The 227,048-nt window shown below is 72.4% G+C and carries 197 protein-coding genes, 1 tRNA gene, 6 pseudogenes and 1 riboswitch (2 of these 205 cut by a window edge); of the genes and pseudogenes, 90 read left to right on the top strand and 114 right to left on the bottom strand.

Annotation, left to right across the window (positions count from 1 at the left end):
- Window positions 1-446, bottom strand: partial view of a DNA-3-methyladenine glycosylase gene (locus E4198_RS22725; protein WP_136184793.1) — the 5' portion only. 223 nt of this gene lie to the left of the window's left edge; only the first 446 of its 669 coding nucleotides appear in the window; it begins with the start codon at window positions 444-446; the stop codon falls past the left edge of the window.
- Between the two features lie 123 nt (window positions 447-569).
- Between E4198_RS22725 and E4198_RS22720 the strand changes: the two genes are divergently transcribed.
- On the top strand, window positions 570-1,352 hold the full coding sequence (locus E4198_RS22720; protein ID WP_136184792.1) for a sporulation protein: 783 nt from the start codon (window positions 570-572) through the stop codon (window positions 1,350-1,352).
- Between the two features lie 60 nt (window positions 1,353-1,412).
- On the opposite strand, the gene E4198_RS22715 is transcribed toward E4198_RS22720, so the two are convergent.
- Window positions 1,413-1,844, bottom strand: coding sequence for a barstar family protein (locus E4198_RS22715; protein WP_136184791.1), 432 nt, complete (start codon window positions 1,842-1,844; stop codon window positions 1,413-1,415).
- Between the two features lie 179 nt (window positions 1,845-2,023).
- Between E4198_RS22715 and E4198_RS22710 the strand changes: the two genes are divergently transcribed.
- A complete protein-coding gene (locus tag E4198_RS22710; protein ID WP_136184790.1) occupies window positions 2,024-2,563 on the top strand; it encodes a YbhB/YbcL family Raf kinase inhibitor-like protein in 540 nt (179 codons plus the stop codon).
- A 217-nt stretch (window positions 2,564-2,780) separates the two neighbouring features.
- Window positions 2,781-3,497 carry a 4'-phosphopantetheinyl transferase superfamily protein gene (locus E4198_RS22705; RefSeq protein ID WP_136184789.1) on the top strand — a complete coding sequence of 239 codons (717 nt, stop codon included), beginning with the start codon at window positions 2,781-2,783 and terminating at the stop codon, window positions 3,495-3,497.
- A gap of 80 nt (window positions 3,498-3,577) precedes the next feature.
- On the opposite strand, the gene E4198_RS22700 is transcribed toward E4198_RS22705, so the two are convergent.
- Complete coding sequence (locus E4198_RS22700) at window positions 3,578-4,522, bottom strand: methionyl-tRNA formyltransferase (RefSeq protein ID WP_136184788.1); 945 nt, start codon at window positions 4,520-4,522, stop codon at window positions 3,578-3,580.
- Between the two features lie 248 nt (window positions 4,523-4,770).
- Here E4198_RS22700 and E4198_RS22695 point away from each other — a divergent pair, with 248 nt between their 5' ends.
- The 3 genes from E4198_RS22695 (at window position 4,771) to E4198_RS22685 (ending at window position 7,969) form a co-directional block, all read left to right on the top strand.
- Window positions 4,771-6,123: a SidA/IucD/PvdA family monooxygenase gene (locus E4198_RS22695; protein ID WP_136184787.1), complete on the top strand. Its 1,353-nt coding sequence runs from the start codon at window positions 4,771-4,773 to the stop codon at window positions 6,121-6,123.
- Window positions 6,124-6,185: 62 nt separating this feature from the next.
- Window positions 6,186-6,395 (top strand): MbtH family protein, encoded by a 210-nt coding sequence (locus tag E4198_RS22690; protein ID WP_136184786.1) that lies wholly within the window; start codon window positions 6,186-6,188, stop codon window positions 6,393-6,395.
- Window positions 6,395-7,969, top strand: coding sequence for an amidohydrolase (locus tag E4198_RS22685; protein ID WP_136184785.1), 1,575 nt, complete (start codon window positions 6,395-6,397; stop codon window positions 7,967-7,969). The genes E4198_RS22690 and E4198_RS22685 overlap by 1 nt, the downstream gene beginning before the upstream one ends.
- 96 nt (window positions 7,970-8,065) lie before the next feature.
- Here the strand turns inward: E4198_RS22685 and E4198_RS22680 are convergent, their stop codons facing one another.
- The 16 genes from E4198_RS22680 to E4198_RS22605 all read right to left on the bottom strand — a co-directional run bounded on the left by E4198_RS22680 (window position 8,066) and on the right by E4198_RS22605 (window position 31,636).
- Complete coding sequence (locus E4198_RS22680; RefSeq protein ID WP_136184784.1) at window positions 8,066-9,085, bottom strand: 3-deoxy-7-phosphoheptulonate synthase; 1,020 nt, start codon at window positions 9,083-9,085, stop codon at window positions 8,066-8,068.
- Window positions 9,085-10,485 carry an MDR family MFS transporter gene (locus tag E4198_RS22675; RefSeq protein WP_136184783.1) on the bottom strand — a complete coding sequence of 467 codons (1,401 nt, stop codon included), beginning with the start codon at window positions 10,483-10,485 and terminating at the stop codon, window positions 9,085-9,087. Before E4198_RS22675 ends, E4198_RS22680 begins: the two co-directional genes overlap by 1 nt.
- Entirely contained in the window at window positions 10,482-20,450 is a 9,969-nt protein-coding gene (locus E4198_RS22670) for a non-ribosomal peptide synthetase (RefSeq protein WP_136184782.1), read from the bottom strand. The genes E4198_RS22675 and E4198_RS22670 overlap by 4 nt, the downstream gene beginning before the upstream one ends.
- A 1-nt stretch (window position 20,451) precedes the next feature.
- Window positions 20,452-21,237 carry an ABC transporter ATP-binding protein gene (locus E4198_RS22665; RefSeq protein WP_136184781.1) on the bottom strand — a complete coding sequence of 262 codons (786 nt, stop codon included), beginning with the start codon at window positions 21,235-21,237 and terminating at the stop codon, window positions 20,452-20,454.
- Window positions 21,234-22,229, bottom strand: coding sequence for an iron chelate uptake ABC transporter family permease subunit (locus tag E4198_RS22660; RefSeq protein WP_136184780.1), 996 nt, complete (start codon window positions 22,227-22,229; stop codon window positions 21,234-21,236). The genes E4198_RS22665 and E4198_RS22660 overlap by 4 nt, the downstream gene beginning before the upstream one ends.
- The gene (locus E4198_RS22655; RefSeq protein WP_348771326.1) at window positions 22,226-23,161 is read right to left on the bottom strand and encodes an iron chelate uptake ABC transporter family permease subunit; all 936 of its coding nucleotides are present in this window, start codon (window positions 23,159-23,161) and stop codon (window positions 22,226-22,228) included. Before E4198_RS22655 ends, E4198_RS22660 begins: the two co-directional genes overlap by 4 nt.
- A gap of 83 nt (window positions 23,162-23,244) precedes the next feature.
- Entirely contained in the window at window positions 23,245-24,240 is a 996-nt protein-coding gene (locus E4198_RS22650) for an ABC transporter substrate-binding protein (RefSeq protein ID WP_136184778.1), read from the bottom strand.
- A gap of 128 nt (window positions 24,241-24,368) precedes the next feature.
- Window positions 24,369-25,217 (bottom strand): siderophore-interacting protein, encoded by an 849-nt coding sequence (locus tag E4198_RS22645; RefSeq protein WP_136184777.1) that lies wholly within the window; start codon window positions 25,215-25,217, stop codon window positions 24,369-24,371.
- Complete coding sequence (locus E4198_RS22640; protein ID WP_136184776.1) at window positions 25,214-25,453, bottom strand: phosphopantetheine-binding protein; 240 nt, start codon at window positions 25,451-25,453, stop codon at window positions 25,214-25,216. The genes E4198_RS22645 and E4198_RS22640 overlap by 4 nt, the downstream gene beginning before the upstream one ends.
- A complete protein-coding gene (locus tag E4198_RS22635; protein WP_136184775.1) occupies window positions 25,450-26,118 on the bottom strand; it encodes an isochorismatase family protein in 669 nt (222 codons plus the stop codon). The genes E4198_RS22640 and E4198_RS22635 overlap by 4 nt, the downstream gene beginning before the upstream one ends.
- Window positions 26,119-26,123: 5 nt before the next feature.
- Window positions 26,124-27,731, bottom strand: a complete 1,608-nt coding sequence (locus E4198_RS22630; protein ID WP_136184774.1) for an AMP-binding protein — start codon at window positions 27,729-27,731, stop codon at window positions 26,124-26,126.
- Complete coding sequence (locus tag E4198_RS22625) at window positions 27,728-28,924, bottom strand: isochorismate synthase (protein ID WP_136184773.1); 1,197 nt, start codon at window positions 28,922-28,924, stop codon at window positions 27,728-27,730. Before E4198_RS22625 ends, E4198_RS22630 begins: the two co-directional genes overlap by 4 nt.
- Window positions 28,925-28,941: 17 nt before the next feature.
- Window positions 28,942-29,724 carry a 2,3-dihydro-2,3-dihydroxybenzoate dehydrogenase gene (locus tag E4198_RS22620; RefSeq protein WP_136184772.1) on the bottom strand — a complete coding sequence of 261 codons (783 nt, stop codon included), beginning with the start codon at window positions 29,722-29,724 and terminating at the stop codon, window positions 28,942-28,944.
- Between the two features lie 42 nt (window positions 29,725-29,766).
- Window positions 29,767-30,390: a hypothetical protein gene (locus E4198_RS22615; protein WP_136184771.1), complete on the bottom strand. Its 624-nt coding sequence runs from the start codon at window positions 30,388-30,390 to the stop codon at window positions 29,767-29,769.
- 72 nt (window positions 30,391-30,462) lie between these two features.
- A complete protein-coding gene (locus E4198_RS22610; protein ID WP_136185565.1) occupies window positions 30,463-30,891 on the bottom strand; it encodes a GNAT family N-acetyltransferase in 429 nt (142 codons plus the stop codon).
- A gap of 127 nt (window positions 30,892-31,018) precedes the next feature.
- Entirely contained in the window at window positions 31,019-31,636 is a 618-nt protein-coding gene (locus E4198_RS22605; RefSeq protein ID WP_136184770.1) for a hypothetical protein, read from the bottom strand.
- Between the two features lie 569 nt (window positions 31,637-32,205).
- Here E4198_RS22605 and E4198_RS22600 point away from each other — a divergent pair.
- Window positions 32,206-32,754 carry an HNH endonuclease gene (locus tag E4198_RS22600; protein ID WP_247597803.1) on the top strand — a complete coding sequence of 183 codons (549 nt, stop codon included), beginning with the start codon at window positions 32,206-32,208 and terminating at the stop codon, window positions 32,752-32,754.
- Here E4198_RS22600 and E4198_RS22595 read toward each other — a convergent pair.
- From E4198_RS22595 to E4198_RS22580, 4 genes are all read right to left on the bottom strand, one after another.
- The gene (locus tag E4198_RS22595) at window positions 32,732-33,499 is read right to left on the bottom strand and encodes a sulfite exporter TauE/SafE family protein (RefSeq protein ID WP_136184769.1); all 768 of its coding nucleotides are present in this window, start codon (window positions 33,497-33,499) and stop codon (window positions 32,732-32,734) included. The genes E4198_RS22600 and E4198_RS22595 overlap by 23 nt on opposite strands.
- A gap of 125 nt (window positions 33,500-33,624) precedes the next feature.
- Window positions 33,625-34,581, bottom strand: a complete 957-nt coding sequence (locus E4198_RS22590) for an SPFH domain-containing protein (RefSeq protein ID WP_136184768.1) — start codon at window positions 34,579-34,581, stop codon at window positions 33,625-33,627.
- Between the two features lie 82 nt (window positions 34,582-34,663).
- Window positions 34,664-35,089 (bottom strand): NfeD family protein, encoded by a 426-nt coding sequence (locus E4198_RS22585; protein ID WP_136184767.1) that lies wholly within the window; start codon window positions 35,087-35,089, stop codon window positions 34,664-34,666.
- Window positions 35,090-35,111: 22 nt separating this feature from the next.
- Window positions 35,112-35,903 carry an ABC transporter ATP-binding protein gene (locus E4198_RS22580; RefSeq protein ID WP_136184766.1) on the bottom strand — a complete coding sequence of 264 codons (792 nt, stop codon included), beginning with the start codon at window positions 35,901-35,903 and terminating at the stop codon, window positions 35,112-35,114.
- A 160-nt stretch (window positions 35,904-36,063) separates the two neighbouring features.
- On the opposite strand from E4198_RS22580, the gene E4198_RS22575 reads away from it, so the two are divergent.
- Window positions 36,064-36,891 carry a hypothetical protein gene (locus tag E4198_RS22575; RefSeq protein ID WP_136184765.1) on the top strand — a complete coding sequence of 276 codons (828 nt, stop codon included), beginning with the start codon at window positions 36,064-36,066 and terminating at the stop codon, window positions 36,889-36,891.
- A 72-nt stretch (window positions 36,892-36,963) separates the two neighbouring features.
- Here E4198_RS22575 and E4198_RS22570 read toward each other — a convergent pair whose 3' ends face one another.
- The 4 genes from E4198_RS22570 to E4198_RS22555 form a co-directional block, all read right to left on the bottom strand.
- On the bottom strand, window positions 36,964-37,209 hold the full coding sequence (locus tag E4198_RS22570) for a chaplin (RefSeq protein ID WP_027762341.1): 246 nt from the start codon (window positions 37,207-37,209) through the stop codon (window positions 36,964-36,966).
- A gap of 222 nt (window positions 37,210-37,431) precedes the next feature.
- Window positions 37,432-38,076, bottom strand: coding sequence for a response regulator transcription factor (locus E4198_RS22565; RefSeq protein WP_136184764.1), 645 nt, complete (start codon window positions 38,074-38,076; stop codon window positions 37,432-37,434).
- The gene (locus E4198_RS22560) at window positions 38,069-39,205 is read right to left on the bottom strand and encodes a GAF domain-containing sensor histidine kinase (RefSeq protein ID WP_136184763.1); all 1,137 of its coding nucleotides are present in this window, start codon (window positions 39,203-39,205) and stop codon (window positions 38,069-38,071) included. The genes E4198_RS22565 and E4198_RS22560 overlap by 8 nt, the downstream gene beginning before the upstream one ends.
- A gap of 116 nt (window positions 39,206-39,321) precedes the next feature.
- Complete coding sequence (locus E4198_RS22555) at window positions 39,322-41,940, bottom strand: FHA domain-containing protein (protein ID WP_136185563.1); 2,619 nt, start codon at window positions 41,938-41,940, stop codon at window positions 39,322-39,324.
- A 230-nt stretch (window positions 41,941-42,170) separates the two neighbouring features.
- Here E4198_RS22555 and serB point away from each other — a divergent pair, with 230 nt between their 5' ends.
- A complete protein-coding gene (serB, locus tag E4198_RS22550) occupies window positions 42,171-43,400 on the top strand; it encodes a phosphoserine phosphatase SerB (RefSeq protein WP_136184762.1) in 1,230 nt (409 codons plus the stop codon).
- Window positions 43,401-43,475: 75 nt separating this feature from the next.
- On the opposite strand, the gene E4198_RS22545 is transcribed toward serB, so the two are convergent.
- The 4 genes from E4198_RS22545 to E4198_RS22535 all read right to left on the bottom strand — a co-directional run bounded on the left by E4198_RS22545 (window position 43,476) and on the right by E4198_RS22535 (window position 45,935).
- Window positions 43,476-43,994: a histidine phosphatase family protein gene (locus E4198_RS22545; protein ID WP_136184761.1), complete on the bottom strand. Its 519-nt coding sequence runs from the start codon at window positions 43,992-43,994 to the stop codon at window positions 43,476-43,478.
- Between the two features lie 69 nt (window positions 43,995-44,063).
- Window positions 44,064-44,291 (bottom strand): hypothetical protein, encoded by a 228-nt coding sequence (locus tag E4198_RS22540; RefSeq protein ID WP_247597802.1) that lies wholly within the window; start codon window positions 44,289-44,291, stop codon window positions 44,064-44,066.
- Between the two features lie 182 nt (window positions 44,292-44,473).
- Complete coding sequence (locus E4198_RS25740; protein ID WP_281727999.1) at window positions 44,474-44,590, bottom strand: SGM_5486 family transporter-associated protein; 117 nt, start codon at window positions 44,588-44,590, stop codon at window positions 44,474-44,476.
- Window positions 44,591-44,606: 16 nt separating this feature from the next.
- Complete coding sequence (locus tag E4198_RS22535) at window positions 44,607-45,935, bottom strand: MFS transporter (RefSeq protein WP_136184760.1); 1,329 nt, start codon at window positions 45,933-45,935, stop codon at window positions 44,607-44,609.
- Window positions 45,936-46,000: 65 nt separating this feature from the next.
- Here E4198_RS22535 and E4198_RS22530 point away from each other — a divergent pair, with 65 nt between their 5' ends.
- The gene (locus E4198_RS22530) at window positions 46,001-46,687 is read left to right on the top strand and encodes a FadR/GntR family transcriptional regulator (RefSeq protein WP_136184759.1); all 687 of its coding nucleotides are present in this window, start codon (window positions 46,001-46,003) and stop codon (window positions 46,685-46,687) included.
- A gap of 54 nt (window positions 46,688-46,741) precedes the next feature.
- On the opposite strand, the gene E4198_RS22525 is transcribed toward E4198_RS22530, so the two are convergent.
- The 3 genes from E4198_RS22525 to fabG all read right to left on the bottom strand — a co-directional run bounded on the left by E4198_RS22525 (window position 46,742) and on the right by fabG (window position 49,364).
- On the bottom strand, window positions 46,742-47,758 hold the full coding sequence (locus E4198_RS22525; RefSeq protein ID WP_136184758.1) for a Gfo/Idh/MocA family oxidoreductase: 1,017 nt from the start codon (window positions 47,756-47,758) through the stop codon (window positions 46,742-46,744).
- 117 nt (window positions 47,759-47,875) lie between these two features.
- Entirely contained in the window at window positions 47,876-48,655 is a 780-nt protein-coding gene (gene fabI / locus E4198_RS22520; protein WP_136184757.1) for an enoyl-ACP reductase FabI, read from the bottom strand.
- Between the two features lie 4 nt (window positions 48,656-48,659).
- Window positions 48,660-49,364: a 3-oxoacyl-[acyl-carrier-protein] reductase gene (gene fabG / locus E4198_RS22515; RefSeq protein WP_136184756.1), complete on the bottom strand. Its 705-nt coding sequence runs from the start codon at window positions 49,362-49,364 to the stop codon at window positions 48,660-48,662.
- 255 nt (window positions 49,365-49,619) lie between these two features.
- Here fabG and E4198_RS22510 point away from each other — a divergent pair, with 255 nt between their 5' ends.
- From E4198_RS22510 to tyrS, 3 genes are all read left to right on the top strand, one after another.
- On the top strand, window positions 49,620-51,146 hold the full coding sequence (locus E4198_RS22510) for a TldD/PmbA family protein (protein WP_210732881.1): 1,527 nt from the start codon (window positions 49,620-49,622) through the stop codon (window positions 51,144-51,146).
- Window positions 51,143-52,549 (top strand): TldD/PmbA family protein, encoded by a 1,407-nt coding sequence (locus E4198_RS22505; RefSeq protein ID WP_136184755.1) that lies wholly within the window; start codon window positions 51,143-51,145, stop codon window positions 52,547-52,549. Before E4198_RS22510 ends, E4198_RS22505 begins: the two co-directional genes overlap by 4 nt.
- A gap of 134 nt (window positions 52,550-52,683) precedes the next feature.
- Entirely contained in the window at window positions 52,684-54,093 is a 1,410-nt protein-coding gene (gene tyrS, locus E4198_RS22500; protein ID WP_136184754.1) for a tyrosine--tRNA ligase, read from the top strand.
- A 31-nt stretch (window positions 54,094-54,124) separates the two neighbouring features.
- On the opposite strand, the gene E4198_RS22495 is transcribed toward tyrS, so the two are convergent.
- Window positions 54,125-54,421 (bottom strand): GlsB/YeaQ/YmgE family stress response membrane protein, encoded by a 297-nt coding sequence (locus tag E4198_RS22495; protein ID WP_136184753.1) that lies wholly within the window; start codon window positions 54,419-54,421, stop codon window positions 54,125-54,127.
- A gap of 188 nt (window positions 54,422-54,609) precedes the next feature.
- Here E4198_RS22495 and E4198_RS22490 point away from each other — a divergent pair, with 188 nt between their 5' ends.
- Window positions 54,610-55,002 carry a DUF3099 domain-containing protein gene (locus tag E4198_RS22490; protein ID WP_136184752.1) on the top strand — a complete coding sequence of 131 codons (393 nt, stop codon included), beginning with the start codon at window positions 54,610-54,612 and terminating at the stop codon, window positions 55,000-55,002.
- Between the two features lie 198 nt (window positions 55,003-55,200).
- Window positions 55,201-55,476 carry a hypothetical protein gene (locus E4198_RS22485; RefSeq protein WP_136184751.1) on the top strand — a complete coding sequence of 92 codons (276 nt, stop codon included), beginning with the start codon at window positions 55,201-55,203 and terminating at the stop codon, window positions 55,474-55,476.
- Window positions 55,477-55,521: 45 nt separating this feature from the next.
- Here E4198_RS22485 and moaA read toward each other — a convergent pair whose 3' ends face one another.
- The 3 genes from moaA to E4198_RS22470 all read right to left on the bottom strand — a co-directional run bounded on the left by moaA (window position 55,522) and on the right by E4198_RS22470 (window position 58,635).
- Entirely contained in the window at window positions 55,522-56,511 is a 990-nt protein-coding gene (gene moaA, locus E4198_RS22480) for a GTP 3',8-cyclase MoaA (protein ID WP_247597801.1), read from the bottom strand.
- 148 nt (window positions 56,512-56,659) lie between these two features.
- Entirely contained in the window at window positions 56,660-58,285 is a 1,626-nt protein-coding gene (locus E4198_RS22475) for a cation acetate symporter (RefSeq protein WP_136184749.1), read from the bottom strand.
- Window positions 58,282-58,635 (bottom strand): DUF485 domain-containing protein, encoded by a 354-nt coding sequence (locus tag E4198_RS22470; protein ID WP_051307716.1) that lies wholly within the window; start codon window positions 58,633-58,635, stop codon window positions 58,282-58,284. The genes E4198_RS22475 and E4198_RS22470 overlap by 4 nt, the downstream gene beginning before the upstream one ends.
- A gap of 245 nt (window positions 58,636-58,880) precedes the next feature.
- On the opposite strand from E4198_RS22470, the gene E4198_RS22465 reads away from it, so the two are divergent.
- Entirely contained in the window at window positions 58,881-60,440 is a 1,560-nt protein-coding gene (locus E4198_RS22465) for a S8 family serine peptidase (RefSeq protein WP_136184747.1), read from the top strand.
- A 33-nt stretch (window positions 60,441-60,473) separates the two neighbouring features.
- Here the strand turns inward: E4198_RS22465 and E4198_RS22460 are convergent.
- Window positions 60,474-61,350 (bottom strand): annotated as a pseudogene (locus E4198_RS22460) (sterol desaturase family protein).
- A gap of 180 nt (window positions 61,351-61,530) precedes the next feature.
- Between E4198_RS22460 and E4198_RS22455 the strand changes: the two are divergent.
- The 3 genes from E4198_RS22455 to E4198_RS22445 all read left to right on the top strand — a co-directional run bounded on the left by E4198_RS22455 (window position 61,531) and on the right by E4198_RS22445 (window position 64,377).
- The gene (locus E4198_RS22455; RefSeq protein WP_136184746.1) at window positions 61,531-62,628 is read left to right on the top strand and encodes a DEDDh family exonuclease; all 1,098 of its coding nucleotides are present in this window, start codon (window positions 61,531-61,533) and stop codon (window positions 62,626-62,628) included.
- A 25-nt stretch (window positions 62,629-62,653) separates the two neighbouring features.
- Window positions 62,654-63,472 (top strand): SURF1 family protein, encoded by an 819-nt coding sequence (locus tag E4198_RS22450; protein WP_247597800.1) that lies wholly within the window; start codon window positions 62,654-62,656, stop codon window positions 63,470-63,472.
- A 146-nt stretch (window positions 63,473-63,618) separates the two neighbouring features.
- The gene (locus tag E4198_RS22445) at window positions 63,619-64,377 is read left to right on the top strand and encodes an SDR family oxidoreductase (RefSeq protein WP_136184745.1); all 759 of its coding nucleotides are present in this window, start codon (window positions 63,619-63,621) and stop codon (window positions 64,375-64,377) included.
- Between the two features lie 110 nt (window positions 64,378-64,487).
- On the opposite strand, the gene amaP is transcribed toward E4198_RS22445, so the two are convergent.
- From amaP to E4198_RS22390, 11 genes are all read right to left on the bottom strand, one after another.
- Window positions 64,488-65,084, bottom strand: coding sequence for an alkaline shock response membrane anchor protein AmaP (amaP, locus tag E4198_RS22440; protein ID WP_136184744.1), 597 nt, complete (start codon window positions 65,082-65,084; stop codon window positions 64,488-64,490).
- Between the two features lie 61 nt (window positions 65,085-65,145).
- On the bottom strand, window positions 65,146-65,799 hold the full coding sequence (locus E4198_RS22435; protein ID WP_247597973.1) for a DUF6286 domain-containing protein: 654 nt from the start codon (window positions 65,797-65,799) through the stop codon (window positions 65,146-65,148).
- Between the two features lie 104 nt (window positions 65,800-65,903).
- A complete protein-coding gene (locus tag E4198_RS22430) occupies window positions 65,904-66,290 on the bottom strand; it encodes an Asp23/Gls24 family envelope stress response protein (RefSeq protein WP_136184743.1) in 387 nt (128 codons plus the stop codon).
- On the bottom strand, window positions 66,287-66,481 hold the full coding sequence (locus E4198_RS22425; RefSeq protein WP_136184742.1) for a hypothetical protein: 195 nt from the start codon (window positions 66,479-66,481) through the stop codon (window positions 66,287-66,289). Before E4198_RS22425 ends, E4198_RS22430 begins: the two co-directional genes overlap by 4 nt.
- Before the next feature lie 33 nt (window positions 66,482-66,514).
- Window positions 66,515-67,009 (bottom strand): Asp23/Gls24 family envelope stress response protein, encoded by a 495-nt coding sequence (locus E4198_RS22420; RefSeq protein ID WP_136184741.1) that lies wholly within the window; start codon window positions 67,007-67,009, stop codon window positions 66,515-66,517.
- 150 nt (window positions 67,010-67,159) lie between these two features.
- The gene (locus E4198_RS22415; protein ID WP_136184740.1) at window positions 67,160-67,945 is read right to left on the bottom strand and encodes an enoyl-CoA hydratase/isomerase family protein; all 786 of its coding nucleotides are present in this window, start codon (window positions 67,943-67,945) and stop codon (window positions 67,160-67,162) included.
- A 79-nt stretch (window positions 67,946-68,024) separates the two neighbouring features.
- The gene (locus E4198_RS22410; protein WP_023529120.1) at window positions 68,025-68,246 is read right to left on the bottom strand and encodes a helix-turn-helix domain-containing protein; all 222 of its coding nucleotides are present in this window, start codon (window positions 68,244-68,246) and stop codon (window positions 68,025-68,027) included.
- Between the two features lie 363 nt (window positions 68,247-68,609).
- Window positions 68,610-70,208, bottom strand: a complete 1,599-nt coding sequence (locus E4198_RS22405) for an ABC-F family ATP-binding cassette domain-containing protein (protein WP_136184739.1) — start codon at window positions 70,206-70,208, stop codon at window positions 68,610-68,612.
- A 228-nt stretch (window positions 70,209-70,436) separates the two neighbouring features.
- Window positions 70,437-71,834, bottom strand: coding sequence for a hypothetical protein (locus tag E4198_RS22400; RefSeq protein ID WP_136184738.1), 1,398 nt, complete (start codon window positions 71,832-71,834; stop codon window positions 70,437-70,439).
- 184 nt (window positions 71,835-72,018) lie between these two features.
- Window positions 72,019-73,173 carry an alpha/beta fold hydrolase gene (locus E4198_RS22395; protein ID WP_136184737.1) on the bottom strand — a complete coding sequence of 385 codons (1,155 nt, stop codon included), beginning with the start codon at window positions 73,171-73,173 and terminating at the stop codon, window positions 72,019-72,021.
- 119 nt (window positions 73,174-73,292) lie between these two features.
- The gene (locus E4198_RS22390; RefSeq protein ID WP_136184736.1) at window positions 73,293-73,973 is read right to left on the bottom strand and encodes a class II aldolase/adducin family protein; all 681 of its coding nucleotides are present in this window, start codon (window positions 73,971-73,973) and stop codon (window positions 73,293-73,295) included.
- 193 nt (window positions 73,974-74,166) lie between these two features.
- Here E4198_RS22390 and E4198_RS22385 point away from each other — a divergent pair, with 193 nt between their 5' ends.
- The 10 genes from E4198_RS22385 (at window position 74,167) to cobC (ending at window position 85,390) form a co-directional block, all read left to right on the top strand.
- Window positions 74,167-75,438, top strand: a complete 1,272-nt coding sequence (locus E4198_RS22385) for an inorganic phosphate transporter (RefSeq protein ID WP_136184735.1) — start codon at window positions 74,167-74,169, stop codon at window positions 75,436-75,438.
- A 33-nt stretch (window positions 75,439-75,471) separates the two neighbouring features.
- Window positions 75,472-75,684 (top strand): hypothetical protein, encoded by a 213-nt coding sequence (locus E4198_RS22380; RefSeq protein ID WP_136184734.1) that lies wholly within the window; start codon window positions 75,472-75,474, stop codon window positions 75,682-75,684.
- 185 nt (window positions 75,685-75,869) lie between these two features.
- Window positions 75,870-75,996, top strand: a riboswitch (cobalamin riboswitch).
- A gap of 126 nt (window positions 75,997-76,122) precedes the next feature.
- The gene (locus E4198_RS22375) at window positions 76,123-77,076 is read left to right on the top strand and encodes a cobalamin biosynthesis protein (protein ID WP_136184733.1); all 954 of its coding nucleotides are present in this window, start codon (window positions 76,123-76,125) and stop codon (window positions 77,074-77,076) included.
- Window positions 77,073-78,620: a cobyric acid synthase gene (locus E4198_RS22370; protein WP_247597799.1), complete on the top strand. Its 1,548-nt coding sequence runs from the start codon at window positions 77,073-77,075 to the stop codon at window positions 78,618-78,620. Before E4198_RS22375 ends, E4198_RS22370 begins: the two co-directional genes overlap by 4 nt.
- Window positions 78,621-78,675: 55 nt before the next feature.
- Window positions 78,676-80,802 (top strand): putative cobaltochelatase, encoded by a 2,127-nt coding sequence (locus tag E4198_RS22365; RefSeq protein ID WP_136184732.1) that lies wholly within the window; start codon window positions 78,676-78,678, stop codon window positions 80,800-80,802.
- Entirely contained in the window at window positions 80,802-81,401 is a 600-nt protein-coding gene (cobO, locus tag E4198_RS22360; protein WP_136184731.1) for a cob(I)yrinic acid a,c-diamide adenosyltransferase, read from the top strand. The genes E4198_RS22365 and cobO overlap by 1 nt, the downstream gene beginning before the upstream one ends.
- 4 nt (window positions 81,402-81,405) lie before the next feature.
- Complete coding sequence (locus tag E4198_RS22355) at window positions 81,406-82,809, top strand: cobyrinate a,c-diamide synthase (protein WP_136184730.1); 1,404 nt, start codon at window positions 81,406-81,408, stop codon at window positions 82,807-82,809.
- The gene (locus tag E4198_RS22350; RefSeq protein ID WP_247597798.1) at window positions 82,806-83,366 is read left to right on the top strand and encodes a cobalamin biosynthesis protein; all 561 of its coding nucleotides are present in this window, start codon (window positions 82,806-82,808) and stop codon (window positions 83,364-83,366) included. The genes E4198_RS22355 and E4198_RS22350 overlap by 4 nt, the downstream gene beginning before the upstream one ends.
- Before the next feature lie 46 nt (window positions 83,367-83,412).
- Window positions 83,413-84,294, top strand: a complete 882-nt coding sequence (locus E4198_RS22345; RefSeq protein WP_136184728.1) for a sirohydrochlorin chelatase — start codon at window positions 83,413-83,415, stop codon at window positions 84,292-84,294.
- The gene (gene cobC, locus E4198_RS22340; RefSeq protein WP_136184727.1) at window positions 84,278-85,390 is read left to right on the top strand and encodes an Rv2231c family pyridoxal phosphate-dependent protein CobC; all 1,113 of its coding nucleotides are present in this window, start codon (window positions 84,278-84,280) and stop codon (window positions 85,388-85,390) included. The genes E4198_RS22345 and cobC overlap by 17 nt, the downstream gene beginning before the upstream one ends.
- Before the next feature lie 293 nt (window positions 85,391-85,683).
- Here cobC and E4198_RS22335 read toward each other — a convergent pair whose 3' ends face one another.
- Window positions 85,684-86,598, bottom strand: coding sequence for an SCO1860 family LAETG-anchored protein (locus E4198_RS22335; protein WP_247597797.1), 915 nt, complete (start codon window positions 86,596-86,598; stop codon window positions 85,684-85,686).
- A gap of 211 nt (window positions 86,599-86,809) precedes the next feature.
- Window positions 86,810-87,907 carry an amidohydrolase family protein gene (locus E4198_RS22330; RefSeq protein WP_136184725.1) on the bottom strand — a complete coding sequence of 366 codons (1,098 nt, stop codon included), beginning with the start codon at window positions 87,905-87,907 and terminating at the stop codon, window positions 86,810-86,812.
- A gap of 450 nt (window positions 87,908-88,357) precedes the next feature.
- On the opposite strand from E4198_RS22330, the gene ectA reads away from it, so the two are divergent.
- The 4 genes from ectA (at window position 88,358) to thpD (ending at window position 91,745) form a co-directional block, all read left to right on the top strand.
- Window positions 88,358-88,891, top strand: a complete 534-nt coding sequence (gene ectA / locus E4198_RS22325; protein WP_136184724.1) for a diaminobutyrate acetyltransferase — start codon at window positions 88,358-88,360, stop codon at window positions 88,889-88,891.
- Between the two features lie 93 nt (window positions 88,892-88,984).
- Window positions 88,985-90,253: a diaminobutyrate--2-oxoglutarate transaminase gene (gene ectB / locus E4198_RS22320; RefSeq protein ID WP_136184723.1), complete on the top strand. Its 1,269-nt coding sequence runs from the start codon at window positions 88,985-88,987 to the stop codon at window positions 90,251-90,253.
- Window positions 90,254-90,334: 81 nt separating this feature from the next.
- Entirely contained in the window at window positions 90,335-90,739 is a 405-nt protein-coding gene (locus E4198_RS22315; protein WP_136184722.1) for an ectoine synthase, read from the top strand.
- A gap of 103 nt (window positions 90,740-90,842) precedes the next feature.
- Window positions 90,843-91,745 carry an ectoine hydroxylase gene (gene thpD, locus E4198_RS22310; RefSeq protein ID WP_136184721.1) on the top strand — a complete coding sequence of 301 codons (903 nt, stop codon included), beginning with the start codon at window positions 90,843-90,845 and terminating at the stop codon, window positions 91,743-91,745.
- Between the two features lie 72 nt (window positions 91,746-91,817).
- Here the strand turns inward: thpD and E4198_RS22305 are convergent, their stop codons facing one another.
- Window positions 91,818-92,393, bottom strand: coding sequence for a carboxymuconolactone decarboxylase family protein (locus E4198_RS22305; protein WP_348771318.1), 576 nt, complete (start codon window positions 92,391-92,393; stop codon window positions 91,818-91,820).
- A gap of 115 nt (window positions 92,394-92,508) precedes the next feature.
- On the opposite strand from E4198_RS22305, the pseudogene E4198_RS22300 reads away from it, so the two are divergent.
- The 4 genes and pseudogenes from E4198_RS22300 (at window position 92,509) to E4198_RS22285 (ending at window position 95,601) form a co-directional block, all read left to right on the top strand.
- Window positions 92,509-93,016 (top strand): annotated as a pseudogene (locus tag E4198_RS22300) (hypothetical protein).
- 47 nt (window positions 93,017-93,063) lie between these two features.
- Complete coding sequence (locus E4198_RS22295; protein WP_136184719.1) at window positions 93,064-93,906, top strand: NAD(P)-dependent oxidoreductase; 843 nt, start codon at window positions 93,064-93,066, stop codon at window positions 93,904-93,906.
- 56 nt (window positions 93,907-93,962) lie between these two features.
- On the top strand, window positions 93,963-94,313 hold the full coding sequence (locus E4198_RS22290) for a GlsB/YeaQ/YmgE family stress response membrane protein (protein ID WP_247597796.1): 351 nt from the start codon (window positions 93,963-93,965) through the stop codon (window positions 94,311-94,313).
- A gap of 88 nt (window positions 94,314-94,401) precedes the next feature.
- Window positions 94,402-95,601, top strand: a complete 1,200-nt coding sequence (locus tag E4198_RS22285) for a TerD family protein (RefSeq protein WP_136185557.1) — start codon at window positions 94,402-94,404, stop codon at window positions 95,599-95,601.
- Window positions 95,602-95,783: 182 nt separating this feature from the next.
- On the opposite strand, the gene E4198_RS22280 is transcribed toward E4198_RS22285, so the two are convergent.
- Complete coding sequence (locus E4198_RS22280) at window positions 95,784-97,259, bottom strand: alkaline phosphatase PhoX (protein WP_136184718.1); 1,476 nt, start codon at window positions 97,257-97,259, stop codon at window positions 95,784-95,786.
- A gap of 242 nt (window positions 97,260-97,501) precedes the next feature.
- Between E4198_RS22280 and E4198_RS22275 the strand changes: the two genes are divergently transcribed.
- Window positions 97,502-97,975 (top strand): carboxymuconolactone decarboxylase family protein, encoded by a 474-nt coding sequence (locus E4198_RS22275; protein WP_136184717.1) that lies wholly within the window; start codon window positions 97,502-97,504, stop codon window positions 97,973-97,975.
- A 100-nt stretch (window positions 97,976-98,075) separates the two neighbouring features.
- On the opposite strand, the gene E4198_RS22270 is transcribed toward E4198_RS22275, so the two are convergent.
- Window positions 98,076-99,596, bottom strand: coding sequence for a hypothetical protein (locus E4198_RS22270; RefSeq protein WP_136184716.1), 1,521 nt, complete (start codon window positions 99,594-99,596; stop codon window positions 98,076-98,078).
- Window positions 99,597-99,964: 368 nt separating this feature from the next.
- Here E4198_RS22270 and E4198_RS22265 point away from each other — a divergent pair, with 368 nt between their 5' ends.
- Both E4198_RS22265 and E4198_RS25850 read left to right on the top strand, forming a co-directional pair.
- The gene (locus tag E4198_RS22265) at window positions 99,965-101,782 is read left to right on the top strand and encodes an endonuclease/exonuclease/phosphatase family protein (protein ID WP_136184715.1); all 1,818 of its coding nucleotides are present in this window, start codon (window positions 99,965-99,967) and stop codon (window positions 101,780-101,782) included.
- A gap of 96 nt (window positions 101,783-101,878) precedes the next feature.
- Window positions 101,879-102,226, top strand: a complete 348-nt coding sequence (locus tag E4198_RS25850) for a Uma2 family endonuclease (protein WP_348771317.1) — start codon at window positions 101,879-101,881, stop codon at window positions 102,224-102,226.
- A gap of 204 nt (window positions 102,227-102,430) precedes the next feature.
- Here E4198_RS25850 and E4198_RS22255 read toward each other — a convergent pair whose 3' ends face one another.
- The 4 genes from E4198_RS22255 to E4198_RS22240 form a co-directional block, all read right to left on the bottom strand.
- Window positions 102,431-103,261, bottom strand: coding sequence for an EI24 domain-containing protein (locus E4198_RS22255; RefSeq protein WP_136184714.1), 831 nt, complete (start codon window positions 103,259-103,261; stop codon window positions 102,431-102,433).
- Window positions 103,262-103,407: 146 nt separating this feature from the next.
- Window positions 103,408-104,412, bottom strand: a complete 1,005-nt coding sequence (dapD, locus tag E4198_RS22250) for a 2,3,4,5-tetrahydropyridine-2,6-dicarboxylate N-succinyltransferase (protein ID WP_136184713.1) — start codon at window positions 104,410-104,412, stop codon at window positions 103,408-103,410.
- 122 nt (window positions 104,413-104,534) lie between these two features.
- A complete protein-coding gene (locus E4198_RS22245) occupies window positions 104,535-105,110 on the bottom strand; it encodes a TetR family transcriptional regulator (protein ID WP_136184712.1) in 576 nt (191 codons plus the stop codon).
- Window positions 105,110-105,430 (bottom strand): multidrug efflux SMR transporter, encoded by a 321-nt coding sequence (locus E4198_RS22240; protein WP_136184711.1) that lies wholly within the window; start codon window positions 105,428-105,430, stop codon window positions 105,110-105,112. The genes E4198_RS22245 and E4198_RS22240 overlap by 1 nt, the downstream gene beginning before the upstream one ends.
- Before the next feature lie 102 nt (window positions 105,431-105,532).
- On the opposite strand from E4198_RS22240, the gene E4198_RS22235 reads away from it, so the two are divergent.
- Entirely contained in the window at window positions 105,533-106,576 is a 1,044-nt protein-coding gene (locus tag E4198_RS22235) for a hypothetical protein (RefSeq protein WP_136184710.1), read from the top strand.
- 95 nt (window positions 106,577-106,671) lie between these two features.
- Here E4198_RS22235 and E4198_RS22230 read toward each other — a convergent pair whose 3' ends face one another.
- The 8 genes from E4198_RS22230 to E4198_RS22195 form a co-directional block, all read right to left on the bottom strand.
- Window positions 106,672-107,001 (bottom strand): metal-sulfur cluster assembly factor, encoded by a 330-nt coding sequence (locus E4198_RS22230; RefSeq protein ID WP_027762399.1) that lies wholly within the window; start codon window positions 106,999-107,001, stop codon window positions 106,672-106,674.
- Window positions 106,998-107,492, bottom strand: a complete 495-nt coding sequence (gene sufU / locus E4198_RS22225; protein ID WP_136184709.1) for a Fe-S cluster assembly sulfur transfer protein SufU — start codon at window positions 107,490-107,492, stop codon at window positions 106,998-107,000. Before sufU ends, E4198_RS22230 begins: the two co-directional genes overlap by 4 nt.
- Window positions 107,493-107,519: 27 nt before the next feature.
- The gene (locus tag E4198_RS22220) at window positions 107,520-108,776 is read right to left on the bottom strand and encodes a cysteine desulfurase (protein WP_136184708.1); all 1,257 of its coding nucleotides are present in this window, start codon (window positions 108,774-108,776) and stop codon (window positions 107,520-107,522) included.
- Between the two features lie 5 nt (window positions 108,777-108,781).
- Window positions 108,782-109,537, bottom strand: coding sequence for a Fe-S cluster assembly ATPase SufC (sufC, locus tag E4198_RS22215; protein ID WP_136184707.1), 756 nt, complete (start codon window positions 109,535-109,537; stop codon window positions 108,782-108,784).
- Window positions 109,538-109,544: 7 nt separating this feature from the next.
- Window positions 109,545-109,886 carry a non-heme iron oxygenase ferredoxin subunit gene (locus tag E4198_RS22210; protein ID WP_027762403.1) on the bottom strand — a complete coding sequence of 114 codons (342 nt, stop codon included), beginning with the start codon at window positions 109,884-109,886 and terminating at the stop codon, window positions 109,545-109,547.
- Entirely contained in the window at window positions 109,883-111,064 is a 1,182-nt protein-coding gene (sufD, locus tag E4198_RS22205) for a Fe-S cluster assembly protein SufD (RefSeq protein ID WP_136184706.1), read from the bottom strand. Before sufD ends, E4198_RS22210 begins: the two co-directional genes overlap by 4 nt.
- Window positions 111,065-111,163: 99 nt before the next feature.
- Entirely contained in the window at window positions 111,164-112,585 is a 1,422-nt protein-coding gene (gene sufB, locus E4198_RS22200) for a Fe-S cluster assembly protein SufB (RefSeq protein WP_136184705.1), read from the bottom strand.
- Window positions 112,582-113,421: an ArsR family transcriptional regulator gene (locus E4198_RS22195; RefSeq protein WP_136185556.1), complete on the bottom strand. Its 840-nt coding sequence runs from the start codon at window positions 113,419-113,421 to the stop codon at window positions 112,582-112,584. The genes sufB and E4198_RS22195 overlap by 4 nt, the downstream gene beginning before the upstream one ends.
- A 177-nt stretch (window positions 113,422-113,598) precedes the next feature.
- Between E4198_RS22195 and E4198_RS22190 the strand changes: the two genes are divergently transcribed.
- The 4 genes from E4198_RS22190 to E4198_RS22175 all read left to right on the top strand — a co-directional run bounded on the left by E4198_RS22190 (window position 113,599) and on the right by E4198_RS22175 (window position 117,072).
- Window positions 113,599-114,522 carry an ABC transporter ATP-binding protein gene (locus E4198_RS22190; RefSeq protein WP_136184704.1) on the top strand — a complete coding sequence of 308 codons (924 nt, stop codon included), beginning with the start codon at window positions 113,599-113,601 and terminating at the stop codon, window positions 114,520-114,522.
- Window positions 114,523-114,680: 158 nt separating this feature from the next.
- A complete protein-coding gene (locus E4198_RS22185; protein WP_136185555.1) occupies window positions 114,681-115,415 on the top strand; it encodes an ABC transporter permease in 735 nt (244 codons plus the stop codon).
- 85 nt (window positions 115,416-115,500) lie between these two features.
- A complete protein-coding gene (locus E4198_RS22180; protein ID WP_247597795.1) occupies window positions 115,501-116,499 on the top strand; it encodes a COX15/CtaA family protein in 999 nt (332 codons plus the stop codon).
- A gap of 171 nt (window positions 116,500-116,670) precedes the next feature.
- Window positions 116,671-117,072 carry a hypothetical protein gene (locus E4198_RS22175; protein WP_247597794.1) on the top strand — a complete coding sequence of 134 codons (402 nt, stop codon included), beginning with the start codon at window positions 116,671-116,673 and terminating at the stop codon, window positions 117,070-117,072.
- Between the two features lie 157 nt (window positions 117,073-117,229).
- On the opposite strand, the gene E4198_RS22170 is transcribed toward E4198_RS22175, so the two are convergent.
- Window positions 117,230-118,168 (bottom strand): heme o synthase, encoded by a 939-nt coding sequence (locus E4198_RS22170; protein ID WP_136184703.1) that lies wholly within the window; start codon window positions 118,166-118,168, stop codon window positions 117,230-117,232.
- A gap of 354 nt (window positions 118,169-118,522) precedes the next feature.
- Here E4198_RS22170 and tkt point away from each other — a divergent pair, with 354 nt between their 5' ends.
- The 5 genes from tkt to pgl are packed head-to-tail and all read left to right on the top strand — an operon-like array spanning window position 118,523 to window position 125,169.
- A complete protein-coding gene (tkt, locus tag E4198_RS22165) occupies window positions 118,523-120,598 on the top strand; it encodes a transketolase (protein WP_136184702.1) in 2,076 nt (691 codons plus the stop codon).
- 43 nt (window positions 120,599-120,641) lie between these two features.
- Entirely contained in the window at window positions 120,642-121,760 is a 1,119-nt protein-coding gene (gene tal, locus E4198_RS22160) for a transaldolase (protein WP_136184701.1), read from the top strand.
- A gap of 6 nt (window positions 121,761-121,766) precedes the next feature.
- Window positions 121,767-123,293 (top strand): glucose-6-phosphate dehydrogenase, encoded by a 1,527-nt coding sequence (gene zwf / locus E4198_RS22155; RefSeq protein WP_136184700.1) that lies wholly within the window; start codon window positions 121,767-121,769, stop codon window positions 123,291-123,293.
- Complete coding sequence (gene opcA, locus E4198_RS22150; protein ID WP_136184699.1) at window positions 123,290-124,387, top strand: glucose-6-phosphate dehydrogenase assembly protein OpcA; 1,098 nt, start codon at window positions 123,290-123,292, stop codon at window positions 124,385-124,387. The genes zwf and opcA overlap by 4 nt, the downstream gene beginning before the upstream one ends.
- On the top strand, window positions 124,384-125,169 hold the full coding sequence (gene pgl / locus E4198_RS22145; RefSeq protein WP_136184698.1) for a 6-phosphogluconolactonase: 786 nt from the start codon (window positions 124,384-124,386) through the stop codon (window positions 125,167-125,169). Before opcA ends, pgl begins: the two co-directional genes overlap by 4 nt.
- A 68-nt stretch (window positions 125,170-125,237) precedes the next feature.
- On the opposite strand, the gene E4198_RS22140 is transcribed toward pgl, so the two are convergent.
- The 3 genes from E4198_RS22140 to E4198_RS22130 form a co-directional block, all read right to left on the bottom strand.
- The gene (locus tag E4198_RS22140) at window positions 125,238-125,858 is read right to left on the bottom strand and encodes an MFS transporter (RefSeq protein ID WP_136184697.1); all 621 of its coding nucleotides are present in this window, start codon (window positions 125,856-125,858) and stop codon (window positions 125,238-125,240) included.
- Window positions 125,837-126,097 carry a YciI family protein gene (locus E4198_RS22135; protein WP_037789046.1) on the bottom strand — a complete coding sequence of 87 codons (261 nt, stop codon included), beginning with the start codon at window positions 126,095-126,097 and terminating at the stop codon, window positions 125,837-125,839. The genes E4198_RS22140 and E4198_RS22135 overlap by 22 nt, the downstream gene beginning before the upstream one ends.
- 70 nt (window positions 126,098-126,167) lie before the next feature.
- Complete coding sequence (locus E4198_RS22130) at window positions 126,168-126,479, bottom strand: hypothetical protein (RefSeq protein WP_136184696.1); 312 nt, start codon at window positions 126,477-126,479, stop codon at window positions 126,168-126,170.
- Window positions 126,480-126,764: 285 nt separating this feature from the next.
- Here E4198_RS22130 and E4198_RS22125 point away from each other — a divergent pair, with 285 nt between their 5' ends.
- On the top strand, window positions 126,765-127,622 hold the full coding sequence (locus E4198_RS22125) for a peptidoglycan-binding protein (protein WP_136184695.1): 858 nt from the start codon (window positions 126,765-126,767) through the stop codon (window positions 127,620-127,622).
- Window positions 127,623-127,720: 98 nt separating this feature from the next.
- Here E4198_RS22125 and E4198_RS22120 read toward each other — a convergent pair whose 3' ends face one another.
- The gene (locus tag E4198_RS22120; protein ID WP_136184694.1) at window positions 127,721-129,190 is read right to left on the bottom strand and encodes a Glu/Leu/Phe/Val dehydrogenase dimerization domain-containing protein; all 1,470 of its coding nucleotides are present in this window, start codon (window positions 129,188-129,190) and stop codon (window positions 127,721-127,723) included.
- A 736-nt stretch (window positions 129,191-129,926) separates the two neighbouring features.
- Window positions 129,927-130,805, bottom strand: coding sequence for a hypothetical protein (locus E4198_RS22115; RefSeq protein WP_136184693.1), 879 nt, complete (start codon window positions 130,803-130,805; stop codon window positions 129,927-129,929).
- Between the two features lie 438 nt (window positions 130,806-131,243).
- Here E4198_RS22115 and E4198_RS22105 point away from each other — a divergent pair.
- Both E4198_RS22105 and E4198_RS22100 read left to right on the top strand, forming a co-directional pair.
- Window positions 131,244-131,985: pseudogene (locus tag E4198_RS22105) on the top strand (helix-turn-helix transcriptional regulator); the annotation flags it as partial.
- Window positions 131,982-132,188, top strand: a complete 207-nt coding sequence (locus E4198_RS22100) for a DUF397 domain-containing protein (protein WP_136184692.1) — start codon at window positions 131,982-131,984, stop codon at window positions 132,186-132,188. The pseudogene E4198_RS22105 and the gene E4198_RS22100, both read left to right, overlap by 4 nt.
- 51 nt (window positions 132,189-132,239) lie before the next feature.
- On the opposite strand, the gene pgi is transcribed toward E4198_RS22100, so the two are convergent.
- The 14 genes and pseudogenes from pgi to E4198_RS22035 all read right to left on the bottom strand — a co-directional run bounded on the left by pgi (window position 132,240) and on the right by E4198_RS22035 (window position 147,144).
- Complete coding sequence (pgi, locus tag E4198_RS22095; protein WP_136185552.1) at window positions 132,240-133,856, bottom strand: glucose-6-phosphate isomerase; 1,617 nt, start codon at window positions 133,854-133,856, stop codon at window positions 132,240-132,242.
- Between the two features lie 280 nt (window positions 133,857-134,136).
- Entirely contained in the window at window positions 134,137-134,472 is a 336-nt protein-coding gene (locus E4198_RS22090) for an RNA polymerase-binding protein RbpA (RefSeq protein ID WP_078528342.1), read from the bottom strand.
- 174 nt (window positions 134,473-134,646) lie between these two features.
- Complete coding sequence (gene secG, locus E4198_RS22085) at window positions 134,647-134,877, bottom strand: preprotein translocase subunit SecG (RefSeq protein ID WP_037789051.1); 231 nt, start codon at window positions 134,875-134,877, stop codon at window positions 134,647-134,649.
- A 160-nt stretch (window positions 134,878-135,037) separates the two neighbouring features.
- A complete protein-coding gene (gene tpiA / locus E4198_RS22080; RefSeq protein WP_136184690.1) occupies window positions 135,038-135,814 on the bottom strand; it encodes a triose-phosphate isomerase in 777 nt (258 codons plus the stop codon).
- Window positions 135,815-135,821: 7 nt separating this feature from the next.
- Window positions 135,822-137,024: a phosphoglycerate kinase gene (locus tag E4198_RS22075; protein WP_136184689.1), complete on the bottom strand. Its 1,203-nt coding sequence runs from the start codon at window positions 137,022-137,024 to the stop codon at window positions 135,822-135,824.
- Between the two features lie 140 nt (window positions 137,025-137,164).
- Window positions 137,165-138,169, bottom strand: coding sequence for a type I glyceraldehyde-3-phosphate dehydrogenase (gene gap, locus E4198_RS22070; RefSeq protein WP_136184688.1), 1,005 nt, complete (start codon window positions 138,167-138,169; stop codon window positions 137,165-137,167).
- A gap of 211 nt (window positions 138,170-138,380) precedes the next feature.
- On the bottom strand, window positions 138,381-139,358 hold the full coding sequence (whiA, locus tag E4198_RS22065; protein ID WP_027762435.1) for a DNA-binding protein WhiA: 978 nt from the start codon (window positions 139,356-139,358) through the stop codon (window positions 138,381-138,383).
- Entirely contained in the window at window positions 139,349-140,371 is a 1,023-nt protein-coding gene (yvcK, locus tag E4198_RS22060) for a uridine diphosphate-N-acetylglucosamine-binding protein YvcK (protein ID WP_136184687.1), read from the bottom strand. The genes whiA and yvcK overlap by 10 nt, the downstream gene beginning before the upstream one ends.
- Window positions 140,371-141,306 (bottom strand): RNase adapter RapZ, encoded by a 936-nt coding sequence (rapZ, locus tag E4198_RS22055; protein WP_136184686.1) that lies wholly within the window; start codon window positions 141,304-141,306, stop codon window positions 140,371-140,373. The genes yvcK and rapZ overlap by 1 nt, the downstream gene beginning before the upstream one ends.
- Window positions 141,307-141,332: 26 nt before the next feature.
- The gene (uvrC, locus tag E4198_RS22050) at window positions 141,333-143,330 is read right to left on the bottom strand and encodes an excinuclease ABC subunit UvrC (protein WP_136184685.1); all 1,998 of its coding nucleotides are present in this window, start codon (window positions 143,328-143,330) and stop codon (window positions 141,333-141,335) included.
- Window positions 143,331-143,403: 73 nt separating this feature from the next.
- Entirely contained in the window at window positions 143,404-143,577 is a 174-nt protein-coding gene (locus tag E4198_RS25100) for a hypothetical protein (RefSeq protein WP_168711492.1), read from the bottom strand.
- Window positions 143,578-144,131: 554 nt separating this feature from the next.
- Window positions 144,132-144,312: pseudogene (locus E4198_RS22045) on the bottom strand (MBL fold metallo-hydrolase); the annotation flags it as partial.
- A gap of 691 nt (window positions 144,313-145,003) precedes the next feature.
- Window positions 145,004-146,596 (bottom strand): thiamine pyrophosphate-binding protein, encoded by a 1,593-nt coding sequence (locus E4198_RS22040; RefSeq protein WP_247597972.1) that lies wholly within the window; start codon window positions 146,594-146,596, stop codon window positions 145,004-145,006.
- 239 nt (window positions 146,597-146,835) lie between these two features.
- Window positions 146,836-147,144 carry a thioredoxin family protein gene (locus tag E4198_RS22035; RefSeq protein WP_136184683.1) on the bottom strand — a complete coding sequence of 103 codons (309 nt, stop codon included), beginning with the start codon at window positions 147,142-147,144 and terminating at the stop codon, window positions 146,836-146,838.
- Between the two features lie 507 nt (window positions 147,145-147,651).
- On the opposite strand from E4198_RS22035, the gene E4198_RS22030 reads away from it, so the two are divergent.
- Together E4198_RS22030 and E4198_RS22025 are read left to right on the top strand one after the other, a co-directional pair.
- Window positions 147,652-148,536, top strand: a complete 885-nt coding sequence (locus E4198_RS22030; RefSeq protein WP_136184682.1) for an HAD family hydrolase — start codon at window positions 147,652-147,654, stop codon at window positions 148,534-148,536.
- Entirely contained in the window at window positions 148,536-149,216 is a 681-nt protein-coding gene (locus E4198_RS22025) for a 2'-5' RNA ligase family protein (protein ID WP_136184681.1), read from the top strand. The genes E4198_RS22030 and E4198_RS22025 overlap by 1 nt, the downstream gene beginning before the upstream one ends.
- Before the next feature lie 112 nt (window positions 149,217-149,328).
- Here the strand turns inward: E4198_RS22025 and E4198_RS22020 are convergent.
- The 3 genes and pseudogenes from E4198_RS22020 to E4198_RS22010 form a co-directional block, all read right to left on the bottom strand.
- Window positions 149,329-149,481, bottom strand: a pseudogene (locus E4198_RS22020) (leucine zipper domain-containing protein); the annotation flags it as partial.
- Window positions 149,482-149,717: 236 nt separating this feature from the next.
- On the bottom strand, window positions 149,718-150,371 hold the full coding sequence (locus E4198_RS22015; RefSeq protein WP_136184680.1) for an MBL fold metallo-hydrolase: 654 nt from the start codon (window positions 150,369-150,371) through the stop codon (window positions 149,718-149,720).
- Window positions 150,372-150,553: 182 nt separating this feature from the next.
- Window positions 150,554-151,258: a maleylpyruvate isomerase family mycothiol-dependent enzyme gene (locus E4198_RS22010; RefSeq protein ID WP_136184679.1), complete on the bottom strand. Its 705-nt coding sequence runs from the start codon at window positions 151,256-151,258 to the stop codon at window positions 150,554-150,556.
- Between the two features lie 177 nt (window positions 151,259-151,435).
- Between E4198_RS22010 and uvrA the strand changes: the two genes are divergently transcribed.
- Entirely contained in the window at window positions 151,436-154,351 is a 2,916-nt protein-coding gene (uvrA, locus tag E4198_RS22005) for an excinuclease ABC subunit UvrA (protein WP_136184678.1), read from the top strand.
- 84 nt (window positions 154,352-154,435) lie between these two features.
- On the opposite strand, the gene E4198_RS22000 is transcribed toward uvrA, so the two are convergent.
- A complete protein-coding gene (locus E4198_RS22000) occupies window positions 154,436-155,344 on the bottom strand; it encodes a hypothetical protein (RefSeq protein ID WP_136185551.1) in 909 nt (302 codons plus the stop codon).
- Between the two features lie 339 nt (window positions 155,345-155,683).
- Here E4198_RS22000 and E4198_RS21995 point away from each other — a divergent pair, with 339 nt between their 5' ends.
- Complete coding sequence (locus E4198_RS21995) at window positions 155,684-159,043, top strand: phosphodiester glycosidase family protein (RefSeq protein WP_247597793.1); 3,360 nt, start codon at window positions 155,684-155,686, stop codon at window positions 159,041-159,043.
- Window positions 159,044-159,053: 10 nt separating this feature from the next.
- Here E4198_RS21995 and E4198_RS21990 read toward each other — a convergent pair whose 3' ends face one another.
- The 3 genes from E4198_RS21990 to uvrB form a co-directional block, all read right to left on the bottom strand.
- A complete protein-coding gene (locus tag E4198_RS21990; protein ID WP_136184676.1) occupies window positions 159,054-160,082 on the bottom strand; it encodes a TerC family protein in 1,029 nt (342 codons plus the stop codon).
- A 260-nt stretch (window positions 160,083-160,342) separates the two neighbouring features.
- Window positions 160,343-160,921: a TerD family protein gene (locus E4198_RS21985; RefSeq protein ID WP_136184675.1), complete on the bottom strand. Its 579-nt coding sequence runs from the start codon at window positions 160,919-160,921 to the stop codon at window positions 160,343-160,345.
- 71 nt (window positions 160,922-160,992) lie between these two features.
- Complete coding sequence (gene uvrB / locus E4198_RS21980; RefSeq protein WP_136184674.1) at window positions 160,993-163,128, bottom strand: excinuclease ABC subunit UvrB; 2,136 nt, start codon at window positions 163,126-163,128, stop codon at window positions 160,993-160,995.
- Between the two features lie 160 nt (window positions 163,129-163,288).
- On the opposite strand from uvrB, the gene E4198_RS21975 reads away from it, so the two are divergent.
- Window positions 163,289-164,209, top strand: coding sequence for a glycerophosphodiester phosphodiesterase family protein (locus E4198_RS21975; RefSeq protein ID WP_136184673.1), 921 nt, complete (start codon window positions 163,289-163,291; stop codon window positions 164,207-164,209).
- A gap of 90 nt (window positions 164,210-164,299) precedes the next feature.
- The gene (locus tag E4198_RS21970) at window positions 164,300-164,908 is read left to right on the top strand and encodes a methylated-DNA--[protein]-cysteine S-methyltransferase (protein WP_210732880.1); all 609 of its coding nucleotides are present in this window, start codon (window positions 164,300-164,302) and stop codon (window positions 164,906-164,908) included.
- 92 nt (window positions 164,909-165,000) lie between these two features.
- On the opposite strand, the gene E4198_RS21965 is transcribed toward E4198_RS21970, so the two are convergent.
- On the bottom strand, window positions 165,001-165,834 hold the full coding sequence (locus E4198_RS21965) for a peptidoglycan DD-metalloendopeptidase family protein (RefSeq protein ID WP_247597792.1): 834 nt from the start codon (window positions 165,832-165,834) through the stop codon (window positions 165,001-165,003).
- A 630-nt stretch (window positions 165,835-166,464) separates the two neighbouring features.
- Between E4198_RS21965 and E4198_RS21960 the strand changes: the two genes are divergently transcribed.
- The gene (locus E4198_RS21960; protein ID WP_247597971.1) at window positions 166,465-167,742 is read left to right on the top strand and encodes an MFS transporter; all 1,278 of its coding nucleotides are present in this window, start codon (window positions 166,465-166,467) and stop codon (window positions 167,740-167,742) included.
- Window positions 167,743-167,787: 45 nt separating this feature from the next.
- Here the strand turns inward: E4198_RS21960 and E4198_RS21955 are convergent, their stop codons facing one another.
- Window positions 167,788-168,555 (bottom strand): PIG-L deacetylase family protein, encoded by a 768-nt coding sequence (locus tag E4198_RS21955; protein WP_136184672.1) that lies wholly within the window; start codon window positions 168,553-168,555, stop codon window positions 167,788-167,790.
- Window positions 168,556-168,741: 186 nt separating this feature from the next.
- On the opposite strand from E4198_RS21955, the gene E4198_RS21950 reads away from it, so the two are divergent.
- A complete protein-coding gene (locus E4198_RS21950) occupies window positions 168,742-169,599 on the top strand; it encodes a class I SAM-dependent methyltransferase (RefSeq protein WP_136184671.1) in 858 nt (285 codons plus the stop codon).
- Window positions 169,600-169,656: 57 nt separating this feature from the next.
- On the opposite strand, the gene E4198_RS21945 is transcribed toward E4198_RS21950, so the two are convergent.
- Window positions 169,657-170,154 carry a peroxiredoxin gene (locus tag E4198_RS21945; RefSeq protein WP_136184670.1) on the bottom strand — a complete coding sequence of 166 codons (498 nt, stop codon included), beginning with the start codon at window positions 170,152-170,154 and terminating at the stop codon, window positions 169,657-169,659.
- A gap of 47 nt (window positions 170,155-170,201) precedes the next feature.
- A complete protein-coding gene (locus E4198_RS21940) occupies window positions 170,202-172,544 on the bottom strand; it encodes an MMPL family transporter (RefSeq protein ID WP_136184669.1) in 2,343 nt (780 codons plus the stop codon).
- A 150-nt stretch (window positions 172,545-172,694) separates the two neighbouring features.
- Here E4198_RS21940 and E4198_RS21935 point away from each other — a divergent pair, with 150 nt between their 5' ends.
- Both E4198_RS21935 and E4198_RS21930 read left to right on the top strand, forming a co-directional pair.
- Entirely contained in the window at window positions 172,695-172,982 is a 288-nt protein-coding gene (locus E4198_RS21935; protein ID WP_210732879.1) for an acylphosphatase, read from the top strand.
- A 92-nt stretch (window positions 172,983-173,074) separates the two neighbouring features.
- Window positions 173,075-173,749 carry an AIM24 family protein gene (locus E4198_RS21930; RefSeq protein WP_136184668.1) on the top strand — a complete coding sequence of 225 codons (675 nt, stop codon included), beginning with the start codon at window positions 173,075-173,077 and terminating at the stop codon, window positions 173,747-173,749.
- Between the two features lie 35 nt (window positions 173,750-173,784).
- On the opposite strand, the gene E4198_RS21925 is transcribed toward E4198_RS21930, so the two are convergent.
- Window positions 173,785-174,489 (bottom strand): flavodoxin family protein, encoded by a 705-nt coding sequence (locus E4198_RS21925; RefSeq protein WP_136185546.1) that lies wholly within the window; start codon window positions 174,487-174,489, stop codon window positions 173,785-173,787.
- Window positions 174,490-174,743: 254 nt separating this feature from the next.
- On the opposite strand from E4198_RS21925, the gene E4198_RS21920 reads away from it, so the two are divergent.
- Together E4198_RS21920 and E4198_RS21915 are read left to right on the top strand one after the other, a co-directional pair.
- Window positions 174,744-175,979, top strand: a complete 1,236-nt coding sequence (locus E4198_RS21920) for a protein kinase (protein ID WP_136184667.1) — start codon at window positions 174,744-174,746, stop codon at window positions 175,977-175,979.
- Window positions 175,980-176,071: 92 nt separating this feature from the next.
- Window positions 176,072-176,230, top strand: coding sequence for an SAM-dependent methyltransferase (locus E4198_RS21915; RefSeq protein WP_136185545.1), 159 nt, complete (start codon window positions 176,072-176,074; stop codon window positions 176,228-176,230).
- 42 nt (window positions 176,231-176,272) lie between these two features.
- Here the strand turns inward: E4198_RS21915 and E4198_RS21910 are convergent, their stop codons facing one another.
- The gene (locus E4198_RS21910; protein WP_136184666.1) at window positions 176,273-176,638 is read right to left on the bottom strand and encodes a DUF1801 domain-containing protein; all 366 of its coding nucleotides are present in this window, start codon (window positions 176,636-176,638) and stop codon (window positions 176,273-176,275) included.
- 104 nt (window positions 176,639-176,742) lie between these two features.
- On the opposite strand from E4198_RS21910, the gene E4198_RS21905 reads away from it, so the two are divergent.
- Complete coding sequence (locus E4198_RS21905; RefSeq protein WP_136184665.1) at window positions 176,743-177,489, top strand: hypothetical protein; 747 nt, start codon at window positions 176,743-176,745, stop codon at window positions 177,487-177,489.
- Here E4198_RS21905 and E4198_RS21900 read toward each other — a convergent pair.
- Window positions 177,434-178,405, bottom strand: coding sequence for a peptidoglycan DD-metalloendopeptidase family protein (locus tag E4198_RS21900; protein ID WP_136184664.1), 972 nt, complete (start codon window positions 178,403-178,405; stop codon window positions 177,434-177,436). The genes E4198_RS21905 and E4198_RS21900 overlap by 56 nt on opposite strands.
- Before the next feature lie 98 nt (window positions 178,406-178,503).
- Complete coding sequence (locus tag E4198_RS21895) at window positions 178,504-179,067, bottom strand: hypothetical protein (protein ID WP_136184663.1); 564 nt, start codon at window positions 179,065-179,067, stop codon at window positions 178,504-178,506.
- A gap of 330 nt (window positions 179,068-179,397) precedes the next feature.
- Between E4198_RS21895 and E4198_RS21890 the strand changes: the two genes are divergently transcribed.
- The 6 genes from E4198_RS21890 (at window position 179,398) to E4198_RS21865 (ending at window position 187,993) form a co-directional block, all read left to right on the top strand.
- Window positions 179,398-180,819: a tannase/feruloyl esterase family alpha/beta hydrolase gene (locus tag E4198_RS21890; protein ID WP_247597970.1), complete on the top strand. Its 1,422-nt coding sequence runs from the start codon at window positions 179,398-179,400 to the stop codon at window positions 180,817-180,819.
- A 195-nt stretch (window positions 180,820-181,014) separates the two neighbouring features.
- Window positions 181,015-181,800 carry a 3-hydroxybutyrate dehydrogenase gene (locus E4198_RS21885; RefSeq protein ID WP_136184662.1) on the top strand — a complete coding sequence of 262 codons (786 nt, stop codon included), beginning with the start codon at window positions 181,015-181,017 and terminating at the stop codon, window positions 181,798-181,800.
- A 103-nt stretch (window positions 181,801-181,903) separates the two neighbouring features.
- The gene (locus tag E4198_RS21880; RefSeq protein ID WP_136184661.1) at window positions 181,904-183,304 is read left to right on the top strand and encodes an MFS transporter; all 1,401 of its coding nucleotides are present in this window, start codon (window positions 181,904-181,906) and stop codon (window positions 183,302-183,304) included.
- A gap of 94 nt (window positions 183,305-183,398) precedes the next feature.
- A complete protein-coding gene (locus E4198_RS21875; protein WP_136184660.1) occupies window positions 183,399-185,330 on the top strand; it encodes a GAF domain-containing protein in 1,932 nt (643 codons plus the stop codon).
- A gap of 131 nt (window positions 185,331-185,461) precedes the next feature.
- Window positions 185,462-186,322 (top strand): VOC family protein, encoded by an 861-nt coding sequence (locus E4198_RS21870; protein ID WP_136184659.1) that lies wholly within the window; start codon window positions 185,462-185,464, stop codon window positions 186,320-186,322.
- A 159-nt stretch (window positions 186,323-186,481) separates the two neighbouring features.
- Window positions 186,482-187,993: an MFS transporter gene (locus tag E4198_RS21865; RefSeq protein WP_136184658.1), complete on the top strand. Its 1,512-nt coding sequence runs from the start codon at window positions 186,482-186,484 to the stop codon at window positions 187,991-187,993.
- Between the two features lie 122 nt (window positions 187,994-188,115).
- Here E4198_RS21865 and E4198_RS21860 read toward each other — a convergent pair whose 3' ends face one another.
- The 6 genes from E4198_RS21860 to rpsA form a co-directional block, all read right to left on the bottom strand.
- Window positions 188,116-188,733 (bottom strand): dihydrofolate reductase family protein, encoded by a 618-nt coding sequence (locus tag E4198_RS21860; RefSeq protein ID WP_136184657.1) that lies wholly within the window; start codon window positions 188,731-188,733, stop codon window positions 188,116-188,118.
- 127 nt (window positions 188,734-188,860) lie between these two features.
- Entirely contained in the window at window positions 188,861-189,550 is a 690-nt protein-coding gene (locus E4198_RS21855; RefSeq protein ID WP_136184656.1) for a S1 family peptidase, read from the bottom strand.
- A gap of 117 nt (window positions 189,551-189,667) precedes the next feature.
- Entirely contained in the window at window positions 189,668-190,273 is a 606-nt protein-coding gene (gene coaE / locus E4198_RS21850; RefSeq protein WP_136184655.1) for a dephospho-CoA kinase, read from the bottom strand.
- A gap of 10 nt (window positions 190,274-190,283) precedes the next feature.
- Window positions 190,284-190,535, bottom strand: coding sequence for a hypothetical protein (locus E4198_RS21845; RefSeq protein WP_136184654.1), 252 nt, complete (start codon window positions 190,533-190,535; stop codon window positions 190,284-190,286).
- A gap of 318 nt (window positions 190,536-190,853) precedes the next feature.
- Complete coding sequence (locus E4198_RS21840) at window positions 190,854-191,837, bottom strand: PAC2 family protein (protein WP_037789057.1); 984 nt, start codon at window positions 191,835-191,837, stop codon at window positions 190,854-190,856.
- A 155-nt stretch (window positions 191,838-191,992) separates the two neighbouring features.
- Window positions 191,993-193,501, bottom strand: coding sequence for a 30S ribosomal protein S1 (gene rpsA / locus E4198_RS21835; RefSeq protein WP_136184653.1), 1,509 nt, complete (start codon window positions 193,499-193,501; stop codon window positions 191,993-191,995).
- A 346-nt stretch (window positions 193,502-193,847) separates the two neighbouring features.
- On the opposite strand from rpsA, the gene E4198_RS21825 reads away from it, so the two are divergent.
- Together E4198_RS21825 and hrpB are read left to right on the top strand one after the other, a co-directional pair.
- On the top strand, window positions 193,848-194,690 hold the full coding sequence (locus tag E4198_RS21825) for a class I SAM-dependent methyltransferase (RefSeq protein ID WP_136184652.1): 843 nt from the start codon (window positions 193,848-193,850) through the stop codon (window positions 194,688-194,690).
- A 58-nt stretch (window positions 194,691-194,748) separates the two neighbouring features.
- Window positions 194,749-197,340 (top strand): ATP-dependent helicase HrpB, encoded by a 2,592-nt coding sequence (hrpB, locus tag E4198_RS21820; RefSeq protein ID WP_136184651.1) that lies wholly within the window; start codon window positions 194,749-194,751, stop codon window positions 197,338-197,340.
- Window positions 197,341-197,420: 80 nt separating this feature from the next.
- Here hrpB and E4198_RS21815 read toward each other — a convergent pair whose 3' ends face one another.
- Window positions 197,421-199,214, bottom strand: a complete 1,794-nt coding sequence (locus tag E4198_RS21815; protein ID WP_136184650.1) for a lytic transglycosylase — start codon at window positions 199,212-199,214, stop codon at window positions 197,421-197,423.
- Between the two features lie 149 nt (window positions 199,215-199,363).
- The gene (gene polA / locus E4198_RS21810; protein WP_247597969.1) at window positions 199,364-202,024 is read right to left on the bottom strand and encodes a DNA polymerase I; all 2,661 of its coding nucleotides are present in this window, start codon (window positions 202,022-202,024) and stop codon (window positions 199,364-199,366) included.
- Window positions 202,025-202,164: 140 nt separating this feature from the next.
- Between polA and E4198_RS21805 the strand changes: the two genes are divergently transcribed.
- From E4198_RS21805 to E4198_RS21775, 7 genes are all read left to right on the top strand, one after another.
- Window positions 202,165-204,507, top strand: a complete 2,343-nt coding sequence (locus E4198_RS21805; RefSeq protein WP_136184648.1) for an FdhF/YdeP family oxidoreductase — start codon at window positions 202,165-202,167, stop codon at window positions 204,505-204,507.
- 15 nt (window positions 204,508-204,522) lie between these two features.
- A complete protein-coding gene (locus E4198_RS21800; protein WP_136184647.1) occupies window positions 204,523-204,975 on the top strand; it encodes a hotdog fold thioesterase in 453 nt (150 codons plus the stop codon).
- A gap of 584 nt (window positions 204,976-205,559) precedes the next feature.
- Window positions 205,560-206,798 carry a branched-chain amino acid ABC transporter substrate-binding protein gene (locus E4198_RS21795; protein ID WP_168711491.1) on the top strand — a complete coding sequence of 413 codons (1,239 nt, stop codon included), beginning with the start codon at window positions 205,560-205,562 and terminating at the stop codon, window positions 206,796-206,798.
- A 113-nt stretch (window positions 206,799-206,911) separates the two neighbouring features.
- On the top strand, window positions 206,912-207,838 hold the full coding sequence (locus E4198_RS21790) for a branched-chain amino acid ABC transporter permease (RefSeq protein ID WP_027762473.1): 927 nt from the start codon (window positions 206,912-206,914) through the stop codon (window positions 207,836-207,838).
- 5 nt (window positions 207,839-207,843) lie between these two features.
- Complete coding sequence (locus tag E4198_RS21785) at window positions 207,844-209,649, top strand: branched-chain amino acid ABC transporter permease (RefSeq protein WP_136184646.1); 1,806 nt, start codon at window positions 207,844-207,846, stop codon at window positions 209,647-209,649.
- Window positions 209,650-209,654: 5 nt separating this feature from the next.
- On the top strand, window positions 209,655-210,662 hold the full coding sequence (locus tag E4198_RS21780) for an ABC transporter ATP-binding protein (RefSeq protein WP_136184645.1): 1,008 nt from the start codon (window positions 209,655-209,657) through the stop codon (window positions 210,660-210,662).
- Entirely contained in the window at window positions 210,659-211,375 is a 717-nt protein-coding gene (locus tag E4198_RS21775; protein ID WP_136184644.1) for an ABC transporter ATP-binding protein, read from the top strand. The genes E4198_RS21780 and E4198_RS21775 overlap by 4 nt, the downstream gene beginning before the upstream one ends.
- A 73-nt stretch (window positions 211,376-211,448) precedes the next feature.
- On the opposite strand, the gene E4198_RS21770 is transcribed toward E4198_RS21775, so the two are convergent.
- A complete protein-coding gene (locus E4198_RS21770; RefSeq protein ID WP_136184643.1) occupies window positions 211,449-212,108 on the bottom strand; it encodes a response regulator in 660 nt (219 codons plus the stop codon).
- Window positions 212,109-212,204: 96 nt separating this feature from the next.
- On the opposite strand from E4198_RS21770, the gene E4198_RS21765 reads away from it, so the two are divergent.
- The 6 genes and pseudogenes from E4198_RS21765 (at window position 212,205) to pyk (ending at window position 219,935) form a co-directional block, all read left to right on the top strand.
- Window positions 212,205-212,277: transfer RNA gene (locus tag E4198_RS21765), tRNA-Leu, on the top strand.
- Between the two features lie 232 nt (window positions 212,278-212,509).
- Window positions 212,510-212,756: pseudogene (locus E4198_RS25620) on the top strand (helix-turn-helix domain-containing protein); the annotation flags it as partial.
- Between the two features lie 52 nt (window positions 212,757-212,808).
- Complete coding sequence (gene pepN / locus E4198_RS21755; protein ID WP_136184642.1) at window positions 212,809-215,319, top strand: aminopeptidase N; 2,511 nt, start codon at window positions 212,809-212,811, stop codon at window positions 215,317-215,319.
- Between the two features lie 293 nt (window positions 215,320-215,612).
- Entirely contained in the window at window positions 215,613-216,986 is a 1,374-nt protein-coding gene (locus tag E4198_RS21750; RefSeq protein ID WP_348771316.1) for an aminotransferase class V-fold PLP-dependent enzyme, read from the top strand.
- The gene (locus E4198_RS21745) at window positions 216,983-218,458 is read left to right on the top strand and encodes a SidA/IucD/PvdA family monooxygenase (protein ID WP_136184640.1); all 1,476 of its coding nucleotides are present in this window, start codon (window positions 216,983-216,985) and stop codon (window positions 218,456-218,458) included. Before E4198_RS21750 ends, E4198_RS21745 begins: the two co-directional genes overlap by 4 nt.
- A 52-nt stretch (window positions 218,459-218,510) precedes the next feature.
- Window positions 218,511-219,935, top strand: coding sequence for a pyruvate kinase (pyk, locus tag E4198_RS21740; RefSeq protein ID WP_136184639.1), 1,425 nt, complete (start codon window positions 218,511-218,513; stop codon window positions 219,933-219,935).
- Window positions 219,936-220,005: 70 nt separating this feature from the next.
- Here the strand turns inward: pyk and E4198_RS21735 are convergent, their stop codons facing one another.
- On the bottom strand, window positions 220,006-220,347 hold the full coding sequence (locus E4198_RS21735; RefSeq protein ID WP_136184638.1) for a chorismate mutase: 342 nt from the start codon (window positions 220,345-220,347) through the stop codon (window positions 220,006-220,008).
- 126 nt (window positions 220,348-220,473) lie between these two features.
- Between E4198_RS21735 and E4198_RS21730 the strand changes: the two genes are divergently transcribed.
- The 3 genes from E4198_RS21730 (at window position 220,474) to E4198_RS21720 (ending at window position 222,808) form a co-directional block, all read left to right on the top strand.
- On the top strand, window positions 220,474-221,460 hold the full coding sequence (locus tag E4198_RS21730) for a hypothetical protein (protein WP_136184637.1): 987 nt from the start codon (window positions 220,474-220,476) through the stop codon (window positions 221,458-221,460).
- Between the two features lie 77 nt (window positions 221,461-221,537).
- Window positions 221,538-222,011, top strand: a complete 474-nt coding sequence (locus E4198_RS21725) for a PPOX class F420-dependent oxidoreductase (RefSeq protein WP_136184636.1) — start codon at window positions 221,538-221,540, stop codon at window positions 222,009-222,011.
- Between the two features lie 98 nt (window positions 222,012-222,109).
- Entirely contained in the window at window positions 222,110-222,808 is a 699-nt protein-coding gene (locus E4198_RS21720) for an ArsB/NhaD family transporter (protein WP_247597791.1), read from the top strand.
- A 146-nt stretch (window positions 222,809-222,954) separates the two neighbouring features.
- On the opposite strand, the gene E4198_RS21715 is transcribed toward E4198_RS21720, so the two are convergent.
- Window positions 222,955-224,418 (bottom strand): glutamate synthase subunit beta, encoded by a 1,464-nt coding sequence (locus tag E4198_RS21715; protein WP_136184634.1) that lies wholly within the window; start codon window positions 224,416-224,418, stop codon window positions 222,955-222,957.
- Window positions 224,411-227,048, bottom strand: partial view of a glutamate synthase large subunit gene (gene gltB, locus E4198_RS21710; protein WP_136185542.1) — the 3' portion only. 1,907 nt of this gene lie beyond the right edge of the window; 2,638 of the gene's 4,545 nt are visible here — the last part of the coding sequence; the start codon falls outside the window, past its right edge; the stop codon is at window positions 224,411-224,413. Before gltB ends, E4198_RS21715 begins: the two co-directional genes overlap by 8 nt.

Here is a 227,048-nt window from a genome sequence, read left to right as displayed (position 1 = left end):
AGGGCGGTCGCCAGGCGGGCTGGCCCCTTGGCCAGTTCGGCATCGGTGCGGGCCGCCGGGCGTCGTTCGCGGGCCTGCTCGTGCCCCGTGAGGATCTCTCCCCCGCGCAGCAACACCCCGGCCGCGCTCCCCTCGGGTCCGCAGACCAGGTTGAGGTTCCACCACATCCCATAGATGAAGTAGACGTACGCGTGCCCGCCGGGGCCGAACATGGAGGCGTTGCGACGGGTCCGTCCCCGGTAGGCGTGCGAGCCCGGGTCGAGCTCCCCCGCGTACGCCTCCACCTCGGTCAGGCGCACGGCGACGGGCCCGTGGGAGGTGCGGCGTACGAGGGTGCGGCCGAGGAGGTCGGGCGCGACCTCCAGCACGGGCCGGTCGAAGAAGAACCGCGGCAGGGGCGTCTCCGGGTCAGGTGTACGTGGCGTACCGTCGCGGCCGTCAGTCATGCGTCGGAGGCTACTGGACGGTTGCCGAGCGTCTGGAACCGTCGCCGTCCCCGTCGCGTTCGTACCTGACGAGCGTCACGCACAAACACGGGGGACGGGGAAACGTTCCCGGAGAGGACGAGCATGGGGTTCAAGAAGCTGATGGCCAGCATGGGCGCGGGGGGCGCCTCGGTCGAGACGGTGCTCACCGAGCCGAACGTCGTGCCGGGTGGCGTCGTGCAGGGTGAGGTCCGCATTCAAGGCGGGTCCGTGGAGCAGCAGGTCGAGGGCCTGTCCGTCGGTTTCCAGGCACAGGTCGAGGTCGAGGCCCAGGACACCGAGTACAAGCAGAACATCGAGTTCAACAAGCAGCGCCTGGGCGGCGCCTTCCAGGTTCAGCCCGGTGCGGTCCACGCGGTGCCCTTCAGCCTCGAAGTGCCGTGGGAGGCGCCGATCACCATGTTCATGGGCCGGCACCTGACCGGCATGCACATCGGCGTGGTCACGGAGCTGGAGATCGCGCGTGCCGTGGACTCCGGCGACCTCGACCCCGTGAACGTCCACCCGCTGCCCGCCCAGCAGGCCGTCCTGGACGCCTTCGGCGGGCTGGGCTTCCGCTTCAAGAGCGCCGACATGGAGCGCGGTCACATCCGCGGCACCCGGCAGCGGCTGCCCTTCTACCAGGAGATCGAGTTCTTCGCCCCGGAGCAGTACCGCGGTCTGAACGCGGTGGAGCTGAGCTTCGTGGCGGACCACCGCGAGATGGACGTCGTGCTGGAGATGGACAAGAAGCCGGGCCTGTTCAACGAGGGCGGCGACTCCTACCGCGCCTTCACGGTGGACCTGGCGAACTTCCAGCAGACCGACTGGACGGCCTACCTCAACCAGTGGCTGTCCGAGGTCGGGGGCAAGCGCAACTGGTTCTGAGCGGGTCCACTGCGGCACGTGGAGGAGGGGGCCGTCCTGCGGGCGGCCCCCTCCGTACGTTCATCCCAGGAGTGCGGCCAGCGGGGACTCCCGGACGGCCCAGTAGCCGGCGGCAGCGCCCATGACCTCGGTGGCGCTGTCGGCCTCCTGCGGGGCGGCGTACTGGAACTCGGGCCAGCCGCTGGCGAGGATCAGGTAGCCGCGGGGTTCGCCCAGCCACGACAGGTCCGTGAGCCGGTCGGCCAGGGCGTCCCAGTCGCCGTCCAGCGGTCCGTCGAGTTCCAGACCGTCGGCGCAGCGGGCGAGGAAGCCGGCGCGGTCGGTCACTCCGTCGAGGTCCACCACGGCGGCGTACCAGTCCTCCGCCTGTGCCTGGAGGATTGCGTCCGGGCCCACCGATGCGGTGCGGTACACGCCCGGTGGCACGGTTCCGTCGAAGAGGCCGCTCAGGCCGCCCTCGGGCAGTTCAGGCAGTTGTGCGGAGCTGGTCACTGATGCACCACCGTTGTGAGGTTGTCCTACTGGTAGAGGGGGTCGCGGCGGATCGCGCCCACCGGGCGGTGGGGAGCCGCCGAGCACTTTCGTAGCACCCGCACATGCTGTCAGCCTGCGGCTCGTCCGCTCGTTAGGCTGGCCGATGCAGCGATTCGCTCGATGAGGAGGATCTCGACGTGACCGAGCAGAAGCGGCGTCCGCTCCCGCACGACCATCACCCGCCGGTGGCCTCGTTCACCGTGACGAGTGACGACGTGTCGGAGGGGCAGCGGCTGAAGGCCGATCAGGTGTACTCCGGGGGCAACATCTCTCCCCACCTGCGCTGGGAGGGTTTCCCCGCGGGGACGAGCAGCTTCGCCGTCACCTGCTTCGACCCGGACGCACCGACCGGCAGCGGTTTCTGGCACTGGACGGTGTTCGACATTCCGGCGGACGTCACCGAACTGCCCGCGGGGGCGGGAACCGGCGACATGAAGGGTCTCCCCGAGGGCGCGGTGCACGTGCGGAACGACTACGGCACCCGGGACTTCGGTGGCGCCAACCCGCCGCCCGGCGACGGCCCGCACCGGTACGTGTTCACCGTGTACGCCGTGGAGGACGAGAAGCTGGGGGCGGACGCGGACGCGAGTCCGGCGGTGGTCGGCTTCAACCTGCGCTTCAAGGCGATCGGCCGGGCCCACATCGTCGGCGAGCACGAGGTGCCGGCCCAGGGCTGAGGCGGCCCTGCCGGAAATTGCGTTGCGCCCCGCGGCCCCGGAGCGCACTGTGGTCGCCGGGCAGTCGGCACCGCAGGCGCGGGGGCGGCGGGGCGCTCGTGTCTGCGCCCGTCGTCTGCCGGAGTCCGGCCGGGGGCCGGGCGACCGCGCCGGCTGCCCGCTCGCTTCCCGCTCACCCGCGCACGCCGACGGAGGGCCCCGGTCGTACGATCGGACGATGTCCTCCCCGTCACCCGCCGTCGCCTGGCTGTCCCCCGAGCGAGCCGCACCGTCTCCGCTGTGGGGGGCTTCGCTCGCCTCCGTGTCGCTGTGGCTGGTGCGCGTCTCCGATCATGTCCCCGCGCTCACGGAGGCTCCGGAGGTGCTTGACGCGCAGGAGCGCGCGCGTGTCGCCACTCTCGTCCGGCAGGAGGACCGCGACCGCTACGTCGTGGCGCACCTCGCGCTGCGGCGGCTGCTGGGCGGCGCGCTGAACGTCGCGCCCGCTGAGGTGGAAGTGCTGCGCGAACCGTGCGCCGGCTGCGGAGGCCCGCACGGCCGGCCCGTCGTGCGGGAACCCGGGGTGCACTTCTCTCTCTCGCACGCCGGGGACCTGGTGCTGCTGGGCTTCGCGGGGGTTCCCGTCGGGGTCGATGTGGAAGAGGTGCCCGACGCCGGGGCGGTGGCGGAGATGACGTCGTTCCTGCACCCCCGTGAGCGTGCGGAGCTCGCCGCACTGCCGGCCGGGGAGCGGCCGGAGGCGTTCGCCCGGTGCTGGACCCGCAAGGAGGCATACCTGAAGGCGACCGGTACGGGGCTCGTCGAGGACCCGTCGGTGACGTGCGTCGGCGCGGGCGGTGAGCCCGCCGAGCTCGGGGGCTGGCGTGTCACCGATCTGGAGGCGCCGGCCGCCGGTTACGCGGCGGCCTGCGCCGTGCGGCGGGAGAAGGGGTAGGGCGCGCGGTCGTCCGTACCGTCCGTCCGCCCCCCCTGGGGTGGGCGGACGGACGACGCGGCGCGTGGGTGCCGCCGTTCTCAGGCGCGGCTCGTCAGGTAGCCGCCCATGGAGGTGAAGTACTCGGTCGCGGGCAGTTCGCGGCCGTCCGCGGTCCGCACGCGGGTGAGGGCGAGGCCGTGGTTGCGGCCGGTGCGGGCGTCCGCGCCCGCGACGATCACCACGCCCTCCCCCTCGCGGTAGAAGATGCGGCCCGGCGTGCCGCCGTAGCGGCCCTCGGAGACGACGGCGGACACCACTTCGAGGCGCTTTCCCCGGTGGAAGGTGAACGCCGCCGGGTACGGGGCGGACTGGGCGCGGACGAGGCGCTCGAGATCGGCGGCGGGCCAGTTCCAGTCGATCCGGATGTCCTCCTCCGCACGCTTGTGGAAGAAGGTGGCCTGGGAGCGGTCCTGCTTGGTGAACTCGGCCTGTCCGGAGGCGATGAGGTCGAGGGCGCCGGTCGTGACGGGGGCGATGAGGTCGACGGTCTTGTGGAACAGGTCCGTGGCCGTGTCGGCCGCTTCCACGGTGACCGCGCGCTGCAGGACGATGTCACCGGCGTCGAGCTGCTCGTCCATCATGTGAGCGGTGACGCCGACTTCCGGCTCGCCATTGATGAGCGCCCAGATTAGCGGCGAGAAGCCGGCGTACTTGGGCAGCAGCGAGTCGTGGACGTTGAGCGTGCCGTGGCGGGGCAGGGTGTAGATACGCGGGGGTATCCACGTGCGCCAGTTGTTGGCCACGATGATGTCCGGGGCGGCGTCCTCGAGGCGCGCGAACAACTCGTCGTCGGGCCGGTTGCGGATGATCGTCGGAATGCCGTGTTCCTCGGCCAGGTCGGCGACCGAGTCGCTCCAGATCTTCTCGTAGGCGTGTTCGCTCTTGGGGTGCGTCACGACTGTCACGACGTCGTGCTCGGAGTCCAGGAGCGCTTGCAGCGTGCGGTGGCCCCAGGTCTGATAGCCGAACATGACGACCCGCATAGAGGTTCCTCCTCGAAGAGCGATGCAAACGGTCGACAAGTAAAGCAAGGCTTACCTTAGGGTGCAACGCGCCCCCGAACCAGGGCTGTTTACCATGCGACGCCCCAATAGTCCGCTTCGCCCCGTCGACACGGGGGTGAGATCAGGTTAGCTTTACCTAAGTTCGCTCGGCCGCCCGTCAACCGGCGTGCCCTGAGCGCCCCGTTCTCCACGCCTGACCGGCGGCTGTCCCGCACGATGGGAGTGACATGTCTCAGGTTCTTCCTGGTGACGCACCTGTGATCCACGACCTCATTGGCGTCGGCTTCGGGCCGTCCAACGTGGCCATGGCCCTTGCGCTCAGCGAGCACAACGCGCGCGTCGGCAGGACGGAGGCGGTCACCTCCCACTTCTTCGAGCGGCAGCCGCGCTTCGGCTGGCACCGCGGCATGCTGATCGACGACGCCACCATGCAGGTGTCCTACCTCAAGGACCTGGTGACGCTCCGGAACCCGGCGAGCGAGTACAGCTTCCTGTGCTTCCTGCAGAGCAAGGGACGGCTGATCGACTTCCTCAACCAGAAGACGATGTTCCCGCTGCGCGTCGAGTTCCACGAGTACCTGGAGTGGGCCGCGGCGAAGGTCGACGACATGGTCTCCTACGACCACGAGGTCGTGTCCGTCGAGCCCGTCGTGCGCGACGGCACGGTGCAGTACCTGGACGTGACGGCCCGTTCGGGGTCGGACGTGGTGGTCCACCGGGCACGCAACCTGGTACTCGGCACCGGCCTGCGGCCACAGATGCCCGACGGCGTCGCCCGCAGCGAGCGGATCTGGCACAACTCGGAACTACTGGGCCGGGTGAACGAGCTCGACGGCCGCCGGCCGTCCCGCTTCGTCGTGGTCGGCGCGGGGCAGAGCGCCGCCGAGAACGTGGCCTACCTCCACCGCCGCTTCCCCGAGGCCGAGGTCTGCGCCGTCTTCTCCCGCTACGGCTACAGCCCCGCCGACGACAGTAGCTTCGCCAACCGCATCTTCGACCCCGGCGCGGTGGACGACTACTTCGCCGCTCCCGACCCCGTCAAGCGCAAGCTGATGGACTACCACGGGAACACGAACTACTCGGTGGTCGACGTCGACCTCATCAGCGACCTGTACCGGCAGGCGTACCGGGAGAAGGTCCTCGGCACCGAACGCCTGCGCTTCCTCAACGTGTCCCGGCTCCTCGGGGTCGAGGAGGGGCCGGACGGCGTGCGCGCGACCGTCACCTCCATGGTCACCGGTGAGGAGACCGCACTGGAGGCGGACGTCGTCGTCTGCGCCACCGGCTACCGGCCCGCGGATCCGCTCGGCGTCCTCGGCGAGGTCGGCGACCTCTGCCGTCGGGACGAGCACGGCCGTGTCCGCGTCGAACGCGACTACCGCGTCGCCGCCGAGGACGCGTTGCGCTGCGGCATCTACCTTCAGGGCGGCACCGAGCACACACACGGCATCACCTCGTCCCTGCTGTCCAACACGGCTGTCCGCGTCGGTGAGATCCTCGACTCGCTCCTCGCCGCAGAGGTGAAGTCCGCTGAGGACGAGGCGCGCAACGTCGCCGACGAGGTCGGCTCCGCCCGGTAGGCTGTGCCCGGGCTCTGTCCGGCGCCGAGGAACGACACCGCACTCGAGGAGTCACCACACACATGAGCACGAACCCGTTCGAGGACCCGCAGGGCCGCTTCCTGGTCCTCGTCAACGACGAGGGCCAGCACTCGATGTGGCCCTCCTTCGCCGAGGTGCCCGCCGGATGGCGCACGGTCTTCGGCGAGGAGTCCCGCGACGCGTGCCAGGCGTACGTCGAGGAGCACTGGACAGACATGCGCCCGGCCGGCCTTGTGGCCCTGCAGCCCTGATGCTCTGCACGAGACTGACCAACGCACGGTTCCTCACCATGGATCCGGCCCGTCCCGTCGCCCACGACCTCGGCGTCTGGCGGGGCCGGATCGTGGGCCTCGACGAGGCGGTCACGGCGCTGCCCGCACGCGAGGTGGTCGACCTGCAGGGCGCCACGGTGCTCCCCGGGTTCATCGACAGCCACGTCCACCTGGCATGGGCGGGGCGGAGGGCGAGCACGCCGAACGTCGCACCGTGCGAGCGGGTCGAGGACGTGCTCGCCGTTGTGGCAGACGCGGCGGAGGCCGTCTCCCGCACGCGCGCGCCCGGCGCCTGGGTGGAGGTCGCCGGATACGACCAGCGCTCCCTCGGCCGGCACCTGACCGCGGGGGAACTGGACCGGGTCAGCCGGGGACACAAGGTGTTCCTGATGCACGACTCCGGGCACGCCTGCGTGGTCAACAGCGCCGTCCTGGACCTGCTACCGGCCGAAGTGCCCCACCAGGACGGCTTCCTGGCGGAGAGCGCCATGGCCGCCGCGCGCCGCCTGCGCCTCCCCTACTCGCAGGAGGAGATCGCCGACGCGATCGAGCACGCGGGCCGCACCTGCCGCGCCGAGGGCATCACCGCGTGCGCCGAGGCGGGCATCGGCGGTGGCCTGCTCGGTCACAGCCCCGTGGAGTTCGGCGCCTACCAGCTGCTGCGGGAGCAGGGGCGGCTGCCGCTGCGGGTCCAGCTGATGGCGGCGGCCGACACGCTGCGGCCACTGGCCGCGCACCCCGACGACGGCATCCCGCGTGCCATGGACCTCGGCGTACGCACCGGGTTGGGCGACGACTGGCTGTCCCTGGGCGCGCTCAAGGTCTACACCGACGGCGGCATGATGGCCCGCACGGCCGCGCTCACCGCCCCCTACGAGGGTTCCGACCACGACGGGCAGTTCCAGGACGACCCCGACCGTCTCTTCGACCTCATCGTGGACGGACATCTCGCCGGCTGGCAGCTCGCCGTCCACGCGATCGGCGACCGCGCCGCCGACCTGGCGCTGAACGCCCTGGAGTCGGCGCAGAGCCGCCGTCCGCGCCCCGATGCGCGTCACCGCATCGAACACGCCGGGCTGATCCGCCCCGATCAGCTCCCGCGCTTCGCGCGCCTCGCCGTCCATGCCGTGATTCAGCCGAACTTCCTGCGCTACTTCGGCGACGACTACGCGGCCGTGATGGGAGAGCGGCGCGCCCCGTGGCTGTACCGGGGCAGGGGATTCCTCGACCACGGGGTCCGGGTCGTCGGCAGCTCGGACCGGCCGGTCACCGACGGATCACCGCTGCGGGCCGTCCAGTTCATGGTCGAACGCGCCACGCTCTCGGGGCGGTCGGTCGGTCCGGACGAGGGCCTCACCGTCCACGAGGCCCTGTACGCCTACACGGTCGCCGGTGCGTACGCCTGCCGCTGGGAGGATCGCGCGGGCAGCCTCTCCCCCGGCAAGCGCGCCGACCTGGTCGTTCTCGGAGACGATCCTCACCGGGTCGACACCTCGCGCATCGGCGACATCGACGTGGTCGCCACCTACGTGGACGGCGTCGAGGCCCGGTAGGCACCCCGCAAGGGAACGGGGGCCACGCCCCCGAAGGCGGAGAAGAGCGCCGCCGGTCGCCACGACCGTGGCGACCGGCGGCTCCCGTCGTTCCGGTCAGGGCCGTGCCCGACGGCGACGGGCGGCCAGAGCGAGGCTTTCGAGCAGCGGCTCGGTACGGGACCAGCCCAGGCAGGCGTCGGTGACGCTGAGGTCCCGGCGGGCGATGTCGGCCGCGATGTCCTGCCGGCCGTCGGCCAGGTAGGACTCGATCATCACACCGACCAGGGCGGGGTCGCCGTCGGAGATCTGTGCGGCCACGTCGGCGACGACGGCGGGCTGGCGGTTGTGGTCCTTGCCGCTGTTGCCGTGCGAGGCGTCGACGACGATGCGTTCGGGCAGCCCGACCGCCGCGAGGGCGGCGCGGGCCTGTGCGACGTTCGCCCGGTCGTAGTTGGGGGTGGGCCCGCCGCGCAGCACCAGGTGGGTGTCAGGATTGCCGGTGCTGTGCAGCATGGTGAGGCGGCCGTCGGGAGACACCGCGGGGAGGGTGTGCTGGTGGGCTGCGGCCTGGAGGGCGGCCACGGCGGTGTCCAGGCGCCCGGAGACACAGTTCTTCATGCCGATCGGCATGGGGAGCCAGGACGCCAGGTGGCGGTGGGGCTGGCTGGCGACGGTGCGGGCGCCGATCGCGCCCCAGCTCACGGTGTCGGCGACGTAGGCGCTGAGGGCGGGGTCGACGAACTCGTAGGCCAGGGGCAGGCCGGTGGCGGCCGCTTCGGTCAGGAAGGACCGGCCGACGCGCAGGCCGGTGGACAGGTCGCTCTTCCCGTCCAGCCGCGGACTGGTGAGCAGGCCGGTCCAGCCCGCGACGGTGCGGGGCTTCTCCAGATAGGCGCGGAAGACGACGACCAGGTCGTCGGCGAGGCGCCGGGCGGCGGGAGCGAGCAGGTCCGCGTACTCCAGGGCCGCTTCGGGGTCGTGGACGGAGCACGGGCCGACGATCGCGAGCAGACGCGGGTCGCGGCCGGCCAGCACGTCGGCGACGGTCTCCCGGTGCTGCGCGACGGCCTTCTCGGTCGCCGCCGGCAGCGAGTGCGCGGCGGACAGGTCGGCCGGTGTGGGCAGGGGATGCATCACGGCTTCCTAGCGTGGGTTCGGGGCAGCCTGGTGGCCCCGGCGGCGGCGAGCAGGCAGAGGCCGAGCACCCACCAGAAGGTGTCGGCGAACGCCTGGTCGATGTCCGTGCTCCGGGCGGCCAGCCGGTCCTGCAGCACCACGGCGAGCGCCGCGGTGCCGACCGAACCGCCCACGGTGTTGAGCAGGTTGAGGGCTCCGGAGGCCCGGGGAAGGTGCTCGGGTTCGATGCGGCTGTAGACGATGTTCATCACCGGCGCGCCGATCATGGCCATGCCGAGGCCGCGGACCAGCAGCGCCGAGGCGAGCACGAGGTCCGGCAGCCCCTGGCCGAGCTGGGTGAACGGGACGGTGCCCGCGAGGACCAGCGCGATGCCGGTCACCACCAGCGTGCGCGGGGCCACCGCTTCGATGGTGCGGTTGACCAGCACCGATCCGGCGGCCGCGCCCACCCCTTGGGGTGCGAGCAACAGCCCGGCCTCCCAGGGCGACAGGCCCCGGCCGGTCTGGAAGTACAGCGGCAGCAGGAACGCCGTGCCGAATACCGACGCCCCCAGCACGAGCAGCGCCAGGGCGGCGGCGCCGAAAGGGGGCCGGGCGAACAGGCGGGGGTCGATGAGCGGGGTGCGGCGGGTGCGGAGCCCGTGCACCACGAAGCCCACGAGCATGGCCAGGCCGGCGGCGATCCCGACGGCCGCGGGGACGGTGCGGCCGTGTGCGACCTCGGTGAGCCCGAGGACGAGCACGGCCAGACCGGGCGAGAGCAGCACGGCCCCCCGCAGGTCGAACGCGGTCCGCCGGTCCGACGGAGGAACCGCCGGGACGTACCGGCGGGCCAGCAGTATCGCGACCGCGCCGATCGGCAGGTTGACCAGGAACAGCCACGGCCAGGGCGCCACATGCAGGATGGAGCCGCCGGCCAGCGGGCCGAGCACCGGGGAGAGCAGCGGGACGACCGCGACGATGCTGATGACCCGTCCGGTACGGCCGGGCCCGGCGACGCGGGCCAGGAGCGCCTGGCCGGTCGGCGGCAGCAGTCCCCCGCCGAGGCCCTGAATCACCCGGAACACGACGAGGCTGGTCGCTGACCAGGCGAGCGCGCACAGCACCGAGCCGAGCAGGAACACGCCGACCGCCACGAGCCAGATACGTCGCCCGCCGAAGCGGTCGGCCAGCCACCCGGACGCCGGGACGGCGGCGACGACGGCCAGCAGGTAGGCGGTGGTGACCCACTGGATGCCGGCGACGGAGGTGCCGAACTCCTCGGTCAGGGTGTCGATGCCGACGCTCACGATGGTCGCGTCCATGGTGGCCATGAACGTGCCGAGCACCAGGATGAACGCGACGCGCAGCAGCCGTCCGTCGACCCGTTCCGCCGGGGGAGCGGTCTTCTCGCTCATCGGCGCTCCAGGAGATCAGTGACGTCGATGTCCAGGTGGGCGCGCAGGGTGCGGAGCAGTTCGAGGAACTCTTCGGCGAGCCCGTCGGCCTCCACTCCGGCCCGGCGGGCGAGCACGCCGGTCCAGCCGGCGCCGTCCGGCATGACGGTCAGGGTCACCGGATGGTGGGTGGCCTCGCGGAACCGCATCCCGACGACGGTGAGCCCGGGGGCGGGTTCCCGCAGCCGGTCCGGGTCGACGGGGTAGTTCTCGAAGACCACCACGCTGTCGAACAGCCGCTGCCGGCCGGTCGCCCGCTCCACGTCGGGCAGGGCCACGTGGTGATGTTCGACCAGGGCCCGCTGCCGGGCCTGGAGGCCGGCGAGGGTCTCGGCGAGCGTGCCACGCAGCGTGGCCCGTACGGGCACGGTGTTGGCCAGCAGGCCGATGATCTCCTCGACCCCGTCCAGTTCCGGAGGGCGGCAGGCCACCATGGCGCCGAAGCAGACGTCGGTGTGCCCGGAGCGCCGGGCGAGCAGCAACGACCAGGCGCCCTGGAGGAGGGTGTTGCGGGTCAGCCCGCGCTCGGCGCCGAGGGCGGTGAGGTCGGCGACCAGCTCGGCGTCGAAGGCGATGACGTCGGGGTCCTGCCAGGCGGGGCCGGCGCCACCGGCGTCGCTCAGGTAGTTCCCCTCGGGCAGGCCGTCCAGTTCGGCGGCCCAGGCGCCGAGGTCGGGTTCGTGGTCGGTGCGCCAGCGCAGGTAGTCGGAGAACGGTACGGGGGCCGGGAGGTCCGGTGCCGTACCGCGCACGCGGGCGGTGTACAGGGCGAACAGTTCGGTGAGGATGCGGGGCGCCGACCAGCCGTCGGAGAGGACGTGATGGCTGGTCAGGACCAGGTCGGCGCGGTCGTGTCCGTGGCGGATCACGGTCAGCCGGACGAGGGGTCCCGAAGTGAGGTCGAACCCTTCGGCCAGGTCTGCGGCCAGCACCTCGTCGGCCGGCCCGTCGGTCACGCGGCAGTCCGGCCGCGGCGCCTCGGGGATCACCGCCAGGTCGGCGGGGAAGACGGCGCCCAGGTTCGGGTGGCGGGCCAGCAGGTCCGCGCCGGCGGCGTGCAGGGCGTCGACGTCGAGCGGTCCGGCGAGGGAGAACGTCGACTGCACCGTGTACGGGTCGGGGCGTTCGCTGCGGGAGTGCCGCAGCATCACCTCCTGCAGCGGCGTGAGTGGTTGCACCTCGGCGGCGGGACGGTCGCCGTCGAGGGCCCTGATCTCCGGTGCGGCGGCGACGCGTCGGAGCGCGGTCCGCAGGTGCTCGGCCAGGCCGGCGATCTCGTCGGCGGTGAACAGCGCTGACGGCCAGGTGATCCGGACCCCGAGCGCGTCGTCGCGCACCAGGGCGTTGACCATGAGGCCGTGCGGCAGGGGCATGGCGTCGGAGCCTCCCGAGCCGAGCGGGTCGGCGTCCGGCGGCGCCTGCCACGGCGTCTCTCGTTCCGGGACGCCGGGGTACTGGCCGAGGTAGTTCCAGGCGATCTCAGGTCGCACGGGGTCGAGCAGACCGGCCGTGGTGAGGATGCCGTGGCCGAGGCAGTCGCCCTGGGCGCGCAGGCGCCGGGCGACGGCCTTGACGTCGTCGCCCGCATCGAGCCGCACCGGGTGGACGGCGGTGAACCAGCCGACGGTCTGCGACAGATCGACCTGCGGTGGGCGGCCATGGCTCTCCATCGCGACGAGCAGGTCCGGCGTCCCGCGCCAGGCACGGACGGCCTGGACGAGCGCGGTGAGCAGCGGGGCGTCCGGGGTGGTGCGGTAGGCGGCGGGCAGGGTCGTGACGAGGGCGCGCGTGGCGTCGGCGTCGAGGGCGATCTCGTGGTGGAGGGCGGTGGCCACGGTGTCCCGGGCGGGGTCGAGCGGCCCGGTGAGCGACGGCGTGGGGGTCATCTGCCGCCAGTGCGGCAGTTCGGCCCGCCGGTCGGCGTCGCGCAGCGAGCGCGCCCAGCCGAGAAACGACTGCCCGTGGCGGGCCAACGTCCCGCCCGCGTGGGCGTGTTCGAGGTCGTCCAGCAGGACGCGCCAGGACACGCCGTCGACGACGAGGTGGTGGGCGACGAGGACGAGGCGGCCGGGCCGCTCCGGCCCGGCGTCGACCCACACCGCGCGCAGCAGCGGGCCGGTGCGCGGGTCCATCGTCGCCCGGACCCGGTCGGTCAGGGAGTCGGTCAGGGCGCGGAGGTCGTCCGTGGCCCGGGCGCAGGTCAGCACGTCGGCGGCGGTGACGGCGCCGGCCGGCGGGACGCGCAGGGCGTCGTCAGTCAGATGCGCGCGGAGCACGTCGTGCCGGGCCAGCACGGCGTCCAGCACGGTCCGCCAGGTCGCCTCGTCGCCGCCGGGCGGCACGCAGACCTCCACCCACTGGCAGAAGCCGTCCGCGGCGGGCCCGGCCCGGTCGAGCAGGTCCCGCATGAGCGGTGTCAGCGGCGCGTCGCCGACGGCCGGCACGTCGTCGCCGTCGAGGGCGCGTGCGCGGGCGGCGATGCCGGCGACGGTCTCGCCCTCGAAGACGTCGCGGGCGGTCAGGCCGAACCCCCGGCGGCGGGCCCGGGAGACGACCTGAAGCGAGACGATGCTGTCGCCGCCGATGGTGAAGAAGTCGTCGTCGGGGCCGATGTCGTCGGTGCCCAGGATGTCCCGGAAGACGGCCAGCAGCGCTTCCTCGGCCCCGGTTGCGGGTGCGCGGCGCGGGGCGGCGGCGCTCTCGGGGTCGGGCAGCGCGGCGGGGTCGAGCTTGCCGCTGGGACTCAGCGGCAGGTGGTCGACCGGGACGAGAACGGTCGGCACCATGTGGTCCGGCAGCTCCGCGGCGAGGTACTCCCGTACGCCTGCCACGTCCAGGTCGGCGTCGTCGGTCGGGATGACGTAGCCGACGAGCCTGCCTTCCCTCAGGATCACGGCGCAGGCGCGGACGTCGGGGTGGCGGGTGAGGGTGGTCTCGATCTCGCCGAGTTCGACCCGGAAGCCGCGGACCTTGATCTGGTGGTCGGCACGTCCTAGGAAGACCAGTTGCCCGTCGGGGCGCCACCGCACCAGGTCGCCGGTGCGGTACATCCGCGTCCCCGGAGGGCCGAACGGGTCGGCCACGAACGCAGCGGCGGTCAGGCCGGGGCGTCCGATGTAGCCGCGGGCCAGGCTCGGTCCGGCGAGGTACAGCTCGCCCGTCACGCCGACGCCGACGGGCTGGAGTCCGCCGTCGAGAACGTAGGCGCGGACGTTGGGGTCGGGGCGGCCGATCGGCAGCGGGCCGGGGTCGTCCGGGTCGTAGTGCCAGGTCACGGAGTTGATGGTGACCTCGGTGGGTCCGTAGGCGTTGAAGAGCGCGCGGCGGCCCACGCCCCAGCGCCGCGCCAGCTCGGGGTCGAGGCGCTCGGCGCCGACGACGAAGAAGACGTCGGGGCCGACCGTGCGGTCGTCCGGCATGGCGGCGAGGAACGACGGCAGCAGGTTCACTCCGGTGACGCGGTGTTCGACGATGTAGTCGAGGAGTTCGTCGCCGGGGACGCGCACCTCCTCCGGCGCGATCACGGAGGTGCCGCCGGAGAGCAGCGGCACCATGGTCTGCCAGAAGGCGACGTCGAAGCTGGTAGTCGCGAAGTGCAGGTACCGGTCGTGCTCGGTGACGCCGACGACCTCCTCCTGGAGAGCGATGAGGTCGGGCACGCCGCGGTGCGTGACGCCGACGCCCTTGGGGCGCCCGGTGGTGCCGGAGGTGTAGATGACGTACGCGAGCGCGTCCTCGTTGAGGTGGGCGCGCGCCTGCGCCGGGTCGGTGTCCGGTGCGGACGCGAGGGTGTCCGGGTCGTCCAGGCGCAGCACCGGCAGCGCACGTCCGGTGGGCGGTTCGGCGCCGGTCGACAGGACGGCGGCCGGGGCGATGTCGTCGATCATGTAGGCCAGCCGCTCCTGCGGGTAGGCGGGGTCCATGGGCACGTAGACGGCGCCCGCCTTGGCGACGCCGAACAGCGCCACCGTCATCTCGACGTCGCGTCCGACGAGAACGGCGACGGGGTCCTGGGGCCGCACGCCGTGGGCGATGAGGGTGTGGGCGAGCCGGTTGGCCTGCCGGTCCAGTTCGGCGTAGCCGAGGCTGCGGTCGCGGCAGACCAGGGCTTCCGCGTCGGGCTTGCGGCGCACCCAGCCGGCGAACTCCTCCAGCCAGTGGCCGCGTTCCTTCGCGGAGACGATCTCGGTGCCGGTGCGCAGGACGCGCTCCCGCTCCTCGGCGTCGAGGACGGGCAGGCCGACGGCGGGACGCGCCGGGTCGTCGACGATCTCCCGCAGGAGGTGGTGCAGCCAGCGGGCGTAGTCGCGCACGGTCTGCTCGGTGAAGGCGTGCGGCTGGTAGCCGAGCCCGAGCGTGATCTCGTCCTCCGGGATCACGATGACGGTCAGCGCGTAGTGCGTGGCGTCGGTGATGTCCACTCCGGCGAGGTCCAGTCCGGGGGCGAGGGGGGTGCGCTTCCGGCTGGAGAGCGGGAAGTTCTCCATCACCAGCATGGTGTCGAAGAGTTCGCCGACCCCGGAGTTGCGCTGGATCTCGGGCAGGCCGACGTAGTGGTGCTCGGCCAGGGTGACGCTCTCGTCGTGCACCCGGGCCATCACCTCGCGCACGGTCTCGTCCTGCGCGTGCCGGATGCGGACCGGGATGGTGGTGCCGAGCTGGCCGATCATCGAGCCGATGCCGTCCACCTCGGCGGGCCGTCCCGAGACGGGACAGCCGAACACGACGTCGCGGCGTCCGGTGAGCTTGCCGAGCAGCAGGCCGTAGGCGGTCTGGAGCACGGTCGTCAGCGTGACGCCCTGCTCGCGGGCGAAGGCGCGGAGCCGGTCGCTGAACTCCCGTCCGAGGCCGGTGGTGACGCGTCCGGGCCGCTCGACGGCGGTCTCGGTGGTCGCGGGTGCGAGGCGGGTCGCGTCGTCCACGCCCGCCAGCGCGTCGCGCCACGCGGTCAGGGAGGCGTCCCGGTCCCGCCCTGCGAGCCAGCGGAAGTACTCCGACAGCGGGGGGCCGGCGGGCACGGCGGGGCCGCCGGCGAGTTCGGCGTAGAGGGCGAGGAGCGTGCGGCCGACCAGCGGCATCGACCAGCCGTCGAGCAGGGCGTGGTGGTTGGTGATCACCAGCTTGTGCTCGGCGGGTCCTGTGCGGGACAGCAGGAAGCGGATCAGCGGGGGCTTCGCCGGGTCGAACGGGCGGGACAGTTCGGCGCGGGCGGCCTCCGGGAAGCGGTCGTCCTGAGTCCACTCCAGGGTGACGTCGGCCGGGATCACCTGCACCACGTCGTCGCCGACCGGGGCGAGGTGGACGCGCAGCGCGGGGTGACGGCGCAGCAGTTCCCGTGCTGCCTCGGCCATCAGGTCGGGGTCCAGCGTTCCGGCGAGGGTGGTCACGGCCTGCACGACGTACACGTCGGTGTCCTGGTCGTCGCGGACCAGGGTGTGGAACGACAGCCCGACCTGGAGGGGCGTGGCGGGCAGAACGTCGGCGACGGGGCCGGTGCGTTCGAGGGTGTCGATCGCGGCCTGGTCGAGGGCGACCAGGGGCAGGTCGGACGGGGTGAGGCCGCCGGCGGTGTGCCGGGCGTGGTCGGCCAGGGTCTCCAGCGCGGCGGCCCATGCCGTCTGGAGGTCGCCGACCGCGTCGGGGCCGAGCACCTCGCCGGCGGCGGTCCACTCGACGGCGAGGCGGGGCGCGCCCTCCTCGTGGACGAAGCAGTTGAGGGCCAGGACCTGTTCCAGCGCCTTGGCGTCCGGCTCGGTCACGGAGAAGGCGTCCTCCCCCGGGAGCCGCCAGCCGGGGGCGGGCGTGTCGGAGAACCGGCCGAGGTAGTTGAGCAGGACGTCCGGGGGCGGTGCGGCCGCCAGTTCGGGCCCGGCCGACGGGTCGAGGTGGCGCAGGACGCCGTAGCCGACGCCCGCGTCGGGAACGCCGCGCTTGGCCTCCTTGGCGGCGCGCAGCACCTGGCGGGTGCCGCCGGAGGCGGGGACGCGCAGCGGGTACTCACTGGTGAACCAGCCGACGGTGCGGGACAGGTCGAGGTGTTCGCGGCCGTGGCCCTCCATGGTGATGGTCGTGGCGTCGCCGGTCAGGCCGAGGTCGCGGAGGGCGAGGACGAGTGCGGCGAGCAGCACCTCGTCGACGCCGGCGCGGTAGGCGGCGGGGAGGGTGGTCAGCAGGGCGTCGGTGACCTCCGGGGAGGCGACGGTGACCGACCGGCGCGCGGTGGCGACGGTGTCGCGGGTCTGGTCCAGGGGGCGGGCGCCGAGGCGTGGGGCGCTCTCCAACGCGGCCCGCCAGTAGGGCAGTTCGTCCCGACGGGCGCCGGACTCCCCCTGCTCGGCGAGGGTCGTGGCGTGCCGCCGCCACGACGTGCCGACCGGGGCGAGGGTGCCGCCGGTGCAGGCCGTGTGGAGGTCGGGCAGCAGGATGCGCCAGGACACGCCGTCCATGGCGAGGTGGTGGACGACGACGACCAGCCGGTCCGGGGCGCCCTCGCCGGTCCGGACGAGGGTGACGCGCAGCAGGTCGCCCGTGCGCGGGTCGAGTTCAGCGGCCAGGTCGCCTGCCAGGGCCGCGACGTCCTGGTCGTGGACCTCGCGGACGACGGCCGGGACGGAGCCGGCGGGGAGCACGTCGAGACCATCGCCGGCCCGCAGGCGCAGTGCGTCGTGGTGGTCGAGAACGGCCCGGACGCCCGAGGCCAGCGCGTCGTGGGCGAGTCCGTCGACACGGAGGGCGGTCCACTGGGCGTAGCCAGCGACGACGTCCACGTCGGGGTGCGGGTCGAGGAGGGCGCGGACGATCGGCGGCGCGGGGACCGGTCCGGTCGGTTCGTCGGCGGGCTCCGGGGGGTCCTGCACCGGGGTGGCGGATGCGGCCAGGGCGGCGAAGCTGCAGTTCGCCAGCAGGTCGCGTGGGCGCAGCTGGAGGCCGCGGGCGCGGAGCCTGCTGCTGACGGTGATGGCGGTGATGCTGTCGCCTCCGAGGGAGAAGAAGTCGTCGTCGACTCCGACCTGTTCGGCCTCGAACACCTCGGCGAGGACGGCGCACAGCTGCCGTTCGGTCTCGGTGCTCGGCGCCCTTCCCCCGGTGGTGGCCGCCGGTGCGGGCAGGGCGGCGCGGTCGAGCTTGCCGTTGGGGGTGACCGGCAGAGCGTCGAGCACGACCACGGCGGCGGGCACCAGGTGCTCGGGCAGGCGCGCGGCGAGGTGGGCGCGAACGGTCTCCGGCGTGGCGGAGGAGGAGACGACCCAGCCGACCAGACGTGCGGACCGGACGGCGGCGGCCGCCGCCGTGACGGAGGGCACCGCGCCGAGCGCGGCCTCGACCTCGCCGATCTCCACCCGGTGGCCGCGGACCTTGACCTGTCCGTCGCTGCGGCCGAGGTACTCCAGACCGCGTCCGGGCACCCAGCGGGCGGTGTCGCCGGTGCGGTACATCCGGTCGCCGGGGGGGCCGTACGGGTCGGCGACGAACCGGTCGGCGGTCGCGCCGGGCATGCCGAGGTAGCCGCGGGCCAGGTGCGGGCCGGCGAGGTAGAGCTCGCCCGCGGTGCCGTGCGGCACGGGCTGGAGCGCGTTGTCCAGGACGTAGGCGCGGGTGCCCGCGAGCGGCCGTCCGATCGTCGGCTCCTCGCCGGTGATCCTCGCGGTGGTGCCGTCGACCGTCGCCTCGGTCGGGCCGTACATGTTGCGGGCGGTGACACCCGCTTCGGCGACCCGGCGCCACAGGGCGGGGGATGTGGCCTCGCCGCCCAGGACCAGCAGCGCCGGCCGCAGGTCCAGCAGGCCGCCGTCGAGAAGCGGCACGGCCATGGACGGTGTGGTGTCCACGACGTCGATGCCGTCGCGGGCGTACGCGGCGAGGAGAGCGTCGGCGTCGCGGGCGGTCTCCGCGTCGTAGACGTGCAGTTCGTGTCCGCACAGCAGCCAGACCAGGTGGTCGCATGCGGAGTCGAAGGCGAACGAGTAGGTGTGGGCGACGCGCAGGCGCCGGCCCGCGTCCCGTTCGGCCTCGGCGACGACGGTGGCCCGCTGGTGGTGCAGCAGCGCGGCGAGTCCTCCGGTGCGCACGAGTACACCCTTGGGGCGTCCGGTCGATCCGGAGGTGTGGATGACGTAGGCGAGGTGGTCGGGGTGCCGGGGAGCGGCCAGTTCGCCGTCGTGCAGCGGCGCGCCGGGCAGTCCGGCCGCCTCGTCGAGCAGCGTGCGCCAGGGCAGGCCGTCGATCGTGCCGTCCGTCAGCACCAGCGCGGGGCTCGTGTCGGCGACGAGTTCACGCAGCCGCTCGCAGGGGTGCGTGACGTCCAGGGGCTGGAACGCGGCGCCCGCGTCGAGCACCGCGAGCAGGGCGACCACCATGTCGGCGGAGCGTGGCAGGGCCAGGGCCACGACGTCGTCGGGGCCGATGCCGCGGGCACGCAGGGCGCGGGCCAGCCGGTGCACCCGGCCGGCCAGTTCGCCGGCGGACAGTCGGTCCTCCCCGCAGACGAGGGCGGTGTCCCCGGGCCGGGCGGCGGCCGCCGCGTCGAACGCGGCGGGCACGTCGAGCGGGGTGCCGGGCAGGGCGGGCGGGGTCCAGTCGGCCGGCAGCCGTCCGCCCTTGCCGGTGAGGGGGATGCGTCCCACGGGCAGGCCGTCGGTCAGCCCTGCCAGCAGGGCCCGCAGGCCGGTCAGCTTGCCGTCGACGGTGGTCTGGTCGTTGGTGCGGGCGTCGACCTCGAAGCCGAGCAGCAGGCCGCCGTCACGCGTGGGGAGTACGCTCAGGCCCATGTCCTCGGGCGGGCCGCCCGCGACGTTGCGCATCACTCCGGTGGCGCCGGCGAAGTCAATCGCCAGGTCGAAGGCCTTGAGGTTGATGCCGCGTCCGTGCAGCAGCGCGCCCGCGCCCGGGGCGCCGAGGTCGCGGGGCAGGTCCTCGCCCCGGTAGCGCTGGTGCTCGCGCATCTCGCGCATGGCGGCGGCTACGCGCCGGCCGAGGGCACCGAGGTCGTCCCCGCCTCGGACGGTCGTCCGCAGCGGCAGCACGTTCACGGCCATGGCAGGGGTGCGCAGTTCGGCGGAGCCGGCACGGCACATCAGCGGGAGGGCGAACACCACGTCGGTGTGGCCCAGCATGCGGTGGAGGAAGGCGGCGTAGCAGGCGATCAGCGCCTCGCCCCAGGTGACGCCCTCGCGTTCGGCGTACGCGCGCAGTCGTGCCGTCTCGTCGGGCGTGACGACGGCACGGGCGGTCAGAGTGCGGTCGGGCGGTCCGGCGGCGCTGCCGGTGTCGCCGAGGTCGGGCAGCGGGGTGAAGCGGTCGACCCAGTAGGCGCGGTCCTCGGCGAATCGCTCGCCGTCGCGGTAGGCACGGTCGCCTGCGACGATGTCGGCGAACGAGCCGAAGGGGCTCTTGGGTGCCTCGGTCCCGCGCACCAGCGCGGTGTAGCGGGCGGCAGTGCGGCGGGCCAGCATCGCGGCGCTGTAGCCGTCGAAGACCAGATGGTGGCCGAGCTGGGTGTACCAGACCTCCCGGTCGGACAGGCGGATGACGGTGCGCGCGTACAGCGGCCGGTCCACCATCTCCCGGCACGCCTCACCGGCCCGTGCCCGTTCGGCTTCGACCAGGGCGTGGGCGGCGGCCGACGGGTCGGCCGCCGCTTGGACGTCGACGACCTCGGGCGGCGCGACGGGAGTGTCGTCGATCGTCTGCCGCGGCCCATCCGGGGTGTCGTGGAACCGCAGCCGCAGGCTCTCGGCCTCCTCGGTGGTGGCCCGGACGGCTTCGACCAGCGCGTCCACGTCGACCGGCTCGGTGCCCGCTATCTCCACCACGTCGCCGACGAGGTAGAAGGGCGAGTCCGGCTCCAGACGCTGCGCGTTCCAGATCCCGGTCTGGGCGCTGGTCAGGGCGAGCAGCCCGTCCGGGGACGCGGGTGAGGCGCTCAACTCAGTCTCCTTGGAGGGTGGGGACGACCATCGGCGTGTCCGTCACCGGGTCGGGGACGATGATGCTCGGCAGGTCGAAGACTTCTTTGATCAGCGCGCTGTCCACGACCTCCGAGGGGTCGCCCTCGGCGACGACGCGGCCGTCGCGCATGGCGATCAGGTGGTCGGCGAACCGGCACGCCTGGTTGATGTCGTGGAGGACGGCGATCACGGTGCGGCCCTCGTCGCGCAGTCCTGCCAGCAGGCCGAGCAGCTGGTACTGGTGGGTGATGTCGAGGAAGGACGTCGGTTCGTCGAGCAGCAGGTAGGGGGTCTGCTGGGCGAGCACCATCGCCATCCAGACCCGCTGGCGCTGTCCTCCGGACAGCTCCTGCACCGGGCGGTCTGCCAGCTCCGAGACCCCGGAGGCGGCCATGGCCCGGGTGACGGCCCGCTCGTCCTGAGGCGACCACAGTGCGAGGAGCCCCTGGTGGGGGAACCGTCCGCGGCCCACGAGCTGACGGACCTTGATGTCGTCGGGTGCCAGCGGGTCCTGGGGGAGGAAGCCGAGCTGCTTGGCCAGCGCCTTGCCGGGATAGTCGCCGACCTCGCGCCCGTCGAACGTCACCTGTCCGTCGGCAGGCTGCAGCAGCCTGACCAGCGCGCGGAGCAGGGTCGACTTGCCGCAGGCGTTGGGGCCCACGATGGCGGTGAACGCGGCGTCGGGGACGTCCAGGCTCAGGCGGGTGGAGACCACCCGCTCTCCGTAGCGCAGGGTGATGTCCCGCGCCGTCAGGCGTGCGGTCATGCGCGCCTCACCTCCTTGGTCAGCAGCCAGATCAGGTAGCCCCCGCCGATCGCGGTGCTCACCACGCCGACCGGCAGCGAGACGGGTGCCAGCAGCACCTGGGCGACCAGATCGGCGCCCAGCAGGAGCACCGCGCCGGTGAGCGCGGCGGGAAGCAGCGGCACTCCGGGCGAGCCGGCGAGCCGGCGGCCGATCTGCGGTGCGGCCAGGGCGATGAAGGCGATGGGGCCGGCGACGGAGGTGACCGTCGCCGTGCAGCCGACGCCGACGAAGACCATGAGGAGCCGCAGGCGGTCGAGCCGGACGCCGGTGGTCACCGCGACGGAGTCGCCGAGAGCGGCCTGGTGCACGGCGTGCGCTCCTGCGGTGATCAGGGCCAGCAGCACGCCGATGACGGTGAAGGGGATCCACAGGTCGGACCAGCCCACCCCGTTGAGGGAGCCGGCGCTCCAGCCGACGGCCGCGATGGCGACCTCGAGTTCGGCGCGCAGCACGATCCAGGAGTTGACCGCGGTGACCATGGCGTTGATGCCGATGCCGATCACCACGAGCCGCAGGCCGGAGAAGCCGCGGTCGAAGGACAGCAGGTAGATCACCGCGGCGACGATCAGTCCGCCGAGGACCGAGCCGGCCGCCAGCTGGGACGAGGTGCCCGACAGCACGGTGAGGGCGACGAGCGCGCCGGTGTAGGCGCCCGCATCGAGCCCGATCACGTCGGGGCTGCCCAGCGGGTTGCGGGTGAGGTTCTGGAAGAGCGCGCCGGCCACGCCGAGCGCGAGGCCGAACACCACGGCGGCGGTGACGCGCGAGAGTCGCCACTCCACGATCACCACGGAGGGCTCCGTGCCGGCCAGGGCGGCGAACACCTCGGCGGGGGAGCTCCAGGACGCGCCGTGGCAGAGCCCGAGCAGGGCGAGTCCGAGCGTGCCGGCGACAAGGGCCGCGACGACCGTGGCGAAGCGGGGTTCGAGCCGGATTCCCAGTACGGTCACAGCGTCCCCGCCCCGTGGCGCCGGACGGCCCAGATCAGCATGGGTCCTCCGAGGAACGCGGTCACGATGGCCACCGGCACCTCGCCGGTGGGCAGCAGCACCCGCGACCCCATGTCGGCGAGCAGCAGCAGGATCGGTCCGAGGATCATCGAGTAGAGCAGGAGCCAGGGCACCGAACCCGCCGAGGGCTTGCGCACCAGGTGCGGCACGATGAGCCCGACGAACAGGATCGGCCCGGCCACCGCCGTCGCGGCGCCGGAGAGCACGATGATGAGCACCAGCGTGCTGGAGCGCAGGCGTGCGACCCCGGCGCCGAGCGTATGGGCCACGGTCTCGCCGAGGGCCAGCGCGTTGAGGGCGCGGCTGATCACCAGCGCCCCCAGCAGGGACCCGGCGATCGCGGCCAGCGGCAGGAGCAGCGGGGCCTGTTCGCGGGCCGCCAGCGACCCCACCGACCAGAACCGGTAGACGTCGAAGACGTCCGGGAACATCAGCCGCATGCCGAGGGCGATGCCGGTGAGGACGGCGGTCAGCGCCACCCCGGCGAGCACCAGGCGCAGCGGTGACCGCCGGCCGACCGCGGCGACCAGCAGTGCCGCGGCCACCGATCCGAGGACAGCGAGAGCGAGTTCGCCGGCGGGACCGGCGGCCACGCCGAGCGCTGACCCGAGGGTGATGGCGAACCCGGCGCCCGCGGTGACGCCGAGGACGCCGGGTTCGGCCAGCGGGTTGCGGGCCAGCGTCTGGATGAGTGCGCCCGCGACGGCCAGTGCGGCGCCCACGGCGACGGCCAGCAGCGCGCGTGGCGCCCGGACGTCCCGTACGACCACGTGGTCGTCGGTGCCCTGGTAGTCCAGGAGGGCCTGCAGGACCTCGGTCGGCGCGACGGAGCGTGCGCCGACTCCGAAGCTGAGCACGGCGACCAGGGTCAGGAGTGCGAGCCCGCCGACGAGGAGACCGACGCGCGCGACGGTCTCCCCGGTGCTCGCGGTCTTCGTCGCGGGAACGGCTGCCGTCACTGATCCAGCAGCGGCGCGAACGCCTTGGCGGCCGCGTCGAGGGTCTGCTTGGCCTGCCCGTAGGTCGCGGCCTCCGTGTAGCGGATCGGGAAGGTCTTCCCGGCCTTCACGGCGGGAAGGTTCTTCCACAGCGGGGAGTCCATGACGTACTGCACCGACTCGGGGACGCTGCCGTCGGCGTTGACGGAGTAGGTGAGGGCGTCCGCGTCGCCCAGGGAGTCCGGGATCTCCTCGATCGAGGGGTACTCGCTGACCGAAGCCGAGCCCGGGCCGGGCTCCTGGACCTCGCCGTAGTACGTCGCGCCCATGTCCTCGACGATGTTGGGACCCCATGACCCGCTGAACTCGCGGTGGAAGGTGCCCTTGGCCACCTCGCCGTACGCGCCGACGTGGCCCATCTTCAGTTCCGGGAGAACGTCCTTGTACTTCTCGCTCAGCGTCTCGGCCTTGGCCTCGTACTCGGCCTTCACGGCGTCGAAGCGCTCGAGGGAACCGGCGGCGTCGGCCTGCTTGTGGGAGAGCTCGCGCCAGGCGGACGGCACGGTGGGGCCGATCGCGACGACCGGGGCGATGGACTCCAGCCGCTCGACGTCGATGTCGCCGAGGACGGGGGCCGGAACGCCGATGACGATCAGGTCGGGGTCGACCTCGGCGATGGCCTCGTAGTTGGTCTCGGCCGCCTGCTCGCCGGCGATCTTGGTGAGTTTCTTGTAGCGGGCGAGCGTCTCGTCGTCCATCATCGGGACGCCGCGCTTCCAGGAAGAGATGCCGACCAGCGGTGCGTCGGCCTCGATGAGGGCGGGCACGGCGTATCCGGTGGCCACCACGCGCTGCGGGTCGGCGGGGATGGTGATCTTCCCGTTGTCGGCCTTGAACGCCCGGGTCTCCCCCCTGCCGTCCTTGTCCGTCCCGGCCTCGGACGTGCCGCAGCCGGTAAGGGCCAGGGCCAGAGCGAGGGCGCCGACGAGGGCGGAGGTTCTGCGTATCGCCATGCGAAGTTCCTTCGTGGTTCAGAGGGTTCAGCCAAAGGCTTAGGTAAGGCTCACCTTATCGTGCAGGACCGGAGCAGCACGACGGGGCAGAGGTGTGATGTGGTGCGTGCCGCCGGGGTGGCGGGCCGTCAGTGGTCCTCGTCGAAGGCCGCGACACCGCGCTTCCAGTAGCCGGTGATGTCGTAGTCGGCCCGGTCCAGCTTCAGCGTGTCGCGGACCCAGCGGCGCAGCGGTTTGATCTGGCCGGCTTCGCCGGCGACCCAGACGTACAGCCTCTCCCCCTCGGCCGGGGACACCCCGGTGGCGGCGCGTTCCAGGGCGTCGCCGGAGCCGGCCGGACGATCCCCGCGGTACAGCCAGTGCACCTCGACACCGTCGGGTGCGGACAGCTCGATCTCCTCCGCCGCGTCGGCGACTTCGACGAAAGCCCACCCCCGCGCGCTTCGCGGCAGTTCCTCGAGCCGCCGGGCGATCGCCGGTAGGGCGGTCAGGTCACCCGCCATCAGATACCGGTCGTACGCGTGCGGGACGATCAGGCCGCCGGGCGGACCTGCCACGTGCAGCACGTCACCCGGACGGGCGGTCCGCGCCCAGCCGGACGCGAGGCCGCCCTCATGCAGCGCGACGTCGATGTCGATCTCCCGCGCGGCCGGGTCGTAACGGCGCACCGTGTACTCCCGCGCGGTGGGCATCGGCCGCGGCCAGCGCAGCATGGTCCCGTTCGGCTCGGGCAACCGCAACGAGCCGTCCGGCTCCGGGAAGATCAGCTTGACGTGCTCGTCCGGCGCGTGCGCCTCGAACCCGTCGGTGCCCTCGCCACCGAGGGTCACCCGCAGCAGACCCGTCCCCACCGCGACGGTGCGGACGACCTCGGTCCTGCGGATACCGATGGGGTAGCCCACCTTCGCGGCGGAGCGCCCCGCGCGGACCTCGGCGATGCGTTCCAGGTGGCGCTGCCTGTCGTCGACGAGACTCATTCCGGCCCACCCGTCAGCAGCGCCGTCCAGTGGCCGAGTTCGGGCCGCTCGGCGAGGTCGGGGAATTCCAGCGTGGACGCGCCCTCGGCGCGCCAGCGCTCGACCAGCGTCATGATCCGCATCGAGTCCAGGCCGAGGTCGATCAGGTCCTGGTCGGGCGCGATCGCGGCGGGCTCGCAGTCCAGCAGCTCCGCGACGTCGGCGCGGACCCGGTCGGGAGTCAGGGTCGGGTTCATCGGGCGGCTCCTGCCGGGATCGGTGCCGACAGCGCGGCCAGCGCGTCGGCGGTGGTGGTCACAACGCCGCAGCGCTGGGCGACGTAGGCGCAGGTCTCGTCGTGGCGTTCGCGGGAGAAGTCGGCCACCGCGTCGGCCACCAGGAACGGCTGGACGTCGCGCATGAACGCCTCCACGGCGGTGGACTGCAGACCGATGTGCGCGTAGATGCCGGTGATCAGCAGCTGGTCGCGGCCCAGTTCGGCCAGCCGGTCGGCGAATGCGCTGCGCTGGAAGGCGCTGTAGCGCCACTTGACCAGCACCTCGTCGTCTTCGCCCGGCGCGAGCGCGTCGACGATGTCGGCCGCCCGCGGGTCGGAGTCGATGACCGCGCCGATGCCCTGGCCCCAGAACTCGGTGAGCAGCCCCCGGTCCGCGGGGTCCTGCCGACCGGGCTGCGCGGTGTAGAACACCGGCACGCCCTGCGCGCGGGCGGACTCGGCGAGGCGGGCGATGTTCGCCGTCATCTCGGGCACCGGCGCCCCCGCGTACGGGGCCAGGAAATACCGCTGCATGTCGTGGACCAGCAGCGCCGCGCGTGTCCGGTCGGGCCGCCATCCGACCCGCCCCTCGGGCAGTTCGTCGGCCCGGGGCAGCGGATAGGGCCTGATCTCGGGTAGGGACACGCTCGTCACTCCTTCCGCGCGAGCGCGGCCAGTGCCGCCCTCAGCTCGCGCTTGCTCGTCTTGCCGACCCCGGTCACCGGGAAGTCCTCGACCACCTGGACCAGATCCGGCACCTTGAACGCGGCCACGCCCCGGTCGCGCACGAACGCGCGCAGGTCGCGTCCGGCCGGCGAGGCCCCGGCGGCGGGCACCACGTAGGCGCAGGTCCGTTCGCCCAGGTACGGGTCGGGCACCGCGACCACCGCGGCGTCGAGCACGTCCGGGTGGGCCATGAGGTGGTTCTCGACCTCTGCCGCGGCGATCTTCTCACCGCCCCGGTTGATCTGCTCCTTGGCCCGGCCCACGACCTCCAGCTGTCCGGTGGGGGTGCGGCGTACCAGGTCGCCGGTCCGGTAGAAGCCGTCCGCGGTAAACGCCGTGGCGTTGTGCTCCTCGGCCCGGTAGTAGCCGCGGATGGTGTACGGGCCCCGGGTCAGCAGCGCGCCCTCCTCCCCCGGCGCGACGTCGGCGTCGGTGTCGGGGTCGACCACGCGGATCTCGTCGTCCGGCGAAATGGGGAGCCCCTGCGTGCCGAGCACGGTCTCCTCGGGGTCGTCCAGCCGGGTGTAGCAGACCAGCCCCTCGGCCATGCCGAAGACCTGCTGCAGCCTGCAGCCCAATGCGGGGCCGATGCGTTCGGCGAGCTCGCGACCGCACTTGGCGCCGCCGACCAGCAGCACCTCCAGGGAGGACAGGTCACGTTCGGTGCGGGTGGCCGCCTGCACCCAGGCGGCGGCCAGCGGCGGCACCACGCCGGTGATCGTGACCCGCTCGGCTTCGATCAGCCGGAACGCGGTGTCCGCGTCCGGACGCGGCGCCATCACCGTGGCGGCGCCCGCGTACAGCGCACCCAGCACCCCGGGCGAGCTCAGCGGGTAGTTGTGCGACACCGGCAGCGTGGCCAGGTGGACGCTGTCAGGGCGCAGCCCGCAGATCCGGGCGCTCTCCCGCACGCTGTACAGGTAGTCGTCGTGAGTGCGGGGGATCAGCTTCGGCAGCCCGGTGCTGCCGCCCGAGAGCTGCAGGAAGGCCACGCCCTCCGGGTCGGGGTCGGGCAGTTCGCGCGGCGCGGTCGCGGCAAGGTCGGCGAACGCGTCCGACCCGACCTCCAGCACCCGCCGCACGGAGCCGACTTCGGCGGCGACGGCGCGTGCGGTCGCCGCGTGGTCGTGCCGGTCGTGGGTGCCGACAGTGACGAGGGCAGCCGCCTCGCTGTGCGACGCGAAGTGCCGCAGCTCACTCTCCCGGTGTGCGGGAAGGGCGAACACGGGAAGCAGGCCCGCCCGCCACATGCCGAACACCACCGGCAGGAACTCCGGGATGTTGGGCAGCTGCAGCACGACGCGGTCGCCGGGCAGGAGCCCTTCCGCCAGCAGGCCGGCCGCGATCCGGTGTGCCCGCTCGTCCAGTTCGGCGAAGGTCCAGCGGCTGTCCCCGCCCACGACGGCCGTGCGGTCGGCGTACGCGCCGGCCAGCGACGTCAGCAGGGCGCCGAAGGTCTGCCCGCGCCAGTGTCCGGCCGCGCGGTACCGCGCGGCCGCCTCCGGCGGCCAGGGTACGTGGTCCACGGTCACGCGACGTCCTCCAGTCCGAGTGCACGCAGCAGCGTACGGAACTTCGCTCCGGTCTCGGCCAGTTCGGCGTCCGGGTCCGAGCCGGCGACGATCCCTGCGCCGGCCGAGAGCCGGACCGTCCGGTCGCACACCACGGCGCTGCGGATCGTCACCGCCCACTCGCCGTCGCCGTCCAGGCCGGTCCAGCCGACCAGTCCCGCGAAGTAGCCGCGCTCCTCCGGTTCCAGGTCCGCGATGGCCCTGAGCGCCCGGTGCCCGGGCACGCCGCACACCGCGGGCGTCGGGTGCAGCGCTTCGGCCAGGCCCAGCGACGAGCAGGCGGGATCGGCCGGGTCCCTGAGCCGCCCGGTGATCCGGGTGGACAGGTGCCACATGGTCGGCGTCCCGATCACCTCGGGGCGTTCCGGCACGTGGAGGTCGACGCAGAAGCGGCCCAGCACCTCGGCGACCTGGGCGGCGGTGTGGGCGTGTTCGCCGAGGTCCTTGGCCGAGTCGCGAAGCCGCGCGATCCGTTCGCGGTCGACCGCGTCGTCGCCCGACCGGGGCGCCGATCCGGCCAGCGGGTTGGCCACGACGGTCGCACCCCGGCGGGACACCAGGAGTTCCGGGCTCGCGCCGACGAGCGTACGCGGTGCCCAGTCGCCCGGGGCCGTGACGTCGACGGCGAAGGCGTAGGCGGCCGGGTCCGCCCGCACCAGCCGGGCCAGCAGCGCGGGGACCCAGACGGGGGCCTCGGCGGTCAGTTCCAGGGAGCGGGCCAGCACGACCTTGCGCAGTTCGCCGTCGCGGATGAGTTCCAGCGCGCGGCGCACGCCGTCGGCGTAACGGGCTGGTTCGGGGCGGGGCGTGACCGTCCATGCCGTTCCGGGCTCCGCCTCCGGGGCGCGTACCGCAGCCGGTGCGGCCGAGCGCCGCACGACCGAGGGGACGAACAGGCCGCTCTCCCCCTCCGGGCGGAACCTGACCGCTCCCGCGACCACGGGCTCGGCGACACCCGCCGTCGCGGCGGCCTCGAGCGCCTCGGCCGCGGCCATGACACGTGCGCCGCTCCCCGGTCGCACCCAGGAGTGCACGCCGTCGGCGAGCAGCGCCCCTCGGGCGGAGGAGAAGTAGAACGAGCCGGGCAGGTACGCGGACAGGAGGTCGGCGGCCCGGTGCACGGGCCTGGGGCGCACCAACGGGGGTATGGACACGTCAGCGATTTCCTTTCTCAGGCGCGCAGCGTCGCGCCGCCGTCGACGAACAGGTTCTGCATCGTGATGTGCCTGGCGTGGTCGGAGACAAGGAACAGGACGGCATCGGCGATGTCGGCCGGCGAGGCGATACGGCCCAGCGGGATGCCGACGCGGTACTGCTCGGGACTGCCGGCGATCACCCGGTCGAGGTCGTCCTCGCAGGTCCACAGCTGACGCTGCATCAGGGTGTCGGTGGAGCCGGGCGAGATCACGTTGCAGCGGATGCCGTGGGCGGCCAGTTCGAGCCCCAGGCAGCGGGTCAGCATCGTGGACGCGGCCTTGGACGCGGCATACGCGCCCATGCCCGCGCGCGGCACGCCGCCGGCGTTGGAGGTGACGGTCACCAGCGACCCGCGGCCGCGCGGCGTCATCCTGCGGCCCAGTTCGCGCAGCACGTGGAACACCCCGGTGGTGTTCACGGAGAAGGTGTCCGCCCAGTCCTCGTCGGTGGTCTCGCACAGCGGACCCGGCCGCAGGACGCCCGCGACGGACACCCCGATGCCGACCGGTCCGAGGTCCCGCTCCGCCCGGTCGACGACCTCGGCGATCGCAGCGGCGTCGGCCACGTCGGCGGTGAACGGGACGACCCGTCCCTGTGAACGGTCCGCGAGGGACGACAGGCCTTCGGCGTCCACGTCGACCGCGGCGACGGTCGCACCCTCGCGCACCAGTTCCTCGACCACCGCGGCGCCGATTCCCCTGGCCGCGCCGGTGACGAAGGCCACCGAGCCCGCGACTCCCGTATCCCGGGCTGACATGCGTCTCCCCCCGATCCATCAGACTAGGTAAGGCTAACCTAATCAGCAGTTCGGGGGTGTGGCAAGTCGGGGTCGGTGCGCGGCGCGTGGGGCCGACGCCTTCGCACGGACGCCTCTTCCTCCCCGCCGAGCGCACGCCCCGGGGCGCACGGCCCCGGCCGGGCGGGAGAGCGGGCGGACGGAGGGGACGACAGGTCCTCCGGCGGCCACCCCTCCCCCAACTCTGCAGACAGCACAGCCGGTTGGGTCCTCGGCCCGGAGGGTGACGTCGAGCCCGATCTCCTCGGTGACCTCCGCCCGACACAGTTCCGCTCGCGCCGTGTCGAACCGCAGCACCACCGCGCCCGGTGCGGTCTGCTCGGCGGCGGCCTCCAGCCGGCCCGAGAGCGTGCCCCGGGCCCTGACCCGGTCGTGCACGGGTGTCGGTGCGATGTCGGTGAAGTCCAGCCAGGCGGTGAGGAGCCCGTGCGGGGCGCACAGCGCCTCGACGGTCAGCCGGCTGTCGGCGGGGGCGTGGAGATGCACCCGGCCCCGGCCGTCGGCGCTGTGCATGCCGATCAGGTCGTACGCGTTGCTGCGCGTCGTCAGGCTCAGCGACTCGGCGACGGCGGACCTGAGCCGCTCCGCGCTGCTGGGACGTCCGTCGTGGGCCGGGAAGCGGACCATGAAGCCTAGCTAGGCGAGGTTACCGAAGTGAGCTGAGCCCCGGAGTCGTCACCGGGCGGCGGGTCCCGCCGCTCACACCGCGAAGGAGATCCAGACGTCCGGGGGCACGTCGTCCCGTCCGGGCACCGGACGCCGCTCCTCCGCCCAGGACTCCCCCGCGATTTCCCCGGCGACCCGGCGCCAGAAGCGTGCCGCGCCCTCGTTCGCGTCCTGGAACGCCAGCTCCCACGCCCCGGGGTGCCGCTCCAGCACCTCGCGCGCGGCCCGCAGACCGATCCCGGACCTCCGCACCGCCCGGACCACGAAGAAGGCGTTCAGCACCCGCCTCGGCGCGGTCAGTCCTCGGACCAGCGCCAGCCCGACGGGGCGGCCGCTCCCCACCACGAGGTAGGCCGCCCAGTCCGGATCTGCGCGCAGCACCGGCTCCAGACGGTCGCGCCGGTACCAGCCGTCGGGGTCGGGCAGCCCACCCTGGAACTCGGACATGTCGTGCCGGAACATCAGCCACAGTCGCTCCAGCACAGGGAACTCACCGGACCCGACCAGCCGCACCGTCGTCTCGTCCACGTGTCCACCCCCTGCACGGGCGCAGCGTCCACCGCGCCCATGCCCGCTCGTCACGCGCCCGTCACTCGGGCACCGCCTGCACGCTCTCCGCCACGTTCCCGCTGTGGCACTGCACCGTCGCCACGTCCGGCGCGCTCACCACACGACTGCCCGTCACGACGTAGCCCTGACCCGACTGGAGGTTCCGGCACTGCGCCTGGGCCCGGTAGCGCCCTGTGTCGCACTGCGCCTTCGCCCGCCCGTAGTAGTGGTTGTTCCCCTCGTGCACCCACTCGATCCACGACGTGCAGCCCGTGACGCCCGCCGCCGGGGGCTCGGCCACCGCGTGCACGCTCTCCGCCACGTTCCCGCTGTGGCACTGCACGGTCGCCACGGAAGGCGCACCGGTCACGCGCGTTCCGTAGACGACGTATCCCACCCCGCTCTGCAGGTTGCGGCACTGCGCCTTCACCCGATAGGTGCCGGTGGCGCACTGCACGTTCGCGCGCCCGTAGTAGTGGCTGTTCCCCTCGTGCACCCACTCGACCCACGACGTGCAGCCCGAGGGCGCAGCCGCGGGGGCGGCCTGCGGCGCGGCGGGCGCCCCGCCCGTCGGCGTGGCTGCCTGAGCTGGGCCCGCCATCAGCCCCAGCCCGAGGAGAGCCGTCGCGAGAGCGAGTATCCGACGTCTGAACACCATTGCCTCCAGGAACTGTTGAGAGCATGCCCGGCGGGCATGAAGTCATGGAAAGTACCACCGGGCCGCCCCTCTGCAGGGGCGGCCCGGAAGACTTCTGGAGGTCCCCCGCGACCCCGGGGACGACCGGTGTACCGCCCGCGGCGGCAGGGAACCCCACCGAACCCCACCGGCCGGACCGAGCGGCGGGGTGCGTGCCGAGCGCGCGGCCGCCCGTCTGTCCCAGCGGTCGGCGCCCGACCTTCCCTCCGGGCTGGTACGACGGATCGGTCACTCCCGGCGAGGCGGGCCAGGCCGTCCTGGTCGCGCACGTGGACTCCACCTCGCTCGCCCGTACCGCGATCGCGCAGACCAGCGGCTGGTGGACGGCGCAACGGCCGACGCTGCTCCCCACCCCGCCCGTCCGGGCCGGTGAGAAATGCAGTAGAGCAATGCGCGCCGAGTCGCGATGCTCATGGGGTGGGCGAACCGGGTATCCCCAAGAGGGCGCCGACCGGGTCGCGCGCGCCGTCCTGCTCGGCCCCGAAGCCTTCTCCCCGGGCCGAGTTCCGAGAGAAAGCGCAGGTGAGGTCGTGATCAACAAGCGTCAGACGCTGGTTCTCAATGCCGGCTTCGAGCCGCTGTCGACGGTGTCGCTGCGACGCGCGGTGGTCCTGGTGATGCAGGACAAGGCCGTCGTGGAGCAGTCACACCCCGGCCTCCGCGTGCGCGCGGCCCGTCTCGACCTTCCGGTGCCACAGGTGGTGAGACTCTGCAGATATGTCCGGGTCCCGTTCCGACAACGGGCGCCGTGGTCGCGCCGCGGTGTGCTGGTCCGGGACCGGCACCGGTGCGCCTACTGCGGGCGCCGTGCGACCACGGTCGACCACGTGGTGCCGCGCTCCTGCGGCGGCGGCGACACCTGGCTGAACACCGTGGCGGCGTGTGCGACGGACAACCACCGCAAGGCCGACCGCACGCCGGTCCAGGCCGGCATGCGGCTGCTCACACAGCCGTTCGAGCCGACGCCGGCGGACGCGCTGCTGCTCGCGCTCAACCTGCGGGACGGCGACGCCCTGCCCGAATGGCTCGGCATGCGGGGCGGAGGGGCCGCGGCGGTCAGTTCAGCAGCAGCTGGATGATCGCGGCCAGTCCCACCGCCACGATGACGCCGCGCAGCACCGTCGGCGGCAGCCGGCGCCCGATGCGGGCGCCGAGCTGCCCGCCGACGGTGGAGCCCACCGCGATGAGCAGCACCGCGGTCCAGTGGAACTCGGCGACGAACAGGAAGAAGACCGCCGCGACGCCGTTGACGACGGCGCTCAGCACGTTCTTCACGGCGTTGATGCGCTGCAGGTCGTCGGGCAGCAGCAGGCCCATCAGAGCCAGGTAGATGACGCCCTGGGCGGCGCCGAAGTAGCCGCCGTAGGCGCTGGCGACGCCCATGCCGCCGAGCAGGGTCGGCCCGCCGTGCACCGGCGGCCTGCGGTCTTTCTGCTCACGGCGGCGCTGCATCGCGCGGGAGAGCCGGGGCTGGAGGACGACGAGGACCAGGGCGACGGCGATGAGGGCGGGCACGATGAGCTCGAACGCGTCGGGCGGCAGCACGATGAGCAGCGCGGCCCCCGCCAGCGAGCCGACCAGGGCGACGGCGCCCAGCCGCAGGATGCGGGCGCGCTGGCCCTTGAGTTCGCGGCGGTAGCCGATGGCTCCGCTGACCGATCCCGGCACCAACCCGAGGGCGTTGGAGACGTTGGCGGTGACGGGCGGCAGGCCGACGGCGAGGAGCACGGGGAACGTGATGAGGGTGCCGGACCCCACGACGGTGTTGATGGCGCCGGCCCAGATGCCGGCGACGCAGACGGCCGCCATCTCCCAGATGCTCACGCGCTGACCCCTCGGCTGATCGGTGCTCGGGGCACCGATCATGCCCGAGAGAGGTGGCGACGGTGCAGCCGGGTCTCACTCCGTGGGCCGCACGCGGTGCGGTGCCCGCGGCGGGCGCGGGGCGGTCAGTCGATGGGAGGCTGCTGGCGCGGGGTCTTGGTCAGGCCCGTGCCGGACTGACCGCCGGACCCTCCGGTGCTGCTGCTGCCGGGGCGGAAGCCGTCCAGAGCCCCGCCGAGGCCCTTCAGGGCGTCGCCGATCTCGCTGGGCACGATCCAGAGCTTGTTGGCGTCGCCCTCGGCGATCTTCGGCAGCATCTGCAGGTACTGGTAGGAGAGCAGCTTCTGGTCCGGGTCGCCGGCGTGGATCGACTCGAAGACGGTACGGATGGCCTGGGCCTCGCCCTCGGCGCGCAGGGCCGCGGACTTGGACTCGCCCTCGGCCCGGAGGATCGCCGACTGCTTCTCGCCCTCTGCGGTGAGGATCGCGGACTGGCGTACGCCCTCGGCCTGGAGGATCGCGGCGCGCTTGTCGCGGTCGGCGCGCATCTGCTTCTCCATCGAGTCCTGAATGGAGGTCGGGGGCTCGATCGCCTTGAGCTCCACGCGGTTGACGCGGATGCCCCACTTGCCGGTCGCCTCGTCGAGGACGCCGCGCAGCGCGGCGTTGATCTCCTCGCGGGAGGTCAGGGTCCGCTCCAGGTCCATGCCGCCGATGATGTTGCGCAGGGTGGTGACGGTGAGCTGCTCGATCGCCTGGATGTAGCTGGCGACCTCGTACGTGGCCGCGCGGGCGTCGGTCACCTGGTAGTAGATGACGGTGTCGATGTTGACGACCAGGTTGTCCTGGGTGATGACCGGCTGCGGCGGGAACGGGACGACCTGCTCACGGAGGTCGACGCGGTTGCGAATGGTGTCGATGAACGGCACCACGATGTTGAGTCCCGCGCTGAGGGTGCGGGTGTACCGGCCGAAGCGTTCCACGATGGCCGCGCTCGCCTGCGGAATGACCTGGATCGTCTTGATGAGTGCGATGAAGACCAGCACCACCAGGATGATCAGGACGATGATGATGGCGTCCATCGCCTCTCCCCCTGTCGTTGTCGTCAGCACTGAGCCGGGCACACTGCGTGGAGCTTCCGTCACCCGGGGATCAGCATACGTGTCATCCCATCACGACCGCCGTGGCGCCGTCGATCTCCACCACGTCGACGCGCGCGCCCGCTTCATAACTGGCGCCGTCGTCGAGGGAGCGCGCCGACCAGACCTCGCCGGCCAGCTTGATCCGCCCGCCCTGCCCGTCGACCCGTTCCAGTACCACGGCCTGACGGCCGGTCAGCGCGTCGACTCCGCTGCGGTGCGCGGGCACCTGCGTGCGGGAGCGCTTGACCAGGGGGCGTACGACGAGGAGCAGCGCGACTGAGACCGCGACGAACACCAGTGTCTGCGCGACGATTCCGCCGCCGAGCGCGGCGGTGACGGAGCCCGCCAGCGCCCCGACCGCGAACATGCCGAACTCCGGCATCGCGGTGAGTACGAGAGGGATGCCCAGCCCTACGGCGGCGATCAGCCACCACACCCATGCGTCCACCCGCCTTATGGTAGGCGGAAGATCAGCTGAGCGGCAGACCCTGTGCCATCCAGCGGTCGCCGTTCTGCTCGACGACGAGCGGAAGGCCGAAGCAGAGCGAGAGGTTGCGCGAGGTCAGCTCGGTCTCGATCGGCCCGGCGGCCAGCACTTTGCCCTGACGGATCATCAGCACGTGGCTGAAGCCGGGAGCGATCTCCTCGACGTGGTGGGTGACCATCAGCATGGAGGGGGCGTACGGGTCGCGGGCGAGGCGGCCGAGGCGGCGCACCAGGTCCTCGCGGCCGCCCAGGTCCAGACCGGCGGCGGGCTCGTCGAGCAGGAGGAGTTCGGGGTCGGTCATCATGGCGCGGGCGATCATGGTGCGCTTGCGCTCGCCCTCGGAGAGGGTGCCGAACTTCCGGTCCAGGTAGTCGCTCATGCCCAGGCGGTCGAGGAAGGCCAGGGCGCGGTCGCGGTCGATGTCGTCGTAGCTCTCCCGCCAGTGCGCGGTCATGCCGTACGCGGCGGTGAGGACGGTCTCGAGCACCGTCTGGGAGCGGGGCAGCTTCTCGGACAGCGCCATACCGGCCATGCCGATGCGGGGCCGCAGGTCGAAGACGTCCACGTTGCCCAGGCGGTCGCCGAGGACGGTGGCGGTGCCGGTGGTCGGGAAGAGGTAGCTCGAGGCGATGTTGAGGAGCGTGGTCTTGCCGGCGCCGTTGGGGCCAAGGATGACCCAGCGCTCGCCCTCCTTGACCGACCAGGAGACCTCGTCCACGAGTGCGCGGCCCTCGCGGACCACTGATACGTCCACCAGGTCCAGTACGTCGCTCATGAGCGTGTCGTCTCCCCATGCTGTCGGTGAAGTCGCTTCTGCCGGTGCCCTGCGGGCACAGGCCCATGGGAAAACCTACGCCACACCTCCACCGGTACGGCTCCCGAGGTCGCCGGGCGGTCCCGGTCCCTGCGCGGCCCCACGGCCTACGCTGGTGCACATGCTCGAGGAGACGCGTTCAGGACGGCTGGCCGCCTGGGGGAACGCCCTGCTGGCCGGGGCGGTGTCGCCCGACGAGGCGGCGTCGCGCATCACCGCGGAGGACGCCCGGCACCGGGTGGCCGGGCTGCCGGGGCCGGAGGGAGCGGCGGACGGCGACGTGGCGGGACTCACGCTGGCGCTGGGGCGGCTGCGCGCGCTGGGCGCCGTGGGTCTGCGGCTCGCGCTGCCCGCTTCTGGTCATCCGCTGGGGCTGAGCGGACCGCCTGAGTTCAACACCCTGGCGCTGGAGGCCGGGGAGGCGGTGGTGGCCTCGGGGGCGGGGCTGGGCCTGGTGCCCGAGGTGCACGAGGCGGGTCCGGCGACGGACGGTGCGGACCCCCTCGACACCCACGTGGAGGTGGTGTGGCGGTGTCTGCCGGTGCGGGAGGCGCCGCCGGCGGACGTGCCGTCGCTGGCCGAGGCGGAGCGTGAACTGGCGGAGGCACTGCGGGAGGCGACGCAGGTGCTGACGCGGCTGGACGTGGCCGGATCCGGGACCGTCGCCGACGCGGCGCTGGAGGCGTACCGTGCGCGCGCCGAGGCGGGTCGGCGGCTGCTGGCGCCCGGGTATCCGCCACGTGCGGTGCGGGTGCTGGAGCTGGCGCAACGGGTCGGCGCCCTGGTGGCCATCGCCGAAGGGGACGGTGCCACGCACGGCACGGCGATGAGCGCCTCGCAGATCGCCGCCCGCGCGGAGGCGCTGCGGCCCGTGGAACGTACGGCCCGGCGGGCGCAGGTGGCGGCCTACAACGCCGGTGCGGAGGAACTGGAGCGGCGTCGGGGCTGAGACCACGCGGGCGGGAACGCGCCGGGGCCCCGCGGTGCGTGCACCGCGGGGCCCCAGGCCGACGCGCGTCGGTCACTTGACGACGCAGGTGTTCCCGAAGGCCGGGTTCAGCAGCGCGATGACGTTCACGGTGTTGCCGCAGACCTGGACCGGCACGTCCACGGGCACCTGCACGACGTTGCCCGAGAGGACGCCCGGCGAGTTCGCGGCGACCGCGTCGGCGGAGGCACCGTCGTGCGCGACGGCGGCACCGGCTCCGGACACGGCGAGCCCGGCGGCGGCGACGGCGACCGTGGCGATCCTCTTCATGTTCTTCATCAGGGCGATCTCCCTCCTGGCGAGTGGCTGCGGCGGCCGCCGCAGCACGCCTTGGAGAACGGGCCCGGGCCGATGGGGATGCGCCCGCCGCGGCACGACCACCCGTCGGAATGAATCCTGCGCGGCAACAGGGCGACCGGACCCGTCCGGCCGTGCCGCCGGGAGGGTGACGGAGAGCTGCCGGACGGCTGCGCACGCCCCGGGCGAGCGGAGGGCCGCGTCTCAGCCGGCCAGCCCGTGCCGTACGGCCCACAGCGCGGCCTGGGTGCGATCGGCCAGGTCCAGCTTCATCAGGATGTTGGAGACGTGGGTCTTGACCGTCTTCTCGGACAGCACCAGCGCACGGGCGATCTCGCGGTTGGAGCGGCCGTCGGCGATCAGGCCGAGCACCTCGTGCTCGCGGTCGGTGAGCGCGGGGCCGCGTCCGTTGCCGCCGCCGTCCCCGTCGGACAGCAGCGCCCCGGCGACCTCGGGCTGGAGCAGCACGTGGCCGGCGTGCACGGAGCGGATGGCGTCGGCGAGGGCGTCCGGATCGACGTCTTTGTAGACGTACCCGGCGGCTCCGGCGCGCAGCGCGGGCACCACGGTGCGCTGCTCGGTGAAGCTGGTGACGATCAGCACCCGCGCCGGGTTGTCGAGTTCGCGCAGGCGGCGCAGCGCCTCGATGCCGTCCGTGCCGGGCATCTTCACGTCCATCAGCACGACGTCGGGCAGGAGTTCCGCGGCTCGGGCCACGCCCTCGTCGCCGTCGGCGGCCTCGCCGACGACCTCGATGTCCTCCTGCACCTCCAGGAAAGTGCGCAGCCCACGCCGTACGACCTGGTGGTCGTCCACCAGCAGGACCCTGATCGGGGCCGTCTCAACCACCGGGCACCTCCAGTTCGATCGTGGTGCCCTTCCCGGGCTCCGACTGCACGGTGAGGCTGCCGCCGATGCCGCCGGCCCGGTCCCGCATGGAGACCAGGCCCAGGTGGCGCCCGGCGCAGCGTACGGCACGCGGGTCGAAGCCGATGCCGTCGTCGGTCACCCGGAGGACCGCGCCCGGGTCACGGCGGGTGAGGCTGACCTCGACCCGGCGGGCGCCGGAGTGCCGCAGCGCGTTGTGCAGCGCCTCCTGGGCCACCCGCAGCACGGCCTCCTCCTGTGCCGCGGGCAGCGCGCGCACCCCCGCGGGGGTGAAAGTGACGCGGGCCGCGTGGGCGCGGTCGAGGACCTGCACCTGGGTGCGGAGGGCGGCGATCAGGCCGTCGTCGTCGAGGGCGGCGGGGCGCAGTTCGACCACGGCGGCGCGCAGTTCGTCGGCGGCCTCGGCAGCGAGGGCGGCGACCTGGTGCAACTCGCCCTTGGCGCGGGCCGGATCGCGGTCCACGAGGGCGCTGGCGGCCTGGGCGGTGAGGCGGAGGGAGAACAGCTTCTGGGAGACGGCGTCGTGGAGTTCGTGGGCGATGCGGGAGCGTTCGCCGGTGATGGTCAGTTCCCGGCTGCGCTCGTAGAGGCGGGCGTTCGACAGGGCGATGGCGGCGTGCTGGGCGAGCAGGCCGAGGAGTTCCTCGTCGGCCTCGGTGAAGCCGCAGGTACCGGCGGGTTTCGCGCAGCGCTTGTTGGCGAGGAAGAGGGCGCCGAGGACCTCGTCGTCACCGGTGATGGGCATGCCGAGGAAGTCGGCGAGCTCGGGGTGGGCGGAGGGCCAGCCCTCGAAGCGGGGGTCGTCGCGGACGTCGGCGAGCCGCTGGGGGCCCTCGTGGAGCATCGCTGCCAGGATGCCGTGCTGCCGGGGCAGCGGGCCGATGGCCTTCCACTCGGCGTCACTGACTCCGGCGACGACGAACTGGGCGAAGCCGCCGTGGTCGTCCGGCACACCGAGGGCCGCGTACTCGGCGTCCAGGAGGTCGCGCGCGGAGGCCACGATCGTCTGGAGGACCTCGCGTACCTCGAGCCGGCGGTTCATGGCGAGGAGCGCCTCGCTGACTGCTGCCAGACCGGATCGGGGGACCATGCGATCACCGTACCGGCCCTGGCCGGGGCCGGTATCGGGCACGCGTGGGAGGGGGCCGGGACCGGGGTCCTAGGACCTTCGGTCCCGGCCCCGTCAGCGGCCGGTGCGGGCGGGCGTCACTTGCGCATGACCTCGGGCTCGTGGCGGCGCAGCAGCCGGGCCACGGCGAGGCAGCACAGGACGCCGAGGGCGAGGAGGATGGTCATGTCGAGCAGGTAGGTGCCGACGCTGTGCTCCCACAGCGGGTCGAGGTCGTTCGGCTTCTCCCGGTCCCAGGGAGCCATGGTGTGCGACAGGTCCGCGGACGCGCCCGCCGCGCCGATGGCCCAGCGCGACGGCATCAGCCAGGCGAGCTGGGTGATCCCCGGGGAGCCGAAGATCTGGAAGAGCACGCCGGTGAACACCACCTGCACGATCGCGAACATCACCAGCAGCGGCATGGTCTTCTCTGCCGTCTTCACCAGGGAGGAGATGACCAGACCGAAGGCCATGGAGGTGAAGCCGAGCGCGATGATCGCCAGGCACATCTCGACCGCGGGCGGCATGAGCAGCCCCTCCTCCGGCAGGGTGCGCACGGAGAAGCCGATGAGGCAGATGATCACGCCCTGCAGGGCCGTGATCAGGCTGAGGACGACGACCTTGGACATCAGGTACGCGGAGCGGGACAGGCCGGTGGCACGTTCGCGCTCGTAGATGACCCGTTCCTTGATCAGTTCGCGGACGGAGTTGGCCGCACCGGCGAAACACATGCCGACGGCGAGGATCAGCAGGATGGTGCCGGCGTCCTGGTTGTGGCCGCGCGGGTTGTCGGTGTTGGGGCCGAGGCCGTAGTCGGACGGGATGAGGGTGCTGACCACGCCGAGAATGGCGGGCAGCAGCAGCATCAGGGCCATGAAGCCCTTGTCCGAGGCGATCACGGACAGGTAGCGGCGGGTCAGCGTCCACCACTGCGAGCCCCAGCTCTGCGGCTTCTGCATCCGGGCGGGCGGCTGCGGAACGGCCTGGTACGGCAGAGCGGCCGACTGCGGCTGCGGGGAGGCGGCGATCTCCGCGGCGTACATCTGGTAGTGCTGCGAGCCCTGCCAGCGCCCCATCCAGTCGTAGCTGCGGTAGTTCTCGAAGGCGGAGAACACGTCGGCCCAGGTGTCGTAGCCGAAGAAGTTCAGGGCCTCCTCGGGCGGGCCGAAGTAGGCGACGCCGCCGCCCGGTGCCATCACCAGCAGCTTGTCGCAGAGGGGGAGTTCTGCGACCGAGTGGGTGACCACGAGAACGGTGCGGCCGTCGTCGGCGAGGCCGCGCAGCAGTTGCATCACGTCGCGGTCCATGCCCGGGTCGAGGCCGGACGTGGGTTCGTCCAGGAAGATCAGCGACGGCTTGGTCAGCAGCTCCAGGGCCACCGAGACGCGCTTGCGCTGCCCGCCCGACAGCGAGGTGATCTTTTTGGTGGCGTGGATGTCGAGCTTGAGCTCGGCCAGCACCTCCTCGATCCGGGCGTTGCGCTCGGTCTCGGCGACGTCGCCGGGAAAACGGAGCCGCGCCGCGTAGCGCAGGGCGGTGCGGACCGTCAGCTCCTTGTGCAGGATGTCGTCCTGCGGCACCAGGCCGATGCGCTGGCGGAGTTCGGCGAACTGCTTGTACAGGTCGCGGTTGTCGTAGAGGACTTCGCCCACGTCGGCGGGCCGGTAGCCGGTGAGGGCGCGCAGCAGCGTGGACTTGCCGGAGCCGGACGGGCCGATGACGGCGACCAGCGACTTCTCCGGGACGCCGAACGTGACGTCATTGAGGATGACCTTGCCGCCGTCGACCTTGACGGTCAGGTGGCGGGCGGAGAACGACACCTCGCCGGTGTCGACGAACTCCTCGAGCCGGCCGCCGACCACGCGGAAGGTGGAGTGGCCGACGCCCACGGTGTCGTGCGCGGTGATCAGCGCGGTGCCGGACTTGGGCAGCGGCTGGCCGTTGACGTAGGTGCCGTTGTGGCTGCCGAGGTCGCGGATCTCGAAGCGGCCGTCGGGCGTGGCTCGGAACTCGGCGTGGTGGCGGGAGACCTGGAGGTCGGAGACGACGAGTTCGTTCTCCAGCGATCGGCCGATGCGCATCACACGGCCGAGGTCGAGGCGGTGGAACGTGGTCGGGCTGCGATCGCCGCCCCCGTCCGGCTGCTGCGGCGCGCGCTGCGCGGGCGGAGTGGAGGCGGGTCGCGACGGCTGCGCCGGGTGCGGTGCGTACTGCGGCGCCTGGTGGGACTGTGCCTGGTGGGGAGGGGCGTACTGCGACGCCTGCTGCGGTACGGACGCCTGCTGAGGGTGGCCGGGGCCCCAGCCCTGCGGGGGTGTGCCCTGCCCGGGCCCCTGCGGGTACGGCTGCCCGGGCGCGCCCTGCGGGGCCGGTGCCGTCGCGGGCGCCGCAGCCGGAGCTGCCGCGGGGGCGGCGCTGGACGCGGCGACGGGGGCCAGAGCAAGCCGGGGCCCGTTCGTGGCGTTGCCCAGGTGGACGGCGGCGCTCTGCCCGACCTCCAGCTGCTGGACGCGCTGCCCGCCGGCATAGGTGCCGTTGGTGCTGCCGAGGTCCTCCAGCACCCACCCGGTCCCGCTCCAGCGGAGCGCGGCGTGCCGCCAGGAGACCCGGGCGTCGTCGATCACCACCTCCCCCTGCGGATCACGGCCGAGGTGGTGTGTTCTGGACGGATCGAGCGTCCAGGTCCGTCCGTTCAGTTCCAGTGCGAGTTCCGGCACTCCATGCCCCACGTTGTCGTCCCCCGAGATGCCCCCGCGGCGGAAGGCCCGGGGGTGGCGGTTCATCGGAGGGCACTATTTCAGGCTTCGCCGCCGGGGAGAAAGCCGACCCGTGCAACGTCCCTGTCGCGAGGCGCCCCGGGCCCGGTGAGGCGTCGCCCCGCGCGGCTCCGTCCGCGATGCGGTCCGGGCGGCGAACACCCCCGGAACGGCGCTACCGTGGAAGCACCATGACCCCATCGCAGGCCACAGCGCCCCCGGCGTCCCTCTCCGACGACACGCCCACCCTCCTGGTCAAGATCTTCGGCAGGGACCGGCCGGGCATCACGGCCGGTCTCTTCGAGACGCTCGCCCCGTACGCGGTCGATGTCGTCGACATCGAGCAGCTGGTCACCCGTGGCCGGATCACGCTGTGCGCGCTCGTCACCTCCCCCGGCGGGGGGACCGCCGAGGGCGAGCTGCGGGCGACCGTGCACAGCTGGGCCGAGGCGGTCGGCATGGAGGCGGAGATCATCTCCGGCACCGGCGACAACCGGCCCCGCGGCACGGGACGGTCGCACGTGACCGTACTCGGGCATCCCCTGACCGCGGGATCGACCGCCGCCATAGCGGCCGGCATCACCGGGACCGGCGCCAACATCGACCGTATCTTCCGACTGGCCAAGTACCCGGTGACGGCCGTCGAGTTCGACGTCTCGGGCACCGCGACGGAAACGCTCCGCACGGTGCTCGCGCAGCAGGCGGCGCGGCACGGGGTCGACGTCGCCGTGGTCGCGTCCGGGCTCGCGCGCCGAGCGCAGCGCCTGGTCGTGATGGACGTGGACTCCACACTGATCCAGGACGAGGTCATCGAGCTGTTCGCGGAACACGCGGACTGCGCGGGACAGGTCGCCGAGGTCACCGCCCGCGCGATGCGCGGCGAGCTGGACTTCGAGCAGTCGCTGCACGCCCGGGTCGAACTGCTGGCCGGGCTGGACGTCTCGGTGGTGGAGCAGGTGCGCAAGGCGGTCCGCCTCACCCCCGGGGCCCGCACCCTGGTGCGGACGCTGAAACGGCTCGGGTTCCAGGTGGGCGTGGTCTCGGGCGGATTCACGCAGGTCACCGACGCGCTGCAGGAAGAACTCGGCCTGGATTTCGCCTCGGCGAACACCCTGGAGGTCGTCGACGGCAAGCTGACCGGCCGTGTCACGGGCGAGGTGGTGGACCGGGCAGGGAAGGCGCGGCTGCTGCGCCGTTTCGCGTCCGAGGCGGGCGTGCCGCTGGCACAGACCGTCGCGATCGGGGACGGTGCCAACGACCTCGACATGCTGAACGCGGCAGGTCTCGGTGTGGCGTTCAACGCCAAGCCGGTGGTCCGGGAGGCCGCGCACACGGCGGTGAACGTCCCGTTCCTGGACACGGTGCTGTACCTGCTGGGCATCACGCGCGACGAGGTCGAGGCCGCCGACATCGCGGAGTGACGCCGCCGCCCCGGCGGCCCGCGCCGGGGCGGCAAACCTCCTGACGGCGGCCCGGGAAGGCGGGCGCCGGAGGCGTCAGACGCGGGGGGCCCAGTAGGCGGCGAGTGCGCCGACCCCCGGCTCCACGGACTTCCACGGGCCGGTGAAGCGCACCACGGCCAGGGCCGTCGTGGGGAAGCCGTGGCGACCCAGACGCGCCGCCGCGTCGTCGTCGGCGCTGCCCGCGAGGAGTTCCGCGAGGGCCTGCATGCCCGGGTTGTGGCCGACGACCAGCAGGTCGCGGACGTCGTTGGAGGTCTCGCCCAGGACCGCGATGATCTCGCCGGGAGAGGCGTCGTAGAGCCGCTCCTCGTAGACGGTCCTGGGTCGCTGCGGCAGCTGGTGCGCGACGAGTTTCCACGTCTCCCGGGTGCGGGCAGCCGTGGAGCAGAGGGTGAGCTGGGGTGCGATGCCGTGGCCGGCGATCCAGTCGCCGGCGAGCGGGGCGTCACTGCGGCCCCGGTCGGCGAGCGGACGTTCGTGGTCGGCCACGTCGGGCCAGTCGGCCTTGGCATGCCGGAGAAGGACGATCCTGCGGGGCACATCGACGCTCATGCGTTCCAGCTTCGCACGAAACCGGCCACCGGGCGTGGGGGGTTGGCGCTGTTCCCCCGCAGGGAGGGGTCAGAGCAGAGCCTGCCGGAGGCTTTCCAGGAGGCGGGCCAGCGGCTCGCTACCGCGCTGGGCCGCCTCGGCGTCGCCGCCCGCCAGCATCAGTGCCAGCAGGGTGCAGAAGACCAGCACGGGGAGTGCGAGGGCCCACCAGGGGACCCGGGGCTCCCCCGCGGTGGTCTTTCCGCGCGCGCGGGGCGGCCCGCTCCGGCTGGTGCTCAGGTGTGCGTGCGCGGCCATGGTCCCGTCCCCTGCGTCGCGGCTCCGTGCGTCGGGCTGGTCCCGACACTACGGCCGCAGGCAGCGGTGCCCCATCCGGTGAGCCACCCACCGTCCCCTGAGGACAACCCCCCGGAGTCCCTAGGGGACGTCCCCGAGGCCGCCTGGCCACGGGGACGTGAGGTCTTCGCGCGGCGCGGCGGTCAGGGCGCCGCGATGGACGCGACCACGCCGATGACGACCATGATGCCGAGGATCGCGGCGAAGAGGAGCAGCAGCTTCTTCTGGCCGCCCTGGGGTTCGGGTTCGAGAACGGGCATGCGGGCAGTCTCGCACTCAGCGGCCGTCCTCGACGCACCGGTCCCGTCCGGCCAGGGTGCCCACGGCGATCTGCGCGAGCATCAGTCCGGCCATGAGCAGCAGCGGCGCGTGCCAGCCGCCGCTGTGCTGCCGCAGGGCGCCGACGAGGAGGGGACCGGGGATGGACAGCAGGTAGCCCGTGCTCTGGGCGAACGCGGACAGCTTGACGACTCCGGTGCTCGTACGGGACCGCATGCCGATCATGGTGAGGACCAGCGGAAACGCGCAGTTGGAGACGCCGAGCAGCAGCACCCAGGCCCAGGCGCCCTCCGCGGGGGCGAACCAGAGCCCGGCGTAGCCGGCGAGGCCGCAGACCCCGAGGCCGACGGCCAGTGGGCCCTGGTGGCTCATGCGGGCGGCCACGCGCGGCAGGACGAAGGACAGCGGGATGCCCATGCCCATGGTGACGGCGAGCATCAGCCCGGCTGCCGACGCCGAGACGCCGGCGTCGCGGAAGATCTGCGGCAGCCAGCCCATGGTGATGTAGGCGGCGGAGGCCTGGAGGCCGAAGAACACGCCGAGCGCCCAGGCCGTGGGCGAGCGGCTGATGCGCAGGCCCGCGGCGGCGTCCCGGGCCCGGGCGTCACCGGCGGGGGAAGACGCCCCCGCGGTGCCGCGACGCCGGCCGCCGCGCAGGACGGCGGCCCAGGGGACGACGGAAAGTGCGCCGAGGACGGCCCAGGCGGCGAGCCCGACCCGCCAGTTGCCGCCGAGGGCGTCGGTCAGGGGCACGGTGACGGCGGCGGCGCCGGCGGTGCCGACGGCCAACGCCATCGAGTAGAGGCCGGTCATGGCGCCGACCCGGCCGGGGAACCAGTGCTTGACGACGACGGGCATCAGCACGTTGCTGACCGCAATGCCGGCGAGCGCGAGGACGCTGCCGGCCAAGAACAGCGCGGTGCTGCCGGTGAACGGCCGCAGCGCCAGCCCGGCGGTGATCGCGATCATGCCCGCGACCAGCACGGCGGCCGGGCCGTAGCGGCGGGCCAGGCGCGGCGCGAGGCCGCCGAAGACCGCGAAGCACAGCGACGGCATCGAGGTGAGCAGGCCGGCGAAGGTGCCGCTCATGCCGAGGCCGGCGCGGACCTCCTCCAGCAGCGGGCCGAGACCGGAGATGGCCGGGCGCAGGTTGAGCGCGGCCAGTACCAGGCCCACGACGACGAGCCGGAGCGTCCACGACGAACCGGGGCGGGCGGCGGCCCCTGCGGCATCGGAGGGTGCCGTGCCCGGGTGCGGGGCGGGCACCCGTCCGGTGCGGATCGGGTCGTCGCTGTGAGTCGTGCGGTGGTCTTGCGCGGTGGCCATGACACCATCATAGAATCATGGGATGAATTGATTCCACTCCGCAGACCGCCCCGGAACGGAGATCCATGCCACTGTCCTCACCGCACCGTTCGGCCCTCGCGGACCAGGTGATCTCGGCGTTGCGGGCGCAGATCACCTCCGGCGAGTGGCCGGTGGGCTCACGCATCCCCACCGAGCCGAAGCTGGTCGAGCAGCTGGGCGTGGCACGGAACACCGTGCGGGAGGCCGTCCGGGCCCTCGCACACAACGGGCTGCTCGACATCCGGCAGGGTTCGGGCACCTATGTGGTGGCGACGAGCGAGCTGGCCGGTGTGATGCACCGCCGGTTCGCGGATGCCGCCCCGCAGCACGTCGCGGAGCTGCGGTCCACCCTGGAGGCCTCCGGGGCGCGGCTGGCCGCGCTGCGGCGCTCCGAACAGGACGTCGTGCAGCTCGAGGCGCTGCTGGAGCGACGGGAGGCCGCCTGGTCGTCCGGGGACGTGGAGCGCTTCGTCGAGGCGGACGCCAACCTGCACCTGGCGGTGGTCGCCGCATCCCACAACGACGTCCTCACCGCGCTGTACGCGGACCTGGGGCACGTACTCCGGGCGTTCCTGCGCTTCGACGTCGGCGAGCGGCTGCGACCGGAGGACCACCTGGACCACGCGCGGATGATCGCCGCGATCCGGGACGGTGACGCCGCGGCGGCCGAGCGCGAGGCCGCCTCGTACGCCCTGGAGTGGGGATGCGGAGCGCGGACGGCCGGCGCCTGACCTCTCCGCTCTCTCGACGCCCAACGCCTCGGCGCCGCACGCGTGCCGGCCAGGCTACCGGCGCCCGGCCTCCTTGCGGATGCCGGCCAGTTCGACGGGCTCTCCCGTGCGGCGGGACAGGTCGCATGCCTCGGCGACGTACAGCGCCTCCAGGGCGTCGGCCGGGGTGCAGGGGCTGGCCGCACGGCCGGCGGCGACCTCGGTGAACGCGGCCAGCTCGGTGACGTAGGCGTCCGCGAACCGGTCGGCGAAGGTGGCGTACGGCTGCTCGCGCCGCCAGGAGACACCGGGCTCGGCGGTGGGCAGCGGCGCACGCTCGTCGAGGCCGACGATGCGCGAGTCCCGCGAGCCGCACACCTCCAGCCGCACGTCGTGGCCGGCGCCGTTGTAGCGGGTGGCGGTCACAGTGGCGAGGACGTCGTCGTCGAAGCGGAGCAGGGCGGCACAGGTGTCGACGTCGTCGCCCTCGCGGAAGAACGCCTCCCCGCGGTTGGCGCCCTGCGCGTAGACGGAGACCACTTCGCGGCCGGTCAGCCAACGCAGGATGTCGAAGTCGTGGATGGAGCAGTCGCGGAACAGGCCGCCGGAGGTGGGGATGTACGAGGCGTGCGGCGGGGCCTGGTCGGCGGTGACGGCGCGCAGCGTGTGCAGGAGTCCGAGTTCACCGGCGTGCAGGGCCCGGCGCGCCTCGCGGTAGCCGGCGTCGAAGCGGCGTTGGAAGCCGATCTGCACGGGCACCGGGCTGTCCTCGGCGCGGCGCACGATCTCCACGGTGCCGGGCACGTCGAGGGCGACCGGCTTCTCACAGAAGACCGGGACGCGCTCGTCCAGCGCGCGCAGCAGGAGTTCGGCATGCGCACTGGTGGCGGCGGTGATCACCAGGCCGTCGGGGCGGGCGGCGAACAGCGCGTCGATGTCGTCGGCGGCCTGCAGCCCGATCGTTCCGGCCAGTTGGCGGGCCCGTTCGGCGTCGGCGTCGGCGACGAGGACCGCGTCCACGCCGGGCAGGTCGCGCAGCGTTCGCGCGTGCAGGGCGCCGATGCGGCCGGTGCCGATGAGGCCGATCTGCATGGAGGACTCCTTCTCGGCGGCGGGGTGTTGCGGCGACGGCGGACCGCGGTCGCCGCCGCGGCCCGCCGTGCGGAGACCCCTCGGTGGGGTGCCGGTGGGTGCCGGTGTTCTGCCCGGTCAGGCACCCATCATGTGCACGCCGCCGTCGACGTGCACGATCTCCCCGGTGGTCTTCGGGAACCAGTCCGAGAGCAGCGCGACGACACCGCGGGCGGCCGGCTCCGGGTCGGTGAGGTCCCAGCTGATCGGGGCACGGGTGTTCCACACGTCCGCCAGCTCCTCGAAACCCGGAATGGACTTGGCGGCCATCGACTTGATCGGCCCGGCGGAGACGAGGTTGCAGCGGATGTTCTTCTCGCCCAGGTCGCGGGCGAGGTAGCGGGAGGTCGACTCCAGCGCGGCCTTCGCGACTCCCATCCAGTCGTACTTCGGCCACGCGGACTGCGCGTCGAAGTCCATGCCGACGACGGAGCCGCCGCGCTTCTCCAGCAGCGGGAGCAGCGCCATGGTCAGCGACTTGAGCGAGTACGCGGAGACCTCCACCGCCGTGGCGACCGACTCCCACTCGGTGTTCAGGAAGTTGCCGCCGAGGGCGTCCTGCGGGGCGAAGCCGATGGAGTGCACGACGCCGTCGAGCGAGGCGTCGTCGCCGAAGTGCTCGGCGACCTGGCCGGCGATGCCGGCCATCTGCTCCTTGTTCTGCACGTCCAGTTCGAAGACCGGCGCCTCCTTGGGGAGCCGCTTGGCGATCCGCTGCACCAGTGAGAGCCGCCCGAAGCCGGTGAGAACGACCTCGGCGCCCTCCTCCTGCGCCAGCTTGGCGACGTGGAAGGCGATCGAGGAGTCCGTGAGGACGCCGGTGACCAGGATGCGCTTCCCTGCGAGAAGTCCACTCATGTCGTCAGTGACCCATGCCCAATCCGCCGTCGACGGGGATGACGGCTCCGGTGATGTACGCGGCCTCCTCGGAAGCGAGGAAGCGGACCGAGGAGGCGATCTCCTCCGGCTGGGCGTAGCGGCCCAGCGGCACCTGCCCGACGATGCCCTTGCGCTGCTCCTCGGTGAGTGCCTTGGTCATGTCGGTGTCGACGAAGCCGGGGGCCACGACGTTGCAGGTGATGTTGCGCGAGCCCAGTTCACGGGCGATCGAGCGCGCGAAGCCGACCAGTCCGGCCTTGGACGCGGCGTAGTTGGCCTGCCCCGCGGAGCCCAGCAGGCCCACCACGGAGGAGATGAGCACGACCCGGCCGCGGCGTGCCCGCAGCATGCCCCGGGTCGCGCGCTTCACGACACGGAACGTACCGGTGAGGTTGGTCTCCAGAACGGAGGTGAAGTCCTCCTCCGACATGCGGAGCAGAAGCTGGTCGCGGGTGACGCCGGCGTTGGCCACCAGCACCTCGACCGCGCCCTGCTTCTCCTCGATCTCCTTGTAGGCCTGCTCCACCTGCTCGGGGTCGGTGATGTCGCACCGCACCGCGAGGAAACCGCTCGGCGGCTCCCCCGACCGGTAGGTGATGGCGACCTTGTCGCCTGCGTCGGCGAAGGACCGGGCGATGGCGAGGCCGATGCCGCGGTTTCCTCCGGTGACGAGTACCGAGCGACTCAAGGCAGGACCACCCTTTCTTGTGTGGAGCACTGGTCTGCGCTGCTCCCGAACCTATCTCCCGAGCACCTCCCGCACGGAATCCGGCACGGACAGCACCCCGACCCCGCCACTGTGGGGACCCCACAGTGGCGACCGTGCAGCGCGGGCGTGCCGTACGACGTGGTGGGGCGGGTGCAGCACGCGGAATTCCGTGCCCCGGCGGGGTGTGTCGGGGCATGATGATCCCTGGCCGAGCGACGAGAGTGGGAGGCGCCCGTGGCGCACGCGCAGAAGATCGACCCGTCCTTCCTCGCCTTGCCGTTGCGGGCGCTCGCGGACGCGGCGCTGGCGCGGGCGAAGGCGCTGGGGGCGGAGCACGCGGACTTCCGGTTCGAGCGCGTCCGGGACGCCGGGTGGCGGCTGCGGGACGGGAAGCCGGCCGGGTCCATGGACAGCACGGACACCGGCTACGCGGTGCGCGTGGTGCACGGCGGGGCGTGGGGGTTCGCCGCGGGGGTGGACCTGACCATGGACGCTGCGGCCCGGGTGGCGACGCGCGCCGTGGAGATGGCGAAGCTGTCCGCGCGGGTGATCGAGGCGGCAGGCTCCGACGAGAGGGTGGAGCTTGCGGAGGAGCCCGTACACGGCGAGCGGACGTGGATCTCCTCCTACGAGGTGAACCCGTTCGACGTGCCGGACGCGGAGAAGACCGGACTGCTGGCGGAGTGGAGCGGGCGGCTGCTGGGCGCGGACGGCGTCAGCCACGTGGACGCGAGCCTGCTGACGGTGCAGGAGAACAAGTTCTACGCCGACACCGCCGGGACGGTGACCACGCAGCAGCGGGTGCGGCTGCATCCGCAGCTCACCGCGACCGCCGTGCTCGACTCCGGGGAGTTCGACTCGATGCGGACGCTCGCCCCGCCGGTGGGCCGGGGCTGGGAGTACGCGCTGGGCACGGGCTGGGACTGGGACGCCGAGCTGGACCGTGTCCCGGACCTGCTGGCGGAGAAGCTGCGCGCGCCGAGCGTCGAGCCGGGCTCCTACGACCTGGTGGTCGACCCGTCCAACCTGTGGCTGACGATCCACGAGTCGATCGGCCACGCCACCGAACTGGACCGCGCGCTGGGCTACGAGGCAGCGTACGCGGGCACCTCATTCGCGACGTTCGACCAGCTGGGGACGCTGCGCTACGGGTCGGAGGTGATGCACGTCACCGGCGACCGCACCGCCGAAGGTGGCCTGGCCACCGTCGGCTTCGACGACGAGGGGGTGCAGGCGCAGTCCTGGGACCTGGTGCGGAACGGCACCCTGGTCGGCTACCAGCTGGACCGGCGCATCGCGAAGCTGACCGGGCTCGGGCGCTCCAACGGCTGCGCGTTCGCGGACTCGCCGGGCCACGTGCCGGTGCAGCGGATGGCGAACGTGTCGCTGCAGCCCGCGGCGGACGGGCCGTCCACCGACGAGCTGATCGGCGGTGTGGAGCGCGGGATCTACGTGCTGGGCGACCGGTCCTGGTCGATCGACATGCAGCGGTACAACTTCCAGTTCACCGGGCAGCGCTTCTACCGGATCGAGAACGGGCGGCTCGCGGGACAGCTGCGGGACGTGGCGTACCAGGCGACCACCACCGACTTCTGGGGCTCGATGGAGGCCGTCGGCGGCCCGCAGACGTATGTGCTGGGCGGGGCGTTCAACTGCGGCAAGGCGCAGCCGGGCCAGATCGCTGCGGTGTCGCACGGCTGTCCCTCGGCCCTCTTCCGAGGCGTCAACATTCTCAACACCACGCAGGAGGCGGGCGCATGAGGCGCGCGACGCGGAAGCCGCACGAGGTCGTCGAACGGGCGCTGGAGCTGTCCCGCGCGGACGGCTGCGTGGTGATCGCCGACGAGACCTCGACCGCCAATCTGCGCTGGGCCGGCAATGCGCTGACCACCAACGGCGTGACCCGCGGCCGGCGGCTGACGGTGGTGGCCACCGTGGACGGCGGGCAGGGCACGGCGTCCGGCGTGGTGTCCCGCTCCGCGGTCACCCCGGACGAGCTCGAGCCGCTGGTACGGGCCGCCGAGGACGCGGCGCGGACGGCGGGACCGGCCGAGGACGCGCAGCCGCTGGTGGAGGGCGTACCGGTGTCGGCGGACTTCGCCGACGCCCCGGCCGAGACCGACTCCGGCGTGTTCGGCGCGTTCGCCCCCGCGCTCGGGGAGTCGTTCGCCCGGGCGCACGCGGGCGGGCGTGAGCTGTACGGCTTCGCGAGCCACTCCCTGACGTCCAGCTACCTGGGCACCTCCGCGGGGCTGCGGCTGCGGCACGACCAGCCGACCGGCACGGTCGAGCTGAACGCCAAGTCGCGCGACCTGTCCCGTTCGGCGTGGGCCGGCCGGTACACGCGGGACTTCGCGGACGTCGACCCGGCGGCCCTGGAGACGGAGCTGGCGCAGCGGCTGGCCTGGGCGGAACACCGGGTGGAGCTGCCTGCGGGCCGGTACGAGACGCTGCTGCCGCCGACGGCCGTGGCGGACCTGCTGATCTACCAGCTGTGGTCGTCCAGCGCGCGCAACGCGGCCGAGGGGCGGACGGTGTTCAGCCGGCCCGGGGGCGGTACCCGGGTCGGCGAGCGGCTGTCCGAACTGCCGCTGACGCTGCGCAGCGACCCGCACGCGCCGGGGCTGGAGGCCGCGCCATTCGTGCTGGCGCACGCGTCGGGCGACGACGCTTCCGTGTTCGACAACGGTCTTCCCGTGGCGGCCACCGACTGGATCCGCGACGGCGCACTCACTTCGCTGCTCACCTCCCGGTACAGCGCCGGCCTGACGGGGCTGCCGGTCGCGCCGGAGGCGGGAAACCTGGTCCTGGAGGCCGGGGGCTCTGCGGGCGGGGGCGCGTCGCTGGAGGACATGGTGGCGCGCACCGAGCGCGGCCTGCTGCTGACCTGCCTGTGGTATATCCGCGAGGTGGACCCGGCGACACTGCTGCTCACCGGCCTCACCCGGGACGGGGTCTACCTGGTGGAGAACGGCGAGGTGACGGGTGCGGTGAACAACTTCCGGTTCAACGAGTCGCCGGTCAGCCTGCTGTCCCGCGTCACGGAGGCAGGCCGGACCGAGCGGACGCTGCCCCGCGAGTGGTCCGACTACTTCACCCGCGCGGCGATGCCCCCGCTGCGGGTGCCCGACTTCCACATGAGCTCGGTCAGCCGGGGCGTGTGAGCCCCGCGAGCCGCCGCCACCGCGTGGGGGAACCGCCCCGCGCCCCCGGGCCGCCCGCGTGCGCGGGGGTGGCGGCGGCCCCGCATAGACTCTGTTCCGCATCCATCCGACACCGATCTCTTAAGGCGACAGACGTGACACGCCTCGGCGACTCCGTGCAGCGGGCAAGCGCCCTGCTGGCCCAGGACCTCTCCTCCGACCCGACCGTCGAGCAGCTGCTCGCCGAGACCGGGTCGCGGCGGTATCTGGACCTCGGCGACCTGTCCGCCGGGGAGCAGGCCGCGCTGATCGCCGCCCGCACGGTGGACCTGCTGCCGTCGGAGGAGAAGCTGGCCGAGGAGATCGAGACCCGTCGGGCCGCGGGTGGATCTCTGCACGTCAAGCTGGGCATCGACCCGACCGCCACGGACATCCACCTCGGGCACGCCGTGCCGATCATCGTGCTCAGCCGCTTCCAGCGGATGGGCCACGACGTGACGCTCATCATCGGCGACATCACGGCGAAGATCGGCGACCCGTCGGGCCGCACGGCGGAGCGTCCGCCGCTGACGGACGAAGACATCGCGCGCAATCTGGCGGGCTACCGGGACCAGGTGCGGCCGTTCTTCGACTTCGAAAAGGTGCGGTTCCGGCACAACAGCGAGTGGCTGGCCAGGATCACGCTGCCGCGGCTGATCGGCATCCTTTCGCAGATCCCGGCCTCGCAGCTGCTCCAGCGCGAGGACTTCCGCAACCGGCTGGCGGCCGGCTCCGGGCTGACGATGTCGGAGCTGATCTACCCCGTCGCCATGGCCATCGACTCCGCGGAGATCGAGGCGGGGATCGAGCTGGGCGGCGTGGACCAGCTGCTGAACATGCAGATGGGCCGCAAGATCATGGAGGTCTACGGACAGCGGCCGCAACTGGTCGCCACCATGCCTCTCATCGAGGGCACCGACGGCACGGGCGCCAAGATGTCGAAGTCGAAGGGCAACTACATCCCGCTCACCGCGTCCGCGGAGGACGTCTTCGGCAAGATCATGTCCATCCCGGACCGGCTGATGGCCCCCTACCTGCGGGCGTGGACGGAATGGACCGACCCGGAGATCGAGCAGGCGCTGGCCCGGGTGGAGAAGCGGGACCTGCACCCGATGGACCTGAAGAAGGTGCTGGCGGGCGAGGTCGTGACCGCGCTGTACGGCGTGGAGACCGCGATGAAGGCGCGCGCCGGGTTCGTCGCGCAGTTCTCGAAGAAGTCCTTCTCCGACGTGGAGTCGCTGCCCTCGCTGGATCTGGCCGAGCACGGAGGCGAAGGCATCGCGGCGCTGCTCAGCAAGGTCCTGGAGTTCACGCCGAGTGCATCCGCGGCCCGCCGGATCGCCAAGCAGAACGGGCTGCGGCTGATCGTGGAGACCGGCGGGGAACAGAAGGCCCTCGTCCTCCCAGAAGCGGACGCGCTGCGCCCGCTGGGCGAGGTGGTACCGGAGAAGCTCGCCGAGGCGGGTCTGTCCGGCACGGTCTACCTCAAGGCCGGGCGGAAGATCGCCGAGGTCCGGGGGGCGTAACCGCCGTTCCCACGGGCCGCCGGACGCCGGCTCAGGCGGCCCGGCGGCCCTGCTCCCGCGTCCCGCGTTTCCCGCGGATGCTGGCCCACAGCGGCGCTCCGAGAGCGACGATCAGCACGGCCCCGGCGAGCTGCAGCACGTGCCGGATCCAGTCGATGCCGGAGGTGTCCGCCACTCCGGCCCAGCCGGAGACGGCGTTGCCCAGCAGGCCCCCCAGCATCCCGAAGATCACGGTCAGCCACAGGGGGATGTGCTGCTTGCCGGGGAGGATGGCGCGGGCGAGTACGCCCAGCACCAGCCCGACCACGAGGGCCCACAGCCAGTTCATCTCTCGCCTCCCGGTGGACGGCGCTCCGGACACGCCGGTCGCGTGCCCTGTGCCAGTGTCGTACGGGCGTCCCGAGGGTGCACCCGCTGCGGGCCGCGGGCCGGTATCGGTGGGCCGGGCGGGGCGGCGTACCGTGGGAGACGTCCGGAACGTGGTGTGACCGGCGCACGAGCGGGTGGTGGAGCGTGTTGCGCAAGCAGAAGGGTCCCCAGGTCTTCCGGATCACCGGAGCACGGCAGGGCCTGGAGGACGACGTCCGCGGGCGTCAGCGGCGTTATGTGGTCTCGATGCTGATCCGCACGCTCGCGGTCCTGCTGACGGTGATCCTGTGGAACGTGCAGCGGCCGCTCGCCGTGGTCACGCTCGTCCTCGGTGCCACGCTGCCGTACGTCGCCGTGGTGATCGCGAACGCGGGACGGGAGCGGGTGCGGGACATGCCGCCGACGCTGGTGACGGGTCCGAGCCGTCCCGTGCTCGGGCCGGGTGCGACGGAGCGCCCGGACGAGGGGACGCCTGCGGGCGAGCCGCGCGGGACCGACCGGTCGGAGGAGGTCAACGGGTCTGCCGACGGCGGCCGTTGAACCGCCGGCCCATGCAAAGGGCCGGGAAAAGGTCAGGGGAATCGTCCAGTTCCGCTGCCGTGCGCGGGTGTGCCCGTGCCATACTTCGAAGGCGCTCCGCATCCCCCGTCGGAGCGACGGACCGACGCCGGGCGGCTCCCCCCGTGGCCGCCCGGCGTCGCCTTTTCCACCGCTCCCGTGGTGTTGGATGGGGGCGTGATGTCTGCGCAGAACCACGAGTCGCCGATCTGCTCCGCCAAGGGCTGCCGGGAGCCTGCCGTGTGGGTCCTGGCCTGGAACAACCCCAAGCTGCACACGCCCGACCGCCGCAAGACCTGGCTGGCCTGCGAGGAGCACCGGGAGCACCTGTCCTCGTTCCTGGGCATGCGCGGATTCCTCAAGGACGTGGTGCGCCTGACGGAATGGCAGGCCGCGGAGGAGCGGGACACGCCCGGCGAGCGGGGCGAGGGGGCGGCACCGGGGGACGCGGACTGAGCGGGAGGACCGGGCGGTCCCTCCTGTCGGCCGCAGCCGACCGGTTCAGCCGCCGATCGCCGACATCGGACGGTCGGGCTGGACGAAGGAGGGATCGTCGATGCCGGCGCCCGCCTTCTTCCCCCACATGGCCTGCTTCCACAGCCGGGCGACCTCGGCGTCCTCGGCCCCGCCGCGCAGTGCGCCGCGCAGATCCGACTCCTCCCGGGCGAACAGGCAGGTGCGGACCTGTCCGTCCGCGGTGAGGCGCGTGCGGTCGCAGGCACGGCAGAACGGCCGCGTGACGGACGCGATGACGCCGACACGGTGCGGGCCGCCGTCGACGGTCCAGCGTTCGGCGGGCGCGGAGCCGCGGGCCTCCTCGCCCTCGGGCGTGAGGGTGAATCGGGTGCGCAGCGACTCGAGGATGTCTCCTGCCATGATCATGCCGTCGCGCTGCCAGCCGTGCTGGGCGTCCAGCGGCATCTGCTCGATGAACCGCAGCTCATAGTCGTTCTCCACGGCCCAGGCGAGCAGGTCGGGTGCCTCGTCGTCGTTGAGGCCGGGCATCAGCACAGTGTTGACCTTGACGGGGGTGAGGCCGGCGGCGCGCGCCGCCTCCAGACCGCGCAGCACGTCGGCGTGCCGCTTGCGGCGGGTCATCCTCTGGAAGACCTCAGGCCGCAGGGTGTCCAGCGAGACGTTGACCCGGTCGAGGCCGGCGTCGCGGAGCGCGGCGGCGGTGCGTTCCAGACCGATGCCGTTGGTGGTGAGCGAGAGCTGCGGGCGCGGTTCGAGCGCGGCGCAGCGCTCCACGATGCCGACGAGCCCTGGGCGCAGCAGCGGCTCGCCGCCGGTGAAGCGGACCTCGTCGACGCCGAGGCCGGTGACGGCGATGCGGATGAGCCGGACGATCTCGTCGTCCGTCAGGAGCTGCGGCTTGGCCAGCCACTGCAGCCCCTCCTCGGGCATGCAGTAGGTGCAGCGCAGGTTGCACCGGTCGGTGAGCGACACCCGGAGGTCGGTCGCGACCCGGCCGTATGTGTCGAGCAGCATGGGCGGCCCTTCCACGGTGGCTTCCATTGTCTCGCAACTGCTTCGCAGCGTACGCGAGAGCGCCGACATTCAACAGTTCGTTGAAGTGACGAGGGAGCACGGAACGTGGTCGGGCCGCCCGATGGGGCTGGCTGCGGGGAGCCGGCCGTCAGTGCGCGCCGCTGCCGGTCAGCGAGCGGACCTCCAGTTCTGCGTACTTCCGGCCGTCCACGTCCTCGTTCTTCGACACCACGGTGCCCAGCCAGCCGAGCAGGAACCCGAGCGGGATCGACACCAGACCGGGGTTGTTCAGCGGGAACCACTGGAAGTCGGCGCCGGGGAACATGGCGCTCGGGTTGCCGGAGACGACCGGGGAGAACACCACCAGCAGCACAGACGAGGACAGGCCGCCGTAGATGGACCACAGCGACCCGGCGGTGTTGAAGCGCTTCCAGAAGAGGCTGTAGAGGATCGTCGGCAGGTTCGCGGACGCGGCGACCGCGAAGGCGAGCGCCACCAGGAAGGCCACGTTCAGCTTGCCGGCGAAGATGCCCAGCACGATGGCCACGCCGCCGATCAGGATGGAGGAGAGCCGTGCGGCCTTGACCTCCTCCCGGTCGGAGGCCTTTCCCTTGCGGATCACGTTCGCGTACAGGTCGTGCGCGAAGGAGGAGGACGAGGCAAGAGTGAGACCGGCCACCACCGCGAGGATCGTGGCGAAGGCGACCGCGCAGATGACGGCGAGCAGGATCGCGCCACCCGCCGAGTCGGCGCCCCCGCCGATGTTCTGCGCCAGCAGAGGGGCGGCGGTGTTGCCGGCCGCGTCGGACTCGGTGATCTCCTTCCGGGAGAGCAGCGCCGCCGCGCCGAAACCGAGGGCGATGGTCATCAGGTAGAAGGCGCCGATGATGCCGATGGCCCAGATGACCGACTTCCGCGCCGCACGGGCGGTGGGCACCGTGTAGAAGCGGATGAGGATGTGCGGCAGGCCGGCCGTGCCGAGCACCAGGGCGAGGCCGAGGGAGATGAAGTCGATCTCGGTGGTGGTCGAGACGCCGTACTTGAGGCCCGGCTCCAGGAACGCTGCTCCCTGCCCGCTGTTCTCGGCGGCCGCGCCGAGCAGCGTGGAGATGTTGAAGTCGAACTTCAGCATGACGAGGAACGTGATGAGCAGGGTCCCGGCGATCAGCAGGCACGCCTTGATCATCTGCACCCAGGTGGTGCCCTTCATGCCGCCGATGGTGACGTAGAGGATCATCACGACGCCCACGAGCACGACGATGATGTTCTTCCCCGCGTCGCCGGACACGCCGAGCAGCAGCGCCACCAGGGCGCCGGCGCCGACCATCTGGGCAAGCAGGTAGAAGATCGACACCACGATGGTGGACACGCCCGCGGCCGTGCGGACCGGCCGCTGGCGCATCCGGTAGGCGAGCACGTCACCCATGGTGAAGCGGCCGGAGTTGCGCAGCGGCTCGGCGACCAGCAGCAGCGCGACCAGCCAGGCGACGAGGAAGCCGATGGAGTAGAGGAAGCCGTCGTATCCGAAGAGCGAGATGGCACCGGCGATACCCAGGAACGAGGCGGCGGACATGTAGTCGCCGGAGATGGCCAGGCCGTTCTGGAAACCGCTGAACGAGCGACCGCCGGCGTAGTAGTCGGTGGCGTCCTTGGTGCGCCGTCCGGCCCACACGGTGACCCCGAGTGTGGCGGCCACGAAGACGGAGAAGAGCGTGATGATCAGCGTGCGGTGCTCACTGGCGTCCGCCGCGGCGACCTGCAGGTAGGTGTTCATGCGCCGCCCTCCAGGCGTGACTTGATGGCGTCCGCGGCGGGGTCGAGCTTCGCGGCAGCGTGCCGCGAGTACCACCAGGCGATGGCGAACGTGGTGACGAACTGGGCGACACCGAACACGAATGCCACGTTGATATTGCCGACGATCTTGGTACCCATCAGCGCACCGGCGTAGATGGAGAGGAGGACGTACAGGAAGTACCAGCTGATGAAGGCGACAGTGAGGGGGAAGGCGAACGACCGGTGAGCCCGGCGCAGGGCGACGAACTCGGCGCTCCGCTGCACCTCGATGTAGTTCCGGTCGGCCGGTGGCGCGGCACCGGCGCTCGCTTCGTGTGATGCGGAATCCACGGCGACTCCCAGAGAGGTCGGGAAGGCGGACGTTCGGTGTGACCTGCACAACATCCGGCCACACCGTTCGCGCATCGTAAGGGGATGACGCTGCGTACAACAGGGGTAGGTAGTTGAAAGATGAAGGAGAAAGCCGCCAAGCCGGTCTGATTCGACGATTTTCTTTCCGGATCTGCCCCTCAACTGCACTCAACAGGGCTAACTTCCTCCACGGGAAGTCACATTCGAAACGGCATGGAGACCCCATGGATTCAGTGAAGCCCAGACGGCGGCACGCGCTGGCGGTGCCGCTCGGCCTGGCACTGACCGCGTCGCTGGCGGTCCTGCCCGGCGCGTCCACCGCACTCGCGCAGGACGCCCGGCCCGCGGCGGACGGCGAGAAGCTCAGCTACGTCGTCAACACCGCGACCGACTCCGCCACCGTGGACCGCGTCGAGCGGGAGGTCGAGGACGCCGGCGGCACCGTCGTCACGTCCTGGGAGGAGATCGGCGTCGTCATCGCCCACTCCACCGACCCCGGCTTCGGCGACACGATGCGCGCGGTCGACGGCGTCGACTCCGCCGGCGCCACCCGCACCGCTCCACTCAGCGCGGCCGCCACCACGGACGTGGGCAAGCCGCAGTACGTGAAGGACCCGGAACGGCTGGCCGCCGAACTGGCGAAGGACGAGCAGCGCCTCTCACCCGGGGCCCGCAAGAAGGCGGCGCCCGACGAGCCGCTGGAGTCGCTCCAGTGGAACATCCCGGCCATCAAGGCCGACCGGGCGCACGCGATCGACGACGGACGCCGCGGCGTCACCGTCGCCGTGGTCGACACCGGCGTCGACGACACCCACCCGGACCTGCGGAGGAACTTCGCCCCCACCCAGTCCGCCAACTGCGTCGGCGGCGAGCCCGACACCTCGTGGGGCGCCTGGCGGCCCTACGCGGAGGGCGGCCACTACCACGGCACGCACGTGGCGGGCATCATCGCCGCTCCGCGCAACGACGTCGGCATCGCCGGCGTGGCACCCGGGGTGAAGGTCTCCTCGATCAAGGTGGCCGAGCAGGGCTCCAGCCTCTTCTACACCGAGGCCGTGGTGTGCGCCTTCATGTTCGCCGCCGAGCAGGGCATCGAGGTGACGAACAACAGCTACTACACCGACCCCTGGCTCTACAACTGCCCGGACCACGAGGACCAGGCTGCCATCCTGGAGGCCGTCGGACGGGCCGCCGAGTACGCGGAGGACGAGGGCGTCCTCAACGTCGCCTCGGCCGGCAACTCCGCCCAGGACCTGGCCGCGGACGAACTCGTCGACGCGACCAGTCCGGACGACTCCACACCCGTCGAGCGCACCATCGACCCGTCCGAGTGCCTGGACCTCCCGGCACAGCTGCCGGGCGTGGTGACCGTCTCCGCCACCGGCGACCAGTCACTGAAGTCGTACTACTCCAACTACGGCGACGGCGTCGTGGACGTCGCCGCCCCGGGCGGCGACCGCTACCAGGTCCCCGAGGGCGACGGCAAGAACGGCCGCGTGCTGTCCACCATGCCCGACGGCGACTACGCCTTCCTCCAGGGCACCTCGATGGCCGCCCCGCACGTGGCCGGCGTCGCCGCGCTCGTCAAGAGCGAGCACCGGCGCGCCACGCCGCAGGAGATCCAGTGGCGCCTGAAGGCACGGGCCGACAACCCGGGCTGTCCCGAGGGGCCGTACGACCCCGACGGCGACGGCGAGGTGAACGCCGAGTGCACCGGCAACGCCAAGATCAACAGCTTCTACGGCTACGGCATCGTCGACGCGCTGGACGCCGTCCGGAAGTGACACTCCACGGGTTGAACGGCGCCTGACCGCCGTTCAACCGTGCGGCGCCGCGAGGGGGCCGGGCTCCGGCTCGACCCCCTTCGGCTGCCATCCCGGGCCGCGCAGCACCCGGCCGAAGCGCTCCGGCCAGCTGCGTGCCGCCCGCAGGTCGCGGCCGATCGCCGCGTACTCGTGCGTCGCGACCCGCAGCGGGTTGTAGGTCTCGATGTTCTTCGTGAGCCCGTAGGCGCACGGCTCCCGCTCCGGCGCGAAGGAGCCGAAGAGCCGGTCCCAGACGATCAGGATGCCGCCGAAGTTGCGGTCCAGGTAGCCGCCCTGCGAGGCGTGGTGCACCCGGTGGTGCGAGGGCGTGTTGAAGACCGCCTCGACCGGGCGCGGCAGGCGGCCGATCCGCTCGGTGTGGATCCAGAACTGGTACACCAGGTTGACCGAGGCCAGGAAGGCCAGCACCGCCGGATGGACGCCGAGAGCGATCAGGGGCAGGTAGAACGGCCAGGAGGTGAGGCTGGGTCCAGGGCTGCCGCAGAGCCGTGGTGAGGTTGAACCGGCGGCTGGAGTGGTGCACCACGTGGCATGCCCACAGCAGGCGGATCACGTGGTGGCCGCGGTGTGACCAGTAGTAGAAGAAATCCTGCGCGAGCAGCAGCAGGGGGAGCATCCACCACAGCAACGGCACCCGCAGCGGGGTGAGTTCGTGGACAGCGGCGTAGATCGCCACCACCGGCACCTTCCACAGCGCGTCGAAGAACAGGCTGCCCAGGCCCATGGACAGGCTGGTGGCCGCGTCCCTGCCCTCGTAGCCGGCCGCGTCGTCGTCGGGATGGAGCCGGTAGCTGACCACCTCGATCACCGTGAGCAGGAGGAAGGCGGGGATGGACCACAGCACGACATCGGGCAGATGAGACGGCATGTCAGCAAGGTAGAGCCCCGCCGCGCGGCGCGCCAGGGGTCGTTACCGACCGGTAGACGGTCTCCGGGGCGGGCGCCCGGCGGACCGTGCCGGCCGGGGCGGGGCTGACGGCCGGTCAAGCTCCTGTGTGGGCAGGCGCGGTCGTGGAAGTGTCAGTCGCGGCCCGTATCCTCTGTGACCATGCTCGAAGACCAGACGGCACGTCCGGACGAGGAGGCGGGGGCCCTGTACATCCCCGCTCAGTCCGCTCCCGCCCACCGCGCCGCCGCCTCCGGCGACGCCTGCTGGCCCTCGAACTACCCCGAGGGGTACGCGGTGGTGGACGTCGAGACCACCGGCCTGCGCCGCGACGACCGGATCGTCTCCGCCGCCGTCTACCGGCTGGACTCGCGCGGTGACGTGGAGGACCACTGGTACACGCAGGTCAACCCGCAGCGCGACCCCGGCCCCACCTGGATCCACGGGCTGACCGCCGAAGTCCTCGCCGACGCACCGCTGTTCGAGGAGGTCGCGGCGGACCTCGCGGAACGGCTGGAGGGCCGCGTCCTGGTGGCGCACAACGCCGTCTTCGACTGGTCCATGATCGCCCGCGAGTACGCCCGTACCGCGCACGACCTGCCCGTCCGGCACCGGCTGTGCACCATCGCGCTCGCCAAGGAGCTGGCGCTGCCGCTGCCCAACCACAAACTGGAGTCGCTCGCGGCGCACTACGGCGTGGTGCAGCAGCGGGCCCACCACGCGCTGGACGACGCCCGGGTGCTGGCCGAGGCGTTCCGCCCGAGCCTCCACCGCGCCGCCCGGCACGGCGTGCGCCTGCCGCTGCTGGCCTGCGTACCGCTCACGGAGCTGCCCCCGGAGCCCGCCGCGGACCGCTACGGCTCCGCGCCCCGCTCCCGTCCGCACGGCTTCGGCTGGCGTCCGTCGCGGAAGCGCCCGCCGTGCCCCTATCCCAACCCGGGGCGGTGGGAGCCGGGCGGCCCGCTGCGGCAGGGCATGCGGGTGGCGCTCTCCGGCGACACCTCCGTCGACCGCGAGCTGCTGGAGGACCGTGCGATCGAGGCGGGCCTGCACATCGCGACCAGCGTCTCCCGCCGGACCAGTCTGGTGGTCAGCAACGACCCGCACTCCGTCACCTCAAAGGTCGCCCGGGCCCGCACCTTCGGCACCCCGGTGATCGACGAGGCCGCGTTCACCCACCTGCTCCGCGACGTCGCACCCGCCCAGGACCCGCCCCCCGGGCCCGCGGGGTGGGAGGTACCCCCGTCCCCGGCGGGCTGACCCGCGCCCGGTACCGTCGGGGGTTGTGTACCGCCTCCGCTTCCTGCTGTCCCGGCAGTGGGTGATCCTCACGCTGCTCGCCCTGGCGCTCGTTCCGGCGATGATCGAGCTGGGCTTCTGGCAGCTGCACCGGCACGAGGCGAGAGTGGCGCACAACGAGCTGATCGCGCGGAGCCTGGCCGCGCCCGCCGTGCCGGTCACGAAGCTCACCACGGTGGGCGGGGAACCGGACCGCGACGACTGGTTTCGCAGCGTAGAAGCGACCGGGCGCTACGACACCGACCACGAGGTGGTCGTCCGGCAGCGCACCGCCTCCGACGGCCAGTCCATCGGCTACTTCGTCCTCACGCCGCTGGTGCGCGACGACGGCTCGGTGCTGCTGGTCAACCGGGGCTGGATCCCTGCGGGCGGCGACCTGACGAAGTTCCCCGACGTGCCGACGGCACCGCGCGGCGAGGTCTCGGTCACCGGCCGGATCATGGCGAGCGAGACCACGGAGGCCAGCGGCATCAAGGACAAGCCGGGCCTGCCGGACCGCCAGGTCATGCTGATCGACAGCGACCAGCGGGCCGAGGCGCTGGACCGATCCGTACTCGGCGGCTACGTCCAGCTCACGGCGTCGTCGCCGGAACCGCGGGAGCACCCGGAACGGCTGCCCGACCCGGAGCACGACAGCATCGGGCCGCACATGGCCTACGCGGTGCAGTGGTGGATGTTCGCCGCGGGCGTCCCGGTGGGGTGGTTCGTCCTCGTGCGGCGCGAGCTGCGCGACCGCGCCCGGGGCCGCACGGAGGGCGACGACGTCGCGCGGGCACCGGCTCCGGCGGGCGCTGCCGCCGGCTGACGCCCCGAGCTCCCTCTGGCGCGGTCGTCCGGCGGGCGCACCAGAGGAAGCCCGGGCACGGGACGGACGCCGGCCCTTGGCACCTGGCACCTGGCACCTGGCACCTGGCACCTGGCACCTGGCACGGCATAGGGCAGACTGCGGGCATGGATCTTGGCTTGAAGGACCGCGTATACGTCGTCACCGGCGCCACCCGTGGCCTGGGCTTCGCCTCGGCGCAGCAGCTCGTCGCCGAGGGGGCGAAGGTCGTGGTGACCGGCCGGACCGAGGAGGCCGCCGCCGAGGCGGCGGCCCGGCTCGGCGCCGAGTCCGCCGCCCCGGTGGCGGCGGACAACGCCGACCCGGCGACCCCGGGTCGGCTGATCGAGACCGCCCGGGCCCGGTTCGGGCGCTTCGACGGCATGCTCGTCAGCGTCGGCGGCCCACCCGCCGGCCCGGCCGAGACGATCACCGACGAGCAATGGCAGGCCGCGTTCGACTCGGTGTTCCTCGGCGCGGTCCGGCTTGCCCGCACCGCGGCCGCCGCACTCGGCGAGGGCGGAGTCGTCGGTTTCGTCCTGTCCGGCTCCGTCCACGAGCCCATCCCCGGCCTCACCGTCTCCAACGGACTGCGTCCGGGCCTGGCAGGCTTCGCGAAGACGCTGGCCGACGAGGTGGGTCCGCGGGGCGTGCGGGTGGTGAGTCTCGCTCCAGGCCGTGTCGACACCGACCGGGTGCGGGAACTCGACGCGCTCAGCGGCGACGCGGAGGCTTCCCGGCGGCGCAGCGAGGAGAAGGTGCCGCTGCGCCGGTACGGCACGCCGGAGGAGTTCGGCCGTGCGGCGGCGTTCCTGCTCTCCCCCGCCGCCTCCTACGTGAACGGCGTGGTGGTGCCGGTGGACGGGGGTGCGCGCCGCGGCCTGTGACCGCGCCGTCCGCGCGCGTCTCTCCCCGGCCTGCCCGGCGGCGGGAGACGCGCGGGCGACGGCCGCGCGAGGGGACTCGGCCGTACCGGTGACCGGGCGCGCGGGGCGGGTCAGGTGACGCGTTCGGCGCGGTGACGCCGGCCGCGCAGCCTGACCTCCGCCGGCAGGGCGTCCAGGCCCGCGGAGATGCGGGCGTGCTCCAGTGCCTCGGCCCGCAGCCGTTCGACGGTGGCCGCGGGCCTGCCGTGCGGCTCCAGGCGCACGTCGACCCGGGCGCTCGGCCGGGTGCGGCGCCCCAGCAGCCTCACCCGCACGCGGTCAACGCCCGCCAGCGACTCGGCCTCGGCCGCCAGCACGTCGGCCAGGGCGCGGCCACGGAGCAGCGCCCCCTCGCCGTCACCGCTCTCCACCAGCACCTCCCCCAGCCTGCGCCGCCGCAGCTGGGCCAGGAACCACCACAGCAGGAGCAGCACCAGGACGGCGAGACCTGCGATCACCACCGGCCACCACCAGCCGTCGTCGCGGAAGCGAGTGCGGTCGGCGTCGGTCAGCAGGACGTCGCCGGGGCCCTTCCACGGCCACGCGGAACCCAGGTCGTAACCCCAGCGCCGTTGCAGGTCAAGGCCGCCGGCCAGGACCGCCAGGCCCAGCACGAGCAGCAGCAGGCCGGCCAGGGTCAGCAGGACTCGGTTGACCGTGCGGAGCATCGCCCTCCCTCTCTCCTCGCCTCGGCCCCTCGCCGGACGGCCGTGCCGTCGGCGGGGCCCCTCATCGTTTCGGGCGCCGGACGCGCACCGACAGCCGGTGCCGCCTCGCCACCCCCAGCTCCCGGATGCCCTCTCCCAGAGCGGAGTCCAGTTCGGCGCGTACCTCGTCGAGTTCGCGGAAGTGAGCCTGTGCGCGGGCCCGCACCCGGCGCCGGCCCACCTTCACCCGGGCGGCCTGGACGCCGGACACCTCCATGGCACGGTCCCGCAGCACCAGCGCGGCGGCGCTCCGCTCCAGTGCGGCGCGGACGTCGGCGTATTCGCGTCGCATCGGCAGCAGGCCCCGCAGCCCCGGGGTGAGCGCCCCGGCCAGCAGCCACAGCCCGAGCACGACGGCCGCCACCGCGCCGACGCGCACCCACACGTCGTCGATCGGGCGGGAGGCCAGCTCGTCGGCGAGCTCCCGGCGCCATGCCATGCCGGGCCGGTCCAGGCGCACGGCCACCACGTCGTACAGCAGCAGCGCCGCCGCCGCGAGCAGCACCACGGCGACGAGCGCCGCGGGGAGGCGGCGGGTGGCCCACAGGCGGCCCGCCCGGCCGCCGCCGTCGTCGGCACCGGGGATGTAGGCGGCGGAGGAGGAATCCTGTTCCAGATCGCCCGCGCCCGGTCCCCCGCCGGAAGCCGGTGCGGTACCGGAGCCGTCCTTCCGCAGCGTGAGAGGCCGGGAGTCGCCCACCCCGCCCGCGGGGCCGTCCGCGCCGGAGTCGTCGGGGGCGTCGGGGACGCTGCGCTCGCCGCCTCCCGACTGGTCGTCGCTCACCGGACCCTCCCGAGGCCGTCGCCGCGCAGGTGTGCCGAGTGCAGCCGGTCCACCCGTACGGTCACGTCCGACACCTGCATTCCGGTCAGTTCCCCTACCCGCACCGTGACCTGACGACGCACCGCTCCGCACTGCGCGCCGATGTCGGAGGGATATCCCAGCTCGACGGAGAGCCGCACCCGGGCGATGTCGCCACGCACGTCAACGCCGGACCGGGGCACGGTGCCGCCGCTCACGGGGAGTGTCGCCGCGTCCGGGCCGGCGCGGAGCGCCTCCCTGGCGGCCTGCGCGGCGACCTTGGCCACCGCCCGGTCGGCGATGCGGGTGGCCCCGCGTTCGGTGGGCGGAATGATCCGTTCTGCCGGCGGCTCGGGGCGGGTCACCGCGGCCCGCGCCGTCCGCCGTCACGGCTCCGGAAGAACTCCCCCGCGTCCAGGTCGCCGTCGAGGAACCGGCCGGCCACCCAGCCGATCGCGCCCAGCGCCGCCACCAGCAGGAAGGCGCCGAAGCCACCGAAGTACCCGGCGAAACCCAGGGCCATCCCCGCAATCAGGCCGACCACGGCCATGCTCATCGTGTGTTCCTCCGTTCACCGGCGCCGGAATCGTCACTGGACACGGGAGCGGCCCGGCTCCTCTTCGTCGCCGTCCTCCTCGTCGGGCAGCTTGACGTCGCTGACGGCGATGTTGACCTCCACGACCTCCAGGCCGGTCATCCGCTCGACGGCGTTGATGACGTTGGACCGCACCGAGTCCGCGACCTCCAGGATCGCGAAACCGTACTCCACCACGATCTCCAGGTCGAGGGCCGTCTGCACCTCGCCCACCTCGGCCTTGACTCCACGACTGACGGACGCCGACCGGGTGCCGCCGGGCACCCGGTCGCGAACGGCGCCGAACGTCCGGGCGAAGCCGCTGCCCATGGCGTGCACGCCCACGACGTCGCGGGCGGCCAGACCGGCGATCTTCTCCACCACCCCGTCGGCGATCGTGGTGCGGCCGCGGTCGCCGGAGGACGCCCCCGGGCCGAAGGTCTTCTGCGTACCGGCGCTCGGGGACGCCGCTCGTGTCTCGGTACCCTTGCGGGATTCCATGTCGGTCATCGTCTTCACCCCATTCGAGACGGCGGCGCGGTCTGCCGCTCCGCCGCCCACGTTAGGCGCCGGGCGGGGCGGGGGCCCGCACCGCGCGCCGAAAGGGTGACGGGGAGTCAACCGGCCGCGTGCACCCGGCCGCGCGAACGGGCCGGGCGGTCAGTCCGCGAGACCGGCCAGGTCCCGAAGGCGGCGCGTCTGGGCCGCACGTTCGGCGGTCTGCTGCTCCTCGTGGCTGCGGGCTGCGGCGCCGGCGAGCAGCGCCTTGGTCTCCACGACGGCGTCGCGCGGCGCCGCGAGAAGAGCCGCGGCGAGGTCGGCGACCGCTCCGTCCAGCTCGGCGGCGGGTACGACGAGGTTCGCCAGGCCCGTACGCTCCGCCTCAGCTGCGTGCACGAACCTCCCGGTGGCGCAGATCTCCAGGGCGCGGGCGTAGCCGACCAGGCCGACCAGGGGCTTGGTACCGGCCAGGTCCGGGACCAGACCGAGGCTTGTCTCGCGCATGGCGAACTGCACGTCGTCGGCGCAGACGCGCAGGTCGCAGGCGAGGGCGAGCTGGAAGCCGGCGCCGACGGCGTGCCCCTGGACGGCGGCGATGGTGAGCACGTCGCTGCGACGCCACCAGGTGAACGCCTCCTGGTACGCGCCGATGACCGCGTCGACCTCGTCGTCCGTGCCCCGGGCGAGGTCCAGGAAGGACGGCTCGCCGTCGAAGCCCTCGGGCGTGAAGGCCTGACGGTCCAGGCCGGCGGAGAAGGAAGGCCCTTCGGCGCGCAGCACGACCACGCGCACGGTGCCGGGAAGGACCCGGCCAGCCTCGGTCAGCATCCGCCACATGGCGGGCGACTGCGCGTTCCGCTTGGCGGGCACGGCGAGCGTGACCGTGGCGGTGTCGCCCTCCACGGTGAGCCGCACACCGTCCTTGTCCAGCAGGGTCTCGGTCATCGGTACTCCTCCGGTGGCCACTCTCGGCGGTCAGACATACCGAAGAGTAACCACCGGCGGCGACGACCCGGTACCCAGGTCAGGACGAGGCTGCCTTCTTTCCGCGGGTCGCACCGCCGCGCCCGCGCAGGGCAACGCCGGACTCGCTGAGCATCCGGTGGACGAACCCGTAGGAACGGCCGGTCTCCTCGGCCAGCGCCCTGATGCTCGCACCGGAGTCGTACTTCTTCTTGAGGTCTGCCGCGAGCTTCTCGCGTGCAGCGCCGGTCACCCGGCTGCCCTTCTTCAGAGTCTCGGCCACCCGTGCCTCCTCAGGGGAAGTGCGCTCTGTGACTCCCATGATCACCCCTCCACACACTTCTGGCCACCCATTCGGCAAAGCCCGTGCAATCCCGAGTCTGCGGCGGATCGGCGCACGCGCCGAAAGCTCTGGCCACGGGCACGTGCCCGGATGCGGCGCACACCCGGCGGAGTGAAGGAGGTGCAGGTCAGCGGCGCGATGGCGTGATTCCCCTGCCCGCCCCGGCGCGGGCCGCAGGCTCCGGGGCGGGCAGGGGGCGCCGCGCCGGAGTACCAGCCGCTCTCACCCAGATGAAGGATCACGCGTAGGCCGAATGATCCAGCAGGTGATCCACGGGCCGGGCCGGAACGGGGCAGGTGGCGGTCAGGCGAGCGCGACGAGATCCGCGTAGTCGTCGCCCCACAGGTCCTCCACGCCGTCCGGGAGCAGGATGATCCGCTCCGGGGCGAGGGCGTCCACGGCACCCTCGTCGTGGGTGACCAGCACGACGGCCCCGCTGAACGTCTTCAGCGCGCCGAGAATCTCCTCGCGGCTGGCGGGGTCGAGGTTGTTGGTGGGCTCGTCGAGCAGCAGCACGTTGGCCGAGGAGACGACGAGGGTGGCGAGCGCCAGCCGGGTCTTCTCCCCGCCGGAGAGCACGCCCGCCGGCTTGTCCACGTCGTCACCGGAGAACAGGAACGACCCGAGGGTCTTCCGGATGTCGACCAGGTCCATGTCGGGCGCGGAGGACCGCATGTTCTCCAGAACCGTGCGGTCCGGGTCGAGCGTCTCGTGCTCCTGGGCGTAGTAGCCGAGCTTGAGGCCGTGACCGGGCGTGACGCGTCCGGTGTCGGGAACCTCCACACCGGCCAGCAGCCGCAGCAGCGTGGTCTTGCCGGCGCCGTTGAGGCCGAGGATGACCACGCGGGACCCGCGGTCGATGGCCAGGTCGACGTCGGTGAAGATCTCCAGCGAGCCGTAGGACTTGGACAGGCCCTCCGCCATCAGCGGCGTCTTCCCGCAGGGCGCCGGGTCGGGGAAGCGCAGCTTGGCGACCTTGTCGGCCCGCCGTTCGGCTTCCAGGCCCGCCATGAGCTTCTCCGCCCGGCGCGCCATGTTCTGCGCGGCGACGGCCTTGGTGGCCTTGGCGCGCATCTTGTCGGCCTGCGAGTTGAGCGCGGAGGCCTTCTTCTCGGCGTTGGCCCGCTCCCGCTTGCGGCGCTTCTCGTCGGCCTCCCGCTGGGCGAGGTACTGCTTCCAGCCCATGTTGTACAGGTCGATCTGGGACCGGTTGGCGTCCAGGTAGAAGACCTTGTTGACGACGGTCTCCACGAGGTTGATGTCGTGGGAGATGACCACCAGGCCGCCGCGGTAGGTCTTGAGGAAGTCCCGCAGCCAGACCACGGAGTCGGCGTCCAGATGGTTCGTGGGCTCGTCGAGGAGGAGCGTGTCGGCGTCCGAGAAGAGGATGCGGGCCAGCTCGACGCGGCGGCGCTGGCCGCCGGAGAGGGTGTGCAGCGGCTGGCCGAGCACGCGGTCGGGCAGCCCGAGGCTGGCGGCGATGGTGGCGGCCTCCGCCTCGGCGGCGTACCCGCCCTTGGTGAGGAACTCGGTCTCGAGCCGCTCGTACTTCTTCATGGCCCGTTCGCGGGTGGCGCCCTTGCCGTTCGCCATCCGGTCCTCGTTCTCGCGCATACGCCGGATCACGGTGTCCAGGCCGCGGGCGGAGAGGATCCGGTCGCGGGCCAGCACCTCCAGGTCGCCGGTGCGCGGGTCCTGCGGAAGGTAGCCGACCTCGCCCGAACGGGAGATCGTTCCGGCCGTGGGAACGCCTTCCCCGGCCAGGCACTTGGTGAGGGTGGTCTTGCCCGCTCCGTTGCGGCCGACCAGGCCGATGCGGTCGCCCTTGGCGATGCGGAAGGAGGCGGAGTCGATGAGGACCCGGGCGCCGGCGCGCAGCTCGAGTCCGGAGGCGGTGATCACGGAAGTGCTCCAAGGCAGGGAAGACGGACGTGCGTGCGGGTCGAGGGGGCCGGCCGGTCCCGGCGGCGACCGGCGTGGTCCCGCGGAGACGGGCCCTGGGCCCGGGCGCGCGGCCGCTAATGCACAAGGAGGTAAGCCATGCCGATCAGTGTACCGGCGCGGCGCAACCCGGTTTCCGGGGCGCCGCGCACGGCTCGCCGTACGGCCGGCACTCCTGCGCTACGCGCGTCACCCGCCTCCGGTGTGGACCTGGAACGCGGCGCGGCGTACGGCCTTGGCCAGCGCGGCGTCCGGATGCGCGGCGGCAAGCGCCACCAGCACCTGGACGGTGCGGGGATGGCCCACGGCCCGTACCTCGTCGATCAGTTCCGGCACCGTCCCCTGCACGGCGGTGTCCAGGTGGTCGACGAGCAGCCGCGCCTCGCCGTGGTCGGTGACCGCGGCGGCGGTGTCCACCCACAGCCAGGTCGCCTCCTCGCGGGTGAGCACGCCCGGCGCACCGCCGGCCAGCTCCTCCGGGTCCGCGCCCTCCTGCTCGGCGAGCCACAGCAGCGCGTACGGACGCAGGCCGGGCTCCTCGGCGGCCGCGCGTACGTCGGGCTCGGCGGGCGCGCCGACGACGCGGAGCGCCTCGAAGGCGAGCGCCCGGATCAGGGCGTCCTCGCCACGGGCGGCCTCCAGCAGTCCGGAAACGGCCGTTCCGACCGGGCGGGCGGCCAGCCAGGCGCGGTACTCGGAGCGCGCGGGGCCCGGGGTGAGCCGGGCACAGCCGCGCAGCATGTCGGCGGCGGACTGCTCGATGTTGCCGGCCGGGCTCTGCGCGGCCACGCAGATCTGCTCTAGCTTGGTCCACACCGCCCAGTTGCCCAGCGGGGTGAGCACGGCCGAATCGGTGTTCTCCTCGTCACGGCACCGGGTGAGCGCCCCGACGGAGGCGAGGGCGTCCAGGGCCCAGTCCAGCAGCGTGGGCAGGGTGCCGTCGACGGGTTCGGCCCCGGCGTCGTGGTCCGGTCGCTCGGCGCGCAGCTCGGTGATGCACCGGGTGAGGTGGTCGAGGAGCGCGGGCAGCGTGACCGGTCCGGCTGACAGGTGCAGCAGGGACAGCACCTGCGGCATCGACACCACGACTTCGCCGGTAAGCACCGGGTCGGCCGAGTCGGCCGGGGCGGGGCGGGCGAGCGACCAGGCGTCGAACAGGGCGACCCAGCCGCGCAGCACCGCGCTGTCGTCGCGGTCCCAGGCGGTCAGGCGCCAGCCGGGGCGGGCGGTGTCGCCGTGCAGCTCGACCAGCCCGGCGAGCCGGGCCCGGTCCCAGTCGGCGCGGGCCCGTGCGGGATCGACCTGGAGGGCGGCGGCCGCGCGTGCGAAGGCCTCGGTGGTGGGGACACCGGCCGTGGGCGGTTCGTCCGCCGCCCAGCGGGCCATGTTCACGGCGCCGCGCAGGCAGTCCCGGGCGTGCCGGGCGAGCACCCCCGGGGAGGGGGTGCCGGCGGGCGGCCGCGGGGCGGAGGAGCCGCGGGCCGGCCAGGCGCGGCCGCGCGTCTCGCTCACGGTGCGGCGTGCGGCGGCGATGGGCCGTCGGGGGACGAGGCGCAGGCGGGTGTCTCGCGGTGTACGGGACGTCACGGGAGCAGTCTTCACGGTGAGAGCGGAAAAACCCAAACGGCGCAGGCCCTCGCGGCTTCACCGGGCGACTCCCGCCTGCCCCCGACCGCCCCCGGCGCCGGGCTCCGGCGCGCTGCGGACGCCCGCGGGGCCGCGCTCCGTCACCCGTGGACGGGCTTGGCGTCGACAGCCACCACGAAGGGCCTCAGAGGAGAGGCATGAGGAAGCGCGTGAGGGCCTCCTCGTAGCCGTCACGGTCGGCGTTCCACATCGCGGCGTGCTGCGCTCGCCCGACGACGTGCAGGGTGATCAGGTCGGGCCGGCTGTCGGCGAGCGCCCGGGAGGGGCCCCAGGGAGCGACCTCGTCGCCCGGTCCGTGCGCGATCAGCACCGGCACCTCGAGCCGCTCGGGCGACGCCGCGACGGCCGGCGGCTCCGGCCGCACCCCGGCGCGGCCCTCGGCGGCCCGCACCGCCATCGGCAGCAGGGGGCGTGGGACGCCGCGCGCGGCGGCGAGGGCACGCAGGGTGGCGGCCGGGTCGAGGACCGGCGAGTCCAGCACCAGTCCGCAGACGCGGTCGCGCACGGCGGACTCCGCGGCGACGTGCAGTGCCATGGTCGCGCCCGTGGACCAGCCGTACAGGATGACGCGGGAGGCGCCCTGGTCGAGGGCGTGACGGACGGCGGCATCCAGGTCGCGCCACTCGCTCGCGCCCAGGTGGCCGACGCCGTCGGGGTTCCGCGGCGCGCCGGGGTCCCCGCGGTGGGCCGGGACGAGAACGGGCAGGCGGAGCCGCGCGAGCGCGGGGAGGACGTTCATCGCCTGTTCCCGGGTGGTGCCGAGCCCGTGTGCGGCGACGACCCACACGCCGCGTTCGCCGGGCACCGCCCATGCGGGCAGGGGGCCGAGTTCGGAGGCGATCTCCGTGTCGATGCAGGGCAGGTCCAGCGAGCCGCCCGGGTCGCCGCTGTGGACGACGGGCGTGAGCCGGACGGTGGCCCCGGTGGTCAGCGTGCCGCGAGTGACGTCCAGGAGGCGGCGTACGACGGTGTCCGCGGGCGCGGCGTGCGTGGCCTCCCGCATGGTGTGCCCGACCACGGCGCGCACGCCCCGGCCGGTGAGGCCGTAGGTGCCGGGGAGTTCCGCGGTGAGCGAGCGGGTGAGCGCGACCCGTTCGGGGCGGGCGGCGAGGCGGGCGTGGACCGTGAGGGGTTCCCCGAAACCCGGCGGGACGGCGGCCCCGTCGGCGCGGGCGGGACGCAAGGCGCGCCCGGCCGCGTACCGGCCGGCCGCCACCGCGGCCGCGCAGGTACCCAGGACCGTGCCGGCGGCCAGGGCCGCCGCCGTGGGTGCGCGCATCACCTCGAGTGTCCGCCGTACCGCCTCCTTCCGGCCACCGGACGGCAGCCGAAGGCCGCCGGTGGAGGGGCGACGGGACGGCACCGGGAGAGGGGGCGTGCGGTCGGCCACGGCGCGGGTCATCCGGCCGGGGGCCGCTGGCCGTAGCCGCGCAGCCGGTCGGCGACCCGGTCGATCTCCTCCCGGGGCAGCAGGGTGGGCGTGCGGCCGGGCACGGAGGCCGCGGCCAGCCAGACCCGGCACATCCACTCCAGTTGCGCGGTCCGGTCGTAGGCCTGGTCCATGGTGGCGCCGTGGGTGAGCGTGCCGTGGTTGCGGAGCAGTGCGCCGCTGCGGTCCTCGAGGGCCTCCAGCAGGTGGCCTGCGAGGGCGTCGCTGCCGTAGGTCGCGTAGGGGGCGACGCGCACGGGACCGCCGAGCGCGGCGGTCATGTAGTGGATCGTGGGGAGTTCGTCGACCAGCGTGGAGACGGCGGTGGCGTGCACGGCGTGGGTGTGCACCACAGCGGTGGCGTCGGTGGTGCGGTAGACCGCCAGATGCATGGGCAGTTCACTCGTAGGACGGAGGGTGCCCGCGACGCGTTCACCCTTCAGATCCACCGCACACAGGTCGTCGGGTCCCAGACGGTCGTACGGCACCCCGGTGGGGGTGACGAGGACGACGTCCCCCACCCGGGTGGAGACGTTCCCGGAGGTGCCGACGACCAGCCCGTCGGCGACCGTGCGGCGCGCCGCCCCCACCACCTCCTCCCACGCGTCCCGCCAGGTCACCGGGATCTCCCCGCTCGTCTCGCTGTGCATCGGCACCTCTGGTCTCTTCCTGTACCACCGGGGGACTCGACCATGCGGTGGTCCCTCCCGTTCGGCCTGTGACGGGTCCCACACCAACACCCTCCGGGTGCGACACTCCGATGCCCGCCCCAGTTCACCTTCCGTTCACCCGCCATCCTTACGTTCACCGGGTCACTGACCTTCGAACTGATTGCCTGGGTGAATGGAACACATCACGCTTCTGATCGGGATCGTGATCGTCACGGCCTTGGTGTTCGACTTTACGAACGGCTTCCACGACACGGCCAACGCCATGGCCACCACCATCTCCACCGGGGCGATGAAGCCCAAGGCTGCGGTGGCGATGTCGGCCGTTCTCAACCTCGCCGGAGCGTTCATCTCCGTCGAGGTGGCCAAGACGATCTCCAAGGGACTGATTGACGAAGGCGCCGGTATCCAGCCTGAGGTGATCCTCGCAGCGTTGGTCGGTGCGATCACCTGGAACATGCTGACCTGGCTGGCCGGCCTCCCGTCCAGCTCCTCGCACGCCCTGATGGGTGGTCTGCTCGGCGCCGCCGTCGCCTCGATGGGTATCGGCGCGGTCAACGGCGACGTCGTCGTCACCAAGGTGCTGATCCCCGCCCTGGCCGCCCCGCTGGTTGCCGGCCTCGCCGCCTGGGGCGCCACACGCCTGACCTACCGACTCACCCGCAACGTGAGCGAGGAGCAGGCCGGAAAGGGCTACCGGGCCGGCCAGATCACCTCCGCCGCCCTGGTCTCCCTGGCGCACGGCACCAACGACGCGCAGAAGACGATGGGCGTCATCACCCTCGCCCTGATCGCGGGCGGTGCACTGGCCCCGGACGCGGGCCCGCCGATGTGGGTGGTCGTCTCGGCCGGTGTCGCCATCGCTCTGGGCACCTACCTCGGCGGCTGGCGGATCATCCGCACTCTCGGCAAGGGCCTCACCGACATCCACCCGCCGCAGGGCTTCTCGGCGCAGACGAGCGCCGCGGTCACCATCCTGGCCTCCTCCCACCTGGGCTTCTCGCTGTCCACCACGCACACCTGCTCCGGCGCCGTGATGGGCGCGGGGATGGGGCGCAAGGGCGGCATCGTCCGCTGGGGCACGGCGGGCCGGATGCTGGCCGCCTGGGGCATCACCGTCCCGGCGGCGGGTCTGGTCGCGGGCGGCGCGGCACTGCTGGCCGAGCGCGGCAACGTCGGCGTGACCCTGGTCGCCGTCCTCGGCGTGCTGGTCAACGGCGCCATCTGGCTGGCCTCGCGCCGGCAGCCGGTCGACCACACCAACGTCAACGACATGCCGGAGGACTCCGCCCCGGAATCCCACTCCGACGCGGAGGACGGGGGCGTGGTGGCCGCCGCGATGAGCGCCGTCGCCCCGCCACCGGCCGGCGCGGTCCCCGAGCAGCACGGCGCGCCGGACGAGGAGTCCGAGCACGCCCGCACCAAGGCCTCCGTCTCCGGCGCCTGACGCGCCCCACCCGAAGGAAGCGAAGCACTCACCATGGACATCCACTGGTCCGCCCTGATCAACGTGTTCGGCGTCAGCCTGCTGGCTTCCGTCGCGCTGGTCGGCGTGTTCACCCTGGGCATCATGGGCTCCGCGCCGCGCAAGGACGGCAGCAGCGCCTCCGTGCCGGCCCGCACCGGCGCGTACCTCTGCTACGCGGTCTGCGCGGCCGCCGTGGTGTACGGCATCTACCTGATCGGCGCCTGAACCCCCGCACACCGAGGGGTGGGTACGGCCTGCGGGCCGTACCCACCCCTCGCGCGTACCCGAGGCGCGCCGGGCGGGACGCCACGGCGCGGCCCGGGGGTGGTCACACTGCTTCGCCGCAGGCCGGGGGCGAGTTGACGGTCGTGGGGGGCCGTGATGGACTTCCGACAGCCGAACGGCGGCAGAAGAGGAAGCCGGTGCGAATCCGGCGCGGTCCCGCCACTGTCACCGGGGAGCGCCCCTCACCACACGCCACGGCCCGTCGGTGGGCTGGAAGGCCGGGGAGGCGCCGATCCGGGAGCCAGGAGACTCTCGCCGCCGGACACGTCGAGCCAGGGCGAGGACCCTGAGTGAGGACTCCGCCATGCGTGGCTGCTGCACCGCTCCCCCACCCCACCCCTCGCCGTGTTCCTGCGAGGCTCCACAGCCCGTCGACTGATGCCGCGCCCGCGTGCGTACGCGTACGGGGTGACGCTCGGCTTCCTCGCCGACCTCGCGCTGGGCGACCCCCGGCGCGGACACCCCGTGGCGGCCTTCGGCCGCGCGGTGATCCGGGCCGAACGCGCCCTGTGGCGTGACCACCGCGGCGCCGGGGCGTTGTGCGCCGCGGTGTGCGCCGGCGGCGTGGCGGCCGCCGCGGCGGGCCTGAGCACGGCCGCCGGGAGGGCGCGTTCGCCGCTGCCCTCGGTGGTGCTGGCCGCGGTCGCAGGCTGGACGGTGCTCGGCGGGACCTCCCTGATCCGCGAGGCGCGGGCGACCGGCGCCGCACTCGCCGCGGGCGACGTTCCGGAGGCGCGGCGGCGGCTGCCGCACCTGTGCGGGCGGGACCCGGAGGCGCTGGACGCCGACGGCGTCGCGCGAGCGGTCGTCGAGTCGGTGGCGGAGAACACCTCCGACGCCGTGGTGGGCGCGCTGGTGTGGGGAGCGGTCGCCGGCGTGCCGGGCCTGGTGGCGTTCCGCGCAGTGAACACCCTGGACGCGATGCTGGGCCACCGCTCCCCCCGGCTGCTGCGTTTCGGCTGGGCGTCGGCGCGGCTGGACGACCTGGCGGGCTGGCCGGGCGCCCGGCTGACGGCCACGCTGGCCGCACTCGCCGGGTCCGACCCGAACGGCGCGCTGCGGGCCTGGCGTGCGGACGCCGCCCGTCACCCCAGCCCCAACGCGGGCCCGGTGGAAGCCGCGTTCGCCGGGGCGCTGGGCGTACGGCTGGGCGGGACGCTGGCGTACGCCGGGCGGGTCGAGCACCGTCCGGTGCTCAACGCCGGTGGCCGGCAGGTCCGTACGGAGGACGTCGAGCGCGCGGTGCGGCTCTCCCGCCGCGTCGGTGTGCTGGCGCTGGTGACGACGACGGCCGTGAGGGTCGTGGCCACGCGGAAGGGAAGGCGGCGGTGAAGGCATTGCGGCGGGGCGGCGGTCTGCTGGTCGCGGGGACGACCTCGGACGCCGGGAAGAGCGTGGTCACGGCCGGGGTCTGCCGCTGGCTGGCCCGCAAGGGATTGAAGGTCGCGCCGTTCAAGGCACAGAACATGTCGCTGAACTCCTTCGTCACCCGGGAGGGCGCGGAGATCGGCCGGGCGCAGGCCATGCAGGCGGCCGCCGCCCGGGTGGAGCCCAGCGCGGCGATGAACCCGGTGCTGCTCAAGCCGGGCGGCGACCGCACCAGTCAGGTCGTCCTGATGGGCAAACCGGAGGGCGAACTGAGCGCCCGCAGCTACCACGAGGACAGGCAGCGGAAGCTGCTGGAGACGGTCGCCGGGTGCTTGGAGGAGCTGCGCGCCACCCACGACGCCGTGATCTGCGAAGGCGCGGGCAGCCCCGCCGAGATCAACCTGCGGCGCAACGACATCGTCAACATGGGCCTGGCGCGGGCGGCGCACCTCCCCGTGGTGGTCGTCGGCGACATCGACCGCGGCGGGGTCTTCGCCTCGTTCTTCGGCACGACCGCGCTGCTGTCCCCCGAGGACCAGGCGCTGGTGTGCGGCTACCTGGTCAACAAGTTCCGCGGCGACGTGGCGCTGCTGCAGCCGGGGCTGGAGATGCTGCACCGGCTCACCGGCCGCCCGTCGCTGGGCGTGCTCCCGCACCGGCACGGCCTGGGCATCGACGAGGAGGACGGGCTGCGCCTCTCGCTGCGCGGCACCGTGCGGGAGGCGTCGACGGCGCCGCCGCACGGCGCGGACGTGCTGCGGGTCGCCGTGCTGCCGGTCCCCCTGATGTCGAACTTCACCGACGTGGACGCCCTCGCCGCCGAGCCCGGCGTGGTGGTCCGCTTCTGCGACCGGCCGGAGGAACTGGCCGACGCCGACCTGGTGGTGGTGCCCGGCACCCGCGGCACCGTGAAGGCGCTGGAGTGGCTGCGCGCACGAGGGTTGGCCGACGCACTCGCCCGGCGTGCGGCCGAAGACCGGCCGGTGCTCGGCATCTGCGGCGGCTACCAGGTGCTCGGCGAGCGCATCGAAGACCACGTCGAGTCGCGTGCGGGCGTCGTGCAGGGCCTGGAACTGCTGCCGGTGCGGGTGCGTTTCGCCCCCGGAAAGACGCTCGCCCGCCCGGCCGGAACCGCACTGGGCGAACCGGTCGAGGGGTACGAGATCCACCACGGCGTCGCCGACGTGCGCGGCGGCGAACCGTTCGTCACCGACGGCGCCGACGGCCGCCCCCTGGACGGATGCAGGGTCGGCCCGGTGTGGGGCACGCACTGGCACGGCGCGCTGGAGTCCGACGCCTTCCGCCGGGCCTTCCTGCGTCGCGTCGCCTCCGACGCCGGCCGGGCCTTCGTCCCGGCTCCCGACACCGCCTTCGAGCGGCTGCGCGAGGAGCAACTCGACCGGCTGGGGGACCTGATCGAGGAACACGCCGACACCGGCGCGCTGCTGCGGCTGATCGAGGAGGGCCCGCCGGGCGGGCTGCCGTTCGTCCCGCCGGGCGCGCCGTGAGCCGCAGCCGGCCGCCGACCACGACCGCTCACACCACCCGCAGGAGGATCACAGCGTGACCACCCCTTATCCGTTCACCGCGATCGTGGGGATGCCGGACCTGCGACTCGGGCTGCTCCTCAACGCCGTGAACCCGGCCATCGGCGGCGTGCTGGTCCGCGGCGAGAAGGGCACCGCGAAGTCCACCGCCGTCCGGGCCGTGGCGGCGCTGCTGCCGCAGCAGGACGTCGTCTCCGGCTGCCGGTTCGGCTGCGACCCGCAGGCACCCGACCCGCGCTGCCCCGACGGGCCGCACGGCGTCGCGGCCGCCGAACACCGCGCGGCCGCCCTGGTGGAGCTGCCCGTCGGCACGTCCGAGGACCGGCTGATCGGCGCCCTCGACATCGAACGCGCCCTGGCGGAGGGCGTACGGGCCTTCGAACCGGGGCTGCTGGCGAAGGCGCACCGCGGCGTGCTGTACGTCGACGAGGTCAACCTCCTCCAGGATTTCCTCGTCGACTCGCTCCTCGACGCGGCCGCGATGGGCGTGGTGCACGTCGAACGCGAGGGCGTGTCGGTGCGGCACGCGTCGCGGTTCCTGCTGGTCGGGACGATGAACCCGGAGGAGGGCGAGCTGCGTCCCCAGCTGCTGGACCGTTTCGGGCTCACCGTCGAGGTGGCGGCGTCCCGCGAGACGGAGGAACGGGTCGAGGTGGTCCGGCGCCGTCTCTCCTACGACGCGGACCCGGACGGCTTCGGCGCGCGCTGGGCCGACGAGGAGGAGACGCTGCGCGACCGGATCGCCGCCGCCCGGTCCCTGCTGCCCACGGTGACGCTGGACGACGCTGCGCTGCGCCGGATCGCGGCGACCTGCGCCGCGTTCGAGGTCGACGGCATGCGCGCCGACATCGTGATGGCGCGTACCGCAGCCGCCCTGGCCGCGTGGGACGGCCGCACCGACGTACGGGCCGAGGATGTACGGCAGGCGGCACTGCTGGCGCTGCCGCACCGGCGCCGGCGCAACCCGTTCGACGCGCCCGGCCTGGACGAGGACAAGCTGGACGAGACGCTGCGGGAGCACGGGGACGACGACGGGCCGGACGGCGATCCCGACCCCGATCCGGACCCGGGCGGACCCGACGGCGGCTCCGGCGACGACAGCCCGGACGACGGCGGACGGCCGCCCCGGGGCGGCACGGACGAGCCGGGCGTACCGGAGCAGCGCGCGAAGAACACGCGGGACGCGCCCGCGCACCAGGCCGCGTCGCCCGACCAGGAGGCTTCCGAACAACCGACGTCGCCCGAACAGCAGGCGCCGCGGCCGCAGTCCGGAGCCCAGCCCGGCGAACGCCCGCCCGCACGCGCCTCGGAGCCGTTCCGCACCCGGGTCCTGACGGTGCCGGGTCTCGGCGAGGGCGCGGCCGGGCGCCGCTCGCGGGCACGGACCGCGCACGGCCGCACCTCCGGCGCGCGCCCCCCGCGGGGCGCCCTGACGGCTCTGCACCTGTCCGCCACCGTGCGGGCCGCCGCGCCGCACCAGCGGACGCGGGGCCGCAGCGGTCCGGGGCTGCTGCTGCGCCGCGAGGACCTGCGCGAAGCCGTACGCGAGGGCCGCGAGTCGAACCTCGTGCTCTTCCTGGTGGACGCCTCCGGTTCGATGGCCGCACGGAAGCGGATGAGCGCGGTCAAGGGTGCCGTGCTGTCCCTGCTGCTGGACGCCTACCAGCGGCGGGACAAGGTCGGCCTGATCACCTTCCGCCGCGCCGGCGCCGAGGTCGCACTGCCGCCGACGTCGTCGGTGGACGCGGCCGCCGCGCGGCTGGAGTCGCTGCCGACGGGCGGGCGTACGCCGCTGGCCGCCGGGCTGCTCACGGCCCGCGAGGTACTGCGGGTGGAGCGGCTGCGCGACCCGGCGCGCCGCCCGCTGCTGGTCGCCGTGACCGACGGCCGTGCCACTGGGGGACCCGAGCCCGTCCGACGCGCGCGGCGCGCGGCCGGACTGCTGGCGGCGGAGGGCACCGCGTCGGTCGTCCTGGACTGCGAGACGGGCCCCGTCCGGCTCGGTCTGGCCGCCGAACTGGCCACGGCCCTGAGCGCGGAGGCCGTCACGCTCGACGACCTGCGGGCCGACGCCGTCACCGGTCTGGTGCACGCGCTGCGCGACACGGCGGGAACCGTTCCGACTCCTAGGAGGGCCGCCTGATGCCGAAGGGACAGCCGGACGTCGTTCCGGACGACGGACTGACCACCCGCCAGCGGCGCAACCGGCCGCTGCTGGCGGTGCACACCGGGACCGGCAAGGGGAAGTCGACGGCCGCGTTCGGCATGGCGCTGCGCGGCTGGAACCAGGGGTGGCCGATCGGGGTGTTCCAGTTCGTGAAGTCGGCCAAGTGGAAGGTCGGCGAGGAGCGGGCGCTGCGGGTGCTGGGCGACTCCGGCGAAGGCGGCACGGTCGACTGGCACAAGATGGGCGAGGGCTGGTCGTGGATCCGGCGGGACACCTCGCTGAGCAACGAGGACGCGGCCCGGGAGGGCTGGGAGCAGGTACGGCGCGACCTGGCGGCGGAGACCTACCGGCTGTACGTCCTGGACGAGTTCGCCTACCCCCTGCACTGGGGCTGGGTGGACGCCGCCGAAGTGGTCGAGGTGCTGCGGGACCGGCCCGGCTTCCAGCACGTGGTGATCACCGGCCGGAACGTGCCGCAGGACCTGCTGGGCGCGGCGGACCTGGTCACCGAGATGACGAAGGTGAGGCACCCGATGGACGCCGGGCAGAAGGGCCAGAAGGGCATCGAGTGGTGAGGGCATGACCGAGGTACCGCGCCTGGTCGTCGCGGCGCCCTCCTCCGGTGCCGGCAAGACGACGTTCGCCACCGGGCTGATGGCGGCCTTCCGGGAGCGGGGGCTGGAGGTCTCCCCGCACAAGGTCGGTCCCGACTACATCGACCCCGGCTACCACGGTCTCGCCACCGGGCGGCCCGGCCGCAACCTGGACGCCTATCTGTGCGGCACCGATCTCGTCGGACCGCTCTTCGCCCACGGCGCGGCGGACGCCGATCTCGCCGTCGTGGAGGGCGTGATGGGCCTCTACGACGGCGCGTCCGGGCAAGGCGAGCTGGCGTCCACGGCACAGGTGGCCAAGCTGCTGCGGGCACCGGTCGTCCTGGTGGTGGACGCCTCCGCGCAGTCCCGGTCGGTGGCGGCTCTGGTGCACGGCTTCGCGTCCTGGGACCCGCAGGTGCGGATCGGCGGCGTGGTGCTGAACCGGGTGGCCTCCGACCGGCACGAGCGGCTGCTGCGGGAGGCGCTGGACCACGCGGGGGTACCGGTGCTCGGGGCGCTGCGCCGTTCGGACGCGGTAGGCACCCCGAGCCGCCACCTCGGCCTGGTACCGGTCGCCGAACGCCGGGCCGACGCGTTCCAGTCGGTGGCCGCACTCGCCGAACGGGTGCGGCTCGGCTGCGATCTGGAGGGCCTGCTGGCGCTGGCACGCAGTGCTCCCCCGCTGGACGTTGCCCCGTGGGACGCGGCCGCCGCGGTGGGTACGGCCCCGGTGGGGCCCCACGGCCCGGGTGCGGGCGGTCCGGATCCGGTGGCCGACGGCACGCGCCCGGTGGTGGCGGTCGCCGGAGGCCCGGCCTTCACGTTCTCCTACACCGAGCACGCCGAACTGCTGCACGCGGCGGGCGCGGAGGTGGTCGTCTTCGACCCGCTGCGGGACGAGGCGCTGCCGCCCGGCACGCGCGGCCTGGTGATCGGCGGCGGCTTCCCCGAGATGCACGCCGCCGACCTGGCCGCCAACACGCCGCTCCGCCACGCCGTCGCGGCGTTTCGCGGGCCGGTGGCCGCCGAGTGCGCCGGACTGCTCTACCTGGCGCGGGAACTGGACGGCCGCCCGATGTGCGGCGTGCTGGACGCGTCGGCGGAGATGACCGGCCGGCTGACGCTCGGCTACCGCGAAGCGGTGGCGCTCGGGGACAGCGCGCTGGCGGCGGCCGGTACCCGGGTGCGGGCGCACGAGTTCCACCGCACCGCCCTCGTCCCCGCAGCGGGGCCCGCCCCCGCCTGGGGACTGGTGCGGCCCGCCGAACAGGCCCGCCGCACCGAGGGTTTCGTCCAGTGCCACGTGCACGCCTCCTACCTGCACGTGCACTGGGCTGGGACGCCGGAACTGGCCCGCCGGTTCGCCGAGCGGTGCGCGCGGTGGTGACCCACCGCCCCACGCCCGTGGGCCGGGTGACCGTCGGCGTCGGCGCCCGGCACGGGGCGACGCCGGAGGAGGTGTGGGAGGCGGTCACCCGGGCGCTGCGGGAGGCGTCCACGGACGGGCCGGTGGGCGTCGCCGCCCTGGCCACCGTGAACGTACGGGCCGGCGAGCCCGGGCTGCTCGCCGCCGCGCGGCGGCTCGGGGTGCCGCTCCGGGCCTATCCGGCGGACGCCCTCGCCGCCGTCCACGTCCCGCACCCCTCCCGGGCGGCCCGGGAGGCGGTGGGCACGCCGTCGGTCGCCGAGGCGGCGGCGCTGCTGGCCTCGGGCGAGGGGGCACGGCTGCTGGTGGCGAAAGGCACCGCGGCGGCGTCGCGCTCCGGCCCGGGCGGGCCCGCCCGGGCCGGAGCGCGACGCCGTGGCCCGGCCGCCGGGCGGGCCACGGGCGCAAGGCCGCGTTCGGCGGTGACACCCGGTGGCGGGAACCCGGGCGTTCCGCGGCGTGAGGCAGCCGCCCATCCGGACGGCCCTGGGCGACGAACCATCCAGGGCGGTGAGTAACGTCTCACCAGCAGCGCACCGAGTCCGCGACACCCGAGGAGCACCCGTGACAACCCCGCCCGCACTTCTCCTGGTCGGCCACGGCCCTCAGGACGACGACGGTGCCGACGCCTTCCGTTCGCTGCTGTCCGAACTGGCCGCCCGCAACCCGGATTTTCCCGTCGTCGGCGGTTTCGGGAAACAGTCGCCGCCGCCGCTCGACGGGGTGGTCACCGACCTCGCGGAGGCGGGCGCCACCCGGGTGGTCGCTCTGCCGCTCACGCTGGCGCCGGCAGGCGACTCCGACCGCGCCCTGGAGGCGGCGCTGGCCCGCGAGGAGGAGCTGCGCGACGGGGCGTCGTACCTCTGCGCACGTCCTCTCGGGCCCGAACCGGCTTTGCTGGACGTGCTGGAGCAGCGGCTCGACGAGGCTCTGGGAGGTTCGGCGCGCACGCCCGCGGACCGTGCCGCCACGACGGTGCTGCTGGTCGGCCCCGGTGCTGCCGATCCGGCGGCCAACGCCGAGGTGCACCGCGCGGCACGGCTGCTGTGGGAGGGCCGCGGCTACGGCGGCGTGGAGACGGCGTTCGTGTCGCACGCGGCACCAGATGTGGCGTCCGGCCTGGACCGCTGCCGCGCGCTGGGCGCGCGGCGCATCGTGGTGCTGCCGTACTTCCTCTTCCCCGGCACGCAGCCCGCGCGCATCAGGCTCCAGACCGAGGGCTGGGCCGCGGTGCACCCCGAGACCACGGTGGTGAGCGCCGACGTGATCGGCTCCGGTGGAGCACCCGCCGGACTGGCCGGACTGGTGGAGAAGCGCTACCGGGAGGCGGTCACGGCGGCACCCGAGACGCGGTGCGGCAGCTGCGGCGCACGGGTGCCCCGTCGGCGCCGCTCGGTGGAGGCGGACGCCTCGGAGCGGAACTCCGGGCATGCCGACGCCCACTGACGGTCCGGACCGTCCGGTCCCTCGGGACCGACTGCCCCCGCAGGGCCGGGCCCACGAGGTGGACCTGCGGCACCACGGCGACGCGGAGACCCGTGACGAGGGCGCGGCCCTGACCGACCTCGCGGTCAACGTCCGGGCGGGGACCCCGCCGGAGTGGCTGCGGACCCGGATCGCCGCCTCGCTGGACGGGCTGGCGGCCTATCCGGACGGACGGGCGGCCCGGCGCGCGGTGGCGGCCCGGCACGGGCTGCCGACCGAATGCGTCCTGCTGACCGCGGGCGCGGCGGAGGCTTTCGTGCTGGTGGCACGGGCGCTGGCGGGTGGTCGGCCGGTCGTGGTGCACCCGCAGTTCACCGAGCCCGAGGCCGCACTGCGGGACGCCGGCCGCCCCGTCGCCCGCGTGCTGCTGCGGCCGGAGGACGGCTTCCGGCTCCGCGCGGGGGACGTGCCCGCGGACGCGGACCTGGTGGTGGTCGGCAACCCCGTCAACCCGACCTCGGTCCTGCACCCGGCCGACGTGCTGGAGGAACTCGCCCGGCCCGGCCGCACGCTGGTCGTCGACGAGGCGTTCATGGACGCCGTGCCGGGCGAACGCGAGTCGCTGGCGCCGCTGGTGGGCCGACTGCCGGGACGGCTGGTCGTCCTCCGGAGCCTGACCAAGACCTGGGGCCTTGCCGGGCTGCGGGTGGGATATGTACTCGCCGGCCCGGAAGACGTACGCCGGCTGGCACGGCACCAGCCGCTGTGGGCGGTCTCCACCCCCGCGTTGGCCGCGGCAGAGGCCTGCTGCGCACCGGAGGCACTGGAAGAGGCCGAAGCCGCGGCGAACCGTTTCGCGGAAGACCGCGCCCACCTGACCGCGCGGCTGGCCGCGCTGCCGCCCGAGCGTCGCATGGTGCCGGTCGAGCCCGCGGCGGGCCCGTTCCTGCTCGTACGGCACCCCGACGCGGTCGGCGTGCGGGAGCGGCTGCGGGCCCGCGGGTTCGCGGTGCGCAGAGGCGACACGTTCCCGGGGCTGGGCCGGGAGTGGCTGCGGATCGCGGTCCGCGACCGCGCCACGACCGACCGGCTCGTCACTGCCCTCGCCACGCTGTAGGAGAGCCACCCCGGGCGCGGGTCTCCGGCCCTCCTCCCCGCACGTCCGCCCTTGCCTGCCAGTCGTCGCGGCCCGAGAAAAGCCGCCGGACTGGGCCTAGTTGTGTTGTTCGGTGAGGTTGGTGGCGCGGCTGGCTGGCATGGCACTTCGCCGCGTTGTCGCATCGCGCGAGTACGGACAGGTACGAGCTGCGACCCTCCGCCTGCGATGCGTCCCCACGGTCCTGGCGGACCTGGGGAGACCCCATGCACCAGACGCCGCGAGCTTTCCGGCAAACCTTCCCGGCCACAGCCCTAGCCGCGGCGGCGTAGGGCGAAGACCGTCGCGGCGCCTGCGGCGAGCAGCACCGCCGCGCCGCCGACGAGGTAGTGCGTGGCCGGATCGCCTCCTGTGGCGGCGAGTTCGGGACCGGCGGGCCGCTTCTCGCCGGGCACCGTCTGCGTCTGCGGATCCGGCTCTTCCTCCGCCTCCGGCGCCGGCTCGTCGCGCGGCGCGGGCGGCGCGGTGCAGGTCGCCTCCGCGACCGTGAGCGTGCCGGCGACCTCCGCGACGCCGAGGTCCAGCGGGTCGACTTCCACGGACAGTTCGAGCGCCGTGGCGGCGGCCGTACGCGAGGTCGTGTCGGTGCGCGACAGTTCGAGCCGCACCTCGCCGACGCCGGGAACCGTCACCACCGTCGGGCCGCCTGCGGTCAGGGTCACCCGCTTGCCCAGCGCCCGCACGCTGCCGAGCACGTTCGCCTCGGCGACGGGACGTTCGCCGGCCGCGCACTCCACCCGCGCGGTGACCTTCTCCAGTTCGACCACGGAGAGCAGCGGCAGCCCCGGTACGTGCACCCTGGCGTCGGCCAGGGTGACGGCACCCCAGCTCTTCGACGCGTCGTGTCCCGCCTCGGCGTCTGCGACCTGTGCCCGGAGCACGCTGAAGGGCTCGCCGCCCTGCACGCCGTCGAGCCGCGCCGTGAGCGCCGTGCGGCGTTCGGTGCCACCACCGTCCCGGGTGGTGACCTCGTTCAGGGTGCTGGTCAGCGGGACGTCGACGGTCTTGTTCAGCAGCCCGACGTCGAGCGCGGCGCGGAGCACGGTGGCGCTCGCGGCGCCCTCGTCCCCCGCCCGGCGGCCGTCGTCGCTGCCCGTGGCATGCGCGGGTGCGGTGCCGGCCGACACCAGGACGGCGGCGGCGAGCAGACTGCGTGCAGCTGTGTTCACGGTGTGAAACCCCCACGAAGGTGCTGGTGTCAACCGGCACACCCCTCCGGGGGTCGCTCGTGCCGGTGACGGAGACCAGCACATCGTTGACGCACACCGGTCACCCGAGAGGCGCAAGAGCAGAGATTCACCCACACGTGGGGCTTGTGGACGTATGCACGATTCTTCCGTCGCCGCGGTCTTCCCCCCGCCCCTGCCGTCTCCGCCGCCGCTACTGGATGATGCGTCCCCGCAGCACCACCCGGCGGGGCCCGGCCAGCACCCGCACGTCCTCCCGGGGGTCGGAGTCGTACAGCACCAGGTCGGCCGGGGCGCCTTCCTCCAGGACCGGCCGGCCCAGCCACTCGCGTGCGCCCCAGGTGGTGGCGGACAGCGCGGCCAGCGGCGGGATGCCCGCCTTGACCAGTTCCTCGACCTCCCTGGCCACCAGACCGTGCGGCAGCGCGCCCCCGGCGTCCGTGCCGACGAAGACCGGGATGCCGGCGTCGTAGGCGGAGCGGACGGTGTCGTAGCGGCGGGCGTGCAGCCGTCGCATGTGGTCCGACCAGCGGGGGAACTTGGCCTCGCCCCCGGACGCCAGGTGCGGGAAGGTCGCGATGTTGACCAGCGTCGGCACGATGGCGACGCCCCGTTCGGCGAACAGCGGGATGGTGTCCTCGGTCAGCCCGGTGGCGTGCTCGATGCAGTCGATCCCGGCCTCCACCAGGTCCCGCAGCGAGTCCTCGGCGAAGCAGTGGGCGGTCATCCGGGCCCCCTCGGCGTGCGCGGCCTCGATCGCCTCCTCCACGGCCCAGCGCGGCCAGCACGCCGAGAGGTCGCCCTCGGTGCGGTCGATCCAGTCGCCGACGATCTTCACCCAGCCGTCCCCGCGCCGGGCCTCGCGCCGGATGTAGGCGGCGAGGTCTCCCGGTTCGATCTCGTGGGCGTAGTTGCGTATGTAGCGTCGGGTCCGGGCGATGTGCCGGCCGGCCCGGATGATCCGCGGCAGATCCTCGCGGTCGTCGACCCAGCGCGTGTCCGAGGGCGACCCGGCGTCGCGGATCAGCAGGGTGCCCGCCTCCCGGTCGGCCAGCGCCTGCTTCTCCGAGGTGGAGTCGTCCACCGGGCCGTGCGCGTCCAGGCCCACGTGGCAGTGTGCGTCGACCAGGCCGGGAAGGGCCCAGCCGTAAACCACGACGGGCTCCAGGCCCGACCCTGCGGCGGGGGGCTCGTAGGTGACGCGGCCGTCCACCGCCCACAGTTCGTCCCGTACGTCCTCGGGGCCGGCCAGGATCCGCCCCTTGATGTGGAGAATTCCGCGGTCGCTCATGTCCGCACTGTACGAGGAGCCTGCTACGCTCCAGCACCCATCGGGCGCGGATGAACCGTCACCCTCGGTTTCACGGGGCTCACGACAAAAGATTCGGACACAATCCGGACTTGATTATCGCGCGTAGCCATCCATATTCTTCTGCCCGCTTTTTCCCTTCTCAAACATTGAGATTTATCCCTTCACCGAAGCCGCAATTCCGGGGTGCCCCGGTCAGTCGTTATGCCAATGTGACAGACTCCACAGGCGGGACACTTCGCCCCGCCATACCCGACATGAACTGGCAAAACGTCGCACAGGCGCGGAGAGGCTCGCGGGCGCGCGATACCACATCACAGCACCCTTGTGAACCCTTTTCCGCGATGCGGTTTCAGATTCTCCTCGGTAAATTTGAATGCCATGACCGCCGCACAAGCAGACCATGCACGTGCCCCTAGCGATTTCCTGGAAATGCCGGAGGGACTGAAGCTCGACATTCCTCGACTGGAGGACGGAGCCGCGATGTGGCGCATCGCCCGCGACTCCCGGACGCTCGATCTCAACTCCTCCTACAGCTACCTGCTGTGGTGTCGCGACTTCGCCGACACCTCGGTCGTGGCCAGGGACGCGGGCGGCGACCCGGTCGGCTTCGTGTCCGGCTACCTCCGCCCCCGGAGCCCCCGGACCCTCGTGGTCTGGCAGGTCGCCGTCGACGAGGCGCAGCGCGGGCGAGGGCTCGCCGCCGCGATGCTCGACGGGCTGAGTTCCCGGGTGGCGGCGACACTGGGCATCGACGGGATCGAAACCACGATCACGCCGGACAACACCGCATCCAACCGCCTGTTCAGCCGTTACGCCGAGCGGCACAGCGCACCGCTGGAGCGCGAGGTGCTCTTCGAGGCCGGGGTCTTCCCCGACGAGGGGCACGACTCCGAGGTGCTCTACCGGATCGGCCCGGCCCCTTCGCTCGTGGCGCTCGGACAGGCCGCGGGTGGGCGTCCCTGACGTTCGCACCGCACGGCCCGACCACCGACGACCCCTCTGCCCACTCCTTCAGACTTCCTCACTCTTCACGCGACACACTCCCAGGAGCATGCTGTGACCATCACCCCGCCCGACCTCAGTGTCTTCGAGACCGTGGAGTCGGAGGTGCGCAGCTACTGCCGTGGCTGGCCCACTGTCTTCGACCGCGCACAGGGCGCCCACATGCACGACGAGGACGGCCACACCTACCTCGACTTCTTCGCCGGGGCCGGCACGCTGAACTACGGCCACAACAACCCGGTGCTGAAACGTGCCCTCATCGACTACATCGAGCGTGACGGCGTCACGCACGGTCTCGACATGTCGACGGCCGCGAAGCGCGCCTTCCTGGAGACCTTCTCCGAGACGATCCTCAAGCCCCGCGGCCTGAACCACAAGGTCATGTTCCCGGGGCCGACCGGCACCAACGCCGTCGAGGCCGCGCTGAAGCTGGCCCGCAAGGTCAAGGGCCGCGAGTCGATCGTGTCGTTCACCAACGCCTTCCACGGCATGTCGCTGGGCTCGCTGGCCGTCACGGGCAACGCGTTCAAGCGAGCCGGCGCCGGCATCCCTCTGGTGCACGGCACGCCGATGCCGTTCGACTCCTACCTGGACGGCGAGTACCCGGACTTCATGTGGTTCGAGCGGCTGCTGGAGGACTCCGGTTCCGGCCTGAACAAGCCGGCCGCAGTGATCGTCGAGACGGTGCAGGGCGAGGGCGGCATCAACGTCGCCAACGCCCACTGGCTGCGCGCCCTGTCGGACCTGTGCGAGCGGCACGACATGCTGCTCATCGTGGACGACATCCAGATGGGCTGCGGCCGGACCGGCGGCTTCTTCTCCTTCGAGGAGGCCGGCATCAAGCCGGACATCATCACGCTGTCGAAGTCCATCGGCGGCTACGGCCTCCCGCTGGCCCTGACGCTGTTCAAGCCCGAGCTGGACGTCTGGGAGCCCGGCGAGCACAACGGGACCTTCCGTGGGAACAACCCGGCGTTCGTGACCGCCACCGCGGCGATCGAGACCTACTGGAACGACGCGCAGCTGGAGAAGCAGACGCTCGCCCGCGGCGAGCACGTCGAGGTGGCCCTGCGGGCCATCGCCGAGGAGCATCGGGACGCCGTCGCGGACGTCCGCGGCCGCGGCCTGGTGTGGGGCATGGAGTTCCACGACAAGCCCAAGGCGAACCTCATCGCCAAGCGCGCCTTCGAGCTCGGTCTGCTGATCGAGACCTCCGGCCCGGAGAGCGAGGTCGTCAAGCTGCTGCCGTCGTTGACCATCACCACCGAGGAGCTGGACGAGGGTCTGCGGATTCTGGCGCGCGCCGTCCGTGAGACCGTCTGACCACCTCAGCCCCGGCCCGCCCCGCGCATGCGGGGCGGGCCGCCCCCTTGACAGCCATCACCCGAGAAAGGCACCACCGCAGTGATCGTTCGTTCGTTCGAGGACATCGAGGGCACCGACCGCGACGTGAAGTCCGCCTCCGGCACCTGGCGCAGCAAGCGCATCGTGCTGGCCAAGGAGCGGGTCGGGTTCTCCCTGCACGAAACAGTGCTCTACGCCGGCACGGAGACCTCGATGTGGTACGCGAACCACATCGAGGCCGTGCTCTGCGTAGAGGGCGAGGCCGAGCTCACCAACGACGAGACCGGCGAGAAGCACATGATCACTCCCGGCACGATGTACCTGCTCGACGGGCACGAGAAGCACACGGTGCGTCCGAAGACGGACTTCCGCGTGATCTGCGTCTTCAACCCGCCCGTCACCGGCCGTGAGGACCATGACGAGAACGGCGTGTACCCGCTTCTCACCGAGCCCGCCGACGGCTGAGTAGTCCCCGGACGGGTCAGGGGAGTGTTTTCTGGCCCATCCGGGTCACTCGGTTCATCCGCCCGACAGAAAGGGCCGTACGAGAGGAGAGGAAGGCAACACCATGACCACCGCACCCGAGCGCAGCATCGCCGACCTGTACCCGACCCGCGGCGCCACCGAGGTGGCGACTCCGCGCATGGATCCCGTCGTGTGGTCCGCACCGGGTACGCCGGGGCCCATCGAGGCCGCGGACCTGGCGAGCTACGAGCGGAACGGGTTCCTGGCGATGGACCGTCTCATCACCCCCGATGAGGTGGACACTTACCGCCGGGAACTGGAACGGCTCACCTCGGATCCGGTAATGCGTGCGGACGACCGCTCCATCGTGGAGCCGAAGTCGCAGGAGATCCGGACCGTGTTCGAGGTGCACAAGATCAGCGAGGTCTTCGCCCGTCTCGTGCGGGACCCGCGTGTGGTGGGCCGTGCCCGGCAGATTCTGGGGTCGGACGTCTACGTCCACCAGTCCCGGATCAACGTCAAGCCGGGCTTCGGTGCCACGGGCTTCTACTGGCACTCCGACTTCGAGACCTGGCACGCGGAGGACGGTCTGCCCAAGATGCGGACCGTCTCGGTCTCGATAGCCCTGACCGAGAACTACGACACCAACGGCAGCCTGATGATCATGCCGGGGTCTCACCAGACCTTCCTCGGCTGTTCGGGCGAGACGCCGGAGGACAACTACAAGAAGTCGCTGCAGATGCAGGACGCGGGCACGCCCTCGGACGAGGCCCTCTCCAAGTTCGCCGACGCACACGGCATCGAGCTCTTCACCGGCAGGGCCGGCTCGGCGACCTGGTTCGACTGCAACTGCATGCACGGCAGCGGTGACAACATCACTCCGTACCCGCGGAGCAACGTCTTCATCGTCTTCAACAGTGTGGAGAACGAGGCGGTGGAGCCCTTCGCGGCGCCGGTACGGCGGCCGGAGTACATCGGAGCGCGCGACTTCACCCCGGTGAAGTGACGTCCCAGTAGCGGCGGCGGGGGCGAGGCACGCACTCGGTCTCGCCCCCGCCGCCGTGCGTGCGGCGCCCGCTCAGGCCGGCCGGGACCGTCGCAGGGGCACCTCGCATCGGTCGGAGAACCCCTGACCGCTCAGGCCGAGCGCGGCGTTCAGGCGCGACCGCTGGTTCTCCACCGCCACCATCAAGGCCAGCTCGACGAACGCCGGCTCACCCAGCCGCCGCACCAGTTCGGCGGCCATGGCGTCGGTGACGGCCGGCTCGGTCTCCGTCATCGCCTCGGCGAACTCCATCACGAGCAGTTCCCGTTCGGTGAACAGCTCACGGTGTTCGCGCCACTCCGGCACGTACTGCACCTTGTCCATCGGGAGCCCCTTCTCCGCAGCGTCCCAGTGGCCGAAGTCCACGCACCACGAGCAGCCGATCCGCACCGCGGACACCATGACGGCCAGGTGCTTCAGGGCGGGATCCAGCTCCTTCCAGCCTGCGAGCCGCTGCTCGAAGCGGCCCCCGTCCCGCAGCGCACGGGGGTGGTGGCCCATGGCGCTGATCGGGTCGAGGACCTTCCCGTAGGTGCGGCGCGAGTACCACCGGGCGATGCGTACGGTGAGCGTGCGCGGCGGGTCGAGCGAGATGCGGGCCATCTCCATGCCTCCTTCGACGGTTCTCGGAGCGTCTCTCCACCCGTACGACGGACCGAGGCCCGCGGAATGTGACATCCGCACCGGTTCTCTCCCGCTCCGGCCCACGAAGGAGTCACCGCTCATGCCCCAGGTGGAACAGTCGGCAGGCACCCTCACCTACCAGGACACCGGCGGTGACGGACCGGTGGTCGTACTGCTGCACGGCGTCGCGATGGACGGCAGCCTCTGGCGGAACGTCGTCCCGGCCCTGCGCAAGGACCACAGGTGCGTACTGCCCACGCTGCCGCTCGGTGCGCACCGCATCCCGATGCGGGAGGACCCCGGCCGGGACGAGCGCATCGCCCGCCTGGTGCTGACCTCGGGAACTGCTGCGCTGGTCCGAGGAGCTGCGGCGATTCGACCGGCCGGCGCTGGTGCTGTGTGCGGCGGAGGACAGTGTGATGCCTCCCGAGCACGGGCGGCGGCTCGCCCGCATCCTGCCCCGGTGCACCCACAAGGAGATCCCGGACGCGTACACGCTCCTTCCCGAAGACCGTCCGGACGCCGCCACGGCCCGTCTGCGGGCGTTCCTGGAAGTCACCAGCACGGACGGGAGACGGGCGGACGGTGCCGGAGAAGCCGCCGGGTAAGGGTAAAGCTCCCGGGTTCCTGCGCCACACGGCCCTAGCATGAGGCGATGACCGCGCCCGCCTCGCCCTCGTACCGCGCCGTCCCGCCGATCCGCACCGTTCTCCTCACCGGAGCGGCCGGCCGCATCGGCACCATGCTGCGTGAACGGCTGCCCGGCTACGGCTACACGCTGCGGCTGTTCGACGTCCGCCCGGTCGCGGGCGAGCCGGCGGCGGTGACCGCTGACCTCGGCGACCAGGCCGCGCTGCGCCGGGCGGTGCGCGGCGTGGACGCGGTGGTGCACCTGGCGGGCATCCCGTCCGAGGCGCCCTTCGCACGCATCCTGCGGGCCAACATCGAGGGCACGACGCGGCTCTACGAGATGGTGCGCGAAGAAGGCGTACGGCGGGTGGTGTGCGCGTCGTCCAACCACGCGGTGGGGTTCACACCGCTGCCGGGCCCCGGCGACCCTCCGATCCCCGTGCGCACCCCGCACCGGCCGGACACCTTCTACGGGCTGTCCAAGGCGTACGGCGAGGACCTCGCGCAGCTCTACTGGGACCGCCACGGCGTCGAGACGGTCTCGCTGCGCATCGGTTCCTGCGCGGCCGAGCCCGCAGATGTGCGGCAGCTGGGCATCTGGCTCAGCCCCGACGACTGCGCGCGCCTCGTCCATGCGGCGCTGAGCGCGGAGGGCGTGGCCCACACGGCCGTCTACGGCTCGTCGGCCAACACCCGCCTGATGTGGGACCTCTCGGACGCACGCGCACTCGGCTACGCCCCGGAGGACGACTCCGAGACGTACGCCCCGGCGCTCCTGGCCGCGCAGGGCGCGCCGGAGGCCGAGGGGGCGGCGGCCCGGCTGCTGGGCGGGACATTCTGCACCGTAGACCCGCCCGGACTGCACTGACTCCTCCCCGGGCGGGCATGATGGAGATGCAACGCCTGGCACACGGGGAGGACTTCATGGACGGCGCATTCGTCACGGCGGCCGCCGCATTCGCGGCGGACGAGGAATCGACAGGGCTCGCCGAACTCGCGAACTCGGGCGTGGTCAGCTGGTTGATTCTGGGGCTGGTGGCCGGCACGGTCGCCAAGGTGCTGCTGCCGGGCCGCGATCCGGGCGGCATCCTCGGCACCGCGCTGATCGGGGTGGCGGGCGCGTTCCTGGGCGGGTGGCTGTCCGCGACGTTCCTGGACCGGCCGGTGAGCGACAACTTCGTCGACCCGTCGCTGTGGCTGGCGGCGGTGGGCGGCTCGCTGGTGCTGCTGATCGCCTATCGCCTCCTCTTCGGCCACTCCCGCGAGCGCCGCTGACGGCAGGTCACCACCCTTTCCCCGCGCGACCCGCTGCCGCCGGAGGAACCGGTATCCGCATCCGTTCGTTACTCCCGGCATGACTGCAATGACCCCTGGCTCGAACCTTCCGCTGACCACCGCGCGGGTCGCGGTGGACGTCTCGGCCCCGGTGCGGCTGGACGTCTCGGGCCTGCTGATCGCCGCTGACGGCAAGGTGCGCTCCGACGACGACTTCATCTTCTACAACCAGCCACACGGCCCGGGCGTCACGCACAGCAGCGGCGGGTCGGTCGACACCATCGCCGTCGACACCGCCGCCGTCCCGGCCGACGTGGAGAAGATCGTGGTGACGGCCAGCCTGGACGCCCCGGGGGCCACGTTCGCCGGCACCGAGCCGACCGCCACCGTGCGCGACGCGCAGAACCAGGCGGTCATCGCCACCTTCACCCCGCCCGGCCTCGGCACCGAGACCGCGCTCGTCGTGGTGGAGGTCTACCGGCGCAACGGCACCTGGAAGGTGCGCGCGGTGGGCCAGGGCTACGCGAACGGACTCGCCGGTATCGCCACGGACTTCGGCGTAACGGTGGAGGAGCCCGCCCCCGCGCCGCAGGCCCCACCGTCTCCCGCCGCCCCGCAGGCAGGACCAGCGCCCGCTGCCCCGCAGGCTCCCTCGGCCCCCGCCGCCCCGCCCGCGTCACAGGCACCCGCGGCTCCGGCCCCAGGCACCGGCAAGATCAACCTGGACAAGGGGCGTGTATCGCTCCAGAAGAATCAGACCGTCTCCCTGGTCAAGGGCGGCCGTCCGGTGCTCACCTCGGTGCGCATGGGTCTCGGCTGGGAACCGGCGTTCCGCTCCAAGGACATCGACCTCGACGCCTCCGTCATCGCCTACGACGCCAACCGCAAGAAGATCGACGCCTGTTACTTCGGCAAGCTGGCCATCCTCAATGGCATCATCCAGCACTCCGGTGACAACCTCACCGGCGAGGGCGCGGGCGACGACGAGGTCATCACCGTCCACCTCGGCGACCTTCCGCCGCAGGTCACCGGCCTGGTCTTCACCGTCAACTCCTTCTCCGGACAGCGCTTCACGGATGTCGCCAAGGCGTACTGCCGCCTGCTTGACGGCGGCTCCGGAGAGGAACTGGTCCGCTTCGACCTCACCAACGCCGAACCCCGCACCGGTGTGCTGATGTGCAAGTTGATCCGCCAGTTCTCCGGCGAGTGGGACATGACCGCCCTCGGCGAATACGTCGACTCCCGCACCGTCCGCGGCATGATCAAACCCGGCGGCGCCGCCCTCTGACGTCACGCCGCCTGAGTCGGAGACAGCCCTGCCAACCCTGATCGACCTTGCTCATTTCCCGATTCTTTCCCCGACGGAGGCGCACCGCTCGCGAACTGCTCCGCCGTGCTGACGCATGCGTGAGGGCGTCACCGGCGCCCCCATGCCGGTGACGCCGGTGGCGCCCTCACGGTGCGCCCCGGTCAGCGGTGGTGGCGGGGGCGGCGGCGCCAGGGGCCGGTGATGGCAAGGAGGATGCCCGGGGTCTGGATGTTGGCGAAGAGGGTGTCGCCGTCCGGCGAGAAGCACACGCCGGTCATCTCGCTGTACTCCGGCTCGTCGTCGGTGCCGATGTTGAACTCGTTGCGGGCCAGCGGGTAGGTCTCGCCGCGGTCGGTGGCCCCGAACAGGTGCTGCTGTCCCTCGCCGTCCTCGGCGATGATCAGACCGCCGTACGGGGAGACCGTCACGTTGTCCGGGCCGTCGAGGGAACCGGGCCGCCCGGGGTCGGGGTTGACGCCCAGGAGGACCTTGAGGGTGACGGTGCGGCGGCGCGGGTCGTAGAACCAGACCTGCCCGTCGTGCGGCGTGCCGGGGCTCTCGTCCCGGGCGAAGGAGGACACGAAGTACGCGCCCCCGTCGCCCCACCACATGCCCTCGAGCTTGCGGGCCCGGGTGACCTCGCCGTCGGCGAACTGCTTCCGCACCGGGGTGGTGCGGGCGTCGCGGTCCGGCACATGGGCCCAGTCGACGCCGTAGACGGTGCCGGCGCGGGCCGCGTGGGAGAGGTCCTCGACGAAACGGCCGCCGGAGTCGTGGCAGCGCATCGCCTGGAGCACGCCCGCGTCGTCGGCGAGCCCGCGCAGGGCGCGGCGGCCATGGCGGAAGTTCCGTGGCGGCGTCCAGCGGTAGAAGAGGCCGTTGGGCCCGGACGCGTCCTCGGTGAGGTAGAGGTGGCCGCGCCGGGTGTCGACAACGACGGCCTCGTGGTCGTACCGACCCAGGGCCTTGACCGGCTTCGGGTCGAGGTTCGCGCGGCGGTCGCAGGGGTCGACCTCGAAGACGTAGCCGTGGTCCTTGGTCATGCCGTTCTCGCCGGCCCGGTCGGTGTTCTCCTCGCAGGTCAGCCAGGTGCCCCACGGGGTCGCGCCGCCCGCGCAGTTGGTGGAGGTGCCGGCGATGCCGACCCACTCCGCGACGTGGTCGCCGTGCCGGGAGACCTCCACCACGGTGCAGCCGCCCGCCGCGGCAGGGTCGTAGACCAGGCCGTCCGGCAGCGGGACCGGATGGTCCCAGTCGCCGCGGGGACCGCGCAGCTCGTGGTTGTTGACCAGGAGGACGGCGCCACGCGGGCCTTCGAAGGCAGCCGTGCCGTCGTGGTTCGAGGGCGTGGTCTCGCCGGACTCCAGGGTGGTGACCCCGGAGTGGGTGAGGATGCGGTACGAGAAGCCCTCCGGCAGCGCGAGCACGCCGGCCGGGTCGGAGAGCAGCGGACCGTAGCCGGGTTCGGGGCGGTGCCCGCCCTCACGACCGTCGCCGTGCCCGTGACCACGACCGTGGCCGGACGGGTTCCCCAGCGCGCCGGGGGCGCTGGCGAGGACCCCGACGCTGCCGGCGAGGGCGACGCCCGCACCGGTGGCGGCGGAGCGCGTGGTGAAGTCTCTGCGGCTGATCGGCATGTGTACCGGCCTCTCCTGACGTGCGCGAAAGCGGGCACGGCACACGTTCGCCCGCTCCGGAGAACGGCGGTTGAACTGCACACGACGACGGGTGGGCGTCCGCCGTACGCGGTGCGGAAGACCGGTGGTGGCACGCCAGCCCTCCCAGGTGTGGCGCACGTCACAGGCAAGTCGTGTCACAGCCGACGTCGCCCCGTCCGTCCTGGAGGTGCAACCACTCGACGACAACACAGGAGTGCGCCATGGAGGCTCGTCTCAACCTCTTCGAGAACCCGGTCGCAGCCCGGTTCGTGCGGCAGCTGACCGCCGCGAACAAGGTGCTGGCCGAATCGACCCTGCCGGCCGCGACGCAGGAGCTGGTGAAGCTCCGCGCCAGTCAGATCAACGGGTGCGGTTTCTGCGTAGACATGCACGCCAAGGACGCCTTGCACGCCGGGGAGACCGCGACGCGCCTCAGCCTGGTCGCGGCCTGGCGGGAGGCCACGGTGTTCACCGACGCCGAACGGGCCGCGCTGGAGCTGGCCGAGCAGGGCACCCGCATCGCCGACGCGGCGGGCGGGGTGACGGACGAGGCATGGCAGAACGCGGCCAAGCACTACGACGAGGAGCAGCTCGGCGCACTGGTGAGCGTCATCGCCCTGATCAACGCCTTCAACCGCGGGAACGTGATGATCCGGCAGCCCGCCGGGAGCTACCAGCCGGGCCAGTTCGCGTGACGGCCGGCTGAGCCGGGGCCGGCACCCGGCCGGGCCAGGTCCGTCTGGACCGGTCAGCCGTGCGGGCCTCGGACCCGCACGGCGCCGGGCCGTCGGCGGGTCAGCCGGGGTGCGCGGAGCGGGCCTTGAACGCGGCCTTGCGGGCCTCCTTGGCGGTGCCGCGGTCCGGGTGGAGGCGCCCCATCGCCTCCAGTACGTCGGCGGCCGCCGGGTGATCGACCTTCCACGCCTTGTCGAAGAATCCGGCGTGCTGGTCGACCAGGCCGCGGATCAGCTCCCGCAGCTCGTCGGGCTCCCCGGCGGTGGCAAGCTGCGCGGCGATGGTGTCGACGGCGAGCCAGAAGACCATGCGCTCGTCCGGCGGCGGGACGTCTTCGGCGCCGTGCTCGACCAGCCACACCCGGGCGAGGCCGCCGAGTTCGGCGTCGTCGAGCACGTCGCGCAGCGCGGGCTCGGCGGCGTCCCCGGCGAGCGAGAGCGCCTGCTGACACACCAGCCTGCGGCCCGGCGCCTCGTCGTCGCGGCCCCGTGCGGCGGCCAGCAGGTCGCGGGCTGCCCGGTCGGCGGAGTCCCGGGCGGCGAACCAGCCCTCCACCTCCTCGCGGGCACCGGTCTCAGGGTAGGAGACGAGCGCACCCAGCAGCGTGGTGGCGTCCTCCTCGGCGAGGTCGCCGACGAGCGGGGCGTCGATGCCGGCGTCCAGCATGCGCTGCCGCATTCCGTGCAGGCCCAGCGGGGTGAGGCGCACCATGCCGTAACGGGAGACGTCCTCCTCCTCGCCGGGGGCTGATTCGTCGTCCGGCAGCGCGTCGTCGGCCTCCTGCGTCAGCGCCTCGTCCACCGGCCGGTAAGCCAGCATCCCGGTGGGCTCGAGGATGCGGAACTGCTCGTCGAGCCGCATCATCGCGACTGAGACCTCTTCCAGCACCTCGTCCGTCGGCTCGTCCATGTCGTCGGGAACGATCATCGAAGCGGCGAGCACGGGCAGCGGCACCATGGCGCCGGAGGCGACGGCCGGGTCCTGGAGGGTGAACAGGTAGAGGTTGCCGAGAGCGCTGTCGAGGAAGTCGGCCTCCTCCTCCGGGTCCCACTCCAGGGCGTCGAGGTCGACGGCGTCCGGGTCGATCTCTCCATCGTCACCGACGACGCCCTCCAGGTCGCCGAGGAGGTCCTCCAGGCTGGGCGTGGCCGCGTCGGCGAGGACCGTCTCCAGCCCGCCCTGCCAGAGCTCCAGGACGTCCGCGGGTGCAGCGGAGCCGGTGAGGCGGGCGAGCTCGCCGCCGCCGGATGCGGTGCCGACGGCCTCGTCGCTCTCCAGGGTGGGTTCTGCGTCCTCGTCCTCGTCGACCTCGAGCAGGCCGGTGTCCACGGCGAGGTTCCACGCCTCGGCGGTCGCGGCGGTGCCCTCCGGGTCGCCGATCAGGCCGAGGCGCGCGGCGGCCTCGGCCAGTTCGTCGGCGAGCAGTTCGCCGCCCGCTCCGACCGGCACGGGCTTCTCGTCAGCCCAGCGGGCGAGGGAGACGGCGCGTGCGAAGAGCGGTGCCGCCAGGGCGTCCCGGGCCAGCTCGGCCTCGGAGGGCAGCCGCACGGGGGGCATGGTGGGGCGGTCGTCACCGGACATGGAACGGGGCTCCTCGCGGGGCGTCGATCGGCGGGGCGTGGACGGTGTTCCGGGCATCCAGGGGCCGCGCGGACGGCGCGGCGGGAGGTGGACGTGGGTGGGAACGACCGGAGCCCGGGGGCAGGGCCAGCCTAGAGGACTTGGCCTGGAAAGTCGTAAGTGAGACGTGCCGGTACGGCGGCGCCCTCGGCCCGCGCGAGCAGGGACGTCACCGTGCCGCGGCCTCGGGTCCACCCGTCCCCCGACCGGGTGACTTCCTGCCGTCGCTTGACAATGACCTCCCCCTCGACGAGCTTTACGCGCGTAGAGAACCGCCTTGCCACTTTCGGCGTGTTCCGGTGCTTCTCACCCGCCCCACGGAGGATCTCTTGACCACCCGTCACACCGCCGCGCTCGGTGCGCTCACCGTCGCCGCGCTGACCTCGACCCTGCTCACCTCCCCCGCCCTCGCTGCGGACGGCGACCCGCTGCGCATCCACGACATCCAGGGCTCCACCCGCTTGTCTCCCTATGCGGGCGAGGAGGTCCGGGAGGTGGCGGGCATCGTCACCGGCGTACGCACGTACGGCTCGCGCGGCTTCTGGTTCCAGGACCCGGAGGGCGACGGATCGGCCGCCACCAGCGAGGGCCTGTTCGTCTTCACCGGCTCGGCACCCACCGTGCAGCCCGGCGACGAGGTGCGGGTGACCGGCACTGTCGGCGAGTACTACTACGGCGGTCGGGACGGCGGGAACCAGTCGGTCACGCAGATATCCCGGCCCGAGGTGACCGTCGTCTCCTCGGGCAACCCGATCCCCGCCCCCCGCACCCTCGGCTCCCGCAGCGTGCCCTCGGCGTACGCGCCGGAGGGCGGCGCGGACGGCGGCATCGAGGACCTGGAGCTGCGCCCCTCGCGGTACGCGCTGGACCTGTACGAGTCGCTGGAGGGCAGCAACGTCCGCGTCCGGGACGCCCGGGTCGCCGGCCCCAGCACCCAGTACGCCGAGATGTGGGTGACCGTGAAGCCGCGGCAGAACCCCACCGCCGGCGGCGGCACCCGCTACGGCGGCTACGACGAGCAGAACCCCGGGCGCCTCAAGGTCGAGTCGCTGACCCCGCTCGCCGAGGAGCCGTTCCCCGCGGCCGACACCGGCGACACGCTGTCCGGCACCACGGAGGGCCCGCTGGACTACGAGCAGTTCGGCGGCTACTACCTCGCCGCCCGCGAGCTGGGCGCCCTCGAGGACGGCGGCCCGGAGCGGGAGCAGACTCGTGAGCAGCGGCGCCGCGAGCTGGCGGTGGCCACGTACAACGTGGAGAACCTCGACCCGGGCGACGACCAGGAGAAGTTCGCACGCCTCGCCGACGGCCTGGTGACCGCCCTGGCCTCGCCGGACATCGTCGCCCTGGAGGAGATCCAGGACAACACCGGCCCCGAGGACGACGGCGTGGTCGCGGCCGACGAGACGGTGGCCAAGCTGATCGACGCGGTGGTCGCGGCGGGCGGACCGCGTTACGCATGGCGCGGAATCGACCCGCAGGACAAGCAGGACGGCGGCCAGCCCGGCGGCAACATACGCAACGTCTTCCTCTTCAACCCCGAGCGGGTCACGTTCGTGGACCGCCCCGGCGGCGACGCCACCACCGCGACGGACGTGGTCGAGCGCCGCGGCCGGGCCACCCTCACGCACTCCCCGGGCCGCATCGACCCGACCGCCGCCGCCTGGGAGGACAGCCGCAAGCCCGTCGCAGGCGAGTTCCGCTTCCGCGGCCGCACGGTCATCGTGGTCGCCAACCACTTCGCGTCCAAAGGCGGCGACCAGTCGCTGCACAGCCGCTTCCAGCCGCCGTCCCGCTCCTCCGAGGAGCAGCGGCTGCTGCAGGCGCGGTCGGTCAACGCCTTCGTCAAGGACGTCCTGCAGGTGCAGCGGAAGGCCGACGTCGTCGTCCTCGGCGACATCAACGACTTCGAGTTCTCCGCCACCACCGAGCAGCTGACCGACGGAAGGGTGCTGCGCAGCGCGGTGTACGCACTGCCGGAGTGCGAGCGCTACACCTACGTCTACGACGGCAACTCGCAGGTGCTGGACCAGACTCTGGTGTCGCCCGGCATCCGCCGCTTCGACTACGACATCGTGCACACCAACGCCGAGTTCGCGGACCAGGTCAGCGACCACGACCCGCAGGTGCTGCGGTTCCGTCCGTGACGCCGTGACCGTCCCGGCCCCGGCCTCCTGTGGGTGGCGCCCGTGGGACACGTGTGGTGACGGCGCGTGTCCCACCGGCCGCCGTATCGTTGAACCGTGCGGCTGCGCCGCCCGGTGCGGCGGGGAGTGAGCCTGCACGAACTGTTCGAGCTGCTGGAGCGGATGCCCGTCCCCGAGGGCTACAAGGCCGAGGTCGTCGAAGGGACCGTTCACATGTCGCCTCAGCGGGACGCGCACTGGGAGACCATTCGCCGGATCGTCCGCGCCCTGGAGGACCGATGCGGCATGGACGCCAGGGTCAAGTCGGACGTCCGTATCGACTTCCCCGATTCGAGCAACGGGTTCGCACCGGACGTGGCCAAGCTCAGGGACTCCGCAGGGAAGGGTCACACCGCCGGTCGCCGCGGGGGCCGCACGAAGACGTGGAGTTCATCGCCGAGGTGATCCCGCGGGGTACGGCCGCCAACGCCTACGGCCCGAAGCAGCAGGCGTACGCCGCCGCGACGGTCCCGTCTACCTGATCGTCGACCCGTACACGGCCACCTGCCACCTCTTCACCCACCCCGAGGACGGCGAGTACCAGAGCCGCCTCACCGCGAAGTTCGGCGAGGGCTGCGACGTCTGAGCCCTTCCCGCCCGGACCGGGCGTCAGCGACGCGGTGGGCCGGGGAGGTTCGGGGGCGACAGGTGGGCCGGTGACGCCTGCTGAGCGGGCGGAGGCACGGCAGCCGGCGCGTCACGGTGGCCGTCCGCCACGTCGCGGACCAGCAGGGCCGCCCCGGCGACGGCGCCGGGCATCAGCAGGACCGCGACGAACGGCACCAGGAAGCACAGCACCAGCGGTACCCCGAAGCCGAGCGCCAGCGAACGCCGCTCGCGGAGCAGCGCCAGCCGTTCCCGGACCGGGATCTCACGGCGCTGCATCGCCACCGAGGTCAGCTCGGCGGCCAGGAAGTACCCGGAGACGCAGAAGCCGAGCACCGGCACGACGGTCTGCCCGAGCACGGGCACGAAACCGAGAACGAACAGCGGCACGGTGAACAGCAGGGCTCGCCCCAGCACGTACAGGCTGTCCAGCAGCGAACGCCACAGCTGCCGCCACCAGGGCGCGTCCGAACCGGGCGGGCAGCCGCCCTCGGACTTCTCGACCTCCTCGGAGAGCTTCTCGTAGAACGGGTCGCCGACCAGCAGCGTCACGGCGGTGAAGGTGAGGACGGCGAGCGCCAGACCGGCGGCCCAGAGCAGCGCAGCGAAGGTGACGCGGAGCGCGTCGCGCCAGAAGTCGCTCCAGTCGTCGGCGAACGGCGTCGCCCAGGCGGCGATGTCGTCGGCGCCGTAGGCGAGCGCGGTGAGGGCTGCGGCGTACAGCACGAACGCGACGAGAGCGGGCAGCAGCCCGAACCCGTACCACCGTCCGTGCCCGAACGCCCAGCGCTGCCCGCGCCCCAGGTACCGCAGTCCCGCCCCGAGATCACTCATGCGCCGCAGCCTACCCGGGCCGCGCGGGTGCGCGGCCCGGCAGGCTGCGGGGCGCGACGCTCCCGCTCACCGGCGGGAGAAGTGCGGCGTTGCACCGGTCGCGGCGGGTGCGGGTTTCCGCGGGTGGGCCGGGGCGGGCGGCGGGTTCAGTTGTGGGTGTGCAGGGCCTCGTTGAGGCCGCCCCAGGAGCCGCTGCGCTGGAGGGCCTCGACGGTGCCCGTGGTGGAGTTGCGGCGGAAGAGGAGGTTGTGGGCGCCGGACAGTTCCAGGGCCTTGACGACCTCGCCGTCGGGCAGGGTGACGCGGGTGCCCGCGGTGACGTACAGGCCGGCTTCGACCACGCAGTCGTCGCCCAGCGAGATGCCGACGCCGGCCTGGGCACCGAGCAGGCAGCGCTCACCGATGGAGATCGTCTGCTTGCCGCCGCCGGAGAGGGTGCCCATGACGGAGGCGCTGCCGCCGATGTCGGACCCGTCGCCCACGACGACGCCCGCGCTGATGCGCCCCTCGACCATGGAGGTGCCGAGCGTGCCGGCGTTGAAGTTGCAGAAGCCCTCGTGCATGACGGTGGTGCCCTCGGCAAGGTGCGCGCCGAGCCGCACCCGGTCGGCGTCGCCGATGCGCACGCCCTTGGGTGCGACGTAGTCGGTCATGCGGGGGAACTTGTCGATGCTGGCGACGTTGAGCTGGACGCCGCTGGCGCGGGCGGCCAGCCGTACCTGCTCGACGCGGTCGACGGCGACCGGACCGAGGTTCGTCCACGCCACGTTGGAGAGCAGGCCGAAGATGCCGTCGAGGTTCTGCCCGTGCGGGCGGACCAGCCGGTGGCTGAGCAGGTGGAGGCGCAGGTAGGCGTCGTGCGCGTCCAGCGGTTTGTCGTCCAGGGAGGCGATGACCGTGCGGACGGCGATGACCTCTACGTCGCGGCGCGGGTCCGGGCCGAGGGCGTGCGGCGCGGCGTCGCCGAGCAGCGCGGTGGCCTGCTCCGCGCTGAGCCGCTCGGTACCGGCCGGGCCGGGCTCGGCGGACAGCTCGGGGGCGGGGAACCACGTGTCGAGGACGGTGCCGCCGTCGGTGACGGTGGCGAGCCCGGCGGCGACGGCGCCGGTGGCGGTGCTGGCGGTGGAGCTGGTGGTGGCTGCATCGGTCATACACCGAACGCTAGCCCGCCCCGCCCGCGCATGGCGAACCGGTCTCACCAGCCGGGTCGCCCGGCCAGGGGTGACTGAGGCGTCCCGTCGCCGGACGTGCGTCCGCGGGCGCGCCTCCCTCGTCACCCGGTCGGGGAGGAGGGGTTCACGCCCGCGTCGGCCAGTGGCGCGAGGAGGGTGCGGAGTTCGGCGCCGTCGGGGGTGCGGCCGGTGAGGAGGAGCTGGAGAGTGAGTCCGTCGGTGAGGGCGGCCAGAGCGCGGGCGGTGGCGTCGTCGGGGGTGCGGCGGCGCAGGATGGCGGCGAGGCCGTCGACGCACTCGGCGGCCACCGGCTGGACGGCGTCGTGCCGGAGTGCGGCGAGGTACAGCTCGTACTCCAGGCGGGCGCGGGCCCGGCCACCGGTCAGCGACTCCTGGACGAGACGGGCGAGTTCACCGCCGAGCGGGGCGTCGGCGGGCAGGGCCCGTTCCCAGGCGTCGACGTCGGCCAGCCACCGGTCGCCGACCCGGCGCAGTGCGGCGATCAGCAGGTCCTCGCGGGAGGCGAAGTGGTACGTGGTGGAGCCGAGGGGTACGTCCGCCTCGGCGGCGACCCGCCGGTGGCTGAGCCCGGCGATGCCGTGCGCGTCGACGACGCGGATGGCGGCGTCCACCATCCGCGTGCGCCGGTCGGGGTCGTGGCGACGGGTGGGGGCCATCAGTGGGCTCCGCCGAGGTTGAGGACGACAACTCCGGCGATCACCAGCAGCAGACCGATGATCTTCGTTGCGGTGACGGCCTCGCCGATGAAGACCATGCCGATGGCGGCGACGGCGGCGGTGCCGAGTCCGGCCCAGATGGCGTATGCGGTGCCCACCGACATGGTCTTGAGTGTCTGGGCGAGGAGGAAGAAGGCGACGAGGTAGCCGGCGGTGGTGCCGAGGGACGGCCACAGGCGGGTGAAGCCGTCGCTGTACTTCATCGCGGTGGTGCCCAGGACTTCGGCCAGGATCGCCCCGGCAAGCGTCGCGTAAACCATGTGTACGAGCGTACACATCTCCCCGCTTCCGGGGACCTGCCATGAACACGCCATTCGCCCTACGCTGTCTCCTCCGTGCCGTGGACCGAAGGAGTACCGAACGTGCGAAGAACCGTCGGCAGAGTGCGGGCCCTCGGCCTGGTGGCAGCCGCCGCGACGGCCGCCACCTTGTTGTCCCCGACCGCCGCGGCCGCGCCCGCCCCCGGCGCGCCGAACGACGACCCCGCCTTCGTGCAGGTGGCGGTGAACAACGTGGAGAACCTGCCGACCGTGGGACTCCAGTGCCCCGGCGACTGGCAGGACCTCGTCTACTACCTCGACCGGATGCCCTACCGTCCCGACCTGTTCCTCGTGCAGCAGATCAGCGGACGGCAGCAGCTCAACGACTACACCGCGCGGCTGTCCTCCCAGCTCGGCGAGGAGTACCGGGCCGTGATCGCGGAGAACTCCCCCAAGGCCATGAACAGCCCGTGCGGGACGCCGAAGAAGTACCAGACCAACGCGGTTGTCTACCGGGCGACGCGCTTCTCCCTGGAGAGCGACCCGGAGGCCTCGGTGAAGCGCTGGCAGGCGCAGTCCGACCTCGGCGGCGGCTGCACCAACAACAACCAGGCCCGCACCAAGGCCGTCAAGGTACGGCTGCACGACCGGGTCGCCGGCCGGGACCTCTCCGTCGCCTCGCTCCACTGGCCGACGGCGGCCCACGGCGGGAAGCCCTGCACGGAGAGCAACGCCCGGGAGGCCGTCACCGAGATCCGCGAGGACGGCTTCGGCGGGGACCTGCTGATCCTCGGCGGCGACACCAACAGCACCGGCCTGACGTCGGCGAACAACTGGCGTTCCTGGTACGCGCGTACCAACGGCGACCTGGGCGGCTCGTACGGCTACCGGGACGCCCTCTACGCGGACTGCGTCGCATCGGGCGCGGTGAAGGACTGCCTGAAGGACGAGTGGACGCTGTCCTCCGGCCGCCGCATCGACTTTTTGCTGGCCCGGCGGGGCTCCGGCGGCCTCCCGACAGTCACCGCGGCCGACACCGTGGAGTGGAACGACGGCGACCAGGCCGACCAGGACGCCACCGGCAGCGACCGGGCGGACCGGCACTACTCCGACCACCGTGCCGTGACAGCCCGCATTCATTACTGAGACGGCGGACACCACCCCACGCGCGGCGCCGCCCGTGCCCCGCAGCAGACTGCGGGGCACGGGCGGCGCCGGTCAATCGCGGACGGGCGGCGGTGTCACACGTTGAAGCCGAGGGCGCGGAGCTGTTCACGACCCTCGTCGGTGATCTTGTCGGGGCCCCACGGCGGCATCCAGACCCAGTTGATCTTCAGCTCGTTGACGATGCCGTCGGTCGCGGAGCGGGCCTGGTCCTCGATGACGTCGGTCAGCGGACAGGCCGCCGAGGTGAGCGTCATGTCGAGGGTGGCGACGTTGGAGTCGTCGATGTGGATGCCGTAGATGAGGCCGAGGTTGACGACGTCGATACCCAGCTCGGGGTCGACCACGTCGTAGAGCGCCTCGCGGACCTCGTCCTCGCTCGCCGGCTTGGTGGTGGTCTCGGTCATGAGGTCTTCTCCGTCTTCTCCGTCGACTGCTCGGCGCCGTCCATCGCGGACTCGCCCAGCGCCTGGACAGTGGCGTCCTTCCAGGCCATCCAGCTCAGCAGCGCGCACTTCACGCGCGCCGGGTACTTGGAGACGCCCGCGAACGCGACCGCGTCCTCGAGGACGTCCTCCATGGCGTCGTCCGGCTCCAGCTTGCCACGGGACTGCATCAGCTCCAGGAACGTCTCCTGGATGCGCCGCGCCCGGTCCAGCTCCTTGCCGACCAGCAGCTCGTTGAGCACCGAGGCGCTGGCCTGGCTGATGGAGCAGCCCTGGCCCTCGTAGCTGACGTCGGCGAGGGTGTCGCCCTCGTACCGCACCCGCAGGGTGATCTCGTCACCGCACGTCGGATTGACGTGGTGCACCTCGGCGTCGCCGTCGCGCAGGCCACGCCCGTGCGGGTTCTTGTAGTGATCCAGGATCACTTCCTGGTACATCGAGTCGAGCTTCACGCCTCGTCCTTACCTTGCCCGTGGTCCTCAGCCGAAGAAGTTCCGTACGTGCTCCAGGCCGTCCACCAGGGTGTCGACCTCGGCCGGCGTGGAGTACAGGTAGAACGACGCCCGCGTGGTCGCAGGAATTCCGTACCGCAGGCAGACCGGACGAGCGCAGTGGTGGCCGACCCGGACGGCGATGCCCTGCTCGTCCAGCACCTGCCCGACGTCGTGCGGGTGGATGTCGCCCAGCGTGAACGAGATCGCCGCGCCCCGGTCCTCGGCCGTGACCGGGCCGATGATCCGCAGGTCGGGGACCTCCTGGAGGCGCTTGACGGCGTACTCGGTGAGCGCGTGCTCGTGGGCGGCGATCCGGTCCATGCCGATGGCCGACAGGTAGTCCACGGCCGCACCGAGGCCGACGGCCTGCGCGATCGGGGGCGTGCCGGCCTCGAACTTGTGCGGCGCGGGCGCGTACGTGGAGGAATTCATCGAGACGGTCTCGATCATCTCCCCGCCGCCGAGGAACGGCGGCAGGTCGTCCAGCAGGCCCTGACGTCCCCAGAGCACGCCGATGCCGGTGGGGCCGCACATCTTGTGCCCGGTGAAGGCGACGAAGTCGGCCTGCAGCGCCTGCACGTCCAGCGGCATGTGCGGGGCGGCCTGCGAGGCGTCGATCACGACCAGCGCACCGACCTCCTGCGCCCGGCGGACGATCTCCTCGACCGGGTTGAAGGTGCCCAGGATGTTGGAGACCAGCACGAAGGAGACGACCTTGGTCTTCTCGGTGATGATCTCGTCGATGCGGGACAGGTCGAGTCGGCCGTCGTCGGTGAGGCCGAACCACTTCAGCTTCGCGCCGGTGCGCTGCGCCAGCAGCTGCCACGGCACGATGTTGGAGTGGTGCTCCATCTCCGTGATGACGATCTCGGACTCGTCCGAGACGCGATACGGCTCGTCGGCCCAGCCGAGCATGTTGGCGACGAGGTTGAGCGATTCGGAGGCGTTCTTCGTGAACACCACCTCGTCCCGGCTGGGCGCGTTGACGAAGGCGGCGACTTTGTCGCGCGCACCCTCGTACAGCGCCGTGGCCTCCTCGGCGAGGACGTGCACACCGCGGTGGACGTTCGCGTTGTGCCGCTCGTTGTAGTCGGCCATCGCGTCCAGGACCTGGCGCGGCTTCTGTGAGGTCGCCGCGTTGTCCAGGTACACGACCTTCAGCCCGTCGTGAACCGTGCGGTCCAGGATGGGGAAGTCCTTGCGGAGCGCCTCGGTGTCGAGGAGGCCCGGCAGCTGCGTCATGTGGCTCAGGCTCCCTTCACGTACGCCTCGTAGCCTTCGGCCTCCAGCTTGTCCGCGAGCTCGGGGCCGCCGGACTCGGCGATCCGGCCCTTGGCGAAGACGTGGACGTGGTCGGGCTTGATGTAGCGCAGGATGCGCGTGTAGTGGGTGATCAGCATGGTGCCGACCTCGCCGGACTCGCGGACGCGGTTGACGCCCTCGGAGACGACGCGCAGCGCGTCGACGTCCAGGCCGGAGTCGGTCTCGTCGAGGACGGCGATCCGCGGCTTGAGGAGCTCCAGCTGGAGGATCTCGTGGCGCTTCTTCTCACCGCCGGAGAAGCCCTCGTTGACGTTCCGCTCGGCGAAGGCGGGGTCGATGGAGAGGCGCTCCATGGCCTCCTTGACCTCCTTCACCCAGGTGCGCAGCTTCGGGGCCTCGCCCCGGATGGCGGTGGCGGAGGTGCGCAGGAAGTTGGAGACGGAGACTCCGGGGACCTCGACCGGGTACTGCATGGCGAGGAACAGGCCGGCGCGGGCCCGCTCGTCGACGGACATCTCCAGGACGTCCTCGCCGTCGAGCTTCACCGAACCGCCGGTGATCTTGTACTTGGGGTGACCGGCGAGCGAGTAGGCCAGCGTCGACTTTCCGGAGCCGTTCGGGCCCATGATCGCGTGGGTCTCGCCCTGCTTCACGGTCAGGTCGACGCCACGGAGGATCTCCCGCGCACCGTTCTCGGTGTCGACGGAGACGTGCAGGTCGTTGATCTCAAGCGTTGCCATGGGGAACTCAGGACTCCTGGGTGACGGAGACGAGCACAGCCGCGTCGGGGCCGTCTCCTTCGATCTTGACGGGGTAAACGGGGACGGGGACGGTCGCGGGCAGGCCCGAGGGCTTGCCGGTGCGCAGGTCGAAGGCGGAGCCGTGCAGCCAGCACTCGATCTGGCAGTCCTCCACCTCGCCCTCGGAGAGCGAGACGTTCGCGTGGGAGCAGACGTCGTGGATCGCGAACACCTCTCCCTCGGTGCGGACCACCGACACGGGGGTGCTGTCGATCTCCACCCGCTTGGGGGTGTCCTCCTCCAGCTCGCCGAGGGTGGCGACGCGCACGAATCCGGATGCGTCACTCATGCGACGGACGCCTCCAGCTCCGCGTCGATCTTCGCGATCAGGCGCTCCTCGAGGTCGGGCAGGCCGATCTGCTGGACCAGCTCGGCGAAGAAGCCGCGCACGACGAGGCGGCGGGCCTCCATCTCCGGGATGCCGCGCGCCATCAGGTAGAACAGCTGCTCGTCCTCGAAGCGGCCGGTGGCCGAGGCGTGGCCGGCGCCGACGATCTCGCCGGTCTCGATCTCCAGGTTCGGCACCGAGTCGACGCGGGCGCCGTCGGTGAGCACCAGGTTCCGGTTGAGCTCGTAGGTGTCGGTGCCCTCAGCCGCCTTGCGGATGAGCACGTCGCCGATCCACACCGCGTGCGCCGCCTCGCCCTGCAGCGCGCCCTTGTACGCGACGTTGCTGCGGCAGTGCGGGCTGTCGTGGTCCACCATCAGGCGGTGTTCCTGATGCTGGCCGTTGTCGGTGAAGAAGACGCCGTACAACTCGGCCTCGCCGCCGGGACCGGCGTAGTTGACCCGCGGGTGGATGCGGACGACGTCGCCGCCGAAGGTGACGACGACGGACTTGAAGGAGGCGTCTCGGCCGACCAGCGTGTTGTGCTGCGAGCAGTGGACGGCGGTGTCGTCCCAGTCCTGCACGGAGACCACGGTGAGCTTGGCGCCGTCACCGAGCACGTACTCGACGTTGGCGGCGCGCACGCCGTCACCGGTGTGGTCGATGACGATCACGGCCTCGGCGAAGGCTCCGAGCTCGAACACGGTGTGCCCGTAGGTGACGCCACCTTCGCCGTGCAGGTTCACCCGGATCGGCTCCCCGAGCACGGACTCCTTGGGCACGGTGACGACCGTGGCCTTCTCGAAGGAGCTGAACGCCTGGGCCGCGACCCGGTCGACGGGCTTGCCGGCCCGGCCGACACGTGCGTCGTCCCGGCCGACGGTCTCCACCGTGACGCCGTCGGGAGCGGAGAGCTCCGCCTTGAGGGACCCGGAGGCCTCGGCGCTGCCGTCGTGCAGGCCGCCCAGCCGCTCGAGCGGGGTGAAGCGCCACTCCTCCTCGCGGCCGTGCGGCACCGGGAAGTCGGCCACGTCGAAGGACGGCTCGGCGCTCATCCGGGTGGCGACGGTCGACTCCGCGGCCACCGCGATACCGCCGGAGGCGGTGGAACCCGCCGGGATGTTCTGACTCTCAGCCATGGCTGTTCGTGCTGCTCTCTTTCTCGGGACGCAGGTCCGTGGTCGGGGTGCGTGCCGCGGCGTCGCGCCGCGGCACGCGTGGAGGGACGGGGGACGGCGTCAGCCGACCGCGCCCTCCATCTGCAGCTCGATCAGCCGGTTGAGTTCGAGCGCGTACTCCATGGGCAGCTCCTTGGCGATCGGCTCGACGAAGCCGCGCACGATCATCGCCATCGCCTCGTCCTCGGAGAGACCGCGGCTCATCAGGTAGAAGAGCTGGTCGTCGCTGACCTTGGAGACGGTCGCCTCGTGGCCCATGGTCACGTCGTCCTCGCGGACGTCCACGTAGGGGTAGGTGTCCGAGCGCGAGATGGTGTCGACCAGCAGCGCGTCGCACAGCACGTTGGACTTGGAGCCCTCGGCGCCCTCAGCGATCTCGATCAGGCCGCGGTAGGAGGTGCGTCCGCCGGAGCGGGCCACCGACTTGGAGACGATGTTGGAGGAGGTCCGGGGCGCCATGTGCACCATCTTGGCGCCGGCGTCCTGGTGCTGGCCCTCGCCCGCGAAGGCGACGGACAGCGTCTCGCCCTTGGCGTGCTCGCCCATCAGGTAGACGGCCGGGTACTTCATCGTGACCTTGGAGCCGAGGTTGCCGTCCACCCACTCCATGGTCGCGCCCTCGTAGGCCACGGCGCGCTTGGTGACCAGGTTGTAGACGTTGTTCGACCAGTTCTGGATCGTCGTGTAGCGGCAGCGGCCGCCCTTCTTGACGATGATCTCGACGACCGCGGAGTGCAGCGAGTCCGAGTTGTAGATCGGCGCGGTGCAGCCCTCGACGTAGTGCACGTAGGCGTTCTCGTCGACGATGATCAGCGTCCGCTCGAACTGGCCCATGTTCTCGGTGTTGATCCGGAAGTAGGCCTGCAGCGGGATGTCGACGTGCACGCCCGGCGGCACGTAGATGAAGGAGCCACCGGACCACACAGCGGTGTTCAGCGCGGCGAACTTGTTGTCGCCGGCCGGGATCACGGTGCCGAAGTGCTCCTGGAAGATCTCCGGGTGCTCGCGCAGCGCGGTGTCGGTGTCCAGGAACAGGACGCCCTGCTCCTCCAGGTCCTCACGGATCTGGTGGTAGACGACCTCCGACTCGTACTGCGCGGCGACGCCGGCGACCAGGCGCTGCTTCTCCGCCTCCGGGATGCCGAGCTTGTCGTAGGTGTTCTTGATGTCCTCGGGCAGGTCCTCCCATGAGGTGGCCTGCTTCTCCGTGGACCGCACGAAGTACTTGATGTTGTCGAAGTCGATGCCGGAAAGGTCGGAGCCCCAGTTGGGCATCGGCTTCTTCTCGAACAGCTTCAGGCCCTTGAGCCGCAGCTTCAGCATCCAGTCGGCCTCGTTCTTCTTCGACGAGATGTCGCGGACGACGTCCTCGTTGAGGCCTCGCTTGGCGGCGGCGCCGGCCGAGTCGGAGTCGGCCCAGCCGTACTCGTAGCGGCCCAGGCCCTCGAGCTCGGGGTGGGCGGTCTCCGTGGGGAGAGTCATGCGGGGTTCCTCCCGGCCGTGTTCTCGGCAGATGCTGTGGTGGCTGTGCTGGCTGTGGTGTCGTGCGTGCTGCTGTTGCGGGCGTTCTCTCCGGCCCGGGGGCCGGATCCGGTCTGTGCGGGCTGCGCCTGGGGGACGTAGGTGGTGCACACACCGTCGCCGTGGGCGATGGTGGCCAGACGCTGCACATGCGTCCCCAGCAGTCGCGAGAAGACCTCGGTCTCCGCCTCGCAGAGCTGCGGGAACCGTTCGGCGGTGTGCGCCACCGGGCAGTGGTGCTGGCAGAGCTGCTCCCCGCTCGCGGCAGGGGCGCTGCGTGCGGTGGCAGCGTACCCGTCCTCGGTCAGGGCTTCTGCCAGTGCTGCGGTGCGCTGCGACGGGGGTGCCTCGTCCAGTACCGCGCGGTAGCGCTCGGCCTGTGCGGCGACCCGGGCGCGGGCGAAGGCGGCGACTGCCGCCTCTCCTGCCGCTCCCCCGCCCGCCGACTCGGCGATCCAGTGCAACGCCTCGGCGGCGAGCTGGTCGTACGCCTGGTCGAAGGCGTCCCGACCGGCGTCGGTGAGGGCGAACACCCGGGCCGGACGACCGCGACCGCGGGTGCCGTAGACGCGCTTGGCGCGGGCCTCGACGACCCCCTCGGCCACCAGGTGGTCCAGGTGGCGGCGGACGGCGGCCTGGGTGAGTTCCAGGCGCTGGGCGAGCTCGGCGGCGGTGGACGGGCCGTGGTCCAGGACGGACCGCGCGACCTTGTTCCGGGTGCCGTGCTGCTCGTCGGGGGCACCGGGCACGGCGGCACCGCCGGCGGCCGGACCGGCCGTCGTGCGGGGCTGCTGCATCTCGCCCGTCTTTTTCACAACGCCATTGTTGCGTAATTCGGCGGAGAGCGGCAAGCGACGCCGTGACCAGCCCGGATGGCGTGCATCACGAAAGGTAAGCCTTACCGAACCTGCGGCACGGGTGTCCCGGAGCACCCGGCCGCAGGGCCTCCAGGAGCGCTCCCTAGACTCCCGGGCATGCGCAACGCACCGGCCGTCGAGATCGCGGGCCTGGTCAAGCGGTACGGCGGCCGGACCGCGGTGGACGGGCTCGACCTGACCGTCGCGGCCGGTTCCGTCACCTCCGTACTGGGCCCCAACGGAGCGGGCAAGACCACCACCATCGAGACCTGCGAGGGCTTCCGCCGCCCCGACGCCGGGACCGTACGCGTCCTGGGCCTCGACCCCGTCACCCGTTCGGCGGAGCTGCGGCCCCGGATCGGGGTGATGCTCCAGAGCGGTGGCGTCTACCCGACCGCCCGTGCCGGGGAGATGCTGCGCCACATGGCGGCACTGCACGCCCACCCGCTGGACGTACCGGCGCTCTCTGCCCGGCTCGGCCTGGACGCCTGCGGCCGCACGCCCTACCGGCGGCTCTCCGGCGGCCAGCAGCAGCGCCTCGCGCTGGCGATGGCCGTGGTGGGACGCCCGGAGCTGGTCTTCCTCGACGAGCCGACCGCCGGCCTGGACCCGCAGGCGCGCCGCGCGACCTGGGACCTGGTCCGCGAGCTGCGCGCCGACGGCGTCACCGTCGTGCTCAGCACGCACCACATGGACGAGGCGGAGCAGCTCTCCGACAGCGTCGCCGTCGTGGACGGCGGCACGGTCATCGCGCACGGCACACCGGAGGAGCTGTGCCGCGGTGGCGCCGAGGACAGCCTGCGCTTCACCGGGCGGCCCGGCCTGGACCTCGCCTCCCTGCTCAAGGCGCTGCCCCCGGGCTGCGCGGCGGCCGAACTCAGCCCCGGCGGCTACCGGATCACCGGCACCGTCGACCCGCAGCTGCTGGCCACCGTCACCTCGTGGTGCGCGCAGAACGGCGTCCTGCCGGACGGCATCACGGTGGAGCGGCGCACGCTGGAGGACGTCTTCCTCGAGCTGACGGGGAGGGAGCTGCGGTGACCGGAGCGGAGCAGCACCCCCGACCGGCCGGGGGACCGGGGATCGCCCCCGGGAAACAGCAGCCTCGAGCTGACGGGGAGGGAACTGCGGTGACCGGCACGACGACGTCCACCGACGGTACGTACCGGCCGCGGCCCGGCGCCGCGCCCGTGGCTCGCATGATCGCCGCGCAGGCGGCGCTGGAGACCCGGATGCTGCTGCGGCACGGCGAGCAGCTGCTGCTCACCGTCGTCATCCCGACGCTGGTGCTGGTGCTGTTCAGCGTCGTGGAGATCGTGGACGTGCCGGTGGCGACCGCCGGGGGCGAGGGCGCCCGTGTGGACTTCCTCGCCCCGGGCGTGCTGGCTCTGGCCGTGCTCTCCACCGCCTTCACCGGGCAGGCGATCTCCACCGGCTTCGAGCGGCGCTACGGCGTACTGAAGCGGCTCGGTGCGTCGCCCCTGCCCCGCTGGGCGCTGATGACGGCCAAGACCTGCGCGGTGCTGGTGACCGAACTGCTCCAGGTGCTGCTTCTGACCGCCGTGGCGTCCGGGCTGGGCTGGTCGCCGCAGGGGGGCTGGCTCGCCGTGGTGCTTCTACTCGTCGCCGGTACGGCCGCGTTCTCCGGGCTGGGGCTGCTGATGGCGGGCACGCTGCGCGCCGAGGCCACGCTCGCGGGAGCGAACCTGCTCTTCATCCTGCTGCTGGTCGGCGGCGGCGTGATCGTGCCACTGTCGCGCTTCCCCGGTCCGGTGCAGGCCGTGCTGGAGCTGCTGCCGGTGTCGGCCCTCTCGGACGGGCTGCGGCAGGTGCTCCAGCACGGCGCCGGCCTGCCCTGGGCCGACCTCGGCGTGCTCGCGGTGTGGGCCGTCGTGGGACTCGGAGCGGCGGCACAACTCTTCCGCTGGGAGTAGCCCTCCGCTGCCGCCCGCTCCGGCGGGCCCGGCCTTCCGGTACCCCTTGTGAAGGCAGGCACAAGCCCGGGCCTACGATGGGCGGGTGCCGAAACTGCTCGAACTGGTACGCAATCCCGTCGCGTACATCGCCGCCCGCTGGACCCCTTCGCAGCGGATGCTCCAACGCGCCACGCTCGCTCCGGTCGTGATGAGCGTGGTCATCGTGGTCACCGGCGGGGCGGTGCGGCTGACCGGCTCCGGGCTGGGCTGCGACACCTGGCCGATGTGCAGCGAGGAGAGCCTGGTCGCCACCCCCGAGATGGGACTGCACGGCGCCCTCGAATTCGGCAACAGGATGCTGACCTACGTGCTCTGCGCCGCCGTCGGCTGGGCCATCGTCGCCGCTCGGGCGGCGAGGCCGCGCCGCCGCGGGCTGAGCCGGCTGGCCTGGTCGCAGTTCTGGATCGTGCTGTCGAACGCCGTACTGGGCGGCATCACGGTGCTCACCAGGCTCAACCCCTACACGGTCGCCGGACACTTCGTCGCCGCCACGGCGCTGGTGACGGTCGCGACCGTCACCTGGCTCCGCGCCCGCGAGGGCGACGACGCGCCGCGCCCCTTGGTCGGCAAGCCGGTGAAGCAGCTGGCCTGGCTGGTGGCCTGGGTGTCGGTGGCGCTGATCGTCATGGGCACCGTCGTCACCGGCGCCGGGCCGCATGCCGGGGACAGCAGCGACGTGCCGCGCATGCCGGTGGACTGGGACACCGTCGCCCGCATCCACTCCGCGCTGGCCTGGATCGTGGTCGCGCTGACCCTGGCTATCTGGTTCGTGCTGCGCGCGTTCGACGGCCCGGTCGGCCCGCGCACGCGGGTGCGCGACCTGATGATCGTCCTGGCCGCGCAGGGGGCGATCGGCTACGCGCAGTACCTGACAGAGCTGCCCGAGGTGCTGGTGGGGCTGCACATGCTGGGCTCCACGCTGATGTGGATCGCCGTGGTACGGCTGGTGCTGTCGGTGCGGGAACGGGGTCTGCCCGTGGCTCCGCCGACCGTTCCGGCCCCCGCGTCGACCCCGGACCGCCCCGTCGCCGCAGCGAGCTGAGTTCCCCGCTCCCCACGCTCCCCCCGCGCCCGCGTCCAGGGAAACCCTCTCCCGCCGCCGTCGATGCCGCAGCGGTCCGCACGCACGCACCGCCCGCCGGCGGTGTGGCCTGGGTCTCGCCGGGGCCGGGCGTCGTGACCCGTGCACATACCCGCCGGTAGCATCCGGTGCATGGCAGAGACACAGCATGCCGAGGAACCTGCGGACGGCACGGAGGACACGACCGCCCCCGCCGACGCCTCGGACCGGAACAGGAGCAGAGGCCGTCAGGAGCGCCGGGTGGCCCGGCTCGCGCACCGCATCAGCGCCTTCGCCGACGCTCACGGCGGCGGCGCGGAAGGCCAGATCTCGTACCTGGGACAGCGCGGGGCGCGCATCGTCCTCGTCGGCGAGAACGGCGAGTGGGGCGACCTGGTGGCCCCGTCGGTGGAGCTGGCGGAACAGGCGGTCGCGCGCGCGGGCATCACCGTGCACGAGAAGTTCGACGGCACGATGGCGGCCCGGGTGCGCACGGGCCGCTACGAGTGGTCCCGGATGGCCGGCATCCAGCTCGGCGGCCCGTCCAACGACTGAATCCCGCGGCCCGACCGCCGCAGGAGCATCCCCATGCGACAGGTCCCCGGAAGCGGACGCTTCCGGGGACCTGTCGTGCTCCGGGCGGCGCGGCGCCGGACCCGTCGGTCCCAGCTGCGACCCGACCCGTCGGGCCGGGCCCGACGGGTCCGGCGGCTCAGCGCAGGAACGGGTCCACGGCGACGGCGACGAAGAGCAGCGACACGTACGTGATCGACCAGTGAAAGAGCCGCATCTCCTTGAGCCGGGCCCCGGTCAGACCGGCCTTGGCGCGGCTCTGCAGGGCGTGGGCCTCCCACAGCCACCAGCCGCCGGCCAGCACCGCGACCAGCGGGTAGAACCAGCCGACGTAGCCCAGCGGCCACAGCAGCAGCGACACGCCGACCATCACCCAGCTGTAGAGGACGATCTGCTTCGCCACCACGGTGTTGGTGGCGATCACGGGCAGCATCGGCACGCCGACGCGCGCGTAGTCGTCCTTGACCTTCATCGACAGCGGCCAGTAGTGCGGCGGCGTCCAGAAGAAGATCACGCCGAACAGCACCACGGCCGCCCAGCTGACGTCGTTCGTCACGGCCGACCAGCCGATCAGCACGGGCATGCAGCCGGCGATGCCGCCCCAGACGATGTTCTGGGAGGTGCGGCGCTTGAGCAGCATCGTGTAGACGACGACGTAGAAGAGCAGGGCCCCCAGCGAGAGCGCCGCGGAGAGCCAGTTGACCAGCAGCCCGAACCAGAGGGTGGAGCCGACGGCGAGGGTGAGGCCGAAGACCAGGCCCTCGCGGGGCGAGACCATGCCGGTCACCAGCGGGCGCCGCTCGGTCCGGTGCATCAGGGCGTCGATGTCCCGGTCCAGGTACATGTTGAGCGCGTTGGCGCCCCCCGCGGAGAGGAAGCCGCCCGCGCAGGTGGCGAGCACCAGCGTCAGGTCCGGCACGCCCTGGGCGGCGAGGAACATCACCGGAATGGTGGTGATGAGGAGGAGTTCGATGATGCGCGGCTTGGTGAGGGCGACGAACGCCATGACACGGGCGCCGAACGGGCGGTGGACGGTGCCCTCGAGCACCCCCGCTGGACGGGATTCGACGGCCGTCACGAACACCCCTGATCACGTCAACGAACAAGCGAGCCCGGGCGTCACGGCGACGCACGCGCCCGGCCGGGAAGGGTCCGGGGAGGGCTCGCACCTACCACGCCACTCTAGACGGCGGCCATACCTCGACCGCCCCGGGGGTCCCACGTGTCAGCCGCTGGTCCGCGCCCGGCCGCACGCCGCGGCCGCCACGACGGACGGTGCGCAGATGAGACGGCTGCCGAGCACATGAGGTGTGGGATGACCACAGTGCGAGCACCCGGGGTTCGGCGGACCGCACAGCGGTAGTCTCGACAGCGCCCGGTGCACACCGTCCGTCACCGGCCTTTCGACAGGTGAGAGGAGCCCTGACGCAGGGTGAGCGAGAAGCCGACCATGACAGACCTCGAATGGACCGATCTGGACTCCCGGGCGGTGGACACCGTGCGTGTCCTGGCCATGGACTCCGTGCAGAACGTCGGCCATGGCCACCCGGGCACCGCGATGAGCCTCGCGCCGGCCGCGTACCTGCTCTTCCAGAAACTGATGCGCCACGACCCGGCCGACGCGGAGTGGACCGGCCGCGACCGCTTCGTGCTGTCGCTGGGCCACTCCAGCCTGACCCTCTACATCCAGCTGTACATGGCGGGCTACGGCCTGGAGATGGACGACCTGAAGTCGTTCCGCACCTGGGGCAGTCTCACGCCCGGCCACCCGGAGTACGGGCACACCCGCGGCGTGGAGACGACCACCGGGCCGCTGGGCCAGGGTGTCGCGAACGCCGTCGGCATGGCGATGGCCTCCCGCTACGAGCGCGGCCTGTTCGACCCGGACACTCCGGTCGGCGAGTCGCCGTTCGACCACACCATCTGGTGCTTCGCCAGCGACGGCGACATGCAGGAGGGCATCGCCTCCGAGGCGTCCTCGCTCGCCGGCCACCAGAAGCTGGGCAACCTGGTGCTGATGTGGGACGACAACCACATCTCGATCGAGGGCGACACCTCGGGCGCCATCTCCGAGGACACCGCGGCCCGTTACGAGGCGTACGGCTGGCACGTGCAGCGCGTGGAGCCGCTGCCCAGCGGTGACCTGGACCCGAAGGCCCTGTACGCGGCGATGAAGGCCGCGCAGGCCGAGACCGAGCGGCCGTCGTTCATCGCAGTCCGCTCGATCATCGCCTGGCCCGCGCCGCACGCGCAGAACACCGGCGCCGCACACGGCTCCGCGCTGGGCGAGGAGGAAGTCGCCGCGACCAAGCGCGTCCTCGGCTTCGACCCGGAGCAGCACTTCCACATCGACGACGAAGTCCTCGGTCACGTTCGCGGCGCGGGCGACCGGGGGCGCGCATGGCGAGCGGAATGGGACAAGCGGTTCGAGGCCTGGCGCGGCGCCGAACCGGAGCGGGCGGCCGAGTTCGACCGCATCCGCGCGGGCGAACTGCCGGAGGGCTGGGAGCAGAAGCTTCCCACCTTCGAGCCGGGCAAGGACATGGCCACCCGCAAGGCGTCCGGCGCGGTGCTGAAGGCCCTGGGCCCGGTCATCCCCGAGCTGTGGGGCGGCTCCGCCGACCTCGCCGGCTCCAACAACACCACCTTCGCGGAGACCTCGTTCCTGCCGAAGGGCAGCGCGCTGCCCGGCGCCGACCCGTACGGCCGGACGGTGCACTTCGGCATCCGCGAGCACGCCATGGCCGCGGCGATGAACGGCATCGCGCTGCACGGCAACACCCGCATCTACGGCGGCACCTTCCTGGTGTTCTCCGACTACATGCGGAACTCGGTGCGGCTGGCCGCTCTGATGGGCGTGCCGGTCACCTTCGTGTGGACGCACGACTCCATCGGCCTGGGCGAGGACGGTCCCACCCACCAGCCGGTGGAGCACCTGGCGTCGTTGCGCGCCATTCCGGGGCTGAACGTGGTGCGACCGGCGGACGCGAACGAGACCGCGACCGTGTGGGCGGAGATCCTGCGCCGCCACGCCACCAAACCCGCCCCGCACGGCCTGGCACTGACCCGGCAGAACGTGCCGACCTTCGACGCCGACCCGGAGGCGGCCCGCGGCGGGTACGTCTTCGCCGAGGCGGAGGGCGGCGCCCCGCAGGTGGTGCTGATCGGCACCGGTTCCGAGGTGCAGATCGCCGTGGAGGCGCGTGCGGAGCTCCAGAAGCAGGGCGTCCCGACCCGGGTCGTCTCGATGCCGTGCGTGGAGTGGTTCCAGGAGCAGGACCAGGCCTACCGCGAGTCGGTGCTGCCGCCCGGCGTCCGGGCCCGTGTCGCCGTGGAGGCGGGCGTCGCCCTGACCTGGTACCCGTTCGTCGGGGACGCCGGCCGGGTGGTCTCGCTGGAGCACTTCGGCGCGTCGGCCGACTACCAGACCCTGTACCGGGAGTACGGCCTCACCGCGGACGCCGTGGTGAGCGCCGCCCGCGAGTCAATCGAAGCCGCATCCCGCTGACGCCCACCGATATCCGACAAGAACCAGGAGGAGATGCATCCCGATGACGGAGGCACTCAAGCGCCTGTCCGACGAAGGCGTCGCGATCTGGCTGGACGACCTGTCCCGCAAGCGCATCACGTCCGGCGCACTCGCGGAACTGCTCCGCGAGCAGCACGTGGTGGGCGTGACGACCAACCCGACGATCTTCCAGAAGGCCATCTCGGCCGGTGACGGCTACGAGGAGCAGGTCGCCGACCTGGCCGCCCGCGGCGTCACCGTGGAGGAGGCCGTACGGATGATCACCACGGCGGACGTCCGGGACGCGTGCGACATCCTGCTGCCGCTGAACGAGGCGACCGGCGGCCGCGACGGCCGGGTCTCCATCGAGGTGGACCCGCGTATGGCCCACCGCACGGACGCGACGGTGGCCGAGGCCAAGCAGCTCGCCTGGCTGGTGGACCGGCCGAACGCGTTCATCAAGATCCCGGCGACCCGCGCGGGCCTGCCCGCCATCACCGAGACGATCGCGCGCGGCATCAGCGTCAACGTCACGCTGATCTTCTCACTGGAGCGCTACCGCGAGGTGATGGACGCTTACCAGGCCGGTCTGGAGAAGGCCGACGCCAAGGGTCTGGACATCTCGCAGATCCAGTCGGTGGCGTCGTTCTTCGTCTCCCGCGTGGACACCGAGATCGACAAGCGCCTGGAGGCGTTGGGCACCGACGAGGCCAAGGCCCTCAAGGGCAAGGCCGCGATCGCCAACGCCCGCCTGGCCTACCAGGAGTACGAGCAGGTGATCGCCGCCGACCGCTGGAAGGCCCTCGCGGGCAAGGGCGGCAACCCGCAGCGGCCGCTGTGGGCTTCGACCGGTGTGAAGGACCCGGCCTACCCGGACACCCTCTACGTCACCGAGCTGGTCGCACCGAACACGGTCAACACCATGCCGGAGGCCACCCTGGAGGCCACCGACGACCACGGCGAGATCACCGGCGACACCGTCCGCGGCACCTACCAGCAGGCGCGCGCCGATTTGGACGCCGTGGAGAAGCTGGGCATCTCCTACGACGAGGTGGTCCAGCTGCTGGAGGACGAGGGCGTCGAGAAGTTCGAGAAGTCCTGGACCGACCTGCTGGATTCCACCGACGCAGAGCTGAAGCGTCTCGCTCCGAAGGGGGCGTAAGGCCAAGTGAGCAGCGCGGTCAACCCGCTGCGTGACGCACAGGACCGGCGGCTCCCGCGGATCGCGGGGCCGTCGGGCCTGGTCATTTTCGGCGTCACCGGGGACCTGTCCCGTAAGAAGCTGATGCCCGCGGTCTACGACCTGGCGAACCGGGGGCTGCTGCCGCCCGGCTTCTCGCTGGTCGGCTTCGCCCGCCGGGACTGGGAGCACGAGGACTTCGCCCAGGTCGTGCACGACGCGGTCAAGGAGCACTCGCGCACGCCCTTCCGCGAGGAGGTCTGGCAGCAGCTCGCCGAGGGCATGCGGTTCGTGCCGGGCGTCTTCGACGACGACGAGGCGTTCGCGACGCTGAAGTCGACCATCGAGGAGCTCGACAAGTCGCGCGGCACCGGCGGCAACTTCGCGTTCTACCTGTCCGTGCCGCCGAAGTTCTTCCCCACCGTGGTCGCCCAGCTGGAGAAGCACGGCTTGAACCGCGGCGAGGGCGAGAGCTGGCGGCGCGCGGTCATCGAGAAGCCCTTCGGGCACGACCTGGCCTCCGCGCAGGAGCTCAACCGGACCGTGCACGGCGTGTTCCGGGCCAGCGAGGTCTTCCGCATCGACCACTACCTGGGCAAGGAGACCGTCCAGAACATTCTGGCGCTGCGCTTCGCCAACACCATGTTCGAGCCGCTGTGGAACCGGTCGTACGTGGACCACGTGCAGATCACCATGGCCGAGGACATCGGCATCGGCGGTCGCGCGGGCTACTACGACGGGATCGGCGCGGCCCGCGACGTCATCCAGAACCACCTGCTCCAGCTGCTGGCGCTCACCGCCATGGAGGAGCCGTCGTCCTTCGACGCGAAGGCCCTTGTGGCGGAGAAGCTGAAGGTGCTCAACGCCGTCCAGCTGCCGAAGGACCTCGCCCGGCACACCGTGCGCGGCCAGTACGCGGCGGGCTGGCAGGGCGGGAGGAAGGTGCCCGGCTACCTCGACGAGGAGGGCATCGACCCGCAGTCAGTCACCGACACCTACGCGGCGATCAAGCTGGGCATCGACAACCGGCGCTGGGCGGGCGTCCCGTTCTACCTGCGCACCGGCAAGCGGCTGGGGCGGCGCGTCACGGAGATCGCGGTCGTCTTCCAACGCGCCCCGCATTCGCCGTTCGGCGCCACCGACACCCAGGAGCTGGGACAGAACGCCCTGGTCATCCGGGTGCAGCCGGACGAGGGCGTGACCATCCGGTTCGGTTCGAAGGTGCCGGGCACGCAGATGGAGATCCGCGACGTGACCATGGACTTCGCCTACGGCGAGTCCTTCACCGAGTCGAGTCCCGAGGCGTACGAGCGGCTGATCCTGGACGTGCTGCTGGGTGACGCCAACCTCTTCCCGCGCCACCAGGAGGTCGAGCGGTCCTGGGAGATCCTGGACCCGGTCGAACGGCACTGGGCTCGCAGCGGCCGGCCGGAGCAGTACCCGGCCGGCACCTGGGGCCCCGGGGCGGCGGACGAGATGCTCGCACGAGACGGACGGAGCTGGCGGCGGCCATGAACATCGACCTCACGGACACCACGTCCAGCCAGATCAACGCGGCGCTGGTGAAGGCGCGGCGGGCCAGCGGGTCGCCCGCGATCGGCATGGTGCTCACGCTCGTGATCGTCACCGACGAGGGCAACCACTACGACGCGCTGAAGGCCGCCGGCGAGGCGTCGAAGGAACACCCCTCCCGCATCCTGGTGGTCGTCCGCCGCCCCGGCCGGTCGCCCCGCGACCGGGCCATGGCGCGGCTGGACGCCGAGGTGCGGATGGGCCCGGACGGCGGCGCCGGGGAGACCATCCTGCTGCGGCTGCACGGCGAACTGGCCTCGCACTCCTACAGCGTGGTGCTGCCCCTGCTGCTGCCGGACGCCCCGGTGGTCGTCTGGTGGCCCGAGGACGCCCCGGACAACCCGTCCAAGGATCTGCTGGGCACGCTGGCCCAGCGGCGGATCACCGACGCCTCGGCCACCGAGGACCCGGTGGCGACGCTGGGTCTGCGGTCCGAGACCTACGCGCCGGGCGACACCGACCTGGCGTGGACCCGGACGACGCCCTGGCGGAGTGTGCTGGCGGCGGCGCTGGACCAGAAGCACACCAAGATCGAGTCGGCGCAGGTCGAGGGCGAGGAGTACAACCCCTCGACCGAGCTGCTGGCCCTGTGGCTGGCCGAACGGCTGCGGGTGCCGGTGGAGCGGGTGTTCTCCGAGGGACCGGGCATAACGGCCGTGCGGATGGCGACGGCCGACGGGGAGATCTGCCTGGACCGGCAGCACGGGTCGCTGGCCGAGCTTGCGGTCCCCGGGCAGCCGGACCGGCACGTGGCGCTGCACCGGCGCAACACCGCCGAGCTGATCGCCGAGGAGCTGCGGCGGCTGGACCCGGACGAGGCGTACGAGCGTGCGGTGCGGTTCGGTGTGGACCGCATCCACGGCGTGCGGCCGGGCGCCGCGGACGGCGACGGTTCCGGTTCCGGTTCCGGTTCCGGTCCCGGCGGAGCGTCCGGCGCGGGCACCGGTACGGCGGAGGCGGGAGCCGGTGCGGAGGGGAAGCCCGCGAAGCGCGCCGCCCGTGGTGGCAGGAACGGTTCGAAGGCGGCCTCCTCGTGACCCACACTCCTCAGGTCGCCGTCCACCACGACCCCCGGGAGATGGCGCGCACGGCTGCCGCCCGGCTGATCACCCGCATCGTCGACACCCAGGCCGCCCGCGGCACCGCGTCCGTGGTGCTCACCGGGGGCCGCAACGGCAACGGGCTGCTCGCCGCGCTGGCCGGGTCGGCGGCGCGGGACGCCGTCGACTGGTCGCGCCTGGACCTGTGGTGGGGCGACGAACGGTTCCTCCCCGAGGGTGATCCGGACCGCAACGTCACCCAGGCCAGCGAAGCGCTCCTCGCGCACGTGCCGCTCGCCCCGGAACGGGTGCACGCCATGCCGGCCTCCGACGGCGCGTACGGGGACGACGCGGACGCGGCGGCCGCGGCGTACGCGGAGGAACTCGCCCGCGCGGCGGCGCCTGAACACCACCTCGGCGTGCCCGCGTTCGACGTGCTCCTGCTGGGCGTCGGCCCAGACACCCATGTGGCGTCCCTGTTCCCCGAGCACCCGGGGGTCCGGGAGACCAGGCGCGCGGTCGTCGGCGTGCACGGTGCGCCCAAGCCGCCGCCGACCCGCCTGTCGCTGACCCTGCCGGCGATCCGGGCGGCGCGTGAGGTGTGGCTGCTCGCCGCCGGCGAGGACAAGGCCGACGCGGTGGCGCTCGCCCTGTCCGGCGCGGGGGAGCTCCAGGCCCCCGCGGCAGGCGCGTACGGCACCGCCCGCACCCTGTGGATGCTCGACACGGCGGCCGCTTCCCGCCTCCCCCGTGACCTGGCCTCTCCTCCGACCACCTGAGCCAGGGGTGTGACCGCGCGAGGCCGTCCTGTTCGCCCCGCGCGGTCGCCCGCAGGCGCGTTGCCCGCTCAGGCGGAGCGGACCGGCAATGCGTCGCGGTAGGCGGTCCAGCGGCTCTCCAGGGCGGCGAGCGCCGGACCGGCCATCTGCGTGGCCGAGTTGACCGCCTGGAGCAGACTGTTGCCCGCCGCCAGTTCCTGCGGACGCAGGAGCTTCGGGATCGCGGACTGGTACCCGACGTCGTAGAAGACCGTGGCGGAGCCCACCACGAGAGCGACGGCGAGCAGCATCCACAGCGTCAGCCCGAAGGCCGCGTAGCTGAGGCCGAGCATGCCGAGGGCGGCGCCGCGGACCACCGTGCAGACCAGGACGAGGCGACGGGGGTCCAGCCGGTCGGCGAACACCCCGGCGGTCAGGGAGAGCGCGACCACGGGCACGAACTGGGCGGCGGAGACCAGCCCGGTCTGCGAACCGCTGCTGCCGAGTTCGACGACCGCGAGCAGGGGGAGGAGGAACTGCGCGGTCCGGTAGCCGAGCCGCGCCATCGCCTCGCCCGCCCACAGCCGGCGGAAGACCCCCGCCGCAGCAGCGCCCGCTGTTCCGATGACATCGTGAAACCGTTCCCCTCCGTAGCCCGCCTGGTCCCCCCGCGTCCCGTCCCCGGTGGTCAGGTCAGGAACGGCCGCCATTCCCTCACCTGTGCGACCTCGACTCCGGTGGTGCCGAAGTAGGGGTCGGCGGCGAGCAGTCCGTCGAGTGCGGCGCGGTCGTCCACGTCGAAGACGAGCACCGCACCGGAGTCGTCGGCGAGCGGCCCGGCCATCCGCACCAGGCCCTTCGCGTGCAGCTCGTCCAGTTTCTCCCGGTGCGCCGGGCGTGCCTCCAGCCGCTCCGGGCTGCCGTCGAAGGCGAGTTCCACGATCCACATGACGAGCACCTCACAGGTGAGATCCGACTGGTCCGGGCAGCGGGCGGGACGGGGCGTCCCGGCCTCCTCGCTACCGTCTGACGGTCACATCGACGGACGTCCGCACCTCGGCCTCCAGCGCGTCGAGTTCCGCGGTGGTGGCGGCGTCGATGAGGAACGTGACCACGCGGTCACCCGACTCCGTCAGCGGGCCGATGTTATCGCCGCGTCTCCGCAGCACCAGGACCGCACGCAGCGCGGGCGGGTCCTGCGGCGCACCGGGCCGCAGCGGGGGCCACGCCTCGCCGTCGGCCGCCCATACGGGCGCCGCGCACTGCGGGTGACGCACCTTCACGTCCTCCAGCACGCCCTCCGGCGTCTCCAGGTAGACCTGCCGCGCCATCCTGCGCGGGGCCGGGACGTGGACGGGCTCGCCCAGCGCCGTCCGGAGGATCTCCCGCTCATCTTGACGGCCGGGAGAGGCAGTCGCAGCGGTGCCGCCGGATGCGGGTGCTGTGCCGGGGGCACGGCGGCGACCCGCGCCGGACCCGACGCGGGTGACACGCAGTCATGTGGCCGCAGGGTGGGTAGAACGCCAGGAGGAGACCGTGCACACCTTCCCGGGGACGGGAACAGCCGGTCGTCGGGGCCGCGTTCAACGGCTCCACGAGGAAGGGAGTTCAGACCCATGGCTACGCCCCTGAGCGCGTCCCGGTTCGTCAGAATCCTTCGCGAGGAGGGCCTGGAGGTCCACGAATACCGCAGCTGGCGGACCCACAACCGCAATCACAAGGGTGCATGGGGGCCGATCAACGGAGTGATGATCCATCACACCGTCACCAGCGGCACGGACAGTTCGGTGCGCCTGTGCTACGACGGCTACGCGTCGCTGCCGGGCCCGCTGTGCCACGGCGTCATCGCCAAGGACGGCTCGGTGTGGCTGGTCGGCAACGGCCGCGCGAACCACGCCGGGCTGGGTGACGACGACGTCCTGCGCGCGGTCATCGACGAGTCGGCGTCGCTCCCCCCGGACAACGAGGCCAACACCGACGGCAACGCCCGCTTCTACGGGTTCGAATGCATCAACATGGGCGACGGGAAGGACCCGTGGCCGGAGGCGCAGCTGGAGGCGATTGAGAAGGCGGCGGCCGCTGTGTGCCGCACCTACGGCTGGACCGAGCGGTCGGTCATCGGGCACCTGGAGTGGCAGCCGGGCAAGGTCGACCCGCGCGGATTCTCGATGAACGGCATGCGCGACCGGATCGCCGCCCGGCTCGGCCGTCCGCCGCAGGGTCCGGAGTTCGAGCCCTTCCCGGGGGCCGACTTCTTCCACGACGGGCAGCGCAGCACGATCATCACCCGGATGGGTGAGCGCCTGGTGGAGGAGGACTGCGGCCGCTACGAGGTCGGCCCGGGACCGCGATGGACGGACGTGGACCGCGCTTCGTACGCGGCGTGGCAGCGCAAGCTCGGCTACTCCGGGGACGACGCGGACGGCATTCCGGGGACGGTCAGCTGGACGAAGCTCCGGGTCCCCGCAGGGTGACGGCGCGGCCGGCGGCCCGCGCGGCGGAGCGCCGGCCGGTGCCCGCACGTCGACGGCACCCGGCGGTGCCGGGTGCCGTCGACGGGGTGCGCGCGCCGTCAGGGGGTTCCGGTGCCCGCGTCGCCGGGCCAGTAGGCGGGCACGGCGTCGGGGGCCTGGAAGCCGGTGTCGACCGGACCGTCGAGCAGGTCGGCGGCCTCCGGGTAGGAGCCGTTCAGCGGGACCAGGGGCGTGTCCGCGTCCGGAACGACGACGGCCTCGGGGAGCACGTCCAGGGCGCCGTCCGGCACCTCGCGCGGCAGCGGCGGCACCTCGCCGGCAGCGACGTCGTGGCCCGGCTGGGTGGCGGTGTAGAGGTCGCGGAAGGCGACCGCGCCGCCGTTCTCGCGGATCATGCGCTGCGAGTTCTCGCGGGCGAAGAGCACCGCGGTCTGCCGCACCGAGCCGCCCGTGGCCGCGGCCCGGCTCATCAGGCCGGCCACCAGCGGACGGATCTGCGCGGACAGGCGGCTGCACGCGCCGACGGGGCTCACGACCTCGCCGAGGATGACCCACCACGCGCCGGCGGCGGCGCCGGTGTTGGCGATGAAGTCCGGGATCACGGTGACGCCCCGCTCCAGCAGGCGCTGCTCCGCCTCCGGCGTGGTCGGCACGTTCGCCGCCTCCACGATCAGGCTGCCGCGGACACTGTCGCAGTTGTCGGCGGTGATCGTGTACGACACGGCCGCCGGCACCAGCACGTCCACGTCCTGGCTCAGCCACTCGTCACCGGGGACCTCCTCGTCGTCCTCCCGCAGCGCGGACCGGTCGATGAGGCCGGACGAGGTCCGCGCGGCCAGCAGAAGCTCGATGTCGAGGCCGCGTGCGGCGTTACGGATCATGCCCCGGGCGTCGGTGATGCCGACGATCTTCACGCCGGCCCGGGCCAGGTAGAGGGCGGTGGACCCGCCCATGGCGCCGAAGCCCTGCACCACGGCCCGCGCTCCGCCGGCCGGGATGTGCCGCTCCTCAAGGGCGGCGAGGGCGGCCTCGGCCACGCCGTAGCCGCCGACCAGCTCGGACAGCTTCAGCCCTTCGGTGCGGGTGTCCGACGCCTGCCGGATGCGGGCGCGGACCTCGGCCTCGTCCTCGGCCCGGACCACGGCGGCGTGGAAGGACGTGTCGCCCATGCCGATCCGCGCGAAGGTCTGGTCGAGCTGCTCCTGCTGGGTGCCGAGGTCTCCCGCGGTGACCCAGAAGCGCTCCAGGAGCGGGCGCACGCCCTGGAGGAACCGTTCCCGGACCTCCTCCGCGCGCGGGTCGGCCGGGTCGAAGTCGATACCGCCCTTCGCGCCGCCGACGTGAATACCGAAGGCGCCCATCTTGAGCGTCATCTCGCGAGCGAGTTCGCCGACCTCGTGGAGGGTGCAGCCGGGGCGCATGCGCAGCCCCCCGGTCGCGATCCCGGTGACCAGCTGGTCGATGACCACGAAGCCGCGGGCGGCTGTCTCCGTGTCGCGCCATGTGACCTGCAGATAGGGTTCATGCTCGAGGACCTGCAAAGGCGTCTCGACGGCGGTCTGCGTCATTTCGGCACTCACCCTTTCCAGTCACTTATCGACACGTGCGGAATTGCACAGCCCGTTTCCGCCGATGCGCCCGCAGGCTGTTTCGGCGGTGGTATGGGCAGCTCGAATAGCACCCGCTGGGCACGCAGAAGCAAGCCCGCATGACGGCGCCATGAAAAATGTTCGGCGGAAATACGCATTGAACGCTTCTGATTGCGTTGTGCGTAGCGCCCACTGTGAGGTCACGGTTCCGGGCGTGTCAAGACATCTCTGGGGTCAGTTCCGCCAGTCGAGTTGGACCCCTGGAAGGCCGTCGCCGATCACGGAATCGAACGTTCTGTGGGTGCCACCTCGCAGGGGTCGGCGCCCGCCGGAAAATGCCAGTTCAGAGGGCCTTTTCGGCTCCCTCGCGAACCTCCCGGAACACCCCCTGCCGACCCCGGCACGGCGACCTGACACCCGGTGCCGCACAGGGCCCCGAAGACTGCCGCGCGGTGCCCTTCGCAGAATCTCCATACGGCCTCCCGCTGCATTTCCCGGCACGCCCGCCGACGGCCCATTCCACCGAAGCACGAGGGGCGTACGGAGGGGATGGACATCCGCCCCCTTTGCGCCTCCCGGCGACCGCGAAACGCCCCCGTCGGCAAGGGCCCGCCGCCGTGCCGCCGGGCGGGACGGCGGCGGTCGCCACGTACCGTCCGGTGTTCCGCGCGGAACCGGCAGGGCCCCGAGCCGCGGCTCGGGGCCCGCCAGGGGTTCACGACCGGTGCTCCGCGATGACGGTCTCCGGATTGTCCCGCCACGTGTACTGAGCGCGATCGGAGAGGGTGATGCCGAAGCGGCCGAGGTCCGGCTGCCCGGCCGTGCGCCAGCTCGTGTAGGCGGCGACGACCTCCGACCACAGGTCTCCGGGGCCGTACGCGACCACCGCGGTGGGTTCGTACCAGCCGCCGTACGACACGAGCGTCACCGAGGTGCCCGTCTGGTCCCAGAACTGCACCTGGCGTTCCTCGCCCTCACCGCGGTGTGCATGACCGACGTCGGGCACCCACAGGCCGAGCGCGAAGTTCTGCGCCCAGGGACCGCCCATGACCTTCCCGGGATCGAGGGGAGACGCCGCCCTGCGGCCCGTCTCGGGCGGGTGCAGCTCACGGCTGGGGCGTTCGCTGCGCACCCACATGTAGCGGGCCGTCCCCGCGAACCGGCCGGTCGCCCTGCCGTGGGCCACCGTGAGCCTGAGCAACCCACCGTTCGCGAAGCACGTCCCGAACGGGGTGAGGATGACCGCGCCGTCGGTGCACTGGTCCAGCCAGGCCCGGGGGACGTGCCGCACGGCCGCGGTGGCGATCACGCGGTCGAACGGTCCGGATGCGGGGCGCCCCGCCAGACCATCCCCGCAGACGACCTCGGGGTGATAGCCGGCCTTGGCGAGGTTGCCTGCGCGCGCGGGCGGACAGCTCCGGGTCGATCTCCAGCGTCGTGACGTTGCCGTCGCCGACCCGCTCGCACAGCAGTGCGGTGGCGTATCCGCTGCCGGTGCCCAGTTCCAGCACCCGGTGTCCCGGCTCCAGGCCGAGCCGGGGCAGTTTGGTGCACACGATGTCGGATGCCGAAACCGAACTGGTGAAGTCGCCACGAGCGGCGTGCACGGGCAGCGCTCCGTCGTCCATCTGCGTGACGACGCTGCGATGCGGGTCCCAGACGGCCCGGTACCAGCCGCGCGGGTCCCGCTCGCGATCGAGCACCGGGTACAGCCCGTCCCGGTCGGCCGACTGCGACCAGACTCTGCCCGGCACGAATTCCGCGCGGTCGACGGCCAGGAACGCGTCCCGCACCCATTCCGCGCCGAAGCCGCCCTTGGCCGCCACCGCGCGGGCGCACACGTCTCGGTGGTCCATGGCAACGGCTACGCGTGGCCGGGGTTGTCGCCGTCCGGGCTCGGGGGCTCCGGCGGCGGAGTCCACGGCTTGTCCGACGGCTCTCCCCTGTGCTTCCCCATCTCGTCTCCCTCCCGCGCACGACCGATGCTTTCGGTCCTTCCGGTCGCATGCTGCCGTGCGTGCCCGCATCCGGCCAGGAACGACGGGGACAGACGGACCTCGGCTCGCGAACGGGCTACTCCCCTTCCACCATCGCCGCCTTCGAGCAGGGACGCCGCATCCCCTCCTCCCTTCATCGACAAGGCCGACGATGTACTCGACGCCGGCGGTCTGCTGAGCGCCGGCAAGGAGGAGGTCGCCCGGGCGCAGTACCCGGCCTTCTTCCGCGACGCCGCCCGGCTGGAGCGGGAGGCACTCGAACTGCATGTCTACGCGACCCAAGCGGTGCAGGGGCTGCTGCAGACCGAGGACTACGCGCGCGCCGTCTTCGCCATGTGGCGGCCTCTGCTGGACGAGGACACGATCGAACAGCGCGTCGCCGCACGCCTGGCCCGGCAGGGGATCTTCTCGCGGAGACCGCTTCCCACCATCAGCTTCGTCATCGAAGAAGCCGTGGTGAACCGGCCGCTGGGCGGGCTCCGGGTGATGCGCGGTCAGTTGGAGCGTCTGGAGCTGTGTGGTCGCCTCCGCAACGTCGAGATTCAGATCATGCCGACGGCGCGCGAAGAGCACGCCGGGATGGATGGCGCCTTCACCTTGATGGGGACGCGGGACGGGCGGAGGATCGCGTACGTTGAGGCGTACAAGGAGAGTCGCCTCTACACGGAGCGGAGGACGATCCGGGAGATCGAGGAGCAGTACGGACTGCTCCGGGCTCAGGCACTCACTCCACGCGAATCTCTGACCGTCGTCGAGAAGCTGCTAGGAGAAGGATGAACGGCGAATCGCCAGTGCAGGCCGTGCCCCAATCGGCTTGGTTCAAGAGCAGTTACAGCAGCGGCGCCGGCGGTGAGTGCATCGAGGTCGCCGGTCGGCCCGGCAGGGTCTACGTCCGGGACTCCAAGGACGCGACCGGACCCATGCTGTCTCTCGCGCACGCCGGCTGGGCGGCGTTCGTAGAGTTCGCCGCGGGCGACTGAACGACCGGCCCGCCGCCGGATCGCTCCCGGCGGCGGGCCCGCGTCGGCGGGTCAGCGGCCGCGGAGCGTGCGGTAGCGGGCGACGAGGGCCGTGGTGGAGGGGTCGAGGCCCTCCACTTCCGAGCCTTCGGTCAGGGCGGGTTCGATGCGCTTGGCGAGGACCTTGCCGAGTTCGACGCCCCACTGGTCGAAGCTGTCGATGTCCCAGATCGCGCCCTGGACGAACACCTTGTGCTCGTAGAGGGCGATGAGCTGGCCGAGCACCGACGGGGTCAGCTCGGACGCGAGGATCGTCGTCGTGGGGCGGTTGCCGGGGAAGACGCGGTGCGGGACCTGAGCGTCCGGGACGCCCTCGGCACGGACCTCCTCCTCGGTCCTGCCGAAGGCGAGGGCCTGTCCCTGGGCGAAGAGGTTGGCCATCAGCAGGTCGTGCTGGCCGGCGAGTTCGCCGAGTCCGGCGACCGGGCGGGCGAAGCCCACCAGGTCGGCCGGGACCAGCTTGGTGCCCTGGTGCAGCAACTGGTAGTAGGCGTGCTGCCCGTTGGTGCCGGGCGTGCCCCAGACGACAGGGCCCGTCTGCCAGTTCACCGGTCGACCCTCGCGGTCGGTGGACTTGCCGTTGGACTCCATGTCGAGCTGTTGGAGGTAGGCGGTGAAGCGGGACAGATAGTGCGAGTACGGAAGCACGGCGTGCGCCTGTGCGTCGAAGAAGCCGCCGTACCAGACGCCGAGCAAACCGAGGAGAAGCGGCGCGTTCCGCTCGGGCGGCGCGGTGCGGAAGTGCTCGTCGACGATCCGGAAACCGTCCAGCATCTCGCGGAACCGGTCCGGACCGATGGCGATCATCAGCGAGAGGCCGATCGCGGAGTCGTAGCTGTAGCGGCCGCCGACCCAGTCCCAGAACTCGAACATGTGCGAGGTGTCGATGCCGAACTCGGCGACCTTCGCGGCGTTCGTCGACAAAGCGACGAAGTGCTTCGCGACGGCCGACGCGTCGCCGCCCAGGCTCTCCAGCAACCACCGCTTGGCGGCGTGCGCGTTGGTGAGGGTCTCGATGGTGGTGAACGTCTTGGACGCGACCACGAACAGCGTGGTGGCCGGGTCCAGGCCCTGCAGCGCCTCGTGCAGGTCGGCGCCGTCGACGTTGGAGACGAAGCGGATGTCCAGGTCGCGGCGGGTGTAGGGGCGCAGCGCCTCGTACGCCATGGCCGGCCCGAGGTCGGAGCCGCCGATGCCGATGTTGACCACGGCCCGGATCGGCAGGCCGGTGTGCCCGGCCCACTTGCCGCCCCGTACGGCCTCCGCGAACGCGCTCATGCGGTCGAGGACCGTGTGCACCTCGGGGACGACGTTCTCGCCGCCGACCTCGACAACCGCGTCCCGCGGGGCGCGCAGCGCGGTGTGCAGCACGGCCCGGTCCTCGGTGATGTTGATCCGTTCGCCGCGGAACATGGCGTCCCGCAGGCCGCCGACGTCCGCGGCGGAAGCCAGGTCGCGCAGCAGACGCAGCGTCTCGTCGGTGACCAGCTGTTTGGAGTAGTCCAGGTGGAGGTCGCCGACCTGGACGCCGTACCGCTCCGCCCGGCCGGGGTCCTGCGCGAAGAGGTCGCGCAGGTGTACCCCTCCGAGTGTGTCGCGGTGTGCGGCCAGCTCCCGCCACTCGGGCATGCGGTCGAGCGGTGTGCGCCGCGCCGCACCCTCTCCGTATGTCTGCACAGTCAGCCCATTCGTCTCGTTGGTTCCCCGCCGCAACAAACCTAAGGGATCGACGGCCCACCCACGCCACCGGACGGGGCGGTGCGGCGGGGTCGTTCACGAGAGATCCGCCAAGGGCCACCCGCCGTTGCGGCGCGGTGGGAGACGACGGCGGGCGGAAGGACGGGCACGGAAGGCGCGGCACTCGGAAGGCCGGACGTGGGCCCCGAAGGACCCGCGGCGGGGTGCGCCGTCAGATCTCGCCGCGCAACTTGGCCAGCGCCTCGGCGAGGATCGCCTCGCCGTCCGCGTCGCTGCGCCGCTCGCGGACGTAGGCGAGGTGGGTCTTGTACGGCTCGGTGCGCGGCGGGTCGGGCGGGTTGTCCCGGTCCTTGCCGGCGGGGAAGCCGCAGCGAGGGCAGTCCCAGGTGTCGGGGACGGTTGCGTCCCCGGCGAAGCTCGGCTGTGTCTCGTGCCCGTTCGAGCACCAGAAGGAGATGCGCAGGCGCGGAGCCGACTCACCGCGCTCGGCTTCTCCCATCGGCCCCGCCCCGACCCGGCTGCCCCGGATCGCGTTGCCACTTGCCACGGTCGTACTCCCTGCCTCACGGTGCCGCGGAGCGTGGAGATGCCGCTCCGCCGCACACGCCCTGGTTTACGTAGGACCAACGCGCGCCCCGCGACCCGAGTTACTTGCTCCGGCCGCGGACCGCGGAGCCACATGATAGGCAGGGCGGGCGGAACGTCGACAGCGTGCGGACGGTCAGCCCTCGAACTTCATCAGCAGACCGAGCACCACGATGATCGCGAACCACGCGATGGCGACGACGACCGTGATGCGGTCGAGATTGCGCTCGGCGACCGAGGACCCGCCGACGGACGACTGCATGCCGCCGCCGAACATGTCGGAGAGGCCGCCGCCCTTCCCCTTGTGCATCAGCACCAGCAGCAACAGCAGCAGGCTGAAGACGACGAGGGCGATAGAGAACCCCATGATCACGGCTGGACCAACTCTCTCGGACGGTGAGCGGAAGACTTCTGGATGGTGCGGGGGCCGGAGGACTGACTCCGGCCCCCGACAGGGTACGTCGTGTGGTCACCCGTCGTCACTCGTGCCCGCCGTGACGGGCGACGACGGCGCTGTCACCACCCTGTCACTGGTCGCGGAAGCGGACGATCTTCACGAATTCGTCCGTGTCCAGCGAGGCGCCCCCGACCAGGGCGCCGTCCACGTCGGGCTGCGCCATGATCGCGGCGACGTTGCCGGACTTCACCGAGCCGCCGTACTGGATGCGGACCTTTCCGGCGACCTCGTCGTCGTACAGCTCGGCCAGCCGGCCGCGGATCGCGCGGCAGACCTCCTGGGCGTCCTCCGGGGTGGCGACCTCACCGGTGCCGATGGCCCACACCGGCTCGTACGCGATCACGAGCGTCGCCGCCTGCTCGGCCGGCACACCGTCGAGGGCGCCGTCGAGCTGGGCGAGGGTGTGCGCGACGTGATCGCCGGCCTTGCGGACCTCCAGGCCCTCGCCGACGCACAGGATCGGGGTGAGCCCGTGTGCGAAGGCGGCCTTGACCTTGGCGTTGCAGACGGCCTCGTCCTCGGCGTGGTACTGGCGTCGCTCCGAGTGACCGATGGTGACATAGGTGCACTTGAGCTTGGCCAGCATCGCGCCGGAGACCTCGCCCGTGTAGGCGCCGGATTCGTGCGCGGACACGTCCTGGGCGCCGTACCTGATCTTGAGCTTGTCGCCGTCGACGAGGGTCTGCACCGAGCGCAGGTCGGTGAACGGCGGCAGGACTGCGACCTCGACGGCCTCGTGGTCCTTGTCCGCGAGGGCGAAGGCGAGCTTCTGGACGTGCGCGATGGCCTCGAGGTGGTTGAGGTTCATCTTCCAGTTGCCCGCCATCAGCGGCGTGCGGTTACTCATGGGGTGTTCAGTCCTCCAGTGCGGCGAGGCCGGGGAGCGTCTTACCCTCGAGGTACTCGAGGCTGGCGCCGCCACCGGTCGAGATGTGGCCGAAGGCATTCTCGTCGAAGCCCAGCAGGCGGACGGCGGCGGCACTGTCGCCGCCGCCGACGACCGTGAAGGCCGAACCGTCGAGGAGACCCTGCGCGACCGCGCGCGTACCCTCGGCGAAGTCCGGGTGCTCGAAGACGCCCATCGGCCCGTTCCAGAAGACGGTGGCCGCGTCCGCCAGCTTGGCGGCGTACAGCTTGCGGCTCTCCGGGCCGATGTCCAGGCCCATCAGGTCGGCCGGGATGGCGTCGGCGGGCACGGCGGCGGGGTCTGCCGGCGCCTTCGTCTTCAGGTCCGGGAACGCGGTGGAGGCGAGCACGTCGACGGGGAGGACGAACTCCACGCCGCGCTCGTCCGCCCGTTTGAGGTAGTCCTGGACGGCCGGGATCTGGTCCTCCTGGAGCAGCGAGCCGCCCACCTCGTGGCCCTGGGCCTTGAGGAAGGTGTACGCCATGCCGCCGCCGATGAGGATGCGGTCGGCCTTCTCCAACAGGTGCTCGATGACGCCGAGCTTGTCGGAGACCTTGGCGCCGCCGAGGACGACGGCGTAAGGGCGGGCGACGTTCTCGGTGAGCTTCTTCAGCACGCCGACCTCGGTGGCGATGAGGCCGCCGGCCGCGTGCGGGAGCCGGACGGGGAGGTCGTACACCGAGGCGTGCTTGCGGTGCACCGCGCCGAAACCGTCGCCGACGTAGAGGTCGGCGAGGGCGGCGAGACGGTCGGCGAACGCGCCGCGTTCGGCGTCGTCCTTGCTGGTCTCCCCGGCCTGGAAGCGGAGGTTCTCCAGCAGGGCCACGTCGCCGTCGGCCAGGCCGTCCACGGTGGCACGGGCCTGGTCGCCGACAGTGTCGGCGGCGAAGGCGACGTCCCTGCCGAGGAGGTCACCGAGCCGCGCGGCGACCGGGGCGAGGGAGAACTGCGGGTCCGGGGAGCCCTTGGGGCGGCCCAGGTGGGAGGCGACGACCACGCGGGCCCCGGCCTCGGCAAGTCTGCGGACCGTGGGGACGGCGGCGCGGATGCGGCCGTCGTCGGTGATGGTGTCCCCGTCGAGCGGGACGTTCAGGTCGGCGCGGACGAAGACCCGCTTGCCGGCCACCTGAAGATCGTCGATCGTCTTCATCGTTCCTCGGAATTCCTCGTGTCGGGCCGCACCTGGGGCGGCCCCGTACGAACCGGGGCCCGCGCAACGCGTCATCGCGCTCCGCGAGCCCCGGCCATGTCACCTCGCTGCTGCCGTCGTGGTGGACGTACCGCCGACGGTCAGAGCTTGCCGCCGACGAAGACCGTCAGGTCCACGAGGCGGTTGGAGTAGCCCCACTCGTTGTCGTACCAGCCGACGATCTTCACCTGCTTGCCCTGGACCATGGTCAGGGACGAGTCGAAGGTGCAGGACGCCGGCCAGTTGACGATGTCCGAGGAGACGATCGGGTCCTCGGTGTATTCCAGGACGCCCTTGAGCTGGCCCTCTGCGGCCTTCTGGAAGGCGGTGTTCACCTCGTCGCGGGTGACCTCCCGGTCCAGTTCGATGACCAGGTCCGTGACCGAACCGGTCGGGACCGGGACGCGCATCGCGATGCCGTCCAGCTTGCCCTTGAGCTGCGGCAGGACCAGGGCGGTCGCCTTCGCGGCGCCGGTGGACGTCGGGATGATGTTCTCGGCCGCAGCACGCGCCCGGCGCAGGTCCTTGTGCGGGAAGTCCAGGATGCGCTGGTCGTTGGTGTACGCGTGGACGGTCGTCATCATGCCCTTGACGATGCCGAAGCTCTCGTCCAGCACCTTTGCCATCGGCGCGACGCAGTTGGTGGTGCACGAGGCGTTGGAGATGACGTGGTCCTTCTCCGGGTCGTACTTGTCCTCGTTGACGCCCATGACCACCGTGATGTCCTCCTCCTTGGCCGGAGCCGAGATGAGGACCTTCTTCGCGCCCGCCGCGAGGTGCTTCGCCGCGTCCTCGCGCTTGGTGAAGATGCCGGTGGACTCGATGACGATGTCGGCGCCGAGTTCTCCCCAGGGAAGCTGGGCCGGGTCGCGCTCCGCCATCGTCCGGAAGGTCTGGTTGCCGACCGTGATGGTGTCGTCGGTGTGGCTGACCTGCTGCTTCAGGCGACCGAGGATGCTGTCGTACTTCAGCAGGTGCACCAGGGTCGCGTTGTCGGTCAGGTCGTTGACGCCGACGATCTCGACGTCCGCCCCCTGCTCAAGGAGTGCGCGGAAATAGTTGCGGCCGATGCGGCCAAAGCCGTTGATGCCTACGCGGATCGTCACGAACCGATCTCCTCGTTGGGTACGCCGGCGTGTGCGGACGCCGGCGAGAGCTGTTTGGGCTGTGTCCCCGACCACTTCCGACCCTACCGCGCGCGTCCGGGTCCCGGCGCCGCTCCCCTCCCGTGCCGTCGCCTTCTCGTCCTCGCTCGCGGGACGGGATCCCCGTCGGAGCCCGTCCGGCGAGCGGGGACGGCGGCACGGGAGGCGGGCGTCAGACCGCCATCTCCTCGGCGAGGTTGGACTCGGTGCCGGGGACGCCCAGGTCCTGTGCGCGCTTGTCGGCCATGGCCAGCAGGCGGCGGATCCGGCCCGCCACCGCGTCCTTGGTCAGCGGCGGGTCGGCGAGGGCGCCGAGCTCCTCCAGCGACGCCTGCTTGTGCTCCATCCGCAGCGCGCCCGCCGCCGCCAGGTGCTCGGGGACGTCCTCCCCGAGGATCTCCAGCGCACGCTGCACCCGCGCCCCCGCGGCCACCGCTGCCCGCGCGGAACGCCGCAGGTTGGCGTCGTCGAAGTTCGCGAGCCGGTTCGCGGTCGCCCGCACCTCGCGCCGCATGCGGCGCTCCTCCCAGGCGAGCACTGCCTCGTGCGCGCCGAGGCGGGTGAGCAGCGCGCCGATGCCGTCGCCGTCGCGCACCACGACGCGGTCGACGCCGCGCACCTCGCGGGCCTTCGCGGGGATCTGGAGGCGCCGGGCGGCGCCGACCAGGGCCAGGGCGGCCTCCGGGCCGGGGCAGGTGACCTCGAGCGACGAGGAGCGGCCGGGCTCGGTCAGCGAGCCGTGGGCGAGGAAGGCGCCGCGCCAGGCGGCCTCCGCGTCGCAGGTGGCCCCCGAGACCACCTGTGGCGGCAGGCCGCGGATCGGGCGACCCCTGCTGTCGACCAGGCCGGTCTGGCGGGCGAGCTGGTCACCGCCGGCCACCACGCGGACGACGTAGCGTGAGCCGCGCCGCAACCCGCCGGGGGCCATGACCACCAGGTCGGAGGCGTGGCCGAAGATCTCCAGAATGTCCTTGCGGAGCCGCCGGGCGGCGATGCCCGTGTCGAGTTCCGCCTCGATCACGATGCGTCCGCTGACCAGGTGCAGGCCGCCCGCGAAGCGAAGGGTCGACGAGACCTCCGACTTCCGGCAGCAGGTCCGGGTGACGGGGAGCCGGGAGATTTCGTCCTTCACCGCTGCCGTCATCGCCATGGGCCGATCCTTCCATGCATCCGAAAAATACGGTCGTACGCGGCCGCCAGCAGCTCCGGGTCGTGCCGGGCGGACTGGCCGGAGGCCGCGACGGGGGCCAGCTGGACCGTGGCTCCGAGCTGCTCGGCAGCCTCCCGGAGGCTGTGTTCGTCCGGCACCGCGTCCTGGTCGGCCAGCACCGCGTCGAAGGCGAGTTTAGGGGCGTGTCGTGCCAAAACCTCCAAATGACGCTGCGGGGAGAAACCTTCCGTTTCGCCCGGTTGCGGTGCGAGGTTGAGGGAGAGCACCCGGCGCGCCTTGGTCTCCTGGAGCGCGTCGCGCAGTTCGGGCACCAGCAGGTGCGGGATGACCGAGGAGAACCAGGAGCCCGGCCCGACCACCACCCAGTCGGCGTCCAGGACGGCGGCGACGGCTTCCGGCACGGCGGGCGGGTCCGGCGGCACCAGGTGGACCTGCTGCACCTCACCCGGCGTCAGCGCGACGGTGGCCTGCCCGCGCACCGTGCTCACCTCGTCGGGCCGGGCGGCATCGTGTCCGCGCACGCTCGCGGTGAGTTCGAGCGGGACGGCGGACATGGGCAGCACGCGGCCGTGCGCGCCGAGCAGCCTGCCGACCAGGTCGAGCGCCTGGACGTGGTCGCCGAGCTGCTCCCACAGGGCGACGATCAGCAGGTTGCCGACCGCGTGCTGGTGCAGCTCGCCCTTGCTCTCGAAGCGGTGCTGGATGACCTCTGCCCAGGTGCGACCCCAGTCGTCGTCGCCGCACAGCGCGGCGAGGGCCTTGCGCAGGTCGCCGGGGGGCAGCACGCCGAGTTCGTCCCGCAGCCGACCGCTGGAGCCGCCGTCGTCGGCGACGGTGACGACCGCGGTGAGGTCGCCGGTGATGCGGCGCAGCGCGGTGAGCGAGGCGGAGAGACCCATGCCCCCGCCGAGGGCGACGACCTTGGGCTGGGCGCCGCGGCGTACCGCCTGTCCGCCGACGAAGCGCCGCAGCCGTATGGTCCTACGAGCCATCACTCACGTCCCATGTCCCGGTGGACGACAACGGTTTCCACGCCCTCTCGCGAGAGGCGGGCGGCGAGACGTTCGGACATGGCGACCGACCGGTGCTTGCCCCCGGTGCACCCGACTGCGACCGTGACGTAGCGCTTGCCCTCGCGGCGGTAGCCCGCGGCGATGAGCTGCAGCAGTTCGGTGTAGCGGTCGAGGAACTCCTTGGCTCCGGGCTGGTTGAAGACGTAGCCCGAGACCTCCTCGTTGAGCCCGGTGAAGGGGCGCAGTTCGGGCACCCAGTGCGGGTTGGGCAGGAAGCGGCAGTCGACGACCAGGTCGGCGTCCACGGGAAGTCCGTACTTGTAGCCGAACGACATGACCGTGGCGCGGAGTTCGGGCTCCTCCTCGCCGGCGAACTGGGCGTCGAGCTTGGCGCGCAGCTCGTGCACGTTGAGGCTGGAGGTGTCGATCACCAGGTCCGCGTCGCCGCGTAGTTCGCGCAGCAGGTCGCGTTCGGCGGCGATGCCGTCCACGATGCGTCCGTCACCCTGGAGGGGGTGGGGGCGCCGCACGGATTCGAACCTGCGCACGAGGGCTTCGTCGGAGGCCTCCAGGTAGACGGTGCGCCGGGTGACCTCCTTGGCGTCGAGGTCGATCAGCGACTGCTTGAGGTTGTCGAAGAAGCGCCGGCCGCGCACGTCGACGACCACGGCGATCCGGGCGACGTTGCCCTGCGAGCGCGCGCCGAGATCCACCATGGTGGGGATGAGCGCGGGCGGCAGGTTGTCGACCACGAACCAGCCGAGGTCCTCCAGGCACTTCGCGGCGGTGCTGCGCCCCGCCCCGGACATGCCGGAGATGATCACCAGCTCCGGTGTCGTCGCGTCCTCGCTCTCGGCGGGCGTGCCCGTGCTCACCTGTGCTCCGTCTCTGCGGTCGTCGTGTGCTTCGTCCATGATCGCGTCCCCCGGTCCGGCCGTCGTCAGCGGTTGCCGCCCCGCGTCTGGCGGGGGCGTTCTTCGTCTTCCACGATCTCACCCGTGGCGGTGTTGACGGCGGGTCCGCCCGGAGTCGCCCCGGCCAGCGACGCCGCGACGGTCTCCGCGGTCTTGCGGCCGACGCCCGGGACCTCGCAGATCTGCTCCACAGTGGCCGCCCGAAGCCGTTTGACCGACCCGAAGTGTTTGATCAGCGCCTGTTTGCGGGTTTCGCCGAGGCCGGGCACGGCGTCCAGCGGGCTCGCCGTGAGGGCCTTCTTCCGCTTGCTCCGCTGGTAGGTGATCGCAAAACGGTGCGCCTCGTCACGGACGCGCTGCAGGAGGTAGAGGCCTTCACTCGTACGGGGGAGAACGACGGGGTCGTCGTCCTGCGGCAGCCAGACCTCCTCCAGCCGTTTGGCGAGGCCGCACACGGCCACGTCGTCGACCCCGAGCTCGTTCAGTGCCCGCTGCGCCGCCGCGACCTGCGGCTTGCCGCCGTCGACCACGAGGAGCTGCGGCGGGTAGGCGAACTTCTTCGGACGCCCGTCCTCGTCCCGGCCGTGCTCGCCCTCCTCGCCCTCGGGCCACTCGCCGGTCCGCTGCATCTCCTGGAGGTACCGCCGGAAACGCCGGGCGACGACCTCGTGCATGGCCCGTACGTCGTCCTGGCCGGCGAAGGAGCGGATCTGGAAGCGCCGGTACTCGCTCTTGCGGGCGAGGCCGTCCTCGAAGACGACCATGGACGCGACCACGTCGTCGCCCTGGAGGTGCGAGACGTCGAAGCACTCGATGCGCAGCGGCGCGGAGTCGAGGTCGAGGGCCTCGGCGATCTCCTCCAGGGCGCGGGAGCGGGTGGTGAGGTCGGAGGCACGCTTGGTCTTGTGCAGGGCGAGCGCCTGCTGGGCGTTGCGCTGGACGGTCTCCATCAGGGCCCGCTTGTCGCCGCGCCGCGGGACGCGGAGGTTCACGCCGGCGCCGCGGCGACCGGCCAGCCACTGGGCGATCGGCTCGACCGGCTCGGGCAGGGCGGGGACCAGCACCTCGCGGGGCACGGTGTCGCCGCTCTCCTCGCCGTAGAGCTGCTGGAGGGCGTGCTCGACGAGTTCGGCGGTCCCGACCTCCTCGACGCGGTCGGTGACCCAGCCGCGCTGGCCGCGCACGCGGCCGCCGCGGACGTGGAAGATCTGCACGGCGGCCTCGAGTTCGTCCTCGGCCAGCGCGATGAGGTCGGCGTCGGTGGCGTCGGTGAGGACGACGGCGTTCTTCTCCATGGCGCGGCGCAGCGCCTCGATGTCGTCGCGGAGCCGGGCGGCGCGCTCGTACTCCGTCTCCTCGGCGGCCTCGTGCATCCTCTCCTCGAGGCGGCGCAGGTGGGCGCCGGTGCGGCCGGCCATGAAGTCGCAGAATTCGTCGGCGAGTTCGCGGTGCTCCTCGGGGCTGATCCGCCCGACGCAGGGGGCGGAGCACTTACCGATGTAGCCGAGCAGGCAGGGACGGCCGATCTGCGCGGAGCGCTTGAAGACGCCCGCGGAGCAGGTGCGTACGGGGAAGACGCGCAGCAGCAGGTCGACGGTCTCGCGGATGGCCCAGGCATGGGCGTAGGGCCCGAAGTAGCGCACCCCCTTCCGCTTCGGGCCGCGCATCACCTGGACGCGGGGGAACTCCTCGTTCAGCGTGACCGCGAGGGACGGGTAACTCTTGTCGTCGCGGTACTTGACGTTGAAGCGGGGGTCGTACTCCTTGATCCAGGTGTATTCGAGCTGGAGCGCCTCCACCTCGGTGGAGACGACGGTCCACTCCACGGATGCCGCCGTGGTCACCATCGTCCGGGTGCGCGGGTGCAGGCCCGACAGGTCCTGGAAGTAGTTCGCCAGGCGCAAGCGGAGGCTCTTGGCCTTGCCGACGTAGATCACGCGGCGGTGCGCGTCACGGAACCGGTAGACCCCCGGCGAGTCGGGGATCTCTCCCGGCTTGGGTCGGTAGGTGGAGGGGTCTGCCATGCGTCACACCCTACGTGCGGGGACCGACGTCCTGCGGGGTGCTGCCCGGGCGGTTCCGCCGCCCGCGGCCGGGTCACGTCCAGGCGACGCGGAGGGCGGTGGAGGCATCCAGCGGCGAGGCCCCGGCCTCGGCGGCGAGCACGCCCGCGCCCTCCGGGGAACGGGTGTAGACGGGCACGGCCTCGCTCACGTACCGGCGCCAGGCCGTCGCGTACAGGTCGACGCGCCGGCGGTTCTCGCCCAGCACGGCGGGCGCCGCGGGTGCACCACCGCGTGGGAGCGGAGGCGGCCGCGCGCCGCCCTGCCCCCGTCGCGCAGTCCGTGCCCGGTGACGAGGTAGCGGGGAACGAGGTAGCGGGGATCGCCGACGAGCGACACGGCCTCATCGAAAGAGGTGGCGAACAGGGCCGACGCCGCCGCCAGCACCCCCGCCAGCCGCACCCGGTAGGCGCCGGTCTCGTCGGGAGCGACCGGCACCGCCTCCGCTCCGCGCGGGACGAGCCCTGCCGCGTGCGGGGCCTCCGCGACGGCGGGGGCGACGGCGGGGGGCCGGAGGCTCCGCTCCGGCGGCGCGGAGCATGCGCGCGCCGAGAGCGGCCCTGCGGAGCACGAAGGCTGCCCCTCCCCCGGCCGCCGCGGCGAGCGACGCGAGGACGCCCGGGCCGAGGAGCACGGCCGAGACCCGGCGTCTGCCCGCCGCGAGCGCCTCGTCGAGGGCGCCCAGCGCCTCGGACTGGTCCCGGCGCAGCGGTAGGGGCGGCGGGACGCCGGCGAACCCGGTGCCGTCGACGGCGGGCGTGCTCACCAGCCGCGCTCGCGCCACTCCGCGAGGTGCGGGCGCTCGGTGCCCAGCGCGGTGTCGGCCCTGTGGCCGAGGTAGACCCACGTCTCGTCGGGGAGCCGGTCGAAGAGCTCGGCCTGCACGTCGTGCAGGAGCGTCGTGAACGCCTCCGCTTCGCAAGGTGTTGCCGACGCCGCCGGGGACACCACAGAGCTCTCCTCCCTGAACAAAATGCCGCGCCGCACGGCCGGGGGGCTGTCTCTTCGAGGTAGACCTCGGCGAGGGTGCGGGGCGCCGTTCGGCGCTGACCTGGGTCTGCACGGCGGCGAGTAGTACCCCGGTGGGTGGCGCCGGCCCTCCCCGGGGCAGTCCGCCGAGGACTTCGCCCGCTCCCACCGGCTGCCGCCGGCGCACGGGACGCTCCGGGAGCTGCTGACGGACGCGGGTGTCCTCACCCTCACCGGCCGCCCACACCGCGCATTCGAGTGGCGGTTCCACCCGGTGCCGTCGCGGACACATGTGGAGGTCTGGGCGCGGTGTCTGGAGGCGGTGCTACACCTGGCCGACGAGGAGTTGCGGCGCAGGCAGGCTCTCACCGGGCGCCATGCCACCAGGAGCGCGGCCCGCCGCGGTCTGGTGCAGGAGACAGCGGTGCAGCACGGTGTGCGCGCCTACGTGGACTCGCCGACGCCGGCTCACCGCCGGACCGACGGCGAGCCGTTCTCGTACCTCGCGCCGGGCGTCCTCGACCGGGCCCGGCAGAGCCTCGCGCTCCGCGACGAGCGGGCGCGTACGGGACTCAACGTCGGTGACGCCGCGCCAGACACCACCGGGCAAGCGATGGCGGCGCATCGACCACCGAGTTCTCCAGCAGGCGCCCGGCCCTTCAGGGCTAGGAGGAAGCCACGACGGCGTCAACGAGGAATGGGCCGCCGGTGCGGTAGCCGTGGTGGATGGCGTCGGCGAGGCCGTCGGGGGTGGTGACCTGCTGGGCGGGGACGCCCATGGCGCGGGCAAGCGCGGTGAAGTCCAGTGGCGGGTCGGTGAGGTCCATTCCCAGGTAGCTGCGGGCCTGGTTATCGCGGTGCCGCCAGTTGTCTTTCAGGACTCGGTACTCGCGGTTGTTGGCGATCAGGTAGCCGATGGGAAGGCCGAGGTGGGCGGCGGTCCATAGAGCTTGCGGGGAATACATGGCGGCGCCGTCGCCGAGGGTGCACAGCACGGGCCCGGGGCGGGTGAGGGCGGCGCCGACGGCGGCCGGCATGGCCCATCCCAGGCCGCCGGATACCCACTGGTAGAGGTTGGCCTGCTCCAGGCGCAGGGCGGTGCGTAGGTGACGGGTGGCTTGCGGGGCTTCGTCGACGACGAGTGCACCGTCGGGCAGGTTTCGGGCTACGGTGCGGGCCCACTCGGCCGAGTCGAGGGTGCCTGGTGTGGGCGAAGCGGGCCAGCTGGTGGGCACGGTATCGGCTGTAGCTGCGGCCGCGGGCAGGGTGTCGAGTAGGGCCTCCAGGGTGGGCCGCAGGTGGCCGACGACGGAGCAGGTGACGGGGGTGTCTCGTCCGGGGCCGGTGGGGTCTGAGGTGATCTGAACGACAGTGGTGTCCGACGCGAGCGGGGGGCCGGGGCTGTAGGGGTAGTACAGCGGGAAAGGGTGAGCGCCGACGAGGAGAACAGTGCGATAGGGCGCGAGGGTGTCGCGGATGCCCGTCACATGGGTGGGTAGATAGCCGCGCCATAGCGGGTGGGTGGTCGGTAAGGGGTTGGTGGCCGGCCAGCCAGCGGCCCATACGGGCGCGTTGAGGGCTTCGGCCAGGGCTTGCCCCTCGGCGGGTGCGTGGCGGGCCAGTTCGTCACCGTAGACCAGGGCGATGCTGCCGGGCGGGGCCTGGCTCAGTAGTTCGGCCGGTTCTTGGATGGGTGCGGCGGCGGCGCGCAGTACGGGGCTGCGGGGCGGGGCGGCCGGTCCGGGGGCATCGAGCAGGTTCATCGGCAGGGACACGAAGACCGGGCCTGTGGGTGGCGCTGCGGCTACGCGGAAGGCGTGGCGCAGGACTTCGCCGAGTTCTTCGCGGGTGGAGACCTGGTGGGCCCATTTGACGGTCCCGGCGGTCAGCGCCGTCAGGTCCCCGGCCAGTACCGGGGCGTGGATGAGGTGACGCAGGTCTTGTTGGCCGGCGGTGACCACCATTGGCACTCGGGCGGCGGCGGCGTTCGTCAGTGCTCCGATGCTGTTGCCCAGGCCGGCGGCCGCGTGCAGGTTGGCGACCGCGGGCCGACCGGTGATCCGTGCGTAGCCGTCGGCCATGGCCACCGCGGAGGCTTCCTGTAGGGCGAGCACGTAGGAGATGTCGTGCTGCCTGGCCACTTGTTGGACTAGTGGCAGTTCGGTGGTGCCGGGGTTGCCGAAGAGGTGCCGTACGCCTTCGTCTCGCAGCACGTCGAGTGTCAGCTCTGCGCCCGTGGGAGCGCCGGTTTCGTGCATGCTCACCGATTCCCTCCTCCTGCTCCCACGTAGCGGGGGCAGTCGTTGCTGAGGCAGGGGTCCCGGCGTGCGACCGTCGGGGTCTCCCGTCCTCAGCCTGCCCTGCCTGAGGGCCGCTAAAGCACCAATGCGCCTTTTGAGACGGGTTGTTGGGGCAGGAGGCCGAAACACAAGTGGGCCCCGGCCACCCTCGGCGGATTCCAGGGATCGTCGCAACACCGGCGGGTGTTGCGACGATCTTATGGGGTGTGGGTGAGCGCTTGGGCGAGTTGCTTGACGGTGGGTGCGCCGGCGAGGCCGCCCGGCGTTGAGTAGACGCGGCAGGTCAAGCCGAAGGTCTCGGAGGCGGCTGGGAAGGGGTCATGGCCGTCGATGTGGATCGTGGGAGAGCCGGGGAAGTGCAGTGTCCCTGCTTCCTCGCTCGTTTCGACGGCGTGGAGCTTCACCTCCTGTTCGGAGCGGCCCAGTGTGGCGAGGGCCTCGGTGAGGTGCTCCTGGGCGGTGGTCCAGTTCGGGCAGCCGGTGAAGTAGAGCAGTTCGATATCCACGCCTCCACGATGCCTCTGGGTCAGGCCATGGCGTCGAGCAGCTTCGAGAGCCGCTGAGCCGGGGTTTCCCAGGAGGCGTCTTGCGTGGGCGGGGCCAGCCTTCCGATGGCGGGCGGTTCGGCCGTTGCGGCGGGTCCTGGACTGCCCAAGCCTGAGCATGAAGGTGCACCCGGTGGCGCGGCGCGGCCCGGGTTTGATGAGACCACCGTCGAGCTCCAGTGGGCGCGAACCAGCGACTGGGCGGCATACGCGCGACAGTGGTCGCGGGGCACCCCTCCCAGCCAGCTGCGTCGATCTGGGGATGCACAGGTGTGTTCGAGCTGCTTAGCTGGAGATGGAAGGCTTTGTGCGGCTGGGCCACTGAGATGTCAGATGGTTCGAGCGTAGGTCCCCAAGGCTCCGGACGATTCCACCATTGGGCGACCGCAGGCACCGTTCGCGCGTGCTGGCCGGCGCGGATGAGCCGCCGCCGCTCGTTGCGTGGGCGAGGCAATGGAGAGGCGCTTCATGGACGAGAAGCTTCCAAGCTGGACCGATGGCCCGGCGAAGCAAGCCGTCATCGGGTTCATCAGCCGGGTGACGACCCCCGGCGACGGATACCTGAAGCCCGCGGAGCGGGTCGCCGCCTTCGACAACGACGGCACTCTCTGGGTCGAGCAGCCGCTTCCGGTGCAGCTCGATTTCATCTTCCGTGCCCTGGCCGCGGCAGCTCGGCGTGATGCCTCTCTCGCGGGCACGCAGCCCTACAAGGCGATCCTCGAACAGGATCACGACTTCTTCACCGCGGTAGGTCAGCAACGCCCCGACGCGATCATGGCCCTGGAGGGGGCGCTCGCGTCGAACTGGCGCGGGACGACACCGGCCGAGTTCGACGCCGAGGTACTGCGATACCTGGACGGCGCGAAGTCCGAGCGCTTCGGGGCGCCCTATACCGAGCTGGTCTACAAGCCGATGCTGGAGCTCTTCGACCTGCTGAGGTCGCACGATTTCCGGATCTTCGTCTGCTCGGGGGGAGGCCGGGACTTCATGCGGGTGATCGCCGAGGACGCCTGGGGGCTCAACAGGGAGGACGTGGTCGGGACGGCCCCCCAGTACGAATACCGGGACGGCGTACTCCACCGCACCGACAAGGTCCTGGGCGGGATCGCCCTCGGCCCGGGCAAGCCCGAGCACCTCTTCGCCACGACCGGTCGGATGCCGGCCTTCGCGGGTGGCAACGCCGACGTCGACATCGAGATGCTGGAGTCCGCGACGTTCGCGATGCTGGTCGTTCACGACGACGAGGAACGCGAGTACGCCTATACCGCCGCCGCCGAGAGGTCGGTGCAGGAGGCGAAGCGGCGGGGATGGACCTTGGTCAGCATCAAGAACGACTGGAACGCGGTGTTCTGATGAGCGACGACCTCACCGCGATCGACATCCTGATGCTTCCCGACGCCACGATGATCGAGCGCTCCAGGGTGCTAAACACCCAGATGCGCCAGAGCGTCCCCGATGGCTTCCGGCTCGACGCCCACCACCGGCCCCACATCACTCTGCTACAGCGCTACGTCCGCACCAGCGAGCTCACCCGTGTCTTCGCCGCTGTCGCAGAAACGATCAGTTCCGCGGATCCGGATGCGCTCCAACTGCGCGGCGTCCGGGTCGCCCACATGCAGGTCACCTCCCAGGCCGGAGTGGGCCTCGCTGCCCTGGTCGTCGAGCCAAGTCAGGCGGTGCTCGACCTGCAGCGCTCGCTCATCGCTGCGGTCGCGCCCTTCGCCGAGCAAGGGGGGACTGCCGCCGCGTACGTGACCACGGCGCAGGCACCCGAGATCAACGCGGACACCGTCGAGTACGTGGAGCGCTATGTGCCGGACCACAGCGGCGACAACTTCGTCGCGCACGTCACCGTCGGCCTCGCCCAGCTCGACTTCCTCGCCGATCTGGAAAGCAGGACCTTCGACGCCTTCACCTTCCATCCGGCCGGCTTCGCCGTCTTCCAACTCGGCAACAACGGCACCGCGCAACGCGAACTGAAGACCTGGGACTTCTCCCCGAAGGGCAAGACCCCCAGAGGCCGTCAGAGCTAGGTGTTTGTCCTGTGGAGGCAGGGACGCGGCTGGCGGTGAACCGGTGACGACCACCGGTTCGTGGCTGTCGTCGTCCAGGTCGCGGAAGCCGGGGAGCCGTGCGGCTCTCGAGGTCGGTCCGGTAGCGGGTCGCCCACCGCTGGACGGTGGTGACCGATACGTCGAACCGTTCAGCCGCCCGGCGCAGGGGGCAGCCATCCTCGACCACACAGCGGGCCAGGCGCAGACGTCCGGTCTCGGTCAGCGGTGCGTTACGGTGCGGCATGATGCCTTTCTGGTCGCCGGTGCAGATCTCGCAGTCCACACCGGGCCGGAAGGCCCTCACCCCATTTCAAGATCACCTGCCGGTGATCACCGTCACCAACCTCCGTGGTCAGAACACCTAGGCACAGCCCTGGACGACGCGCCCGTCAGCCATGATGCCCCTGGCGCGCCGGCACGCCTGAACGCAGCGACCGCCCCCGCTTCGGCTTCGAGCGGGGGCGGTCGCGCGTTGGACGGTCACCAGCCGCGCTCGCGCCACTCCGCGAGCGAGGGGCGCTCGGCTCCGAGCGTGGTGTCGTTGCCGTGACCCGGGTAGATCCAGGTTTCGTCCGGCAGGACGCCGAACACCTTGGCCTCCAAGTCGTCCATGAGGGAGGTGAATTCCTCAGGCTGTGTTGTCCGGCCAGGACCGCCGGGGAACAGGCAGTCCCCGGTGAACAGGTGGGGATGGCCGTGCGGGTCGTCGTAGACGAGGGCCACCGAGCCCGGGGTGTGGCCGACCAGGTGGCGGGCGGTGAGCTCGACCCGGCCCACGCGGACGGTGTCGCCGTCCTCCAGCGGCACGTCGGTGGGCACCGGGATGCCCTCGGCGTCGTACCGCCCAGCGTACGTGCGGGCGCCGGTGGCGCGGACCACCTCGGCAAGCGCCTGCCAGTGGTCGCCGTGGCGATGGGTGGTGACGACCCCGGCGAGGCCGTCCTCACCGATGAGCCGGAGGAGCGTCTCCGGCTCGTCGGCCGCGTCGATCAGCAACTGCTCGCCGGTGGCGCGGCAGCGCAGCAGGTAGGTGTTGTTGTCCATCGGGCCGACGGCCGCCTTGGAGATCATCAGGTCGGCCAACTCGTGCACGTCGGCGGGACCGCCGACCTTCACCGCTCCGCTGTAAGCCATGCCCTCACCTTAGGGCCTGTCCGGCGGATCTTTGAGGGTCGGCCCGCGGCGCCGGATGCCTGGGGGCTCCCCAGATCCGCCCCAGTCCTCACGGGCCGGCCGACGACCTCGCGCGTCTGCCCGGAACCGGTCCCGGGCAGACGCCGGGAACTCCCCCGCGCCTGCCCGGAACGGGGCGGACGTCAGAAGGTGGGCAGGGCCGGCAGCGGCTCCGGGGCAGAGAGGCCGGACCCGTCGGCGCGGCCGGTGATCCATCCCATGAGGGCGACGGGCGTGCCCGTGACGACGAGCGGCTCACCCTCGGCCGCACCGGTACGCCAGGACCGCCCGTCCCCGGTGCGCAGCTCGACGCCGACGGCCAGGTCGGCGTGGCCCTGGTAGCGCGCGGCCATGTTCGCGATCTCGCGTTCGACGAAGTCCGCCGGAACGTCCGTCAGCTCGTATCCGACGCCGAGGTCCACGTGGTGCAGTTCGGTCTCGATCCAGCGCCGCCACGGGATGTTCGCCACCCGGTCGGTGACTCCGTTGCGCAGTTCGACGGTGCGCTCCCACCCGGCGTCGCCGTCCGGCTGCCCCTCGAAGGCTCCGTCGAGGCGGAGGGCCGTGACGGCCACGTCCTCCATCTGCTCGGCGGCCGGGCGGGGCGCGCCGCTCTCGATGTCGGCGTCGCGCGCCTCGGCGCTGACGTACATCGGCCTGCCGGCGAGTACGTTGAGCAGCGCGTCGGAGTTGCGGGCGAGGTGGGCGAGGACGTGGCCGCGGGTCCAGCCCGGGAGGCGGGAGGGCGCGGAGACCTCCGGGTCGCTCAGCTTCGCGACGGACTCGAGGAGGCGTGCGGTGGACTCGCGGAGGGCCGCGCAGTCGTCGGCGGGAGAGTGCGTGGTCATGATCCCAACCTAGCGGCCTCACACCATCGGGTGAAGCTCGCGCTCCAGGTCCGGAAATCGAATGCGCGTGCTATAGGCTCGCTCTGCGGCATCCCGCAGCACACCGTCGCGGCGCTCCCATACCCTGGGGTTCGTGGGCCTGCGCCCACAGCTCCCGCACGAAAGGTCTCATCCGGCGTGGCCGACCGTCTCTACGTACGTGGCGCTCGCGAGCACAACCTCAAGAACGTCTCCATCGACCTCCCCCGGGACGCGCTGATCGTGTTCACGGGGCTTTCCGGGTCGGGCAAGTCCTCCCTGGCCTTCGACACCATCTTCGCCGAGGGCCAGCGGCGCTACGTGGAGTCACTCTCCAGCTACGCGCGGCAGTTCCTCGGCCAGATGGACAAGCCCGACGTCGACTTCATCGAGGGCCTGTCGCCGGCCGTCTCCATCGACCAGAAGTCGACCTCGCGGAACCCGCGCTCCACGGTCGGCACCATCACCGAGGTCTACGACTACCTGCGGCTGCTCTTCGCGCGGGTCGGAAAGCCGCACTGCCCGGTGTGCGGCGACCCGATCGCCCGCCAGTCCCCGCAGGCCATCGTGGACAAGGTGCTGGACCTGGAGCCGGGCAGCCGCTTCCAGGTGCTGTCGCCGCTGGCGCGGGAGCGGAAGGGCGAGTTCGTCGACCTCTTCCACGAGCTGCAGACCAAGGGGTACAGCCGGGCCCGGGTGGACGGGACGACGATCCAGCTGTCGGACCCGCCCAAGCTGAAGAAGCAGGAGAAGCACACCATCGAGGTGGTCGTGGACCGCCTCACGGTCAAGGAGGGCGCGAAGCGCCGTCTGACCGACTCGGTGGAGACCGCGCTCGGCCTGTCCGGCGGCATGGTGATCCTCGACTTCGTCGACCTGGACGAGGACGACCCGCTGCGCGAGCGCATGTACTCCGAGCACCTGTACTGCCCGCGGGACGACCTGTCCTTCGAGGAGCTGGAGCCGCGGTCGTTCTCGTTCAACTCGCCCTTCGGCGCCTGCCCCGAGTGCACCGGCATCGGCACGCGAATGGAGGTGGACCCGGAGCTGATCGTCCCGGACGAGGAGAAGTCGCTGGACGAGGGCGCCATCCACCCGTGGTCGCACGGCCACACCAAGGACTACTTCGGCCGGCTGGTCGACGCGCTGGCCGACGCACTCGGCTTCCGCACCGACATCCCCTGGGCCGGCCTCCCGCAGCGGGCGAAAAAGGCCCTGCTGAACGGCCACCGCACCCGCATCGAGGTCCGGTACCGCAACCGCTACGGCCGGGAGCGCGCCTACACCACGGCCTTCGAGGGAGCCGTGCCGTTCGTGCGGCGGCGCCACCAGGAGGCCGAGACCGACAGCAGCCGGGAGCGCTTCGAGGGCTACATGCGCGAGGTGCCCTGCCCGACGTGCGAGGGCACGCGCCTCAAGCCGATCGTGCTCGCCGTCACGGTGCAGGGCCGCTCGATCGCGGAGGTGTCCGCGATGTCCATCAGCGACTGCGCGGACTTTCTGCGGGACCTCAGGCTCACCGCGCGGGAGAAGACGATCGCCGAGCGGGTGCTGAAGGAGGTCAACGAACGGCTGCGGTTCCTCGTCGACGTCGGCCTCGACTACCTCTCACTGAACCGCGCGGCCGGCACCCTCTCCGGCGGCGAGGCGCAGCGCATCCGGCTGGCCACACAGATCGGCTCCGGCCTGGTGGGCGTGCTCTACGTGCTGGACGAGCCGTCCATCGGCCTGCACCAGCGGGACAACCACCGGCTGATCGAGACGCTGGTGCGGCTGCGGGACATGGGCAACACGCTGATCGTCGTCGAGCATGACGAGGACACCATCAAGACCTCGGACTGGGTGGTCGACATCGGTCCGGGAGCCGGCGAGCACGGCGGCCGGGTCGTGCACAGCGGCCCGCTGGACCAGCTACTCACCAACGGCGAGTCGGTCACCGGCCACTACCTCTCGGGGAAGAAGCAGATCCCCACGCCCCGGGAGCGCAGGCCGGTGGACGGCGACCGCCGCCTCCTGGTGCGCGGCGCACGGGAGAACAACCTCCAGAACATCGACGCCGCCTTCCCCCTCGGCGTCCTGACCGCCGTCACTGGCGTCTCCGGATCCGGCAAGTCGACGCTGGTCAACGACATCCTCTACACCCACCTGGCGCGCGAGCTGAACGGCGCCAAGGCGGTTCCGGGGCGGCACACCCGCGTCGAGGGCGACGACCTGGTCGACAAGGTGGTGCACGTCGACCAGTCGCCGATCGGCCGCACCCCGCGCTCCAACCCGGCGACGTACACCGGGGTGTTCGACCGGGTGCGGAAGCTGTTCGCCGAGACCACGGAGGCGAAGGTCCGCGGTTACCAGCAGGGCCGGTTCTCCTTCAACGTCAAGGGCGGTCGCTGCGAGAACTGCGCGGGCGACGGCACCATCAAGATCGAGATGAACTTCCTGCCTGACGTCTACGTGCCCTGCGAGGTGTGCCACGGCGCGCGCTACAACCGGGAGACCCTGGAGGTCCACTACAAGGGGAAGAACATCGCCGAGGTCCTCGACATGCCCATCGAGGAGGCACTCGACTTCTTCGAGGCGGTCCCGGCGATCGCCCGTCACCTGCGCACGCTCAACGACGTGGGCCTGGGGTACGTGCGGCTGGGGCAGCCGGCGCCGACGCTGTCCGGCGGCGAGGCCCAGCGCGTGAAGCTCGCGAGCGAGCTGCAGAAGCGCAGCACCGGCCGCACGGTGTACGTGCTGGACGAGCCGACGACCGGTCTGCACTTCGACGACATCCGCAAGCTGCTGGGCGTGCTGTCGGGGCTGGTCGACAAGGGCAACACGGTGATCGTCATCGAGCACAACCTCGATGTCGTCAAAACCGCCGACTGGCTCGTGGACATGGGCCCGGAGGGCGGCAGCGGAGGCGGCCTGGTGATCGCCGAGGGCACCCCGGAGGACGTCGCGGCGATCCCGGCGAGCCACACGGGGAAGTTCCTCCGCGAGATCCTGGGCGACCGGGTGAGCGACGCGCAGGTGCCCGCGTCGCGCAAGCCGCGGGGCACCGCGCGGAAGAAGGCCGCGGCCCGGAAGTAGCGCCGCCGCGTGGGGCGGGTACGTCGCCGGGTCCGCCCCACGTCCGCGTACCGGCGCCGCTTCGGACCGGGCGTCCCCCTTCGGTCAGGCCCAGTCCCAGCTGATGCCGAGGAGTCCGGGTTTCACGTCCTGGTGCGCCAGGTGCACCGCGCGGTGCGGCGCGGACAGGTCGAGTTCGCGCACCTGCGTCGGCCGCGCGCCCGGCGCGGTCCGCGCGAAGCTCCGGCAGCCCACCGGTAGCGCGTCCGCGTCGAACCCGGCCTGGAGCACGTACTGCCCTCCGCCGAAGCTGAAGCCGCGCACGTACTCGCCGCACGGCCCGGCCGTGCCGTCCTCGAAGGTGTAGCTGAACATGTGGGTGTCGCCCACCCGCAGCCGCCTGTCGAAGAGGAGCTCCGCGGCAACCAGCCCCGTCGGCCCGTGCCGTCGCACACTGCCGGGGCGGCAGTTCTCCCCCGCTCGCAGGCGAACGCCGGACACGTCGCAGCCGGCGTCGCCGTAGTGGATGGCCACATACCGGTCGATGCCGTCCCGGTGCGCGCGCACCACCTGTTCCGAGTGGCGGGAGGCTAGTTCGCGGCGTGCCCCGATCCGCACGCGTTCGACGTGCAGCACGGTGTGCACGCCGCCGTCAGCGGGCCACCGCAGCTCCGCGAGCAGCTGCTGGAGCGCGTCCGCGGCGTCGACCAGCGACCGGTACGGCCGTGCGGCGGGCCGCTCCGCCGAGGCAGTCTCGCGCAGCAGCCGGGTGAGCGCGTCCCGCGGCAGATCCAGCACCTGCTCCAGCGCGGTGACCGCACGCATCGACTCGGGCCGGGCCGGGCGCCGGTTGCCCTGCTGCCAGTAGCTGAGGCTGGTCACCCCGACCTGTATGCCGCGCTCCGCGAGCCGGTGCTGTATGCGGTGCAGCGCGAGACCGCGCGCCTGGATGGCGGCGCGCAGCGCGACGTGGAACGGCCCGGTCTTCAGAAGCTGGTCCAGTTCGGAGTGCATGCTCACGGTGTCGCTCTCGTTCTCGCGCGGGCCGGCAGCGCGGCGCCGGCGTCATCGACGTCCGTCCGTTCACTTCGGCGCCGGTGACGTTCACATCGTTTCGCTCCCGCGCATTACAGCCTGTTGACCAGCGGGTCAGCAAGGCTTGCGGCACCGCCAGAGGTCGGCCCAATAGTTCGTGCCGAATTCGCCGACGGCCCTCTGGTGCGACCCGCCCTCCCTTGCCACTGTGTGCGGCTGTGTGCACGCCCCGTGCACTGAACTCACCTGTACCGAGGGGGTTTTGTGAAAGAAGCTCGCCCACTCAGACGGTTCCTCGTCCGTTCGATACTCGTTCCGGTGGCCGCCGCGTCCGCGCTGGCCACCGGGCTCACGGCTCCGGCCGGTGCCGCTCCCGGCGCTCCGGTCCCGGCACACGCCCCGGCATCGCCCATTCCGACCCCCGGCACGCCGGGGCCGGGGTGGGAGATCGACAGCACCAGCCGCCCGGTGGCCCCGGGCGCCACCCTCACCTCCTTCGACCGGCTCGCCCCCGACAAGTGGCTGCGGGCCGACGCGCTCAGCGTCGACCTCACGGAGGGCACGCGCGTCGACCACCTCTCGGGCGCGGTCTCGGAACGCCGCACGCTCGGCGAGCACGTCGCCGCGCACGACCCCGGCGAGGGACGCCGCACGGTCGCCGCGATCAACGCGGACTTCTTCGACATCAACGCCACCGGCGCGCCGCTGGGCCCGGGCGTCCGTAACGGCGAGATCACCCAGTCCCCCGAGCCCGGTGCCACCCAGGCGGTCGGCTTCGGGCCGGGCAGCGCCGGCCGCGTCCTCGACCTGTACTTCGAGGGCACTCTGACCGTTCCCGACGGCGAAGAACCGCTCGCCGCCTACAACGCGGCCGACGTCCCGCAGAACGGCATCGGCGCCTACAACGCCCAGTGGGGCGACGCCGACCGGACAGCAGCAGTGGAGGGCGCGGCCGAGACCGCAGAGGTGGCGGTCCGCGACGGCCGCGTCGTGAGCGTCTCCAAGAAGCCCGGCGACGGAGCGGTCCCGCCGGACACCACCGTGCTGCTGGGCCGCGACGCGGGCGCCGAGGTGCTGGCCGGGCTGCAGACCGGCGACCCCGTGTCCTGGGAGTACGACCTGCGCACGGGCGACGGCGGGCCGTTGCCGCGGACGGCGGTCGGCGGCCGCGGCATCCTGGTACTCGACGGCGAGCCGCAGGACTGGGAGGGCCGGCCGAACAACACGACCGCGCCGCGCACCGCGGTGGGCTTCTCCCGGGACGGCTCCACCCTGCACGTCCTCACCGTCGACGGGCGGCAGGCCGCGTCCGGCGGCGTCACCCTCACCGAGCTGGCCCGGATGATGGACGAGTTGGGCGCCCACAACGCGCTCAACCTGGACGGCGGCGGTTCGTCCACGCTGCTGGCCCGCGAGCCGGGCTCGGACACGCCGCAGCTGGAGAACGCCCCCTCCGACGGGGAGCAGCGCGAGGTGCCCAACGGTCTGGCGCTCACCGCGCCAGACGGCAGCGGCGACCTGCACGGCTTCCGGGTGGAGACCGCCGCGGACCCCGCCCTCGCTCCCACCGCGGACACCGTCCCCGGCGGCCACCCGGAGCGCGTCTTCCCCGGCCTCACCCGGCAGTTGACGGCCGCCGGGTACGACGAGACCTACGGTCCGGCCGAGGGCGATCCCGACTGGCGGGTGCACCGGCGCAGCGTGGGCCGGGTCGACGAAGACGGCACGTTCCACGCCCGCCGCACCGGCAGCACCGAGGTGACCGCCCGGCGGGGACGCGCAGACGGCTCCGTCGAGCTCCGGGTCCTCGGAGAGCTGCGTCGTGTGACACCGACCCGGGACCGGGTGGGCCTGGCGACGCCGCAGGACGAGGGCACCTTCGGGGTGCTGGGATTCGACGCGGACGGCATCAGCGCACCGGTCGACCCGACCGATGTGGAGCTGGAGTACGACCGGGCGCTCTTCGCCATCGCCCCGAACGCGACCATCGGCGGCTTCACGGTGCGTTCCCGCAGCGGCGAGGAGGGTGCGTCGGGAATCGTGGAGGCCACCGTGGCCGGGCACAGCACGGTGCTCGCCGTGACGGTCGGCCTGCGCGACCAGCGCGTCGCCGCCTTCGACGACGCCGGCGACTGGACGTTCTCCGCCGCCCGCGCAGAAGGCGCGGTCGCCCCCGAACCGTCCGGTCGCGACGGGCAGGGGCTCCGTCTGGACTACGACTTCGGGCAGTCCACAGCGACCCGCGCGGCATACGTCAACCCGCCGCAGTACCTCGAAGTGCCGGGTCAGCCGCAGGCGTTCACCCTGTGGGTCGAGGGCGACGGCCGTGGGGCGTGGCCGTCGCTGCACCTGGTCGACGCGAACGGCACCTCTCAGGTGCTGCGCGGTCCGCACGTCACCTGGGAGGGCTGGCGGCAGGTGACCTTCAGCGTGCCGGAGGGGGTGGCCTACCCGCTGAGGGTACGGCGCTTCTACGTCGCCGAGACGCGTCCGGACGCGCAGTACAGCAGCAGCATCGTGCTGGACGAGCTGGTGGCGCGCACCCCGCCGGACGTCGAGCTGCCCGCGCAGCCGGCCGTGCGGGACCGCCTGATCTCCACCGCGCGGGACGTGGTCGGCCGCGACTGGCGGTTCGCGGTGATGTCGGACGCCCAGTTCGTCGCCCGCGAGCCGGACAGCGAGCTGGTGGCCCAGGCGCGGCGGACGCTGCGGGAGATCCGCGCGGCGGACCCCGACTTCGTCGTCGTCAACGGCGACCTGGTGGACGAGGGGTCGCCCGAGGACCTGGCGTTCGCCCGGCAGGTCCTGGAGGACGAGCTCGGCGACGCGGTGCCCTGGTACTACGTGCCGGGCAACCACGAGGTGATGGGCGGGAGCATCGACGCCTTCGTCGCGGAGTTCGGTCCGGCCCGCCGCACGTTCGACCACGAGGGGACCCGCTTCGTCACCCTGGACACCTCCTCGCTCGCGCTCGGCGGTCTGGAACAGTTCGCCGAGCTGCGCGGGCAGCTGGACGCAGCGGCCCACGATCGGCGCGTACGGTCGGTGGCGGTGGTCCAGCACGTGCCGCCGCGCGATCCGACGCCGCAGCGGGCGAGCCGTCTCACGGACCGACTGGAGGCGGATCTGCTGGAGAAGCTGCTCAGCGCCTTCCATGCCCGGAGCGGCAAGGACGTGCTGTTCGTCGGCTCGCACGTGGGCGTTTTCCACGCCTCACGGGTGGACGGGGTGCCGTATCTGGTCAACGGCAACGCGGGGAAGAACCCGGCCGCGCCTCCCGGTGAGGGCGGATTCACCGGCTGGTCCCTGGTCGGCGTGGAACGGCACGGCACGGTGCACTCCGGCCGGGAGGCGTTCGCGGTGCAGACCCGTGCCCACGTGGACGGCCTGACGCTCCAGGCGCCGGGCGCCCTGCCGGACGGCGCGACCGCCGCTGCTGGGGCGACCGTGCGGCAGGGCGAGGGGGCCGGGGCGCGCGAGGTGCCGGTGACGTGGCCGGTCAGCGCGGACTGGTCCGGCTCGCGGAACCTGTGCCTGGGCGACGGGCGGCCGAAGCAGCGCTGTGACGCCGCCTTCGACCCGGCGACGGGGGTGCTGACGGCGCTGCGCCCGGGCACCGTCTCCCTCGCGGTGGAGGTGAACGGCGCCCGGGCGGAGCGGACGGTGGTGATCGGCTGACGCGCAGGCGTCAGTCGTCGTCCTTGGAGAGGGGGCCCCGGTCGTCGCGCGCGTCCGGGGTCCCCATCGGGGCGGTCTGCTTCTCGCGCTGCTTCCGGTCCTGCTTCTTCGAGGCGTAGAGGCTGGTGACCGTGGTGACGACCAGCACCGCGCAGATGACGCCCAGGGAGACCGGGATGCTGATCTCCGGGACGTGCACCCCCGCCTCGTGCAGGGCGTGCAGTACCAGCTTGACGCCGATGAAGCCGAGGATGACGGACAGGCCGTAGGACAGGTGGACGAGCTTCTTGAGGAGGCCGCCGATCAGGAAGTACAGCTGGCGCAGACCCATCAGGGCGAAGGCGTTCGCCGTGAACACGATGTACGGGTCCTGGGTGAGGCCGAAGATCGCGGGGATGGAGTCCAGCGCGAAGAGGACGTCGGTGGTGCCGATCGCGAGCATCACGATCAGCATCGGCGTCATCAGCCGCTTGCCGTTCTCCCGGATGAACAGCTTGGTGCCGTGGTACTGGTCGGTCGAGGGGAAGCGCCGCTCGATCATCTTGAGCATGCGGTTCTCCTCGTACGCCTCCTCTTCGTTCTCGACGCGCGCCTCCTGGATGAGCTTCCAGGCCGTCCAGATCAGGAAGGCGCCGAAGATGAAGAAGACCCAGGAGAACGTCGAGACGATCGCCGCGCCCGCGGCGATGAAGCCGGCGCGCAGCACCAGGGCGATGAGGACGCCGATCATCAGCACCCGCTGCTGGTAGATGCTGGGCACCGCGAACTTCGCCATGATCAGGACGAAGACGAAGAGGTTGTCGACGCTGAGCGACTTCTCGGTGATGTAGCCCGCGAAGAACTCACCGGCGGGCTGCCCGCCCCCGAAGACGAAGAGACCGATACCGAAGATGACGGCCAGGACGATCCAGACGATCGTCCAGATGCCTGCCTCCCTGAGGGAGACGTCGTGCGGTTTGCGGCCGACGAAGAAGTCGACGGCGATCAGGGCACAGAGACCGATGACGGTTGCCGCCCATACGGCAAAGGACACATCCACGTGACGTACACCTCCGGCTGACGCGCTGCCGGAGGTCTCTTCCGCCCGCGCCGCGCGTGACCTGTGCCGGTACGCGCCGCCGGACCAGCGCCCCGGGGCCGGGTCCGACCGGCCCGTACTGACGGGGTCACCGCGACGTGGGAATACTCCCCTCCGCACGACCCAGGGTAAAGCAATGCCAAGGAAAGGCAAAGAGGAACTTTACCCGACCCGGGTGATGGAGGGGCGGGAGGAGGCCGGAGGGACCGGACGGCCCGGCGTCAGAGGTGCGGCACGATCGCCGGCATCAGGTCCTGGAACGTGCGGCCCTCGGCGGGCTCACCGATGGCGGTCATCTGCCAGCCGCCGCCCTCACGCTGCACCTTCGCCATGATCTGCGCGGTGTACGCCCCGCCGCCGGTCAGCGTGTACCGGGCGAGCTCCTCCCCGTTCGCCGCGTCGAGCAGGCGGCAGAAGGCGTTCTCCACCTCGGTGAAGGTCTGGCCGGTGAAAGAGTTCACGGTGAAGACGATCTGGTCGATGTGCGCCGGGACGTGCTGGAGGTCGACCATCACGGTCTCGTCGTCCTCGCCTCGGCCGGCGCCGCCGACCAGGTTGTCCCCGCTGTGCCGGACGGATCCGTCGTCGCTGACGAGGTGCTTGAAGAAGACCACGTCCACCGGCTGCTTGCCGGCGAAAAGCACCGCGGAGGCGTCCAGGTCGATGGCCTTGGTCCGGCGGCCGAACAGCCCGCGACGGGGCGCCGCCTGCCAGCCCAGACCCATACGCACGGCCGAGAGGCTGCCGCCGTCGGACTTCCGCAGGCTGACCGCCTGCCCCTTGGACAGGTTGACCGTCACCGTGTGTCCCCTCTCGACGTGTCATCCGCCGTCACCGGCACTCCAGCGCCTGTCCGGCCCTGGGCGGCAGCCTACTTGAGGCCGGCCTCGCGCATCTGCCGCAGTTCCTTCTTGAGTTCGCCGACCTCGTCACGCAGCCGCGCGGCCACCTCGAACTGGAGCGACGCGGCCGCGGCGCGCATGCGCTGCGTCATGTCCTCGATGAGGTCGGCCAGATCCCCCGCCGGGCGGTCGGTGAGGATCTCTCCGTCGGCCTTCCCTCCGCCCCGGGCGGCCCTTCCGTGTCCGAGGTCGGGCACCGGGGCCTTCTGCCCACGGCCCTTCTCCACCGCGCCCTGCCGGTACCCGGTGCCGAGGAGCTCCTCGGTGTCGACGCCCTCGCGGGCGATGTCCGCCACGATGTCGCCAATCTTCTTGCGCAGCGGCTGCGGGTCGATGCCGTTGGCCTCGTTGAAGGCGATCTGCTTGGCACGCCGGCGGTTTGTCTCGTCGATGGCCCTGGCCATCGCCGGGGTGACCTTGTCGGCGTACATGTGCACCTGACCCGAGACGTTGCGCGCCGCACGGCCGATGGTCTGGATCAGCGAGGTGCCGGAGCGCAGGAAGCCCTCCTTGTCCGCATCCAGGATCGCGACCAGCGAAACCTCGGGCAGGTCCAGCCCCTCACGCAGCAGGTTGATGCCGACCAGCACGTCGAACTCGCCGGCCCGCAGCTCCCGCAGCAACTCCACCCGGCGCAGCGTGTCGACGTCGCTGTGCAGATAGCGGACCTGGATGCCGAGCTCCAGGAAGTAGTCGGTGAGGTCTTCGGCCATCTTCTTGGTGAGGGTGGTGACGAGCACCCTCTCGTCGGCCTCGGTGCGGGTCCGGATCTCGTGCACCAGGTCGTCGATCTGGCCCTCGGTCGGCTTGACCACGACCTCCGGGTCGACCAGGCCGGTGGGGCGGATGATCTGCTCCACCACGCCGTCGCCGCGCGACAGCTCGTACGCGCCCGGGGTGGCCGAGAGGTACACCGTCTGGTCGATGCGCTCCAGGAACTCCTCCCACTTCAGCGGCCGGTTGTCGATCGCCGACGGCAGCCGGAATCCGTGGTCGACCAGGGTGCGCTTGCGCGCGGCGTCCCCCTCGTACATCGCGCCGATCTGCGGCACCGTGACGTGCGACTCGTCGATGACCAGCAGGAAGTCGTCGGGGAAGAAGTCGATCAGGGTGTGCGGCGCGGAGCCGGGGTCACGGCCGTCGATGTGCCGCGAGTAGTTCTCGATGCCGGAGCAGGTGCCGATCTGCCGCATCATCTCGATGTCGTAGGTGGTGCGCATCCGCAGCCGCTGCGCCTCCAGCAGCTTGCCCTGCTGCTCCAGGGAGGCGAGCTGCTCGGCCAGCTCGGCCTCGATGCCGCCGATGGCCTTCTCCATCCGCTCCGGACCGGCGACGTAGTGCGAGGCGGGGAAGACGTACAGCTCGCTGTCGTCGGTGATGACCTCGCCGGTCAGCGGATGCAGCGTGGACAGCGCCTCGATCTCGTCACCGAACATCTCGATGCGCACGGCGAGCTCCTCGTAGACCGGGAAGATCTCGATCGTGTCGCCCCGGACCCGGAAGGTGCCGCGGGTGAACGCGGCGTCGTTGCGGGTGTACTGGATGTCGACGAAGCGGCGCAGCAGCGCGTCGCGGTCGATCTCGTCGCCGACCTTGAGCGGCACCATGCGGTCGACGTACTCCTGCGGCGTGCCCAGGCCGTAGATGCAGGAGACGGAGGCGACCACGACGACGTCACTGCGGGTGAGGAGGGAGTTCGTCGCGCTGTGCCGCAGGCGCTCGACCTCCTCGTTGATGGAGGAGTCCTTCTCGATGTAGGTGTCCGTCTGCGGGACGTACGCCTCAGGCTGGTAGTAGTCGTAGTACGAGACGAAGTACTCGACGGCGTTGTGCGGGAGCAGCTCGCGGAACTCGTTGGCCAGCTGGGCGGCGAGGGTCTTGTTCGGCGCCATCACCAGCGTCGGGCGCTGGAGCTTCTCGATCATCCACGCGGTCGTCGCGGACTTGCCGGTGCCGGTGGCGCCGAGCAGCACGACGTCCTTCTCGCCACCCCGGACACGGCGGGCCAGATCCTCGATGGCGGTGGGCTGGTCGCCGCTGGGCTGGTACGGGCTGACGACCTCGAAGGGCGCCACCTTGCGTTCGATCTTGGTCACGGGCCGCATGACACCCACCGTACGGCCCGGCACCGACACGCGCCCCGACGCACGGGGTTCAGCCCTCGGACACCCGTTCGCCGGTTGTGTGTACGACGCAACCGGGAACCTCTCTCTGACAGGAGCACGTGGATCACCGTGTGCTCACGGACGGACGCGAGGAGTCTCCATGGCGATGCGCCCTCTCACCGTGGCAGCCGGTGTGCTGCTGGGCCTGTCCACCCTCTTCCTCTCCGCCACCCCCGCGGCCTCGGCCGCGGGGGTGGCGGCCGCCCTCCCCACCGCGAAGGCGGCGGGGAAACCAGGACCCGACCGGGAGCCGGTCGTCGTCGCACATCGCGGCGCCTCGGCGTACGCCCCGGAGAACACTCTGGCCGCCGTGGACGCGGCGCACGACCTGGGCTTCGCCTGGGTGGAGAACGACGTCCAGCGCACCCGCGACGGCGAACTGGTCGTCCTGCACGACGAGAGCCTGGCCCGCACCACGGACGTGGAGGAGGTCTTCCCCGACCGTGCGCCGTGGCGGGTCGCCGACTTCACCGCAGCGGAGGTGGCGCGGCTGGATGCCGGAAGCTGGTTCGGCGAGGAGTTCGCCGGCGAGCGGATCCCGACGCTGGAGCGGTACCTGCGGCGGGTCGAGGCGAACGGGCAGAGGCTGCTGCTGGAGCTCAAGAAGCCCTCGCTCTACCCGGGCGTGGAGGGCCAGACCCTCAAAGAGCTGGCGAACGAGGGCTGGCTGGACCAGCAGCACGTGGCGCGTCGGCTGGTGATCCAGAGCTTCGAGGCGGAGACGGTGCGGACGGTGCACGAGCTGGCCCCCGAGGTGACCACCGGCTTCCTCGGCACCCCGCCGGCCGCCGAACTGCCCGGCTACGCGGCGTTCACCGACCAGATCAACCCGAACCACTCCACCGTGACCGCGGACTACGTGTCCGCGGTGCAGGCTCTGGAAGGCGCACACGGCAGGCCGCTGGAGGTGTTCACCTGGACCGTGGACGACGCCGCGACCGCCCGCCGGGTGGCCGGGGCGGGAGTCGACGGGATCATCTCCAACGCCCCCGACGTCGTGCGGGACGCGGTGAGCCGCTGACCCCCGGGGCTCTCCCCCTCCTCGGCGGCCCGGGGAGGGGGAGAGCCGCCGCGGCGGAGCGATGTCGGTGGGCCGCCGTACGCTGGCTGCGTGGTGAACGGAGCGGACGAGGCGGACGACAACGGGCCCGGCAGGGCGAGGGAGTGGGGCTGGAGCCTGTTCGAGTCCCCGGTGGGCCCGCTGCTGCTGGCCGCCACCGCGGACGGGCTGGTGCAGGTGGTCTTCCACGCCACCCCGGAGGTGACTCGGCGTGCGCTGGACCGCCTGCGTGCCCGCACCGGGCGGGAGCCCCACGCCGGGAGCTGCGGGCGCGATGCCCCGGGCAACGGCCCGTGGGCCAGGCATCTGGCGTGCGCCGAGCGGGAGCTGGCCGCCTACTTCGCAGGCGGCCTGCGCGTCTTCACCGTCCCGCTGGACTGGTCGTTGACCGGCGGCTTCCACCTGCGGGTGCTGCGTGCCCTGGCAGCGGACGTGCCGTACGGGACAACGGCGGGATACCAGGACCTGGCCGACCGGGTCGGCGAGCCCGGTGCCGCCCGCGCCGTCGGCGTCGCGATGGGGGCGAATCCGCTGCCCGTGGTGGTCCCCTGCCACCGCGTGGTGGAGAGCGGCGGCGGGCTCGGCGGGTTCGGCGGCGGGAGGGAGACGAAGCGGGAGCTCCTCGCGCTGGAGGGCCTACTCCCGCAGCCGCTCTTCTGATCTGTTCATCCGGCCTTCCCGGTGTTCCCGGCTCTGCCGGCTCCGGACGGTCCTCCCGGAGCCCCCTCGGGACGAGGGCCTTCAGCCGAGCCTCACGGGTGCAGGCCGTGGCTCTTCAGGAAGGGGACCGGGTCGAAGCCGGAGCCGTAGGCCGGGGTGGTACGGATCTCGAAGTGCAGGTGCGGACCGGAGGAGTTGCCGGTGCTGCCGGACTGGCCGATCTGCTCGCCGGTGTTCACCTGCTCGCCCGTTCCGACGCCGATCTTCGAGAGGTGGGCGTACTGGCTGTACTTGCCGTTCGGGTGCTCGATCACGATGCGGTTGCCGTAGGAGCCGCCCCAGCCGGTGGTGACGACGGTACCGCCGTGCACGGCCTTCACGCCGGTGCCAGTGGGCACGGCGAAGTCCTGGCCGGAGTGCGTGGCGGACCAGCGATTGCCGCTGTCGGCGAAGCCGGCGGTCTTGGTGTACGGCTTGTCGACCGGGAGCGACCAGGACGGTGCCTGCGCGCGGCCCTGGCCACGGCTCGCCTTCTTCGCCTTCTTGGCCTTCCCGTCCTTGCCGCCACCGGCCTTGTGCTGGTGGCCGCCGTCGCGGGACTGGGCCTTCTTCTCCGCCTGGGCCTGCTTGCCCGGCCCGTCCTTCTTCTCGTCCTTGCCGTCCTGGGCGGCACCGGCCTTCTTCTCGGCCTTCTCGCCCTGGCCGCCCGTGTCGGCCTTGCGGTCCTTCTTCTCCGCGGCGTCGGCCTGCTGCTGGGTGGCGTGAGCAGCCTTGGCAGGGGTGTCCGTCGCGAACATGTCGTCGCCGGCTGCGAGCGCCACGCCGGAACCCAGGGCCAGGGATGCGCCGACCCCGCCAGCGATGACGGCGTTACGGGTGCGCGGGATACGGCCGAGGGCGTCGGTAATCGTGGTGTGCAGGCGCATGGGGTACTTCCTCCGGAATTCGGTGGGGGTTTCCTGGCTCTGCGGACCAGGCCCCACCTTGGTAACCCGCCAATCCGGCATTTCAAAAAGGACCGGTTACTAAGGGGTGCCGTACTCGAAAAGGACAAATAGGACGCGAGGTGGAGGTGCTCGCGGTTTCCGGGAACGGCTCCGCGAGGGACTCCCGGCACGCCACCTGCGCACATCCCCCAGCAGCAGCGGCCCGCGGCCTGCCGCGGCGACGGGGCGAGAGGCCCGGTCGGGGGCAGGCCGGGAGCCCGGGACCTTCGTCCCGGGCATTCCTATGCCGCTTCGTAGAGGCTGTTCTCCTGTGCCTCACCTCACCCGCGGAAAGGCTCCGCCGGTGCTCTTTGTGACGTGCGGCACGGGAATTCTGTGACGTGGCTTACCTGAATTCTGTGACCTGGGGCACCAGGAATTCTGTGACCGGGAGCACTCGGCACCCGGACCCACCCGACAGGTGCCGGACGACCCACTGCGCCGCGGGCCGCGCGCTGGCAGACTTCCGCTGTGACCGACATCCGCGAACCCTCGGACGCTACTGACGCCTTTCCCGCGCCCTCCCCCTCCCCCGCCCCCGTCACGTCGCAGGCCCCGGACGCGGGCGCGCTGCGCGCGGTGCGGCGGCGCACCACGGCGGTGCTGATCGCCAGCCAGATCCTGGGCGGTCTGGGCGTGGCGACCGGCATCGCGCTGGCCGCCGTGCTGGCGGAGGAGGTGAGCGGCTCCGAGGGCCTGGCAGGACTGGCCTCCACCGCGTCGGTGATCGGCACCGCGCTGCTGTCGCTGCCCCTCGCCTCCCTGATGGCGGCGAAGGGCCGCCGGCCCGGCCTCACCCTCGCCTACCTCATCGCCGCCGTCGGCGGCGCGACGGTCGTCCTGGGCGCCACCGCGGACAGCTTCCCCCTGATGCTCTGCGGCATGGCGGCGTTCGGCGCGGGGTCGTCGGCCAATCTCCAGGCCCGGTTCGCCGCGGCCGACCTCGCCGAACCCCATCACCGGGCACGGGCGATCTCCACCGTCGTCTGGGCGACCACGATCGGCGCGGTACTCGGGCCGAACATCGCGGGCCCCGCCGGGGAGAGCGTCGCCGCCCTCGGCATGGGCATACCGGTCGCGGCCGGGCCCTTCCTCTGGGGTTCCGCGCTATTCCTGGTCTCCGCGCTGACCGTGCACCTGCTGCTCCGACCCGACCCGCTGCTCACCGCCCGCGACCTCGACTCCTCGGCCGCCGCCGCGCACGGAGAGGAGGACTCCTCCGGCGGACGACGCGCGGACGAGAGGTCGCTGCGGGCGGGGCTCGCCGCCGTCGCCGCCTCCGCACGGGCACGGCTGGCTCTGGTGACCATCGCCGGCGTGCACACCGTCATGGTGTCGATCATGGTGATGACGCCGGTGGACCTCGGCCACCACGGCGCCGGCATCGAGCTGATCGGCCTGGTCATCAGCATCCACATCGCCGGCATGTACGCCTTCTCGCCGCTCATGGGCTGGCTGGCCGACCGGCTCGGCCGGGTCGCGGTCATCGGGCTGTCGGTCGGTCTGCTGGCCTGCGCGGCGGCGCTCGCGGGCACGGCCGGGGCGGACCACCTGCAGTCCGCCGCCGGACTCTTCGTGCTGGGCCTGGGCTGGTCGGCAGGCCTGGTCGCCGGCTCCGCGCTGCTCACCGACGCCGTACCGCAGGGCGCACGGGCCGCCGTGCAGGGCCTCTCCGACCTGACGAGCAACGCCGCCGCCGGCGCGGGCGGCGCGCTGTCCGGCCTGGTGGTGGCCCAGGCCGGCTACGGGTGGCTCACCGCGCTCGCCGCGGCCCTGCTGCTCCCCGTGGGCGCGACGGCCCTGGCCGTCGCGCTGCGCCGGATGCGCACCCCGGCGTCCGGGACCTGACCGGCCGGGACCGCCGCACCGGCGGCCCCCGACGCCGGCCCGGTCTCAGCGCGGGTAGAGCTGGAACGACACGCCGCGCCGGCCGCCGAAGCTGCCCGCGACACCGCTGATCGCCTCGCCGAGGAACCTCCGCGCGTACGCCTCCGGCTCCTCGTCGCTGAGCACGGTCAGGTACGCCCGGTGCTCCGCCAGCGAGGCGACGGCCAGCTCCACGGATCGTTCCGAGACCTCCTCGGCGTGCGTCGCGTGCGGGGAGGCCGCCACGGCCACCCAGCGCACGCCGCCCCAGGGCTCCAGCCCGCTCTCCTCCAGCTGCTCACGGAAGATCCACCGGTTCCCCGCGTCGCCGACCGCATCCAGCACCGCGCGCCCCACCGCCCGGTGGTCCGGCGTGTTCCACCATGTGCCGCCGAAGGTGTCGTGGTGATTGAGGGTGATCACCAGCTCGGGCCGGTGCCGCCGCACCGCTGCCGCGAGGTCGCGGCGCAGCGCCATGCCCTCCTCGATCACTCCGTCGGCGTGGTCCAGGAACTCCACCTCGCGCACCCCCACCACCGAGGCACTGGCCCGCTGCTCGCGCTCGCGGACCCGGGCGGCCTCCTCCGGCGCCATGCTGTCGATGCCCGCCTCGCCGCGCGTGACCAGCAGGTACGTCACCTCACGGCCGGCCGCGGTCCACTCGGCGACGACGGCGGCCGCACCGTACTCCAGGTCGTCGGGGTGTGCGACCACCGCCAGCGCACGGGACCAGTCCCGCGGCATCGGCTCCAGCTGCCGTACCTGCTCGCCGACGACGGCGTCCTCCTGGCTCATCGCGTCCCTCCGTCAACCGCTTGCGCCGCATCACTCAAAGGCTCGGTCATCCTGCGCACGCTATCGCCAAACGGGTTTCGAGCGGGGAAAATGCCCAATCACAGACATCACGGCCGTCATGCGCCGGGGCACGCCCGGCCGCCGGCTCCCCCGGACCAGCCGTCAGACGCAGGAGACCCCGTAGCAATGCCCACCGCCGTCCCCTCCCACAACCGCTCCTCGCTGGCGCACCGCCTGCGCTACGCCGCCCGCCACCCTCAGCGCGTCGTGCCGTACCTCCGCCGGCACCTGCGGGACTGGCGACTCCAGCGTCGGTCCGGCGGAAACCACATCGCCTACTACCGCGCCGTGATGAAGTCCGACACCGCGCGGAACCCGCTCGGCGCCGTCGGCACGCCGTCGCAGGAGCGGTGGAACGCTCTGGGCAGGATGCAGTTCGACTACCTGGTCGGGCACGGCCTGAAGCCCGGTGACCACATGCTGGAGATCGGCTGCGGCAACCTCCGCGCGGGACGCCACTTCATCGACTACCTGGAGACCGGCCACTACTACGGTGTGGACATCTCCCCCGACATCCTGCTCGCCGCGCAGCAGACGGTGGTCGACCACAACCTCCAGGACAAGCTGCCGCACATGACGCTGGTCGACGACATGCGGCTGGCGCACCTGCCCGGGGGCCGCTTCCGGGTCGTGCACGCGCACAGCGTCTTCTCGCACTCGCCGGTCCACGTCATCGAGGACTGCTTCCGCCACGTGGGCAGGCTGCTGGCGCCGGGCGGGTTCTTCGACTTCACCTACAACCGCACCGACGGCACGGAGCACGACGTGCTGCGGGAGGACTTCTACTTCCGCCCGGCCACCCTGATCGCGCTGGCCGAGAAGCACGGTCTGGCCGCGCGCACGATGGACGACTGGGACGACCTGCCGCACAAGCAGTCCAAGATCCGGGTCACGCTCCCGGCGCCGGTGGAGGCGGCCGGGAAGAGCGAGGAACGGGCGCAGACCCCCGACGGAGACGGGGAGCCCAGCGGCAGCCCTGCCTGAGACGTCCGCCCGGTTCCGCCCCGGCTGCGAGCCGCCCGGGGCGGGCGGGCCGGCTGCTCAACCGGCCCGGAGCGCGGCCAGCCGGGCGGTCAGGGTGTCCACGTCCTGGTAGGTCATGCCGAGCAGCGCCACGTGCTTCCAGGCGACGGTGCCGTCCGGCGCGACGAGGAACACCGACCGGCGCAGCCCGATGCCGGGCGCGGCCACGCCGTACGCGCGGGAGACGGTGCCGTCGGTGTCGGCGAGCAGGGGCATCCGCAGGTCGTTCTTGCGGGCGAACCGCTCGTGGCTGTCGACGCCTTGCGGGCTGATCGCCCAGACGCTCGCGTCGAGTTCCTCGAAGCGCTCCAGTCCGGAGGAGTAGGAGCACAGCTGCTTGGTACACACGGCGGTGTCGTCGCCGGGGTAGAAGGCCAGCACCAGTGGACGTCCCGGTGCCCCGTCGACGGTGTAGTCGGCGCGTACGAAGGCCGCTTCGGGCCCTTCGCCGCGCAGGACGCCGCCGGGCAGGCTGAACTGCGGCGCCGGGCCGCCGGTCTCGGCGGGCTTCGCCATGTGGACTCCTGGAGGTGCGGGGCAGACGCCCGGCAGGGCGCCCTCCGTCACGCTACCGGCGGGTCACTTCCCGTCCGGCCCCCGGGGCCGGACTTCCGGACCGCAGGGCCGTCGTCGCCGCCCGGCGCGCCGCCGTCGTCGGTGGCGCCGTCGTCGGGCGCGGGCTGCGGTTCGGCGTGGACGTGCGGCAGCACGCGGTCCAGCCATCGCGGCGCCCACCAGACGCGGCTGCCCAGCAGGTTGAGCACCGCGGGCACCAGCAGCAGCCGTACCAGCGTCGCGTCGACCAGGACGCTCACGGCGAGCCCGAGGCCGAGCATCTTCACCACGATGTTGCTGCTGAGCACGAACGCGGCGAACACGCTCACCATGATCAGCGCGGCGCACGTGATGACGCGTGCGGTGATCTCCAACGCGTGCGCGACACTCGCTCTGCTGTCGCCGGTGCGCAGCCATGCCTCGTGGACGCGGGAGAGCAGGAAGATCTCGTAGTCCATGCTGAGCCCGAAGACGATGGCGAACATCATCATCGGGACGTAGCTCTCCACCGGGACGGTGCCGGACACCCCGAGCGCGGGCCCGCCCCAGCCCCACTGGAAGACGGCGACCACGACGCCGTACGACGCGCCGATGGACACCAGGTTGAGCACGGCCGCCTTGACCGCCACCAGGACGCCGCGGAAGACGGTGAGGATGATCAGCAGCGCGAGACCGACGACGACGGCGATGATCAGCGGCAGCCGTTCGGCGACGATGTCGCGGAAGTCGGTCTGGCCCGCGGTGGTGCCCGTGACGTACCCCTGTGCGTCGGTGCCGGCGACGGCCTGCGGCAGGACGGTGTCGGTGAGGCGGTGCACCAGGTCGGTGGTGCCGGCGCTCTGCGGCCGTTCGGCGGGGATGACCGTGGCGGTGAGCACGTCGCCGTCCTGCGTGGGCTGCAGGGTACTGACGGCGGCAGCGCCGGGCAGGCCCTTGAGAGCGGAGGAGACCTTGTTCTCCAGACCCGAACGGTTGCCGCCCACGACCCCGCTCTGGTCGACGACCACCGTCAGCGGGCCGTTGACGCCGGCCCCGAAGGCGTCGGTGACCAGGTCGTACGCCCGCCGGTCCGTGTAGGAGGTGGGGTCGGCACCGTCGTCGATGTGGCCGAGGCGCAGCGAGAAGAGCGGCACGGTGAGCACGGCCAGGACCACGAGGCCGGCGGCCAGATACCGCCACGGACGCCGCCCGACGCGGAGTGCGTACCGGTGCCAGAAGCCGCTGGACGCGTCCGCGCCGGCCTCGGCCACCGGAGTGCGCACGTGGAAGCGGTCGAGGGAGCGGCCGGCGAGTCCGAGCAGGGCCGGCACCAGGGTGAGCGCACCGAGCACGGCGGTGACGACGGTGACCGCCGCGGCCGCCCCGAGTTTGCCGATGAAGCCCACCCCGGAGGCGTTGAGGCCGGCGAGGGCGACGATCACGGTGGTGCCGGAGACCAGCACGGCCCGGCCGCTGGTGTGCGTGGCGCGACCGGCGGCGGCGACCGGGTCGGCGCCGTCCATCAGGTCCTGCCGGTGCCGGGTGAGGAGGAAGAGCGCGTAGTCGATGCCCACGCCCAGGCCGATCATCGTGGCAAGCGTGGGCGAGACCTGGGCGAACGTGGTCGTGGCCGCGATCAGTCCCAGCACGCTGAGCCCGACCAGCACCGCGGCGAGGGCGGCGACCAGCGGGACGGCGGCGGCCAGGACGCTGCCGAATCCGATGAGCAGCACGACCACCGCGACGCCGTAGCCGATGGACTCACTGGCCAGGTCGGCCACCTCGGGCCGGGCCAGTTCGCCGAGCGAGCCGCCGTACTCGACCTGCACACCCGCCTGGCGCAGCGGCTCGACGGCGTCGTCGACGCCGTCGAGGTAGCCGTCGCCGAGCGAGGCCGGGTTCTCGTCGAAGGTGACTGTGACGTAGGCGGTCCTGCCGTTGGGCGAGACCGGGCTGAGCGGGGCGGACGGAGTGCCGTCGGCCTGGGGCTCCGGCGCGGTGAGGGGGTTCTGCGCGGAGAGCACGTGCGGCAGCCCGCCGAGGTTCTTCACGACGGTGGCGACCTGCTGCTGGTGCCGGGAGAGCTGCTGCCCGTCGTGCAGCACGACGAGGGAACTCTGGCCGCCGCGGTCGGGCTGGTGTGCGCGGAGGACGTCGAGACCCTGCTGGGACTGGGAGTCGGAGAGAGTGAAGTCGTCGGCGTACGACCCGCCGAACGCGCTCTGCGCGGCGTGCAGCCCTCCGACGGCCGCGAGCCATCCGAGGAGCACGACGACGCAGTGCCGGGCGCACCATTCCCCCAGCCGCCGCAGCCGCCCCTTCCGGGGTGGTGCCGGGGGCCTTCTTCGCGCCGCGGGGCGACCGGTGGACACTCTCGTACTGTAGGTCCGCCCTGCGCACCGGGCACCCGGTGACGGCCGGCCGGGTGGTGCCCCGGGCCGCGGCCGCGACGGGCCGTGCGGGGTCCCCGCCCGCACCTACGATGGCGGGGAGACCGGCAGCGGAAGGACGGGGAGGCCGCCATGGCCAGCAAGCGCGTGATCGTCTCCGGGAAGGTCCAGGGCGTCTACTACCGCAACGACTGCCGGGCGGCGGCGGTCGAGCACGGGGTGCGCGGCTGGGTGCGCAACCTCCCGGACCGCACGGTCGAGGCGCACTTCGAGGGCGACTCGGACGCGGTGGAACGGCTCGTGGCGTGGGCCCGGCAGGGCCCGCCGGCGGCACGGGTGTCGGACGTGCGGGTCTCGGAGGCCGAGCCCGAGGGCCTGCCGGACTTCGAGGTCCGGCCCACCCCGCGCGGAGCGCGGTGACGGACCGGCACGCGCTCCGGCTGGGGGCGTACGCGCGGTGGGACGAGCGGAACACCTTGGCGGAAGCAGGGTTTCCGGGGGAGGATCCGGACATGCAGAGTGAGCTCTTCGCCTCCGAGAACATGGCGCAGCCGGCGACCGCGCCCGGGATGACCCGACAGAACTCCAAGTCCCTCAAGTACGCGGTCAACGGGGAGTGTTACGCGCGGCAGGGCGCGATGATCGCCTTCCGCGGGAACCTCCAGTTCGAGAGGCAGAGTCAGGGGGTCGGCAATTTCATCAAACGCTCGGTCACCGGCGAGGGCCTGGCGCTGATGGCCGTGCGCGGGCAGGGCGAGGCGTGGTTCGCGCACCAGGGCGCGAACTGCTTCATCGTCGACTTCGCTCACGGCGACGCGCTCACCGTCAACGGACGGAACGTGCTCTGCTTCGACGCCTCGCTGAGCTACGAGATCAAGATGGTCAAGGGCGCGGGCATGGCGGGCGGCGGCCTCTTCAACTGCCTCTTCACCGGCCAGGGCCGGCTCGGCGTGGTGTGCGACGGCGACCCGATCGTCATCCCGGTGTCGCCGCAGGCGCCGGTCTTCGTCGACACCGACGCGGTGGTGGGCTGGAGCGCGGCGCTGCACACCTCCCTGCACCGCTCGCAGAGCATCGGTTCGATGATCCGCGGCGGGTCGGGCGAAGCGGTCCAGCTCAAGCTGGAGGGCGAGGGCTTCGTCGTCGTCCGCCCCAGCGAGACCCGTCCCGCGGGCCAGGCGGCCTGACGGCACACCCGTGGTCGGCGCGGGCGGGAGCGGCCTCAGCGGTGTTCGGGGTTCTCGAAGCCGGGGCGGCAGCCGGCGTCCCACTCGGTACGGCGGTTGCCGTAGGCCGGGACGCCGCCCGCGGCGCGCAGCATGGCCGCCGTGTGCAGCAGGTTGAACGTCATGAACGTGGTGTTGCGGTTGGTGAAGTCGTTCGCGGGTCCCCCGGATTCGGGGTCGAGGTAGGAGGGCCCGGGTCCGGCTTCGCCGATCCAGCCGGCGTCGGCCTGCGGCGGGATCGTGTAGCCCAGGTGCTGGAGGCTGTAGAGCACGTTCATCGCGCAGTGCTTGACGCCGTCCTCGTTACCGGTGATCAGGCATCCGCCGGCGCGGCCGTAGTAGGCGTACTGCCCGGCGTCGTTGAGGAGGCTGGAGCAGCCGTACAGCCGCTCGACGACGCGCTTCATCACCGAGCTGTTGTCGCCCAGCCAGATGGGTCCGCACAGCACCAGGATGTCGGCGGCCAGCACCCGGGGGAACAGGTCCGGCCAGGCGTCGGCCGCCCAGCCGTGCTCGGTCATGTCCGGCCAGACGCCGGTCGCGATGTCGTGGTCCACGGCGCGGATCGTGTCCACTTCGACGCCGTAGCGGCGCATGATGCCCGCGCTGAGGTCGATCAGCCCTCCGGTGTTGCTGACCTCGGGCGACCGTTTGAGGGTGGCGTTGACGAAGAGCGCGTGCAGGCCGGTGAACCGGCGCACCGCCTCCGCGTCGGCCTCGTCGGCTCCCGCAGCCGCCCCCACGCCCGTGCCCGAGTCGTCGTGCCCCACGCCTGACCTCCGTTCGGCGGCAGCCGTCCGCCCGGTGGCGCCGGCCTCCGGGCCCAGCCTGCTGGCCCGCGCCGGGGGCGGCAACCGGTACAGGCCGATCGTGCGCGCGGGACCGCACCACCGTGCCGGGACGTTCGGGCGACCTGGGATCATCGTCGGACCGACCGTCCCGGAGGGTGAACAGCGTGCAGCAGATCGGAACGTACGTCCTGGAGCGCGAACTCGGACGGGGTGCTCTGGGCACCGTCCACCTCGCGCGGACGGCTGCGGGGAGGGCGGTCGCCGTCAAGGTGCTGCACTCCGGGGCGGCGCGGGACGAGGCGGCCGACGACCGGCTGCGCGCGGCCGTCGGGGCGGCGCGGGGCGTCGGCGGGTTCCACACCGCGCCGGTGCTGGACGCGGACACGGACGCCGACACCCCGTGGTTCGCCACCCCCTACGTGCCCGGTCCGTCGCTGGCCGAACTCCTCGCCTCCGGGGGCGCCCTCGGGGAGGACGAGGTGCGCCGCCTGGGCACCGGCGTCGCGGACGCCCTCCGGTCGGTGCACGCGCGCGGCCTCGCGCACGGCGGTCTCAAGGCCAGCGACGTGCTGATGGCCGACGACGGCCCGTGCGTGAGGGACTTCGGGCTGCGGCCGGCCCCCGGTGGCGACGACGCCGCGGCGGCCGCGGACGACGTGCGGGCGCTCGGCGGCCTGCTGCTCGCGGCCTGCGGCGGTGACACGTCGCGGGTGCCGGCGGCGCTGGGCGCAGCGGTCCAGGCGTGCCTGGACGACGAGCCGGCTCGCCGCCCTGCCCCGGAGGCGCTGATCGCGGCTCTCGCGCCGGAGACGCAGACGCAGGCGGGGGAACCCGCGCCGGTCGCGCCGGTCGCCGCCCGGCGGCCCGCGGGAGCCCCTCCGGTACCCGCGCAGGCGCCCGCCCCGCCGCCGATGCCGCCTGTCGCCCCGGCACCGGGCCCCGGCTGGTACGCGCCGCCGCCCGCCCAGGCCGGTCGCCCGGAGCACCCGGCGCAGATGCCGCCGCCGGGCCCGGGCGGCTTCGGCCCGGCGGCCCCGATGGCGCCTCCCGGGCAGCCCGGCCACCCTGCGCAGCCGCGTCCGGGCGCGCCGGGGATGCCCGGCGGGGAGGCCGGGGAGCCGGAGTTCCTCGCCATGGACCGCAAGAACGACATCGTCGCCGACGCCCACGGCGTCTCGTTCACCGCGCACGGCCGGAGCACCCACCTCGCCTGGCAGCACATCCGATTCGCCCAGCACCGGCGCGACCCGCAGGGCTCCAGCCACGTCCTCACCCTCGTCCTCCACCTCACGAACGGCGCGCAGACAGTGAGCCGAGTGAGCACCCGCAACACGTGGGAGCTGGAGCAGTGGGCGGCCCAGCTCGACGTCGTCCTCTCCCGCTTCCTCCCCAGACGGTGAGTGAGCGGCGCAATGTCGTGCACATCGGGCTTCCGGTGTGCACGTCTGGTCGCGGTCACAGCAGTTGAGAGGCGGAGGGGTTCGACGGATGGCTGACGACAGCCGGGAGGGAACAGCAGATCGCCGGCTTCTTCGAGGGCCTCGACCTTGTCGAGCCCGGCGTCGTCCCCGTCACCGCATGGCGGCCGGACCCCGAGGCGGAGTCCCCGGCCGCCGTCGACGCCTACGGCGGCCTGGCCCGCAAGCCGTAGGCCGCACAGGCCTGTTCCGCCCTCGGGCCGGGGGAAAACGGGTCAGCACATGGGGCCTCGGGTGGCGGCCGTGGCACGGAGGAGGTCGCGGACGAGGGGCCAGTCGATGTGGTCGGGGGTGCGGAAGCGGAGGCAGCCCTTGCCCATGTCGTGGGCGGCCAGGCGGTCGGCGAACGCGTCGGTGACGTCGCCGCGGACGACGTAGAGGGACAGGTACCGCTTCTGGCTCGCGAAGGCGAACTCGGCCGTGTCGCCCCGCTGGTAGCAGGGCATGCCGTGGGCCATCGTCTCGGTGAAGCCGGTCAGCTCGCTGCGGCACAGGTCCCGCAGGCGCTGCAGGGCCGCACCGCGTTCCGCGGGGGCTTCGGCGAGGTAGGTGTCGACGTCGGGCGCGCTGCTCTGGGCCATGACCGGGAGTGTAGGAGCCCGCACCGACAACGGCCCCCGCCCGCGCAGGGTCGTCACCGGGCCGGTGACGACCCTGCGGAGACGGGCGTCGGTAGGCTGGCGGGGTGGATGAAGAGCGACGTTCCGGACGGCGGGTGCCGGCGAACCGGCCGTACCTGCTGGGTGAGCTGAACCGGACGGTGCCGGGCGTGGACGACCGGGTACGGGCGCTGGGCGGGGAAGCCGGTCCGGCGGAGTACGAGGACGTGGCCGACCGGTTGTGGAACGTGTTCCTGGTCGCGCGGGAGCTGGAGCCCACCCGCTCCCGTACGGGGTGCGACGTGCACCCCGACGGTCCCGTGGATCCGCTGGCCCCGGAGGGCTGGACACGCTGCCTGCTGTGCAACCGGAACCGGCGCATCGGCGACCCGTCGGTCCCCGGCGTGGAGACCGGCCGCGCGCTCGGTCAGCGGTACCCGGCACCGGCCCCGCCGTTCACGCGGGAGGCGCTGGGCGAGGCGATGCGGCGGGTCTGCGAACTTCTGCTCGACCTCGGACACGGCTCTCCCGACGAGGACTTCGCCCGGCTCGCGCAGGCGGTCCACCGGGCGTTCGTCACGGCCCGCGAGCTGTCCCGGCCGCGGGGGACTTCGGGGTGCGCACGGCACCCAGGTGCGCCGCTGGATCCCACGGCGGAGGAGACAGGCGTCACGGCCTGCCTGTTCTGCCGCGGCGAGGAGACGCGGCACACCCGGCAGGGCCCGCCGGTCCCCCGGGCGCGGCGGACACGTCCACGCCGCCGCATCGGGCATCGCGTCACGCCGCCGCCCCCGGGAGACCGTCCGGACGGGCCGTCTGGCACCAGCCGTTGACGGGGCCGTTCACACCGGTCCACAGGTAGGCGTCGCTCACCCAGGTGCCGTCCGAGAGGCGGTTCCACAGGCTCGTCGTGCCGTAACGCCCGGTGTGCGACGTGCCGTCGGCCGAGCAGGCGATGTCCACCGTGGCGCCGTCGGCGACGGTTCCGGCCAGCCCGTGGCCGGTGCCCGGGCCGGTGCGCTTGTTGAGGTGGGTGCCGCCGAAGGTGTCGATGACGCCCTGCGTGAAGCCGAGGGCGCCGTGGTGGTGGAGGGCGACTCCGGGACCGACCTGACGGCTGCCGATCAGGGCGTGGCCCTGGTAGGCGCCGCCGCCGTTGAAGAACACCCACCTGCCCAGGGCGTGGCCGGCCACGCCGACGTAGTCGCCGTTCTGGCGGAGCGCGAAGTGCACGTGGCGACCGGTGGCGGAGCCGCCGCAGGTGACGTCCGTGCCGGTGTCGCCGAGGTAGGTGCCGGTGTTCACGGGGGCGCCGTCGGCGTCGATGTGGTTCCACAGGTGGTAGTAGTCGGTGGCGTAGCCGCGGTCGTGGACGACGCGGATCCAGCCGCGGCACATCGTGTAGGCGGTGCCCTGGCGGGCTGCGCGCACGGCCTCGTCGCCGCCGGCGAAGTCGAGGGAGCTCCACGGGGCTGCGGCGCCGGACCAGCCGTGTGGTCCGCTGGTCATGTACGTGGAGCGGCCGGCGGTCGTGGGCAGGGCCATGCCGGTACGGAAGTCGCCCCCGGCGGCGTACGTCCCCCACCCGTCCGCTGCTCCGCGAGCCTCTGCCCGGCGGGCCAGCGCGGCGAAGGCCCGCTCGCCCTCGAGGGCGGCGGTCCACCGTCCGTCGTCGCGTTCGGCGAGGAACAGCCAGCCCTGGGGCAGGGGTGCGGAGCCGGGTTCGGTCGCGAGGACCGCGGTGCCCATGGCCCAGTCGCCGGACCTCCGGGTGACCTGGACGCGGGGCGCGCCGGACGGGCCGCGCGGGGCCTGTCCGGCGCGCTCGCCGGGGAGGGGCGGACGGCTCAGCAGCCGCCGCAGTTGTAGAAGGTGACGTCCCAGTGGTTGCTCTCGCGGGCGTAGATGTTGCCCGAGGCGGCCTCGTACAGCGCCGCTCCGTCACCGCGGTCGCCGATGTAGGTGAAGGTGCCGGTGATGTAGCCGTTGACGCAGCTGGTGGGGCGGAAGTCGAGCTTGTAGCCGTTCCAGTGGCTGTAGGTGCCGCCGGCGTGGCCGGTCTCCGTGCCGCCGGTGATGTGGAGGGCGCATCCGCTGGCGCTCTTGAGCGTCTGGGCGCCCTGCACGGTGGCCAGGTTGATCTGGGAGAACGAGGTGCAGGTGGGGGTGTTGCGGTCCGAACAGCCGCCGGTGGACGACCAGGTGATCCCGGAGGAGCTGAAGCGGGATGCGGCGTCGGAGTGCGAGAGCTTGGTGGCGGCGAGGGTGGGCGCGGCCGGTGCGGGGGCGGCCGTCGCGGTGGTGGGAGCCGCGGTCTCGGCGGCGGTGGCGAGGCCGACGCCCGGGGCGGCGACCAGGGCGCAGGCGAGGGCGACGGCGCCCAGGCCGGAGCGGAGGCGAGACACGCTCATGGGGGGTTCCTCCAGCGAAGTGAACGTCGCGCGCACGTTGTCGTGCACACGTCGTGTCTGATGATGCCCGAGATCTACGCGCGTGCAAGGCCCCGGCGAGGCACATCCCTGCGGAAACCACCGTCGAGCGGCCGATTGTGGTGCCCCGCACCATGTCGCCGCGGTGCCGGCCTCCGTACGGTGTCCGGCGCCCTGACGATCCGACAGCCGGAGGCCGCCGTGCCGCCCACACCCACCAGACCGCCCCGACCGGGCCGCCCCCGGCGCGCCCCGTGGTCCCGACGCGGAGGCGCCGCGGACCGGCGCCGCCGCGGCACGTACACCGCACCGCTGGCGGCCGCGGCCGGCCTGCTGCTGTGCGGCGGCCTCCTCTCCCCCGCCGCCGCATCCCCCGCCGGGTCCGAGGGGCGCGGGGGCGGCCACTGCGACCGCCTGCACCGCGTCCACGTCCCCGGTGCCGCACACCAGCAGGCCGCCTGCCTGGCCGAGTTGACTACGGCCGGGACCGTGGAGTCGGGCCACACCGTGCCCGCGGACTGGGCGGGGCTGACGGCGTCGGGCACGGACGCGCCGACCGGCGTCCCCGGCATCCAGATCGACGGCTACTTCCCGGACTCCTCGAGCGGCAACACCCACCACGGCTGGGACCACGACGCGCAGTTCGTGATCCGCCTCCCCGACGACTGGAACGGCGGGCTGGTCGTCACGGGCGCGCCGGGGGTCCGCGCGCAGTACGCGAACGACCGGGCCATCGCCGACCACGTGCTGTCGCGCGGCTACGCATTCGCCTCCACGGACAAGGGGAACGTCGGCGGCACGTTCTACCGGGACGGCCGCCGCCCCGGCGACGCCGTGGCCGAGTGGAACCACCGCGTCACCCAGCTGACCCGCGCAGCCCGCGCGGCCGTCGTCCAGCGCTACCACCGGCCGCCGGAGCGCACGCTCGCCGCCGGGCTGTCCAACGGCGGCTACCTGGTGCGCTGGCAGCTGGAGAACCGGCCGTGGCTCTACGACGGCGGCGTGGACTGGGAGGGCACACTCTGGCGCGCCGACGGCCGCGACCGGACGGAGACCGGACGGGGACCGAACCTGTTCACCTTCCTGCCGCCCGCGCTGCGCGCCTACCCCGACTACGCGGCCGGCGGCGAAGGGGCCGACGAGGCACACGCCCGCATGGTGGACGCCGGGTTCCCGGCCGGGTCGGAGTTCCTCTGGCCGTATCACCACGACTTCTACTGGGACATCACCCAACGCATCTACCGGGAGGAGTTCGACCCCGCGTACGACGGCGACCGCGAGGCCGGCACGCCGTTCTGCCCGCCCGGCTCCGGCCCCGGCTGCGACACCGACTACGCGTACGCGGACCGCCCGCACCACGTGCACCGCGCGGTGGAGCGGATCGGGCTGACCGGCCGGATCGGACGGCCGCTGATCACCTTCCACGGCACGCTGGACGTGCTGCTGCCGATCAGCCGGTCCTCCGACGTCTACGCCCGCATGGTGCACGAGGCCGGCCGCGGGGACCTGCTGCGGTACTACCGCGTCGAGGACGGCACCCACGTCGACGGCCTGTTCGACACCTACCCGGAGCGGCTCCGGCCGCTGGAGCCCTGCTTCCGCTCCTCGTTCGCCGCGCTGGACGGCTGGCTCGACGGGCACTCCCGGCCCCCGCGCAGCCGTACCATCGAGCGGCCCGCCGGCGCGGACCGCGACGAGCTGACGGCCTCCTGCCGACTGGACGCCGCCGACTGACCATCCTCCGGCGAACCCTGGCTGCGGCCCCCGGCCGCAGCCCGTCGTGCCCCGGAGCGGGCCCGCCCACCCCGGCGGGCCCGCTCCGGCACGTCACCCCTCGAAGTGCAGTGTGGGTGACCACCACATATACGGGCGTCACTGTGGTGACCCCACCTGTAGGCGTGGCCGCCGCGCGTCCCTACCGTTCACGCCATGACAAGCCGATTCGACGCGGGCGCCACCGCGCCCCCCGCCGCCGACCTCTCCGGCCGCACCGCCATGGTGACCGGCGGCGGCAGCGGCATCGGGCGGGCCGTCGCCCGCGCGCTGGCGGCAGCCGGGGCGGACGTGCACGTCGTGGACGTGGACGCCGAGGCCGCCAAGGCGGTCGCGGAGGACACCGGCGGCCGGCCGCACGCCGTGGACCTGGCCGACGCCGGGGCGCTGGAACAGCTCCCGTCCGAGGTCGACGTCCTGGTGAACAACGCCGGCCTCCAGCACGTCGCCCCGCTGGAGGCGTTCCCCCCGGAACGTTTCGCGCAGATCCAGAAGGTGATGGTCACCGCGCCCTTCCTGCTGCTGCGCCGCACCCTGCCGCACATGTACGCGCAGGGGTGGGGGCGGGTGGTGAACGTCTCGAGCGTGCACGGCCTGCGCGCCAGCCCGTACAAGGCCGCCTACGTCGCCGCGAAGCACGCTCTGGAAGGGCTGAGCAAGGTCACCGCCCTGGAGGGTGCGGCGCACGGCGTGACCAGCAACTGCGTCAATCCGGGCTACGTGCGCACCCCGCTCGTCGAGGGCCAGATAGCGGACCAGGCGGAGGCGCACGGCATCCCCGAGGAGAAGGTGGTGCGCGAGGTGATGCTGGAACGCTCGGCGATCAAGCGGCTGATCGAGCCGGAGGAGGTCGCGGGCATCGCGGTGTGGCTCTGCGGCCCGCACACCGGCTACCTCACCGGTGCCTCACTCCCCGTCGACGGCGGCTGGACCGCCCACTGACGACACCGTCGCGACCGCCGATCCTCCCGGTCCCCCATCCCGTCCCCGCACCCGCTCCACCGTCCCCGTTCAGCTCCACCCAGCGAAGAGTGGTGAACCTCCCATGGCAGCAACCCCGCAGCCGGACGTCAGAGACAAGACCCGCATCGGCCGCGTCATCAGCGCGAGCATCATCGGCACCACCATCGAGTGGTACGACTTCTTCCTCTACGGCCTGGCCGCCGCGCTCGTCTTCGACAAGCTGTTCTTCCCGGAGAACGAGCCACTGGTCGGCACACTGCTGGCGTTCGCGACGTTCGCCATCGGCTTCGCGGCCCGCCCAATCGGCGGTCTGGTCTTCGGGCACTACGGCGACAAGATCGGCCGCAAGAAGCTGCTGGTCGTCAGCCTGCTGCTGATGGGCGGCTCGACCTTCGCAATGGGCCTGCTGCCGACGCACGCGACCGTGGGCGCGCTGGCGCCGGCGCTGCTGGTCCTGCTGCGCCTGGTCCAGGGCTTCGCCCTGGGCGGCGAGTGGGGCGGCGCCGTGCTGATGGTGTCCGAGCACGGCGGGCCGGAACGGCGCGGGTTCTGGGCCTCCTGGCCGCAGTCCGGCGCGCCCGGCGGCAACCTCCTCGCCACCGGCGTTCTGGCAGTGCTCGCCGCCGTGCAGACAGACGAGGCGTTCCTCGCCTGGGGCTGGCGCATCCCGTTCCTGCTGTCCGGCGTGCTGGTCGTCGTCGGCCTGTGGATTCGGCTGGTGGTCAGCGAATCGCCGGTCTTCCTGGAGGCGCAGCGCAAGGCTGCGGAGATCAAGAAGGAGACCGGCGGCGACGAGCAGGCCCCGGTCGTGGAGGTCTTCCGGTCCAGCTGGCGCGAGGTCCTCACCGCGATCGGCGCCCGGTTCGGTGAGAACATCTCGTACTACATCATCACCTCGTTCCTGGTGGTGTACATCACCACCCAGCTCGGCCTGGACAAGTCGACGGCGCTCAACGCGGTGCTGATCGCCTCCGCCGTCCACTTCGTCACCATCCCCCTGTGGGGGGCGCTGTCCGACCGGATCGGCAGGCGCCCGGTGATCGCGATCGGCGGCCTGGGCATGGCGGTGTGGGCGTTCCTGTTCTTCCCCGTGCTCGACACCGAGTCCTTCGCGGCCATCACGGTCGCGGTGACGATCGGTCTGCTGTTCCACGGCGCGATGTACGGCCCCCAGGCCGCGTACATCTCCGAGATGTTCGACACCAAGGTGCGCTACACAGGCGCCTCGATGGGCGCGCAGGTCGCCTCGATCATCGCGGGTTCCATCGCTCCGCTCATCGCGGTCGCCCTGCTCGACGCGTTCGGCTCCTCGGTGCCGGTCTCCCTCTACCTCGCCTTCGCCTCGGTGGTCACCGCGGCGGTGGTCCTCGCGAGCCGGGAGACCCGTGGCCGGGACCTCACCAAGGACCTGCGCACCACCGGCGTCCGGGACGACTCGGGAGAGGTGAAGGCCACCGCCGGGTCCGCCTCCGTGTCCGGCTGACACATCGTGCGGGCACACCCGCCCCTCCGCGCCCCTCTCCGGCACTCCCGGGAGGGGCGCGGTCACCTCGACAGCCCGCTGGAAAGCACCCCGTATGCTCCCCACCGTGACAGCCTCCGGCTCCCCCCGAACCCAGGACGCCCTGCGCACGCTGCTCGACCTGCTCGCCGCCGACGCCCCCGCCGAGGACTTCGCCCGCCCGGCCGCCCAGGCACGTGCCGACGGCGCCTCGGCCGCCGAACTCGCCGAGGTGGACGAGGCGACCCGGGTGGCGCTGCGCATCCGCCGGACCCTGAGCCAGCACCGGGTGAGAGAGGCGGAACTGACCGCCCTCTTCGACACCGCCAGCGACCTCGCCGCGCTGCGCGACCTCGACGCGGTGCTGCGGGCCATCGTGCACCGCGCCAAGCTGCTGCTCGGCACCGACATCACCTACCTGTCGCTGAACGACGAAACGGCCGGCGACACGTACATGCGGGTGACCGACGGCTCGGTCGCCGCCTCCTTCCAGCAGGTCCGGCTGGGGATGGGCGAAGGGCTGGGCGGACTCGTCGCCCAGTCGGCACGGCCGTACGCCACCGACGACTACCAGGCCGACAACCGCTTCCACCACACCGACACCATCGACGGCGCGGTCCTCGACGAGGGGTTGCGGGCCATCCTCGGCGTGCCGCTGCGGCTGGGCTCCCGCGTGATCGGCGTGCTCTACGCCGCGGACCGTACGCCGCGGCGCTTCGCGCGCGAGGAGGTGGCGCTGCTCTCCTCGCTCGCCGACCATGCGGCGATCGCCATCGACAGCGCGCGGCTGCTGGAGGAGACCCGCACGGCGCTGGGCGACCTGGGCGCGGCGAACGACACCATCCGCGCGCACAACCAGGCCATGCACCGCACCGAGGAGGCCCACGACCATCTCACCGACCTGGTGCTGCGCGGCGCCGACGCCACGGAGGTGGCGGCCGGGATCGCCGCCCTGCTGGACGGCGGCATCCTCATCCACGACGCGGACGGCACCGAACTGGCCCGCACCGGGACGGCGCCCCTGACGCCGCCGGTCGACGGGGTGGCCGCCTCCCGCACCAGTGGGCGGGCCGTCCCCGTCGAGGCCGCGGCCGGTACCTGGGTGTGCGCGGTGCTCGCCGGCCCGGAGCTGCTGGGCAGCATCGCCCTCACCGGCCGGCCGGACCTGCCGGACACCGACCGGCTGCTGTTCGAACGCGCCGGGATCGTCACCGCACTGCTCCTGCTGCTGCGCCGCTCGGCCGCGGAGACCGAGGACCGGGTGCGGGCGGAACTGCTGTACGACCTGCTGACCGCGACCGGGGACGGCGGAGCACTGGCCGCACGCGCCCGCCGGGTCGGCGTCCATCTGTCACGGCCGCACGCCGTGCTCGTGGCGCACGGCGAGGCGGCGACCCGGCAGCGGCTGCTGTCGGCGGCGGCGCAGAGCGCCCGCACCCGGGGCGGGCTGGCGGGCATCCACCACGACCACGTGGTGCTCGCCGTGCCGTCGAAGGCCCCCGGCCGGTGCGCCCAGGAGATGGCGGCGGAAATGGGCAAGGCGCTCGGTTCGCCGGTCACCGTGGGCGCGGCGGGCGCGGCCGCGGAGCCGGGCACCGGCGACGGAACCGGCTCGCTGCCCACGGCGCACGAGGAGGCGCAGCGGTGCCTGTCCGCGCTGCTGGCACTCGGCCACACCGGGAACGGCGCCGCCCTTCCGGACCTGGGGTTCCTCGGCGTGCTGCTCGGCGACCAGGCCGACCTGGCCGGATACGTGCGGAACACGCTGGGGCCGGTGCTGGACTACGACGCGCGGCGCGGCACCGAACTGGTGCGCACGCTGGACGCGTACTTCGTGCACGGTGCCAGCCTGACCCGCACCAAGACGGCGCTGCACATCCACGTCAACACGGTGGTGCAGCGGCTGGAGCGCATCGGACGGCTGCTGGGCAAGGACTGGAACGCCCCCGCCCGGTCACTGGAGATCCAGCTGGCACTGCGACTGCACCACCTGGCCCAGGATCTCTGAGGCCGGGCCGGGCCCGGGGCGCCTGACCGGCCGCCGCCGTGTCCCGCCCGTCCCACGCCGTCCCACGCCGTCCCGCAGATGTCCTGGGGTGTCCGGATGCGGCCCGCGCACGCCGGTGTCACCGTGGAGCCATGAAGATCACGGAGCCGGTGCTGGGCGCTCCCTGCTGGGCCGAGCTGGGCACACCCGACGTCGCGGATGCCGGACGGTTCTACGGCGGGCTGTTCGGCTGGACTCCGGAGGAGGACGCCAGTCCGGAGGCCGGCGGCTACACGATGATGCTGCTGGACGACGACCCGGTCGCGGCCGCGACTCCGCTGTACCAGACCGACCAGCCGGTGGCCTGGACGATGGCGGTGTCGGTCGCCGACGCCGACGTGGTCGCGGAGCGGGTGCGGGAGACCGGCGGCGCCGTGCTGATGGAGCCCATGGACGTGTTCGACCTGGGCCGGTTCGCGGTGGTCGCCGACCCCGGAGGGGCGGTCTTCACCCTCTGGCAGGCCGGACTGTTCCGGGGCGCGGCGCGCCTGGACGAACGCGGGACGCTGTGCTGGGTGGAACTCGCCACCCGCGACACGGTCGCGGCCCGCGCCTTCTACACCACGGCACTCGGCTGGACCGCGGCCGGCGGTGACGCCGCCGACGGTGACGCGGAAGGGAGCGACGGCGGCGGTCCGTACGGCGGTTACACCCAATGGGGCATCGGCGGCCGGGACTTCGGCGGCATGGTGCGCATGACCGACGACCGCTTTCCGCCCGGCGTGCCCCCGCACTGGCTGCTCTACTTCGCGGTCGACGACGTGGACGCCTCGGTCGCCCACGCCCTGGAACTGGGCGGGGGCACCACCTTCCCCGCCGTGGACGTCCCCGGGACGGGCCGGGTCGCCGGACTGACCGACCCGCAAGGCGGGGCGTTCGCGCTGTACACCCCGGAGAGCTACCGCTCGGCCGGGCGCGCGGCCAGCCGGGGCCTGACGGCGGACGGCTCCTGAGCACTGGCGGCTCCTGACGGCGGACCGCGTTCCCGAGGAACGACGCACGCACGGCGTGGCGGCGCCCGTTGCCGCATGGCGGACCGCTGACGGGGCACCCGAGGGCGGCGGCCTCGCAGGCAGCGAGCCCGGTACCACCAGGGGCGGGAGGAGTTCTGGATGGGAGCGCCACACGACCACGACGGCACGGGTCCCGGCGGTGGAGAGCCGAGCGGGACCCCCGGCGGGTACGGCACCGTCACCACCGCCGTGCCGGCCCGGCTGGACCGGCTGCCGTGGTCACGGTGGCACTGGATGATCGTGATCGGCCTCGGCACCGTCTGGATCCTGGACGGTTTCGAGGTCACCATCGTCGGCAGCATGGCCGCCCGGCTCGCCGAGGACGGCAGCGGCCTGGACATCTCCGCCGCGCAGGTCACCGGCATCGCCGCCGCCCTCTACGTCGCGGGCGCCTGCTCGGGCGCGTTGTTCTTCGGCTGGCTGACGGACCGGCACGGGCGCAAGAAGCTGTTCATGATCACCCTGGGCGTGTACCTGGCGGCCACCGCACTGACCGCGCTGTCCTTCGAGTCGTGGTGGTTCTTCCTCTTCCGCTTCCTGACCGGCTTCGGCATCGGCGGCGAGTACGCGGCCATCAACTCCGCGATCGACGAGCTGATCCCGTCGTTCTACCGCGGCCGCGTCGACCTGATCATCAACGGCAGCTTCTGGCTGGGCGCCATCGGCGGCTCCCTGCTGTCCATCGTCCTGCTCGACACGGACGTCTTCGCCCAGGACCTGGGCTGGCGGCTGGCGTTCGGCTTCGGCGTGGTGCTCGGCCTGGTGATCCTGCTGGTACGGCGCAACGTGCCGGAGAGCCCCCGGTGGCAGTTCATCCACGGACGCGGCCAGCAGGCCGAGGGCCTGGTCTCCGGCGTGGAGGACGAGATCCGCCGGGACACCGGGAGGGAACTCCCGCCGCCTGCCGGGGAGATCACCATCCACCAGCGCAAGTCGATCGGATTCGGCCTCATCGCGAAGACCGTCTTCGGCAGGTACCGGCGCCGCGCCATCCTCGGGCTGTCCCTGTTCATCGGGCAGGCGTTCCTCTACAACGCCATCACCTTCGGTTTCGGCTCCATCCTCGCCACCTTCTTCGACGTGCCGTCCGGCAACGTGGGCTACTTCTTCGCGGCGATCGCCGCCGGCAACTTCCTGGGCCCGCTGCTCCTGGGCAAGCTCTTCGACACCGTCGGCCGCCGCGTCATGATCTCCGGCACCTACCTGCTGTCCGGTGTGCTGCTGTTCGGCACGGCCTACCTGTTCGACAACGGCCACCTCAGTGCGAACACGCTGACCGCCTGCTGGGCCGTGGTGCTGTTCTTCGCCTCCGCGGGCGCCAGCAGCGCCTACCTGACGGTCTCCGAGGTCTTCCCGATGGAGACCCGCGCGATGTCCATCGCGTTCTTCTACGCCATCGGCACGGCGGCCGGCGGTATCAGCGGGCCGCTGATCTTCTCCAAGCTCACCGAGTCGGGCGTGGTCGGCGAAACGACGCTGGCCTTCCAGATCGGCGCCGGACTCATGTGCGCCGCGGGCCTGGTCGCGGCGGCGCTCGCGGTCCCGGCGGAGCGCCGCTCGCTGGAGGACATCGCCACCCCGCTGTCCACCGCAAACCGCGCGGACGCCTGATCCGCACGTCGCGGGCGCGGACCCCCCTCTTCCCACCCGTCCGGTCGGACCGGAACCGGCGGACGGGGGGGAGCGGGGCGCCGGGGTGGTGAAGGGTGCCAGGAAGGGCGGGCGGAACGACGTCACGACGGCTCGCCGAACGTACCGTACTCGGGAACGCCGGCCGGCCGGTAGACGCTGACGACCACACCGGTGCCGGTGGTGTCGCTCCGCACCAGCCGCAGCGCGGCAGGCACCGCGCCCTCGGGGAACAGGCGGCGGCCCGTGCCCAGCACCACCGGGTACGTCAGCAGCCGGTACTCGTCGATCAGGTCGTGCCGCATCAGGGTGTGCGCCAGGCCGCCGCTGCCGTGCACCTGGAGCTCCCGGCCGGGCTGCCGCTTCAGTTCGGCCACGCGGCCGGGCAGGTCCTCCGCGACGACCGTGGTGCCGGCCCAGTCGGCGCGGTCCAGGGTGCGGGAGGCCACGTACTTCGGCAGCCGGTTCAGCGGCCCGGCGATCGGGTCGTCGGGTTCGGTGGCCCGCGGCCAGTAGGCGGCGAAGATCTCGTAGGTGCGGCGGCCGAGGAGGAAGGCGTCCGCCTCGGCGAACCAGGTGGTCACGGCCTTCCCCATGTCGTCGTCGGCGTAGGGGACCAGCCATCCGCCCTGCTCGAAACCGCCGCTGCGGTCCTCGTCGGGCCCGCCGGGGGCCTGCATGACGCCGTCCAGGCTCACGAAGGTGGTCAGGGTCAGTCGCATCGGTGTGCTCCTCCCGTCTCGCGGACCCGCCGGGGGGAGAGCCCTCACCGAGTACGACGGCTGCCGCGCCCGGAACTCATCGCTCCGGGCGCCGGCGGCGACGGGAGAGCAGCTGGTCCCGCCGGCGTCAGTAGACGGCGAGACCGTAGGTGCTGAGCACCTCGCGCACGGGCAGGTGGTACGCGCTGCCGCCGGCGGCGCAGTTCGAGCTGCCGAGGACGAGGCCGAGCGCCACCGTGCCGTGGAAACCGGGCGCGCCCGCGTCGCCGGGCTCCGCACAGTCGGTGGCCCGGAAGGCGCCGTACACGATGCCGTCCGGGAACTGGATCGTGACGTTCACGGCCTGCACCACGCCGCAGCGCAGGCCGCTGGTGCGGCCGGCGTGGCACATGTTCTGCCCCACGCGCGGGGCGGCGGAGCCGGTGATGTCGATGTGGTCGCCGCCGACGGTGATCTCGCCGGGGAAGGACACCTCGGGATTGGTGTACCGGATCAGCGCGGCCGTGCCGGGCCCGGGGAGACCTCCGTCCGCGGTGCCCACCTCGATCGTGCGGGCCACGTCGGCGTACGAGGTCGAGGCGCCCTCGGCGCAGGCGCCGAGCACGATGCCGTAGCGGGTGCCGCTCGACGAGCGGGCATTGAACCCGACCTGGCACGCGCCGCCGTGATCGCCGTACACCGTGTCACCGCCCCGCACGGCGTACTGCTGGCCGGCGTTCCGCTCCTGCGCGGCGCTCGGCCCGGCCGACAGGGCCAGTGCGCCCAAGGCGGCCAGCAGCGCCGTCACGATCCGTCCGCGTCGTCTTCCGCTTCTCATCCGCGCCTCCACTCGATGCCGGTCACCCGAGCATTGTGGAGGGCGGGGCGGCATCCGCCCAGAGCACCGGCAGGCCGAACCCGCCCTGCTGGAAAGGGACTTGCCCGGCAGGCGGCGCTACGACCGCCGGTCGGCGGCTCGCCGCAGGTCGTCCCAGAGGCGGCAGACGCGGGGCTCCAGCTCCTGAAGCGGCCCGTCGTTGTCGAGGACGACGTCGGCGACGGCGAGCCTGTCCTCTCGCGTGGCCTGAGCGGCCATCCGGGCGCGGGCGTCGGACTCCGGCATGCCGCGCAGCCGGACGAGCCGGTCCAGCTGCGTCTCCGGCGACGCGTCCACGACCACCACCGTGTCGTAGAGCGGGGCCAGTCCGTTCTCGGCCAGCAGCGGCACGTCGTGCACGACGACTGCGTCGTCCCCGGCCTCGGCCTCCAGTTCGGCGGAACGCGCGGCGACGAGCGGGTGGACGATGGCGTTGAGCGCAGCGCGCCGTCCGGCGTCGGCGAAGACGAGGGCGCCGAGCTTCGGACGATCCAGCGTGCCGTCCGCGGCCAGCACGTCCCGGCCGAACTCGGCGACCACGGCGTCGAGTCCGGGGGTGCCGGGCTCCACGACCTCCCGCGCGATGCGGTCCGCGTCGACGAGCACCGCTCCGTAGGACCGCAGCAGCCGCGACACCTCGCTCTTGCCCGCCCCGATCCCGCCGGTCAGTCCCACCTTCAGCATGCGGGCCAGGCTATACGGCGCGCGGCGCCAGCTCCGCCGTCAGGTCTCCCACGGTGACCCGGTCGAGGCCGAAGTCGTCCGCCGGACCGGGGAAGAGCCGGTATGCCGTGCCGACCGCGTCCTCGGGCAGGACGGGCACGTCCGCGTGCATCAGGGCGCAGAACAGGCGAGCGCCGGGTGCCACCGCCAGGGCGGGCGCCTGCCGTGCGGCAACGGCGTCGGGGGCCCACCGCCCCCGGACCCCGTCGGCGAAGGCGTGCACCGTCTCCCCGGGCCCGGCGCCCGGTAGACGTGGTGCGCCGTCCCGTCCCGCACCACCACCTCACCGCCGTCCCGGAGGCGGGCGGCGGCCCGCCAGCAGGCCGGGTCCCCCAGGGTGACCCGGGAGCCGTCGCCCCGGCGCTCCGGGTGCCTCCGGCGCGTCCCGCGCGGCGTGCGAGGCGCGGGGGGACGAAGAGTGGGTGCGCTTGTCTCCTTACCGATTCGAGGGAGAAGGAAGCACACCGCGGAGCCGTCCCCGCGCAGGTTCCGACCATGCCCGTGGGAGCCACCGGGCCCGCATCCGGTTTTCGTACGCGGGTCAGGCCTCGCCGGGGCCGGGGTCGTCGTGCCTGCCGGGTCCGCCGCTCGCGTCGTGCTCGGCGAGGAAACGTTCGAAGACCTCGCCGAGCTCGTCGGCGGAGGGGAGGTCGGAGGGCTCGGCGACCAGGTTGCCGCGCGTCTCGGCGCCGGCGACCGCATCGTACTGCTGCTCCAGGCCGCGCACCACGGACACGAGTTCCTCGTCGCCCTCGGCGAGCTGGCGCTCGATCTCGTTCTGCGTGCTGAGCGCGTCACCGCGCAGAGCGTGCGCGAGGTCGGGCAGGACCAGGCCCGTCGCGGAGGTGAGGGCCTCGACCACGACCAGCGCGGCGTCCGGGTAGGGCGAGCGGGCGATGTAGTGCGGCACGTGCGCGGCGACACCGAGCACGTCGTGGCCCGCCTCGCCCAGCCGGTACTCCAGCAGGGCGGCGGCGCTGCCGGGGACCTGCGCCTCCTCGAAGAACGGCTCCGGGCGGGCCGGGACCAGGTCGGTGCGGTTTCCGTGCGGGGTGAGGCCGACTGGCCGGGTGTGCGGCACTCCCATCGGGATGCCGTGAAAGGTGACGGCGAGGCGTACCCCGACCCGGGCGACGATCTCGCGCACGGCCTCGGTGAAGGTCTCCCACAGCACGTCCGGTTCGGGGCCGGACAGCAGCAGGAACGGCGCACCGGTGCCGTCCCGGAGCAGCTTCAGTTCCAGGGTGGGCCTCTCGTACGCGACCCACCTGTCGCGCCGGAAGGTCATCGCCGGGCGGCGCGAGCGGTAGTCGGTGAGGCGGTCGGCGTCGAAGCGGGCCACGGTGAGGGGCTGCTGGTCGTCCAGCAGCCGCTCGGTGATCTGGCCGCCGGTGTCGCCGGCATCGATGAAGCCCTCGAAGTGGTAGAGGAGGACGAGCCCGGAAGTGTCCCCGCCGCCGATGATCTCGTCCACGGCGCGGAGGCCGTCCGGCTCCCACTCGTACAGGCCCTTGGGTTCCAGCACGCTCAGCTCCTTGTCGACTACGTCCGTGCCAACGCGTGGCGGCGCGTGGTCATTCCCGTGAGGGCCGGACCTCGGGGCGGCCGAAAGCGGCGTGGCCCGCACCTCCCGGGGAGGTGCGGGCCACGCCGTGCGACGTGCGCGTCAGCGGCGCGCGATCAGCTCTGGCCGCCGGCCAGCTTCTCGCGGAGCGCCGCCAGGGCCTCGTCCGAGGCGAGGGCGCCGGCGTCGTCGGTCGACTCCGAGGAGTACGAACCGCCGCCGCCCTGGCCACCGCCCTGCGGGGCGGGGGCGCCGCCGGCAGCGGCCTCGGCCGCGGCCTGCTCGTCCGCCTCGCGGGACTTGATGACCTGCGCCTGGTGCTGCTCGAAGCGGGTCTGGGCCTGGGCGTACTGGCCCTCCCACTCCTCGCGCTGCTTCTCGTACCCCTCGAGCCAGTCGTTGGCCTCGGGGTCGAAGCCCTCGGGGTAGATGTAGTTGCCCTGGTCGTCGTAGGACGCGGCCATGCCGTACAGGGTCGGGTCGAACTCGACCGCGGTCGGGTCGCCGCCGAAGGTTTCGTTGGCCTGCTTCAGCGAGAGGCTGATGCGACGGCGCTCGAGGTCGATGTCGATGACCTTGACGAAGATCTCGTCGTTGACCTGGACGACCTGCTCCGGGATCTCGACGTGGCGCTCGGCCAGCTCCGAGATGTGGACCAGGCCCTCGATGCCCTCGTCGACCCGGACGAACGCACCGAACGGCACCAGCTTGGTGACCTTGCCGGGCACGACCTGGCCGATCTGGTGCGTGCGGGCGAACTGCTGCCACGGGTCTTCCTGAGTCGCCTTGAGCGACAGGGACACGCGCTCGCGGTCCATGTCGACGTCCAGGACCTCGACCGTGACCTCCTGACCGACCTCGACGACCTCGGAGGGGTGGTCGATGTGCTTCCAGGACAGCTCGGAGACGTGGACCAGACCGTCGACGCCGCCGAGGTCCACGAAGGCGCCGAAGTTGACGATCGAGGAGACGACGCCGGAGCGCACCTGGCCCTTCTGGAGGGTGGTGAGGAAGGTCTGGCGGACCTCGCTCTGGGTCTGCTCCAGCCAGGCGCGACGGGACAGGACCACGTTGTTGCGGTTCTTGTCCAGCTCGATGATCTTGGCCTCGAGCTCCTTGCCGACGTACGGCTGGAGGTCGCGGACGCGGCGCATCTCGACCAGGGAGGCGGGAAGGAAGCCGCGCAGGCCGATGTCGAGGATGAGACCACCCTTGACGACCTCGATGACGGTACCGGTGACGATGCCGTCCTCTTCCTTGATCTTCTCGATGGTGCCCCAGGCACGCTCGTACTGGGCGCGCTTCTTCGAGAGGATCAGTCGGCCTTCCTTGTCCTCCTTCTGGAGGACGAGGGCCTCGATCTCGTCGCCGACGGCGACGACCTCGTTCGGGTCGACGTCGTGCTTGATCGACAGCTCGCGCGAGGGGATGACGCCCTCGGTCTTGTAGCCGATGTCGAGCAGGACCTCGTCCCGGTCGACCTTCACGATGACGCCGTCGACGATGTCGCCGTCGTTGAAGTACTTGATCGTCTCGTCGATCGCGGCGAGGAAGGCTTCCTCGGAACCGATGTCGTTAACCGCAACCTGCGGGGTGGTCACGGTGGCTTCGGTGCTGCTCGTCATGTGGAAAAGGGCTCCGGTACGGACAGTGAGTCGTAGGTACTGCTACGCCGAGAGCCCGTATCGCACCGCATGCAAGCCAGCCGGACAGCCAATGAAGGACCTATGTACCGAGGGGACATACAACAGATGCGAGCGCGACCTGCTCCGTCTGAGGTCCGCAGGCCCGCAGCGCAACTTGTAGCATACGGGCGCCGCCGGGCATGGTCAATGCGCGAACGAGTACACCCGGGGCCTAACGGACCAATCCGGCGCACGCCCGTCACGGTCCGCGCCGGAACGGCGTTTCACCGCCCGCTCCGGGACCGTTCCCGGACGGCTTCCGCAGCACACTACGACGACGGACACGATGATCCAAGAGGACGAACCCGAGGCGATCCGGCGCGGCGCCGGCGCCGGCGAGAGCAGCCGCGCCAGCCGCGACTGGTGGGACGACAACGCCGACGACTACCAGCGCGAGCACGGCGACTTCCTCGGCGACCAGCGGTTCGTATGGGGCCCGGAGGGACTGGACGAGGCCCGCGCGCGGCTCCTCGGCCCGGCGGGCGCGCTGCGCGGCCGGGCGGTGCTCGAGATCGGCGCGGGCGCGGCACAGTGCTCGCGCTGGCTGGCCGCCCAGGGCGCCCGGCCGGTCGCGCTGGACCTCTCGCACCGCCAGCTCCAGCACGCGCTGCGCCTCGGCGGCGCGACCTCCGCCGCGAAGGGTGTGCCCTTTCCTCTGGCAGTCCCTCTGGTGGAGGCCGACGCGGCCGCCCTTCCGTTCGCGGACGGGAGCTTCGACCTGGCCTGCTCGGCCTACGGCGCGCTGCCGTTCACCGCCGAGCCGGTGCGGGTGCTGCGCGAGACACGGCGGGTGCTGCGCCCCGGCGGACGGTTCGTCTTCTCCGTCACCCATCCCGTGCGCTGGGCGTTCCCCGACGAGCCGGGGCCGGAGGGCCTGACCGCGACGTCCTCCTACTTCGACCGCACGCCCTACGTCGAGCAGGACGCTCACGGCCGCGCCGTGTACGTCGAGCACCACCGGACGCTGGGCGACCGGGTGCGGGACGTCGTGGCGGCCGGCTTCCGGCTCACAGATCTGGTGGAACCCGAGTGGCCGCCGGGGAACCGGCAGGAGTGGGGCGGCTGGTCCCCGCTGCGCGGGCGGCTGCTGCCCGGCACGGCGATCTTCGTCTGCGACCGCGACGACTGAACGACGGCGGAACCGCCCCAGGAACCGGGACACAAGGGGCGCTGGGAGACTGGGGCACGTGCTGCGTACCGACGTCCTCGACCGCCTTCCCGTGCGGGACTGCCTGCCCGCCCTGACCGACGCGCTGGACGGCCACGGCACGGCGGTGCTCTGCGCACCCCCCGGCACCGGCAAGACCACGCTCGTCCCGCTGCACCTCGCGGGGCTCCTCGGGCCCGCCGTCGCGCACCCGCCCGCCCGGCGGGTGCTGGTCGCCGAACCGCGCCGGATGGCCGCCCGGTCCGCGGCCGGCCGAATGGCGTGGCTGCTCGGCGAGGAGCCGGGCGGCACCGTCGGGTACAGCGTGCGCGGGGACCGGCGCGCCGGGCGCCGCACACGGGTGGAGGTCGTCACCACCGGCGTGCTCCTGCAACGCCTCCAGCGCGACCAGGAACTCGGCGGAGTGGACGTCGTGCTGCTCGACGAGTGCCACGAACGGCACCTGGACGCCGACACCGCACTGGCCTTTCTGCTCGACGTGCGGGCCGCGCTGCGGCCCGGACTGCGGATCGTGGCCGCCTCCGCAACCCAGGACAGCGACGCCTGGGCGCGGCTGCTCGCCACCCACGACGAGGCGCCGGCCGCGCCCGTGGTGCAGGGCGCCGGCCGCGCCTTCCCCGTCGAGGCGCGGCACGCCGCGCCGCCCGCCGCCGTCCGGCCGTCGCACGGCACCTGGGTCGACCCGGCACTGCTGCGGCACGTCGCGGGCACCGTGCGGCGGGCGCTGACCGAGGTCGAGGCGGGCGACGTGCTGTGCTTCCTCCCCGGTGTCGGGGAGATCGGCCGCGTCGCCGGGCTGCTGGAGGGCTGCGGGGCCGAGGTGCTGCAGCTGCACGGGCGGGCACCGGCTTCGGTACAGGACGCGGTGCTGCGCGGCGGCGGGCGCGGCGGCGGGCGCGGCGGCGCTGCGGAGCGGCGCGTCATCCTCGCCACGTCGGTCGCGGAGTCCAGCCTGACCGTGCCGGGCGTGCGGAGCGTGGTCGACTCCGGGCTGGCCCGCGAACCGCGCACGGACCACGCACGCGGCCTGGGCGCTCTCACGACCGTGCGGGTCTCGCGGGCGGCGTCCGCTCAGCGGCAGGGCCGGGCGGGCCGCGAGGCGCCCGGCGTCGTGTACCGCTGCTGGGCACCCGCCGAGGACGCGGGGCGCCCGAAATGGCCCTCGCCGGAGATCGCCCTCGCCGACCTGACGGCCTTCGCGCTGCACACCGCCGCCTGGGGAGAGCCGGACGCCGCCGGCCTGGCGCTGCCCGACGCGCCACCCGCCGGGGCGATGGAGGCGGCCCGCGAGACGCTGCGCGCCGTCGGCGCTGCCGGCGCGGACGGCCGGATCACCGAACGCGGCGCGCGCATGGCCCGGATGGGAGTGCACCCGCGCCTGGCGCGGGCCCTGCTCGACGGCGCCCCGCGAGTCGGAGCCCGGGCGGCGGCTGAGGCGGTGGCGCTCCTCAGCGAGGAGCCGCCGCGCGACTACGGCGACGACCTCGCGGATGCACTGCGTGCGGCGCGCCGGGGGCGCGACGCGTACGGCGCGCGGTGGGCGGCGGAAGTGCGGCGCCTGCATGGCGCGCTGCGAGCGGCGGACGGCGCGGACGAGCAGGGGGCGGGGCCGGAGGCGAACGGGGAGCAGGGCGGTCCGGTCGACGCGCGGCAGGCGGTCGGTCTGATCGCGGCGCTCGCGCACCCCGAACGAGTGGCGGCGGCGCGCGGCGGACGCAGCTGGCTGATGGCGGGCGGCACCCGCGCACAATGCGCTGACGGCTCACCGCTGCGCGGCGCCGGCTGGCTCGCGGTCGCGGTGGCCGACCGGCCCGTCGGCTCGCCGGCCGCCCGGGTCCGGCTGGCGGCCGCCATCGACGAGACGACGGCGCGCGAGGCGGCGGCCGCGCTGCGGCAGGAGAGCGAGGAGGTCCGCTGGGACCCGGACCGCGGCGACGTGGTGGCGGCGCGGACCGAACGACTGGGCGCCCTCGAACTCTCCGTCCGCCCGCTGGAGCGACCCGACCCGCAGGCGCTGCGGGCCGCCGTGCTGGACGGTCTGCGCCGCGAAGGCACCGGTCTGCTGCGGTGGACGCGGGACTCCCGCGCCCTCCGCGAACGGCTGGCCTTCCTGCACCGCGAGCTGGGCGCCCCGTGGCCCGAGGTCTCCGAACGCGTGCTGCTCGCACGCGCCGACGAGTGGCTGGGCGCGGTGGCGAACCGCGCCGACCTGGCCCGTACCGACGCGGGAGAGGTGCTGCGCGGGCTGCTGCCGTGGGCGGGAGGGGAGGCCGCGCGCCTGGACGCACTCGCCCCCGAACGGGTGGAGGTCCCCTCCGGCTCTCGGGTGCGGGTCGACTACGCGGCGGAGCAGCCGGTGCTGGCGGTGAAGCTCCAGGAACTCTTCGGCTGGCAGGAGACGCCGCGCATCGCGGACGGGCGCGTGCCGCTGCTGGTGCACCTGCTGTCGCCGGCGGGGCGGCCGGCCGCCGTCACGGGTGACCTGGCGGGATTCTGGCGCGAGGGATACCGGGCGGTGCGGGCGGAGCTCCGGGGTCGCTACCCGCGGCACGCCTGGCCCGAGGACCCCCTCTCCGCAACGCCCACCCGTCGCGCCAACCCCCGTCGCTGACCCAGGCGGGAGCGCGGCGGCACGGTCGACGCCGTCCCCGCCCTCCCCACGACGTCACGGGGGGGGGGCGGGGCACGCCGTTACGTCGTGGAGGACGAGGGGGACGGCGTGGGGGTCGGCGTCGGCGTCGGCGTGGGGGTCGGCGTCGGGGTGGACGGGGCGGCGGTCACCTTGACGGTGAGGACGAGGGAGCCGCCGCCGGGAGTGGTGAGCCGCAGTCGGTAGTCGGCGGGCTGCTCCCCGGCGTGCAGGTCGGGCAGCGTGACCCGTCCCTCCGCGTCGGTGCGCACCTGGAGCGTGTGCAGCTCGGCCTCGCCCTCACCGGCGAAGTAGGGGCCGGTGCCGGCCGGGAGGGGCTCGCCGGCGGCGTCGAGCACCGTCGCGGTCACGGCCACCCCGGCGGCGGCTTCGCCCTCGTACGTGGCCTGGAGCTGCACGGCCGGGCAGACCGTGCCGGCCGGGGCCTGCACGGGGTCGCCTTCGCCGAGGCGCTGCAGCGTGTCCGCCTCGGGTTCGGGTGCGGGCGCGACGGTCGTGGTGAACTCGGCGGCGCGCACATCGCCGTGACCGACCACCGTCGCGACGACCGCGAACGTCCCGGCGCGGTCGCCGGCCAGGAGGGCGGGCGCGGACGCGGCGCCCTCCTCGTCCGTCCGCACCTCGATGGTCCGGGCGCCGCGCGGGAAGCGGGCCGCGGTGTCGCCGACGATCTCGTAGCGCACCCGGGCCTGGGCGACGGGGTCGCCGTCCTCGGCCGTGACGCGCACGGGGTATCCACCGGTGTGCTTCTCCCCCGCTGTGACCGTGACCTCCGCCGCGCCGACGCGCTCCAGCACGGCCGGCACGTCCTCGGCGGGTTCGGTCGGGTCGGTCGGCTCGCCCGGGTCCGTGGGTTCGCCCGGTTCGGAGGGGTCGTCCGAGGGGTCGTCGCTCGGGTCCGGGTCCGGGTCCGGGGACTCCGACCCCCCGGAGGGGTCGGGGGACGGCTTGCCCGTCCCGGAGCCGCCCGAGGACGAGCCGTCGTCGCCGCCCGCGCCGGGCGACGTGGGCAGCGGGCCGGTGCCGTCGGGCACCTCGTGGACGCCGTCGCGGTAGAACTCCAGCCAGGACAGGACCGTGCGCAGGTAGGCGCTCGAGTTGTTGTAGCTGAGGATCGCCCGGTCCAGGTCGGCCTTGACGGCCAGGTCCCGTTCGCCGGCGCAGAGGTAGCCGCCCGCGGCCAGCGCCGCATCGTAGATGTTGTTGGGGTCGGAGCGGCCGTCGCCGTTGCCGTCCGCGCGCCACTTCGCCCACGTGGAGGGGATGAACTGCATGGGGCCGACGGCCCGGTCGTAGGCCGTGTCACCGTCGTGGACGCCGTTGTCGGTGTCGCGGATCTCCGCGAAGCCCTCGCCGTTGAGTTGGGGGCCGAGGATGGGGTCGAAGGTGGTGCCGGCTTCGTCGACCGCGCCGCCGCGGGCCTGACCGGATTCCACCTTGCCTATCGCGGCGAGGAGTTGCCACGGCAGGTTGCAGGCGGGGTCGGAGCCGGATATCGCGCGCTCGGCCTTCTTGTACGCGGCGAGCACCGTCGCAGGGATGCCGGACTGGTCCGGGCCGACCTCGCCGCCCTCCTCGGGCGGTGCGGGAGTGGCGAGCGGCGGCAACTCCGTGTGGTACGAGTCGTCGCCGGGGCCGGCGTCGGGCACCGAGCCGGAGGGGACGTCGCCCTCGGTGCCGCCGCCCTGCGCGAGTCCGATGCCGGGCGCCTGGGAGGCGGTGAGCGCGGCCATGGCCGCGGCCGCGATCGCCGCGCTGCTCACCCCTCTGCGGAGTCGCGCGGAGCCGAAGTCGGTCTGCTTGGCAGCTGCGTGCCTGCCCCGGTATCGCCCCATGCTCAGGACACCCCTCTCCCCCGGCGACCCACGTCGACAGGTGACCACATCGACACGTGACCCTACGGCATTCCGCTGTCCGCGTCAGCGGGCTCCGGCATCGAAACCGGGCCCGTCCGCCGCTGCGGCCCCCGCCGCCCCGTGGCGCCTCAGTGCGCCGCGGACTCCCAGTCGGCGCCGGACCCGACGGACACCGCGAGCGGGGCACGCAGCGAGACCGCGCCGGTCATCTCCCGGCGCACCAGCTCCTCGCACACCTCCCGCTCCCCCGGTGCCACTTCGAGCACGATCTCGTCGTGCACCTGGAGCAGCATCCGGGAGGACAGGTGCTCCGCGCGCAGCGCCTCGTCGACGCGCAGCATGGCGACCTTCACGATGTCGGCGGCGGTGCCCTGGATGGGCGCGTTGAGGGCCATGCGTTCGGCCATCTCCCTGCGCTGCCGGTTGTCGCTGGTGAGGTCGGGAAGGTAGCGGCGGCGACCCATGATGGTCTCGGTGTAGCCCGTGGCACGGGCCTCGTCGACGGTGCGGCGCAGGTAGTCGCGCACGCCGCCGAACCGCTCGAAGTAGCCGTCCATCAGCCTGCGCGCCTCCTCGGGGGTGATCCCGAGCTGCTGCGACAGACCGAACGCGGACAGGCCGTACGCCAGGCCGTAGCTCATCGCCTTGATCTTGCGGCGCATCTCGGGGTCGACCTGACCGGTGGGGACGGCGAAGACGTGCGAGGCGACCGTGTCGTGCAGGTCCTCGCCGCCGGTGAACGCCTCGATCAGTCCCGCGTCCTCGGAGAGATGGGCCATGACGCGCAGTTCGATCTGGCTGTAGTCGGCGGTGAGCAGCGAGGCGTACCCGTCGCCGACGCGGAAGCCGCGACGGATCGCGCGGCCCTCGTCCGTGCGGACCGGGATGTTCTGGAGGTTGGGGTCCGTGGAGGACAGCCGCCCGGTCGCGGCGACCGTCTGGTTGTAGGTGGTGTGGATGCGGCCGTCCACGGAGACCGTCTTGATCAGGCCCTCGACGGTGCTGCGCAGCTTCTGCTGCTCGCGGTAGCGCAGCATCTGCACCGGCAACTCGTGCTCGGTCTGCCCGGCGAGCCAGGCCAGCGCGTCGGCGTCGGTGGTCCAGCCGGTCTTGGTCTTCTTCGTCTTGGGCAGGCCCAGCTCGCCAAAGAGGACCTCCTGGAGCTGCTTGGGGGAGCCAAGGTTGAACTCGTGCCCCACCGAGGCGTGCGCGGCGGCCACGGCCTGCTCCACGGCTTCGGCGAACTGCTGCTCCATCTGCGACAGCCAGTCGCGGTCGGCGCAGATCCCGGCACGTTCCATCCGGGCCAGCAGTTCGGAGGTGGGCAGCTCCAGGTCGCACATCAGCTCCACGGCGCCGACCTCCTCCAGCCGGTGCCCGAGCACCTCGCCGAGATCGAGGACGGTGCGGGCCTTGCTCATCAGGGCGTCGGCCTCGGCCTGCTCGTCGGTGCCGAAGGCGAGCTGCCCGCCGCCCTCGGCGGCCGCCGGAGCCAGCTCCCGGCCCAGGTACTCCACCGACAGGCCGTCCAGGGCGAACGAGCGGCGGCCGGGCGTGACCAGGTAGGCGGCGAGAGCGGTGTCGACCCGGACGCCGGCGATCCGCCAGCCGTGGTCGGCGAACACGCGCATCGCGGACTTCGCGTCGTGCAGGACCTTGGGGCGTTCCGCGTCGGCTGTCCAGGCGGCGAACGCCTTCTCGTCGGCCTCGTCGAGCTGCGCGGGGTCGAACCAGGCGGCCGGGCCATCCGCCGTCGCCAGGGCGACCTCGCTCACGCTGCCGGTGCCCTGCTTCCACGCCGCGACGACGGCCATGCCCAGCGGCCCGCCGGAGCCGTGCTCCGCGAGCCACCCGGCCAGCTCGCCGTCGCCGATGACGGTGCCGTCGACGGTGACGCCCTCGGCCGGTTCGGCCGCCTCCTTGGCTGCTCCTGGGTCGACGGCGAACAGCCGCTCCCGGAAGTTGGGGTGGCGGAACTCCAGCGCGTCCAGCACGACCTGGAGAGCCTCGGTGTCGTAGGGCTGCCGCCCGAGGCCGGCGGGGCCCTCGTCCAGCTCCACGTCCCGATCCAGCTCCGTCAGCCGCCGGTTCAGCTTCACCGACTCCAGGTGGTCGCGGAGGTTCTGGCCGGCCTTGCCCTTGACCTCCTCGACGCGCTCCACCAGCTCGTTGAACGAGCCGAACTGGTTGATCCACTTCGCCGCCGTCTTCTCGCCCACCCCCGGGATGCCGGGCAGGTTGTCCGAGGGGTCGCCGCGCAGCGCGGCGAAGTCCGGGTACTGGCTCGGCGACAGGCCGTACTTCTCCTGCACCTTCGCCGGCGTGAAGCGGGTGAGCTCGGAGACGCCCTTCGTGGGGTAGAGGACGGTCACGTCGTCGGTGACGAGCTGGAGGCAGTCCCGGTCGCCGGTGACGATCGACACCCTGAAGCCGTCCGCGGCCGCACGCGTGGCCAGCGTCGCGATCACGTCGTCCGCCTCGAAGCCCTCGACGGCGAACCGCTTGACCCGCATCGCGTCCAGCAGCTCCCCGAGCAGCTCCACCTGGCCGCGGAACTCGTCCGGCGTCTTGGAGCGGTTCGCCTTGTACTCCGCGAACTCCTCCGACCGCCACGTCTTCCGCGACACGTCGAACGCCACCGCGAAATGCGTCGGCGCCTCGTCACGCAGGGTGTTCGCCAGCATGGAGGTGAAGCCGTAGATCGCGTTCGTCTGCTGGCCCGTGGAGGTGGAGAAATTCTCCGCGGGCAGCGCGAAGAACGCGCGGTAGGCGAGCGAGTGCCCGTCCATGAGGAGCAGGCGCGGTGCGGTGTCTTCAGGTGCTGTCTTGGCCACGCACCCGATACTCCCACGCCCCGCCGACAACGCCGTCCGGACGTGCCGGGGCCCATCGCCGGGGCGCTGTCGCACCGGCATGCGACGATCGGTACATGACGCGAGAACCGCCCGCCGAGGACCCGGCACAGGACGCCCCGCAGGCCGACGGCCCGCAGCGGGCCGCCGCCGGCCTGCCCGCCGTCGGCCACTCGCTGCGGCACGCCACGGCGCAGATGGGCGTGCGGCGCACCGCGCTCACCCTGCTCCACGTCAACCAGCCCGACGGCTTCGACTGCCCCGGCTGCGCCTGGCCCGAGCCGGAGCGCACCCACCGGGCGGAGTTCTGCGAGAACGGCGCCAAGGCCGTCGCCGAAGAGGCCACGCTCCGCCGCGTCACCCCCGACTTCTTCGCCCGGCATCCCCTCGACGACCTGGCCGGGCGCTCCGGCTACTGGCTCGGCCAGCAGGGCCGGCTGACCACCCCGATGTACCTTCCCGAGGGCGCCGACCGGTACGAGCCGGTGTCCTGGGACCGCGCGCTCGACATCGTCGCGGGCGAACTGCGCGCCCTGGACTCCCCCGACGAGGCCGTGTTCTACACTTCCGGCCGCACCAGCAACGAGGCCGCGTTCCTCTACCAGCTCTTCGCCCGCGAGTTCGGCACCAACAACCTGCCCGACTGCTCCAACATGTGCCACGAGTCGTCCGGCTCCGCGCTCACCGAGACCCTCGGCGTCGGCAAGGGCAGCGTGCACCTGGAGGACCTGCACAAGGCCGAGCTGATCATCGTCGCCGGGCAGAATCCGGGCACCAACCACCCGCGCATGCTGTCCGCGCTGGAGGAGGCCAAGCGGGCCGGGGCGCAAATCCTCACCGTCAACCCGCTGCCCGAGGCGGGCCTGGCCCGGTTCCGCAACCCGCAGACCGCCCGCGGCCTCGCCGGGCGGGGCACCCGGCTGACCGACCTCTTCCTCCAGATCCGCATCGGCGGCGACCAGGCCCTCTTCCGCGCCCTGGCCCGCCTGGTCCTCGAAGCCGAGGCGACCGACGACGCGTTCATCGCCGAGCACACCCACGGCTTCGACGCGTACGCGGCCACCGCCCGCGCCGCCTCCTGGGACGAGACGCTGCGGGCCACCGGCCTCACCCGCGAGGAGATCGAACGGGCCGGCCGCATGGTGCTGGCCTCCCGCCGCACCGTGGTGTGCTGGGCCATGGGCCTCACCCAGCACAAGCACGCGGTGCCCACCATCCGCGAGATCGTCAACCTGCTCCTGCTCCGCGGCGACGTGGGCCGCCCCGGCTCCGGCGTCTGCCCCGTCCGGGGCCACAGCAACGTGCAGGGCGACCGCACGATGGGCATCTTCGAACGCCCGACGCCCGCCTTCCTCGACGCTCTGGAGGCCGAGTTCGGCTTCGCACCGCCCCGCCGGCACGGCTACGACGTGGTGCGCGCGATCCGCGCCCTGCGCGACGGAAACGCCAAGGTCTTCCTCGCCATGGGGGGCAACTTCGTCGCCGCGAGCCCCGACACCGCCGTCACCGAGGACGCCATGCGCCGCGCCCGCCTCACCGTGCATGTGTCGACCAAGCTCAACCGCTCCCACTGCGTCACCGGAGCCCGCGCCCTCATCCTGCCGACCCTGGGTCGCACCGAACGCGACACCCAGGCCGGCGGCGACCAGTTCGTCACCGTCGAGGACTCCATGGGGAAGGTGCACGCCTCACGCGGTCGCCTCGACCCCGCCGACCCCGCCCTGCTGTCCGAACCGGCCATCGTCTGCCGCCTCGCTCGCCGTGTACTGGGCGACGGATCGACCACACCCTGGGAGGACTTCGAGCGGGACTACGCCCGCATCCGGGACCGCATCTCCCGCGTCGTGCCCGGCTTCGAGGACTTCGACGCCCGCGCCGCCCGTCCCGGCGGCTTCACCCTCCCCCACGCCCCGCGGGACGAACGCCGCTTCCCCACCGCCACCGGCAGGGCCACCTTCACCTCCGCGCCGGTGGAGTACCCGCACGTGCCCGAAGGGCGGCTGCTGCTCCAGACCCTGCGCTCGCACGACCAGTACAACACCACCGTCTACGGCCTCGACGACCGCTACCGCGGCATCACCGGCGGCCGCCGCGTCGTCTTCCTGCACCCCGACGACGCCGCCGAACGCGGCCTGCCCGACGGCACCTACGCCGACCTCACCAGCGAATGGCGCGACGGCGTCCGCCGCACCGCGCCCGGCTTCCGGGTCGTCCACTACCCCACCGCCCGCGGATGCGCCGCCGCCTACTACCCCGAGACCAACGTGCTGGTGCCGCTGGACGCCACCGCCGACGTGAGCAACACCCCGGCCAGCAAGTCCGTGGTGGTCACGGTCACCCCCGCCGCCGGACGACCCGGGGCCGATGATAGGAACGGGACGGACACCCCACGCCCGGCCCGCGGCGGCCGGCGCAGCTGATCGGAGCCGTTGAGCATGGGCGAGCAGACCGCGACGAAGTTTCCGCCGGAGATCCTCGAACAGTGGACCGGCGTCGGCGTCGACCTCCCGTCGCTGTTCTCCGCAGGCCACCTCGGCGACCGCATGGGCGTCACCGTCGTCGAGGCCGCCCCCGACAGGGTCGTCGGCACCCTCCCCGTCGAGGGCAACACCCAGCCGTACGGGCTGCTGCACGGCGGCGCGTCCGCTGTCCTCGCCGAGACCCTCGGCTCCGTCGGCGCCATGCTGCACGGCGGCCCGACGAAGATCGCCGTCGGCGTCGACCTCAACTGCACCCACCACCGCGGCGTCCGCTCCGGCATCGTCACCGGCACCGCCACGCCGGTGCACCGAGGCCGCTCCACCGCCACCTACGAGGTCGTCATCACCGAGGAGAACGGCAGGCGGGTGTGCAGCGCCCGCCTCACCTGCCTGCTCCGCGACGCCTGACCGGCCGCCGACGGCAGGGGAGGCGGCGGGTGACCCAGCGTCACCCGCCCTATCCCCGCCCCGCAGCACCCGCGTCCGTCCCCGGACCGGCGACGCCCTTCTCCGCGGGCGGAACATCCCGGTAGGTGCCCCTGCGGGTGAATCCTCACGCTCGCCCTGGATACCACCCTCGCACTCACACAGCGTCACCTCACTCGTCGAGAGAACCACCGGACGGAGTGACGCGTGCCACACCCGGCCCCCTCCCGCGCCGGACGCGTACGGAATGCGGACTCTCCCGCGGCGCGCACCTGCGCGACACGCGAGGGAACTGCACCTTCGCCGTCCGCCAGGCGTACCTTTCATGCGCAGGGCATCTATCTCGCGCGACGATGACGTCCGTCATGACGCGCGTCATAACAAGAAAGTCACATCCTTCTCGTCACCTCTCCCCCGCCGCCAGCCCTCCCCTTAGAGTCACCGCCAGTCACCGCGCCGCCGGGCGCGAACTGTCAGAGCACGGATCCAGTACCACCCCCCAGTACGGCCCGGCGCGCTACACGGCCACTCACCTGAGTGCGCCGCGCCAGGGGAAAGGACTGATCGTGCGCCAGCGATCCCTCATCATGCTCACCACTGCGGTCACCACCGGAGCACTCGTGCTGACCGCCTGCGGCTCCCGCGACGACTCCAACGGCGGCGACAAGGGCGGCGAACGCGTCGTCCAGATCGGCCTCGACGCCCCGCTTACCGGCAACCTCTCCGCCATCGGCATCGGCATCAAGAACTCCGCCGAACTCGCGGTCAAGACCGCGAACAAGGAGAACACCGTCGACGGCGTCACCTTCAAGCTCGTCTCCAAGGACGACGTCGCCCAGACCACGCAGGGCCAGCAGAACGCCACCGAGTTCGTCGGCAACACCGACATGATCGGCGCCATCGGCCCGCTCAACTCCGACGTCGGCCAGTCCATGGCCCCCGTCTTCGCCAAGGCCGACATGGTCCAGGTGTCCCCCGCCAACACCAACCCCGCCCTCACCCAGGGCGTGGACTGGCAGAAGGGCGACAAGCAGCGCCCCCATGACACCTACTTCCGCACCTCCACCACCGACGCCATCCAGGGCCCGTACATGGCCGACTACATGTACAGCGACCAGGACCTGAAGAACGTCTACGTCATCGACGACAAGAAGACCTACGGCGCCGGCCTCGCCGGCACCTTCGCCGACCACTTCAAGAAGATCGGCGGCAAGGTCGTCGGCACCGACCACGTCAACCCGGAGGACAAGGACTTCACGGCCATCGCCACGAAGGTCTCCAACTCCAAGGCCGACTTCGTCTACTACGGCGGCGAGTACCCCGCCGGCGCCCCCCTCGCCGACCAGATCAAGCGCGCCGGCGCCGACATCCCCGTCGTCGGCGGCGACGCCCTCTTCAGCGAGGAGTACGTCAAGATCGCCGGCAAGAACGCCGAAGGCGACCTCGCCAGCTCCGTGGGCGCACCCCTCGAGACGCTCGACACCGCCAAGGCCTTCATCGACAACTACAAGAAGGCCGGCTACGAGCAGACCTACGGCCCCTACGGCGGCTACTCCTACGACAGCACCTGGGCCGTCATCCTCGCCGTGAAGGAAGCCGTCGAGAAGAACGACGGCCAGCTCCCCGACGAGATCGACGACGCACGCGCCCAGGTCACCGAGGCCATGCAGAACATCACCTTCGACGGCGTCACCGGCGCCGTCGGCTTCGACGAGTTCGGCGACAACACCAACCGCCAGCTGTCCATCTACGAGGTGAAGGACGGGAAGCACGTGCCCGCCAAGACCGGCACGTTCGAGGGCTGAGCCCCGGCACACCACAGGCCCACGGGCCCGTAACCCCACCCACAGGCTCCGCGGGGGCGTCTCGGCGCCCCCGCGAAGCCGTCTGAACTCCCATCCCCTCCGGAGGCTCCGCGGTGAACGATCTGCCGCAGCAACTCGCCAACGGCCTGCTACTCGGCGGGCTGTACGGACTCATCGCAGTCGGCTACACGATGGTCTACGGCATCATCCAGCTGCTCAACTTCGCCCACGGCGAGATATTCATGATCGGCGGCTTCGGCGCCCTCACCGCCTGGCTCTGGCTACCCGAAGGCACCAGCCTGCTGATCGCACTCCCCCTCATGCTCCTCCTCGCCATGGCGTTCTCCGTCATCGTCGGCGTCGGAGCAGAGCGGCTCGCCTACCGGCCCCTCCGCGGCGGCCCACGGCTCTCCTACCTCATCACCGCCATCGGCCTCTCCATCGCCCTCCAGCAGCTGGTCTGGGCCTTCTACCCCGACGGCCACAAGTCGCGCTCCTTCCCCCAGTTCTCCGGAGGCGGGTTCGACATCAGCGGCGTCAGCTTCGGCGGCGCCGACGTCTACATCCTCATCGCCGCCCCCGTCAGCATGATCGCCCTCGGCTTCTTCGTGTCCAAGACCCGCAGCGGCCGCGCCATGCAGGCCACCTCGCAGGACCCCGACACGGCCAAGCTGATGGGCATCAACACCGACCGCATCATCGTCACCGCCTTCGCCATCGGCTCCGCGTTCGCCGCCATCGCCGCCATCGCCCACGGCCTCAAGTACGGCGAAGTCAACTTCAAGATGGGCTTCATCGCCGGCCTCAAGGCCTTCACCGCAGCCGTCCTCGGAGGCATCGGCAACATCTACGGCGCCATGATCGGCGGCCTCGTCCTTGGCGTCGCCGAAGCCCTGGCCACCGCATACATCGAACTCCTCCCCGGCATGTCCTCCTTCGGCAGCGGCTGGAAGGACGTATGGGCCTTCGTCCTGCTCATCCTCGTCCTCCTCCTCCGCCCCCAGGGCCTGCTCGGCGAACGCGTCGCGGATCGGGCGTGATAACCATGACGACCACCACCCAAACCACACCCGTGCCCGACAACGCAGGCACCGGCGCCCCCACCCCCGGCACCCTCCCCCTGGGAGCGACCCCCGCGCGGATCCTCACCGCCGCCGGCGCCACAGCCACCCTCGCCAGCACGTTCCTCGCCTGGACCTGGACCCAGGCATTCCCCGGCAACCTCACCGTCTACGGCTACCCCGGCGGCCTCCAGGTCCTCACCCTCACCGGCGCACTCCTGACCCTCGCCTTCCTCCTCTCCGGACACGGCATCAAGGCACTGCGCTGGCTCACCCCCGGCGGCAGCAACAGCCCCGTGCTGCTGCTCGCCCTCGGCACCTTCGCCGTCACCTGGTACGCCGCCGGCGCCATCACCGTGACCCTCGGCGGCCTCGTCAACCTCGAACCCGGCGGCATCATCGCCGCAGCGGCCTCCCTCATCACCCTCATCGGCGCCCTCGGCCTCCCCGCCGACACCCCGCACGACCCCCACACCCCGCCCACCACCCCGCTGCACCGGTTCCTCCACAGCTTCAAGGCACCCGCCCCCGCAACGGCCAAGGCGCTGCCCCCCTGGGTGGAGATCCTCATCATCAGCGCGGCCGTCGCCATCGGCCTCTGGGTCTTCTCCTACGGCATCGCCACCCCCTACGGCGAACTCTTCATCGGCTTCCTGCTGCTCAGCGCAGCGGTCATCACCGCCGTCACCCGCGCCGGACTCAACCGCCGACTGACCGCCGTCACCGCGAAACACCGCAACATCACCGTCGCCGCGGCCTTCATCGCCGCCGTCGCCTTCCCCCTGACCCAGACCAGCGAGGCCTACGCCAGCCTCGGCGCCTACATCCTCATCTTCGCCACCGTCGCGCTGGGCCTGAACATCGTCGTCGGACTCGCCGGGCTCCTCGACCTCGGCTACGTCGCTTTCCTCGGCGTCGGCGCCTACGCCGCAGCCCTGGTCTCCGGTACCCCCTTCTCGCCCTTCGACATCCACTTCCCGTTCTGGCTCGCTGTCCTCACCGGCATCACCGCCTCGCTGGTCTTCGGCGTCCTCATCGGCGCCCCCACCCTGCGACTCCGCGGCGACTACCTCGCCATCGTCACCCTCGGCTTCGGCGAGATCTTCCGCATCGGCATGCAGAACCTCGACGGCACCTCCGGACCCGACATCACCAACGGGCCCTCCGGCATCCCCGACATCCCCGACCTCGTGATCTTCGGCTTCAACCTCGGCGAAGAACACACCGTCCTCGGCTTCGAAATCGGCCGCTTCGCCAACTACTACCTGCTGATGCTCGTCTTCACGGCCATCGTCGTGATGGTCTTCAAGCGCTCCGACAACTCACGCATCGGCCGCGCCTGGGTCGCCATCCGCGAGGACGAGACCGCGGCACAGGCCATGGGCATCAACACCTTCCGCACCAAGCTGGTCGCCTTCGCGCTCGGCGCCGCACTCGCCGGCATGGCCGGCACCGTCCAGGCGCACGTGACCTACACCGTCAGCCCCACGCAGTACAAATTCGTCGAAGCCGTCCCGCCCAACTCGGCCTTCCTCCTCGCCGCCGTCATCCTCGGCGGCATGGGAACCGTCAGCGGACCCCTCATCGGCGCCGCACTGCTCTACCTCATCCCCGAGAAGCTCGAGTTCATGGCCGAATACCAGCTCCTGCTGTTCGGCCTGGCCCTCATCCTGCTCATGCGCTTCCGCCCCGAAGGCCTCGTCGCCGACCGGCGCAAGAAGCTCGAGTTCCACGAAACGGACCAGCTCGACATCCCGAAACAGACCGGCCTCAGCAAGGCGGAGGCGTGACACCCATGACCACCACAACGAAGACCGCGCCCCCGCCCGCCGCGCCCGGCACCGGCGGCAACGTGCTCCATGCCTCCGGCGTCACCATGCGCTTCGGCGGACTCACCGCCGTCCGCGACGTCGAGCTCACCGTCGACAGCGGCGAGATCGTCGGCCTGATCGGCCCCAACGGCGCCGGCAAGACCACCTTCTTCAACTGCCTCACCGGGCTCTACGTCCCCACCGAGGGAACGGTCTCCTACAAGGGCAAGGTGCTGCCCCCCAAGTCGCACCTCGTCACCAAGGCAGGCGTCGCCCGCACCTTCCAGAACATCCGGCTCTTCGCCAACATGACCGTCCTGGAGAACGTCCTCGTCGGCCGCCACACCCGCACCAAGGAGGGCCTCTGGTCCGCCCTCCTGCGCGGACCCGGCTTCCGCAAGGCCGAAAGCGACTCCGAGGCCCGCGCCATGGAACTCCTCGAGTTCACCGGCCTCGCCGCCAAACGCGACCACCTCGCACGCAACCTCCCCTACGGCGAACAGCGCAAGCTCGAGATCGCCCGCGCACTCGCCTCCGAACCCGGCCTCCTGCTCCTCGACGAGCCCACCGCCGGCATGAACCCGCAGGAGACGCAGGCCACCCAGGAACTGGTCTTCGCCGTCCGCGACCAGGGCATCGCCGTCCTCGTCATCGAGCACGACATGCGGTTCATCTTCAACCTGTGCGACCGCGTCGCCGTGCTCGTCCAGGGCGAGAAGATCGTCGAAGGCACCCCAGAGGTCGTCCAGAGCGACGACCGCGTCGTCGCCGCCTACCTCGGCACCCCCTTCGAAGGCGAACCCGGCGAGGCGGAGGCCCAGGAGGTCGCCGCCGCCGAAGCCCACCACGACACCGACACCCCCGCCCCGGCCCCCGACGCCGACGCGGCCGGCGGCGCCGACAGCACCACCGGCACGGACGACGACACCGAAAGGTCCGCCGCCGACAAGGCCGGAACCACCCGCGCCGAAGAAGAGGGTGAGAAGAAGTGACCGCACTCCTCGAAGTCGAAGACCTCCGCGTCGCCTACGGCAAGATCGAAGCCGTCAAGGGCATCTCGTTCACGGTCGAAGCAGGCCAGGTCGTCACCCTCATCGGCACCAACGGCGCCGGCAAGACCACCACCCTGCGCACCCTCTCCGGCCTCCTCAAGCCCGCAAGCGGCAAGATCATGTTCGACGGCGAAGCCCTCGACGGCGTCAGCGCACACAAGATCGTCGCCAAAGGCATCGCCCACTCCCCCGAAGGCCGCCGCCTCTTCCCCCGCCTCACCATCGCCGAGAACCTCCAACTCGGCGCCTTCCTGCGACGCGACGCAGCCGGCATCGAAAAAGACGTCCAGCGCGTCTACGACCTCTTCCCCATCCTCGGCGAACGCCGCAAGCAAGCCTCCGGAACACTCTCCGGCGGCGAACAGCAGATGCTCGCCATGGGCCGCGCCCTCATGTCCCGGCCCAAACTGCTCATGCTCGACGAACCCTCCATGGGCCTCTCCCCGATCATGATGCAGAAGATCATGGAGACCATCAACGAACTCAAGAACTCCGGCACCACCATCCTGCTCGTCGAGCAGAACGCCCAAGCCGCGCTCTCCCTCGCCGACCAGGGCCACGTCATGGAGGTCGGCTCCATCGTCCTCTCCGGCACCGGACAGGAACTCATGCACGACGAATCCGTCCGCAAGGCCTACCTCGGCGAAGACTGAACCCCGCACACGGCGAAGGCGCCCGCCCCCGGAAAGGGGGCGGGCGCCTTCGCCGTACGGGAAACCGCGACGCCTACTGCTGCCGCTTCTTCTCCTCCGCGTCCTCGATCACGGCCTCCGCCACCTGCCGCATCGAGAGCCGCCGGTCCATCGACGTCTTCTGAATCCACCGGAACGCCGCCGGCTCCGACAACCCGTACTGCGTCTGCAGCACACTCTTCGCCCGGTCCACCAGCTTCCGCGTCTCCAGCCGCTGCTCCAGGTCCGCGACCTCCTGCGACAGCACCCGCAACTCCGTGAACCGCGACACCGCCATCTCGATCGCCGGCACGATGTCGCTCTTGCTGAACGGCTTCACCAGGTACGCCATCGCGCCCGCGTCCCGCGCCCGCTCCACCAGCTCCCGTTGCGAGAACGCCGTCAGCATCAGCACCGGCGCGATCGCCTCCTCAGCGATCCGCTCCGCGGCGGAGATGCCGTCCAGCACCGGCATCTTCACATCCAGGATGCACAGGTCCGGACGGTGCTCGCGGGCCAGATCGATCGCCGACTGCCCGTCGCCGGCCTCGCCGACGACGGAGTACCCCTCCTCCTCCAGCATCTCCTTGAGATCCATCCGGATCAGCGCCTCGTCCTCCGCGATGACGACACGCGTCGTCTCCGGCGGCACGTGGGCGCTCGCCGCTTCGGCGTCGGCGGGTTCGGTGGGCTCGGGGGCGTCCGCGGTGCTCACTGGGTTCCTCGTTTCCGCACGGTGGGACCTCCGACCCTATCGGTGTCCTGTATGGTGGTGACACAAGGGTGGTTGTCCCCCTTGCATTTGAAGGAGGCCCCGGTAGCCCAGCGGTAGAGGCCATGGATTCAAAACCCATTCAGCGTCGGTTCGAATCCGACCCGGGGCACTTTCCTTCAATCCCAAGGTCACCGGAAATCAACTGCAGCTTACTCGATCGAGTAAGCGGCGACGGGTTCGCCGACGCAGTTTCCAGCCGCTCCTCACGCTGGCTCGCATGTACGACGACACCGCCACGGGGGATGGGGCACTGACACCGCCCGGGCCGGCCCTCGGCCGCAATGCCGCCTGTCCGAGATGCTCAGGAAAGCGGGCACGCCCCGAGAAAGCCGACAGCTACCCACTCCGACGGGTGCCGGATCACGAACTGGACGACGCGCAGGATCGGCGGGGAGAGGAAGCGGTACGAGCACCCCCGGTACTTCTTCACCAACAAGTCCGACGACATCAGGCGCATCTTCACCGACACGCTGCGCAGCGTCGGCGTGGAGTGGACGGTCCTGGCCCGCGGTCACGCCCCTTCAACGTGTCGCTCGCCCGCAGGCTTCCGTGGCGTTGATGGACGCGCACGTCGGGCCGAAGTACTGACCTGGTCGAAAGGTCCGTGCGGTGGGGACGGTGCGTGCGGCAGCATGGGCGCATGTCCCCATTGACGCGCGACGAGGCGCAGCAGCGAGCCGGGTTCCTGGACGTCCACGAGTACGTGATCGATCTTGATGTGACGGGTGGGGAGGAGAGTTTCGGGTCCACGTCGACGGTGCGGTTCGCGGCGAGATCGGGGGGCTGGACGTTTCTGGACGTGCGGCCGGTGGTGCTGCGGCGGGTGGTGCTGGACGGTGTGGAGCTGGATGCGGGGCTGTTGTCGGACGGCCGGTTTCCGCTGGAGCTGGGTGCGGGTGAGCACGAGCTGCGGGTGGAGGCGGAGATGCCGTATTCGCGGACGGGTGAGGGCATGCACCGGTTCACGGATCCGGCGGACGGGCTGACGTATCTGTATTCGCAGTGCTTCCTGGATGATGCGCCGCGTGTGTTCGGGTGTTTCGACCAGCCGGATCTGAAGGCGACGTTCGCGGTGTCGGTGTCGGCGCCGGCGGAGTGGACGGTGCTGGGGAACGGGGTGGCCGAGCGGGTCGGTGAGGGACGCTGGGTGTGTGCGGTGACGCCGCGGATTTCGACGTATCTGGTGGCGGTGGTGGCGGGGCCGTACCACTCGGTGCGGGCGGAGCATGCGGGTTTGCCGTTCGGGTTGCATGTGCGGGCTTCGCTGGCGGAGTTCCTGGAGCGGGATGCGGAGGAGTTGCTGGAGGTCACGCGGCGGTGCTTCGACCGGTATCACGAGATCTTCGAGGAGCCGTATCCGTTCGACTCCTACGACCAGGCGTTCGTGCCGGAGTTCAATGCGGGGGCGATGGAGAACCCGGGTCTGGTGACGTTCCGGGACGAGAAGATCTTCCGTTCTGCGGCGACGGAGACGGAGGTGCAGGATCGTGCGGTGACGGTGGCGCACGAGATGGCGCACATGTGGTTCGGGGATCTGGTGACGTTGCGGTGGTGGGACGACGTCTGGCTGAACGAGTCGTTCGCCGACTACATGGGGTATCAGGTGCTGGCGGATGCGACGCGGTTCCGGGAGGTGTGGACGGATTTCGGTGCGGCGCGGAAGGGCTGGGGGTACGACGCGGATCAGCGGGGGTCGACGCATCCGGTGGCGCCGGAGCCGGAGTCGGTGCCGGACACGGCGACGGCGTTGCTGAACTTCGACGGGATCAGTTATGCGAAGGGCGCGAGTGCGCTGCGGCAGCTGGTGGCGTGGCTGGGTGAGAAGGCGTTTCTGGCGGGCGTGAACGAGCATTTCGCGCGGCATCGGTTCGGGAACGCGACGCTGGCGGATTTCGTGGATTCGATGGCGCGGGCGTCGGCGGACCGGGATGTGCATGCGTGGGCGGATGCGTGGCTGCGGACGACGGGTGTGGACACGTTGACGCCGGTGGTGTCGGAGGGGGCCGGCGGGTGGCGGGCGAAGGTGGAGCATGTGGGGATGCGGCCGCACCGGTTGGCGGTGGGGTTGTACGACCGTGTGGCGGGTGACCGGGCGCGCCTGGTGCTGCGGGAGCGGGTGGAGCGGGATGTGTCGGGGGACGGTGTGGGGTTCTCCGTGTCGGGTGAGGGGCCTCGGCCGGATCTGCTGCTGCTGAACGACGGCGACTTGTCGTACGCGAAGGTACGGCTGGACGAAGGGTCGTGGGAGGCGGTGCGGACGTCGTTGTCGGGGTTGCCGGGCGGGTTGTCGCGTGCGGTGGTGTGGAACGCGGCGCGGGACATGGTGCGGGACGGTCAGCTGGCTCCGGAGGTGTATCTGGAGGCGGTGCGGGCGCATCTGCCGCTGGAGGCTGACGAGTCGGTGGTGCAGGCGGTGCTGGCGTTCTCGCGGGGGGCGGTTGCGGATCGGTTCCTGGCGGGGCGGGAGCGTGCGGGGGCGTTGGAGCTGTTGGTGGGTGTGTGTCGTGCGCTGCTGGAGCGGACGGAGGCCGGCGGGGAGCCGGGGGTGCGGTTGACGGCGGCGCGGTGTCTGCTGCGGAGTTCGTCGGATGTGGCGGAGCTGCTGGGGTGGCGGTCGGCGGGTTCGGTGCCGGGTGGTCCGGAGCTGGATGCGGAGTTGGGGTGGTTGCTGTTGCAGCGGTTGTCGGTGCTGGGTGCGGTGGGTGAGCGGGACATCGCGGCGGCGCTGGCTGAGGACCGGAGTGCGTCGGGTGAGCAGGGGGCGGCGTGGTGCCGGGCGGCGTTGCCGGATGCGGGGGCGAAGGCGGCTGCCTGGGAGGCGTTGTTCGGTGGTGGGGATGCGTTGTCGAACCGGTTGTTCCGGGCGACGGCGGAGGGGTTCTGGCAGCCGGAGCCGGAGCAGGTGGAGTTGTTGGAGCCGTATGCGCCGGGGTTCTTCGATGCGGCGGTGGCGGTGTCGGAGCGGCGGGGTGCGGAGATCGCACGGGTGACGGGGGTTGCGGCGTTTCCGCATGCGGTGGCGGGTGACGAGGTCTTGCGGCTGGGTGAGGAGCTGTTGCGGTCGCGGGAGGTGATTCCGGCGTTGGGTCGGGTGCTGGCGGATCAGCTGGATGATCTGCGGCGGGTGCTGGCGGTGCGTGGGGCGGGGTGATCGGGGGTTCCGGGAGGAGGCCGGGGCTCGGTTCCGCGTGGCGGGGCCGGGCCCCGGCCGGTGCTGCGTGTACCCCCTTCGGGGGAACGTTCGCTGTGTGTGGTGGCGCGGTGGCGTTCCGCGCATAGGTTAGGTCGGCCTTACCTCTTTGTGGTGCCGATTGCGAGAGAGTTCTGCCGATGTCTGTTTCTGCCGCGTCCGTCGTTGTTTCTGCGCGGGGTGCCGTGCGGGATGCCGGGTTGCTCGCGGGTGGGTCCGGGGGGCCTGCCGCGTTGCGCCCGCTAATCGGGACGGTGCTGGACGCGCTGGCGGTGGGGGCGGGTGAGCGGTGCGGGCCGTTGCCCCGTGGGGGTCCGGAGGTGGTGGCGGGGCGGCTGCGTGCGGCGGTGGGTGAGGTGCTTCCGGAGTACGGGGTGGGTTCGGGGGCGGCGTTGGGTGTGTTGGTGCGGGCGTTGGCTGAGGGGGCGGCTGATCCGGCGGATCCGCTGTGTGCGGCGCATCTGCATTGTCCGCCGTTGGCGGTGGCGGCTGCGGCGGATCTGGCGGCGAGTGCGTTGAATCCGTCGTTGGATTCGTGGGATCAGGCGCCGGCGGCTTCGGAGTTGGAGGCGCTGGTGTGCGGGGAGTTGGCGCGGCTGGTGTTCGGGGGCCGGGAGTCGTCGCGGGCCGGGGGGCGGCCGGATGCGCTGGTGACGACGGGTGGTACGGAGGCGAACCAGTTGGGTGTGCTGATGGCGCGGGAGCGGTTCGGGCCGGGGGTGCGGGTGGTGTGTGGGGAGAACGCGCATCACAGCGTGCACCGGTCGGCGTGGTTGCTGGGGCTTGGGGAGCCGGTCACGGTGGCGGCGCCGCGGGGGGTGCTGGATCCGGCGGCGGTGGAGGAGGCGCTGGCGGGTGTGGGGGGTCGTGCGCTGGTGGTGGCGACGGCGGGGACGACGGATGCGGGGGTGGTGGATCCGTTGCCGGAGGTGGCGGAGGTGGTGGCGCGGTGCGGGGCGCGGCTGCATGTCGATGCGGCGTACGGGGGTGCGTTGTTGTTCAGTGAAGGGCTGCGGGGCCGGTTGGCGGGGTTGGAGCGGGCGGATTCGGTGACGGTGGATCTGCACAAGCTGGGGTGGCAGCCGGTGGCGGCGGGGTTGTTCGTGGTGCCGGATGCTGCGGAGCTGGGCGTACTGAATCACCGAGCGGATTATCTGAATGCGGATGATGATGCGGCGGCCGGTCTGCCGGATCTTCTGGGGCGGTCACTGCGGACGACGCGGCGGCCGGATGTGCTGAAGGTGGCGGTGACGTTGCGGGCGCTGGGGCGTCGGGGACTGGCGGAGCTGGTGGAGCACGCGTGTGCCGCAGCGGGTGTGCTGGCGGGGCTGGTGCGGGAGGAGCGGGGGTTGGAGCTGCGCGGGTGGCCGGAGTTGTCGACGGTGCTGTTCCGTCCGGTGGGGGCGTCGGACGGGGTGGTGGCCGAGGTGCGGCGGCGGCTGCTGGAGGAGGGGCGGGCGGTGCTGGGGCGGGCGTCCCTGGACGGCCGGTTGTGGTGGAAGGTGACGGTGCTGCATCCGCGGGTGGAGCGGGGGGAGCTGGCGGAGTTGGTGAAGCTGGTGCGGGATGCGGCGGCGGACGTGGCGGCGGGTGCCGGGGTGGCGTGCGACGCGGAGGTGGGCGCGTGAGCGGCGGGGTGCGGAAGTCGGAGGGGCCGCTGGACGTCGCGGGTGTGGGGTGCGGGCCGTTCAACCTGTCGCTGGGGGCGCTGGCGGACGGGGTTCCGGGGTTGCGGTGGGCGGTGTTCGAGCAGCGGCGGTCGTTCTCGTGGCATCCGGGTCTGCTGGTGGACGGTGCGACGTTGCAGGTGCCGTTCCTCGCGGATCTGGTGTCGTTGGCCGATCCGTCGAGCCGCTGGTCGTTTCTGAGTTATCTGCGGGCGCGGGAGCGGTTGTTCCCGTTCTACTTCGCGGAGCGGTTCCACATCGAGCGGGTGGAGTACGACGCGTACTGCCGGTGGGTGTGCGACGGTCTGGCGGCGGACGGTCCGGGCGGCGGGGGCGTGGGGGGCGGGCTGCGTTTCGGGCATCAGGTGGACGCGGTGCGGTGGAACGGCGAGCGGGCGTTGTTCGAGGTGGATTTCACCCGGCTGGACGAGGCGGGCGAGGCGGAGGCGCTGGGGCGGGCGTGTGCGCGGAACGTGGTCCTGGGTATCGGCACGGCTCCGCATGTCCCGGAGCAGTTGCGGCCGTTGGCGGGTGCGCCGTCGCTGCCGGTGGTGCATTCGGCGGACTATCTGGCGCACCGGGACAGGCTGTTGGCCGCGGGGCACGTGACGGTGGTGGGCTCGGGGCAGTCGGGGGCGGAGGTGTTCCTGGATCTGCTGCGGGCGCGACCGGTGGGGGGTGAGGGGCTGCGGTGGCTGACGCGGAGTCCGGCGTTCGCGCCGATGGAGTACAGCAAGCTGGGGCTGGAGCATTTCACGCCGGACTACGCGCGGTACTTCCACGGTCTGCCGGAGCGGGTGCGGGACGGGCTGGTGCCGCGGCAGTGGCAGCTGCACAAGGCGGTGGATCACGAGACGCTGGCGGCGGTGCACGACGAGTTGTACCGGCGGGCGGTGCGCTGCGGCTGGCCGGATGTGGTGCTGACGCCGGGTGTGGCGGTGCGGACGGCGGGGCGGCTGGGGTCGTCGCAACTGGAGTTGCATCTGGAGCACGCGGAGCAGGGTGAGCGGTCGCGGCTGGTGACGGACGCGGTGGTGCTGGCCACGGGGTACCGGGAGCGGTCGGCGGAGCGGTTGCTGGCGGCGCTGGACCCGCTGGTGCGGCGGGACGCGGCGGGTCGCCCGCTGATCGACGGCGGGTTCCGGATGGAGCTGGATCCGTCGGTGACGGGTGGGATGTACGTGCAGAACGGTGAGCGGCATTCGCACGGGGTGGGGGCGCCGGATCTGGGGCTGGGGGCGTATCGCAGTGCGGTGATCCTGAACGGGGTGTCGGGGAAGGAGCCGTTTGTGCTGCCGGGGCGGACGGCGTTCACGTCGTTCGGTCTGCGGGGCGGGTCGTCGGGCTCGTCCGGGTCGTCGGGGCCGCTCATCGGAGCGGGGCGGCGCGCAGATTCGGGAGTTGTCAACGGGGTGTTCCCCTCGGGGTGTTGAGGTGGCGCCGGGAGGCCGCTCTCTACCCGCCGGTAGGTCGTAGGCTCGGCACATGCGCCGCGCGAAGATCGTCAGCACTCTGGGTCCCGCCTCCGACTCGTATGAGGTGATCAGGGCGCTCGTCGAGGCGGGCACGGACATGGTGCGGCTGTCTACGGGCGACGGTTCGCACGTCGAGCTGGAGGGCCGGTACGCGCGGCTGCGGAGGGCGTCGGCGGACGTCGGGAGGAGCGTCGGCGTACTGGCGGACCTTCACGGCCCGAAGGTTCGGCTGGGCCGGTTCCGCGAGGGTCCTGTGCTTCTTGAACGCGGGGACGTGTTCCGGCTGTTCTCGGCGGAGGCCGAAGGGGACCACGAGGGGTGCGGCACCACGCACGAAGGGCTGGCCGACGACGTGCGTCCGGGCTCGGAGGTTCTGGTCGACGAGGGCCGGGTGGTGCTGGAGGTGTCCAGCGTGTCGGGTGGGGTCGTGACGACGCGGGTGGTACGCGGCGGCCTGGTCTCCGACCACAAGGGCGTGAACCTGCCGGGGGTGCCGTCGCCGGGCTCGGCGCTGGGCGGGAAGGTCGTCGAGGATCTGCGGTGGGCGCTGCGGCTGGGCGTGGACGTGGTCGCCCTGTCGTCGGTGCGCGGGGCGGAGGACGCGGTGGAGGCGCGGCGCGTGATGGCCGAGGAGGGTCACCGGGTGCCGGTGATCGCGAAGATCGAGAAGCCGCATGCGGTGGAGGCGCTGGAGGCCCTGGTCGACGCGTTCGACGGCATCATGGTGGCGAGTGGCGAACTGGGCGTGGAGATGGCGCTGGAGTCGGTTCCGCTGGTGCAGAAGCGGGCGGTGAAGCTGGCGAGGCGGATGGCGAAGCCGGCGATCGTGACGACGCAGATGCTCGATTCGATGGTGGAGGCGTCGCGTCCGACGCGTGCGGAGGCCTCGGACGTCGCGAACGCCGTGATGGACGGCGCGGACGCGCTGATGCTGTCGGAGGAGACGAGCGTGGGCTCGCATCCGGTGGAGGCGGTGCGCACCATGGGCCGGATCGTGGCGGCCGCGGAGGAGGACATGCTGGCGGAGGGCCTGCGTCCGCTGGCGGAGGAGGACAAGCCGCGGACGCAGGGCGGTTCGGTGGCGCGGGCGGCGGCGGAGATCGGCGATTTCCTGGGCGCACGCGGTCTGGTGGCGTTCACGCAGTCCGGGGACACGGTGCGGCGGCTGTCGCGGTACCGGTCGCCGATTCCGGTGCTGGCGTTCACCCCGGAGCCGACGACGCGGGCGCAGCTCGGCCTGTCGTGGGGGGTGGAGGCGTTCTGCGTGCCGGTGGTGCGCACCACGGACGAGATGGTGGCGCAGGTCGACGAGGAGCTGCTGCGGCTGGGGCGCTGCTCCCGCGGCGATCTGGTGGTGATCACGGCCGGTTCTCCGCCGGGTGTGCCAGGGACGACGAACCTGGTCCGGGTGCACCGCATCGGCGAGGCCGGGTAGCGGGCCTCCCCCGGGCGGGGCGCGGCGACCGGGCCGGGGAGGGTGCGTCCCGGTGCGTCCCCGGTGCGGGTCAGGTCTTCTTGCCGCCGGGGGTGCTTCCGGGGGTGCCGCCGGCGATGGTCTCGTGGTGGCGGATCACCTCGGCGATGATGAAGTTGAGGAGCTTCTCCGCGAAGGCCGGGTCCAGTTTCGCGTTCTCGGCGAGCTCGCGCAGGCGGGTGATCTGGCGGGACTCCCGGTCCGGGTCGGCGGGCGGCAGGTGGTGGTCGGCCTTGAGGCGGCCGACGCGCTGGGTGCATTTGAAGCGCTCGGCGAGCATGTGCACCACGGCCGCGTCGATGTTGTCGATGCTGTCCCGCAGCTCGAGGAGCTGGGCGGCGGCGGACTCGTCGATCCGGTCGGTCTCGTTCATGATCCCTCCAGCCTATGGGGGTGCGGGCGGGCGGCGCAGCGGGTGCCCGCATGCCGGTCATGCGTGGCGCGGTCGCGGGGTGGGTGCGGCGTGCGGTGGGACCATGGCGGGTGGGGTGATGTGGTGATGAGCACGGTGGCGGGCCGGGCGGCGGACCCGGTGGAGCGCGGCTTTCCTCACCTGCCGACGGTGCGGTCGGCGGTCACGGCGCTGTACCGGCGGCTGTCGGCGGACACGGTGGCCCAGTTCGGGGCAAGCGTGGCGCCGGCGGACGTGGCGTTCGGGGACGGGGACGACCTGCATCTGGGGGCGCAGCGGGTGGCGGGGGCGCTGGTGCGGCATCTGCGCCTGCCGCAGGCGCGGATCATCGTGTCGTTCCGGTCGATGGATCACGCGGCGAGCGTGGAGCTGGCTGCGGGCCCGGAGTACTTCGTGGAGCTGAACGAGCGGTTCCGCACGCATCGGCGGGACGTGGGGGCGGCGCTCGCGCACGAGGTGATGCACGTCTACCTGCACCGTCTGGACCTGGCCTTCCGTGGGGTGCCGGCGAACGAGATCCTCACCGACACGGCCGCGGCGTTCCTGGGATCGGGCTGGCTGCTGCTGGACGCGTTCCGGCAGGACGGGGTGTCATCGCAGAAGCTGGGCTACCTGACCCCCGAGGAGTTCGGTTACGTGCTGGCGAAGCGCGCGGCGGTGTTCGGGGAGGATCCGTCGCCGTGGTTCACCAGTCCGCAGGCGTACGAGGCGTACGTGGCGGGCCGGGCCCGGGCGCGGCGGGACGTGGAGCGGCCGCCGCTGGCGGGCGCGGGCCGGGTGGCTCGCCGTGCGTACGCGCGGGACCGGCGCTGGGCTCGGCGCTGGGGCCGGCCGGCGGGGCGGGGCACGGTGTCCGACGGTGAGGGGTACGTGTTCGAACCGGGCGGGGCGGGCGAGCCGGGTGGTCCACGTGGGGCGGGCGCGCAGGCCGGGGCGGACGGCGGGGCCGGGGCGGACGGGATGCGGGTGGCATTCGCCTGCCCGATGTGCTTCCAGCGTCTCCGTGTGCCGGTGCGGGGCCCGGTGCGGGCACGCTGCGGGCTGTGCCGGTCGGTACTGGACTGCGACACCTAGCGGTGCGCCGCGGCAGGGGCGGGGCGGGCCGGGCCGGTGGTCGTGCGCGGGGCGGCTTTGCGCATAGGCTCCGCGGCATGAGTCCTTCGATCGCGACGAACACCACGGTGGGCCGGGCCGACCTGCTGGACTTCTTGCGTCCACGGCACCGGTCCCTGCTGATCACGCGGCGTTCCGACGGTTCGGTGCAGGCGTCGCCGGTGACGTGCGGTGTGGACGGGGCGGGCCGGATCGTGGTGTCGAGCTATCCGGAGCGCGCCAAGGTGCACAACGCCCGCCGGGAGCCGGCGGTGAACATGGTGGTGCTGTCGGACGAGTGGGACGGCCCGTGGGTGCAGGTGGACGGCGACGCCGAGGTGATCGACGCGCCGGACTCGGTGGAGCCGCTGGTGGAGTACTTCCGCTGCATCTCCGGTGAACATCCGGACTGGGACGAGTACCGGGCGGCGATGCTGCGGCAGGGCAAGTCGATCGTGCGGGTCACGCCGCGGCGCTGGGGGCCGGTGGCGACCGGCGGCTTCCCGGCGCGGCTGGCGGACGCCGCGGAGTAGCCCCCTCCGGGGGCTGCGTACGCCGACGGCGTGGGGGTGAAGCGGCTGCGGGGCAGGACGGGGCGGCGGCGGGGCTCGCTGCGGCGGGTGTGCTGTGCGTGGCGACGGGGCTGCTGGACGTGGGCGCGGCGGAGGCGGCGCTGGTGCGGCTGGCGCCACTGCTGGCGTTCCTGGCGTCGGTGATCGTGCTGGCGGAGCTGACCGGCGCGGCCGGTGACCGGGTGCTGTTCGCCGTCCCGGCGGTTGCGACGACGGGGTTCCTGGCGGCGATCCTGGGGGCGGAGGTGCCGCTGTGGGCGGCGTCGGGGGCGGCGGCGCTGGTCGTGGTGGGGGCGTTCGCGGTGCGGCGGCCGGGGGTGCTGCGGCCGTCGCTGGTCCCGTGGCGGCTGCTGGTGCTGGTGCCGGGGCTCTTTCTGGTGGTGGAGACGGTCACTGTGCACGGCCTGCACGGGTGGCTGGTGACGGCGATGGGCGCGGACGGCGGTGTGGTGGGGATGTTCCGTTCCGCGGCCGTCGGCGCGGGGCTGTCGAACGTGCTCAACAACCTGCCGGTGTACCTGGCGGGTGAGGGCGCGGTACCGGTGTGCCAGCCGCAGCGCCTCGCGGCGCTGCTGATCGGCACGAACGTGGGGGCGCTGGTGGTGCCGTGGGCGTCGCTGGCGACGCTGCTGTGCCTGGAGCGGTGCCGGCGGCACAGGACGCGGGTGCCCGCGGACCGGTTCGTGGTGACCGGGCTGGTGCTGTCGCTGGCCGCCACGGCGGCGGCGACGGGGGCGCTGGCGCTCCTCGGGCGGTGACCCGGCGGCGGGGCGGGACGCCCCGAGGGCCCGGCGGCTGTGCACGGGTCGGCGCCCGCCTCCCGGTCGGGGTGGGAGACGGGCGCCACGGGACCTGTTGCGTCCCGCGTCCGCACGACGTTGTGCGGGACGGGTGGGGACGGCCGCTACACGGTGAGCGCGCGGTCCGTCGGCTTGATCGGCGCGTGCAGCGTGCTGGCTGCGCCGGTGAGGTAGCGGTCCACGCCGCGGGCTGCGGAGCGGCCCTCGGCGATGGCCCACACGATGAGGGACTGGCCGCGGCCGGCGTCGCCGGCGACGAACACGCCGTCGACGTTAGTGGCGTAGTCGGCGTCGCGGGCGACGTTGCCGCGTTCGTCGAGTTCCACGCCGAACTGCTCGACCAGGCCGTTCTCCCGGTCGACGCCGGTGAAGCCCATGGCGAGGGTGACCAGCTGCGCCGGGATCTTCTTCTCGGTGCCCGGCTGCTGCTCGAGCTTGCCGTCCTTCATCTCCACCTCGATGAGGTGCAGCCACTGGACGTCGCCGTTCTCGTCTCCCTCGAAGTGGGTGGTGGAGACCGAGTACACGCGGTCGCCGCCCTCCTCGTGCGCGCTGGTGACCTTGTAGAGCATGGGGAACGTCGGCCACGGCTGGTGGGAGGGGCGCTCCTCGCCCGGCCGGGGCATGATCTCGAGCTGGGTGACGGACGCGGCGCCCTGGCGGTGGGCGGTGCCGACGCAGTCGGCACCGGTGTCGCCGCCGCCGATGACGACGACGTGCTTGCCCTCGGCGGAGATCGGGGAGGCCGTCAGGTCGCCCTCCTGCACCTTGTTGGACAGCGGCAGGTACTCCATCGCCTGGTGCACGCCGTTCAGCTCGCGCCCGGGGACGGGCAGGTCGCGGGCGGTGGTGGCGCCCGCGGCGATGACGACCGCGTCGTAGCGCTTGCGCAGCTGCTTCGCGTCGATGTCCACGCCGATCTCGGTCTCGGTGCGGAACTTGGTGCCCTCGGCCCGCATCTGCTCGATCCGGCGGTTGATGTGCCGCTTCTCCATCTTGAACTCGGGGATGCCGTACCGCAGCAGGCCGCCGATGCGGTCGGCGCGCTCGTAGACGGCGACGGTGTGACCGGCGCGGGTGAGCTGCTGCGCGGCGGCGAGCCCGGCGGGCCCGGAGCCGATGACGGCGACGGTCTTGCCCGAGAGCCGCTCCGGGGGCTGCGGGGTGACGTCGCCGGCCTCCCACGCCTTGTCGATGATGGTGACCTCGACGTTCTTGATGGTCACCGGCGGCTGGTTGATGCCCAGCACGCAGGCCGACTCGCACGGCGCGGGGCAGAGCCGGCCGGTGAACTCGGGGAAGTTGTTGGTGGCGTGCAGCCGCTCGCTGGCGGCGGCCCAGTCCTCGCGGTAGGCGTAGTCGTTCCACTCGGGGATGAGGTTCCCGAGCGGGCAGCCGTTGTGGCAGAACGGGATGCCGCAGTCCATGCAACGGCCGGCCTGCTTGCCGATGATGGGGAGCAGCGAACCGGGGACGTAGACCTCGTTCCAGTCCTGCACGCGTTCGGAGACCGGCCGGGTCTCGGCGACCTCGCGGCCGGTGGTCAGGAAGCCCTTGGGGTCAGCCATTGAGCGCCGCCTCCATCATCTTCTCGTGGGTCTCGGACTCGGGGAGTCCGGCTCGCTCGGCGGCTTCCTTGGCGGCGAGCACTGCCTGGTACTGCGGGGGAACGATCTTGGTGAAGCGGTCGGCTGCGGCGTCCCAGTCGGCGAGGAGCTTCTCGGCGACGGTGGAGCCGGTCTCCTCCTGGTGGCGGCGCACCACGTCGTGCAGCCACTGCCGGTCGGTGTCGTCCAGGGGGTTGAGCGCGGGGCGGAGCGCGACGTTGACGTTCGCCGGGTCGAGGTCGATGACGTAGGCGAAGCCGCCGGACATGCCGGCGCCGAAGTTCCGTCCGGTGTCTCCGAGAACGACGGCCGCGCCGCCGGTCATGTACTCGCAGCCGTGGTCGCCGACGCCCTCGGAGACCACGGTGGCGCCGGAGTTGCGGACGCAGAAGCGTTCGCCGACGCGGCCTCGGAGGTACATCTCGCCGCCGGTGGCGCCGTAGGCGAGGGTGTTGCCGGCGATGGTGGAGTACTCGGCCAGGTGGTCTGCGCCCCGTTCGGGGCGCACGGCGACGCGGCCGCCGGACAGGCCCTTGCCGACGTAGTCGTTGGCGTCGCCCTCCAGGCGGAGCGTGATGCCGCGCGGCAGGAACGCGCCGAAGGACTGGCCGGCGGAGCCGGTGAAGGTGACGTCGATGGTGTCGTCGGGCAGGCCGGCGCCGCCGAACCGCTTGGTGACCTCGTGGCCGAGCATGGTGCCGACCGTGCGGTTGATGTTGCGGATGTGGAGGCGGGCGCGGACCGGCTGGGCGGCCTCGACGGACTCGGCGTTCAGCGCGTCCGCGGACAGCTTGATGAGCTGGTTGTCCAGCGCCTTGGCCAGTCCGTGGTCCTGTTCGACGACCTGGTGCCGGACGGCGCCCTCGGGCAGGTCGGGCACGTGCAGCAGCGGCCCGAGGTCCAGGCCGGCGGCCTTCCAGTGGTCCACGGCGCGGCTGACGTCGAGGAGTTCGGCGTGGCCGACGGCCTCGTCCAGGCTGCGGAAGCCCAGTTCGGCGAGGAGTTCGCGGACCTCCTCGGCGATGAACTCGAAGAAGTTGACGACGTGTTCGGCCTTGCCGGCGTAGCGCTCCCGCAGCACCGGGTTCTGGGTGGCGATGCCGACCGGGCAGGTGTCCAGGTGGCACACGCGCATCATCACGCAGCCGGACACGACCAGCGGCGCGGTGGCGAAGCCGAACTCCTCGGCGCCGAGGAGCGCGGCGATCAGCACGTCGCGGCCGGTCTTGAGCTGGCCGTCGGTCTGCACCACGATGCGGTCGCGCAGGCCGTTGAGCAGCAGCGTCTGCTGGGTCTCGGCCAGGCCCAGTTCCCAGGGGCCGCCGGCGTGCTTGAGGGAGGTCAGCGGCGAGGCGCCGGTGCCGCCGTCGTGGCCGGAGATGAGCACCACGTCCGCGTGCGCCTTGGACACGCCCGCGGCGACGGTGCCGACGCCGACCTCGGAGACCAGCTTCACGTGGATGCGGGCCGCCGGGTTGGCGTTCTTCAGGTCGTGGATGAGCTGGGCGAGGTCCTCGATGGAGTAGATGTCGTGGTGCGGGGGCGGCGAGATGAGGCCGACGCCGGGCGTGGAGTGCCGGGTCTTCGCCACCCACGGGTACACCTTGTGACCGGGCAGCTGACCGCCCTCGCCGGGCTTGGCGCCCTGCGCCATCTTGATCTGGATGTCGTCGGAGTTGACCAGGTACTCGCTGGTCACGCCGAACCGGCCGGAGGCGACCTGCTTGATCGCGGAGCGGCGCTGCGGATCGTAGAGCCGCTCCGGGTCCTCGCCGCCCTCGCCGGTGTTGGACTTGCCGCCGATGCGGTTCATGGCGATGGCCAGGGTCTCGTGCGCCTCCTGGGAGATGGAGCCGTAGGACATGGCGCCGGTGGAGAACCGCTTGACGATCTCTGACACCGGCTCGACCTCGTCGATCGGCACCGGCTGCCGCTCGCCCTCCTTCATGCGGAACAGGCCGCGCAGCGTCATCAGGCGCTCGGCCTGCTCGTCGACGCGCCGGGTGTACTGCTTGAAGATGTCGTAGCGGCGCTCACGGGTGGAGTGCTGGAGACGGAAGACGGTGTCCGGGTCGAAGAGGTGCGGTTCGCCCTCGCGGCGCCACTGGTACTCGCCGCCGATGTCGAGGGCGCGGTGCGCGGGGGCGATGCCGGTGGCCGGGTAGGCCTTGGCATGCCGGGCTCCGACCTCCTTGGCGACGACGTCCAGGCCGGCGCCGCCGATCTTGGTGGTGGTGCCGTGGAAGTAGGTGTCGACGAACGACTCGTCCAGACCGACGGCCTCGAAGACCTGCGCGCCGCGGTAGGAGGCGACAGTGGAGATGCCCATCTTGGACATCACCTTCAGGACGCCCTTGCCGAGGGCCTTGATGAGGTTGCCGATGGCCTCCTCGGGGGCCATCTCGTCGATGCCGGGCAGGAAGGTGCCGGCCCGGACCAGGTCCTCCACGGACTCCATGGCCAGGTAAGGGTTGACGGCGGCGGCACCGTAGCCGATGAGCAGGGCGACGTGGTGCACCTCGCGCACGTCGCCGGCCTCGATCAGCAGTCCCACCTGGGTGCGCTGCTTGGTGCGGATCAGGTGGTGGTGC

This window comes from Streptomyces sp. RKND-216 (assembly GCF_004795255.1).
In the GTDB taxonomy this organism is placed as follows: domain Bacteria; phylum Actinomycetota; class Actinomycetes; order Streptomycetales; family Streptomycetaceae; genus Streptomyces; species Streptomyces hazeniae.
This window is presented reverse-complemented; position numbering and strand designations above follow the sequence as displayed.

Bases quoted from the DNA above. Each gene is read 5' to 3' on its own strand.
- E4198_RS22720 (WP_136184792.1), top strand. From the start codon at position 570: ATGGGGTTCAAGAAGCTGATGGCCAGCATGGGCGCGGGGGGCGCCTCG.
- E4198_RS22705 (WP_136184789.1), top strand. From the start codon at position 2,781: ATGTCCTCCCCGTCACCCGCCGTCGCCTGGCTGTCCCCCGAGCGAGCC.
- E4198_RS22700 (WP_136184788.1), bottom strand. From the start codon at position 4,522: ATGCGGGTCGTCATGTTCGGCTATCAGACCTGGGGCCACCGCACGCTG.
- E4198_RS22695 (WP_136184787.1), top strand. From the start codon at position 4,771: ATGTCTCAGGTTCTTCCTGGTGACGCACCTGTGATCCACGACCTCATT.
- E4198_RS22690 (WP_136184786.1), top strand. From the start codon at position 6,186: ATGAGCACGAACCCGTTCGAGGACCCGCAGGGCCGCTTCCTGGTCCTC.
- E4198_RS22685 (WP_136184785.1), top strand. From the start codon at position 6,395: ATGCTCTGCACGAGACTGACCAACGCACGGTTCCTCACCATGGATCCG.
- E4198_RS22680 (WP_136184784.1), bottom strand. From the start codon at position 9,085: ATGCATCCCCTGCCCACACCGGCCGACCTGTCCGCCGCGCACTCGCTG.
- E4198_RS22675 (WP_136184783.1), bottom strand. From the start codon at position 10,485: ATGAGCGAGAAGACCGCTCCCCCGGCGGAACGGGTCGACGGACGGCTG.
- E4198_RS22665 (WP_136184781.1), bottom strand. From the start codon at position 21,237: ATGACCGCACGCCTGACGGCGCGGGACATCACCCTGCGCTACGGAGAG.
- E4198_RS22650 (WP_136184778.1), bottom strand. From the start codon at position 24,240: ATGGCGATACGCAGAACCTCCGCCCTCGTCGGCGCCCTCGCTCTGGCC.
- E4198_RS22645 (WP_136184777.1), bottom strand. From the start codon at position 25,217: ATGAGTCTCGTCGACGACAGGCAGCGCCACCTGGAACGCATCGCCGAG.
- E4198_RS22640 (WP_136184776.1), bottom strand. From the start codon at position 25,453: ATGAACCCGACCCTGACTCCCGACCGGGTCCGCGCCGACGTCGCGGAG.
- E4198_RS22620 (WP_136184772.1), bottom strand. From the start codon at position 29,724: ATGTCAGCCCGGGATACGGGAGTCGCGGGCTCGGTGGCCTTCGTCACC.
- E4198_RS22615 (WP_136184771.1), bottom strand. From the start codon at position 30,390: ATGGTCCGCTTCCCGGCCCACGACGGACGTCCCAGCAGCGCGGAGCGG.
- E4198_RS22610 (WP_136185565.1), bottom strand. From the start codon at position 30,891: ATGTTCCGGCACGACATGTCCGAGTTCCAGGGTGGGCTGCCCGACCCC.
- E4198_RS22605 (WP_136184770.1), bottom strand. From the start codon at position 31,636: ATGGTGTTCAGACGTCGGATACTCGCTCTCGCGACGGCTCTCCTCGGG.
- E4198_RS22590 (WP_136184768.1), bottom strand. From the start codon at position 34,581: ATGGACGCCATCATCATCGTCCTGATCATCCTGGTGGTGCTGGTCTTC.
- E4198_RS22580 (WP_136184766.1), bottom strand. From the start codon at position 35,903: ATGAGCGACGTACTGGACCTGGTGGACGTATCAGTGGTCCGCGAGGGC.
- E4198_RS22575 (WP_136184765.1), top strand. From the start codon at position 36,064: ATGCTCGAGGAGACGCGTTCAGGACGGCTGGCCGCCTGGGGGAACGCC.
- E4198_RS22570 (WP_027762341.1), bottom strand. From the start codon at position 37,209: ATGAAGAACATGAAGAGGATCGCCACGGTCGCCGTCGCCGCCGCCGGG.
- E4198_RS22560 (WP_136184763.1), bottom strand. From the start codon at position 39,205: ATGGTCCCCCGATCCGGTCTGGCAGCAGTCAGCGAGGCGCTCCTCGCC.
- serB (WP_136184762.1), top strand. From the start codon at position 42,171: ATGACCCCATCGCAGGCCACAGCGCCCCCGGCGTCCCTCTCCGACGAC.
- E4198_RS22545 (WP_136184761.1), bottom strand. From the start codon at position 43,994: ATGAGCGTCGATGTGCCCCGCAGGATCGTCCTTCTCCGGCATGCCAAG.
- E4198_RS22540 (WP_247597802.1), bottom strand. From the start codon at position 44,291: ATGGCCGCGCACGCACACCTGAGCACCAGCCGGAGCGGGCCGCCCCGC.
- E4198_RS25740 (WP_281727999.1), bottom strand. From the start codon at position 44,590: ATGCCCGTTCTCGAACCCGAACCCCAGGGCGGCCAGAAGAAGCTGCTG.
- E4198_RS22535 (WP_136184760.1), bottom strand. From the start codon at position 45,935: ATGGCCACCGCGCAAGACCACCGCACGACTCACAGCGACGACCCGATC.
- E4198_RS22530 (WP_136184759.1), top strand. From the start codon at position 46,001: ATGCCACTGTCCTCACCGCACCGTTCGGCCCTCGCGGACCAGGTGATC.
- E4198_RS22525 (WP_136184758.1), bottom strand. From the start codon at position 47,758: ATGCAGATCGGCCTCATCGGCACCGGCCGCATCGGCGCCCTGCACGCG.
- fabI (WP_136184757.1), bottom strand. From the start codon at position 48,655: ATGAGTGGACTTCTCGCAGGGAAGCGCATCCTGGTCACCGGCGTCCTC.
- E4198_RS22505 (WP_136184755.1), top strand. From the start codon at position 51,143: ATGAGGCGCGCGACGCGGAAGCCGCACGAGGTCGTCGAACGGGCGCTG.
- E4198_RS22495 (WP_136184753.1), bottom strand. From the start codon at position 54,421: ATGAACTGGCTGTGGGCCCTCGTGGTCGGGCTGGTGCTGGGCGTACTC.
- E4198_RS22485 (WP_136184751.1), top strand. From the start codon at position 55,201: ATGTCTGCGCAGAACCACGAGTCGCCGATCTGCTCCGCCAAGGGCTGC.
- moaA (WP_247597801.1), bottom strand. From the start codon at position 56,511: ATGCTGCTCGACACATACGGCCGGGTCGCGACCGACCTCCGGGTGTCG.
- E4198_RS22475 (WP_136184749.1), bottom strand. From the start codon at position 58,285: ATGAACACCTACCTGCAGGTCGCCGCGGCGGACGCCAGTGAGCACCGC.
- E4198_RS22465 (WP_136184747.1), top strand. From the start codon at position 58,881: ATGGATTCAGTGAAGCCCAGACGGCGGCACGCGCTGGCGGTGCCGCTC.
- E4198_RS22455 (WP_136184746.1), top strand. From the start codon at position 61,531: ATGCTCGAAGACCAGACGGCACGTCCGGACGAGGAGGCGGGGGCCCTG.
- E4198_RS22445 (WP_136184745.1), top strand. From the start codon at position 63,619: ATGGATCTTGGCTTGAAGGACCGCGTATACGTCGTCACCGGCGCCACC.
- amaP (WP_136184744.1), bottom strand. From the start codon at position 65,084: ATGCTCCGCACGGTCAACCGAGTCCTGCTGACCCTGGCCGGCCTGCTG.
- E4198_RS22425 (WP_136184742.1), bottom strand. From the start codon at position 66,481: ATGAGCATGGCCGTGGTCGGCCTGATTGCGGGGATGGCCCTGGGTTTC.
- E4198_RS22420 (WP_136184741.1), bottom strand. From the start codon at position 67,009: ATGACCGACATGGAATCCCGCAAGGGTACCGAGACACGAGCGGCGTCC.
- E4198_RS22415 (WP_136184740.1), bottom strand. From the start codon at position 67,945: ATGACCGAGACCCTGCTGGACAAGGACGGTGTGCGGCTCACCGTGGAG.
- E4198_RS22395 (WP_136184737.1), bottom strand. From the start codon at position 73,173: ATGCGCGCACCCACGGCGGCGGCCCTGGCCGCCGGCACGGTCCTGGGT.
- E4198_RS22390 (WP_136184736.1), bottom strand. From the start codon at position 73,973: ATGCACAGCGAGACGAGCGGGGAGATCCCGGTGACCTGGCGGGACGCG.
- E4198_RS22385 (WP_136184735.1), top strand. From the start codon at position 74,167: ATGGAACACATCACGCTTCTGATCGGGATCGTGATCGTCACGGCCTTG.
- E4198_RS22380 (WP_136184734.1), top strand. From the start codon at position 75,472: ATGGACATCCACTGGTCCGCCCTGATCAACGTGTTCGGCGTCAGCCTG.
- E4198_RS22375 (WP_136184733.1), top strand. From the start codon at position 76,123: ATGCCGCGCCCGCGTGCGTACGCGTACGGGGTGACGCTCGGCTTCCTC.
- cobO (WP_136184731.1), top strand. From the start codon at position 80,802: ATGCCGAAGGGACAGCCGGACGTCGTTCCGGACGACGGACTGACCACC.
- E4198_RS22355 (WP_136184730.1), top strand. From the start codon at position 81,406: ATGACCGAGGTACCGCGCCTGGTCGTCGCGGCGCCCTCCTCCGGTGCC.
- cobC (WP_136184727.1), top strand. From the start codon at position 84,278: ATGCCGACGCCCACTGACGGTCCGGACCGTCCGGTCCCTCGGGACCGA.
- E4198_RS22330 (WP_136184725.1), bottom strand. From the start codon at position 87,907: ATGAGCGACCGCGGAATTCTCCACATCAAGGGGCGGATCCTGGCCGGC.
- ectA (WP_136184724.1), top strand. From the start codon at position 88,358: ATGCCGGAGGGACTGAAGCTCGACATTCCTCGACTGGAGGACGGAGCC.
- thpD (WP_136184721.1), top strand. From the start codon at position 90,843: ATGACCACCGCACCCGAGCGCAGCATCGCCGACCTGTACCCGACCCGC.
- E4198_RS22305 (WP_348771318.1), bottom strand. From the start codon at position 92,393: ATGGAGATGGCCCGCATCTCGCTCGACCCGCCGCGCACGCTCACCGTA.
- E4198_RS22295 (WP_136184719.1), top strand. From the start codon at position 93,064: ATGACCGCGCCCGCCTCGCCCTCGTACCGCGCCGTCCCGCCGATCCGC.
- E4198_RS22290 (WP_247597796.1), top strand. From the start codon at position 93,963: ATGGACGGCGCATTCGTCACGGCGGCCGCCGCATTCGCGGCGGACGAG.
- E4198_RS22285 (WP_136185557.1), top strand. From the start codon at position 94,402: ATGACCCCTGGCTCGAACCTTCCGCTGACCACCGCGCGGGTCGCGGTG.
- E4198_RS22280 (WP_136184718.1), bottom strand. From the start codon at position 97,259: ATGCCGATCAGCCGCAGAGACTTCACCACGCGCTCCGCCGCCACCGGT.
- E4198_RS22275 (WP_136184717.1), top strand. From the start codon at position 97,502: ATGGAGGCTCGTCTCAACCTCTTCGAGAACCCGGTCGCAGCCCGGTTC.
- E4198_RS22270 (WP_136184716.1), bottom strand. From the start codon at position 99,596: ATGTCCGGTGACGACCGCCCCACCATGCCCCCCGTGCGGCTGCCCTCC.
- E4198_RS22255 (WP_136184714.1), bottom strand. From the start codon at position 103,261: ATGAGTGATCTCGGGGCGGGACTGCGGTACCTGGGGCGCGGGCAGCGC.
- dapD (WP_136184713.1), bottom strand. From the start codon at position 104,412: ATGACCGATGCAGCCACCACCAGCTCCACCGCCAGCACCGCCACCGGC.
- E4198_RS22245 (WP_136184712.1), bottom strand. From the start codon at position 105,110: ATGGCCCCCACCCGTCGCCACGACCCCGACCGGCGCACGCGGATGGTG.
- E4198_RS22240 (WP_136184711.1), bottom strand. From the start codon at position 105,430: ATGGTTTACGCGACGCTTGCCGGGGCGATCCTGGCCGAAGTCCTGGGC.
- E4198_RS22230 (WP_027762399.1), bottom strand. From the start codon at position 107,001: ATGACCGAGACCACCACCAAGCCGGCGAGCGAGGACGAGGTCCGCGAG.
- E4198_RS22220 (WP_136184708.1), bottom strand. From the start codon at position 108,776: ATGACGCAGCTGCCGGGCCTCCTCGACACCGAGGCGCTCCGCAAGGAC.
- sufC (WP_136184707.1), bottom strand. From the start codon at position 109,537: ATGGCAACGCTTGAGATCAACGACCTGCACGTCTCCGTCGACACCGAG.
- E4198_RS22210 (WP_027762403.1), bottom strand. From the start codon at position 109,886: ATGAGTGACGCATCCGGATTCGTGCGCGTCGCCACCCTCGGCGAGCTG.
- sufD (WP_136184706.1), bottom strand. From the start codon at position 111,064: ATGGCTGAGAGTCAGAACATCCCGGCGGGTTCCACCGCCTCCGGCGGT.
- sufB (WP_136184705.1), bottom strand. From the start codon at position 112,585: ATGACTCTCCCCACGGAGACCGCCCACCCCGAGCTCGAGGGCCTGGGC.
- E4198_RS22195 (WP_136185556.1), bottom strand. From the start codon at position 113,421: ATGCAGCAGCCCCGCACGACGGCCGGTCCGGCCGCCGGCGGTGCCGCC.
- E4198_RS22190 (WP_136184704.1), top strand. From the start codon at position 113,599: ATGCGCAACGCACCGGCCGTCGAGATCGCGGGCCTGGTCAAGCGGTAC.
- E4198_RS22185 (WP_136185555.1), top strand. From the start codon at position 114,681: ATGATCGCCGCGCAGGCGGCGCTGGAGACCCGGATGCTGCTGCGGCAC.
- E4198_RS22175 (WP_247597794.1), top strand. From the start codon at position 116,671: ATGGCAGAGACACAGCATGCCGAGGAACCTGCGGACGGCACGGAGGAC.
- tal (WP_136184701.1), top strand. From the start codon at position 120,642: ATGACGGAGGCACTCAAGCGCCTGTCCGACGAAGGCGTCGCGATCTGG.
- opcA (WP_136184699.1), top strand. From the start codon at position 123,290: ATGAACATCGACCTCACGGACACCACGTCCAGCCAGATCAACGCGGCG.
- E4198_RS22140 (WP_136184697.1), bottom strand. From the start codon at position 125,858: ATGGCGGCCGTTCCTGACCTGACCACCGGGGACGGGACGCGGGGGGAC.
- E4198_RS22135 (WP_037789046.1), bottom strand. From the start codon at position 126,097: ATGTGGATCGTGGAACTCGCCTTCGACGGCAGCCCGGAGCGGCTGGAG.
- E4198_RS22130 (WP_136184696.1), bottom strand. From the start codon at position 126,479: ATGGCGCGGCAGGTCTACCTGGAGACGCCGGAGGGCGTGCTGGAGGAC.
- E4198_RS22125 (WP_136184695.1), top strand. From the start codon at position 126,765: ATGGCTACGCCCCTGAGCGCGTCCCGGTTCGTCAGAATCCTTCGCGAG.
- E4198_RS22120 (WP_136184694.1), bottom strand. From the start codon at position 129,190: ATGACGCAGACCGCCGTCGAGACGCCTTTGCAGGTCCTCGAGCATGAA.
- E4198_RS22100 (WP_136184692.1), top strand. From the start codon at position 131,982: ATGAACGGCGAATCGCCAGTGCAGGCCGTGCCCCAATCGGCTTGGTTC.
- pgi (WP_136185552.1), bottom strand. From the start codon at position 133,856: ATGCCCGAGTGGCGGGAGCTGGCCGCACACCGCGACACACTCGGAGGG.
- secG (WP_037789051.1), bottom strand. From the start codon at position 134,877: ATGGGGTTCTCTATCGCCCTCGTCGTCTTCAGCCTGCTGCTGTTGCTG.
- tpiA (WP_136184690.1), bottom strand. From the start codon at position 135,814: ATGAGTAACCGCACGCCGCTGATGGCGGGCAACTGGAAGATGAACCTC.
- E4198_RS22075 (WP_136184689.1), bottom strand. From the start codon at position 137,024: ATGAAGACGATCGACGATCTTCAGGTGGCCGGCAAGCGGGTCTTCGTC.
- whiA (WP_027762435.1), bottom strand. From the start codon at position 139,358: ATGGCGATGACGGCAGCGGTGAAGGACGAAATCTCCCGGCTCCCCGTC.
- yvcK (WP_136184687.1), bottom strand. From the start codon at position 140,371: ATGGCTCGTAGGACCATACGGCTGCGGCGCTTCGTCGGCGGACAGGCG.
- rapZ (WP_136184686.1), bottom strand. From the start codon at position 141,306: ATGGACGAAGCACACGACGACCGCAGAGACGGAGCACAGGTGAGCACG.
- uvrC (WP_136184685.1), bottom strand. From the start codon at position 143,330: ATGGCAGACCCCTCCACCTACCGACCCAAGCCGGGAGAGATCCCCGAC.
- E4198_RS22040 (WP_247597972.1), bottom strand. From the start codon at position 146,596: ATGCACGAAACCGGCGCTCCCACGGGCGCAGAGCTGACACTCGACGTG.
- E4198_RS22030 (WP_136184682.1), top strand. From the start codon at position 147,652: ATGGACGAGAAGCTTCCAAGCTGGACCGATGGCCCGGCGAAGCAAGCC.
- E4198_RS22025 (WP_136184681.1), top strand. From the start codon at position 148,536: ATGAGCGACGACCTCACCGCGATCGACATCCTGATGCTTCCCGACGCC.
- E4198_RS22015 (WP_136184680.1), bottom strand. From the start codon at position 150,371: ATGGCTTACAGCGGAGCGGTGAAGGTCGGCGGTCCCGCCGACGTGCAC.
- E4198_RS22010 (WP_136184679.1), bottom strand. From the start codon at position 151,258: ATGACCACGCACTCTCCCGCCGACGACTGCGCGGCCCTCCGCGAGTCC.
- E4198_RS22000 (WP_136185551.1), bottom strand. From the start codon at position 155,344: ATGCACTCCGAACTGGACCAGCTTCTGAAGACCGGGCCGTTCCACGTC.
- uvrB (WP_136184674.1), bottom strand. From the start codon at position 163,128: ATGCGGCCCGTGACCAAGATCGAACGCAAGGTGGCGCCCTTCGAGGTC.
- E4198_RS21975 (WP_136184673.1), top strand. From the start codon at position 163,289: ATGGCGATGCGCCCTCTCACCGTGGCAGCCGGTGTGCTGCTGGGCCTG.
- E4198_RS21965 (WP_247597792.1), bottom strand. From the start codon at position 165,834: ATGCGCCTGCACACCACGATTACCGACGCCCTCGGCCGTATCCCGCGC.
- E4198_RS21955 (WP_136184672.1), bottom strand. From the start codon at position 168,555: ATGAGCCAGGAGGACGCCGTCGTCGGCGAGCAGGTACGGCAGCTGGAG.
- E4198_RS21950 (WP_136184671.1), top strand. From the start codon at position 168,742: ATGCCCACCGCCGTCCCCTCCCACAACCGCTCCTCGCTGGCGCACCGC.
- E4198_RS21945 (WP_136184670.1), bottom strand. From the start codon at position 170,154: ATGGCGAAGCCCGCCGAGACCGGCGGCCCGGCGCCGCAGTTCAGCCTG.
- E4198_RS21935 (WP_210732879.1), top strand. From the start codon at position 172,695: ATGGCCAGCAAGCGCGTGATCGTCTCCGGGAAGGTCCAGGGCGTCTAC.
- E4198_RS21930 (WP_136184668.1), top strand. From the start codon at position 173,075: ATGCAGAGTGAGCTCTTCGCCTCCGAGAACATGGCGCAGCCGGCGACC.
- E4198_RS21910 (WP_136184666.1), bottom strand. From the start codon at position 176,638: ATGGCCCAGAGCAGCGCGCCCGACGTCGACACCTACCTCGCCGAAGCC.
- E4198_RS21900 (WP_136184664.1), bottom strand. From the start codon at position 178,405: ATGGGCACCGCGGTCCTCGCGACCGAACCCGGCTCCGCACCCCTGCCC.
- E4198_RS21895 (WP_136184663.1), bottom strand. From the start codon at position 179,067: ATGAGCGTGTCTCGCCTCCGCTCCGGCCTGGGCGCCGTCGCCCTCGCC.
- E4198_RS21885 (WP_136184662.1), top strand. From the start codon at position 181,015: ATGACAAGCCGATTCGACGCGGGCGCCACCGCGCCCCCCGCCGCCGAC.
- E4198_RS21880 (WP_136184661.1), top strand. From the start codon at position 181,904: ATGGCAGCAACCCCGCAGCCGGACGTCAGAGACAAGACCCGCATCGGC.
- E4198_RS21875 (WP_136184660.1), top strand. From the start codon at position 183,399: ATGCTCCCCACCGTGACAGCCTCCGGCTCCCCCCGAACCCAGGACGCC.
- E4198_RS21870 (WP_136184659.1), top strand. From the start codon at position 185,462: ATGAAGATCACGGAGCCGGTGCTGGGCGCTCCCTGCTGGGCCGAGCTG.
- E4198_RS21865 (WP_136184658.1), top strand. From the start codon at position 186,482: ATGGGAGCGCCACACGACCACGACGGCACGGGTCCCGGCGGTGGAGAG.
- E4198_RS21860 (WP_136184657.1), bottom strand. From the start codon at position 188,733: ATGCGACTGACCCTGACCACCTTCGTGAGCCTGGACGGCGTCATGCAG.
- E4198_RS21855 (WP_136184656.1), bottom strand. From the start codon at position 189,550: ATGAGAAGCGGAAGACGACGCGGACGGATCGTGACGGCGCTGCTGGCC.
- coaE (WP_136184655.1), bottom strand. From the start codon at position 190,273: ATGCTGAAGGTGGGACTGACCGGCGGGATCGGGGCGGGCAAGAGCGAG.
- rpsA (WP_136184653.1), bottom strand. From the start codon at position 193,501: ATGACGAGCAGCACCGAAGCCACCGTGACCACCCCGCAGGTTGCGGTT.
- E4198_RS21825 (WP_136184652.1), top strand. From the start codon at position 193,848: ATGATCCAAGAGGACGAACCCGAGGCGATCCGGCGCGGCGCCGGCGCC.
- E4198_RS21815 (WP_136184650.1), bottom strand. From the start codon at position 199,214: ATGGGGCGATACCGGGGCAGGCACGCAGCTGCCAAGCAGACCGACTTC.
- polA (WP_247597969.1), bottom strand. From the start codon at position 202,024: ATGGACGGGCACTCGCTCGCCTACCGCGCGTTCTTCGCGCTGCCCGCG.
- E4198_RS21805 (WP_136184648.1), top strand. From the start codon at position 202,165: ATGACGCGAGAACCGCCCGCCGAGGACCCGGCACAGGACGCCCCGCAG.
- E4198_RS21800 (WP_136184647.1), top strand. From the start codon at position 204,523: ATGGGCGAGCAGACCGCGACGAAGTTTCCGCCGGAGATCCTCGAACAG.
- E4198_RS21785 (WP_136184646.1), top strand. From the start codon at position 207,844: ATGACGACCACCACCCAAACCACACCCGTGCCCGACAACGCAGGCACC.
- E4198_RS21780 (WP_136184645.1), top strand. From the start codon at position 209,655: ATGACCACCACAACGAAGACCGCGCCCCCGCCCGCCGCGCCCGGCACC.
- pepN (WP_136184642.1), top strand. From the start codon at position 212,809: ATGTCCCCATTGACGCGCGACGAGGCGCAGCAGCGAGCCGGGTTCCTG.
- pyk (WP_136184639.1), top strand. From the start codon at position 218,511: ATGCGCCGCGCGAAGATCGTCAGCACTCTGGGTCCCGCCTCCGACTCG.
- E4198_RS21735 (WP_136184638.1), bottom strand. From the start codon at position 220,347: ATGAACGAGACCGACCGGATCGACGAGTCCGCCGCCGCCCAGCTCCTC.
- E4198_RS21730 (WP_136184637.1), top strand. From the start codon at position 220,474: ATGAGCACGGTGGCGGGCCGGGCGGCGGACCCGGTGGAGCGCGGCTTT.
- E4198_RS21725 (WP_136184636.1), top strand. From the start codon at position 221,538: ATGAGTCCTTCGATCGCGACGAACACCACGGTGGGCCGGGCCGACCTG.
- E4198_RS21715 (WP_136184634.1), bottom strand. From the start codon at position 224,418: ATGGCTGACCCCAAGGGCTTCCTGACCACCGGCCGCGAGGTCGCCGAG.